174 protein-coding genes, 1 tRNA gene and 1 pseudogene (2 of these 176 only partly in view) are annotated in these 230,686 nt (G+C 51.4%); 69 read left to right on the top strand and 107 right to left on the bottom strand.

The genetic code is table 11. From position 1 onward, the window contains the following. Positions 1-675: the 3' portion of a M12 family metallopeptidase gene (locus ACYVIY_RS16470; RefSeq protein ID WP_460977470.1), read on the top strand. Its footprint begins 180 nt before the window's first position; the window shows 675 of its 855 coding nt (coding positions 181-855); the start codon falls outside the window, past its left edge; it ends in the stop codon at positions 673-675. Positions 676-768: 93 nt separating this feature from the next. Here ACYVIY_RS16470 and ACYVIY_RS16465 read toward each other — a convergent pair whose 3' ends face one another. Further along, on the bottom strand, positions 769-2,607 hold the full coding sequence (locus ACYVIY_RS16465) for a hypothetical protein (protein WP_460977469.1): 1,839 nt from the start codon (positions 2,605-2,607) through the stop codon (positions 769-771). Between the two features lie 209 nt (positions 2,608-2,816). On the opposite strand from ACYVIY_RS16465, the gene priA reads away from it, so the two are divergent. Beyond that, positions 2,817-5,345 (top strand): replication restart helicase PriA, encoded by a 2,529-nt coding sequence (priA, locus tag ACYVIY_RS16460; RefSeq protein ID WP_460977468.1) that lies wholly within the window; start codon positions 2,817-2,819, stop codon positions 5,343-5,345. Between the two features lie 6 nt (positions 5,346-5,351). Here the strand turns inward: priA and ACYVIY_RS16455 are convergent, their stop codons facing one another. Both ACYVIY_RS16455 and ACYVIY_RS16450 read right to left on the bottom strand, forming a co-directional pair. Beyond that, complete coding sequence (locus ACYVIY_RS16455; protein ID WP_460977467.1) at positions 5,352-5,756, bottom strand: hypothetical protein; 405 nt, start codon at positions 5,754-5,756, stop codon at positions 5,352-5,354. A gap of 48 nt (positions 5,757-5,804) precedes the next feature. Continuing rightward, on the bottom strand, positions 5,805-8,240 hold the full coding sequence (locus ACYVIY_RS16450) for an outer membrane beta-barrel protein (RefSeq protein ID WP_460977466.1): 2,436 nt from the start codon (positions 8,238-8,240) through the stop codon (positions 5,805-5,807). A 195-nt stretch (positions 8,241-8,435) separates the two neighbouring features. On the opposite strand from ACYVIY_RS16450, the gene ACYVIY_RS16445 reads away from it, so the two are divergent. From ACYVIY_RS16445 to pyk, 3 genes are all read left to right on the top strand, one after another. Further along, on the top strand, positions 8,436-9,551 hold the full coding sequence (locus ACYVIY_RS16445) for a sensor histidine kinase (RefSeq protein WP_460977465.1): 1,116 nt from the start codon (positions 8,436-8,438) through the stop codon (positions 9,549-9,551). A 53-nt stretch (positions 9,552-9,604) separates the two neighbouring features. Beyond that, positions 9,605-10,354: a LytR/AlgR family response regulator transcription factor gene (locus ACYVIY_RS16440; protein WP_460977464.1), complete on the top strand. Its 750-nt coding sequence runs from the start codon at positions 9,605-9,607 to the stop codon at positions 10,352-10,354. Between the two features lie 105 nt (positions 10,355-10,459). Then, positions 10,460-11,896, top strand: coding sequence for a pyruvate kinase (gene pyk / locus ACYVIY_RS16435; RefSeq protein WP_460977463.1), 1,437 nt, complete (start codon positions 10,460-10,462; stop codon positions 11,894-11,896). A 121-nt stretch (positions 11,897-12,017) separates the two neighbouring features. On the opposite strand, the gene ACYVIY_RS16430 is transcribed toward pyk, so the two are convergent. Beyond that, a complete protein-coding gene (locus ACYVIY_RS16430) occupies positions 12,018-12,527 on the bottom strand; it encodes a DUF5606 family protein (protein WP_460977462.1) in 510 nt (169 codons plus the stop codon). 97 nt (positions 12,528-12,624) lie between these two features. Next, a complete protein-coding gene (gene yihA, locus ACYVIY_RS16425) occupies positions 12,625-13,239 on the bottom strand; it encodes a ribosome biogenesis GTP-binding protein YihA/YsxC (protein WP_460977461.1) in 615 nt (204 codons plus the stop codon). A 190-nt stretch (positions 13,240-13,429) separates the two neighbouring features. Here yihA and ACYVIY_RS16420 point away from each other — a divergent pair, with 190 nt between their 5' ends. Beyond that, complete coding sequence (locus tag ACYVIY_RS16420; RefSeq protein ID WP_460977460.1) at positions 13,430-13,906, top strand: thioredoxin family protein; 477 nt, start codon at positions 13,430-13,432, stop codon at positions 13,904-13,906. Positions 13,907-13,958: 52 nt separating this feature from the next. Here the strand turns inward: ACYVIY_RS16420 and ACYVIY_RS16415 are convergent, their stop codons facing one another. The 14 genes from ACYVIY_RS16415 to tgt all read right to left on the bottom strand — a co-directional run bounded on the left by ACYVIY_RS16415 (position 13,959) and on the right by tgt (position 33,216). Next, positions 13,959-15,179, bottom strand: coding sequence for a glycosyltransferase family 4 protein (locus ACYVIY_RS16415; protein WP_460977459.1), 1,221 nt, complete (start codon positions 15,177-15,179; stop codon positions 13,959-13,961). Continuing rightward, a complete protein-coding gene (locus tag ACYVIY_RS16410) occupies positions 15,176-16,768 on the bottom strand; it encodes a heparinase II/III domain-containing protein (protein WP_460977458.1) in 1,593 nt (530 codons plus the stop codon). The genes ACYVIY_RS16415 and ACYVIY_RS16410 overlap by 4 nt, the downstream gene beginning before the upstream one ends. Further along, positions 16,765-18,942, bottom strand: coding sequence for a bi-domain-containing oxidoreductase (locus ACYVIY_RS16405; RefSeq protein WP_460977457.1), 2,178 nt, complete (start codon positions 18,940-18,942; stop codon positions 16,765-16,767). Before ACYVIY_RS16405 ends, ACYVIY_RS16410 begins: the two co-directional genes overlap by 4 nt. A 54-nt stretch (positions 18,943-18,996) precedes the next feature. Next, positions 18,997-20,091: a non-hydrolyzing UDP-N-acetylglucosamine 2-epimerase gene (gene wecB / locus ACYVIY_RS16400; protein ID WP_460977456.1), complete on the bottom strand. Its 1,095-nt coding sequence runs from the start codon at positions 20,089-20,091 to the stop codon at positions 18,997-18,999. Between the two features lie 76 nt (positions 20,092-20,167). After that, positions 20,168-20,845 carry a class I SAM-dependent methyltransferase gene (locus tag ACYVIY_RS16395; RefSeq protein ID WP_460977455.1) on the bottom strand — a complete coding sequence of 226 codons (678 nt, stop codon included), beginning with the start codon at positions 20,843-20,845 and terminating at the stop codon, positions 20,168-20,170. Next, the gene (locus ACYVIY_RS16390) at positions 20,842-22,014 is read right to left on the bottom strand and encodes a glycosyltransferase (RefSeq protein ID WP_460977454.1); all 1,173 of its coding nucleotides are present in this window, start codon (positions 22,012-22,014) and stop codon (positions 20,842-20,844) included. The genes ACYVIY_RS16395 and ACYVIY_RS16390 overlap by 4 nt, the downstream gene beginning before the upstream one ends. Further along, entirely contained in the window at positions 21,998-23,356 is a 1,359-nt protein-coding gene (locus tag ACYVIY_RS16385; protein WP_460977453.1) for a hypothetical protein, read from the bottom strand. The genes ACYVIY_RS16390 and ACYVIY_RS16385 overlap by 17 nt, the downstream gene beginning before the upstream one ends. Continuing rightward, the gene (locus ACYVIY_RS16380) at positions 23,353-24,462 is read right to left on the bottom strand and encodes a glycosyltransferase family 4 protein (protein ID WP_460977452.1); all 1,110 of its coding nucleotides are present in this window, start codon (positions 24,460-24,462) and stop codon (positions 23,353-23,355) included. The genes ACYVIY_RS16385 and ACYVIY_RS16380 overlap by 4 nt, the downstream gene beginning before the upstream one ends. After that, on the bottom strand, positions 24,459-25,703 hold the full coding sequence (locus tag ACYVIY_RS16375; RefSeq protein ID WP_460977451.1) for a glycosyltransferase family 4 protein: 1,245 nt from the start codon (positions 25,701-25,703) through the stop codon (positions 24,459-24,461). Before ACYVIY_RS16375 ends, ACYVIY_RS16380 begins: the two co-directional genes overlap by 4 nt. Next, the gene (locus ACYVIY_RS16370) at positions 25,700-27,088 is read right to left on the bottom strand and encodes a lipopolysaccharide biosynthesis protein (RefSeq protein ID WP_460977450.1); all 1,389 of its coding nucleotides are present in this window, start codon (positions 27,086-27,088) and stop codon (positions 25,700-25,702) included. The genes ACYVIY_RS16375 and ACYVIY_RS16370 overlap by 4 nt, the downstream gene beginning before the upstream one ends. 18 nt (positions 27,089-27,106) lie before the next feature. Further along, positions 27,107-28,399: a nucleotide sugar dehydrogenase gene (locus ACYVIY_RS16365; RefSeq protein ID WP_460977449.1), complete on the bottom strand. Its 1,293-nt coding sequence runs from the start codon at positions 28,397-28,399 to the stop codon at positions 27,107-27,109. Positions 28,400-28,469: 70 nt separating this feature from the next. After that, positions 28,470-29,549: a GNVR domain-containing protein gene (locus ACYVIY_RS16360; RefSeq protein WP_460977448.1), complete on the bottom strand. Its 1,080-nt coding sequence runs from the start codon at positions 29,547-29,549 to the stop codon at positions 28,470-28,472. 16 nt (positions 29,550-29,565) lie between these two features. Continuing rightward, complete coding sequence (locus tag ACYVIY_RS16355) at positions 29,566-31,875, bottom strand: SLBB domain-containing protein (RefSeq protein WP_460977447.1); 2,310 nt, start codon at positions 31,873-31,875, stop codon at positions 29,566-29,568. Positions 31,876-32,085: 210 nt separating this feature from the next. Continuing rightward, entirely contained in the window at positions 32,086-33,216 is a 1,131-nt protein-coding gene (gene tgt, locus ACYVIY_RS16350) for a tRNA guanosine(34) transglycosylase Tgt (RefSeq protein WP_460977446.1), read from the bottom strand. A gap of 159 nt (positions 33,217-33,375) precedes the next feature. On the opposite strand from tgt, the gene ACYVIY_RS16345 reads away from it, so the two are divergent. The 8 genes from ACYVIY_RS16345 (at position 33,376) to ACYVIY_RS16310 (ending at position 44,639) form a co-directional block, all read left to right on the top strand. Then, the gene (locus ACYVIY_RS16345; RefSeq protein ID WP_460977445.1) at positions 33,376-34,545 is read left to right on the top strand and encodes a glycosyltransferase; all 1,170 of its coding nucleotides are present in this window, start codon (positions 33,376-33,378) and stop codon (positions 34,543-34,545) included. An 81-nt stretch (positions 34,546-34,626) separates the two neighbouring features. After that, positions 34,627-35,256: a 16S rRNA (guanine(527)-N(7))-methyltransferase RsmG gene (gene rsmG / locus ACYVIY_RS16340; RefSeq protein ID WP_460977444.1), complete on the top strand. Its 630-nt coding sequence runs from the start codon at positions 34,627-34,629 to the stop codon at positions 35,254-35,256. A gap of 118 nt (positions 35,257-35,374) precedes the next feature. Continuing rightward, positions 35,375-35,707, top strand: coding sequence for a hypothetical protein (locus ACYVIY_RS16335; protein WP_460977443.1), 333 nt, complete (start codon positions 35,375-35,377; stop codon positions 35,705-35,707). A gap of 82 nt (positions 35,708-35,789) precedes the next feature. Further along, positions 35,790-35,863: transfer RNA gene (locus ACYVIY_RS16330), tRNA-Asn, on the top strand. 173 nt (positions 35,864-36,036) lie between these two features. After that, positions 36,037-37,383 (top strand): Gfo/Idh/MocA family protein, encoded by a 1,347-nt coding sequence (locus ACYVIY_RS16325; RefSeq protein ID WP_460977442.1) that lies wholly within the window; start codon positions 36,037-36,039, stop codon positions 37,381-37,383. A gap of 555 nt (positions 37,384-37,938) precedes the next feature. Beyond that, positions 37,939-42,123, top strand: coding sequence for an ATP-binding protein (locus ACYVIY_RS16320; RefSeq protein WP_460977441.1), 4,185 nt, complete (start codon positions 37,939-37,941; stop codon positions 42,121-42,123). 83 nt (positions 42,124-42,206) lie between these two features. Next, positions 42,207-43,487: a Gfo/Idh/MocA family protein gene (locus tag ACYVIY_RS16315; RefSeq protein ID WP_460977440.1), complete on the top strand. Its 1,281-nt coding sequence runs from the start codon at positions 42,207-42,209 to the stop codon at positions 43,485-43,487. Between the two features lie 189 nt (positions 43,488-43,676). After that, on the top strand, positions 43,677-44,639 hold the full coding sequence (locus ACYVIY_RS16310; protein ID WP_460977439.1) for a hypothetical protein: 963 nt from the start codon (positions 43,677-43,679) through the stop codon (positions 44,637-44,639). Positions 44,640-44,858: 219 nt separating this feature from the next. Here ACYVIY_RS16310 and ACYVIY_RS16305 read toward each other — a convergent pair whose 3' ends face one another. The 5 genes from ACYVIY_RS16305 to ACYVIY_RS16285 all read right to left on the bottom strand — a co-directional run bounded on the left by ACYVIY_RS16305 (position 44,859) and on the right by ACYVIY_RS16285 (position 69,587). Further along, positions 44,859-47,993: an efflux RND transporter permease subunit gene (locus ACYVIY_RS16305; protein ID WP_460977438.1), complete on the bottom strand. Its 3,135-nt coding sequence runs from the start codon at positions 47,991-47,993 to the stop codon at positions 44,859-44,861. Next, positions 47,993-49,081: an efflux RND transporter periplasmic adaptor subunit gene (locus ACYVIY_RS16300; protein ID WP_460977437.1), complete on the bottom strand. Its 1,089-nt coding sequence runs from the start codon at positions 49,079-49,081 to the stop codon at positions 47,993-47,995. Before ACYVIY_RS16300 ends, ACYVIY_RS16305 begins: the two co-directional genes overlap by 1 nt. Before the next feature lie 7 nt (positions 49,082-49,088). Then, positions 49,089-50,339, bottom strand: coding sequence for a TolC family protein (locus ACYVIY_RS16295; protein ID WP_460977436.1), 1,251 nt, complete (start codon positions 50,337-50,339; stop codon positions 49,089-49,091). Positions 50,340-50,448: 109 nt separating this feature from the next. Continuing rightward, positions 50,449-50,805: a hypothetical protein gene (locus ACYVIY_RS16290; protein ID WP_460977435.1), complete on the bottom strand. Its 357-nt coding sequence runs from the start codon at positions 50,803-50,805 to the stop codon at positions 50,449-50,451. Between the two features lie 260 nt (positions 50,806-51,065). Then, the gene (locus ACYVIY_RS16285) at positions 51,066-69,587 is read right to left on the bottom strand and encodes an SdrD B-like domain-containing protein (RefSeq protein WP_460977434.1); all 18,522 of its coding nucleotides are present in this window, start codon (positions 69,585-69,587) and stop codon (positions 51,066-51,068) included. A gap of 833 nt (positions 69,588-70,420) precedes the next feature. Between ACYVIY_RS16285 and ACYVIY_RS16280 the strand changes: the two genes are divergently transcribed. Together ACYVIY_RS16280 and ACYVIY_RS16275 are read left to right on the top strand one after the other, a co-directional pair. Then, positions 70,421-73,408: a DEAD/DEAH box helicase gene (locus ACYVIY_RS16280; RefSeq protein ID WP_460977433.1), complete on the top strand. Its 2,988-nt coding sequence runs from the start codon at positions 70,421-70,423 to the stop codon at positions 73,406-73,408. Positions 73,409-73,494: 86 nt separating this feature from the next. Continuing rightward, positions 73,495-73,671 carry a hypothetical protein gene (locus tag ACYVIY_RS16275; protein WP_460977432.1) on the top strand — a complete coding sequence of 59 codons (177 nt, stop codon included), beginning with the start codon at positions 73,495-73,497 and terminating at the stop codon, positions 73,669-73,671. A gap of 37 nt (positions 73,672-73,708) precedes the next feature. Here ACYVIY_RS16275 and ACYVIY_RS16270 read toward each other — a convergent pair whose 3' ends face one another. Beyond that, on the bottom strand, positions 73,709-74,221 hold the full coding sequence (locus tag ACYVIY_RS16270; protein ID WP_460977431.1) for a phosphoribosyltransferase family protein: 513 nt from the start codon (positions 74,219-74,221) through the stop codon (positions 73,709-73,711). Between the two features lie 140 nt (positions 74,222-74,361). On the opposite strand from ACYVIY_RS16270, the gene ACYVIY_RS16265 reads away from it, so the two are divergent. From ACYVIY_RS16265 to ACYVIY_RS16255, 3 genes are all read left to right on the top strand, one after another. Next, positions 74,362-74,766, top strand: coding sequence for a DUF4783 domain-containing protein (locus ACYVIY_RS16265; protein ID WP_460977430.1), 405 nt, complete (start codon positions 74,362-74,364; stop codon positions 74,764-74,766). A gap of 89 nt (positions 74,767-74,855) precedes the next feature. After that, a complete protein-coding gene (locus ACYVIY_RS16260; RefSeq protein WP_460977429.1) occupies positions 74,856-75,440 on the top strand; it encodes a YcxB family protein in 585 nt (194 codons plus the stop codon). A 75-nt stretch (positions 75,441-75,515) separates the two neighbouring features. After that, entirely contained in the window at positions 75,516-77,726 is a 2,211-nt protein-coding gene (locus ACYVIY_RS16255) for a S9 family peptidase (protein ID WP_460977428.1), read from the top strand. Between the two features lie 98 nt (positions 77,727-77,824). Here ACYVIY_RS16255 and ACYVIY_RS16250 read toward each other — a convergent pair whose 3' ends face one another. Beyond that, positions 77,825-78,220: a Dabb family protein gene (locus ACYVIY_RS16250; protein WP_460977427.1), complete on the bottom strand. Its 396-nt coding sequence runs from the start codon at positions 78,218-78,220 to the stop codon at positions 77,825-77,827. Between the two features lie 105 nt (positions 78,221-78,325). Next, positions 78,326-79,543, bottom strand: a complete 1,218-nt coding sequence (locus tag ACYVIY_RS16245) for an NADP-dependent isocitrate dehydrogenase (RefSeq protein WP_460977426.1) — start codon at positions 79,541-79,543, stop codon at positions 78,326-78,328. 259 nt (positions 79,544-79,802) lie between these two features. Here ACYVIY_RS16245 and ACYVIY_RS16240 point away from each other — a divergent pair, with 259 nt between their 5' ends. Both ACYVIY_RS16240 and ACYVIY_RS16235 read left to right on the top strand, forming a co-directional pair. Beyond that, the gene (locus ACYVIY_RS16240) at positions 79,803-79,961 is read left to right on the top strand and encodes a hypothetical protein (protein WP_460977425.1); all 159 of its coding nucleotides are present in this window, start codon (positions 79,803-79,805) and stop codon (positions 79,959-79,961) included. Between the two features lie 212 nt (positions 79,962-80,173). Further along, complete coding sequence (locus ACYVIY_RS16235) at positions 80,174-81,160, top strand: c-type cytochrome (RefSeq protein WP_460977424.1); 987 nt, start codon at positions 80,174-80,176, stop codon at positions 81,158-81,160. A gap of 144 nt (positions 81,161-81,304) precedes the next feature. On the opposite strand, the gene ACYVIY_RS16230 is transcribed toward ACYVIY_RS16235, so the two are convergent. Next, positions 81,305-82,372: a dioxygenase family protein gene (locus tag ACYVIY_RS16230; protein WP_460977423.1), complete on the bottom strand. Its 1,068-nt coding sequence runs from the start codon at positions 82,370-82,372 to the stop codon at positions 81,305-81,307. Positions 82,373-82,605: 233 nt separating this feature from the next. Continuing rightward, positions 82,606-83,460: a LytR/AlgR family response regulator transcription factor gene (locus ACYVIY_RS16225; RefSeq protein WP_460977422.1), complete on the bottom strand. Its 855-nt coding sequence runs from the start codon at positions 83,458-83,460 to the stop codon at positions 82,606-82,608. 422 nt (positions 83,461-83,882) lie between these two features. On the opposite strand from ACYVIY_RS16225, the gene ACYVIY_RS16220 reads away from it, so the two are divergent. Next, positions 83,883-85,562: a peptidase dimerization domain-containing protein gene (locus ACYVIY_RS16220; protein WP_460977421.1), complete on the top strand. Its 1,680-nt coding sequence runs from the start codon at positions 83,883-83,885 to the stop codon at positions 85,560-85,562. 61 nt (positions 85,563-85,623) lie between these two features. Here ACYVIY_RS16220 and ACYVIY_RS16215 read toward each other — a convergent pair whose 3' ends face one another. Beyond that, positions 85,624-85,941: a hypothetical protein gene (locus ACYVIY_RS16215; RefSeq protein WP_460977420.1), complete on the bottom strand. Its 318-nt coding sequence runs from the start codon at positions 85,939-85,941 to the stop codon at positions 85,624-85,626. A 377-nt stretch (positions 85,942-86,318) separates the two neighbouring features. Here ACYVIY_RS16215 and ffh point away from each other — a divergent pair, with 377 nt between their 5' ends. Continuing rightward, complete coding sequence (gene ffh, locus ACYVIY_RS16210) at positions 86,319-87,638, top strand: signal recognition particle protein (protein ID WP_460977419.1); 1,320 nt, start codon at positions 86,319-86,321, stop codon at positions 87,636-87,638. Between the two features lie 61 nt (positions 87,639-87,699). On the opposite strand, the gene ACYVIY_RS16205 is transcribed toward ffh, so the two are convergent. The 20 genes from ACYVIY_RS16205 to ACYVIY_RS16110 form a co-directional block, all read right to left on the bottom strand. Further along, a complete protein-coding gene (locus ACYVIY_RS16205; RefSeq protein ID WP_460977418.1) occupies positions 87,700-88,401 on the bottom strand; it encodes a DNA alkylation repair protein in 702 nt (233 codons plus the stop codon). Between the two features lie 60 nt (positions 88,402-88,461). Next, on the bottom strand, positions 88,462-89,928 hold the full coding sequence (gene ftsZ / locus ACYVIY_RS16200; RefSeq protein WP_460977417.1) for a cell division protein FtsZ: 1,467 nt from the start codon (positions 89,926-89,928) through the stop codon (positions 88,462-88,464). Positions 89,929-90,013: 85 nt separating this feature from the next. After that, positions 90,014-91,402 (bottom strand): cell division protein FtsA, encoded by a 1,389-nt coding sequence (gene ftsA / locus ACYVIY_RS16195; protein ID WP_460977416.1) that lies wholly within the window; start codon positions 91,400-91,402, stop codon positions 90,014-90,016. Next, a complete protein-coding gene (locus tag ACYVIY_RS16190; RefSeq protein WP_460977415.1) occupies positions 91,399-92,172 on the bottom strand; it encodes a cell division protein FtsQ/DivIB in 774 nt (257 codons plus the stop codon). Before ACYVIY_RS16190 ends, ftsA begins: the two co-directional genes overlap by 4 nt. 37 nt (positions 92,173-92,209) lie before the next feature. Next, the gene (murC, locus tag ACYVIY_RS16185) at positions 92,210-93,610 is read right to left on the bottom strand and encodes a UDP-N-acetylmuramate--L-alanine ligase (RefSeq protein WP_460977414.1); all 1,401 of its coding nucleotides are present in this window, start codon (positions 93,608-93,610) and stop codon (positions 92,210-92,212) included. A gap of 101 nt (positions 93,611-93,711) precedes the next feature. After that, positions 93,712-94,809 (bottom strand): undecaprenyldiphospho-muramoylpentapeptide beta-N-acetylglucosaminyltransferase, encoded by a 1,098-nt coding sequence (gene murG / locus ACYVIY_RS16180; RefSeq protein ID WP_460977413.1) that lies wholly within the window; start codon positions 94,807-94,809, stop codon positions 93,712-93,714. Positions 94,810-94,863: 54 nt separating this feature from the next. Beyond that, on the bottom strand, positions 94,864-95,985 hold the full coding sequence (locus tag ACYVIY_RS16175; RefSeq protein ID WP_460977411.1) for an FtsW/RodA/SpoVE family cell cycle protein: 1,122 nt from the start codon (positions 95,983-95,985) through the stop codon (positions 94,864-94,866). A gap of 23 nt (positions 95,986-96,008) precedes the next feature. Beyond that, positions 96,009-97,373, bottom strand: a complete 1,365-nt coding sequence (gene murD, locus ACYVIY_RS16170; RefSeq protein ID WP_460977410.1) for a UDP-N-acetylmuramoyl-L-alanine--D-glutamate ligase — start codon at positions 97,371-97,373, stop codon at positions 96,009-96,011. Positions 97,374-97,462: 89 nt separating this feature from the next. Next, on the bottom strand, positions 97,463-97,795 hold the full coding sequence (mscL, locus tag ACYVIY_RS16165) for a large-conductance mechanosensitive channel protein MscL (protein WP_460977409.1): 333 nt from the start codon (positions 97,793-97,795) through the stop codon (positions 97,463-97,465). Positions 97,796-97,895: 100 nt separating this feature from the next. Beyond that, positions 97,896-98,846, bottom strand: a complete 951-nt coding sequence (locus tag ACYVIY_RS16160; RefSeq protein ID WP_460977408.1) for a DUF3078 domain-containing protein — start codon at positions 98,844-98,846, stop codon at positions 97,896-97,898. A 42-nt stretch (positions 98,847-98,888) separates the two neighbouring features. Next, positions 98,889-99,713, bottom strand: a complete 825-nt coding sequence (locus tag ACYVIY_RS16155) for a mechanosensitive ion channel family protein (RefSeq protein ID WP_460977406.1) — start codon at positions 99,711-99,713, stop codon at positions 98,889-98,891. Beyond that, on the bottom strand, positions 99,710-99,910 hold the full coding sequence (locus ACYVIY_RS16150; RefSeq protein WP_460977405.1) for a hypothetical protein: 201 nt from the start codon (positions 99,908-99,910) through the stop codon (positions 99,710-99,712). Before ACYVIY_RS16150 ends, ACYVIY_RS16155 begins: the two co-directional genes overlap by 4 nt. Positions 99,911-99,916: 6 nt before the next feature. Further along, a complete protein-coding gene (locus ACYVIY_RS16145; RefSeq protein WP_460977404.1) occupies positions 99,917-100,525 on the bottom strand; it encodes an RNA polymerase sigma factor in 609 nt (202 codons plus the stop codon). A 188-nt stretch (positions 100,526-100,713) separates the two neighbouring features. Continuing rightward, complete coding sequence (locus tag ACYVIY_RS16140) at positions 100,714-101,268, bottom strand: RNA polymerase sigma factor (protein ID WP_460977403.1); 555 nt, start codon at positions 101,266-101,268, stop codon at positions 100,714-100,716. 142 nt (positions 101,269-101,410) lie between these two features. Beyond that, on the bottom strand, positions 101,411-102,244 hold the full coding sequence (gene tsf, locus ACYVIY_RS16135; protein ID WP_460977402.1) for a translation elongation factor Ts: 834 nt from the start codon (positions 102,242-102,244) through the stop codon (positions 101,411-101,413). Positions 102,245-102,454: 210 nt separating this feature from the next. Then, a complete protein-coding gene (rpsB, locus tag ACYVIY_RS16130; protein WP_460977401.1) occupies positions 102,455-103,300 on the bottom strand; it encodes a 30S ribosomal protein S2 in 846 nt (281 codons plus the stop codon). 157 nt (positions 103,301-103,457) lie between these two features. After that, a complete protein-coding gene (gene rpsI / locus ACYVIY_RS16125; RefSeq protein WP_460977400.1) occupies positions 103,458-103,844 on the bottom strand; it encodes a 30S ribosomal protein S9 in 387 nt (128 codons plus the stop codon). 11 nt (positions 103,845-103,855) lie between these two features. Next, positions 103,856-104,299, bottom strand: a complete 444-nt coding sequence (rplM, locus tag ACYVIY_RS16120; protein WP_460977399.1) for a 50S ribosomal protein L13 — start codon at positions 104,297-104,299, stop codon at positions 103,856-103,858. A gap of 126 nt (positions 104,300-104,425) precedes the next feature. Beyond that, entirely contained in the window at positions 104,426-105,634 is a 1,209-nt protein-coding gene (gene mraY, locus ACYVIY_RS16115) for a phospho-N-acetylmuramoyl-pentapeptide-transferase (protein ID WP_460977398.1), read from the bottom strand. Between the two features lie 84 nt (positions 105,635-105,718). Next, a complete protein-coding gene (locus ACYVIY_RS16110; RefSeq protein WP_460977397.1) occupies positions 105,719-107,212 on the bottom strand; it encodes a UDP-N-acetylmuramoyl-L-alanyl-D-glutamate--2,6-diaminopimelate ligase in 1,494 nt (497 codons plus the stop codon). A gap of 297 nt (positions 107,213-107,509) precedes the next feature. Between ACYVIY_RS16110 and ACYVIY_RS16105 the strand changes: the two genes are divergently transcribed. Beyond that, the gene (locus ACYVIY_RS16105; RefSeq protein ID WP_460977396.1) at positions 107,510-107,923 is read left to right on the top strand and encodes a hypothetical protein; all 414 of its coding nucleotides are present in this window, start codon (positions 107,510-107,512) and stop codon (positions 107,921-107,923) included. Positions 107,924-108,028: 105 nt separating this feature from the next. On the opposite strand, the gene ACYVIY_RS16100 is transcribed toward ACYVIY_RS16105, so the two are convergent. From ACYVIY_RS16100 to ACYVIY_RS16090, 3 genes are all read right to left on the bottom strand, one after another. Then, positions 108,029-110,134 (bottom strand): penicillin-binding protein, encoded by a 2,106-nt coding sequence (locus ACYVIY_RS16100; RefSeq protein WP_460977395.1) that lies wholly within the window; start codon positions 110,132-110,134, stop codon positions 108,029-108,031. Then, positions 110,124-110,522, bottom strand: a complete 399-nt coding sequence (locus ACYVIY_RS16095) for an FtsL-like putative cell division protein (RefSeq protein WP_460977394.1) — start codon at positions 110,520-110,522, stop codon at positions 110,124-110,126. Before ACYVIY_RS16095 ends, ACYVIY_RS16100 begins: the two co-directional genes overlap by 11 nt. 150 nt (positions 110,523-110,672) lie before the next feature. Beyond that, positions 110,673-110,816, bottom strand: a complete 144-nt coding sequence (locus ACYVIY_RS16090) for a hypothetical protein (RefSeq protein WP_460977517.1) — start codon at positions 110,814-110,816, stop codon at positions 110,673-110,675. Here ACYVIY_RS16090 and ACYVIY_RS16085 point away from each other — a divergent pair. After that, on the top strand, positions 110,815-111,045 hold the full coding sequence (locus ACYVIY_RS16085) for a hypothetical protein (RefSeq protein WP_460977393.1): 231 nt from the start codon (positions 110,815-110,817) through the stop codon (positions 111,043-111,045). The genes ACYVIY_RS16090 and ACYVIY_RS16085 overlap by 2 nt on opposite strands. A gap of 2 nt (positions 111,046-111,047) precedes the next feature. Then, positions 111,048-111,455: a putative toxin-antitoxin system toxin component, PIN family gene (locus tag ACYVIY_RS16080; protein WP_460977392.1), complete on the top strand. Its 408-nt coding sequence runs from the start codon at positions 111,048-111,050 to the stop codon at positions 111,453-111,455. A 19-nt stretch (positions 111,456-111,474) separates the two neighbouring features. On the opposite strand, the gene ACYVIY_RS16075 is transcribed toward ACYVIY_RS16080, so the two are convergent. Continuing rightward, positions 111,475-112,968, bottom strand: a complete 1,494-nt coding sequence (locus ACYVIY_RS16075; RefSeq protein ID WP_460977391.1) for a M20/M25/M40 family metallo-hydrolase — start codon at positions 112,966-112,968, stop codon at positions 111,475-111,477. 107 nt (positions 112,969-113,075) lie between these two features. After that, positions 113,076-113,774, bottom strand: coding sequence for a DUF3431 domain-containing protein (locus ACYVIY_RS16070; RefSeq protein ID WP_460977390.1), 699 nt, complete (start codon positions 113,772-113,774; stop codon positions 113,076-113,078). Positions 113,775-113,961: 187 nt separating this feature from the next. On the opposite strand from ACYVIY_RS16070, the gene ACYVIY_RS16065 reads away from it, so the two are divergent. Then, entirely contained in the window at positions 113,962-116,043 is a 2,082-nt protein-coding gene (locus tag ACYVIY_RS16065; protein WP_460977389.1) for a S9 family peptidase, read from the top strand. A 286-nt stretch (positions 116,044-116,329) separates the two neighbouring features. Continuing rightward, positions 116,330-116,521: a hypothetical protein gene (locus tag ACYVIY_RS16060; protein WP_460977388.1), complete on the top strand. Its 192-nt coding sequence runs from the start codon at positions 116,330-116,332 to the stop codon at positions 116,519-116,521. Between the two features lie 86 nt (positions 116,522-116,607). On the opposite strand, the pseudogene ACYVIY_RS16055 reads toward ACYVIY_RS16060, so the two are convergent. The 7 genes and pseudogenes from ACYVIY_RS16055 to ACYVIY_RS16025 all read right to left on the bottom strand — a co-directional run. Then, positions 116,608-116,847 (bottom strand): annotated as a pseudogene (locus ACYVIY_RS16055) (ion channel); the annotation flags it as partial. 257 nt (positions 116,848-117,104) lie between these two features. Beyond that, positions 117,105-117,545, bottom strand: a complete 441-nt coding sequence (locus ACYVIY_RS16050) for a carboxymuconolactone decarboxylase family protein (RefSeq protein ID WP_460977387.1) — start codon at positions 117,543-117,545, stop codon at positions 117,105-117,107. A gap of 61 nt (positions 117,546-117,606) precedes the next feature. Next, entirely contained in the window at positions 117,607-118,182 is a 576-nt protein-coding gene (locus ACYVIY_RS16045) for a Crp/Fnr family transcriptional regulator (protein WP_460977386.1), read from the bottom strand. A gap of 245 nt (positions 118,183-118,427) precedes the next feature. Further along, positions 118,428-119,303: an alpha/beta hydrolase gene (locus ACYVIY_RS16040; protein WP_460977385.1), complete on the bottom strand. Its 876-nt coding sequence runs from the start codon at positions 119,301-119,303 to the stop codon at positions 118,428-118,430. Positions 119,304-119,484: 181 nt separating this feature from the next. Then, on the bottom strand, positions 119,485-120,690 hold the full coding sequence (locus ACYVIY_RS16035) for an MFS transporter (protein ID WP_460977384.1): 1,206 nt from the start codon (positions 120,688-120,690) through the stop codon (positions 119,485-119,487). Between the two features lie 100 nt (positions 120,691-120,790). Continuing rightward, positions 120,791-121,522, bottom strand: a complete 732-nt coding sequence (locus ACYVIY_RS16030) for a DNA alkylation repair protein (RefSeq protein WP_460977383.1) — start codon at positions 121,520-121,522, stop codon at positions 120,791-120,793. A 128-nt stretch (positions 121,523-121,650) separates the two neighbouring features. Then, positions 121,651-121,998, bottom strand: a complete 348-nt coding sequence (locus ACYVIY_RS16025; RefSeq protein ID WP_460977382.1) for a DoxX family protein — start codon at positions 121,996-121,998, stop codon at positions 121,651-121,653. 142 nt (positions 121,999-122,140) lie between these two features. Between ACYVIY_RS16025 and ACYVIY_RS16020 the strand changes: the two genes are divergently transcribed. Then, a complete protein-coding gene (locus ACYVIY_RS16020; protein ID WP_460977381.1) occupies positions 122,141-122,437 on the top strand; it encodes a hypothetical protein in 297 nt (98 codons plus the stop codon). A gap of 66 nt (positions 122,438-122,503) precedes the next feature. Here ACYVIY_RS16020 and ACYVIY_RS16015 read toward each other — a convergent pair whose 3' ends face one another. After that, positions 122,504-123,676 (bottom strand): glutathionylspermidine synthase family protein, encoded by a 1,173-nt coding sequence (locus ACYVIY_RS16015; RefSeq protein WP_460977380.1) that lies wholly within the window; start codon positions 123,674-123,676, stop codon positions 122,504-122,506. A gap of 57 nt (positions 123,677-123,733) precedes the next feature. Between ACYVIY_RS16015 and ACYVIY_RS16010 the strand changes: the two genes are divergently transcribed. Together ACYVIY_RS16010 and ACYVIY_RS16005 are read left to right on the top strand one after the other, a co-directional pair. Then, positions 123,734-124,738 (top strand): nucleoside hydrolase, encoded by a 1,005-nt coding sequence (locus ACYVIY_RS16010; RefSeq protein ID WP_460977379.1) that lies wholly within the window; start codon positions 123,734-123,736, stop codon positions 124,736-124,738. 36 nt (positions 124,739-124,774) lie between these two features. Then, on the top strand, positions 124,775-125,185 hold the full coding sequence (locus ACYVIY_RS16005; RefSeq protein ID WP_460977378.1) for a thiol-disulfide oxidoreductase DCC family protein: 411 nt from the start codon (positions 124,775-124,777) through the stop codon (positions 125,183-125,185). On the opposite strand, the gene ACYVIY_RS16000 is transcribed toward ACYVIY_RS16005, so the two are convergent. From ACYVIY_RS16000 to treS, 5 genes are all read right to left on the bottom strand, one after another. Next, positions 125,186-126,841: a glycerol-3-phosphate dehydrogenase/oxidase gene (locus ACYVIY_RS16000; RefSeq protein ID WP_460977377.1), complete on the bottom strand. Its 1,656-nt coding sequence runs from the start codon at positions 126,839-126,841 to the stop codon at positions 125,186-125,188. A 124-nt stretch (positions 126,842-126,965) separates the two neighbouring features. Beyond that, positions 126,966-127,580, bottom strand: coding sequence for a hypothetical protein (locus ACYVIY_RS15995; protein ID WP_460977376.1), 615 nt, complete (start codon positions 127,578-127,580; stop codon positions 126,966-126,968). Between the two features lie 97 nt (positions 127,581-127,677). After that, on the bottom strand, positions 127,678-128,430 hold the full coding sequence (locus ACYVIY_RS15990) for a hypothetical protein (RefSeq protein WP_460977375.1): 753 nt from the start codon (positions 128,428-128,430) through the stop codon (positions 127,678-127,680). A gap of 244 nt (positions 128,431-128,674) precedes the next feature. Further along, positions 128,675-130,210, bottom strand: coding sequence for an alpha,alpha-trehalase TreF (treF, locus tag ACYVIY_RS15985; RefSeq protein WP_460977374.1), 1,536 nt, complete (start codon positions 130,208-130,210; stop codon positions 128,675-128,677). A 115-nt stretch (positions 130,211-130,325) separates the two neighbouring features. Next, on the bottom strand, positions 130,326-133,643 hold the full coding sequence (gene treS, locus ACYVIY_RS15980) for a maltose alpha-D-glucosyltransferase (protein ID WP_460977373.1): 3,318 nt from the start codon (positions 133,641-133,643) through the stop codon (positions 130,326-130,328). A 268-nt stretch (positions 133,644-133,911) separates the two neighbouring features. Between treS and ACYVIY_RS15975 the strand changes: the two genes are divergently transcribed. Next, a complete protein-coding gene (locus ACYVIY_RS15975; RefSeq protein ID WP_460977372.1) occupies positions 133,912-136,140 on the top strand; it encodes a bifunctional alpha,alpha-trehalose-phosphate synthase (UDP-forming)/trehalose-phosphatase in 2,229 nt (742 codons plus the stop codon). A gap of 23 nt (positions 136,141-136,163) precedes the next feature. On the opposite strand, the gene ACYVIY_RS15970 is transcribed toward ACYVIY_RS15975, so the two are convergent. Continuing rightward, a complete protein-coding gene (locus tag ACYVIY_RS15970; RefSeq protein WP_460977371.1) occupies positions 136,164-137,771 on the bottom strand; it encodes an N-acyl-D-amino-acid deacylase family protein in 1,608 nt (535 codons plus the stop codon). Between the two features lie 185 nt (positions 137,772-137,956). Between ACYVIY_RS15970 and ACYVIY_RS15965 the strand changes: the two genes are divergently transcribed. Genes ACYVIY_RS15965 through ACYVIY_RS15955 form a run of 3 tightly spaced genes read left to right on the top strand, consistent with a single transcriptional unit; the run spans position 137,957 to position 142,148 of the window. Then, positions 137,957-139,897 (top strand): M1 family metallopeptidase, encoded by a 1,941-nt coding sequence (locus tag ACYVIY_RS15965; RefSeq protein ID WP_460977370.1) that lies wholly within the window; start codon positions 137,957-137,959, stop codon positions 139,895-139,897. A 29-nt stretch (positions 139,898-139,926) separates the two neighbouring features. Continuing rightward, positions 139,927-140,418, top strand: coding sequence for an NADH-quinone oxidoreductase subunit C (locus ACYVIY_RS15960; protein ID WP_460977369.1), 492 nt, complete (start codon positions 139,927-139,929; stop codon positions 140,416-140,418). Positions 140,419-140,462: 44 nt separating this feature from the next. Next, a complete protein-coding gene (locus ACYVIY_RS15955) occupies positions 140,463-142,148 on the top strand; it encodes a hypothetical protein (protein WP_460977368.1) in 1,686 nt (561 codons plus the stop codon). A 188-nt stretch (positions 142,149-142,336) separates the two neighbouring features. Here ACYVIY_RS15955 and ACYVIY_RS15950 read toward each other — a convergent pair whose 3' ends face one another. From ACYVIY_RS15950 to lpdA, 3 genes are all read right to left on the bottom strand, one after another. After that, positions 142,337-143,701, bottom strand: a complete 1,365-nt coding sequence (locus tag ACYVIY_RS15950; protein ID WP_460977367.1) for a M28 family peptidase — start codon at positions 143,699-143,701, stop codon at positions 142,337-142,339. Between the two features lie 86 nt (positions 143,702-143,787). Continuing rightward, positions 143,788-144,717 carry a carbon-nitrogen hydrolase family protein gene (locus tag ACYVIY_RS15945; protein ID WP_460977366.1) on the bottom strand — a complete coding sequence of 310 codons (930 nt, stop codon included), beginning with the start codon at positions 144,715-144,717 and terminating at the stop codon, positions 143,788-143,790. Positions 144,718-144,865: 148 nt separating this feature from the next. Beyond that, positions 144,866-146,266, bottom strand: a complete 1,401-nt coding sequence (gene lpdA / locus ACYVIY_RS15940) for a dihydrolipoyl dehydrogenase (protein WP_460977365.1) — start codon at positions 146,264-146,266, stop codon at positions 144,866-144,868. 231 nt (positions 146,267-146,497) lie between these two features. Between lpdA and ACYVIY_RS15935 the strand changes: the two genes are divergently transcribed. After that, positions 146,498-147,067 (top strand): hypothetical protein, encoded by a 570-nt coding sequence (locus tag ACYVIY_RS15935; protein WP_460977364.1) that lies wholly within the window; start codon positions 146,498-146,500, stop codon positions 147,065-147,067. A gap of 4 nt (positions 147,068-147,071) precedes the next feature. On the opposite strand, the gene ACYVIY_RS15930 is transcribed toward ACYVIY_RS15935, so the two are convergent. After that, positions 147,072-149,252 carry a tetratricopeptide repeat protein gene (locus ACYVIY_RS15930; protein WP_460977363.1) on the bottom strand — a complete coding sequence of 727 codons (2,181 nt, stop codon included), beginning with the start codon at positions 149,250-149,252 and terminating at the stop codon, positions 147,072-147,074. A 528-nt stretch (positions 149,253-149,780) separates the two neighbouring features. On the opposite strand from ACYVIY_RS15930, the gene ACYVIY_RS15925 reads away from it, so the two are divergent. The 3 genes from ACYVIY_RS15925 to nth all read left to right on the top strand — a co-directional run bounded on the left by ACYVIY_RS15925 (position 149,781) and on the right by nth (position 151,344). Continuing rightward, entirely contained in the window at positions 149,781-150,380 is a 600-nt protein-coding gene (locus ACYVIY_RS15925) for an RNA polymerase sigma factor (protein WP_460977362.1), read from the top strand. Beyond that, positions 150,355-150,606 carry a hypothetical protein gene (locus ACYVIY_RS15920; RefSeq protein WP_460977361.1) on the top strand — a complete coding sequence of 84 codons (252 nt, stop codon included), beginning with the start codon at positions 150,355-150,357 and terminating at the stop codon, positions 150,604-150,606. The genes ACYVIY_RS15925 and ACYVIY_RS15920 overlap by 26 nt, the downstream gene beginning before the upstream one ends. Before the next feature lie 81 nt (positions 150,607-150,687). Next, positions 150,688-151,344 carry an endonuclease III gene (nth, locus tag ACYVIY_RS15915; protein ID WP_460977360.1) on the top strand — a complete coding sequence of 219 codons (657 nt, stop codon included), beginning with the start codon at positions 150,688-150,690 and terminating at the stop codon, positions 151,342-151,344. Between the two features lie 39 nt (positions 151,345-151,383). Here the strand turns inward: nth and ACYVIY_RS15910 are convergent, their stop codons facing one another. After that, positions 151,384-151,803, bottom strand: a complete 420-nt coding sequence (locus tag ACYVIY_RS15910) for a nucleoside-diphosphate kinase (RefSeq protein ID WP_460977359.1) — start codon at positions 151,801-151,803, stop codon at positions 151,384-151,386. 152 nt (positions 151,804-151,955) lie between these two features. Here ACYVIY_RS15910 and ACYVIY_RS15905 point away from each other — a divergent pair, with 152 nt between their 5' ends. The 4 genes from ACYVIY_RS15905 (at position 151,956) to rdgB (ending at position 155,810) form a co-directional block, all read left to right on the top strand. Further along, entirely contained in the window at positions 151,956-152,987 is a 1,032-nt protein-coding gene (locus tag ACYVIY_RS15905; protein ID WP_460977358.1) for a DHH family phosphoesterase, read from the top strand. Between the two features lie 114 nt (positions 152,988-153,101). After that, positions 153,102-154,013 carry an FKBP-type peptidyl-prolyl cis-trans isomerase gene (locus tag ACYVIY_RS15900; protein WP_460977357.1) on the top strand — a complete coding sequence of 304 codons (912 nt, stop codon included), beginning with the start codon at positions 153,102-153,104 and terminating at the stop codon, positions 154,011-154,013. Positions 154,014-154,263: 250 nt separating this feature from the next. Further along, a complete protein-coding gene (locus ACYVIY_RS15895; RefSeq protein WP_460977356.1) occupies positions 154,264-155,172 on the top strand; it encodes an FKBP-type peptidyl-prolyl cis-trans isomerase in 909 nt (302 codons plus the stop codon). A gap of 59 nt (positions 155,173-155,231) precedes the next feature. Next, the gene (gene rdgB / locus ACYVIY_RS15890; RefSeq protein WP_460977355.1) at positions 155,232-155,810 is read left to right on the top strand and encodes an RdgB/HAM1 family non-canonical purine NTP pyrophosphatase; all 579 of its coding nucleotides are present in this window, start codon (positions 155,232-155,234) and stop codon (positions 155,808-155,810) included. A 76-nt stretch (positions 155,811-155,886) separates the two neighbouring features. On the opposite strand, the gene ACYVIY_RS15885 is transcribed toward rdgB, so the two are convergent. Both ACYVIY_RS15885 and ACYVIY_RS15880 read right to left on the bottom strand, forming a co-directional pair. Further along, positions 155,887-158,007: a peptidylprolyl isomerase gene (locus tag ACYVIY_RS15885; protein WP_460977354.1), complete on the bottom strand. Its 2,121-nt coding sequence runs from the start codon at positions 158,005-158,007 to the stop codon at positions 155,887-155,889. A 97-nt stretch (positions 158,008-158,104) separates the two neighbouring features. Then, positions 158,105-158,824, bottom strand: a complete 720-nt coding sequence (locus ACYVIY_RS15880; protein WP_460977353.1) for a DUF3291 domain-containing protein — start codon at positions 158,822-158,824, stop codon at positions 158,105-158,107. A gap of 390 nt (positions 158,825-159,214) precedes the next feature. Here ACYVIY_RS15880 and ACYVIY_RS15875 point away from each other — a divergent pair, with 390 nt between their 5' ends. After that, a complete protein-coding gene (locus tag ACYVIY_RS15875) occupies positions 159,215-160,153 on the top strand; it encodes a hypothetical protein (RefSeq protein ID WP_460977352.1) in 939 nt (312 codons plus the stop codon). 238 nt (positions 160,154-160,391) lie between these two features. Here ACYVIY_RS15875 and ACYVIY_RS15870 read toward each other — a convergent pair whose 3' ends face one another. Further along, the gene (locus tag ACYVIY_RS15870) at positions 160,392-160,949 is read right to left on the bottom strand and encodes a sll1863 family stress response protein (RefSeq protein WP_460977351.1); all 558 of its coding nucleotides are present in this window, start codon (positions 160,947-160,949) and stop codon (positions 160,392-160,394) included. 98 nt (positions 160,950-161,047) lie between these two features. Continuing rightward, positions 161,048-161,671 carry a thioredoxin family protein gene (locus ACYVIY_RS15865; protein WP_460977350.1) on the bottom strand — a complete coding sequence of 208 codons (624 nt, stop codon included), beginning with the start codon at positions 161,669-161,671 and terminating at the stop codon, positions 161,048-161,050. Between the two features lie 213 nt (positions 161,672-161,884). On the opposite strand from ACYVIY_RS15865, the gene ACYVIY_RS15860 reads away from it, so the two are divergent. From ACYVIY_RS15860 to ACYVIY_RS15845, 4 genes are read left to right on the top strand one after another with little or no spacing between them, the layout of a single operon-like run. Further along, positions 161,885-162,496 carry a TetR/AcrR family transcriptional regulator gene (locus ACYVIY_RS15860; protein ID WP_460977349.1) on the top strand — a complete coding sequence of 204 codons (612 nt, stop codon included), beginning with the start codon at positions 161,885-161,887 and terminating at the stop codon, positions 162,494-162,496. A gap of 48 nt (positions 162,497-162,544) precedes the next feature. Beyond that, positions 162,545-163,924: a TolC family protein gene (locus tag ACYVIY_RS15855; RefSeq protein WP_460977348.1), complete on the top strand. Its 1,380-nt coding sequence runs from the start codon at positions 162,545-162,547 to the stop codon at positions 163,922-163,924. 31 nt (positions 163,925-163,955) lie between these two features. Beyond that, positions 163,956-165,011, top strand: a complete 1,056-nt coding sequence (locus tag ACYVIY_RS15850) for an efflux RND transporter periplasmic adaptor subunit (RefSeq protein ID WP_460977347.1) — start codon at positions 163,956-163,958, stop codon at positions 165,009-165,011. A gap of 36 nt (positions 165,012-165,047) precedes the next feature. After that, entirely contained in the window at positions 165,048-168,128 is a 3,081-nt protein-coding gene (locus tag ACYVIY_RS15845; RefSeq protein WP_460977346.1) for an efflux RND transporter permease subunit, read from the top strand. 108 nt (positions 168,129-168,236) lie between these two features. On the opposite strand, the gene ACYVIY_RS15840 is transcribed toward ACYVIY_RS15845, so the two are convergent. The 3 genes from ACYVIY_RS15840 to ACYVIY_RS15830 all read right to left on the bottom strand — a co-directional run bounded on the left by ACYVIY_RS15840 (position 168,237) and on the right by ACYVIY_RS15830 (position 171,845). Further along, complete coding sequence (locus ACYVIY_RS15840; RefSeq protein ID WP_460977345.1) at positions 168,237-169,517, bottom strand: T9SS type A sorting domain-containing protein; 1,281 nt, start codon at positions 169,515-169,517, stop codon at positions 168,237-168,239. Positions 169,518-169,588: 71 nt separating this feature from the next. Beyond that, positions 169,589-170,749, bottom strand: coding sequence for an AIR synthase related protein (locus ACYVIY_RS15835; protein ID WP_460977344.1), 1,161 nt, complete (start codon positions 170,747-170,749; stop codon positions 169,589-169,591). Positions 170,750-170,879: 130 nt separating this feature from the next. Further along, a complete protein-coding gene (locus ACYVIY_RS15830; RefSeq protein ID WP_460977343.1) occupies positions 170,880-171,845 on the bottom strand; it encodes a Gfo/Idh/MocA family protein in 966 nt (321 codons plus the stop codon). 149 nt (positions 171,846-171,994) lie between these two features. Between ACYVIY_RS15830 and ACYVIY_RS15825 the strand changes: the two genes are divergently transcribed. Next, positions 171,995-172,801: a DUF481 domain-containing protein gene (locus ACYVIY_RS15825; RefSeq protein ID WP_460977342.1), complete on the top strand. Its 807-nt coding sequence runs from the start codon at positions 171,995-171,997 to the stop codon at positions 172,799-172,801. Positions 172,802-172,866: 65 nt separating this feature from the next. Here ACYVIY_RS15825 and ACYVIY_RS15820 read toward each other — a convergent pair whose 3' ends face one another. The 4 genes from ACYVIY_RS15820 to ACYVIY_RS15805 form a co-directional block, all read right to left on the bottom strand. Further along, on the bottom strand, positions 172,867-173,712 hold the full coding sequence (locus ACYVIY_RS15820) for a LysM peptidoglycan-binding domain-containing protein (protein ID WP_460977341.1): 846 nt from the start codon (positions 173,710-173,712) through the stop codon (positions 172,867-172,869). 14 nt (positions 173,713-173,726) lie between these two features. Next, a complete protein-coding gene (purE, locus tag ACYVIY_RS15815; protein ID WP_460977340.1) occupies positions 173,727-174,209 on the bottom strand; it encodes a 5-(carboxyamino)imidazole ribonucleotide mutase in 483 nt (160 codons plus the stop codon). A gap of 140 nt (positions 174,210-174,349) precedes the next feature. After that, complete coding sequence (locus tag ACYVIY_RS15810; protein ID WP_460977339.1) at positions 174,350-175,552, bottom strand: DUF1501 domain-containing protein; 1,203 nt, start codon at positions 175,550-175,552, stop codon at positions 174,350-174,352. A gap of 74 nt (positions 175,553-175,626) precedes the next feature. Continuing rightward, positions 175,627-177,090, bottom strand: a complete 1,464-nt coding sequence (locus ACYVIY_RS15805) for a DUF1800 domain-containing protein (protein WP_460977338.1) — start codon at positions 177,088-177,090, stop codon at positions 175,627-175,629. 176 nt (positions 177,091-177,266) lie between these two features. Here ACYVIY_RS15805 and ACYVIY_RS15800 point away from each other — a divergent pair, with 176 nt between their 5' ends. Further along, entirely contained in the window at positions 177,267-181,340 is a 4,074-nt protein-coding gene (locus tag ACYVIY_RS15800) for a S8 family serine peptidase (protein WP_460977337.1), read from the top strand. A gap of 58 nt (positions 181,341-181,398) precedes the next feature. Next, positions 181,399-184,188, top strand: coding sequence for a S8 family serine peptidase (locus tag ACYVIY_RS15795; RefSeq protein WP_460977336.1), 2,790 nt, complete (start codon positions 181,399-181,401; stop codon positions 184,186-184,188). Between the two features lie 53 nt (positions 184,189-184,241). On the opposite strand, the gene ACYVIY_RS15790 is transcribed toward ACYVIY_RS15795, so the two are convergent. Then, positions 184,242-185,864, bottom strand: a complete 1,623-nt coding sequence (locus ACYVIY_RS15790; RefSeq protein ID WP_460977335.1) for a S8 family peptidase — start codon at positions 185,862-185,864, stop codon at positions 184,242-184,244. Positions 185,865-185,962: 98 nt separating this feature from the next. After that, positions 185,963-187,099: a DUF3500 domain-containing protein gene (locus ACYVIY_RS15785; protein WP_460977334.1), complete on the bottom strand. Its 1,137-nt coding sequence runs from the start codon at positions 187,097-187,099 to the stop codon at positions 185,963-185,965. Between the two features lie 189 nt (positions 187,100-187,288). Between ACYVIY_RS15785 and ACYVIY_RS15780 the strand changes: the two genes are divergently transcribed. Next, positions 187,289-188,398, top strand: coding sequence for an LBF_2804 family protein (locus ACYVIY_RS15780; protein ID WP_460977333.1), 1,110 nt, complete (start codon positions 187,289-187,291; stop codon positions 188,396-188,398). A gap of 42 nt (positions 188,399-188,440) precedes the next feature. Here ACYVIY_RS15780 and ACYVIY_RS15775 read toward each other — a convergent pair whose 3' ends face one another. From ACYVIY_RS15775 to mutY, 4 genes are all read right to left on the bottom strand, one after another. Next, positions 188,441-189,475 carry a phytanoyl-CoA dioxygenase family protein gene (locus ACYVIY_RS15775; RefSeq protein ID WP_460977332.1) on the bottom strand — a complete coding sequence of 345 codons (1,035 nt, stop codon included), beginning with the start codon at positions 189,473-189,475 and terminating at the stop codon, positions 188,441-188,443. Between the two features lie 83 nt (positions 189,476-189,558). Continuing rightward, entirely contained in the window at positions 189,559-190,911 is a 1,353-nt protein-coding gene (gene gldE, locus ACYVIY_RS15770; protein ID WP_460977331.1) for a gliding motility-associated protein GldE, read from the bottom strand. 39 nt (positions 190,912-190,950) lie between these two features. Then, the gene (locus ACYVIY_RS15765) at positions 190,951-191,499 is read right to left on the bottom strand and encodes a single-stranded DNA-binding protein (RefSeq protein ID WP_460977330.1); all 549 of its coding nucleotides are present in this window, start codon (positions 191,497-191,499) and stop codon (positions 190,951-190,953) included. Positions 191,500-191,573: 74 nt separating this feature from the next. Beyond that, positions 191,574-192,665: an A/G-specific adenine glycosylase gene (mutY, locus tag ACYVIY_RS15760; RefSeq protein WP_460977329.1), complete on the bottom strand. Its 1,092-nt coding sequence runs from the start codon at positions 192,663-192,665 to the stop codon at positions 191,574-191,576. Between the two features lie 140 nt (positions 192,666-192,805). Here mutY and ACYVIY_RS15755 point away from each other — a divergent pair, with 140 nt between their 5' ends. The 3 genes from ACYVIY_RS15755 to ACYVIY_RS15745 all read left to right on the top strand — a co-directional run bounded on the left by ACYVIY_RS15755 (position 192,806) and on the right by ACYVIY_RS15745 (position 195,948). Then, positions 192,806-193,108: an HU family DNA-binding protein gene (locus tag ACYVIY_RS15755; protein ID WP_171741255.1), complete on the top strand. Its 303-nt coding sequence runs from the start codon at positions 192,806-192,808 to the stop codon at positions 193,106-193,108. Positions 193,109-193,153: 45 nt separating this feature from the next. After that, complete coding sequence (locus tag ACYVIY_RS15750) at positions 193,154-193,993, top strand: tetratricopeptide repeat protein (protein WP_460977328.1); 840 nt, start codon at positions 193,154-193,156, stop codon at positions 193,991-193,993. 392 nt (positions 193,994-194,385) lie between these two features. Further along, a complete protein-coding gene (locus ACYVIY_RS15745; protein WP_460977327.1) occupies positions 194,386-195,948 on the top strand; it encodes an Rne/Rng family ribonuclease in 1,563 nt (520 codons plus the stop codon). 81 nt (positions 195,949-196,029) lie between these two features. On the opposite strand, the gene ACYVIY_RS15740 is transcribed toward ACYVIY_RS15745, so the two are convergent. Both ACYVIY_RS15740 and ACYVIY_RS15735 read right to left on the bottom strand, forming a co-directional pair. Next, a complete protein-coding gene (locus ACYVIY_RS15740; RefSeq protein ID WP_460977326.1) occupies positions 196,030-196,980 on the bottom strand; it encodes a lysophospholipid acyltransferase family protein in 951 nt (316 codons plus the stop codon). A 179-nt stretch (positions 196,981-197,159) separates the two neighbouring features. Then, complete coding sequence (locus tag ACYVIY_RS15735) at positions 197,160-197,330, bottom strand: hypothetical protein (protein ID WP_460977325.1); 171 nt, start codon at positions 197,328-197,330, stop codon at positions 197,160-197,162. Positions 197,331-197,546: 216 nt separating this feature from the next. On the opposite strand from ACYVIY_RS15735, the gene ACYVIY_RS15730 reads away from it, so the two are divergent. Next, positions 197,547-198,524, top strand: a complete 978-nt coding sequence (locus tag ACYVIY_RS15730) for a LytTR family DNA-binding domain-containing protein (protein WP_460977324.1) — start codon at positions 197,547-197,549, stop codon at positions 198,522-198,524. Between the two features lie 6 nt (positions 198,525-198,530). Here the strand turns inward: ACYVIY_RS15730 and ACYVIY_RS15725 are convergent, their stop codons facing one another. Beyond that, complete coding sequence (locus ACYVIY_RS15725) at positions 198,531-199,226, bottom strand: LuxR C-terminal-related transcriptional regulator (RefSeq protein WP_460977323.1); 696 nt, start codon at positions 199,224-199,226, stop codon at positions 198,531-198,533. Positions 199,227-199,455: 229 nt separating this feature from the next. Here ACYVIY_RS15725 and ACYVIY_RS15720 point away from each other — a divergent pair, with 229 nt between their 5' ends. Beyond that, positions 199,456-199,839 (top strand): hypothetical protein, encoded by a 384-nt coding sequence (locus tag ACYVIY_RS15720; RefSeq protein WP_460977322.1) that lies wholly within the window; start codon positions 199,456-199,458, stop codon positions 199,837-199,839. 69 nt (positions 199,840-199,908) lie between these two features. Here ACYVIY_RS15720 and dnaG read toward each other — a convergent pair whose 3' ends face one another. Beyond that, complete coding sequence (dnaG, locus tag ACYVIY_RS15715; protein ID WP_460977321.1) at positions 199,909-201,963, bottom strand: DNA primase; 2,055 nt, start codon at positions 201,961-201,963, stop codon at positions 199,909-199,911. Between the two features lie 296 nt (positions 201,964-202,259). Between dnaG and ACYVIY_RS15710 the strand changes: the two genes are divergently transcribed. Then, a complete protein-coding gene (locus ACYVIY_RS15710; RefSeq protein WP_460977320.1) occupies positions 202,260-203,561 on the top strand; it encodes a vanadium-dependent haloperoxidase in 1,302 nt (433 codons plus the stop codon). A 70-nt stretch (positions 203,562-203,631) separates the two neighbouring features. On the opposite strand, the gene ACYVIY_RS15705 is transcribed toward ACYVIY_RS15710, so the two are convergent. The 3 genes from ACYVIY_RS15705 to ACYVIY_RS15695 form a co-directional block, all read right to left on the bottom strand. After that, positions 203,632-205,524, bottom strand: coding sequence for an amidophosphoribosyltransferase (locus tag ACYVIY_RS15705; protein ID WP_460977319.1), 1,893 nt, complete (start codon positions 205,522-205,524; stop codon positions 203,632-203,634). A 102-nt stretch (positions 205,525-205,626) separates the two neighbouring features. After that, entirely contained in the window at positions 205,627-206,268 is a 642-nt protein-coding gene (locus ACYVIY_RS15700) for a phosphatase PAP2 family protein (RefSeq protein WP_460977318.1), read from the bottom strand. 10 nt (positions 206,269-206,278) lie between these two features. Next, entirely contained in the window at positions 206,279-206,755 is a 477-nt protein-coding gene (locus tag ACYVIY_RS15695) for a gliding motility lipoprotein GldH (RefSeq protein ID WP_460977317.1), read from the bottom strand. Between the two features lie 108 nt (positions 206,756-206,863). Between ACYVIY_RS15695 and ACYVIY_RS15690 the strand changes: the two genes are divergently transcribed. The 3 genes from ACYVIY_RS15690 (at position 206,864) to ACYVIY_RS15680 (ending at position 209,502) form a co-directional block, all read left to right on the top strand. Then, on the top strand, positions 206,864-207,223 hold the full coding sequence (locus ACYVIY_RS15690) for a BlaI/MecI/CopY family transcriptional regulator (protein WP_460977316.1): 360 nt from the start codon (positions 206,864-206,866) through the stop codon (positions 207,221-207,223). Between the two features lie 34 nt (positions 207,224-207,257). Beyond that, positions 207,258-208,988 (top strand): M56 family metallopeptidase, encoded by a 1,731-nt coding sequence (locus tag ACYVIY_RS15685; protein ID WP_460977315.1) that lies wholly within the window; start codon positions 207,258-207,260, stop codon positions 208,986-208,988. A gap of 82 nt (positions 208,989-209,070) precedes the next feature. After that, positions 209,071-209,502 carry a hypothetical protein gene (locus ACYVIY_RS15680; RefSeq protein ID WP_460977314.1) on the top strand — a complete coding sequence of 144 codons (432 nt, stop codon included), beginning with the start codon at positions 209,071-209,073 and terminating at the stop codon, positions 209,500-209,502. A 42-nt stretch (positions 209,503-209,544) separates the two neighbouring features. Here the strand turns inward: ACYVIY_RS15680 and ACYVIY_RS15675 are convergent, their stop codons facing one another. From ACYVIY_RS15675 to recQ, 3 genes are all read right to left on the bottom strand, one after another. Further along, positions 209,545-210,735: a PSP1 domain-containing protein gene (locus tag ACYVIY_RS15675; protein WP_460977313.1), complete on the bottom strand. Its 1,191-nt coding sequence runs from the start codon at positions 210,733-210,735 to the stop codon at positions 209,545-209,547. A gap of 95 nt (positions 210,736-210,830) precedes the next feature. Beyond that, entirely contained in the window at positions 210,831-212,117 is a 1,287-nt protein-coding gene (purD, locus tag ACYVIY_RS15670) for a phosphoribosylamine--glycine ligase (protein WP_460977312.1), read from the bottom strand. A 79-nt stretch (positions 212,118-212,196) separates the two neighbouring features. Then, entirely contained in the window at positions 212,197-214,404 is a 2,208-nt protein-coding gene (recQ, locus tag ACYVIY_RS15665) for a DNA helicase RecQ (protein ID WP_460977311.1), read from the bottom strand. 107 nt (positions 214,405-214,511) lie between these two features. Between recQ and ACYVIY_RS15660 the strand changes: the two genes are divergently transcribed. From ACYVIY_RS15660 to proC, 7 genes are all read left to right on the top strand, one after another. Next, positions 214,512-215,480: a KpsF/GutQ family sugar-phosphate isomerase gene (locus ACYVIY_RS15660; protein ID WP_460977310.1), complete on the top strand. Its 969-nt coding sequence runs from the start codon at positions 214,512-214,514 to the stop codon at positions 215,478-215,480. A 362-nt stretch (positions 215,481-215,842) separates the two neighbouring features. Continuing rightward, positions 215,843-216,358 (top strand): RNA polymerase sigma factor, encoded by a 516-nt coding sequence (locus ACYVIY_RS15655; protein WP_077919373.1) that lies wholly within the window; start codon positions 215,843-215,845, stop codon positions 216,356-216,358. Between the two features lie 214 nt (positions 216,359-216,572). After that, entirely contained in the window at positions 216,573-218,045 is a 1,473-nt protein-coding gene (locus tag ACYVIY_RS15650) for a phytoene desaturase family protein (protein ID WP_460977309.1), read from the top strand. Positions 218,046-218,078: 33 nt separating this feature from the next. Further along, positions 218,079-218,915 (top strand): phytoene/squalene synthase family protein, encoded by an 837-nt coding sequence (locus ACYVIY_RS15645; RefSeq protein WP_460977308.1) that lies wholly within the window; start codon positions 218,079-218,081, stop codon positions 218,913-218,915. A gap of 56 nt (positions 218,916-218,971) precedes the next feature. Continuing rightward, complete coding sequence (gene gatB / locus ACYVIY_RS15640) at positions 218,972-220,462, top strand: Asp-tRNA(Asn)/Glu-tRNA(Gln) amidotransferase subunit GatB (RefSeq protein ID WP_460977307.1); 1,491 nt, start codon at positions 218,972-218,974, stop codon at positions 220,460-220,462. Beyond that, a complete protein-coding gene (locus tag ACYVIY_RS15635) occupies positions 220,459-221,595 on the top strand; it encodes a redoxin domain-containing protein (RefSeq protein ID WP_460977306.1) in 1,137 nt (378 codons plus the stop codon). Before gatB ends, ACYVIY_RS15635 begins: the two co-directional genes overlap by 4 nt. 131 nt (positions 221,596-221,726) lie before the next feature. Then, a complete protein-coding gene (gene proC / locus ACYVIY_RS15630) occupies positions 221,727-222,530 on the top strand; it encodes a pyrroline-5-carboxylate reductase (RefSeq protein ID WP_460977305.1) in 804 nt (267 codons plus the stop codon). A gap of 116 nt (positions 222,531-222,646) precedes the next feature. Here the strand turns inward: proC and purB are convergent, their stop codons facing one another. After that, positions 222,647-223,987, bottom strand: coding sequence for an adenylosuccinate lyase (gene purB / locus ACYVIY_RS15625; protein WP_460977304.1), 1,341 nt, complete (start codon positions 223,985-223,987; stop codon positions 222,647-222,649). A gap of 155 nt (positions 223,988-224,142) precedes the next feature. Here purB and ACYVIY_RS15620 point away from each other — a divergent pair, with 155 nt between their 5' ends. After that, a complete protein-coding gene (locus ACYVIY_RS15620; protein WP_460977303.1) occupies positions 224,143-225,159 on the top strand; it encodes a zinc-binding alcohol dehydrogenase family protein in 1,017 nt (338 codons plus the stop codon). Here the strand turns inward: ACYVIY_RS15620 and ACYVIY_RS15615 are convergent. From ACYVIY_RS15615 to porV, 5 genes are all read right to left on the bottom strand, one after another. Further along, positions 225,156-226,544, bottom strand: coding sequence for a DUF1207 domain-containing protein (locus tag ACYVIY_RS15615; protein ID WP_460977302.1), 1,389 nt, complete (start codon positions 226,542-226,544; stop codon positions 225,156-225,158). The genes ACYVIY_RS15620 and ACYVIY_RS15615 overlap by 4 nt on opposite strands. A gap of 48 nt (positions 226,545-226,592) precedes the next feature. Further along, positions 226,593-227,954 (bottom strand): dipeptidase, encoded by a 1,362-nt coding sequence (locus ACYVIY_RS15610; RefSeq protein WP_460977515.1) that lies wholly within the window; start codon positions 227,952-227,954, stop codon positions 226,593-226,595. A gap of 128 nt (positions 227,955-228,082) precedes the next feature. Continuing rightward, on the bottom strand, positions 228,083-228,739 hold the full coding sequence (plsY, locus tag ACYVIY_RS15605; protein WP_460977301.1) for a glycerol-3-phosphate 1-O-acyltransferase PlsY: 657 nt from the start codon (positions 228,737-228,739) through the stop codon (positions 228,083-228,085). Between the two features lie 161 nt (positions 228,740-228,900). Further along, positions 228,901-230,181 carry a M16 family metallopeptidase gene (locus tag ACYVIY_RS15600; protein WP_460977300.1) on the bottom strand — a complete coding sequence of 427 codons (1,281 nt, stop codon included), beginning with the start codon at positions 230,179-230,181 and terminating at the stop codon, positions 228,901-228,903. A 99-nt stretch (positions 230,182-230,280) separates the two neighbouring features. After that, a protein-coding gene (gene porV / locus ACYVIY_RS15595; protein ID WP_460977299.1) for a type IX secretion system outer membrane channel protein PorV crosses the window boundary here: on the bottom strand, positions 230,281-230,686 show its 3' portion. It continues 803 nt past the right edge of the window; only the last 406 of its 1,209 coding nucleotides appear in the window; its start codon lies beyond the right edge, outside the window — the gene reads right to left on this strand; it ends in the stop codon at positions 230,281-230,283.

Below are 230,686 nucleotides of genomic sequence, written 5' to 3'. Positions count from 1 at the left end.
AAAATTAAGTACCGCCTGATTAATGGGCAGGCTGTTTTCGAACGCGATATATTGCTTACGCCCGACGATTTAGAAGATCGGATCGACGTCAGTACAGAAGGTACGGGACGCTCGAAATCAACCTCCCGCTGGCCAGGCAAAATCGTGTATTATAGCATTGACCCTACCCTACCCAATCAAGCCCGTGTGCTGAATGCCATTGCCCATTGGGAAGCGAATACGCCCATTCGATTCGTTCAGCGCACCACGCAGCGGGGTTACGTGCTGTTTAAGAAAGGAAACGGCTGTTCGTCCAACGTTGGTTACTCGGGCGGACTTCAATACGTTACGTTAGGCGATGGGTGCACAACGGGGAACACCATCCATGAAATTGGTCACACCGTCGGGCTCTGGCACGAACATACCCGGGCCGATCGGGATACCTACGTAACGGTGAATATGGCGAACGTCCGGCCCGGCTACGAAAGTGACTTCGATACGTATTCAGCCCGTGGGTTCGATGGCTTTGACTCTCCCGGCGGACTCGATTTTGGGTCAATTATGCTCTACGGTTCCTATGATTTCTCGGTAAACGGCCTCCCAACCATCACCCGAAAGAATGGGACAACCTTTCCAATCCAACGTAACGGCTTATCGATTACGGATATTAACACCGTATTAACCATGTACCCGTGAGCGCCTGGAAGCGCTGTTGATCCGATAGAATGATACGTAAAAAACGCTTCCGTCGGGACAACAGCGCTTCTGGATATGTCGGTTAACTGGCGGCTAGAACCTCCGAACTGTTTTCGTTAGTTTCACCAGAAACGGCACACAGTGGATTCTCGAGTCGGCGCAAGGGTCCTGATCGGCGGGCAATACCTCTACCGTCTGGCTAATCTCACACCCGTTGGTTCCAGTAGCGGTTATAGTGTACTCACCAGGCAGCGTCACCACTGGCTCAACCTCGGTGCTGGTGAAACTACCAGGCCCATTCCAGAGCAAACCAACACCCGGAGCCTCCGCGTAAACGGTACTCGTACACCCCGCGCCCCGGCAGGGCAAAGCTCCTCCATAGGCGATAAGTTCAGGACGGGCAGTATCGGCCGCAACAACAGCGAGAGCGGTTGCAAGCATATCCGGGCAATCAACGAGACTAATTGTTAGGCTATACGAGCCCGCTGCCGACACCACCGGATTTTGTTCCGCACTGGTGAATCCGTTGGGTCCACGCCAGTTGTATATAAGATTGCTGGTCAGCACGGCCCCATCGGGGTTGCGGGCCTCGGCCTGTAAACTGACCTGAGCAACGGCGCAGCTTACCGTACCTCCCACAGCCAAAGCGGTAATGGGTAAGCACGGCTCCTGATCGACTGGCAATAACTCAACGGTTACATCTGCCTGACAACCGTTCGCACCTGTGGCCGTCACCGTATACGTACCGGGTATGCTTACTTCCGGCTCAGCTACGGTACTGGTGAAGCCGCCCGGTCCGTTCCAACGTAACGTTGCTTCCGGCGCTTCGGCATACAAGGTGCTGGTACAGCTTGCACAGGGCAATCCACTCCCCAAAGCGATCAGGTCTGGTCGGGCGGTATCGGCGGTAACTACGGCCAGCGCTGAACTTCGCTGCCCCAGACACGACAGCGTCGTAACGGTTAAGGTATAGGTGCCTGCTACCGAAACTATAGGATTTTGCTCAGCAGTCGTGAAGCCGTCTGGTCCGCGCCAACTGTAAATGACATTGCTGGTCACTGTATCTCCGGCGGCATTATGAGCGCTTCCGGGCAAGTTTACCTGGGTAACAGCGCAGTTTAGTAGACCACCTGTTGCCGAAGCAGCTACCGGCGGCTTAATCAGCAGCATGGTTTCGTAGGCAGGTCGGCAGTCGGGGCTTTGAGGAGTCGGGTAGATGATCGCGTAGATGTACCTCGTAGCTACGGATGAACTATTGTTCGTTGTGTTCACATTAGGGTTAGGCAATTCGGCCCTATTGTTAGCGTTGGGCTTTACTGTACCAATCACTACCCCTCCAGGACCATACATGGCCGTGCCGGACTGCGGGCTGGTAAAGACGACGAACCGCACGGAGTCTTCTGGATTGAGTTGAAGCCCCCTAACCCCCAGTGGAAAAATTTTCTGGCCTGAGCAAGCCAAAATCGTGTCTTCGTCGCTGATTAGTTCTGGACAGGAGTAAACGCCCAGGCTATTGTCAAATGGATATTTTAGGCCAACGCTGACATCGAACACCGGTGCTTTTATTAGCTGAATACTGGTGCTGCTGTTGCTACTATAGGGTCCAGTATAGTCCTCCATTGGCAGATTCAGGGACTTAATGCAAAGAGGATTCTCCACGGGTGCGTCACGATTGGCTAATGAGTAATTTCCCCTGTCGTTAGTTACAGTTGTGAGCGAAATTTCGTCAGGGTCGACAAAGGCTAAACCTGTGATTTCTGTTGTAGCTGGCCCGGTGGGCGATGTACCTGAATGGAGGCTATTTAAGTCGTAATCGAGAAACACAGCGCCATTTAATTGGGCGTGCGCATGAGGATAGTTGACCCAGGCAAATAGCAGGGCCATGAACTGGGCCGTGAGGAGGCCAGTCCTTAACCAGTAAATTTGTTTCATAAACGAGGCTGTTCATTTGAGGATTTTATTTACCCGGTTTATAAAGCCGGATAACACGATTGCTCGGCTAAGTTTTCAATTCTAGAAAATAGGTAGATTTACTTATTATTCAATTCAGTAGACTTAAACGAGCATCAGCATCGCAGACAAAATTCTTGCCAGTCTGGGGCCGAAATAGCTGTATATTTACTGGCTGGCTTGTGGACTCCGTGGAAAACCTATACAATACGTTGTTTTCGTCAATTGACGCTGAGGAAATAACTTTCTTTGCCGATCTGATTCTGCCGATCCCGGTCCCTAAGTTTTTTACGTATCGGGTGCCACGCGGAATGGCCGACACGCTCAAAATTGGTGCCAGGGTTATTGTCCCCTTTGGCAAGAATAACGGCCGCGTGATGACGGCGGTGGTTGCCCGGCTCCACAACTCCCCGCCCAGCGCCTACCAGGCTCGTTACATTTCCGAAGTGCTGGATGAATATCCGCTCGTAAACAGTTATCAGCTCGAGTTATTCCGCTGGATGGCTGAATATTATATGTGCTGCATCGGCGACGTCATGAACGTAGCGCTGCCATCGGGTCTTAAAATTTCCAGCCAGTCGAAAGTTCAGTTCAACCCTGATTTCGATTATCCCGAACTGCTCACTTCGTTCGAGAAAACCTTGCTCAACGAGTTAAAAAAACATCCTGCTTTATCGTACGAAGAACTGGGTCGACTGGCGGGGGAAGGCAGTAACGTACCGGCACTCATCAAGTCGCTGGTCGGCAAGAAAGCAGTCATCGTTTTTGAAGAGGTTAAAGAGAAGTACATTCCCAAAATGGTGCGCAAAGTTCGGCTGCACCCGAATTACGAAGAGAAAGAACAGCTTCTGGTACTGCTGAAGCGGCTCGAAAAGCTGCCCAAACAGCAGGAAGTCGTCATGCGCTACCTGCGCCACGTGCCGGTTCAGATCAATTCAGCCCTGAACCAGAAAGGCCTCGACAAAACAATCCTGAACCAGGACGACGAGATTTCGCAGTCCTCGCTGACAACCTTAATCAAAAACCAGGTTTTCGAGACGTTTGAGGTGATTCAGCCCCGGTTTTCGGACACCAACTCAGGTACCCAGGTTGAAATAAAACTAACCGATGCGCAACGAGCAGCTTCGCAGCAGATCATGGCGCAGTTCGAACGCCAGAACATCGTCCTGCTGCATGGCATCACGGGCAGCGGCAAAACCGAAGTCTATATCGACCTGATCCAGCAGGCGCTGGCGGGTGGCTCGCAGGTGCTGTATCTCTTGCCCGAAATTGCGCTCACGACGCAGATCGTTGTTCGCCTACAGCGGGTGTTTGGCGACAAGATGGGTATCTACCATTCAAAGTTTTCGGACAACGAGCGGGTCGAAGTCTGGAAAGGCGTCGTGTCGGGGCAGTACCAGTTTGTGATTGGCGTGCGCTCATCGGTGTTTCTTCCCTTTGATAACTTAGGTCTGGTCATCGTCGACGAAGAGCACGAAACGTCGTATAAACAGCACGATCCGGCTCCCCGCTACCACGCCCGCGACGTAGCCATGATGCTGGCGCACTGGCAACAGGCCAAAGTGGTGTTAGGTTCAGCAACGCCTTCGCTGGAAACGTATTACCAGGCCCAACAGGGGCGTTACGGTTTAGTTGAGCTTTTCCAGCGTTTCGGCGAGGCCACCCTACCTCGTATTCTGTTGGTCGATACTAAGCAGGAAAAGAGGCAGAAAACCATGCGCAGTGAGTTTTCGTCGGCGCTGATCAACGCCCTGGAGATGAATCTGGAGCGCAAAGAGCAGAGCATTCTGTTCCAGAACCGGCGGGGTTATTCACCCTACATGCAGTGCGAAGATTGCGACTGGACGGCCGAGTGCGACAACTGTGCAGTTAGTTTAACGTATCATCAGCGCGATGCTGAACTACGCTGTCACTACTGTGGCCACAAAGAAGCTGTACCACGGGTGTGCCCAACCTGTGGTTCTACGAAAGTACGTACCATTGGCTTTGGTACTGAAAAGCTGGAAGATCAGCTTCAGATTTTCTTTCCTCAGTCGCGGGTACTGCGCATGGATCTGGACACAACGCGCGCGAAGAACGCCTACCAGCAAATCATTCAGGAGTTTGAAGGTGGACAAGTCGATATGCTCGTCGGCACCCAGATGATCACCAAAGGGCTGGACTTTGATAATGTGAGCTTGGTAGGAATTTTCGATGCCGATCGCCTGATCCATTTTCCGGATTTCCGGGCTACCGAACGCTCGTTTCAAATGCTGACCCAGGTAAGCGGCCGGGCGGGTCGGCGAGCAGGTCGGCAAGGGACCGTCCTGATTCAAACCAACAATCCGCAGCAATCCATTCTGCAAAAAATCATTGAGAACGATTACAAAGGTTTATACGAGGAAGAAATTCAGGAACGGCAAAATTTCAATTACCCTCCATTCTGTCGACTGATCAAACTAACCGTTCGCCACCCCGACAAAACCATCAGCCACCAGGCTGCCGAACGCCTTACGGCCGAATTGACGGATGCACTCGGCAGCAGCCGCGTCCTTGGCCCCGAGGAACCCCTGGTCGAACGGATTCGCAACCAGTTTCTGTTCGACATCCTCGTGAAAATAGAACGCGACAAGGTAAACGTTAAAGCCGTTAAAGCGTACATCCAGGAACGTATCAACGATATCCTGACCGACAAAGGCCTGCGGCAGGTTAGCATCGTGGCAGACGTGGATTGTTTATGAACCGGCTTATTTCTTTCTCACACTGAACCAAGGCATGATGAACCCTCTCCCCTGAGCATACGTCATCCCAGACAACTTACCTTCGCTCAGGTACCCACTGGTATAGTAGGTACCCGAACCATCAGCAGTTGTAAAGGCAAAGTATAGCTTATCCCAGTTCGCATTGACTCTACCGTTGGTAAACCGAGTGCCATAGAAAACGCCCCGCAGCGAATCGGCCGATAGCCCAGCGACTGTAAATTCCTTAATGTAGGCCGGTGCATCAGGAGAAGGACGTAAGTCTATCTCCCAGGTTCCGATTAAGTTCTCAATACGTTGCTGCTCAGTTGTCGGAACCGCTGGCTGACCGTGGCTACGTGTCCACGCGAACAATAGAAGTCCGGCTAGGAGCAAACTGATCGCATTTCTCATAGAGTGATTGTGTTACGTCTAATACGTTTGCTGAGGGTTACGGAGGTGCTAGAGTCGTTTGCTTTCATCGTCTAATCCGGTCTTACGTTGGCGGGCGGCTTTAACTTGTTTGCTGCCAAAGTTGTAGGTGAAGTTGAGCCGCACCTGCCGACTTTCCCATCCGCCACTAGCATCCATGAGCAGGCCGCCAAACTGACTAACGCCCCGCCATTGCTGGCTGTTAAAAGGGTCGGTCACAGTTAACACTACGCTGCCTCGCTCGGCCAAAACTTTGCGCTGTAACCCGATGGTGCTGCCCCAGAATCGTTGATTTCGGAACGTACCCCCCCAGATAGAAGGTGAGGTATAGAATCCCGACACTTCGAGCCGCCACGCACCGGGCAACGTAACGGTATGCTGTGCGTACAGACTCAACACATTGGCCGTGAGTCCGACTACTTTACCCTCGCCGAAATTGGCCCGGTTAGCTGACCGATAGGCGCTGACGTTAAGGAATATGTTCCACCATTTAGCGATAGCAAACGGATAACTGATATCGAGCGACAACACGCGTTGGTTGGCGAGGTTTCGGGTGGTGATGTAGTTCCGGTTTCGTTCGGTGGTATCGGTGATTTCGGTGAAGAAATCCTGCGTGTCGCTGTAGCTCAGTGATGTCGTCAGCTTATACTTATACGTATGTGATAGTCGAACGGTATTCGTATACTGAGGGCGTAGGAAAGCGTTTCCTTTTTGATAGGTGAGTTCATCCAATTTTGACTCAAACGGGTTCAGGCTCTGATACGTCGGCCGGTCGATTCGGCGGCTGTAGCTGAGCGAAAATTTGTTGCCCTGATTGTAGTCATAGGTTAATCCAGCGCTTGGGAATGCGTTTATATACGTCCGTTCGACACGACTGTCAGCCTGCATGACCAGACTGGTCAGTTCGCCCAGTGACCTCGTTTGTTCAACGCGCAGCCCGGCCTGATACTGCCATTTACCCCGGCTTTTCTCGAATGACATATAGCCTGCGTTAACCATTTCAGTGTACACAAACCAGTTTGTGCGATCGGAGTTTAATATATTTCGTCCATTCAGAATGTCGAAGAAATTGAATGTGTTATCAGTCCGGACTGACGACAGTTTGAAACCAGCACTGAGTTTACCGCCCCAGAACCGCTGTGTATAGTCAACTTTTAGCGTACGCAGCGTAATGTTAGTTAGGGTGTTCATCTGGTAATTACGTTCCGACAGCAGCTCGTTCGTGACCGGGTTCAGGTACTGGTTGGGCTGATAGTTATTACCCGTCGAGCGAAACCGTCCCAGGTCAGCATCGATAGACAGTTCATGTCCTGACGTATCGACAAATCGGTAGTTCAGGTTGGCATTGCCGTTGGCCCGGTTACTTGTACTCCGGTTGTTGGCGATCAGCAACCTGTCGGGCGTTGAGGTTCTCTCACTCAGCAAACCGATGGGCGTACGCCCTAACGTGCTGAAGGTGCCGTCGCGCAGGTTACCATCGAGTAGCATACCAAGTGTGCTCCATTTATTGACAAACCAGTCGGCTCCGACTCGCGCATTGTGACTGTTTGATTCGGCGCGGGTTTCACTACGCTGATCGAAGTACTGTCCGTTCTGCTGGCGGTACAGCTGGATAAATGACCAGTCGCGAGCATTGCGTAGACTGTAGGTTGCAAACAGATTGACCTTTTGGGTACGATTGTTCAGCGATAGAGAGCCGTTGTACTTCGGATAGTACGCCCCTTGGGCAAATCCCAGCGTTGCGCTACCGTTCGTACCGAAATTTTTCGATCCGCCGTTGCGGTTGCGTTTCAGTCTGATATTAATAATACCAGCGTTGCCTTGAGCATCGAAACGAGCCGACGGCTGGGTTATTACTTCAATCGCTTCGATATCTGTAGCTTGCAGCGAGCGCAGGTAAGCGGCTAAATCAGTAGGCCCCAGGGGCGAAGGCTTACCGTCGATGAATACCCGAACACCATTTTTGCCTTGCAGAATGATGTTGTCGTTCTGATCAATCTGCACACCCGGCGCTTTTTGTAATAGTTCAATCGCCGAACTACCCGCCGACGTAATACTGCTCTCTACGTTCAGCACTAACTTATCGGCCTGCACTTCCACCAGCGGTTTGGTTGCCTTTACTGTCACTCCGCTCAACGACTGGGTCGACTCAGTCAGCACAGCCGGGGGCAACGATATGGTCTGTCCGTCGGTCAGCGTGATGCGTTCCGATACCCAGGGCGAATACCCAACATTTGTCAGGCCGACCCGATACGTACCAGCCCGTACGCCCGCAAACGTGAAGGACCCGGCGGCATCGGCTACGGCAGCTTTAACCAGTGAGGAATCGGTGGCCAGCCTCAGCGTGGCGGTCGCGAAAGGAATAACTTTTTGAGAGGTGCTGACTGCCGTACCACTAAGCGTACCGGTTTGGGCAAGCACGGCCGGTGAGGTGGCCAACAGGTAGAGAACGAAGAGCTTTTGCATAGTTTTGGCTGATTGATGAGCCAAAACTACCAGGCTGCTTTGCCGCTTACCAGCCGCAATCGGTGAACCGCCCGAAACGTCGCCGAACTGAACCGCCTGTCATTCGGCGACGTATTTGTCAATTCGTCGGAAAATAACGATATAAGTTGAGTGAGTTTTCTAGGTTTGTGATACACACTGTATTATCAGCAAGCTATGAACTGGAATCGAACGGTTTTCTGGGGCATCACTTACCGGCAACTGGCGCTGGTGCTCGGGCTGTATCTGCTGGCTGCGCTGCTTTACGACGGCGCCCTGTCTGTCAGTCAGCGGCCGTGGTCGGAGCGATCTTTGTTAGCTGATTTTGCGGACGAAATTCCGCGCATTTTGCTCGATTACGGCCTGAAGCTGCTCGTCACAGCCCCGGTCTGGCACCTGCTGTTTATCCGACTGCGGCACGTATCGCTAACCCGGCGGGTTCTGTTACACATCATTCTGCTGCCCCTGTTCATCATCATTTGGCAGGGGATGTACTACGCCATCTCCGATGCGGTTCGTATTGGGCGGCTGCGCGACAGTGGTCAAGTTTGGGATACCTACATCGGCTCCCTGTTTTATCTGGTTCAATTCGGCATCTTTCACGCCTACGCTTACTACCGCGACCTTCAGCAACAGCGCATCCGCGAAGTTCAACTACGCGAACTGGCCCTGAAAAGTGAACTGTCGGCCCTGAAAGCGCAACTGAATCCGCATTTTCTGTATAACGTCTTCAACACCATCAGCGCCAGTGTGCCCCCAGCGCAGGAACGAACCCGTGAGCTGCTCGCCGAACTGGCTGATTTGTTCCGTTACCAGCTTCAAGCCTCCAAATCAGACGTAGTATCCGTACGTGATGAAGTCGCCTTCGTTAAGAAGTATTTAGATCTCGAAAAGGCACGTTTTGGCGATCGATTACGGATTCGCTTCGACATTGCCGACAACGTACTCGACAGCCCTATACCACCTATGTTGCTGCAACCGTTAGTCGAAAATTCGGTTCGACACGGGATTGCATCGCTCATTGAGGGTGGCGAAATACAGATTAGTATCCAACACCAAAATGGCCAGCTATCCGTAGAAATAGCAGACACGGGAGTAGGATTGAACGGCTCAAGCGCCGATGGCATGGGTGTAGGACTGGCCAATACGCGTATGCGTCTATCCAAAATGTATGGCAGCGAACTAACCGTCGTTCCCAACAACCCGCATGGTGTTCGGGTACAGTTTTCCATACCCGTCAAGCCCATAGAAACAGAGACTTTAGAAGAAGACAAAGCGCCTGCTTTGGTTTGAAATATCTTTGTGTACTTCGCAAAACTCTCGGTTTCTTTATGATTGAATAATCCATGCAGAAAGTTATCATTATTGACGACGAAGCCGCCGGGCGTCTACTTATCCGGCAATACCTCGAAGCCTATCCTTCGCTCATTGTCGTTGGCGAAGCCAACAATGGTGTCGATGCCGTGCGGCTCATCAATGAATTCAGACCCGACCTGATTTTTCTGGATGTACAGATGCCAGGGCTCACCGGCTTCGACGTACTGAAACACATTGAGGAAATTCCGCAGATTATTTTTTCCACCGCCTACGATCAGTATGCCTTACAGGCTTTCGAGGTTCATGCCGTCGATTACCTACTCAAGCCCTATACCCGCGACCGTTTTGCGCAGGCCGTACAACGCGTGACCGATTCCCGAACGGGTAATCTCCAGAAAATTCAGCCATTGGCCGAGAGCTTGCTCACTACGGCTACGGCCGCATCGGCGGACCGCTACCCCGAAAAAATTCTGGTGCAGACCGGCAACCGGCTCGTGGCGGTGGCGGTAGCCGATATTCTGCGCATCGAAGCCGAGGGGGATTATGCCACACTGGTGACTGCCGCGGGACGGCATTTGAGCAACTACGGCATCAGCGCCCTTGAAGCCAAACTCAATCCGCAGCACTTCCTGCGGGTGCATCGCTCCGACATCGTAAACCTCCATTACGTCCGCGAAATCCAGAAGTACCCATCCAGCTACGACGTTATTCTGCAAAACGGCGACGTAGTCCGCGTGAGCCGCTCGTACATGGACAAGATTCGGGAGCTGACATTCTAAGGAGGCTCCTCAATTGTAAAATTTCGGCGAACACCACCGTATATTATCACAGCCGGTTATTTTTGCACCGGCTTTCGGCCGTTTTGCCCAATTTTCCCGTCCCTCATGTCCAAGAAAACCAAGATTGTGGCCACCATTGGCCCAGCTTCCGAAACGAAAGAACAATTGCTGGCATTAGCCAAAGCTGGGGTAAATGTTTTCCGGCTCAACTTCTCCCACGGCACGCACGAAGATCATCTGATGCGGCTGACCCGTATTCGTGAAATCAACGCGGAGCACAACCTGAACCTTTGCGTTTTACAAGATTTACAAGGTCCTAAAATTCGGATCGGCAACGTCGAAAATAAAGATGGCGTGATGCTGCTGCCCGGCAATAAATTAGTCTTTACCAACGACGATATTGTCGGAACAGCCGAGCGCGTCAGTACGCCCTACAAAGACATGTACAAAGACGTACATCCTGGCGAACGCATTCTGATGGATGATGGCAAGCTGGAAGTGCGCGTAATTGGAAAAGAAGGCACCGACGTAATCACAGAAGTGGTATATGGCGGTCCTATGAAATCGAAAAAAGGCGTAAATCTGCCCAACACGAAGGTTTCGATGCCCGCAGTTACCGAAAAAGACTGGGCTGATCTGGAGTTTGGTCTGGAAAACAACGCCGAGTGGATTGCCTTATCGTTCGTTCGGGAAGCTTCTGAGATCATCGAGATCAAAGACTACATTAAATCGAAAGGCAAGACCAGCCGGGTCATCGCCAAAATCGAAAAACCCGAAGCGATTCAGAACATCGACGAGATCATTGCCGCCACGGATGGCCTGATGGTCGCGCGGGGTGACCTGGGTGTGGAACTGCCCGCCGAAGAGGTGCCCATGATTCAGAAGATGCTCGTGGAAAAGTGCAACCGAGCCGCCAAGCCCGTTATTGTAGCGACGCAAATGCTGGAAAGCATGATCGACGCGCCACGTCCGACCCGCGCCGAAATAAACGACATTGCCAACTCGGTGATGGATGGTGCCGATGCGGTAATGCTCAGCGCTGAAACAGCCTCGGGCAAGTACCCGATATTGGCGGTTGAAAGCATGGCCAACACGATTCGGCAGGTTGAAGCGACCACCGATAAAATTTACTATCGCTACCACGCGCAGGTCAACGAGCAGCCCAGCGAAAATGCAATCAACGACAACGTAGTGATGAGCGCCTGCCGTCTGGCCCGCGACACCAAAGCCAAAGCTATTATCGGCATCACTAATTCGGGCTATACAGCCGTTCGGATTTCGCACCATCGCCCCAAGGCTGATCTGTTCGTATTCTCGAACGATGCGCAACTCCGGAATACCCTCGGTTTATACTGGGGCGTTCAGGTCCTGCCGTATGAGCCGGATGCCAATCTGACCATCGACCAGACGGTCGAAGGCATTAAGCAAACGCTCATTAGCCGCGGCAAGCTCAATTCAGGTGATATTTTTATCAATACGTTAAGTATGCCGCTAACGCAGGCGCGCCGAACCAATACGGTGAAGCTGAGTACTGTCGATTAGTACCGAGCCGAATGAACACTAAAAAGCCGCGAAACCAAGGGTCATCGCGGCTTTTCTGTTCTCACTGAAAATGGAGACGTTTGTTTGTCGTATGGCTCATCCGGCCAGTACGACAAACGTATTATTCGGTTGGCGTTTCCGCCTTTGGTTCATCCTCTGCTTCGGCCGCAGCGACTTCCGACGTATCAGGAGCAGTTTCTGGGGCCTCATTCGTTTGTTGGGGCGCTACTGTTTCAAACGATTCGGGTACGTACTGGCGCAGGATACCATACCACGAAACCAGTTTCTTGATATCGGTAGGCCGGACCCGCTCGCGATCGTAATCAGGCAGAACTGTAGCCATGAACTCAGCCAGCTCATCGTTCGACGCTTTCGAATCAATGGGCAGTGCATCACCGTACTTCTCATGAACTGCCAGCAGCACCGCACTAAGGGGTACCGACTGCTCCTCACCGCCTTCGACGTAAATAGAAATGTCGTTCAGCACCGAGACACGAGCGGTTGGGCCCATCATCGTCTTGGCTTTTTTGTCATCCAGCGACTCTACGATTACGCCTGCCCGACCAGGTTTTAAAATACGATACAGACCACTGTAGCCGGCAACGTTGGCAATTGTTTTTAATGCTTCCATAGATACTTTGTAAACTGGTAACGCCTGTTTTGGTTGGCGTATTGCTTTTTTATTGTAATAATTGGTTGAATGGGTACTCGGTAATCGGCCACTGCGGTCAGTGGCGCGGGTTAGTTTTATACTGCTGATTCAGGGGTTGGATGAACGACAGAATATCTTCCCGCCCGGCCGACGTAACCGCCGATGTGATAAATATTTCGGGAGCTTCCTCCCAGGTTTCAAGCAGTTTGTTTCGATAAGCCTCGATCGTTGCCTTCAATTTCGTGACGCCCAGTTTCTCTGTTTTTGTAAACACGATCACGAACGGCAACCCCCGTTCGCCTAAATTACTCATAAAATCGAGGTCAATTTTCTGGGGTTCGATGCGCGAATCGACCAGAACAAAAATGCACAGCAGGTTCGGGCGACTGGTGAGATAGCCATCGATCAAAGCCGCAAATTTCTCCCGCTCAACCTTACTAACCTGCGCGTAGCCATAACCCGGCAAATCGACCAGATACCACTCGTTGTCGATGATAAAGTGGTTAATCAATTGGGTTTTACCAGGTTTACCTGATATTTTCGCCAGGGACGCGCGCCCCGTCAGCATGTTAATCAGCGACGATTTACCAACATTTGAGCGACCAATAAACGCGTACTCCGGCCGGTCGGGCTTGGGGCACTTGGCTGGATCAGAATTGCTAACGAAAAATTCGGCTTGTTTGACAGGCATGGCGTTACTGGCTAAAACGGCCGCAAAGTTCGCAAAGAATACCGACAATGGCACATGATTTGTGATTTGTGATTTTTACAGATCTCGCTTAATTTGCCATATAAATCAATTTAGCAGCAGGAAACGAAAGCGGTTAAGTGTTACGTTATTAACGAGCAAACTACAAGACCACCGGTGCGCCGGTTTAATTATGAAGAACGTTTTTTGGGTACTGACCATCCTGTTCGCAGGGCTCGGTTCCGGGTCGACCAACGCGGCCCTGTCAACAACCGGTCTGCACTACGTGGGCGACAAAAAGCCGGGTCTGACAACAGACGGCGCTGAAGGTATTCAGTTCACCGACGCATCCTGGCGGGAAATCCTGAAGAAGGCAAAGGCAGAGAAAAAGGTGATCTTCCTGGACGCATACGCAAGCTGGTGCCAGCCCTGCAAAATGCTTCAGAAGAACGTATTCACGAAGAAGAATGTAGGTGATTTCTACAACAGCAAATTCATCAACGTGAAAATGGATATGGAAAAAGGCGAAGGTCCCGCCCTTTCGCAGGTGTATCCGCTGGAAGCGTATCCGACGCTGTTGTTTATCGACGGCAATGGCCGCGTTCTCAAAAAAGTATTAGGCTACCAATCGCCGGAAAGCCTGATTGCAATCGGCAAGAGCGTTAAATAAGGCCTATAACATTCGTGAAAGACAGCCGACTCGATCCATCGAGTCGGCTTTTTTAGTTACCAACGAGTTGGAGAACGTATTGAGCCAGTTTTTTTGTAATGGTTTTACGCTGAAATCGCTGGGTAAATTCGGGACGTCGCTGTGTCTTATACGGCGTTTGGCGTAACTGCTGCACCAGGCTCGTTACGTCACCGGGTTCAAGCAGAATGTGATTGCTAACGTGTTCGCGGACGAACTGGGCTGCGTACCCTGCTACGCCCGCCACAATGGGTTTGTCGGTGGCTCCGCATTCGAACAGTTTCGATGGAAGCACCCGCTTGAAGGCTTCAAAGTCGTTCAGGTGCACGAATAAGTAATCGGCGGTCTGGTATTCGGCCAGTAGTTCGGTCCGGTTGACCGGATTCCGGAGTTCGACGTTTGTGACGCCTTTGGTCTGTATTGCTTGTTTTAGTTTCGTCTTTGCGCCACCATCGCCTATGACCACGAAGCGGTAGGCGTCACCGAGTTGTTGAGCCGCCCTCGGAATGATCTTATGCAACCCCTGACCCTCACCGATGTTACCCGCGTACAGGACGGTTCTGGGGTATCGATGCGAACCCGGCTCACTGGCCGGTACAGTCAGAAATTCGTCATCTATACCATTGGTACAGTAGCTATAGGTAGCCTGAGTAAAGGGCTGAAAGTAGGATCGGAATCCTTCAGACACCAGGTTGATGTGTTTGGCGGACCGAAACGTATATTGTTCGACCGCCCATAAAATAGGCGTTAAAGCCATCCGAACTGGCTGAACATATACCGAGCGGTGCCTAAGCATTTCAAGAATATTCTGGCGGAACAAATCACGGATGTCCAGAAACAGTGGAATACGCTTGTCCCCTAATGGCTTCCGCCGGGCTAAACGGGCACCCAGAAAAGCCGTAAACAACCGCGAGGATGAGGCCACGACCAGTTGATAAGGCTCCTGGTCTTTGGTCAGGCGATAAACGGCCCGGTAGTACGTAGTGAAGCAACGTACCTGATCCAGCAGACCATTGGCGTGCGCAGCGACAGGAATCCGGTTGATGGTAATGCGACAGCCATGAGCCGTGCTCCGCTCTTCACAATCAGCAGCGGTTCGCTGGTAAGACCGGTAGCGATTGGGCTGAGCCGCAAACACGTGAATTTCGTCGTGACGACCGAGCTGCGCAGCCAGCTCATTGACCAGGGCCGTGTTTCGGAACGAGCCAGCGCTAAGGTCAGGCTCGAAGTAGTACGTCAAGTACAAAATTTTCATATTGATCTCGTTATAAGGGTACGTAGCGAATGCTGAAAGGATACGTTAAGACACGGCCCCGTTCGCAACTGATTGAATCCAGCCGCCATGTCGTACTTCGTTAAGTGTAATTCAACCGGAAACTCAGACTTAAACGACAACTGTACAAGGCCTGCCTGTATGGTAGTATCCAGTACGGTCACTGATACGTTGGGGTGAAAATGAAAGCGGGCCACAGCTGACCGGCTGCTTGACCCCAAGAGCCGGTCGGTAAGCTGAATCGTGATGGGACCAACAAACCAGCTCCGTTCGTGAATGACACCCAACTGTTCATACCCACTGTGCCGGGCTGTCAGCATCGTCGGAGTATCGTCTATGACCGTTGTCCGGGCCCGCCGACCCACCCGAAAACCAGCCCATACCTCCGACGAATCCTGTCCATTTACCTCGACGGTATTATGAGCCGCCGTGCTTCGCTCCCACTTACGACGAAAACCGGGCTGATACGTCGACGTACCGCTATCCACAATAATAGGCTGGTTATCCACATACAGCACAAACGAAAGCGTATCGGCATGGGCGTGACCGGGCTGATGATCCGGCCCAACCGCTCCCGCATCGGCGAAAACCTCGTATTTACCCGCTCGCAGCATCCGGTAGCCACTTTCACCCAATTGATTTTTTCCGATACGTATGCCGGTATACTGCGCTTTTTTGAGTAGAAGCCCAGCTGCCGGGGCTATATTCCAACCGGTATCGTTCACCATCGGTATATTACCGTTTGCAAACGTCACCGCCCGCAGCCAACTGAGCATCTGCTCCGCTTTCTGGGTTAACAAACAAACCAGATCCGGCTCGTTGTGCCAACGGTCGTGCTGAAGCGCCAATAATACGTCGAGTAATCGGTCGAGCAGAACCTGATGGTACATGGGACTGCGTTCATCATGCCCGCCATCCGCCAGAACCTGGGTCGCTAACTCCGCCCGGACAAGTTTAGTCGCCATTCGCCACCAGCCTTTATGCCGGAAATAGAGGGCCGCCGTTAGCAGCGAAAAACCATTTTCAAGCAAGTGATTACCCGCCAGGTGATACTCCAGGCGTCGACTCAGCAGATCAGCCTGGGCAAATAAATGCACGTTGATGACACTGTCCCGGATCTGATTCCGACTCAGGAACTGCACCCAGTTTATAATCCGCAATGAGGTGGGATACGGCTCCAGGCCATCGGCAATGCCGGATGCCTGACTGATAAAACCCTGTATAAAAGCCAATCCCTGCTGAACAGGCAGATCAGGCTGGTTCAGAAAATCGAAGTAGTTCAGGTTATACGTCCACAGCTTGCCATTGGCGGCATAATTCCAATTAAATGTCTCTTGAGCGGCCGAACTCATCAAACAGGCGGAATCCACCGACTGATTCAGAAACGTGAATGTTCCATCGCGCCAGGACACGGTTTTATCCGCTTTTGGTACATGCAGAAACTGGCTTTGGAGTACGGTTTCGGGCAGGCGCAACAGGGCTCGGCTGCGCAGTCGATTCACGACCTGATACGTTATCTGCCTGCCCTTCAGATGCCGGATCGTTCGCCACAAGCGACCTATCGATTTCATACGTGTTCAATCAGGCTCTCCTCCGACCGGCAAATACCCACGGTCGATACGTCGACCCAGCGATTTTCGCGGAGGCTGTGGACAGCAGCCAGGGTCGTTTGCGTGGTGTTTACAATGTCCGCAAACGGAATCAGCGCGTCTCCGGAACCGGTGCCCTGCATCTGCTGAATCAGGCGCTTCATCTGCTCAGTATGTCCTTTGTCCTGCCGCCCCGACAGGCTCGAAAAGCCCCGGAAGCCGTAGCCGGTTAACTTCCGAAAATTGTCCAGCACTAACGTCCGCTCCTGCGAATACACTTCAACCCGCTCTTTGGCATAGGCTTTACTCCCGTTGCTGAAGTAGTTGACGACGCCCGTTGAGCCGTTGTCGTAGCGGAGCAAGAGAGAAGCTGAATCGGTCGTTTCGGTGGGCTGCGTTCCCATCGCGTTCAGGCATACGCTGATGACATGGCTACCCGTCAGGAACGTAATGAGATCAATCAGGTGACAGGCTTCACCGAGAATACGCCCCCCACCCACCTGCCGATCGTGCACCCAGGAGCTAGCGGGGATAAAGCCAGCGTTCATCGTAGCGACTACGTTCATTCGTACCTGATTCGACCGGGGTCCACCGAGCAGCGCCTTCATTTTTTGAACATACGGCGAAAACCGGCGATTGAACCCGACCAGTACCACCCGATCCGAGGTCTGATACGCATCCATAATTTGACCGAATTCACCCTCGTAAATAGCTAGCGGTTTTTCAACAAATACGTGTTTACCAGCTCTCAACGCTTCGGAAGTTAGCCGGGCGTGACTATTGTGTCGCGTTGTGATGACACACAAATCTATTTGGGGATCATCCAGTACGTGCCGGTAATCCGTCGTGCTTTGGGTGATGCCAAATTTCTGAGCGAGCAACGCAGCATTGAGACCGCCCGCGCTGGCAATGGTTTTGAGCTGAGCCCCGGCGGCTTTCAGCGCAGGTAATAGAGTAGCACCCGTGAAGTTACCGGCCCCGATGATGCCAACCGTTGCGGTTCCTGACCGATACCGCACTTCCCGCACGACAAGGGTCGGGGCCAGGTCAACCTCTTCAGGGTACCGGAAGAGCGAAGCAATCCGGCCTGGCCGGTCGATTTCGCCGTAAATCTCGTTGAAGTTTGTGAATGGCACAACCTCTGTAATGAAGGGCGTAACGACCAGCCGCTTATCGCTCAGCAGTTGCAGGATGGTTTGAAAGTTGCGGTTCTCTGTCCAGCGCACAAAGGGCAGCGGATAGTCATGCCCCTGCTGCTCATACGTAGCATCGTACCGACCGGGGCCGTAGGAACACGACACCTGAAACGTGAGCTCTTTCTCATAAAATTCGGCCCGGCTCAGATTTAGCCCTACTACGCCTACCAGCACCAGGCGACCCCGTTTGCGGCTCATCCGGGCGGCTTGCGAAATCAGTTCATCCGTTTTCGTCGACGCAGTAATGATTACCCCATCAACACCTACCTGATCCGTCAGCGATAGCACAGTTTTGACAACATCGCCATCCGGGGGCGCTACGGTAAGAATGCCCCGTTGCTGCGCCAGATCGAGCTTTGCGGTATCAACATCGATACCGATTACGCGGCAGCCGTTTAGCCGGAGCAGTTCAGCCGTCAGCAAACCGATCAACCCAAGGCCCATCACAACAATTGTCTCGCCGAGGGTTGGCTGCATCAACCGAATTCCCTGCAAACCAATAGCGCCGATCACGGTAAAAGCCGCTTCGTCGTCACTGACATCGGCCGGAATCAGAGCGACCAAGTTACGTGGTACGCACACCACTTCCGCGTGGGGGCCGTTGGAAACCACCCGATCACCCAGGCGCAGATCACTAACACCCGCCCCTACGGCCAGCACCGTTCCTACGTTGCAGTAGCCCAACGGTAAGGGCTGATCGAGCTTGCGAAAAACGGCTTCGAGCGTTGGCAGGAGACCATCGGACTGAATTTTTTCGAGGACCTGCCTGACCTTGTCGGGCTGCTGACGCGCTTTCGCAATAAGGTTAGCCTTGCCGAACTCGACCAGCATCCGTTCGGTACCCAGTGATACCAGCGACCGACGCGTTTGAATCAGTACCTGTCCGGGCTGTACCTGCGGAACCGGTACGTCGGCTAACAGCGTTTCGCCCGTTTTGAGATTCTGTATAAGTTGTTTCATGTAAAATCTGACTTAAGGAAGGAAAACGCTACGTCAGCGCCGAGTCGCTGACAGCTACGCAGTGACCGATAGGATGGCGGCAATCCGCTCGGCGGCTTTACCGTCCCAGCGGGGCGGAATCTGTCCCCGTTTAATGTCGCCCGCCAAAATCTTCGCGACTCGCTGCTGCACTGTTTCCGGATTAAGGTCGCTCAGGAGCTGGTTGGTCCCCAACGTAGTGGTAACCGGGCGCTCGGTCGTGCTCCGAAACGTCAGACAGGGCACCTGCAAATACGTTGTCTCTTCCTGAATGCCGCCCGAGTCGGTAATGGTTATAGCCGCATGTTCCATCAGGTTGAGGCACTCCAAATAGCCTTGGGGCGGGAGCAATCGAACGTTTGAAATAGCCCGCAGCTGATCGATCAGGGCGAACTGAATCAGATTAGCCTCAGTGCGCGGATGCAGGGGAAACACAACGGTCTTATGCGCAGCGGTATTGGCTATAATCTGAAGAATGCGCTGCAACGTACCAGCAGAATCGACATTAGCCGGGCGATGCATCGTCATGAACACGTACTCGCCGGGCGTGAGCTGTAACGTATTGACTACGTTGAGTTCAGCCGCTCTTGGCCGGTATTTGACCAGCGAATCAATCATGACGTTGCCTACAAAATGGATTCGGTGCGGATCGACGCCTTCCCGCAACAGATTTTTATGGCCCGCCTGCTCAGTCACGAACAGCAGCTGGGCAATGCAGTCGGTCAGGATACGGTTGCTTTCTTCGGGCATGTGCCGATCGCCCGAGCGCAGACCCGCTTCTACGTGAGCCACCCGAACGCGCATTTTATCCGCAGCTAAGGCGCACGCCAGCGTACTCGTTACGTCGCCAACGACCACGACCCAGTCGGGCTGTTCGAGTTCCATTACCTTCTCGAACCGAAGCATGATGTCGGCGGTCTGCTGAGTGGGCGTGCCGCTGTCAACGCCAAGGTGATAGTCGGGCTGAGGTAAGCCAAGCTGCCCGAAAAAGACGTCGCTCATCTGAGCATCGTAATGCTGGCCAGTGTGAACAAGTTTAGACTCTACGGCCGGGTAAGCCGCAAAAGCCTGGTGCAGAGGGGCCACTTTCATAAAGTTTGGCCTTGCTCCAACAACAGTAATCAGTTTCATAGAACGGTGGGATACGGATTAAGTTAGGTAGTGGCTTTTGGTAGCCCTGTTTAGGTTACGGTAGAATGATTGCTCTTCATAATTTTCGATAGACACTGACAAACAGGTTGTTGACGTACTCTTTTGGTAATAGGCGTTTCAGCAACGTTGACAACGGATCGGTGCCCGAAAAATACGCGACGTCCAGTACCTCGAACCCGAGCTCGGTCATTTGCTGGTTAAGTAGAGCCGCCGTTGATACGCTACGCAGGTGAGCGAAGTAGCGCGGATACCCGGTCAGTTGAAACAGCAGCCACTCCATCCTGCGATACAGGCTCTGCCGGTTCGGCATCGATACCAGCAGCAACCCGCCCGGCTTCAGCATCTGGTCTATCTGCCGCAAAACGGCCGGCATCTCGTCGATGTATTCGAGCAGGCTCGACGCGACAATGGCATCCTGACTCATGTATACCTTCGCATTTTCGAGCGGAATTGGCTCCACGTAGTACTGCAGGGTGGACGACATTTTCTGTTGTTCACAGAGGCTAATCATGGTTTCCGAGCCATCGATACCTGTCACCAGACAACCTTTTTCAGCCAGGTAGCGGCTGAACACACCCGAACCGCAGCCCAGATCGAGGACGTGGGTACCGGATGCGATATATTGATTGAAGAGCGCCGTCCAGACACGATACCGCTCCTGAAACGCGGCCGATGACTCATACCGGCTGGCAAACTTCTGAGCAATGGCGCTATGATAGTCTACAGCGTTCATACAAACGTATCGGTACGGGTTTGGCGGGGCAAAAACGGCTGATTATGCAGCATCTCCATAGTGTGTAAACCGAGTTGGGTCACGGTTGTCCAGGTGGGTAAATTCATCGAACGCCGACGCCCGCTGGCTACATGTTCCTCCAGCTGAGCCGGGTTATTGAACGCCCTATGAATGGTAAACAGAATATCTTCGGCCGAAAGCGGGTCGAAGTAATACGCGCAGTCGCCACAGATTTCCTCGGAAAAATCCCGACGCGACGTGAAGATGGGCACCCCGAAGTGCATAGCATCCACGTACGTGCTCGTGAACGATTCCAGCAGGGTTGGCAACAGCAATCCCTCTACCTGTTCGTACAGCGAAGCCACACAATCGGTCGGCACGTTACCGATATTGATCAACACCTTACGTCCAGCTTGTCGCTCAATCCGGTTAATCAGCTGCCGGGCTTTCGGATGCTGTTCCGGCTCAATCGTTATCAACAATCGGTACGGCAGATCACGCTGTCGAATCAGGTCGGCCACCTCGACCAGTATTTCCAGATTCTTGTGCGTATAATACCGCGACAGGCACAGCAGATACCGCACATTGTTCTCCTTCTCGGACGGCAGTCTGAATTCAGTTTTGCCGGTCAATTGCGTATACGCGTTCGGAAAAAGTCGGATGGCTGGCACCTGCGGATAGATGGTACGGATGCGCTTTCGAATCGTTTCGGTCTGAACCAGCAGCACATCAACGTACCGCAGCCGCTGACTAAACACAACATTACGTACCCGAACTGTAAGGGTTCCCGACCAACCCAGGCGTTTCCAGATTTCTTGTTCATCGGGGTAAGCCGGATGTGGATAGTGAAGCAGCAGCACCTGCCGAACCGACGTGGGCGTGGCGAAGTTGCCCATCGTAAAGACTACATCCGGTTCAAGCTGCCGGATTAAAGCCGGTACCCAAACGTAATCAGTATACAGCCGGGAGATCCAGTAGTTTGCCCCATCCGGTAACCAGATTAACTGCAAATAATCGGCTTCCAGCGACTCATACCCACAGTGACGAGGGGCCGCTACGTATACAGTCAGATCGTCTGGGCGACCGGCCTGCAGTTCCTTCAGAAAATTTAACGTAACCGTCAGTCCACCAGCTGACGACAGGTTAATGGCGTTAATAAACAGCTTCATGGACCGATGGGTGGTTAAGGATAGAACCGACTCGATCTGCCTGTCGCAACCGACCGCGGATCAGCCATAACGGGATGAACAGATACACCAGATGGTCGATAAACTGCGGAAAATAGCCGCGCGTAATCAACTGAAACAGAGCCAGCGAAAACACAATCTGTGTCAGGAAACCAATCGGCGTATCTGCGGGATTCCGGTAAACCACGTAGTTAATCCATATCCCCAGCAGAAACGGCAGCACCAGGAAACCTAACCAACCGAAACCGGCGTAGAAAGCGCCGTAGTGCAGGTTAGCCTCGCCGATACGTACCCACGTTCGCGGCAGCTCCAGCGACCGGTCCAGTACGTCCAGATATGGTGAAGGATAGGGCTTTTCGCCCGACGGAAACACCTGTTTCGGGATAATCCGAATCAAGACATACCCGAACATCGACAGGCCATAGTCGTGAGGTGTTTCCGGGTTTTCGGCGTAATATCGTAACAGGTTGAAGTCGGCCAGCGACCCACGCGTCTGATCCAGAAACAAACTATAATCGTATTCGACTGGGTTTATGGTTATGCGGTCGTAAGCGCCCGTGATGAAAAACCAGCGGTTATACGTTATCGTCAGAACGACGTAGAGAAGTCCGACTCCCAGCCCGGCCCACCGCCATACGTTACCGGGCACCTGTCGGTTCATGCCGAAAACGAGCACCAGACCCAGCAGGGTCAGAATAATCCGGTAGCGAAACCCCAGCAAGGCAAATAGGATGAAGGCAGGAATAAGCAGCGCCAGTATCCGCAACGGTTTGGCATTCAGGTACGCATATACTACCAGTGTCGTGATGATCGAATCCGCAAAGGCCCGGAAGTAATACGTATTGGTCACGCTTTTCGACGCCATCAAACTGTCCGTCGATTGTCCAAGCAGCACATCCAGTACGTCGATGCCGCTGGCGGCTACGTCACCGAGCACAATAACCATGAACACCGCGTACAAACCGACCGTTACCCGACGTAATGACGCCTGTGAATCCGCATCGAGACTCGATTCTTCCCCAGTAAGGGGCAGTTTTTTACAGCTAAAACCAATCACGAAGCAGCCATTAGCCAGCAGGTACGCCAGCATGCCCGGTTCATAATACGCCCGAATGCTTTTACCGACGAACTGAAACGCCCCCGAATCACCCGTTACAGTTTCGCGACCGGATACGTAAAAAGCCATGGGCGTTATCAGGCAATAGATCAACAGCAGCGCCAGGCAAACCACGAACGGAATCACCTGCCGCAGACCTGCCTGCCGGGCGTAGCGAAATCCCCATCCTAACGTTAGGGCGTTCAGCAAGGCGTACACCCAGATCATGACTGTAAATCCGATAAAACGGTCTGGTACACAAATCGAGCGTAATGGGCCGAACTGGTCTGCGAGCTAAACTGCTGATTGAACGCAGCCTGCTGCTGGCGAAGTTGCGGCTCGTCAACAACGCGACGAATGGCATCGCTGAACGCCTGCACGTCGTTGGGCGGGCAGATAAACCCGTTAACGCCGGGGCGTATCCACTCGCGGGCCGCACCGACCGTTTCACTGCTAATAACCGGTAAACCCGCGGCAATGGCTTCGTTGATCACGACGCCCCAGCCATCGTAGCGCGAAGCCAGCACGAAGGCATCGGCCTTGCGAAAACAGTCGGCTAACGCATCTCCATCACTAAATCCCGTCAATTCAATCCGGTCGTCCTTGTCGATCAACTGCTCCAAAGCAGCGCGTTCGGGGCCTTCTCCAACAATCTGCAACCGCAGGTGCGCGTACGCTTCACCCCGTAACGCTTTAACGGCCTGAATCACCGTGTCCATTCCTTTACGCGGAATCAACGCCCCCGACGACAATAAGGTGAACGTATCGGCGAGCTGATGTTTCCGTTCAAACCGTTCGGTGTTAATCGTATAAGGAACAACCGTTATGGGAGCCGTAACGCCGAACTGCTTATAAGAGTCAGCCGCTTCGTGGCCAATGGCGAAAATACGGGTGCATAACAATCGTAATGGGATGAGCAACATACGCTTACAAACGGCTTTCCAGCCCGACGTTGTTGTGGACAGACGCTCACCGAAAAAGGCCAGTTTTTTCCCCCGACAGCGAGCCACGAGCATAGCGATGACGGTATTCGGAATCCAGTACGTCCCGCTTACGATCAGGTAATCTGCTTCGTCCCGAAAGGCAGTTTGCAGAATCGATAGGCTGGAGTGGTAGTCTTTCTGCCAGCGCTGCACCCAACGTGTCAGGCGTCCCTCGGCTAGCCAGACTGTAGCGTAGGACCTCGAAGACGTGGCACAGTGCCAGCGACGGTCTTGCTCGGTGCGCGCGTAATAGATAACCGTTAGCCTGAAATGGACCGATAAAGCGGTAAAGAAATCATCCTGATAAGGCGTGGGAATGTTGGTATACACACTGAGTTTCGGTTTGGTCATTGTTGAACGGTGGATAACGTAGTGGTGGCTTCCTGATAGGCCTCGGTAATGGCGGTGCGAAACCGGCTCCAGGAAAATTGGCGGGCTTTCCGGGCGGCTTCCTGCCCCATCTGGAACCAATCATCCGGCCGACGGATAGCGGCTTCGAGCTGTTCACAGATGCGATCGGGATCACGAATCGGCACAATCGCTCCGTGTCTATGGTGTTGCAGGATGTCAGGCGCTCCCGTGTTTGCGGTTGTGATCACGGGTAGTCCGGCGGCCATGGCTTCCAGAATTACGTGACCAAAGCCTTCGGCCAGCGATGGCAACACAAACACGTGGCTTTGGTGCAGCTCCCGCAAGAGTTCACCCGCCGACAAGTTGAGCAACAGGCGGATGGGTAACTCCCGGTATTTCCGCAGAATGGCGTGATCGACATAGCCCCGGCCGCAGAGTACAACCTCGAGCGGCTTATGACGTAGTAACCGAACCGCTTCCAGCAAATCGGCCAGCCCCTTGCGCTGGTTCAGCCTCCCGACGAAAATGATCCGGAATACGTCTGAACCAGGCGGTCTGACGCGCGTCGGAAACCTGCCGGTATCGACTCCGTACGGCACTACCTGGATGCACGAGGCCGGTACGCCATTCTCTACCAGCGTCGCTTTTGTAAACTGACTGGCCGTGATACAATGGGTTGACAAAGACGCTTCAAGCGCGAGCGACTCCAGTTTGTGGGGCGGCAGTTGAAACTCGGCTTCGTCACGAATAGATTGGGCCGCAAAGGGTACCCGTTCCATTTCTTCTTCCAGCAACCGCCGAAGGCTGTAGGGGTGCGGATGCAGTTGAAACAGCAATCGCTGCCCTGGGTACGTATCTGAAAGGGCCTGTTGAAACGCCCAGTGTGCGTAGTAGCTGTACAAAAACAGATTCGCCTGCCTTTCGGCCGCTTCCTGATACGCACGCTGGCTGATAACCTGGTCGATGCGATGAGTATGGCTTTGCGACGTAAACCGGGCGAAGGCCGTTAACCTCAGCGCTTTCGCGGAGCAGGACACCGCTGACGACGGCAGCCCAGCGCAATACCGCTTACGCGCTTGCCGGGGTGCTACGTGCCGCAGCCAGTTGGGCGCGTAGGCTTCGGTAACCAACTGCTCCAGCAGACCCGCTTCGTGCAGAGCCAAGCTGAGTTGGTAGTGATCCCGAGCGCCAACGTGCGCCGTTACGCAACGGGTTAGGGTAGATGGCCTCTGTGCGATCATGCCTTAACCTCCAGTAACGGTGATTCAATCTGGCGGATCTTAGTCAGTTGCCTGAGCCATGAAAAATCCGTGAATACAGCTATGATAAGCGTACGCAGCCGCTCTAATTCGAGCAGTTGAAGACTCTTGCGCAGTACAATACCCAGCATGATTATGTCCGCTCCGATAAAGCAGATGACCAGCCCAGCTAATGACCAATGCGGCATTAAACTTATCGCCCCTACAAAAGCACCAATACTGGTTAAGAGATACGTAAGGGCAATGGACTGGTGGCGATTCACCGAGATCAGCGTCAGGGCACTCGTATTCCAGAGCGCATACGTAAGTGAAGAAATAAGCAACAATGAGAGCAGTGACTGCTGGGGCTGAACAGCACCTTTTGTCCAGACCTGAAGTAACGGTTCCTGGAGGATAATCAGTGTTATACTTGCTGTAAGCGTTAGCCAGAACGCCGTCTGAAGGGCAAGTCGATGCAGGGTTACGGCCGTTTGCATGCGGCCTTGCGACAGAGCTAGGGTAAACTCAGGCCATATTGAGAAATTAATTAAGCCAACGACTTGCCGAACGGCATTCGACAGGGTTCGCAGAGTAGTATACAGGACGACATGCACGGGTGTCAGCAGGGCACCAACCAATAATACGCTTCCCTGCAAAACGAGGGCGTTCGCGACGGCAAATACAAGAAACGACGCCGACGGCATCCAAAAATGACGTAGTGTTGCCAGGTCAACTAATCGCCCGGAAACCTGCCGTACCCAGCTAAACCGCCGTCGGCAATCAACCCACATGCCGCCGACCATAAACAGCCGAACAACACCAAAACCGATAGCGACCTGCGGAGCCCTCTGCTGCATATACACGATACTAACCATCGCCCCGAACTCCACCAGCCGGGCGATAGTAATCCACATGCGCCCGTTAGCGTACTGACCCTCGGCGCGGTACACGCTACTCAGTAACTCCTGCTGTACAGAGCCAATGACGTACACACCCAGCGCGAACAGGATTATGGGCGCTTCTGCGGCTGTCGTCGTGGTTAGGCCCAGCCAGTGCGCATAGGGAGTAAGTCCAACCACCCCGATTAATACGAGTCCACAGAGTAGACTCAGTCCGGAAACGGCCGCGAGTCCGTTACTCAACTGACGGGCGGCTTTTTTCTGGTCCTGGTGAGCGATGCTGATCGCCAGGCCGTTCCCCAGCGCAGCCACCAGCCCCCCATCACTCAAACTCAGATAGGACGGTATCGTAGCCAGCAGCAGCCACTCTCCATAATAGACCGCTCCCCACTGCCTAAGGAGCAACGGTACGCTGATGAGCTGAATAAGCAGCGTAGCTCCCTGTCCAAACAGGTTAGCCGCTAGAGCCCGGACGATTCGGTGAAACAACGTAGTGAAATTTATCGGTTACAATCGCCAGTAGGCTATTCCGTCGTCTTTACCAACCTGATAAAGCCCCTTTATGTCCAGCAGAATCGGCGCGCCGTTCATGAGCGATTTAAAATACGATACGTCCAGGGTCTTGTATTCGTCGTGCCCGACCGCCACAATGACCGCGTCGTATTTGCTGGACGGGGTATCCATCAAAGTCATGCGGTATTCGTGCGCCACTTCGTTGGGCGACGCGTGCGGATCGACCAAGTGCACGTTGATGGCGTATTTCATCAATTCGCGCACCAGATCCGCAACTTTAGAGTTGCGGATATCCGATACGTTTTCTTTAAAGGTCAGCCCCATGACCAGCACTTTTGTCTGCCGTGGATTTTTGTCTTTCTGTAGCAGCATCTGCACCAGCCGGGTCGCGATATAAGCAGGCATGCCGTCGTTGATCCGTCGGCCCGAGTTGATGACCTGAGGGTCATAACCCAGCTGACGGGATTTATAAAGCAGGTAATACGGGTCAATCCCAATGCAGTGCCCACCGACCAGCCCCGGCGTAAAGGGCAGAAAATTCCACTTCGTTGCCGCGGCCTTCAGCACCTCCTGCGTATCGATGCCCATTTTATCGAAGATGATCGCCAGCTCGTTCATCAGCGAAATGTTCAGATCACGCTGAATGTTTTCGATGACCTTGGCCGCTTCAGCTACTTTAATCGTCGGCGCTACGTAAACGCCCGCCGTAATAATGCTTTGGTATACCGCCGTGATCACCTGCGTCGCTTCGGCATCACTGCCCGACACCACTTTCAGAATCGTTGGCAGCGTTCGGACTTTATCACCTGGATTGATTCGTTCGGGCGAGTAGCCGAGTTTGAAATCCTGACCCAGCTTCAAGTTCGCGTATTGTTCAAGCAGGGGCAGGCAGTCGTCTTCGGTACAACCAGGATAAACAGTCGACTCATAGACGACATAATCGCCGGGCTTTAAGGCGCGGCCTATGGTTTCTGAAGCGCGAAGCAACGGTTTCAGGTCGGGCACTTTGTAGTCGTCTATGGGCGTTGGCACGGTTACGACGAAGAAATGCGCCTGCCGCAAGGCCTCCGGATCTGCGGTGAACGTAATGTCGGTACCCTGGAATGCTTCAGGCGGCATCTCCTGCGAAGGGTCCTCATCCCGCTTCAGCATAGCCACCCGATCTTCATTGATATCAAAGCCGATTACACGGAATTTTTTGGCAAACGCCAGCGCAATCGGCAACCCCACATAGCCCAATCCGATGACGGCGATTTGCTTTTCTTTAGTTAGTAAGGCGTCGAACAAGTGTAGACTAGGTTAAGTGGTTTGTGGTATAGAATTAAATTTCTGGTCATGCGATCGACGGGCAGTCTCGCTAAGGTCGTATGACAGCGAATAGCTGAGCCCTCCAATTGGTCTGCTGGCCAACTAAAGCCGCCGTACCGAGCAACAAACCGCCCAGCGCAAACAGCAAAACCGTTACGGTCCGTTTAGGAGATACCCGTTTTAAAGGCACCTGCGCGGGTTCGAGTACCTTAAATACCGGCGTCCGCTCCTGCACTTTTAGCTTTGCCTGCTCATACTGTCTCGATAACTCCGTGTAAACTGTTTGCGCGATGCTTAGTTCGGCATCCATGCGCTGTTTATCCATAGTAGCGGCCTGCACCACCACGTATTTATGCTGATCGTTGTATTGAAATACGTTCAACTGAGCCGTCTGGTACCGACCACGGGCTTCTACAAGTCGCTGGCGATAGAAGTCTAAATCCTGACGGGCCTTTTCGGTTCGATAACTCGTTACGTAGCGCGTCAGGTAATCCATCGCCAACTGCGCTACCTGGGCGGCTACCTGCGCGTCGGGCATTTTGGCGGCTATCAGGATGATACCCGACCGCGTATCGAGCCTGGCATTTACCCGTTTGCCAATATCGTCCGCCAAGTCCTTTTGCCGGGTCGTTAACTCTACCGGAATTCCCGTTTTTTCAGCCTTACGCGTTGAGCGATCGTTTTCCTCCGACGAAATCAATTTTGGTAACGACCAGCCCTGTTTGTCGGACAACAACTCCCCTACCGTTGTCGATAGCCCCTGTTTGGTCACCACGGGCTGATCCATCAGGTAAAGAATAAATGGCGTACTCTGCAATACGTTCGGGTACAGGTCCGGGCGAACCGCATCGACACTCTCCGTTTCCGAAAAGTCCACCCCGGCGAAGCCAGCCACCGACGCCAGCCGTTTGAACACATCGCCCGACCCATTGCTCATTTCGGGCATGATCTTAGCCTCCGACACAAACTCAGGCTGCATCCAGACCGCAACCAGTATGCCAAGACCGGCGAAGATGGCCGTAACAATCAGCAGCCGGGCCCGCCCGCGCCACATCGCCTGCAACGTAACGTCTAGCGAGAAGGAGGCTTTGACTGACTTAGCGTCTAAAGTTGGCGACTGTGCTGCCATGTAAGCAGGTATAAGGTTAGTTGGTAAATAAACGTAACGCCGTTAAGACGACAGCCGCACCCGAAGCAATGACGCTTAATAAGGCTGCTCGTTCGGTCGTTGAAGCACGGGGCTTGTCGGCCGGTGGCCGGACCGGAATCGTAATTTCCATACCCGGCTCAGGCGTTGGATAGCGTTTCAGGCCCATAAATGAATGCGTTGACTTGATTTTACCATTAGGTGCTACGGCAAATGTCTTCCGTTTTAACGCGTTGCGGGTGAAGCCACCGGCCTCGTCGACGTAGCTCCGGAACGACTTGGCGGGGTCAAACTCGACCGTCGCCGGATTCAGCACTTCGCCCCGTATTCGGATCAGTTCGCTCCGACGCGGAATGGATAAGGCATCTCCGTCTTCCAGGAACAGATTGCCGACTACAGCCGGGTTCTCCAGGATGGTGTTGAGATCCAGGGCAACAGCTTCACCTTTTCGGATAAAGCGGGCCGAGGCTAAATAAGCGCCCGGCTTCAGGCCACCCGCCCGAGTAATCAGGTCCGTAATTCGGTCGTTCTTCGTTTGAATGGCGTAAGCGCCCGGGTAGTGAACTTCTCCGGTTACCGTAGCGCCTTTCTGGGCTTCGTAGCGAGGAGACTCCCGCACGAATACCTGATCAAACGGTTGCAGTACCAATTGCGCGTCGGCCGGACTAAGCCGTAAATTATGATCGATAGCAAACGAAATTAACCGAACAGTCTGACCGTTGGCGAGGCCCATAGTATCGGTTTTCACCCGCCGGGCGATCTCCATCCGCGCGGCAATAGCAGCCTCCGAAAAGCCACCCGCCAGAATAACCAGATTGGCTACAGTCATGCTATCGGCAAAGTCGAACGTACCGGCCTGATTGACCGCTCCCTGAATAGAGACCGTTCGTTTCTGCCGTAATTCGCCCACGGTACTAATCTGAACGACATCGTTACGCTGTAAACTGACATCGGGCAATTCATTACGTAACAACTTTCTCAGATCAATCGAAATCAACTCAGGATCGAGATTATCCCGCAGTCGGCGGATGGTAGCGCGGTTCAGAAACGCATCTTCCCGCAATCCTTCAGCGCTCTTCAGCAACTGCTTTACAGTCGGGTTCTTTGATAAGGCATACTCGCCAGGACGGAACACAGCGCCCCGAATGCTCACCTGATTATCCACCCGGTTCAGAATCGTCCCCACTACGTACCGGTCGCCCGCTCGTGGTAAAAATTGACTAACCTCAACGGTATTAATAGTAATAAGTTGCTGTTCGGTAGCAGTGTTCCGATATACATTGACAGATGCCGTGTACGCCCGATCGGCAAAGCCACCGGCGTAGCCGACAAGCTGATGCAGGGTTTCACCGGGTCGCACTTCGTAGAGACCCGGTTGCTTTACTTCGCCCGCCAGTTCAATGCGCGTGTCATAGTGGTCGATGAACACAATGTCCTGATCCTGCAGGCGAATGTTGTCTTTCTGGTCGGCCCGCAACAGAAAATCATAAATGTCCAGCGTACGAACGAGCCGATTCGCCCGATAGACGCGAATGTCGCGGAACGAACCCCGGTCAGGCGACGGCCCGCCAGCTGCGTATAGCGCGTTGAAGACGGTCGCCAGGGAAGAAAGCGTATACGTACCGGGGCGAACCACCTGCCCGAGCAGCGTAACTTTAATACTCCGCACACTGCCCAGCGTAAGCTGCGCCTGAATACCACTACCTGCGGAGTTTAAGCCCTGATACAGCGTACGCAGCCGCCCCACGATCCGTTGTTCGGCTTGATCAATCGTGAGGCCATTGACGTAGACAGGACTCAGATTCTCAATTCGGATACTTCCCTCCGGGCTAACCTTCATCCGGTAGGTCTGCTGCGCATTGCCGTAGATGTCAACAATCAGTTCATCTTCCGGCCCTACTACGTAGTTGCGTGGGGTCGGAATGCGCAGATTAGGCTCGAACGATAAACTGGCATTGGCGAAGAGAGAGGCTCCAAAAACAATCGATTCGGGCGTAGTCGCGGCACTTCGGGTTGATGCTGTTGAAGCAGCGGGTGGCGCAGGGGTAGCCGGCTGTTCCCGTACTACGTTCGTCGCCACTACGGTACGTTCAGACGATTTTGACGAAACGGATTGCAGTTGGGCGATCTGCTGCCGCATGCTGGCAATATCTGACGGGCTAAAGTTGCGCGTCCGAGCCAGTTCTTCGAGTTGGGCGTCGGTCATGCCGCTCGCCTGCGCCTGCTGAATAAACTGACGTATTTGCTCGTGGGTAGGTGTGGTTACCGACTGCGCAGCTACTTTTCCGAAAAAAATGGCAACAAGCAACACAAGTTTGCCAACCCATATGAGTTGGCAAACCTTACAAACAGCACTCAATGGCTTTATATAGTTACGGTGGGTTCGCTTAAGTAAAAAGCGAGTTACAAATGTATGAATGCTCGCGAATTAACCTAATGTATAACCACAAAAATCTGTAAAAACCCTTAAAATTTACTAAGAATTTATACTTAAGTATTTCAGAGCTGGTTTGCTATGCTATAATCGCTGCATCAGCCGATCCAGTATGCCGTTCTTCCACGCCACAAAATCGCCAGTTTCAATGTGTTCCCTCGCCTGCCTGACCAGCCATAAATAGAAGGTCAGGTTATGCAGACTGGCAATCTGAGCGGCCAGCAATTCTTCAGCTTTAAACAAATGGCGCAGGTACGCTTTCGAGTAAAACGTGCTGGCATAACCGCCCAGCTCCGCATCGATTGGGCTGAAGTCACGGCTCCACTTTTCATTTTTCATATTCAGGATCCCCTGCGTCGTGAACAACAAGCCATGCCGGGCATTGCGGGTCGGCATTACGCAGTCGAACATATCTACGCCCCGCGCAATCCCTTCCAGAATATTCGCTGGCGTGCCCACGCCCATCAGGTAACGCGGTTTATCGAGAGGTAAGATCTCGTTCACCAACTCAATCGTGGCGTACATTTCCTCGGCGGGTTCGCCCACCGCCAGACCACCAATCGCGTTGCCTTCGCGTTCCTTCGAGGCTACGAACTCGGCCGACTGACGGCGCAGGTCGGCGTACGTACTGCCCTGCACAATTGGAAACAAAGTTTGTTTATAGCCGTAATGGCCTTCGGTGCTATCAAAACGGGTAATGCAGCGATCGAGCCAGCGGTGGGTCATCTCCATCGACTGTCGGGCGTACGTGTACTCACAGGGATAAGGCGTGCATTCGTCGAACGCCATAATAATATCGGCCCCAATTGTCCGCTGAATATCCATCACCCCTTCGGGCGTAAAGATGTGTTTCGAGCCGTCGATGTGCGACTTAAACGTTACACCTTCTTCCTTGATCTTGCGTGTGTTGGAGAGCGAGTACACTTGGTACCCCCCGGAGTCGGTCAGGATCGGCCGGTTCCAGCCGTTGAACGCGTGCAGTCCACCCGCCTGGCGCAGCACATCCAAACCGGGACGCAGGTATAAGTGATACGTATTCCCCAGTATTATTTCGGCGTTAATATCAGTTTCAAGTTCGCGCTGGTGTACGGCCTTTACGGTGCCAGCCGTGCCTACGGGCATAAAAATTGGCGTCTGTATGGGCCCGTGGTCCGTTGTGAGCAGGCCGGTGCGGGCCTTCGACTGGGAATCCTGGGCAGTAATTGAAAATGTCATACACAAAGATAACACGCCTTGAGGGAGGAGACTGCACGGCACGGCCGGTCAGGTATTATTTTCCCTTATCCCGATCGGCCTCTTTCCGGTCTCCCATATTTCCTATCTTTGCTACGTATTTATCGATCAAGTCTTAACGGCCAAACGTCTCCTCTCTTTGTGATTACCGCTTTCCTGATTGCCTGGCTGGTTATAGTCAGTGTTCAGCTTGTTTATATCCTCTTTATTTTCTCCCGAACGGCCTTTTATCGACAACCCGATTCCAGCGAACTGCCACCCGCCACCGCTGGGGTTACCATTGTAGTCTGCGCCCGCAACGAACTCCACAACCTGACCGAACTGCTGCCACTGCTGGATGGCCAGAACTACCCCGATTTTGAGGTCTTGGTGATGGACGACCGCTCTACTGACGGTACTGATACGTATCTCGAACGGGAGATTGGCGAACTCAGCCACGTTCGCTTCATCCGGATCGACAAAGAGCACGAACACGTAACGCCGAAGAAATACGCCCTGACGATTGCGCTCAAAAAGGCGCAGTATCCAACCGTGCTATTGACCGATGCCGACTGCCGACCCGCTTCGGCTGACTGGCTGGCAACGATGGCGGCTCCCCTCACGAATTCTGATAAAGCGATTGTACTTGGTTTCTCCCCGTATGAGCCGCAGTCGGGCCTGCTGAACCTGATTATTCGCTCCGAAACTCTGTTTACGGCCGTGCAGTATTTCTCGCTGGCGCTAGCCGGTCGACCTTATATGGGGGTGGGACGTAACCTGGCCTATCGGACGCAGCTCTTCTTCGACAATCGGGGATTTTACACGCACATGAACGTACTGGGTGGCGACGATGATCTATTTATCAACGAAGTAGCAACCAAACGAAATACCGCCATTTGCCTTGATCCGGCCAGCTTTACCTGGTCGAAGCCGAAAGAAACCTGGGCTGACTGGCGGATTCAGAAACGGCGGCATCTGCACGTAAGCAAACAGTATAAGCCGGGAAACAAAATTCGGCTGGGGCTGCTAACGGGGTCGCACGTCCTGACCTGGCTGACAGGACTGGGTGCTGGCCTGCTTGTATTGAGTAAGCAACTCCAGCACAATACCTTTAGCCCCGACGAATGGTTACTTTTGCTGATCGCGACCGGCGTGTTCCTGTTTCGGTTACTCCTGTTCTGGGGTATTGTCGGACGGATCAGCTACCGATTGGCGCATACTGTGCACTGGGCACTGATGCCGTTTATGGACCTGATGCTGGCAATCTATTACGGACTGGCGGGCCTGCGGATGCTATTCACCCGAAAGCAGAAACGGTATTACTGGCGGTAAACTCTGATGCAGCCTACCCGTTACGACCTGAGCTGCTCTATAAAAACTGGCGCATAGTATTGTTGACGCTGAACAAAATCTATGAACATCGACCTCATTACTACCTATTTTCCTGATCTGAGCAATGAGCAGAAAGAACGTTTCGCTGCGCTGGACGGGCTCTACCGCGACTGGAACGCCAAGATCAACGTAATCTCCCGGCAGGACATCGATTCGCTGTATGAGAAACACATATTACATTCGCTGGGAATTGCGAAAGTGGTGCAGTTCAAACCGGGCACCGAAATTCTGGATGTCGGCACGGGGGGCGGCTTTCCAGGCATTCCGTTGGCGATTCTGTTTCCGCTGGCCGATTTTCACCTGGTCGATAGCATCGGCAAAAAAATAAAGGTTGTGCAGGAAGTAGCCGATGCCCTGGGTCTGACCAACGTAAAGGCCGAACAGGCCCGCGTTGAGCAATTGAATACGACGTATGACTTTGTCATTAGCCGGGCCGTAACGCGGCTGAACCCCTTTTTGGGCTGGGTCCGCTACAAGATCCACAAAAACGGCAACAACGACCTACGCAACGGTGTTCTGTATCTCAAAGGCGGTGATCTGGCGGAGGAACTGGCCGAAGTACCCGACCGGTACCGAATCTACGATCTCTCCGATTATTTTAACGAACCGTTTTTCGAAACCAAGAAAGTGATTTATATACCTAAGAAATAGTCAGAAGACAGTAGTGAGAAGCGAGACGATTCCGTCTTGTTAGTGTGCGTCAGTTATGCTCATCGCACGGGCGGCCTCGCTCTCCCTCCTATCTTCTAACTCCTCACAAACACCTACTATGGCAAACGAGCGTTTTTCTTCCAGCAGTTTCAAAGATCCCATCCGGCAGGACGTAATCGAATTCAACGACAAAGGCGTGACCTTTCGCGAGAAGAAGCTGATCGGCGGCACAGATAACTTTGTGTTCTACTCCGACATCTCGGGCGTTGAAATCGACAATGGTTTATTCTTCTCCACAATACGTATCATTCCGCGGGCTCGGCCGGAGATTGTGCTCAAAAATTTCACGAAAGGCGACGCCCGGCGGGTGAAGGAGTTGATTCTGCACAACGTACCGAACAACCGGCCCGATGCCTTTGGTGGGTCAACGGGCGGTTACTCAGGCCGTTAGTCGCGCAACGCATTTTTTGCGCACATTTTTTTGGTCATACGCTTGCGCAATTAGGTCTGGGGTGCTACTTTTGCACCATGATTCCCGAATAGCTCAGTCGGTTAGAGCATCTGACTGTTAATCAGAGGGTCGCTGGTTCGAGCCCAGCTTCGGGAGCAAAAAGCCTCAAATCTTACGATTTGGGGCTTTTTCGTTGCGTAACAATATAGCTCATCGCTATTGAAGCCTACACTTTCAATATGCACAGTCTTACTTTTCAATGCATTGGTTAGTTACAGGGGCTGGTCTGCTTTGTACGTATAGACAATTCTATAGACCCCTGATAACCGATGAAAACTTCGCGCAGACATTTTTTGCGGAATTCGGCACTGACCGTTACCGGAGCCGGACTCATTAGCCTTCCCAGCCTGGAAGCCATTGCTAGTCAACGAAAAAAGGTGGCTCCCAGCGATAAGCTCCGACTCGGGTTGATTGGCTGTAATGGCATGGGCTGGTCGGACCTTCGCTCGCATCTGCTCATGAGTGATGTTGAATGCGTAGCGCTGGCAGATGTCGACCAGAGTGTGCTGGACAAGCGAGCCGCCGATGTTCAGGCGATGCAGAAGAACCGCCCTCAGCTCTTCAAAGACTACCGGAAACTGCTGGAGAACAAAGAGATTGATGCAGTCATCATCGGTACACCCGATCACTGGCACTGCATGGCCATGATCGACGCAGTGTCGGCGGGTAAGCATGTCTATGTCGAGAAGCCATTAGCAAACAGCATCGAGGAGTGTAACCTGATGCTGGCAGCCGCCAAAAAATACAACAAGATTGTGCAGGTCGGTCAGTGGCAACGTAGCGGATCGCATTACGAGAAAGCCATCGAATACATTCGGTCGGGTAAGCTGGGCAACATTCGCCTGGTAAAAGTCTGGGCGTATCAGGGCTGGATGAATCCGGTTCCGGTACGTCCCGATAGTGCCCCCCCGGCTGGTGTTGATTATGATATGTGGCTCGGTCCAGCGCCCAAGCGCCCGTTCAATCCAAACCGATTTCATTTCAACTTCCGCTGGTTCTGGGATTATGCCGGTGGGTTAATGACCGATTGGGGTGTTCACGAAATCGACATCGCGCTCTACGCCATGAACGCCAAAGCCCCTAAATCCGTAATGGCCTCGGGTGGTAAACTGGCCTATCCCGATGATGCGTCCGAAACACCCGATACGTTGCAGGCGGTGTATGAGTACGACGGCTTCAACATGCTTTGGGAACATGCTACCGGCATCGATGGTGGTAACTATGGCCGTACCGAAGGGATCGCCTTTATCGGCAACAATGCTACGTTGGTGCTGAACCGGGATGGCTGGTCACTGCTCCCTGAGACGCAGACAAAGAACAACATCAAAGTTTACAAAGTAGACGATTTGCCCGACCAGACACGTAACGGCGACTACCTGAACGAACACACGAAAAACTTTGTGCAGGCGATTAAGGCCAACAATCCGGGCATGCTTAAATGCGGTATCGAAACGGGTAGTATTGCCGCCATTAACGCGCATATGGGTAATATCGCGTACAAGACCGGGCGCAAGGTGTACTGGGATGCTGCGGCCAAAGGCTTTAAGAACGATGCCCAGGCTAATGCGCTGTTATCGGCTCATTACCACAATGGCTGGAAACTACCGGTTGTGTAAGACTAAGGTGAATAAAGTGCTGACGGGCGTCAGTAAAACTGTGCGCCATCAACTTCTAACCATTAGAGTTAACGAAGTGGTATAGAGCTTGATATTAAACGTGTTTTTGTCGTTCCTTGTCACTTTCTCTACATCCTGAACCGCTTGTAGTATAATCCCTAAGCCTCAACAGGTTTAGGGATTATTCATTGATCAGCGTCGTAACGTTAATTTGCATTTGGCAGTACTGCGCCAGTAAAACGCAAAGGACGGTCGGCCGACGCCGTTACGTCTCTATTCGGAATAGCCTAGAACAAACATATGCCTGATACGTATTAAGTACAATTTCTTATGTTTAGCCGATATACCAGCGCTCTAGGCCAGCTATCTATCTGTGGTCAGATTTAATTATGACTTATCTAGAATCAGGTAACCAGTGCCGTATAATCAGTAATCAGGTAACATTGGTCCCGTAAACTAGTACGTATGGCCCAGGCAATGACCATCCTGTTTGCAAACAAAAAATACATGGTACTTTTACCAAAAAGTTAGTACCCTATTTCCCTTGATTTAATTATGCCGCAACCGTTTACGACCACAACCGATTTCTTAGCCGGAGGAGGTGAAATGGCTACCTTAATCCGCACGTTCGACTGGTCGCAAACACCCTTAGGTCCTATTGAGCAATGGCCGCAAAGCTTGAAGACTGCTACAAACCTGATGCTGAACGCCCGGCAGCCGATGTGGATCGGCTGGGGACCAGCGGTTACGTTTCTGTACAACGATGCCTATATTCCGGTACTAAGCCTGGCCAAGCACCCCGGAGCGCTCGGCAAACCCGCGGCTGTGGTCTGGGAGGAAATCTGGCACATCTGCGGTCCGCTCGCCGATAAAGTTTTTCAGCTGGGCGAAGCGTCGTTCGTCGATGACGTTCGGCTGTTTATGAGCCGGGGCGACTACCTGGAAGAAACGTTTTATTCCTTTTCATACAGCCCGATCCGCGACGAAACCGGGCAGGTGGCCGGTCTGTTCTGCCCCAATACCGAAACAACGGCGCAAAATCTGAATACACGCCGGTTAGCCACCTTATCGGCTCTGGCCGTAAACGCCCTGGTCGAAAAAACGACTCGATCGGCCTGCGCGTCGGTGGCCCGCACGCTACGTCAAAACAGCGATGATATTCCTTTTGCCTTACTGTACCTGACGGATGCGGGCGGAACCCACCTAAAACTGGAAGAAGCCATCGGACTGGCTGCGGGGGATGCTCGCCTGAGCCCCTGGCAGATTTCGACAGACGGCTCAAGTTCCGGCCCGCTCGGTTTGCCGGTAGCACAGGCCATTCGACAGGCGAAGCTAACCGAAGGTAGCTGGACCAACAGCGCTGGATTACCGACTGGCCCCGCCGATCAACTCGTTACCCAGGCCGTGATTCTTCCCCTGGTAGCGTCGGGTCAGGAGCAGCCCATTGGCGTACTGATCGCCGGGCTAAATCCGACGCGTCGACTCGATGCCGACTACCGTACGTTCTACGAGTTGGCCGCTAACCAGGTGGCGACGGCTATTCAGAATGCAATTACAGCCGAAGAAGAACGGCAGCGTCTCGACCAGCTAGCCGAGCTAAACCGGGCGAAAACCTTGTTCTTCAACAACGTAAGCCACGAATTTCGGACGCCACTCACACTAATGCTGGGCCCGCTCGATGAACTCCTCCGGGGCAGCGACGGCTCCCTGAATCAGACTCAGCGTTCCCATGCTCAGGCGGCTCACCGAAATGCCGAACGACTGCTGCGACTGGTCAATACGTTGCTTGATTTCAGCCGGTTAGAAAGCGGACGCTTACAGCCGACGTTTACGCTCACCGACTTGCCAACGCTTACTAAAGATTTAGCCAGTAGCTTCCGCTCGGTAATCGAAAAGGCGGGTATGGAACTGGTCGTAGAAACCGGTTCGTTCACGAGTCTGGTGGCCATTGACCGAACGATGTGGGAAAAGATCGTGCTCAATCTGCTCTCCAATGCGTTCAAGTTTACGTTTACCGGAACCATCACGGTTCGGCTGGCCCAGACTGGCGATGACGTAACGTTTACCGTACAGGATACCGGCGTGGGCATTCCGGAGGCTGACCTACCCCGTTTGTTCGAACGATTCCATCGGGTTGAAGGCTCGCCGGGCCGCTCCATCGAAGGAACGGGTATTGGACTCGCGCTGGTTCAGGAACTCGTTCTGCTACACGGCGGCAGCATCCAGGTCAATAGCGAATTAGGGAAAGGCAGCGCCTTCACGGTTCAGGTGCCCGTTCATCAGGCACAGGTCGCCCCTACGGCTGATTTAACTACGCCCGATGCAAACCTGTATCTGGCGGATGCCGACCTGCTGGTACGTCCAGCGCCTGCCGGTCCAGCCGAAACTCAGCCTGCGGAATCAACCCGGTCTGCCGTAGCCCGCCATCGTATCTTGCTGGCAGATGATAATGCCGATATGCGGGCGTATATCCACCGCCTGCTCAGCCCACATTACGTAGTCGATGTGGTCGCCGACGGTCAGGAAGCCTTAAACGCCATTCAGCTTGCCCCGCCCGATCTGGTTGTTTCGGATATTATGATGCCTCGACTTGATGGGGCCGGGTTACTCAAAGCTTTACGAGCAGCGCCACAAACCGCTCATATTCCGATCATGCTCGCGTCGGCCCGGGCCGACGAAGAATCGGCCTTAAGCGGTTACGCGGCTGGTGCCAATGATTACCTGACTAAGCCCTTTTCGGCAAACGAGTTGCTGGTTCGGGTCGAGTCGCAATTGAAGCTAGCCCAGGCGCATCAGGAAAATCAGCAAACATTACGGCATCTCTTCAAACAGGCTCCCGTGGCGATTGCCATTCTGGAAGGACCTGACTACGTATTCACGCTCGCCAACGACCAGTACCTGCAACTGGCCGGCAAGTTGCAGGACAGTAATCTGATGGGAGTGCCGTTCCTGACAGTGTTTCCAGAACTGGCGTCGGAGGAGTTCGCAGACAAGTTAGCGCATATCTATAAAACCGGTGAGCCCTTTTGCATTCGTGAGCAGGCGATTGACCGGAAGCAAAGCGAACGCCAGACGGAGAGTTATTTTAATTACTCGTTTGAAGCCTTAACCGACCAAACCGGTGCCATAACCGGCATTATCCTCGTAGCTCAGGATGAGACTGATTCCGTACTGGCCCGTCAGCAGATTGAAGCGAGTCGTCAGCAGTTTCAGCAACTGGCTGATCTGGTTCCGCAGATTCTCTGGACGGCGCAACCCGACGGGGCCGTTGATTATTTCAACCAACCTTGGTATGAGTACACCGGATTTGAACGGACGGAAGGCGGGCAATCCTGGATTCCCATCCTGCATCCCGACGACGTAACCCCAGCCATTGACCGCTGGTCGCACTCGGTACGCACGGGTGAACTGTATCAGATCGAGTACCGGTTTGCCGATCGGCACGTTCCTGGTACGTATCGCTGGTTTATAGGGCGTGCCGTGCCCGTGCGCGACGAAAGCGGCCTGATTACCAAGTGGTTTGGCACTTGCACGGATATTGACGAACATAAGCAGGCTCAGATGGCCCTGCAGGAGAGTGAAAGCCGGTTCCGGGCCATTGCCGATACAGCGCCGGTGCTTATCTGGATGTCGGGTACCGACAAGTTGTGCTACTTTTTCAACAAAGGCTGGCTCGACTTCACCGGACGTACACTGGAGCAGGAAATGGGGAACGGCTGGGCCGAAGGGATTCATCCCGACGACTTCGACCAGTGCCTGGCCATTTATAACACGCATTTCGAGGCCCGTCAGGAGCTTTACATGGAATACCGACTGCGCCGAAACGATGGAACGTACCGGTGGATTTCAGATCATGGACGCCCCCGCTTTGCGCCCGATGGTCAGTTTATGGGCTTCATTGGAGGCTGTATTGATATTCACGAGCGGAAACTGGCCAACGAGGAGCTGGAACGGCGGGTGGCCGAACGCACGCGCGAACTGTACAAGCTCAACGCCGATCTCGAACGCTCGAATTTCGATCTGATGCAGTTTGCCTCGGTAGCCAGCCATGACCTGAAGGAGCCGCTCCGTAAAATTCAGGCATTCAGCAACCTCCTTACCAGTTCATTGGGCAACAAACTTACCAGCGACGAAGAAGCGCATTTCTCCCGAATTGTGCGGGCCGCCGTCCGGATGCAGACGCTGGTCGACGATGTCCTGCGACTGTCCAAGCTCTCGAAGCTCGACGCCCAGTATGAGCCAGTGGACCTGAATGCCGTGATTGCCCAGATTCAGGATGATCTGGAGATTACTATTCTGGAGAAGAAAGCGCTGATTACGGTTGCCCCCCTGCCGACAATCGACGCCGTGGAAGGGCAGATGCATCAGTTATTTCAGAACCTGATCAGCAACGCCCTGAAGTTCGTCAGCAATCGCCAGCCGGTTATCACGATAGAGTCAACCCCCGTTACCGAACGGATGCGTCAGGAATTCAGGCTCGACGATCAGGCGTACGCAGCCCTTTTCGTCCGTGATAACGGCATTGGCTTTGATATGCAGTACGTCGACAAGATTTTCGGGATGTTCCAGCGGCTGCACCGACGCGACCAGTACGAAGGTACCGGCATTGGTCTGACGATCTGCCGCCGGATTGTTGAGAATCACCACGGTTACCTGAGCGCCGAGGGAAAGCCAGACCAGGGCGCTACGTTCCAGATCATATTGCCCGTTCGTCAGCCTGCATCCACCGGTTTGAAATGAGTAGATTATTGGTCGTCCGGCTATTGGTAAGAAAGCGAACGCACTCTTCCCTTTAATCGCCAAACTGCCTGGCCCTTACGCCTATGACCTCTTCCAACCGCCGTGACTTTCTCAAGCAAAGCAGCGCGGCTGCGCTTAGCTTCGCCTTCTTTCCCAGTATGACCCGTAGGGTAGCGCCCAGCGATCGACTGCGCGTGGCCCATATTGGGTTGAATGGTATGGGGACCAACCACCTGAATTGGTTCGCGAACCTGCCCGAAGTAGAGGTAGTAGGGCTTTGCGATGTCGATGAAACGCACCTGAACAAGGCCCTGGCTACGCTGCAAAAGATCCAGCCGAACACAGCCGCCAAAACGTACAGCGATTTCCGGTACCTGCTGGACCGCCAGGATATCGACGCCATCACCTGCGCTACGCCCGACCACTGGCACGCCCAAATTGCGATTATGGCGTTTCAGGCCGGGAAAGATGTATACGGCGAAAAGCCCCTTTCGTACAGCGTTCGGGAAGGGCAGCAGATGCTGAAAGCGCTTAACCGCTATGACCGCATCTTTCAGTTGGGTACGCAGATTCACGCGGGCGACAATTACCACCGGGTCGTCGAGATCATTCTGTCGGGTGCCATTGGTAAGGTCCACACTGTCCGCCTTTGGAAAACAGGCTTCCCACCGGTATTGGGTCCGGCCAGCTACCAAACGCCCCCGGCTACGCTGAACTGGGAGATGTGGCAGGGACCAGCGCCCGCGTCACTGTATACTCCAGAGCGCTGCCACGTTAACTATCGCTATTTCCTCGACTATTCGGGCGGGGTCTTTCAGGATTTCTGGTGTCATATTGCCGACATTGTGTGGTGGTCCATCAATCCGACGGGATTGAAACACATCAATGCCCGGGGGCAGGCTCCGGAAGGCATTGCCGATGCGCCCAAATGGATTGATGTCGATTATGAGTTTGAGAACCTGAAACTCCACTGGACCAGCACCCCGCCGAACGTACCGGGAGCCGAAAAGCGGCATATCGGTGCCTATTTCGAAGGGGATAAAGGCACGCTGCTCTGCGACTACAATACGCGGGAGATCACCATCAACGGCGTTACCATGACCGACATCCCGGAAATCCCGATAACGCTGGAGCGTTCCCCCGGCCACCAGCAAAACTTTGTCAACGCCGTAAAATCACGCAAACAACCCGAATCGAATCTGGCTTACGCCCGCCAGCTGACGTTACCGATGCACCTCGGCCTGATTTCGTACCGGCTCGGGCAACCCCTCGAATGGAACGCCCGGAAAGAGAAATTTAGGCACAATTCCGACGCCAACGCCTTGCTTTCCCGTCCGTACCGCACAGGCTGGAACCTAATCTGATTCCCTCATAACCAGTATTTTATTCACAATAAACCTCGCCGGGCTTCTCCCGTAAGTCTCTATTCACAAATCCTACTGACAAATGCAGCAAGGCATTTAGGCTTCGGTTAACCGTTTACGAACTGCTCCGTCAACTGTCTGTCGGCGTGAATTACCTTTAAGGTATGTCCGTCTTTAGCTGACTGCGCGATGCTGCAGAAACTCCTGGCCGCCCTGGGTAATTTCTATGTTCTCGTCATATCCGTGCTTATTTCGGCGGGGCTATGCGCGGCCACCTGGGTGAGCTGGGTATTCTACCAAGAGGTGGAACTGCAAAGCCAGTTCGCCCAGGAAGGACAGCTCCGTTCGGTAGTCATTAATCAGGTCGACCACGAGCAACGGTCCTGGCGGGATATGCTGAACAACAGCGCGTACATCACCTTTACGTATCAGGGCAAAGACTACACAGCCCGCTACGTCAATGATACGAGCTACGTCCGTGAGGGCGACCGCGTTCAACTCCTCTACCACCCGCAGCATGATGGCTTCCGGCAGCCGGTTTCCGAGATTCACTCCCCGGCAGGAATTCCGAAATCCCGGCTCATTAACTGGACGGCCATCAAGTTAAGCCACGAACGGCAGGTGCTGTTCTTGTGTCTGCTACTCACCTCCATCACCTTTTTCTTTGTTTCAGGCCTGCTGTTAAAATTTGTTCAGATTCCCGTTCTCCAGCAGATGGCCCGGCTCCTGCTTGGGCTGGAACTGCTGGCGCTGAGCGGCTTCATGGCGTATTCGTTCTGGACCTACTACTTATTATACCAGCATATTAAAGCGAATGGCCGGGAAACGACGGTTCAGGTTGTAGATACAGATCGCGTTTCAACCACCCGCCGGAGCCGGTCCAGAATCAACTGGTACAGCTACCAAGCTACCGTGCAATATCAGCAGCGCCAACGGATCATTCCCATCAGCGAGGCTGATTACGAATTGCTGAAGCCAACCAATGCGTTACAGGTCTATTCCGATGAGTCGGCCGATGAGCTGATGTCGGTCGATTACCCGCTTGACTATAGTCGGGGACTTGTCCCGATCGTTTGCGGGGCGCTCGCTCTGCTGGTAGTGTTGCCCAGTTTAACGCGCCGTAAGCAAAACCGGCAGGCTTCATCACGGTAAGTTCAAACAGAACAGCCCCTGGTTCATCGTATCGACTAGACCAGGGGCTGCATTGAATTACTTATGTTGTACCCCTCCCAGCCTCCCCTAAAGAGGAGTTTTAACCGGCTAGTTTCAGCTCCTCCCCTTTTAGGGAAGGCTGGGAGGGGTAACCAAGCGCAATACGTATCTATAACCGGCATTAAGCTACGTGCTTGATTGCTAGTTAAACTGCTACGATTAAACTGCTTCCAGTTTCGGCTGTAGGCCACCCCGACGGGTACTCACCTGCCGATTCCGGTTGAAGAACCGGTAGATGATCGGGAAAATCAACAGCGTCAATACAGTGGCCGTAATCAGCCCGCCAATGACGACGATGGCCAGCGGTTTCTGCGTTTCGGAACCGATCCCTGTCGATACCGCTGCGGGCAGCAGACCAATTGCCGCCATCAGGGCCGTCATGATTACCGGTCGAATGCGGGACTGAACCCCCTGGGCTATCGCGTCATCTAAACTCAGACCACTTTGCAAATTCTGATTGAAAACCGAGATCAGAATAACCCCATTCTGCACGCAGATACCGAATAGGGCAATAAAACCCACCCCCGCCGAGATACCGAATATTGTGCCGGTCGCGTGCAGGGCGAGGATGCCGCCAATCAAGGCGAACGGTACGTTGAGCAGGACCAGTCCGGCATCTTTCACCTTGCCAAACAAGACAAATAAGATGACGAAGATCGCCAGCAGACTTATTGGCACGACCTGACCCAATCGTTTCGTTGCCCGCACCTGGTTTTCGAACTCGCCGGTCCATTCCACATCGTATCCCCGTTCGAATTTAACCGTTTCCTGTACTTTACGCTGGGCTTCGGCGATGGTACTGCCCAGGTCGCGCTCCCGCACCGAAAACTTAACCCCAATGAACCGCTTGTTCTTGTCGCGATACACGAAGGCCGGGCCGGTGAACGTACGGATTTCGGCGATCTCTTTGAGGGGTATTTTGTTGCCCCGGATGGTTGGTACCATTAGCCGTCCGATATCTCGTTCATCCTTGCGGAAATCGGGTTGATAGCGCACCCGAATATCAAACCGTCGTTCGCCTTCGTATAACTGACTGGCCGTTTTGCCACCAATCGCCATCTCGATTACCGCTTCGGCATCGCCAACCCGCACGCCATAAAATGCCATCTTCTGCTTGTCGACATAGATGCTTAATTCCGGCTGACCGACGTTTCGCAGGATACCCACGTCTTTCACGCCCGGTACGTCCCGAATCGCTTCAATGACCTTGTCGGCGTATTTGTCGAGTTCCTCCAGATCATTCCCGAAAATCTTGACCGCGTTACTGGCGTTCATTCCCGCCACGGCCTCCGCTACGTTGTCGATGATGGGCTGCGAATAGTTATAGTTGATGCCCTGGAACTGCTTCAGCTTCGCATCCATTTCTTCGATCAACTCATCGGTCGTGATCTTGCGCTCCCATTCCTTTTTAGGCTTCAGATTCACCTGCATCTGTACGTAATAAAAACCCGACGGATCGGTACCGTCGTTCGAGCGGCCTGTTTGCGATAGAACGCCGTTGACTTCCGGGAACGTCATCAGTTTACTACGTAGCGTTCTGACCATTTTTGTGGTTTCGCCCAGCGAACTACTCATCGGCAGCTTGGCTTCGACCCACAGTGCTCCTTCGTTCAACTGTGGCAGGAACTCGGTGCCCAGCAACGTAGCGGATGCGAACGTCAGCCCCATAAACGCCAGGGCAAGCACCATGCTTAGCTTACGGTGAGCGTAGGTCCAGTTGAAGCCGCGCGTAACAATCCGGTTGAAGAAATTGACTACCGGGTTATGCTTCTCACGTACGTTCTTGTTGAGTAGAATTGAGCACAACACCGGCACGAGCGTCAGCGTAAAAATCAACGCACCCAGTAAGGCGAATCCTAATGTCCAGGCCAGCGGGCTAAACATTTTGCCTTCTACTTTCTCGAACGAGAAAATAGGCAGCAGCGCCGTAATGATAATCAGCTTGGAAAAGAAAACGGCCTTTCCCAACTCAGTGCCGGTCTGGCGAATGAGCTTGAGCTTAGCCAGCCGGTTGAAACGAGCCATGCCAAGCCGGTGCGCCTGATGATCTAAGGTCACAAATATCCCTTCGACCATGACCACGGCTCCGTCGATGATGATGCCGAAGTCCACCGCGCCCATGGAGAGCAGATTGGCCGACATGCCGCGTAGGCGCATACAAAAAAACGCAAATAGTAACGCCAGTGGAATGATGATACTGACAATGAGCGTAGTACGCCAGTCGGCCATAAACAAGAAGACGATGACCGTTACGAATACGATTCCTTCTGCCAGGTTGTGCAGCACCGTTTCAGTACAGTAGGCCATCAGGTTGTCGCGGTCGTAGAAGGTGACCATCTTCACATCCGACGGCAGCACTTTCTCGTTCAGCTCGGCGATTTTTGCTTTCACGCGGGCCAAGACCTCGCTGGGGTTTTCGCCTTTCCGCTGCACAATGATACCTTCCACCACGTCGTCGTTGTCGTCTAGCCCAACCTGCCCCACGCGCGGCTGATTCGACTCGATGACCTGCGCTACATCCTTGATCAGCACCGGCAAACCGCCCTGCTCATCGACAATAATGTTTTCGATGTCGGCAATGTTGGTCAGCAAGCCGATGCCCCGCACTACGTAGGCCTGGCCGTTTTTTTCGATGACATCGCCCCCCACGTTCAGGTTGTTCTGCGTTACAGCGTTATACACCTCTGAAGGCGTAATGCCGTATTTCTGCAACTGCATGGGGTTTACGCTTACCTCATAGGTTTTTTCCCGACCTCCAAAGGCAACAATGTCCGCTACGCCCGGTACGGCCCGCAACTGCCGGTCGATCACCCAGTTTTGCAGCGTCAGTAGCTCCCGCGTATCGCGCGAATCGGATTTGAGCGTATAGCGGAAAATCTCTCCCGTTGGGCCGTAAGGCGGCTGCACGTCAGGCTCTACGCTCTCGGGCAATGACACGGTTCGGAGCTGATTGTTCACCTGCTGCCGGGCAAAGAAATCGTCGACATCGTCTTCGAAGATGATTTTCATCACCGACAAACCAAACATGGTGATCGACCGCACGTTGGTCTTGCGCTGCACCGAGTTCATGGCCACCTCGATCGGCACCGTCACAAACCGCTCGACTTCTTCAGCGGATCGGCCGTTCCACTCCGTAACCACAATAATCTGCGTGTTCGTTACGTCCGGAAAGGCTTCGATGGGCGTGTTCAAATAGCTGTATACGCCCGCAATCGTCAGGGTTCCTACCATAAAGAACACGAAGAATCGGTTCTTCAGCGAGAAACTGAGAATGGATTTGATGAGCTTGTTCATTAGTCGTTCAGGGCGTCATAGATCAATAATTGCGACTGCGTAATGACGCGCTCACCGGGGCGTAACCCACTCTGGATATAGGCAACGTCGCCATGCGACTTAAGCACCTGTACCTCGCGGGTATCAATGTGTTTCCGGTCATGAAAGACCATAACAAACTGCTTGCTCTTATCAAAAATCAAGGCTTTGGCCGGAACGGATGGCAGCTCTCCGCCTTCCTGGAAGGACAACGTAACGCTGGCATTCATCCCCGGTTTGAGCAGCATTTTCTCGTTCGACAGTCGAATTCGCACCTGCATGGTTTTGGTCGTCTGGTCCAGCACATTGTAAACTTTATCCACCGCTCCGGTAAATACCTGACCGGGATAACTCAGGGTTTGAATCTGCGCGGGCAGCCCTTCTTTCATACGACCAATGTCGGATTCGTTGACGTTGGCCAGGACCCAGATTACGTTCAGTTGCGAAATAGTAAATACCGAAGCCGCATCGTCGGAGCGCAGTTGCGTGCCCCGGTTGATGTTTTTTTCCAGTACGTAACCAGAAATAGGCGCTTTCACCACTGACTGCGAGTTTGAATCGGCTCCGTATATCTGAAGCACTTCCTTGAGCCGATTCAATTCAGCCTGTTCGCGCTCCACCTCCTTACGGGCCGCCAGCACGTCGCGCTCCGAGTTCAGTTTATCGGCGTACATGTCTTTGGCCACCTGTAAGTTCTTCTCGGCCAGGCGAAGTTCGGCCTGCGCCTGCACCAACTCGCTATTGTAGCTGATTACCTCCCCCGACTGGATGACGGCCAGGGTTTGCCCTTTTTGGACGTAATCGCCCAGTTCGGCCCGTACATCGCGAACGTTGCCGCTCACCAGCGGAAACACCCGAATCACGCGATTCTCGTCGGGCACAACCCGCCCAATCAGTTGCAGCTGGCTGCGAATCGGCGTTGTTTTTACCTCCTCCGTCTGGATTCGGCTGAGCATGGTATCCGTCAGGGCGAACGGCTCTTTATGTACCTCAACCGGCTTCTGTTCCGATGAACAGGCGAACGCCAGGCTGAGCATTCCCAGGCTTATTATTCCTTGTAATGTGGTCATGTTGCTATTATTTGAACAGATCGGTGCCGACCGTGTAGTTAAGTTGCTCGTAGGCATTGATACGATCAGCGGCCAGCCGATTGAGTTGCTGAACGTTAGCGAGGTAGGTCTCGAACAGATCGACGAACTCGATCAGCGAAATATTCCCCCGTTCGAAGTTGCGCAGAATGCCCCGGTTCAATTCGTCGTACTGAGCCGCAAAACCGGGATCGACCGACTGATAGGCGGCTTCGGTCTGCTGAATCTGCTGCAAAGCGGCCTGCACCTCGTTTTCTACCACCGTTCTGACGTTTCGCTGAACCAGCCGCTGGTAGTCAGCCTGCGCCCTCGCCGATCGGATGTTACCCTGGTTTTTGTTGAGCAGCGGCAAATCCATACTCAGCGTTACGGCCGTGTAGTTGGGTGTATAACTGGCGTTCTGGTCGTACAGACCACCGACCCTCAAATCAGGCGTAGCTAAGGCTTTTTGTAGAGAGACGTTAGCCTCTGCCTGCCGGATAGCCACCTCGGCTCCGCGCAGATCGGGCCGGTTTTCGAGCGCCAGATCAACCGCCGACCCCGCTGAGGGTAGGTTAGTACGGTAACGAGCCAGATCCGTTGGTGCGGCTTCCGGCCGAATCGCGGCTGTGGTTTGCAGTAAGGTTCGCAGGTCGCGCTGTTGCTCGGTCAGTTGGTTTTGCAAATTCAGTTGATCATTGGTCAACTGCACCAGCAGCGCTTTCAGCCGAATCAGGTCCCGCAGCGATACGTTGTTGCGGCTGTACTGCCGCTCAAATGCCTGCACCGTTTCGGTTAATCGAGCCCGTTGGTTGGCAAATACGGTCAGGGTATTCTGCGCAAAATACAGTTCGTAGAACCGACTGTGCAGATCAAAGCGAAGCGTTCGCAGCAGATCGGCGAATTGCAGTTCGGTCAAGCGCACCTGCTCAGTCGCCACCGCTACCCGTTTGCTCCGTTTGCCCGCGAGCAAAACGGTTTGCTGAATCGAAAAGGCTTTCTGGCCGCCCTTGCCTACATCGAGCGGACGACGAAGCGCCGGATTATAGGCGTTCAGTTCGAGGTTGGCCGTTGGATTGTCGAACAGCCGGGCCTGAATAACCTGAGCCTGGGCCGCTTCAATCTGGTAGCGTCCGGCCAGCGCGAGTAAGTTGCGCTGCACAAACAGGCTGTCGGCCTGCCGGAGCGACAACGACAGCGTATCCTGCGCCTGCACAGTGGTACTGAGTAGCACCCACGCGCAGACTATGTATTTAGTCATTGAAAAATAAGGATTGATGAGTAGTTCAAACGTCACCAAAAGCCATACATAAGCCTATAACCTGACTCCGCAGAGCGGCCAGGTTCTGATGACACGTACCAACAAAGAATTACGCGATCAACTGGGGGGGAGGAGACGAAACTTCCGCTAACGGTGATACGTAGGGAAGCTGAACCAACGCAAACCGGGTTACCGAGCTTATCAGAGCCGCCGACGGTAAGGGCATCGTATAATAAGTTGTTTGCGGCATAAACCAGACAACAAACACTTTACTGATCACGGAATGCCCATCCGGCTCATCATGTTCAGGTATGGCGTTTTTGCAGCCCAGAAAGTGCTCTAGTACCCACTCCGTTATACTTTCCATCTCGTTGATGGTCAAGTCTTCATGCACTACACCCGTCTTCGAGATATGGACACGGTGATCGGGTGGGTCCACGCTGATGTTCAGGACGTGAACCGCCATAAGCAGGCAAAAAAGCCGCTTTACCCAAGTACGTATCGCTGTAGGCCTCATGCAGTTTCCAGACAAATATAGGGAAATATACTTAGCTCTCAATCAGTGATGGTAATTGTGGACAGGTGATATAACCCAATTTTAACAACTGTCCCCGTTGGCTCACACCGCCGATGTCCAACGAAAAGCGTCGGCTACATTTCTCTGTTTCCACGAAAAAGCCCGGCAAGAGTGATCCTGCCGGGCTTGATTTGCTACTGATTATTCGCTTAACGTGTTGTCACGCGGGCGCTTTTGGTTTTCTGAATCACGAACGGAACACATTTCGCCGGTGGGCAGTCGCAAAGCGTGTTTTGCAAGGTTACCGTCTTCTCCGCATAGCAACCGGACGCGTTGTACAAACGAACCGTGTAGGTCTGTGCCACTCCAGTTCGCAGGATGTTATCAACAAGCACGCCACCGGCTGGAATTGGCTTGGCCAGCGCGTAACTGGTAGCGCCCGTGTATGATCCGCCCAGAGATATGTCGTACCGATCACCCGCGCCGAAGTTCGTCGCGATCACCTGACCATCGGGCAGCGAATTACCACCGGTGCAGGTAGCCTCTTTGGCCACGAGCGAGAAACTATCTGGCAGCGGATTCACAACCGCCGATACAACCGTTACACTTGAGCAGCCCGTTTGCAGATCGGTTGCCGTTACGGTATACGAGCCACTATTCGCCGTTGTCGCGTTCGGAATACTGATTACCCCCGTATTGGCGGTGAAGCCATTCGGTCCGGTCCAACTGTATGCAGCATTGGTTGTCGAAATAGCGCTGCTCACGATCAGTGTTTCGCCGGTACATACTTCAGGTGCCGTTGTCACAATGGCGGGTGCCGTCGTGTTGCTGAATACGGCGGTGCTCACCGAAGCCGTAGCCCCATTCAGACCCGTCACCGTCACCGAGTAGGGTCCCGCCACACTCACCGAGATACTAGCCGTCGTTTCGCCTGTGCTCCACAGGTACGTAACGCCTGGGGTCGCCGTCGTGCTGAGCGTGGCCGTCAGAGCCGTACAGCTCAACTCGTTGCTGACTGACACCATCACCATTGGCAGGGCTGTGTCACTGACTACCGTAGTCGTCGTAGCCGCCGTGCAACCGTTAGCTGACGTTACCGTTACCGAATATGGTCCGGCGCTGGCTACGGTGATACTTGGCGTGGTCTCACCCGTGCTCCACAGGTACGTAGCGCCTGGTGTGGCCGTGGTCGAGATCACCGCCGTAGGCTGAGCTACTGTCAGTGTGTTACTCACCGAAGCGGTCACCGTTGGGGTTGCCGTGTCGCTCACCACCGTGGTCGTCACAACCGCCGTACAACCGTTGATACCGGTTACCGTCACTGAATATGGTCCCGCGACACTCACCGAGATACTAGCCGTCGTCTCGCCCGTATTCCACTGGTAGAGTGCCCCTTCACTGACTCCTGCTACACTCGCCGAGATGGTGGCCGTAGACTGAGCACAGCTTAAGGTATTGCTGACCGAGGCCGTTACGACTGGTACCGACGTATCACTGAACACAACCGTGTTGACCGAAGCCGTAGCCCCATTCAGACCCGTCACCGTCACCGAGTAGGGTCCCGCCACACTCACCGAGATCGTTGGCGTGGTCGCTCCCGTGCTCCACAGGTACGTAACGCCTGGGGTAGCCGAGGTACTGAGGGTAGCGGTTAGCTGGGCGCAGGTCAACGTATTGCTCACGGTAACGCTTACCGTCGGCAGCGCCGCGTCACTGACCACTGTAGTTGTCGTGGCTGCCGTACAACCATTGGCCGAGGTGACCGTCACCGAGTAAGTACCTGCACTGGCGACGGTGATGCTTGGGGTGGTCTCCCCTGTGCTCCACCGATAGGTCACCCCTGGGCTGGCCGTGGTACTAATCACGGCTGTAGCTTGGTTAAGCGTTAAGGTATTGCTCACACTAGCTGTTACCGTTGGCAGCGCCGTGTCGCTCACGACTGTGGTGATAGCAACCGCCGTACAGCCGTTAGCACCCGTCACCGTTACCGAGTACGTACCCGTTGCACTGACTGAGATACTGGCCGTGGTCTCCCCTGTGCTCCACTGATAGGTAGCCCCAGGTGTAGCTGTCGTACTAAGGGTGGCTGTGGGCTGAGCGCAGGTCAGGGTGTTGCTCACACTGGCCGTTACCACTGGTACTGCGGTATCGCTTGCCACTACCGAGATCACCGAAGCCGTTGCACCATTCTGAGCTATCACCGTCACCGAGTAGGGTCCGGCTACACTCACCGAGATACTTGGCGTAGTTGCCCCCGTACTCCATAGGTAAGTTACACCGGGTGTAGCCGTGGTGCTGATGGTGGCCGTCAGAGCTGTGCAGCTTAGGTCGTTGCTCACACTGGCCGTCACCGTTGGCAGCGCCGTGTTACTGAAGACTGTCGTGGTGGTGGCCGCTGTGCAGCCGCTGGCGGAGGTTACTGTTACTGAATAGGCTCCTGCGCTAGCCACCGTAATGGTTGGCGTAGTCTCGCCCGTACTCCACTGATACGTAACGCCCGGCGTCGCTGTTGTACTAATCACCGCCGTTGGCTGATTGAGCGTTAGCGTATTGCTTACTGAAGCGGTCACAATCGGAACTGTCGTATCGCTCACCACTGTAACGGTTGTACTGGCCGTTGTTCCGTTCTGCGCCGTCACCGTTACTGAGTACGGACCGGCCATATTCACCGAAATGCTCGGCGTGGTTGCTCCCGTACTCCACAGATACGTAACCACATCTGGGCTGACCGTGGTGCTGATGGTAGCGGTTGACTGGGCGCAGCTCAGTGTGTTGCTCACCGAGGCCGTGACCATCGCCAAAGCCGTGTTACTGAAGACCGTGGTCGTCGCAACCGCACTACAGCCGTTAGCGCCTGTCACCGTCACCGAGTATGGACCAGCTACGCTCACAGTGATGTTTGGCGTGGTTTCGCCCGTACTCCACTGATAGCTCACCGCTCCGGTTACGCCCGTCACACTGCTCGAAATGGTCGATGTGATCTGGATAGGCGTTAGCGTATTGCTGACACTGAGCGTTACCACCGGCACATCCGTATTGCTGAAGACCGCCGTATTCACCGAAGCGGTGGCCCCATTCGGAGCTGTCACCGTTACCGAGTAGGGTCCCGCACTGGCTACTGTAATCGTCGGGGTGGTCTGACCATTGCTCCACAGGTACGTAACGCCTGGGGTCGCCGTCGTGCTGAGGGTAGCCGTCAGAGCCGTACAACTCAACTCGTTGCTCACTGACACCATCACCATTGGCAGGGCTGTGTCACTGACTACCGTAGTCGTCGTAGCCGCCGTGCAACCGTTAGCTGACGTTACCGTTACCGAATATGGTCCGGCGCTGGCTACGGTGATACTTGGCGTGGTCTCCCCCGTACTCCACAGGTACGTAGCGCCTGGTGTGGCCGTGGTCGAGATCACCGCCGTAGGCTGAGCTACTGTCAGCGTATTGCTCACACTAGCCGTCACTGCCGGGGTTGCCGTGTCACTCACCACCGTAGTTGTTACCACTGCCGTACAGCCATTGGCACCCGTTACGGTCACCGAATAGGTACCCGTCGCTTCGACTACGATGCTTGACGTCGTTTCGCCCGTGCTCCACAGATACGTAACACCTGGTGTGGCCGTGGTGCTGATGGTAGCGGTTGGTTGACCGCAGGTCAAGGTGTTGCTGGCTAAAGCCGTTACTTCTGGTACTGCGGTATCACTGAACACCGCCGTATTCACCGAAGCGGTAGCCCCGTTTTGGCCCGTCACCGTCACCGAGTAGGGTCCCGCTACGCTTACCGAGATCGTTGGCGTGGTCGCTCCCGTGCTCCACAGGTACGTAACGCCTGGGGTCGCCGTCGTGCTGAGCGTGGCCGTCAGGGCCGTACAGCTCAACTCGTTGCTCACCGACACCATCACCATTGGCAGAGCCGTGTCACTGACTACCGTGGTCGTCGTAGCCGCCGTGCAACCGTTAGCTGACGTTACCGTTACCGAATATGGTCCGGCGCTGGCTACGGTGATACTTGGCGTGGTCTCACCCGTGCTCCACAGGTACGTAGCGCCTGGTGTGGCCGTGGTTGAGATCACCGCCGTGGGTTGAGCTACTGTCAGCGTATTGCTCACACTAGCCGTCACTGCCGGGGTATCCGTGTCGCTCACTACTGTAGTCGTCACAACCGCCGTACAGCCATTAGCACCCGTTACCGTTACCGAGTACAATCCCGTTGTGAGCGTCGTGAAGCTGTTGGCATCGGTCGTGAAGCTGCTCGGTCCCGACCAGATGAAGCTGCTGCCGACTGGCGCGTCTGGTACTGATACCGTCGCGACGGGTTCAGCGCAGGTCAACGTATTACTTACCAAGGCCGTCACCGCTGGCAGCGCCGTATCACTCACGACCGTTGTGGTCGCTACGGCCGTACAGCCGTTCGGTGCCGTTGCCGTTACTGAATACAGACCCGTGCTGCTAACCGCTATGCCCGGTGTTATTTCGGTCGTACTCCATAGATACGTTACGCTCGCATTTGCCGTAGACGAGATGAAGGCGGTTGGCTGCGCACAGGTCAGCGTGTAGCTATCACCAAGCGTTACTTCAGGAGTTACTGTATTGCTCACCACGGTCGCGCTGATCGTGGCCGTTGCACCATTCTGTGCCGTTGCCGTCACCGAATACGTACCCGCCACACTAACGCTGATGCTTGCCGTGGTTTCACCCGTACTCCACAGATAAGACACTGGTGTGTTGGCGGTTACGCTAATCGTTGCGGTTGCCGTTGCCACAGCACAGGTTATCTCGTTACTCACACTGGCCACGAGCGTCGGTGCCAGTGTGTTGCTTAGCACATTTGTTGTCACCGCTGCGGAACATCCGTTAGGGGTTGTTACAGTTACTGAATACAGACCTCCTACGCTAACGGTGATGGTTGGGGTAGTCTCACCCGTGCTCCATAGGTACGTAACACCTGGAGTGGCCGTGGTCGAGATCGTTGCGGTCGGCTGATTAAGCGTCAGTACGTTACTGGCCGCAGCCGTTACTTCCGGCACCGACGTATCACTAACCACGTTAGTCGTCGTAACTGCCGTACAGCCGTTGGCCCCTGTCACCGTTACCGAATACAAACCAGCACTAGCGGCCGTAATGGTTGGGGTTGTCTCGCCCGTACTCCACAGGTAGGTAACACCGGGTGTCGCCGTCGTACTAATCGTGGCGGTCGCTACGGCGCAACTTAACGTATTGCTGACTGATGCTGTTACCTCTGGTATTACAGTATCACTAACCACCGTTGCAGTGGTAGTCGCCGTACAGCCATTGGCACCCGTTACGGTCACCGAATAGGTACCCGCTATACTCGCCGAAATCGAGGCTGTCGTTTCTCCATTGCTCCACAGATACGTCACGTCTGGACTGGCCACTGTAGAAATAACGGCCGTTGGCTGAGCGCAGGTCAAGGTGTTGCTCACTGAAGCGGTTACCTCTGGCACTACCGTATCACTGTTGACGGTCGTCGTCACCACTGTGCTACAGCCGTTAGCCCCCGTTACCGTTACCGAGTAGGGACCGGCCGCACTCACCGAGATGCTTGGCGTGGTCGCTCCATTGCTCCACTGATAGGTCACACCTGGTGTGGCCGTTGTACTAATCGTCGCCGTTGGCTGAGCGCAGGTCAGCGTGTTGCTCACACTAGCTGTCACGGCTGGTACCACCGTGTCACTGGCCACTACCGAGATCACCGATGCCGTTGCCCCGTTCTGAGCGGTCACCGTCACCGAGTAGGTACCCGCCACGCTCACCAAGATGCTTGGCGTAGTTGCCCCCGTACTCCACAGGTAGGTAACACCGGCTGAAGCCGTGGTGCTGATGGTGGCCGTCAGAGCTGTGCAGCTTAAGTCATTGCTGACCGAGGCTGTTACCGTTGGCAGCGCCGTATCACTCACGACTGTTGTGGTCGCTACGGCCGTACAGCCGTTGGCACCGGTCACCGTCACCGAGTAGGTACCGGCGCTGGCCACAGTGATGCTTGGGCTAGTCTGGCCCGTGCTCCATTCATACGTAACGCCTGGTGTGGCCGTGGTCGAGATCACTGCCGTGGGCTGAGCCACCGTCAGGGTGTTGCTCACCGAAGCGGTCACTTCCGGCACCACCGTATCGCTGATGACCGTGCTGGCAGTAGCCACCGTACAGCCGTTGGCACCGGTCACCGTCACCGAGTAGGTACCGGCCGTGTTTACCACAATGCTGGAAGTAGTCTCGCCCGTGCTCCATACATAGCTCTCGCCACTGCCCGGCACCGTAGCCGTCAGCGTAGCGGTTGGCTGAGTACAGGTCAAGGTGTTGCTCACCAATGCCGTAACTGTTGGTACGGCCGTATCGCTTACTACCGTAGTGGTAGCAACGGCCGTAGCGCCATTGGCACTCGTCACCGTCACCGAATACGGACCCGCCACACTCACCGAAATCGTTGGAGTGGTTGCTCCTGTGCTCCATAGGTAGGTAACACCTGGGGTCGCCGTGGTGCTGATGGTAGCCGTTAGGGCTGTACAGGTTAAGGTATTGCTCACTGATGCTGTTACTGTGGGCGGTGCGGTATCACTAACCACCGTTGTGGTGGTAGTCGCCGTGCAGCCATTGGCTGAAGTTACCGTTACCGAGTAGGTACCGGCCGCACTGACCGATATGGTTGGGGTGGTCTCACCCGTACTCCACTGATACGTAACGCCCGGCGTCGCCGTGGTGCTAATCGTCGCCGTTGGCTGGTTGACGGTCAAGGTGTTGCTCACTGAAGCGGTTACCTCTGGCAGCGCCGTATCACTGATGACGGTCGTCGTTACCACTGTGCTACAGCCGTTAGCCCCCGTTACCGTTACCGAGTAGGGACCGGCCGCACTCACCGAGATGCTTGGCGTGGTCGCTCCATTGCTCCACTGATAGGTCACACCTGGTGTGGCCGTTGTACTAATCGTCGCCGTTGGCTGAGCGCAGGTCAGCGTGTTGCTCACACTAGCTGTCACGGCTGGTACCACCGTGTCACTGGCCACTACCGAGATCACCGATGCCGTTGCCCCGTTCTGAGCGGTCACCGTCACCGAGTAGGTACCCGCCACGCTCACCAAGATGCTTGGCGTAGTTGCCCCCGTACTCCACAGGTAGGTAACACCGGCTGAAGCCGTGGTGCTGATGGTGGCCGTCAGAGCTGTGCAGCTTAAGTCATTGCTGACCGAGGCTGTTACCGTTGGCAGCGCCGTATCACTCACGACTGTTGTGGTCGCTACGGCCGTACAGCCGTTGGCACCGGTCACCGTCACCGAGTAGGTACCGGCGCTGGCCACAGTGATGCTTGGGCTAGTCTGGCCCGTGCTCCATTCATACGTAACGCCTGGTGTGGCCGTGGTCGAGATCACTGCCGTGGGCTGAGCCACCGTCAGGGTGTTGCTCACCGAAGCGGTCACTTCCGGCACCACCGTATCGCTGATGACCGTGCTGGCAGTAGCCACCGTACAGCCGTTGGCACCGGTCACCGTCACCGAGTAGGTACCGGCCGTGTTTACCACAATGCTGGAAGTAGTCTCGCCCGTGCTCCATACATAGCTCTCGCCACTGCCCGGCACCGTAGCCGTCAGCGTAGCGGTTGGCTGAGTACAGGTCAAGGTGTTGCTCACCAATGCCGTAACTGTTGGTACGGCCGTATCGCTTACTACCGTAGTGGTAGCAACGGCCGTAGCGCCATTGGCACTCGTCACCGTCACCGAATACGGACCCGCCACACTCACCGAAATCGTTGGAGTGGTTGCTCCTGTGCTCCATAGGTAGGTAACACCTGGGGTCGCCGTGGTGCTGATGGTAGCCGTTAGGGCTGTACAGGTTAAGGTATTGCTCACTGATGCTGTTACTGTGGGTGGTGCGGTATCACTAACCACCGTTGTGGTGGTAGTCGCCGTGCAGCCATTGGCTGAAGTTACCGTTACCGAGTAGGTACCGGCCGCACTGACCGATATGGTTGGGGTGGTCTCACCCGTACTCCACTGATACGTAACGCCCGGCGTCGCCGTGGTGCTAATCGTCGCCGTTGGCTGGTTGACGGTCAAGGTGTTGCTCACTGAAGCGGTTACCTCTGGCAGCGCCGTATCACTGATGACGGTCGTCGTTACCACTGTGCTACAGCCGTTAGCCCCCGTTACCGTTACCGAGTAGGGACCCGCCACGCTCACCGAGATGCTGGCCGTAGTCTGGCCCGTGCTCCACTGATAGGTCACACCTGGTGTGGCCGTGGTGCTGATGGTAGCGGTCGGCTGAGCGCAGGTCAAGGTGTTACTCACTGATGCCGTAACCGTTGGTACAACCGTATTGCTGACTACTGACGTGGTGGTCGTGGCCGTAGCTCCGTTGGCACTTGTCACCGTTACCGAATACGGTCCTTCCGTGCTCACCACAATACTCGACGTCGTTTCGCCCGTATTCCAGAGATAGCCGGTTACTGCCCCGCTAACGGTTGTCGATATAGTAGCCGTTGGTTGGGCACAGGTCAAGGTGTTGCTTACGCTCGCCGTCACCGTGGGCACATCCGTATCACTCACCACCGTTGTCGTAGCAACTGCGGTACAGCCGTTGGCCGAAGTCACCGTTACCGAGTAAGTACCGGCGCTGGCTACGGTGATGCTTGGTGTATTTGCTCCGTTGCTCCATAGATACGTAACACCAGCGCTAGCCTGGGTCGTAATCGTCGCCGTGGGCTGATTCACCGTGATCGTATTGCTTACTGATACTGTCACTACTGGCACAACCGTATTACTGATGACGGTGCTCGTCGCGACTGCGGTACAGCCATTCGCTGCCGTTACGATTAGCGAATACTGGCCCGGTGCGCTCACTGGGATACTCGCCGTGGTCTCACCCGTGTTCCAGCTGTAGCTCACCGGTTCATTAGCATTCGCCGTTAAGGTAACCACCGGCCGAATACAGGACAACGGACCATTGGTGGCAATGGATACGGTCGGAGCAACTATATCCTGCTGAATAGTAGTGCTTGCCAAAGCCGTGCAGCCGTTAACCGAGGTCACCGTCACCGAATACGTACCGGCCAGGCTGGTAGAGAAGCTGGCCGTAGTCTGGCCATTGCTCCATAGATACGTTACCAATTCACTGGCCGACGCACTAACCGTTGCATTCGTTAAAGTACAGTTGAGCGGACCGCTATTACTGGCTGTTACAGTTGGTACCAGCACATCCTCGATAACAATCGTACTGGTCGTGGCCGTACAGCCGTTAGCGCCCGTCACCGTCACCGAGTAAGGACCGGCTGCACTTACCGAGATGGTTGGGGTGGTCCCTCCCGTGCTCCATTGATAGGTAGCGCCTGGCGTAGCTGTGGTGCTAATCGTCGCCGTGGGCTGGGCGCAGGTCAAGGTGTTGCTCACGCTCGCCGTTACCGTTGGCGCGGCCGTATTGCTGAAGACAGTTGTTGTTGTAGCAGCGGTAGCTCCGTTCGGTGCAGTTACCGTTACTGAATACAGCCCTTCTGCGCTCACAACTATATTCGACGTCGTTTCCCCCGTGCTCCACCGATACGTAACGCCTTGGGTCGCCGTGGTGCTAATCGTCGCCGTGGGCTGGGCGCAGGTCAACGTATTGCTCACTGAAGCCGTTACCTCTGGCACGGTCGTATCACTGACGACCGTCGTAGTGGTAGCGGCTGTGCAGCCATTGGCCGAGGTCACCGTCACTGAGTAGGTACCGGCGCTGGCTACGGTGATGCTTGGCGTATTCGCACCTGTGCTCCATAGATACGTAACGCCTGGACTAGCAATCGTTGAGATGGTTGCTGTGGGCTGGTTCACCGTGATGATGTTACTCGCCGTGGCCGTTACCGTTGGCGTTGCCGTATCGCTGATGACCGTCGTCGTGACTACGGCCGTACAGCCATTAGCGGATGTGATCGTCACCGAATACAGCCCCGCGGCACTTGCCTGAACTGATGCAGTCGTCTGGCCTGTGTTCCACAGGTACGTTACCGGTACGTCGGAGGTAGCCGTCAGCGTCACAGTAGTAAGCGTACAGGTCAGCGGGCTCGTGTTGGCGATCGTTGCCGACGGCGCTGCAATATCCTGTTGCACTGTGGTGCTGGTTGTGGCCGTACAGCCGTTGGTATTGGTCACTGTTACCGAATAGACTCCGGCCAGGCTGGTGGAGAAGCTGGCTGTCGTCTGGCCATTGCTCCATAGGTACGTTACTGGTTCATTATCCAATGCACTCACCGTCACGCTGGTCAGCGTGCAGTTGAGCGGACCGGTATTGCTGGCTGTCACGGTTGGTACCGTCAGATCCTGCTGGATGGTAGTACTGGCCGTAGCCGTACAGCCGTTCGCAGAAGTTACCGTTACAGAGTACAGGCCCGCCACTGTGGTAGAGAAGCTAGCTGCCGTACTAGTAAAGCCATTCGGGCCTACCCAACTATAGGTCACCCCAGCGGTGCTTGTGCTGGCACTGACGGTAGCCGTGGTGAGCGCACAGGTCAGTGGGCCGGTGTTCGTAGCGGTTACGGTCGGTACGGTCAGGTCTTGCAACACCGTAGTGCTGGCCGTCGCTGTACAGCCATTGGGGCTAGTCACCGTTACCGAGTACAGACCCGGTACGGTAGCACCGAAGCTAGCGGCCGTGCTGGCAAAGCCATTCGGGCCTGTCCAGAGATAGGTTACACCCGGTGTGGTTGTGGTCACACTCACGGTAGCGGTGGTGAGGGTACAGGTGAGCGGCCCGGTGTTGCTGGCCAATACGCCCGCTGGAACGGTTGCATCCTGACCAACCGTTGTCGTTGCAATAGTTGTACAGCCATTCGCAGGGTTGGTAACGATCACCGAATAGATACCGGGTACACTTGTGGCAAAATTTGCGACCGTTGAGGCAAAGCCATTCGGACCCGACCAGCTATAGGTTACGCCGGGCGTGGCGCTGGTCGCACTCACCGTTACAGTAGTGAGGGTACAGGTCAATGGACCGGTGTTGCTGGCCAACACACCCGCTGGAGCCGTGATATCCTGAGTAACCGTCGTGGTCGCCACGGCCGTACAGCCGTTAGTTCCCGTTATTGTTACCGTATATAGACCCGCAACAGTCGCTGTGAAACTGGCCGCAGTCGACGTAAAGCCACCCGGCCCTACCCAACTGTAGGTTACACCTGGCGTGGTTGTGGTCACACTCACGGTAGCGGTGGTGAGGGTACAGGTGAGCGGCCCGGTGTTGCTGGCCAATACGCCCGCCGGAGCCGTGATGTCCTGAATAACCGTCGTTGAAGTCACTGCGGAACATCCGTTAGGCGCAGTCAAGGTCAATGAATACAGACCCGGTACGCTCGTTGTGAAGCTCGGACTGTTGCTGGTAAATCCATTCGGACCTACCCAACTAAACACTACGCCGGGAGTCGAGCTGCTGGCAGTTACCGTTACGGTCGTTAGCGTACAGTTTAACGGACCCGTATTGCCAATAGTGATGTTCTGAACGCCGGTATTGTCCTGCCCAACCGTGGTCGTCGCGACAGCGGTACAGCCATTGGCCGAGGTCACCGTTACCGAATAGAGACCCGCTGCGGCCGTCGCAAAGCTTTGAGCCGTGCTGGTGAACCCGCCGGGTCCGATCCAGCGGTAGGTTACGCCGGGCGTGGTGCTGGTCGCACTTACCGTTACGTTGCTAAGGGTACAGCTAAGCGGGCCCGTATTGCTGGCTGTTACGCCCGCCGGAGCCGCAATATCCTGATCAACAACGGTGCTGAGTACCGTCGGAACGCAGCCGTTCGGGCCAGCAATCGTAACTACGTAATTACCCGGCACACTGGTCGTGAAGCTTTGAGCGCTGCTTGTAAAGCCGCCCGGACCCGTCCAACTGTAGGTTACGCCGGGCGTGGTACTGGTTGCACTCACCGTTACGTTGCTGAGGGTACAGCTAAGCGGACCCGTATTGCTAATGGATACACCCGCCAGCGGGGTTGTGTTCTGAATAAGATTCGTACTGGACGTGGTTACGCAACCATTGGCCGAGGTCACCGTTACTGAATACAGACCGGCAACATTCGTGGTAAAGCTCGACGCAATTGACGTAAATCCACCTGGGCCAACCCACCGATACGTAACACCCGGTGTGGTCGTCGCTACACTTACAGTAGCGGTGGCCACCGAACAGGTGAGCGGCCCGGTGTTGCTGGCTACGACACCCGCTGGAGCTGTGATGTCCTGTGTTACCGTCGTGCTAGCCGTGGCGGTACAACCGTTGGGTGATGTAACCGTCACGGAGTAGACACCGGCTGCATTTGCCGAGATAGTCGGCGTCACCGCGCCGGTATTCCAGCGATAGCTAACCCCTGGGCTGCCAACAGCACTGACCGTTACACTGGTCAGCGTACAGTTGAGCGGGCCGGTATTGCTGGCCGTTACGGTCGGCACCGTTGCATCTTGCTGGACGGTCGTGGTCGCGACGGCGGAACAGCCGTTGGCCGACGTAACCGTCACCGAATACAACCCGGCCACGCTCGTCGTGAAGCTTGGCGTATTTACGCCGATATTCCAGCGGTAAGTAACCGGTCCATTTGCTGTCGCACTGACCGTAACACTAGTCAACGTACAGTTGAGCGGGCCGGTATTGCTGGCCGTCACAGTCGGCACGGTCAGATCCTGCTGGACGGTCGTGCTGGTCGTAGCCGTACAGCCATTGGCTGAAGTCACCGTCACTGAATACAGACCCGGTACGGTAGCAGCGAAGCTGGCGGCCGTACCGGTAAAGCCATTGGGTCCTACCCACCGATACGTTACCCCACTGGCGACGGCACTGACCGTTACGCTGGTCAGCGTACAGTTGAGCGGACCAGTATTGCTGGCCGTTACGGTCGGCACCGTTGTATTCTGCTGTACAGTCGTGCTGGCCGTGGCCGTACAACCGTTGGCTGAAGTCACCGTTACTGAGTAGGTCCCGGCTACAGTAGCTCCAAAGCTGGCGGCTGTGCTGGTGAACCCGCCTGGACCTACCCAGCGATACGTAACACCGGGTGTGGTTGTCGTTACGCTCACAGTAGCGGTAGTGAGGGTACAGGTGAGCGGCCCGGTGTTGCTGGCTACAACACCCGCTGGGGTGGTAATGTCCTGGCCAACGGTGGTTGTTGCTACGGCTGTACAGCCATTGGCCGACGTAACCGTTACTGAATACGTACCGGCCACAGTTGCGCCGAAGCTGGCGGCCGTGCTGGTGAAGCCGCCTGGGCCAACCCAGCGATACGTAACACCGGGTGTGGTTGTCGTTACGCTCACGGTCGCCGTAGTTAAGGTACAAGTCAGCGGACCGCTATTGCTAGCCGCTACTCCCGCTGGGACAGTAATGTCCTGACCAACGGTGGTGGTCGCTACAGCTGTACAGCCATTCGCACCTGTCACTGTTACCGAATATAAACCAGCTACGGTTGCTCCAAAGCTGGCGGCTGTGCTGGTGAACCCGCCGGGACCAACCCAGCGATACGTAACACCGGGTGTGGTTGTCGTTACGCTCACGGTCGCCGTTGTTAATGAACAGGTCAGTGGTCCGCTATTGCTGGCCGCTACTCCCGCTGGTGCTGTAATGTCCTGTGTCACCGTCGTGCTGGCCGTAGCTACACAGCCATTCGCCGACGTTACGGTTACTGAATACGTACCCGCCACGGTTGTCGCAAAGCTGGCGGCCGTACTGGTGAATCCACTTGGACCGACCCACCGATACGTAACGCCTGGGCTTCCAACAGCACTGACCGTCGCGCTGGCCGAGGTACAGTTGAGCGGGCCACTATTGCTGGCCGTTACGGTCGGCAGCGTTGTATTTTGCTGCACGGTCGTGGTGGTGACCGCTGTACAGCCGTTAGCTGAGGTTGCCGTTACCGAATACAGACCCGCCACGCTGTTAGTGAAACTGGCACTCGTGCCGACAAAGCCTCCCGGACCCTCGAAACGATAGCTGACGGCTTCGCTCGCTGTAGCGCTGATGGTGGCCGTAGTGAGCGTACAGGTCAGTGGTCCCGTATTGCCGAGGGATACCGTCGGTGCGAGCAGGTTCTGCTGGAGTGTCGTACTGGCCGTATTAGTACAGCCGTTCGGAGCAGTGATTACGACAACATATACACCCGGCACGGATGTAGTAAAGGTCTGACTCGCGCTGGTAAAGCTGTTGGGGCCGGTCCAGCGGTACGTTACCCCACCCGTCGTTGACGTAGCGCTGATGGTAGCGGTGGTGAGGGTACAGGTGAGCGGACCCGTATTGCTGGCCGCTACTCCTGTCGGTGGTGTGATGTTCTGCGTAACAATAGCAGTAGCGACGGCGGTTGCGGAACAGCCAGCATTGCTCGTTACCACTACCGTGTACGTACCGGCAACACTTACCGTTGGGTTCTGCAACGTACTGGTAAAGCCACCGGGGCCCGCCCAGGCGTATGTCGACGGCGTAATGCTGGACGTAGCCTGCAACTGGATAGATGGCGTGGTACAGCTAACCGTACCGCCCGTAGCTGTCACGACCGGTGGAATGCAGAAGAATCCAGCGTCGACGTTCAGAATGCTGCCGTTAGAAACCAGCGTATAGCTGCCCGTACGGCCGGTAGTTGGGTCAGCGTCGCTATCGAGCGCTTCGTTACCACCCTGCCCTGCTGCAACGGAGGTATACCCCGTTGGGCGACTGAAGACAACACTGTAGGAAGTACCCGGCGTCAGGCCTGTGAAGCTATACGTACCACTTGCATTGGTGGTAGTGCTGGCCACGACCGTATTGGTACCCGTCAGCAGTTGCACCGTTACACCCGGAATACCCGGTTCACCTGCATCCTGAACCCCGTTGTTGTTATTATCGGCAAACACCCGATCCCCGATAGTAGCAGGTCGGTAGAATCCGGCATCAACCGTTGTATTGTTTTCGTTGGAAGTTAATACGTAGCTGCCTGTTCGGCCAGTGATTGGGTCGGCATCACTATCAACGGCGTCATTAGCACCGACATTCGCCACCGTCGAGGAGTATCCCGCCGGACGGCTGAAGACGACACTGTAAGAAACGCCCGGCGTCAGACCCGTGAAGCTGTAGATACCGCTGGCGTTGGTGGTGGTGCTGGCAACAACCGTATTGGCGCCCGTCAGCAGTTGCACCGTTACGCCCGCGATGCCGATGTCGCCCGCATCCTGAATACCATTGGCATTCAGGTCTTCAAACACCAGGTTACCGAGTGACGCGAACCCTAATGGACTGACAATCGCGATGTCGTGATCATCCTGATCGCCATTCTGATTATCAATCGCATCGTCCGTTACGGGCCCGTCGTTGTTGGCAATGTTATCCGGCGTTGAGTCAATGTCATTCCCATTATCGGTACTGATTTCAGCCGCGTTGGTTAAACTTTGTCCACCTGACGTAGCAGCCACCTGCAGCACAATGCTTATGGTCGTGCTGCTGCCGGGCGTAATGGTACCGGCGAGGGGGAATGTCGGATTGGGGCCAGCCGTCCAGCCGGGGTTAGCGGCCTGGGTAAACACAAATCCGGTGGGTACGTAGTCCGTTACCACAATTCCGCTGGCGGGTAATTCGCCCTGGTTGAACACCTCGATCCGGAATGTTACGTTCGAGAGAGGAAGCAACGGGGATGGCAGCGTCTGTACCGTTTTGCGCAGTGCCAGATCATAATTGAGCAGGAAGAATCCGGCATCAACCGACGTCAGACTCTGGCCCGACGTTAAGGTATATGCCCCCGTGCGGCCCGTTGTTGCATTAGCATCGCTGTCGAGCGCGTCGTTTCCGCCTTGCTTAGCGGGTGAGGCCGAGTAATTAGTCGGAAGACTAAAGACAACACTGTAGGAAACACCCGGCGTCAGACCCGTAAAGCTGTAGATACCGCTGGCGTTGGTGGTGGTGCTGGCAACAACCGTATTGGTGCCCGTCAGCAACTGAACCGTTACGCCCTGAATACCTGGTTCACCCGCATCCTGAATACCATTACGGTTAACATCCGAGAACACTTTATCACCAATGCTGGCCGAGCGATAGAAACCCGCGTCAACGGTGGTTAAGCTTGCCCCAGACGCGATGGTATAACTGCCGGTGCGGCCCGTTGCCGGATTGACATCGGAGTCAATGGCATCGTTACCGCCCTGATCAACTAACGTAGCAGTGTATCCATTGGGCGCCGTAAACGCAACAATGTAAGGGGTTGTTGGTGTCAGACCGGTAAAGCTGTAGAAGCCGCTGGCGTTGGTAGTCGTTGGCGCTACACCGGCTACTGCATTTCCTGATCCATCAAGCAGTTGAACCGTTACGCCCTGAATACCCGGCTCGCCAGCATCCTGAATACCATTTCGGTTAAGATCTTCAAATACAAAATCACCGATGCTGGCGGGCTGTCGAATGAAGCCAATGTCGTAGCTGTGGTTGTTTTCGCCGTAGTCGCCGGTTGTTAATGACACAACGGCCGTTGGTACGCCCCCAATGGTTTGCAGGAACGCATCGCTATCGGCCAGATCATCCGAACCGGCATTAGGTACTGTGATGGTTGTTGGTGTAGCAAACTGATTGAGGGCTACCCGAATCTGGTATTCGGCATTCGGCACTAGTCCCGCTACGGTTGTGTTCCTAAAATAGTATTCGCCCGAAGCGTTGGTGGTTGTTGATGCAACCAGGGTGGCCACGCCCGACACGATCCGGTAAAGCTGCACGACCGCTCCACTCACGTTTGATCCGGCATTACCATTATCCTGGACGCCGTTGGCGGTCAGGAAATCGCCATCATTAAATAGCCGATTGCCAATTTCAATGGGCGAAACGTTACAATTCAGTTCAAGGTCACCCAGACCATTCGCCTTACCATATGTTGCTACATTCGACGAGGAGTAAATCTGTACGGCATCGGCTGCGGTGCCGCCCCCGGTTGAATTAATGAACCGCTTAATACCCCCGGTGTCAAACACATCCGTTGGGTCCATTGCTATAGACGACACTTCATCACGTCCGGGCAGTAACGCCAACCCGCCTTCGCTCTGCTCCAGGTGATTCGCTCCTACGGCCACTCGATCGCCCCAGTAGTACTCACCACCACCGGGTCCCTGTCCGTTATTAGCACCTGCCGTGGCTGGCCGACCGCAAACACTGGCATTATTTTCGATGGTCCATTGATTTACGGCTGGATTACATTTACCCGCCCGCAGAATGTCGCCGGGCGAAATAGCCCTATATAATGTGTTGTCCCCTGCGTTAGGCCCTAAGTTCCGATTACCATATTGATCGCCAAACCGGTCGCGAAGGCTAATAATCATATCGCCGTTCACGTCAAATTCAATACCGGTCAACATGGGTTGGGGATAACTATAGGACCCGTCGGAACGTACAAACGTTGCGGGCTGAGACGATACCCAGGGCAGCCAGAATTCAGCACGGTTAACGCCCGTTTGGTCCGAGTTGGAAGCGCCTTTGCGGTAAGTAAGCGGAAACGAAAGAACCTGGGTAAACGTGGTATTGGTTGGATTGAACTCGAACACAACCGCCTGCATACCAATGTTGCTGGGTAAAGTCAGGCTGCTGGTTCCCGCCGTATTGCTGTATACTCTCGTAGTGGTAACGCTCTCGTTAGAGCAAACACCACCTACATAAACCCGGTCCCGGTAGTATTTTAACCCAAACGGGCGGAATACGCTATTGGTGGGGCACCCCCCGGTAGGACTCGGAATGGCGTAGCTTGTCGTAGCACCAGCCGTGGGCGTAAGACTTGTCGGATTGTTTAAATTGACCTGGTACAACTGGCGATCGTTCAGGTTCACTACGAACAGGCGTGTCCCGTCGCTGGACACTTCTATGTCACCCAGGCCTGCCTTACCAACCTGGTCGAAAACCGATGGGTCACGGTTTTGCGTGGTAATATCACCTGGTAACCCTCGGGCCGTGTTTGACAGGACGCTTCCCGCGTTCGGTATAGTCGTGAATAAAGACGTGATAACTGTACTGGGTCCGGTTTGTCTGGTCAGATAAATGGCGCCAGCGCCACCCGATCCCAATCCTGAGTGGCGTTTGACAAAAGCCGATGTGAATAAGTTTCCAGCAGTTCGTTGATACGCAACTCCGAACACTGTACCAATCTGACTGTTCGTGGCAATCCCGACCTCCGACGGGGCATTGCCGGTTCCGCTGGTGGCATTATACGGGAGCGTAACGAGAACAGGCTGCGTCGGCGCAGCAGTGGCACCGGTTACTGTTGTGCTGGTTGGATCACCATTAACGTAACAGGGCACGATGAAATTAGGAACCGCCTGGCAGTAATCGTCCGGATGGTTAATACCTAAACTGGCAGTTGCCGCTCCTCCGCTGGCCACGAACTGAACGGACGTACCGCTGTTAGCACCCCTGGGCCCGGAGAAGAACCCATCAGGCAGGTTTGTGAACTGAACCCGGAACGGTCCAGCGGTCGATATACTGAAATTATAACCACCGGCATTTACGCCAGTGGAGCTGGTGACGGCAGAAGCAACGACCGCGGTACCGCTATAAACCGTTACCGTTACGCCCCCGACGCCAATTTCTCCTTCATTGGGTGTTGCGGTATTGTACTCACGCGTTCCATTGGCGTTGAAATCGCGATAGACAGAGCCCGTTATTGTAGTCTGAGCAACGGCCGTGTAGCTGATTACAAGTAAACTCAGCAGTAAGCCCCCTACTTTGACAAGTTGGTGTGCGTTACGTCTGCTGAAGAAGGCAGAAAAGACAGAGGATTTAGCGTAAATATTTCCCATATGTAACCATGATTACGTGCCTAGAAGGGGCCACCCTCAGCCAGCGTTGTTTGCTGCACCGAACGTAACTCCTCCCTGCCCAACCGAATTAGATGATCACACTATAGGCAAATGAAATGCCAACCGCTGTGTTGGCTAACGGGCGTACTCCCCGACAAACGAGTGAAGTGAAGAACAAAACTGAACGTAATCCAGCACTCGGAACCGTCTTAAACGTTTAGAGAGAAGCGAAAATCAGCAGAAGCGACCGACAGAAAATTCCTGATTATCAATATTTTGCGCGTGTGAATCGTATTGTATAATACCATTTCGAGCCACTAATTACTAATTAATAAACATTTAATATTTTATAGTTAACTTTTTTCAAATTATGAGTCACAAAATCAGTAAAAGTTTGACAAAATCAGACGTAAGTTCAACGGAGGACAGATGATACATAGTCCATTTGACCTCTTTTGATACGTTAGAGCCTGCTTTGGCGAAATCTATGCCAAGGTGTATTTGTCCCCAAAAAATAGTACGCAGTGTCTACTGAAGTAATGACTTGCCAATCCGGGTTTACACCTACTTTTTCAGGCGTCTGAAACCGTTAGATAAGGTTGCTCAGTATCGGACAAAGGTTTTTCTCATTTACATTGCCGCCTACTTGGGATTCTTATTTCAGTTCGTATATTTGAGACCAGTAGCTATACTAAACTGGAACCAATTAATTGGTTTACAGTCAGTTATAAAGCACTCATTTCAACCCACTCATCAACACCATACGCCAACAGATTTTTTAGCCGATCTCGGTTAGCTCGCTAGCTGATCGAGTAAATTGTTACAGCCGCATCATGAAAGTTTCGCCGTCCGAGCCCTTCCAGATTGTTTACTCACTATTGGAGCATGAGTTTTTGGGGTACCTTATTGAAGCCTTCGTAGTGCAGCGAAATAGTCGTGGCGAACTCACTCTATTGAATCAGACGCTGTCGTCGCAGAACGTACGGGAATTTGCCCAGGAACTCGACGAGCGGGATTTCGAACTGGTAAAGCTGATTGATACCATTCAGCAGGATACCATCGTCAAAAAATTCAACACCAAGAAGTTGCCCGCCGTCGACTTTTTCCTGAAGATCTACGATCCGCAAAAAGGCGATAAGCTCGTGCAGGAGGCCATCTGCGGCTACCTCGACAACATGAAAGCGCAGATTATGGCGCTGATGGCGGGCAAGCCGTTTTACATCATGGGCAGCGACGGCAATCCGGCCTGGGAGTATATTACCTGGATGCCCGAGCCGGCACGGGTGCATTTCCACTTTATCCGGAACCCCGACTCAACGCACTACTTTCCAATCATCCGTTACCCGATCCGGGACGAAGCAACGGGGCAAACGACCGAAACCGAGCGGGTCGAATTTCAGTTCAAAGACGCATTTCTGATCTGCGATGAACCCGCTTACATGATGGTCGGCCGACGCCTGTACCATTTCAGTAAACAGGTAGACGGCAAAAAGCTCAGGCCGTTTTTCAACAAAAATCACATTATCATTCCGCGCAACATTGAGCAGCAGTATTACGAACGCTTTGTTACTCAACTCATTGCTGCCTACGACGTATACGCCAAGGGGTTTGAAATCAAGGCCGAAGTGCTCGAACCTGTGCCGCTACTAACGGTTTCGGAAATGGTCGTTTCCAGCCGAACCGTATCGGCTTCATTGTTAAAGGCGGGAACCGATGCCTCCGACGGTTTCGACGAAGAAGAGTCCAGCCAACGTATCGCCTTCGACCTGTCGTTTAAATACGGTGATTTTACGTTCCGTTTCGACAGTTTCGGGCCGTCGGCAAATGTGAGTCTGGAAAAGAAGAACGACGAGTATATCTTTCATAAGATCCGGCGCGACCAGCGGTTAGAACGCCAGAAGCTAACGTTTCTGCGCGAATCGGGCCTCGATCTGCGCCATGGCCGACTGGCGTTACCCAAGTCGGAAGCCTTTGCCTGGCTGTCGGATAACAACCAGAAACTAGGGGAAGCCGGTTTTTTGCTGTTACAACACGCTGATGATACGAAACGGTATTTCCTGGGGTACTCCAGTATCGACGTATCGATTCAGGAAGGTCGCGACTGGTTCGACATTTACGCAAACGTGCGGTTTGGTGAATTTGAGATTCCCTTTCTGAAGCTGCGGTCGCTTATTCTGAACAAGAAACACGAGTTTACGCTGCCCAATGGTGAAGTCGCCGTTATTCCCGAGGCCTGGTTTGTGAAGTATTCTGAACTATTCGGCTTTGTCGAGCAGCCGGAAGGAACCGATCAGTTGGTTCTTCAGAAACATCACCTGGCGCTGGTACAGGAACTGGAACGCGATAACCTGGCAACAACGATCATGAGCCGGAAGCTGGAGCGGCTGCGCGACTTTGAGGAGATCGAGCCGTTTCCGATGCCCCAGCAGTTCAACGGTACGCTTCGCCCCTACCAACAGGCGGGCTACGACTGGATGAATTTCCTGCGTCAGTATCGGTTTGGGGGCTGCCTGGCCGACGATATGGGGCTTGGCAAAACCGTCATGACGCTGGCTATGCTCCAGGGGCAAAAAGAAGCGGGAGCTACCGACCCAAGTCTGCTGGTTATGCCGACCTCGCTACTGTATAACTGGGAGCTGGAAGCTCGAAAATTCACCCCCGATCTGCGCGTTATGGTTTATACCGGTACGTATCGGGAGAAAAACACGGCCCAGTTCGACGGCTTCGATTTAATTCTGACCTCATACGGCATTGTCCGGATCGACATTGATATTCTCAGCGATTACCGGTTCAACTACGTTATCCTGGATGAGTCGCAGGCCATCAAAAACCCTTCGTCGCACATTACCAAGGCAGTGATGCAGTTGAACACTGCCCACCGGCTCATTCTGACGGGCACCCCACTGGAGAACAGTACGATGGACCTGTGGACACAGATGTCGTTCATTAATCCCGGCCTGCTGGGTAGTCAGTCTTTTTTTCGCAATGAGTTTCTGATTCCGATCGAGAAAAAGCACGACGAAACTAAAACCAGCCGACTGTATACACTGATCAAGCCGTTCATGCTCCGGCGAAACAAGTCGCAGGTTGCCACCGATCTCCCCGAAAAAGTAGAGAGCGTCCTGTACTGCGAGATGACGCCCGATCAGGAAAAACAGTACGAAGAAGCAAAGTCGTATTACCGTAATCTGATCCTGGAGCGCATTGAAGAAGAAGGCATGGCCAAATCGCAGATGGTGGTGTTGCAGGGCCTGACCAAGCTCCGTCAGATTGCCAATCACCCACGCATGGTCAATGAAGACTACGAAGGCGATTCGGGTAAGCTCGACGACGTTCTGATGCGGCTCGAAAGCGCCATGACCGATCACCATAAGGTTCTGGTGTTTAGTCAGTTCATCAAACACCTTAGCGTTGTTCGTCAGTATCTGAAGGAAAAAAACATCAAATATGCCTATCTGGATGGCTCAACTACCGATCGGCAGAGCCAGGTCGAGCTGTTTCAGACTGATGAGTCGGTGAAGCTATTTCTGATTTCGCTGAAAGCCGGTGGGCTGGGTCATAACCTGACGGCCGCCGACTACGTGTTTATTCTTGATCCCTGGTGGAACCCCGCCATCGAAGCCCAGGCCGTTGACCGGGCGCACCGGATTGGCCAGCAAAAGACCGTATTCACGTACAAGTTCATCGCCAAAAACACGGTTGAAGAAAAAATCCTTTCCTTACAACGCGCCAAACAGCAACTGGCAGGCAGCCTGATCACGACCGAAGAAAACTTTATGAAGTCGTTGACCAAAGAAGACATTATGGTCTTGCTGGAATAAAGGGTAGCCCAATCAATAGCTTTTTCAGCACTCTTAACGTGTTCATGAGTTGTGCCTTCATTGATCTCACTAATCGACGTAAAACAATGAATGCAAAAAGCACACTGGGCATGATTTTAACCCTGGTTGGGTTAATCGGGCTAATTTATGGCGGCATGGATTTTGCCAAAGGGGGCGTAGCGCAGGCTTCGTTCGTCTATCTGATTTTAGGCGGTATCTTTTTCTTCGCCGGGGTAGGCCTTATTCGCAGTACAAAAGCGTAACGACCCACCCGGAACCTCGGGTGGGTTCACTACGTGGCTACTGTAAATACACGCCGGTTCGCTGTTGGTCACTCAGCACTACCTCCACATGCTCGGTAAGCGTAGTGCTGAGCTCATACCCTTTGTAGTCAGCCGCAACGGGGTAGCGCGGGTGATTTCGATCGACCAGTACCGCTACCTGTAATTTTTTGACGGACACCTGCAAGAAAGGTTGTAGGCTGAAAACCAGCGTTCTACCCGTATATAGTACGTCATCGACCACAATAACCACTTTGTCGACAAGCGTTACCTCGGCCGGAATGGTCTGGACGGGGGGCTGGGCCGTCTGGGTTTTGTCTAGGTCGAGTTGCAGCAGGTCGATGGTAAACGGAGCAATGGATTCCAGCTCCGAGGCCAAGGCCTGCGCTAGTACGTAACCTTCGCCCGATATACCAGCCAGCAGAATGGCTGGTTCTTCAAAATTATTCTCGTAAATCTGAAACGCAATCCGTCGAATCTTCTGGCGAATCTGCTCGGCATTTAGTACAAGCGTTGGCTGGGCAGTGTTCATGCAGCGGTTTAAAACGATTAATGGCGTAAAGATGAGAAAAGTAGCGTAGCTGACGAAATTCAGGAGCAACGATTTGCCCGGCCCGAGTTGGCATAGTTTTCGCCTTCGGTAGGTCAATGTCGCAATACGTCCTGTCAACTATGAACATCCTTGCTGGTTTTATCTTCATGCTCTATATCTGGTTTTCACCCACCAAGCCAGTTACAGACGCTGCCATTACGCAGACGGTAAAACTATCCCTGCAAACGGGCGATGCCGCCCAGCTATCGACCCGGTTTGCCAAAACAATTGAGTTAGTAATCGACGCCGAAAAGGTCGAATTTCAGTCGGTACAGGCTACGCACGCCGAGATGATTCTGCGTTCGTTCTTCCGCAAATACCCTCCTCACAGCTTCCAGTTTGTGTACCGTGGAGCCTCCGACCGCCTGCGTTACAACACCGGCACGTACGAATCGAACGGACAAACCTTTGCCGTCTACGTCCTTATGCGGCAAATCAGTGACCAGCAGTTCGCTATCAAAGCGTTACACTTCCGAAAAGAATAGTCGCTGCCTGTTTAACGAACACGTATTCACTGACAAGTTTTACGTCTATCTTTGCACCTTAATTTAGACGGTTGGCCAATGCCAGTGTTATGATTGTTAAAACTAAAAAATACGCGTTAGACCAAAAGACGTACATCAACATCGCCCTCCGGCAGTGGGTGAAAGAAAATTGGAAGTGGGCGTTTGTCCCGCTGGGGCTTATTATCCTGAACGTAATTCTGAACGTAACGGGCGCTTATCAAAACTATTGGATTTACATCGTCATCGTCCTGCTTACAATTCTGTACGTACTGTTCTGGGCGATCCAGATCACCGGCATTGCCCAGATGGAGCAAAGCAAACCCCTGTTTCAGAAGTATGTGTATGAGATTGACAGTCGCCAGATTCTGATGCGCATCAACGCGAAAGAAGGGGGCATTCTGAAATGGACGCAGATCGACAGCGTAATTAAAGATAAGGACGCGTACATTCTGTTTCTGAACAACGATGACGCCATGAGGAATGTGAAGGCGAACTGGATTGCCCGTACGGTCACGAAAGGGCTCAGCAAAGCGCAGTTCCTGTACCTTCCGTTTACCATCTTCACGAGCGATAACGACCTTCGCTTTACCGACGCGCTCCTGCGACGTAAGGGATTACTGCCCGATGGTGTGGTGGCTGAACCCGTGAAATAAGTCTTCTCTAGTCTAGATCGTTTTATGAGCGGGCGACTTAAGTCGCCCGCTTCTGTGTTAACCTAAACATACTTTATGAACCAGACGATCAGGAGCTGGACAGTGCTGCTCCTATTTATCGCCACTTCGGCCCTCGGCCAGACTCAGAAAGCCGTTACGCTCGACGATGTGTGGGGACGTAACCAGGGTACGTTCAGCCCGCGTACTGTCAGTGGTGTGAACTGGATGAAAACCGGTGGCTTCTATACGACGCTGGACGGCGGTAAAATCACCAAGTTTAATATTACAACCGGGCAACCCGTCGAAACACTTTTCGACGAGCGTCAGGCCACGACCTTAGGAGCCGGCAAAACCATCACGATTGATGACTACCAACTCTCCGCCGATGAGGGTAAACTCCTGATCACGACGCAGGAAGAGCCTATTTACCGTCGGTCGAGCAAAGCTGAGTTCTACGTATACGATCTGGCTACGAAGCAGCTTAAGCCATTGAGCGCAAAGGGCAAACAACAGTACGCTACGTTCTCGCCCGACGGAAAACGGGTGGCTTTTGTGCGCGACAACAATCTGTTTGCCGTAGATGTAGCGACGGGCAAAGAAACGCAGCTCACTACGGATGGCAAACGTAACGCCATCATCAACGGCGGAGCAGACTGGGTATACGAAGAAGAATTCAGCATGGCCCGCGCTTTTGAATGGTCGCCAGACAGTCGTAAGGTGGCCTGGATTCGGTTCGACGAAAGCCGCGTTCCCGAGTATGATATGCAGCTATGGGGCGGTTTGTATCCGGTTGAGTACCGCTTTAAATACCCTAAAGCTGGCGAAGCGAATTCGATCGTAACGGTTTGGATAGCCGATGTGGCAACCGGCAAAAAGGTACAGGCGCAAACCGGTCGAAGCGTCGAACCGTCCGAGACCGATATGTACTTGCCCCGCATTCAATGGACAAAAAATTCGAATCTGCTGTCGATACGTCGGCTGAATCGACTCCAGAACAAACTCGATCTGTTGCACGTCAGCGCATCCACCGGACAGGCAACCACCGTGCTGACCGAAACCAGCCCTACCTACGTTGATTTAGAGTTTACCGACGATCTGACGTACCTGCAGGACGGTAAATCGTTTATCTGGAGCAGCGAACGGAGCGGTTTTAAACACCTGTATCTGTATGACCTGGCGGGTAAGCTCATCCGGCCCATCACCACGGGTAATTTTGAGGTAGCGACCGTTTCGGGCGTCGACGAGAAGACTGGCACGATCTTTTTCACATCGACCGAAGTGTCTCCGTTGGAGCGGCATCTATACCGCATCGGCCTCGATGGTCAGAACAAGCAGCAGCTCACCACCCAGTCCGGTACGTACACGGCCAACTTTAGTCCTGATTTTACGTATTACTTACTGTATCACACCTCCGTCAGCTCACCCACGCGCGTAAGCCTACGCGAAGCCAAGTCGCCAACGGATGTACGAGTTCTGGAATCGAACGATGCGTTAAAGTCCAGACTAGCGGGCTATAGCATTGCGCAGAAGCAGTTCATACAAACCAAAGCCGCCGACGGAACACCTCTGAATGGCTGGATGATTAAGCCGCTGAACTTCGATAGCACGAAGAAATACCCGGTGTTGATGTTTGTGTATGGTGGTCCCGGTTCGCAGACGGTGAAAAACGACTGGGATGCCCGCGATTTCTTCTGGTATCAGACATTGGCGCAGAAAGGCTATCTCATCGTATCGGTTGACGGCCGGGGCACGGGCGCACGAGGCACGGCGTTCCGCACCGCTACGTATGCGCAGTTGGGCAAGCTCGAAACCGAAGATCAGATCGCAGCCGCCCGGGATCTGAAAACACTGCCCTACGTCGATCCGAATCGGGTGGGCATCTGGGGATGGAGTTACGGGGGGTACATGACCGCCCTTTGCATGACCTTGGGCGCCGACGTATTCAAAGCGGGTATTTCGGTGGCACCCGTCACCAACTGGCGCTTCTACGACACCATTTACACGGAACGCTACCTCAAGCGTCCGCAGGAAAACGCAGCCGGTTACGACGATAATTCACCCGTTACGCACGCGGCTAAGCTACGTGGACCGTTCCTGCTCATCCACGGTACGGGCGACGACAATGTCCATTTTCAGAATTCGGTCGCGTTTGAGAATGCGCTGATTGCAGCGGGTAAACAGTTCCAGTCCTTTTATTACCCCAATCGGAACCACGGTATTTACGGAGGCAACACCCGGCTTCATCTCTACACGATGCTGACGGATTTTATTGAGAAGAATTTATAAGTAGAAGTAACGGGGAGAGGGGAACGAGAGGGAGTACAGGGAAGCTACAACAGCTAGCCCTCTATTCCCCTTCGTCCCCCTCTTTCCGTTACTCCCTTTTATTTCGCCTGATTCGTGAAATCAACGACGGTCACTTCACCGAGCCAGGGACCGACAATCTTGCCGAATTCTTTGTGGGCAGGGTGCGGCAAGTAGGCATCGCGGTCTTTCTCGCTGTCAAAGGTCAGGATAAAGGCGTGGGTAAGGCCTTTGTTCAGGTTTTCGGGGCTGTTGTTGGTGCCCCACTGAAATCCTTTGATTTCCTTGATCTTCGACGGCAGCGCTTCAAAAGCGGCTACGATTTCCTTTACTTTCTCCGGTGTTGTTTCGGGCTTGAACTTGAAGAGAACAATATGCTGGAGCGCATTCGATTTCATAGGCTTGCGGGGTGGTTTGGCAAATGCGCTAACCGACAACAGAAAAGCAACGGCCAGCAAGGTTAGGGTTTGTTTCATAGCTCTATAGTTTTTGGCAAAGAAACTAAAAAAGACCTGTAAGGCGCTCAAACCCGACAGGTCTTTTTCGGTGATTAAGGCTGTTTGCAGCCCGGAACTAAAGCGCTAAGCCAGCTTCGCTTTCAGATTTTCGTCCAGTGCTTCGAGGAAGTCCTCGGTGTTGAGGTAATGTTCACCCGCCACCAGTTTCGTACCCGCTGGATAGGCCGACAAAGCCAGATCTTTAGTCATTTTGCCGCTCTCAACCGTTTCCACGCAAACCGCTTCGAGTGCATTGGCGAAATCGATCAGGGGTTGGTTATCATCAAGTTTACCCCGGAAAGCCAGACCGCGGGTCCAGGCATAGATCGACGCGATTGGGTTGGTTGAGGTTTTGTTGCCTTTTTGGTATTCGCGGTAGTGACGCGTTACCGTGCCGTGAGCGGCTTCGGCTTCCATCGTTTTGCCATCGGGCGTAACCAGTACGGAGGTCATCAGACCCAACGAACCAAAGCCCTGCGCTACGGTATCCGACTGTACGTCGCCATCGTAGTTTTTGCAGGCCCATACGAAGTTACCTTCCCATTTCAGCGCCGACGCTACCATGTCATCGATCAGACGGTGCTCGTAATGCACTTTACCCGCGTATTCGGTATCGTAAATCTCCTGGAAGATGTCTTTGAACCGACCGTCGTATTTTTTCAGGATGGTGTTTTTGGTCGACAGGTACAGCGGCCAGCCTTTGTCCAGCGCTACGTTGAAGCAAGCCCGCGCAAACCCGCGAATCGACTCGTCAACGTTGTACATACCCATCGCAACGCCACCCGCTTTGAACTGGTACACGTCGAAATCCATAACGGTACCGTCTTCGCCTTCAAACTTCATGGTCAGTTTACCAGGACCAGGAACAACGAAATCGGTAGCCCGGTACTGATCGCCAAACGCGTGACGACCGATGATGATAGGAGCTGTCCAGTTGGTAACCAGGCGCGGTACGTTGCTCATCACAATCGGCTCGCGGAATACCGTACCGTCCAGAATATTACGAATGGTGCCGTTCGGCGATTTCCACATCTGCTTCAGGCCAAACTCTTCAACCCGCTGCTCGTCGGGGGTGATGGTAGCACATTTGATACCGACACCGTATTGTTTGATGGCATTAGCCGCGTCGATCGTTACCTGATCGTTGGTTTCATCGCGGTATTCGATGCCAAGGTCATAGTATTTAATATCAACATCAACGTAGGGCAGAATCAGTTTGTCTTTGATGAACTTCCAGATGATACGGGTCATTTCGTCGCCATCCAGTTCGACTACCGGATTCGCCACCTTAATTTTTTCCATTTGACTTAGCTATAAACGATTGAAAACGATACAAAACTTGGCCGCCCGGCGACCCGGCGCAAAAGTAATGAATCTAAAATAAATGAACGACCCGGTTGCCGCTTATCCAGCCAACGACGTCCGGGCCGTATGCCAGCGGAACCGTTGCCTAATTCGTTTACAGGAAAATAGTCTATAGGCAAGATTAAGTAGTAGATACTGAATCCAGTGCGTTCGTCGCTGGTCTGGTCTATCAATACTCAACTAACAGAGCAAGGTTATGGGACTTACATTGATGATTATCTTATTCGTTGTTGGCGTAATAGCCGTGATTATGATGATTTCCCGACTCTCCGGTAAGGGTGGGCATAAGCCTAACGATCCGGAAGCAGGAAGTAGACCCGGCCTGAGCCAACAGGATCCATACAATCGAAGCTAAATCGTATTGTTCGCGCCAGGTGGATAATGGTCCGGTGCCGTTATAACGCCATAGGTTCACAACCGTTAAATTTCTATCTAGTAGGGAGGTTGCCTGAACAGACCCTTTTTTCAGTTCAACAGAAGAAAATACCGCTTCATTAGGAATAGCACTGGCAACCAGTCTGGTAACGCTGATTTTTGGCCTGAAAACCAAAAACTAGTGATCCTCCCATGAAATCGGTTAAAAAAGTTCTCAAACGCTTGGGTCAGGGATTAGGCGTACTCGTGCTGCTGATTGGCGGCTTTTGCGCGTACGTAGCCCTGAGCCCATTGCGTTCATACGATCCACCCGTAGCCCCCGACATTAAGGTAGAGGTGACTGAAGCCCGTATTAAGCGGGGCGAAGTCATCTCGCAGTTGCAATGCATAAGCTGTCATGCCGACAATAACAACCGGGTAACAGGCAAGCGGCTCGACGAGCTACCCGCCATGTTCGGCACGGTGTATTCACGTAACATCACGCAGGATAAAGAAAAAGGCATCGGCAACTGGACCGATGGCGAGATTATTTACTTCCTGCGTACAGGGATTCGGAAAGATGGCTCGGTTGCCTTCATGCCTCAGTACAACCTTATGGCCGACGAAGACATTAGGTCAGTAGTCGCCTGGCTGCGTTCTGACCGTTTCCCAGTGCAGGCGTCAAAACAGGAAGCGCCCCCCTCAGAGTATAGTTTTGTTGCGAAACTCCTGCCCTGGACCATTCTTAAGCCCAACAAATACCCAACTCAGCCCATTCTGCTGCCCGATAGCACCAAACCAGCCGTCATGGGTAAATACATTGCTACAACGGTGGGCGACTGTTACGGATGCCACTCCGCCAACTACCTCGATCTGGACAGTGAACACCCAGAGCGGACGAACGGCTACTTTGCAGGTGGTAGCAAATTTACGGGCGAGGACGGCAAGTCGATCTTATCGGCCAATCTGACCTTCGACGAAGAAACGGGCATTGGTAAAAAATACACTAAAGAACAGTTCATACGCGCTGTAAAACTGGGCGTTCGTCCCGATGGCTCTGTACTACGTTACCCGATGGCGCCACGCCCGGCCTTGTCAGACAAAGAGGTTGGTGCTATCTACGAATACTTAAAGACTGTCCCAAAACAGCAGAACAACATCGCGCAAAAAACGGCCGAAGTACAGCTTGCCGAAAAGTAAGCACCGCTTACCGGAAACGGCTTAGCCTCGTCGTGTACACAGATAAATCAAAGACCAGACAGCACTCCGGAAGAATATAGAGACGATATTCTTCCGGAGTGCTGTCTGGTCTACTTACTCGAATAAGGTACTATTATGAGCTAATCAATTGTGTTTAGGTTCTGGTAGATCAAAGTAGGCTCCTTTTGTAGTATCAAGTATTTTCTTTATTAGGGCAAAATTCTCTGCTGTCGGCTCGAGGTCAATATACTTATCAATGATTGCTCTATTTTTGAAAATGACAAATGTATTCTCTACACTCGGATCTATTTTATTTAAATTGACTTCGCTTTCCGTCTCATTAAAAGATGAGGCAAATGTTAAAGCTACGTTTTTTAAATTTAACTGTGTCCCCAGTTTTTCTAGTTCGATCTGCCGTACGCCTTTTTCGTAAGCAATGGCATTACCATAAATAAAATACGCTTTTAAATAGTTACGTCTCAGCACACTTTGTTGCTCTAAAAAAGTAAGCCATTTTTTTATCTTAGGCCAATCCGGATTGTTTCCAACGAAATACAATATGCCGTGATAACGTCCATATTTACATACAGGGCACGCCCGAGTACCTTTGTCCGGTCCAAAAGCATGAAAAGGAGTGAAAGAAGGTTGATCTTCACCAATTTTAAGGCCTGATTGTTTAGTTGTGATAGTTTGTGGATAATTCGGAATATTGAGTCCTAATATAATGTTATGCTCAGCTATTTGTAAATCATTACGTACCAAGACTCTTAAAATACCACTACCTCCCCGGTTCTCCAGTTTTCTACGTTTAGCAAAATTCAGTAATTCATCATCATCGAAGACGAACTCATCAATATAATAAGGGGCTTGAATACTCGGCTCTTTAATGCTTAAATGGATATGAGCGGGTTCATCTCGGGTTGGATATACACCTGGTCGTACGGTATAAATTGAATATTTACCTTTTTTGTCAGTTTTTACCCAACCCCGAATATATCCGTGTGTTTGCCCAAGTCGGTTAGGAGACATTGTACGCGCTTCACCTGGCTTGTGCAAATATTTTCCATCGACGTTAGTATGGTAATAGTAAAGCACTACGTCGGGTACAGGCGTTTTGCCATCTAGTTGAAAAATTGTACCCGTAATAAATAGTTTTTGGCCCTTCTGATTCCAACCCGGACTTATATCCACCGGAGCGATCTGTTCGGGCATACCCTGATACATATAGTCTCTGTTTTCGAACGCTCCGCCAATGTCTGTACTTGTCACCACTGGCATCCGGCTAAGATTGGCGTTAGAAACTTGCCCATCGCAACGTACTAACACAGACGATAGGACAAGAAGTAAACTGCTTCGGAAACTTGTCATTGCACCCATAAGTACTTTTTCTGACAAACCTCCTAAGCAAATTATTGATAGTCAATGTAGCATGTGGTAAGCTGAGGTTATAATGCGGTAAGGCGATGAGCTTCCTGAAATTTTTGTTTGAAGTCAGTCGCATAATTTCTACTTACCCTAAGTTTAATGTTGTTTTTCAAGGTTAGGTCGTAATCGCCGTTTAACCTTGACGTATAAGAGGTAACCATATTGATGTTTACAATCGTTGACTTGTGTATTCGTATAAATTGTTGATTACCCAAATTTTTTGAAAGCGACTTTAAGGTTTCGTTATATAAATATTTTCTTTCGACCGTATGAATCTGTACATAGGGAGGTAGGGCGGAGAAGTAAACGATTTCCTGAGCGGCTAAAGCAATCTTTTTATTACCATCTGATACTAGAAGAATATCAAGTAACTCCGCTGGACTAGCTTTTGGCTTAGCTTCTAATCTATTTGCCTTGAGACCAGATTGCGTGAAGAAGTTTTGATAGGCTATAACGGGTATTGAATATATAATTAACAAAAGATATATGTATTCAGAAATCGCATAACGTAACGTTTGCTGAAAAGCAAATGTATGATAATAAAATAGTTTAGAAATAAGCCAAACTGCAAGTGGAAAAGTGAACAAGTGAATAATACAAGGCGATATAATTAATAAGTATTCTAAACCCCAATGTTGTATTTTAAATCGTTTAACTATGGCATATTGCGTTAGAATTAATGGAACAAACGCCCACCAAAAGGTACTAAACATAAACGATTCACTAAAATAAAAACCTGAACCGTTTATAATTGCACGCAAAAAATCTTGTACTATTATGAGCAATATAAATGCAGTTGCTATCAGCCAGATACCTATCTTTTTGTTTATGATGTTGAACAATAAATGATCCGTGCTAATACGTTTTTGTATCATAGTTTCATGCTTTACGGGTTGGCGTGCAGTCTGATGTCTTTGCAGGAATTTGTATGCTTCTCAAATACTAGTTGAATTTTGACTACTCTCTTAAAATCTTTCTGTATAGTGTAGATCCAATATATTTTCATACAACGTTTTTACGTCGCCCATGTAAATTACAAATATTCTTTTTTATAGCTGTATGTTAGCAAAAAGTAAATAGTTGCCTATTACTACTACATGGTTATTTAGCATACGTTTGTACTTCACTCTGTTTGTCTTCAGCGGAGTAACTACATATCATTTTCGTGCAGAACCAGGTTATCAATCTTCTTCGAGTTTATAAGCCTTACACCAAAAATAACTCTTTATCAGCAACGTATTTCACACCCAATCTTTTCGTATCTTGATTGACTAACCTGAACAAGTCATTCATAATCATGCGAAAAGTTTATCTGCTACTGGCGCTGCTCCTGCCTTTACTCAGTGTGGGGCAATCCAAAAAAGCGTCGAAGTCCCCCCGTACTACGTCGGACCGAATCGAAAAACTCAAAGCCGAGGCTGCGGCTGCCGTCGACGCCCGCAAAGATCAGGCGCAGCAAATCAACGACATGCTCTTCAGCTTTTCGGAATTAGGTTTTCAGGAGCAGGAGACGTTCAACTACCTCACCACCCTGCTCGAAAAGGAAGGCTTTACCATCCAAAAGGGCATTTCGGGTATGCCCACGGCCTGGATTGCTACCTGGGGTTCGGGCAAACCCGTTATTGCCATCGGCTCCGATGTCGACTGCATTCCGAAAGCGAGCCAGAAACCCGGCGTAGCCTATAAAGACCCCATTGTGGAAGGTGCACCAGGCCACGGTGAGGGACACAACTCCGGACAAGCCCTGAACATCGTATCGGCGCTGGCGGTGAAGCAGATTATGGAACGCGAAAAACTTTCGGGAACGCTCATGCTGTGGCCGGGCGTAGCCGAAGAGTTGGTAGGTGCCAAGGCGTTTTACATCCGCGATGGGTATTTCAAAAACGTAGATGCCTGCATCTTCACCCACGTTGGCGATAACCTGGTTACGTCCTACGGGGATGCAGGCAACAACGGCCTGGTATCGGTCAAGTTTAATTTCGAGGGGGCAGCAGCCCACGCGGCCGGCGCTCCCTGGCGCGGCAAAAGTGCCCTCGATGCCGTTGAACTTATGAACATCGGATGGAACTACCGGCGCGAACACCTTGAGCTTACTCAACGCTCGCATTACGTTATTTCCGACGGTGGCGACCAGCCTAACGTCGTACCCTCAAAAGCATCGGTCTGGTATTATTTCCGCGAACGCAGCTACCCGAAAATTAAAAAGTTGTTTGAAACCGGCGTAAAAATGGCTGAAGGTGCAGCCTTGATGACCGATACGAAATTCTCTTACGAAATTCTGGGATCAGCCTGGCCGGGGCATTTTAACAAACCAATCGCCGAGGCCATGTACCAGAACATTCAGAAAGTAGGATTGCCCACCTGGTCACCCGAAGATCAGATGCTGGCCAAAGCCACACAGAAAGAATTACAATCGCGCAAAACGGGGGGTCTAGCCATGAAACTAGACAGCATTGGCCTGCCCGCGTCAACGGCCCCAACTGTCATGATGGGTGGACAGACACTGGTGCCCCTAACAGGCGGCTCAGACGACATTGCCGATATTTCCTGGTCGCTGCCCACCATCGTGTTACGTTACCCTAGCAATATCCCCGACCTGCCGGGTCACCATTGGGCAAACGCCATCTCGATGGCCACGCCCATTGCCCACAAAGGCATTGTGGCCGGTGCTAAAGCTGAGGCTATGACCTTGCTGGACATGCTGATGAAACCGGAGATCATCAAGGAAGCATGGGCGTATTACAACGACGAGCAAACCAAAGAGCAGAAATACACCCCGCTGATCTCGCCAAAAGAGTTTCCGGCTGTTTATCTAAACCAGAAGATTATGGCCGATTTCAAACCGAAACTAGAGAAGTTTTATTACGATCCAACCAAGTACAAAACGTACCTGGAGCAGTTGGGGATCAAATATCCAACCTTACGCGACGATCAACGGGCTGATCTGGAGAAAGCGAAACCCACAAAAGGTAAATAATGAAAGGGCCGCTCATCGGTGTTGATGAGCGGCCCTTTCATTATCTGCATTATATGTTATCTTATTTGCTTTTGTTCCTGTGTGCGTGATTGATTTCGCGGACCATGTTCATCAAACGCTTCCAGTAACGGCCAATTGCTTTTTTGTCCTGCTCTACGGCTGGCTTGGCCGTTTCTGGTTTAGCAATAGCTTCTACTTTCGTAGTGTTACGTGCCAATGTCGGATTCCGGGTTAACTTACCATTGTCCGATCCGATAGGTCCCTCAGCCGTAGGTTTAACCTGCTTCGTTCCAAAATCCACTGTCGACATCGCCCCTGCTGGTGCCGTTACAGCCAGCATCGTTACCATACCGATAGCTATCCACCCTGTTCTCCTCATTCTCTTGATCGTTATAGCTGGTTTAGTCGGAACAGCGCCTGTCATGTAGATGTACACATATACAGGAATGAACCATTATTCTCAAAAATAACGAAGAATAATGCAATTATTACACGCATAGCGAACATTTTTTTAAAGACGGGCAAAATATAATAGAAGATAACAAACCTGAACCAATAAAATATGTATCTGTCCTTCCGAAAAGACGAATTAAATTTGGACATAGGTACGCTAATTTCCCTATATACAGTCTATCTGTTTGGTATTGTATTTCAGGGAGGTTGATCAAAATTCAGCGTCCACAGCCTCACAATCGCGGACCGACAATCGTTGCCCGCCGGAAACTGTTATCTTTGCCCAATTGTTTGTAATAGACTATGTTCGAGAATCTTCAGGATAAACTTAATAAGGCCATAAAAACCCTAAAAGGGCAGGGCCGCATTACCGAAATCAACGTTGCTGCAACGATTAAAGAGGTTCGTCGGGCGCTAACTGACGCCGACGTAAACTATAAAGTTGCTAAAGATATTACGGACCGTATCCGCGATAAGGCCCTCGACCGAAAGGTCTTAATATCGGTTGAGCCCGGTCAGTTGTTCGTCAAGATCGTGCAGGAAGAACTGACGGACCTGATGGGTGGCGAAGCGCAAAGTATCAACATCAAAGGTGATCCGGCGGTGGTATTGATTGCAGGTCTGCAGGGATCTGGTAAGACAACGTTTTCGGGCAAACTGGCGTCGTACCTGAAAAAGCAGGGACGTAACGTTTTGCTCGTTGCCGCTGACATTTACCGCCCCGCTGCTATCGACCAGTTGAAGGTATTGGGCGAGCAGGTAGGCGTTGAGGTCTACGCGGAACCCGAGAATAAAAACGCCGTACAGATTGCACAGAACGCCATCTCACAGGCGCGTAAAACAGGAAAGAAGGTTGTTATCGTGGATACCGCCGGTCGTCTGGCCGTCGATGAAGCCATGATGCAGGAGATTGAAGCCGTTAAACGGGCGATCAATCCGACCGAAACCTTATTCGTCGTTGACTCCATGACCGGGCAGGATGCGGTCAACACGGCTAAGACGTTCAACGATCGGCTCGATTTCGACGGGGTGGTACTGACCAAACTCGACGGTGACGCCCGGGGTGGTGCGGCCCTTTCGATCAAAACGGTCGTGAACAAGCCGATCAAGTTCATCAGCACCGGTGAGAAGATGGAAGCGTTGGACGTATTCTATCCGGACCGTATGGCCAGCCGGATTCTGGGCATGGGCGACGTAATATCGCTGGTCGAGCGCGCGCAGCAAGCGTTTGACGAAGAAGAAGCGAAGCGTATCAACGCCAAGATGCGCAAGAATCAGTTCGACTTCGACGATTTCCTGTCGCAGTTGCAACAGATTAAAAAGATGGGTAACGTCAAAGACCTGCTGGGTATGATTCCGGGTATGGGCAAGATGATTAAAGACCTGGATATTGATAATGATTCGTTCAAACCCATCGAAGCCATAATCAGTTCGATGACCCCGAAAGAACGGCAGCGCCCCGACATCATCGACGGTAGCCGGAAGAAGCGTATTGCCACCGGTAGTGGTACGAGCATTCAGCAGGTGAATAATCTCTTGAAGCAGTTCGACGAGATGCGCAAAATGATGAAAAAAATGAACACCATGCAGGCATCGGGTAAGCTCAACAAGATGATGCGCTAAGCCAAGCCAATAGCATTACATTATAAGAAAAGAGCCGCCTTGAAAAAGCGGCCCTTTCGTTTTATAAATTAAGATAGTAACGACGACGAGCGGGTTCGAAGCGCTCAATAGCGTACCGTAACGCCGTTCTGGGTAGCTGCCGGATATGATCGTGCAGAAACTCGTCCAGCGCGTCTGGATTACGTTTTCCAACCTCCCGCAGCATCCAGCCAACGGCTTTATGAATCAAATCGTGTTTGTGCGGCAGCAAAATCTCAGTAATGCCAAAGGTATCGGCAAACTCATTTTTACGAATGAATGCCAGCGTCGATACGATAGCGATACGCTGACTCCACAGGTGGTTTTCGTGAGCCAGGTCATATAATACGGACCGGTCTCGCTGAAGCAGGTACTGCCCAACAAGCTGCGGACTGGATACATCGACCAGATCCCAGTTATTGACGTACTGTCGGTTAGCCAGGTACTGTTCGAAAATCGTAGTTTGCTGCGCTTGGGCCGCTTTTTTAGTTTGATACACCCAAATCTGCAAAGCAGTCATCCGGCATTCGTGGTACGGATCATGGAGCAGCCGCTCAGTTTCTTCAACGGGAAGGTTTAAAAACTGCTTCGCAATGTTGTGTTGCTGCGGCATGGATAAGCCCAGAAACTGATCACCTTCGCCATACTGCCCGGGCTTTGTCTTGAAAAAGCGGGCGGCAAAGGTAGCTCGTTCGGGTTGCGCTAACGCCAATAGTGCGTTCTTAACGTCAGTTGCGGTGGTCATATTAAAAAAGCGGGGACTTCATCTCGAAAGTCCCCGCGTAGTATTCAGGTAAGCTCAGTGTTAATCGTTCAGCTTGGAACGGATAAACTCGTGCTCCGCCAGAAGAGGCAGTGAGTAGAGCACGGTTTTATTACGTTCAAACGCCGGTCGATCCAGCTCAGTTGGCGAAAAATGTCCTTTAACAAACGCATCGACCATCCGCTCAATCATTTCAGCGTCGTTAGGACGCTCTTCTTCGTCCAACAGCAGTACGTCGCCCTCTGGTTCGTCGTAAGAAAACGGACGTAGCGTCGAACCAGATTCCGGCCGAATGATGGTAGAGCCATTATAGCTCGTTGGGGTTTGTTTTTCGTCAGCTTTAACGGTTACCCCCGTAAGTTTGTCGTCGGGCTCATCGCCTTCCGGACCAACCGGAACCAGTACGGCCTCTGGCTCCTCCAGCTCAGCACTGTCCTCTACCGTATCGGTTGGCTCGCTAACTTCGGCAGTGGGTTCGTCCGTCGTATCAGCTGGGTTAGGAGCGATCTCAACCGTATTCCGAAGCTGATCCATCAACGTAGTGGTTCCGCCGAAGCCAGCCGCAATGATGGTTACCCGCAGGCTCTCTCCCAGTGTTTCATCCGTGATCGCTCCGAATTTAAACATGCGGGCTTCAGCCTGAATCTTTTTGGCGACGTGCTCCGAAATAGCCATCTGCTCTTTCAGCCGCATGGCGTGTTCCTTACTCGATGAAATTGTAAGCAGGATCCGCTTGGCCCCCCGAATGTCGTGGTCATTGAGCAACGGGGAGTTCAGGGCGGCTTCAATAGCCCGTAGCGCGCGATCTTCACCAGCCACTTCCGCCGAACCCATTACGGATTGGCCGGCCTGTTCGAGCACCTTCTTAACGTCGGCAAAGTCAGCGTTGATGTCACCCTGCGTCGTGATAATTTCGGCGATACTCTTCACTGCGTTGGCCAAGACGTCATCGCCATGCGCATACGCTTCAGTCCAGGTCAGCTCGCTATACAACTCAGCCAGTTTATCGTTCAGAACAACCAGTACCGTATCGCAGCTTTTCTTAAGCTTCTCGATACCTTCCCGGGCCTGCTCTTTTTTGTCGGTTCCTTCGTACCAGTAGGGTGCGGTTACAACCGCGACGGTCAGCAGTCCCATTTCCCGGGCGACTTCGGCCACAACGGGTGCTGCCCCCGTACCAGTGCCGCCCCCCATCCCGGCCGTAATAAAGACCATTTTGGTGGGTGGTGCCAGCAGATTACGAATTTCGTCGATGCTGGCGCGAGCCGCGTCTTCACCGGCTTTGGCTTCGGTTCCAGCCCCTAGCCCATCGCCTAACTGCAACTTGGTCGGCACCGGATTGCTCATCAGCGCCTGCCGGTCGGTGTTGCAGACCGCGAAGTTCACGTCCCGCATGCCCAGGTTGTACATGTGCTTAACAGCGTTGCCGCCCATTCCGCCCACGCCCACAACCTTGATTATGGTCGGATTGTCATCCGGTATTTCGAATCTATAGCCCTGACTAAGCATTGTGTCGGTCTGTGGTGTCTTTTCGTTATACAAAAACTGCCTGATAGCAAATAACCGACCTCTGGTCGGTTTCCCCAGCGGGTCGTTAATACGTATCGGTTTCGCTGCCGCGAATGGGCCGGGTCATCTTCCGGAACCAGCCTAGCAGCCCCGTTTCTTCCGGCTCTTTTTCAGGCACTGGCTTTTCCTTCTCCCGACTAACCGGTGGTACATAGGCCGGGCGTGCGGGGGTTGGGGCGGGCTCTTCAGTATAGCTACGGTTCGGATCACTTATAAACGAGATTCGATTGTCAATCGTTTTGTAACCAGCCCATACTAAGCCGACTGCCGTCGCATAGGCCGGGTCGCCAACCAGATCGGCGCGACCATTTGGCTCCAAATGTTCTGGATACCCTACGCGCACCTCTTCGACGCCAGTTACGCGCCCGAAGATTTGTTCTACACCCGGAATCAGGGCCGTTCCACCGGTCAACACAATGCCACCCAGCAGTTTGCCTTCGTATCCAGAACGAATGATTTCGGCCTGCACCAGGGCGGCAATCTCACGAAGCCGATCTTCGATGATTACCGCTACGTTCTTCAGCAGCACATCTTTAGGTCGGCGATTACTCAGGCCGGGTACGGCAACCACCTCATTGATGTTATATTCGTTGGGGTTAGCGTTACCAAACTTCTTTTTAAGCTGCTCGGCCTGATTGGGCAGAATTTTACAACCCGCCTGTATGTCGGAAGTTAGGCTATTGCCTGCCCACGGAAACACCGCCACATGCCGGAGTACATTCCGGTAGTAGATCGCCATTTCCGTAGTGCCCCCGCCAATATCAACCAGAGCGACCCCGGCATATTTTTCTTCGTCGGTCAGTACCGCCAAGCCCGACGCCAGCGCCGACAGCATCATGGTATCCTGCGCCAGGTTATTCCGATTAATGCATTTCCGAATGTTACGAGCCGCGGTCGCCTGCGCCGTAATGAGCTGAAAATCAGCACCCAGCTTCACACCAATGCGACCAACGGGTTGGTTAACGTTTGTTTCACCGTCGACCATGAAATCCATGGGCAATACGTGCACAATTTCTTTATCGGCCGAAATAGACGGATTTCGGTACATGTCACTCAGCAGGTGGTCGATGTCCTCCATCTGGATTTCATCGCCCGACGACGAGCGTGTAATGCTGCCGCTTGATTTAACGGACGTAACGTGTGACCCGCTGAAACTGACATTCACCAGATGAATATTCAGGTTTGACTGGTTAGACGCTTCCGTAACAGCTCGCTTAATGGCATTGACCGTATTATTCACGTTCACGACGGAGCCTTTCGCTACGCCATCCGACAAACTGGTTTCACCCACGCCCAGTACTTCGAGCGTTTCCTGTTCCTTGTTGTTACGAATTAACCGACCGGCCACTGCACATACTTTCGTGCTGCCGATGTCCAGGCCCACCACTATTTTCTCGTCCATACCCGTTGTCATTCGCAGACTATTTGATTTCGATACTGAACGCTCACCCGGCTGTAGCGATCCCAGCCTTTGACCGGTAAAACGTCTGTATAGACTAATTTCAATTTTTTAAACTTGGCTTCCAAATCCGTCGGAGGCCCAAACTCAATCCGGTGGTTACCGAGCTGCGGCCACATGGTCACTTCGCCCCGTTCATCCACCGACAACTCGGTAATCTGCGCCCGCCAAAACGGATCGGAATGAATATACTTCAACAAAGCCAGTAAGGGCTGGTTTCGTTCGTTGGCCAGCGAACGATTATGCCCGAAGTACGTTCCGGTCAGGATGGGTACTCGCGCGGAGTAGTTCATCGAAATCGGGAAAAAGCGCCCTTCCTCACTTATGTACTGGCCCTGTACCGACCGGGTTCCGTCGCCAGAAACCATCAGGCGGGCTATTGGCCGGGGCTGCTCGACCTTGACGAGCAAGTCGCCCGTTAAGTCACGCGACACCTGACAATTTTTTACCAACCCGTGCTGCTTCAGTCTCGTCTCTAGTTGCTTAAAACTTACGTCGGTGTAATCCTTCCCAATGACCGGGTCGGCCCCGCCGTTCGTTAAGTAACCCATTACATCCCGGCGAGTCAGAAACTGGTGACCATCAACCTGATCGAGCCTAACTACCACTGCCCGAACATGCTTCTGCCCCTGTCGAACCTCCGTAAATGCAATCAGACCGAGTAGACTAAAAAGCCCTCCGGCCGTAAACAGCCACTTTTTGGTTGAATTAAAGGTAGAAAACATCTGTAAATAAGCTAAGTTGTCGGACAGATATATTTATCTATTGGTCTTCTAGTATAGTTTTTAGCGTGGGTAAGAGTTGATCAATATCGCCCGCGCCAATCGTTACCAGCAACGAAGGCGTCAATTGCTGCACTAGGCCAGGTAATTCCACTTTGGTGCACTGATACTTTGTTTTTGATCGAATATCGCGAAAAATCAGGTCAGCGCTAACACCCTCGATCGGCAACTCACGCGCGGGGTAAATATCCAGCAGCAGTACGTTGTCAGCTAAGGATAAACTTTCGGCAAAACCCTCCGCAAAATCGCGTGTACGGCTGTATAAGTGCGGCTGGAAGATGGCTGTTACGTCACGATCGGGATATAGCGCTTTAACCGACGACAAAAACGCATGTACCTCGGCCGGATGGTGGGCATAATCGTCGATTAGCACCGACTTGTCAGTTTTCAGTACATACTCGAACCGGCGCCGAACGCCCCGATAACTGTTTAATGCGGAGCGAATGGCCTCCGGCGACACGCCCAGTTCCAGGGCTACGGCACTAGCCGCTACCGCGTTCTCTACGTTATGAAACCCCGGAACGATCAGTTCAATACCAGCAATAACCCCTTGCGGATACACCAGGTCGAACACAAACGTAGCGTTTTCAACGCGCAGGTTCTGGCTATAATAATCACCTCCCTGGAGCGAATACTGCCGAACGTCAGCGGTTGTTTTGTCGGCCAGCGACAACCCGCTTTTCATAAACAGCACGCCGGGTTTGCCGGTATGATCGGGTTTTATCTGACTGACAAACAAGCCAAATGACTCAAGCACCGCATCGTGCGCTCCGTAAATATCCAGGTGATCGGCGTCCGTAGAGGTGACTATGGCCAACTGCGGAAAGAGCGTCAGAAACGACCGGTCAAACTCATCAGCTTCCACTACGCACACGACCGATTTTAAGTCTTCAGCGGGTTCATTCAGGAGAAAATTAGTTCCGTAATTATTGGTAATGCCCCCCAGAAAAGCCGCGCAGTTAACGCCAGCGTCGCGCAGGATATGAGCGACCATGGATGACGTTGTTGTTTTGCCATGCGTACCGGCTACGGCCACCGTTTTCATCTGACCGGCCAGCAAACCCAGCACCTGCGACCGCTTCTGCAACGTAAAACCGTTCTCGGTCAGGTATATATATTCGGCGTGCGTTTTAGGAACGGCAGGGGTGTAAATCACCAGCGTTTCGGTTGGATTTTCGCGAAACACAGCGGGTATCTGGTCGACATCTTCCGTAAAATGAATGGTCATGCCTTCGGCTTCCAGCGTGTTTGTCAGAGCGGTAGGCGTTTTATCGTATCCCGCAACGGTATAGCCGTTTACGCCAAACCAACGGGCTAAAGCGCTCATACCGATGCCGCCGATACCCAGGAAATAAATGTATTTAAACTGATCTAAGGTCATTAGTTGCTACGTATGGTCATCACTAGTCATTGGTTATCATTTATGGTCATTGGTATATAACTTGTTTGTAATGACCATGAATGACGTTTGCACGATGACAATTAATGCTGTTTTGTTAATTGAATTACCTCCTCCGCAATTTCACGGGCGGCATTGGGTTTCGCTAAAGTTTTTATCTGGGTGCTCAACTGCATTCGCTGGGGCATATCGGCCAGCAGGTTCAGGGCCGCTGAGACGAGTTGCTCCCGGGCGTCCTGATCACGTACTAACAAGGCTGCGTTCCGTTCGACGAGTGCCATCGCGTTTTTCGTCTGATGATCTTCGGAAGCCGCCGGAAAGGGAACCAGTATTGCCGGACGACCAACCAAACATAACTCCGATACTGACAGCGCCCCCGCCCTCGACACAACCGCATCGGCAACGGCATAGGCTTTATCCATATCGTAGATGAAGTCATACGCTTTCACCAAAGGCGAGTTCAACAGGGCCACTGCCGACCGAGCCCGTTCGATAAAGGCCGGGCCGGTTTGCCAGATCACCTGAATACCGGCTTCAACGAATCGTTTTAGCCCGGTCTCCATGCTCTCGTTAATCGTTCGGGCACCTTGGCTACCCCCAATGATCAGCAGTGTTGGTCGATTGTCCTCCAGCTCAAACAGGGCCCGTCCGGCGCCAATCTGCTGGTCGGCGAATTGAATATCAGTACGTACCGGATTACCCGTCAGCCTGATTTTACCCGCCGGAAAGAACGCATCCATGTCTGGGTAAGCAACACAGATCCGTTTCGCCCATCGCGCCAACACTTTGTTGGTCAATCCGGCGTATGAGTTCTGCTCCTGAATCAAAATGGGAACGCCTTTTCGAGAGGCCGCCAGTAATAACGGACCACTGGCGTAACCACCAACGCCCACCGCTACGTCTGGTTTAAAGTCACGAACGATTTCCTGCGCGCGTAGCAGGCTTCGGCCCAGTTTAAGCGGAAATGCCAGATTAGCCAAAGTAAGCTCCCGTTTGATGCCCACTACAGGTAGGCCCACGATACTATAACCGGCCCGTGGCACCTTCTCCATCTCCATTTTTCCTTCGGCACCAACGAACAGAATTTCGGTTGCTGGATCAATTGCCTTCAGTTCATTGGCAATGGCGATGGCTGGGTAGATATGCCCCCCCGTTCCTCCCCCACTGATGATAATCTTCATGTACGATGACGTATTACCTTTCGTTTTTCTCCCGTTAAAGCACAAAAACGACTCTTATATTTTACTCTCGTCGGCCTCTTCCCGGCTGACACTCAACACAATGCCTACGGCTAAACCGGTAAATATGAGCGATGTCCCTCCCATGCTTAGCAAGGGTAACGGCTGACCGGTTACGGGGGCTAAGCCGATTGCCACGCAGATGCTGGCAAAGGCCTGAAACACAATGCTGAAGGTTAGCCCCGCCGACAGCAGCCCCCCAAACGGTCGGGTGGCTTTCTGAAGGGTTTTCATCCCTCGCCACAGAAACCAGATGTAGGCCAGCACAACCGGAATGCCCCCCAGCAGGAGCCCGTATTCTTCGACGATAATGGCGTAGATAAAGTCGGAGAATGGGTTAGGCAACGTATTACGCTGGTGACTATTGCCGGGCCCCTGCCCAGTGAGCCCCCCGTTAGCCAGGGCGATATACGATTGCTCAACCTGATAAACAATCGTATCTGAGTCCATAAAATTTTTGATCCGGTTTGTGGCGGTACCAAACCGCTGTCCGAGAATCAGCGCCAGCCCGCCAAACACCACGCAGACGCCGATCATGTACGCCAGATAACGTACCGGCACCCGACCGATATACATGAGCAGGAAACACGTAGCGCCCAGCAACAACGCCGTTGACGTATTCGACAGAATAATCAGCGAGCAGATTACGCCAATCCAAAGAATGAGATTGAATAGTACGCTCGGATCGTTCATGAACCGCTGCCGCTTAGCCAGCATAGCCGCCAGGTTCGAGATCAGGGCTAGTTTAGCCAAATCGGACGGCTGAAACGTTTGGTTAATAATGGGAATAGTTACCCAGCGGGACGCATCGTTCAGCGTTGAGCCTTTAAAAAACGCCCAAAGTAACAACGGAATCGACAGCCAGAGGCCAAACTTGGAGAGCCGGGCGTAATAAATGTAATTTACCCGGTGGGCAAAATATGTGCAGGCCAGACCGATCAGCAACAGTGATCCGTGTTTCAGCAGAAAGACCTCCGTATTGCCGTCCAGCTCGCGAAACGCCTTTGTACCAGTCGCACTGTATACAACCAATACGCTCATAATCGACAGGTAAAGAACAATCCACCAAATCTGGCGATCGCCCTTTAGGTGCGTACGAATCCAATCCCGGAGAGCCATAAAACGAATCTAAAATAGGTGGTTTATGATGTATGCGTATCGGCTAACTCACGAACGGCGGCCTTGAACTGATTGCCCCGATCTTCATAGTTCTTGAACAGATCGAAACTGGCACAGGCAGGCGATAACAGAACAACGTCACCGGGCTGACCAAGCGCCAACCCCTTCGCCACGGCGTCGCGAACATCCTGTGTCTCGTACAAAGCAGGCACTTTGTCCCCAAAGTAGTCCACTAACTTATGGTTGTCGACGCCCAGGCAAATTAAGGCTTTCACTTTCTGCCGAACCAGTTCATCCAGCTGGCTATAATCATTGCCCTTATCCTGACCACCCGCAATCCAGATCGCTGGCGTTTCCAGGCTCGACAGCGCGTAGAATACCGAGTCGACATTGGTGGCCTTCGAGTCGTTTATAAACTGGATGCCGTTGATCGTTCCGGCCGGTTCGAGCCGGTGAGCCGCGTTCTGAAACGTTTTTAGCCCTTCTGTAATCGCTTCGTCCGACACCCCAACCGATTGAGCGGCCAGCACGGCGACCAGCATGTTAATTGCGTTATGCGGGCCACGCAGTACCGTATCGCTCATGGGCAGCTGAAACAGACGACCTTTATACATAGCCTGTAAGGTACCGTCGATTAGGCGACCACCCGACTCAAGTGGGGAAGCTACTGATGCGAGCGACACAGGCAGTCGGTTTACATCTGGGTTTCGTTTGCTCAACTCGTCCTGAACGGGCTGACTCTCCTGAAAATAGATTAAATCGTCGGTTGGGCGGGCGTTTTGCAGTATTCGAAACTTAGAATCTACGTAATTCTGAAAATTATACCCGTACCGATCTAGGTGATCGGGCGTAATATTCAGCAGCACCATTACGTCCAGATGGGTTTCGTACATGTCATCCAGCTGGAAACTGCTCAACTCCAGTACGTAGTAGTCATACGGATCGGAGATCACCTGTTCGGCAAAACTATCGCCTATGTTACCAGCTAATCCAACGTCCAGGCCAGCCGTTTTTAACAGGTGATACGTAAGCAGCGTCGTGGTGGTTTTGCCATTACTGCCGGTAATGCCGATGAGTTTTGCGGTTGTGTAGCGGGCAGCAAATTCAATTTCTGAGATAACCGACGTACCCTGCGCTTTAAGCTTCTGCACAAGGGGTACGGTGGAGGGAATGCCGGGGCTTTTTATGACTTCCTGAGCTACCAGGATTCGTTCCTCGGTGTGCTGTCCTTCTTCAAACTGGATCCCGGCGGTCTGAAGCGTTGTCCGGTAGCTTTCTTTTAAAGCTCCCCGATCCGACAAAAACACGTCGAAGCCTTTTGCCTGCGCTAACAGGGCCGCTCCTACTCCACTTTCCCCACCCCCGAGGATAACTACTAATGCTGCCATACGTAATCGCTACTAGTGGCAAAATAACGCATAAAACAAAAGCCTCCCGAAGGTGCGGAAGGCTTTTACCTCGAATTTATCTAAATAAACTATTCCTTGGGAGCCATAGAACTCGACAGGCGCATGCGGTTAGCCGCTTTTACGATCAGAAAAATAACCCACGCGACAATCAGAAACTGGACGATGTTGTTGAGAAAGTTACCGTATCGAATGGCCACTTCGGGTTCGGTACCTACCGCTTCTTTCAAGACCACTTTCCACTGCGTTAAATCGACTCCACCCAGGAGTAAGCCGATAATCGGGTTGAGAATGTCTTCAACCAGCGAGTTAACAATCTTCGTAAAGGCTGCGCCAATAATGATACCAACGGCTAGATCAAGGACATTACCCTGAGCAATGAAGGCACGAAATTCTTTAATCATGTTCGGATTACGTTTAGGTCAAACAATCTACCGGAGAAAAATCGTCAGTAAGCTAATGAGAATCAACTAGCTATCAAAATAACAGGAAGTAACCGCCCGTTTATTTCTTTCGGAATGTGCTAACGTTGTATACCAGACCGATTGCCAGCGTCTGTTGCAGTTGCAGGGCGTCCGAAAAATCTTCGTCATATAAGGCAATTACTGCTAGCGTCGTCGTCAGATACCGGTTGATCTTGGCCGTCAGGGTCAGGTCTAACCGGTGATCGATGGCATCTAGTGTTTGGTAATTGGCATAGAGCTGGTACTTGGCATTGATACTAATGTTTTCACTTAGATTCCGCGTCAGAGCCGCCTGTAGCTGCAGCGCCAGCCATTCGGTTCGGATGCTTCTTCCCGGTGCTACACCGTAGGCATCAGCCGTAGGGTCACGAATTGGTATTTTATCCGCTCCTTCCCGAAAGCGAACGCTTTGATCCGACAGAAACGTTAACCGGGGTGCAAACGGACTTACCCGCACAGCAAACCAGTCGTTGGGCTTATAGGCAACACCCCAGGCAAAGGTCAATTGTCCCGGCGACAGAAAATTAGAGACTTTGAAGCGTGTCTCGTTGAGGGCCAGATTCGTGTAGCGGTAACCCGGTGCAAAGAACGTACTGAACGTACCGGAGGCAAACATATCTAGTTGGGACGAGATTTTACATCCTGCTACTGAATTCAATAAAAGCTGGTCAGCGGCTTTACGCGACGTACCGTTCTGGTTAACGAAACCGAGTTGTAGGTCAGCCGTATTGTCCCACGACCAGCGCGCTTTTTCGTAGAGCGCCCGAGCGGCAATTACCGCGCCTATCGCAATTGAGTTGGTACCACCGCCTGCCCAGTTACTGAACGATGCCTGGTTAAAATTAACTCCACCGCTGAACGACCGCTGCCAGTACGACGTATCGGGCTTTATAGCAACAGTATCTTTAAAATTGGTAACGATGGTCGAGTCCTGCGCGAAGGCTGCCGTTATGCACAGCCAGCTTATACATACGTACGCGATTATTCTCATAAGACAATGAATATTGATTGGGCGTATAGAACTCAGCTCGTTCTAAAATATTTCCACCTTACGGGTTTGCAGAGTTTGCAGCGGAAACACGGTCGTTGTCTCGCCGGTACGTAGCGTAAGAGCCGTCGTATCGATCTTGATGATCTCGCCTTTTACGCCGTCGATCTGAATAACCTGCCCTTCTTTGTACTTATTCCGGGAGTAAAAAGACGAAAGTATATTCGCCATCACATCGCGCGAGGCTAAACCGTAGCCGATGGCAAACGCAAAAATGACCCCGCCGATGATGAGGTTAAAGCTGGATTCAAGCAACTCGGTATTGATACCAGCCTGACCAAGCGCGCTAATAACGGTAACGATCAGGAAAAAGAAGAAAACAATCATGCCCAACAGCCGACCCGAGGCAATGTTGAACGACTGACATACGCTCACAACGGCACCCCGTAGAGCATCGGCGACCAGCACGCCAACCTGAAGCATAATCGCTGCGGCAACCAACTTGGGAATAAAATTAACCAGCGACGACACCATCTCTGTAATGGCCGATACGCCCAGGGTCTCGGTCGCGGCTTTGATGAAAACGAGCAGAATGAAGTAGTAGAGTACCTTCGCGACAATCTCACTAAGCTTGATTTCGGTTTTTAGCTGTTTGATGATCCCAATATCATTTAGCCGATCGCCTATTTTGTCGAAGCCGATCTGGCCTAATACCCGACGGGTAATTAAAGCGGTAAGGCGAGCAACGGCTATCCCGATCAAGAGAATCAGCAACGTACCCAGTAAGCGCGGTACAAACTCAACAAACTGATCGATCAGGGCCTGAAACGTATTTTGTAGTACTTCGGTCAGATTCGGTAGTGGTTTCATGGATTGGATTTCAACGAATCAGCGCCATCAGATGGCAGGGTAGCAAGCGCTGATGCTACGCCGAACAAGTCGCCGACGTATAGTTCTACGATGGTTAATGCATTTTTGATCAAGTCGATGTCCGACATGATCTGTTTCTTAAGGCGGGGTGGACATACGTCGTCCGGCTCCAGCTCCTTGAATGGGTTAGTTGTCATGGCGAATCAACGAAACAGGTCACGTAGCGAAAGGGCAGCTTTAATGGCGAGCAATACCCAGAATACCGCTCCTTCGAGGTAAATTTTACGCAGCTTATCGCGCGATCGTTTCAGGCGCATCTTCACCGCATTCTCCGTAAGCCCGTTCAGATCGGCAATCTCCCGTATGCTGATGTCGTCCTGGTACTTCATCAGCAGCAGCATCCGTTCTTCAGCCGCAAGTCTCTGCATCGCTTTTTGCAGGTGCTGCACTTCTAATTCTGTCACCTCCGCATGGCTATCATCGTCGCTCACTACGTTCAGTCGATCCCAGCCCTCATCGACATAGACTTCTCGTCGGTAGGCGGATGCCCGCGTCTGGTCCAGGCAGTAATTATAGGTAAGCGTGTAGAGCCAGGTAGAGAATTTCGCCTGCTCCCGGAAGCTGCCCAGCTTCGTTACCAACTTCAAAAACACGTCGTGTGTATAATCTTCAGCCTGAACGGGGTCTTTCGAGAACGACAGACACTTCCGGTACACTTTGTCGCAGTAGCGTTCGTATAAAGACTCAAAGTACTGGTTACGCTGCGTTTCAAGATATAGGCGGACCAGCTCCTCGTCCGAAAATTGCTTCATTTAAAATGGGGTATTGGCTGTTAAGACCAAAAGAAATGGAAAAGTAACGGCTTTAGCATATAAAATTGGAGAGTGCGCTCGATTCCAACAAAAAACTCGGCTTATGGCCGAGTTTAACATATAAGCATACAATACGTAGTGCCATAGCGGCCAAATGGCCTGCTGACTACTGTTTTTCTGGGTAAAAATTAGTCGATACGTTGTTCAGCATAATATTGGCGAAGCCGATCACGCGACCGTTTCAGGCGCATCTTCACCGCGCTTTCCGTGATTGAATGCCGTATGGCCAACTCCCGGATGCTGAGATCCTCCTGGTATTTCTGTTGCAGCAGATCCTGATCATCAGGAGCTAATCGCAACATCGCTTGCTGAAGCTGCCAGGCTTCAAGTTCCTCCTGCTCAGGAGCCCCATCATCGGCATTCAGGTCTAACGTTTCCCATCCTTCATCCATCAGCGTTTCCTGACGGTAGCGAGGAGTCCGAACCTGATCAGTACAGTAATTATAGGTGATCGAGTATAACCAGGTAGAAAATTTAGCCTGTTGTTTAAATCCTTTTAATTTTAGCATCAAACGCAGAAAAATATCCTGTGTAAGGTCCTGCGCCTGTGAAGAATCCTTTGTAAACGATAAGCACTTCCGGTGTACCTTATGGCAATACCGCTCATATAGTTGTTCAAAATAATCGTTCTCCTGAGTCTCTAAGTAATTACTAACTAATTCTTCGTCACTGTATGTTTGCATCGGTTACGGTATTATAGTTGATGAGCTAGTTTTGCTAATTCAGTTACATCTACGTATAAATACCTACACCCAGTTTTCTTGCAAATAAAAAACCCAGCCTGTTTAGCCGGGTTTTTTACTAAGCGGTAGGTTAACATTGGTTTTATCCAATAGAAACACGCTTAAACGCTGAAACGGTAAGACCCTTACTGGTTTTGTCTAAAAGCTGAGCGATTGTTAACGAGCTATCTTTTACAAACTCCTGGTTCAGCAGGGTGTTCTCTTTGTAGAATTTGTTCAGTTTACCCATCGCGATTTTTTCCAACATCGCTTCGGGCTTACCTTCCTGACGAGCCTGTTCTTTACCGATTTCGATTTCGCGTTCTACAATCGTCGCATCAACGCCATCTTTATCGAGAGCAACGGGTTTCATAGCGGCAATTTGCATCGCTACGTCTTTACCGACTTCCGTTACGTCAGTACCGTTCGTATTCACCAGACCAACCAGTACGCCCAGCTTGCCATTCGAGTGAATGTATGAAACCACTTTATCGGCGGAAACCGTCTCGAACGACGCTACGTCGATTTTCTCGCCGATTTTACCCATCAGGTCCGTAATGTGATCCTGCAAAGCCCGACCATCGGCTTGTGGAGTTGCCAGCAACGTTGCTTTATCAGCAGCGTTCGTAGCAACAGCCGTGCTCATAACCGCCATTGCCAAGTTCTGGAAGTCGGCTACTTTCGATACAGGCTCGGTTTCGCAGGCCAGAGCGATTACTTTACCGCTTTTGCCATCTTCGCTTACGTGCGCCAGAACGATACCTTCGGCCGTAGCGTTGTCAGCGCGTTTATCAGCTATTTTTTGACCCTGCTTCCGCAGAATTTCTTTTGCTTTCTCAAAATCGCCGTCAGCTTCGGTGAGGGCTTTTTTGCAGTCCATCATTCCGGCTCCGGTCTCTTGCCGAAGCTTATTTACATCAGCAGCGGTAATTGCCATTGTTCTAACAGGTTTCAGTTGTTAATTTTTTACGTTCGGTTACCATCGCTTTTCACGTACTGGTAACGTCGGAATCAATTTATTACAGAATAGCCCATAGCGGCTGGCTATGGGCTATTCTATAAGTTGTAAAGTTTTATAGTTATATAGTTGGCGAGTTTCCTCTGTTACAAACTTTACAACTCTACTACTTTACAACTGTATAACTTTCTAGTCTTCCTGCTCCTCTTCAGCAACAGCGGCTGGCGAAGCAGTCGCTTCTGCACCTTCCTGCAGTTTGCTTTCGTCTTCGGCGCGGGCTTTAACCAGGTCTTCGTTACGTTTCGCTTCTTCCTCCTCCTGGATGCGCTGATCGTCTTTATCCTGCTTACGCTCCATCAGACCTTCTTCAATGGCCCGGCCGATAGCCAGCGTAATCAACGAAATTGACTTATACGCGTCATCGTTAGCCGGGATCGCGAAGTCAACTTCTTCTGGGTTCGAATTCGTATCGCACATAGCGAATACAGGGATACCCAAACGATGTGCTTCGGCAACGGCGATGTGCTCACGCTTTACGTCAACGATGAACAGAGCAGCAGGCAGGCGAGTCAGATCGGCAATACCACCGAGTACGCGCTCCAGCTTTTCTTTATCACGGCTACGGGTTAAACGCTCCCGCTTGGCAATGCTCTTGACGGTCTCCTCGTCTTTCAGCATTTTGTCCAGCGTTTGCATTTTTTTCAGCGATTTACGAATCGTCGCGAAGTTCGTTAACATACCGCCCTGCCAGCGATCGGTTACGTACGGCATTTTCAGGCGACGCGCTTCTTCCGAAACGATCTCCTGTGCCTGTTTCTTCGTGGCGACGAACATCACTTTCCGACCCGAGCGAACAATACCTTTGATGGCATTGCAGGCTTCGTCGAGTGCCGCTACTGTTTTATTGAGGTCAATAATGTGGATGCCGTTCTTCTCCATGAAGATATACGGAGCCATCCGGGGGTCCCACTTCCGCGTTAAGTGGCCAAAGTGCACACCAGCGTCGAGGAGGTCTTTATATTCGATTTGTGCCATTTCCGAAAAATGAACAATGTAAAATGAATAATGAATAATACGCAGCACCGGGCATCGGCATCATCTAAGCCCGATCTGGACGATAAAATCTGTTTTTGTTGTTTGCCTGTTTAGTTGCTCATTACAAACAACTGAACACGTAAACATCCAAACAATCTTAGCGTTTCGAGAACTGGAACCGCCGACGTGCTTTGGCACGACCGTACTTTTTCCGTTCTACCATGCGCGAATCCCGCGTCAGGAATCCTTCTTTCTTCAATGCCGGACGGAACTCAGCGTTCAGTTCAACCAGTGCACGGGCAATAGCCATGCGGGTTGCTTCGGCCTGACCCGATACACCACCACCACGAACGTTTACTTTCACGTCGTAGCCGCCTACACCGTTGATCGTTGCGAAGGGCTGGTTCAGAATAATTTGCAGGACTTCGGTTGGGAAATATTGTTTGTAATCTTTTCCGTTAACCGTGATGGCTCCGCTGCCAGCCGACATATAAATGCGGGAGATAGCAGTTTTACGGCGGCCAATAGTGTTAATACGATCCATTCGTCTGTAACTTAGAATTTAACGACTGTGGGTTGTTGAGCCTCGTGAGGGTGCTGCTCACCGACATACACATGCAGGTTGGTAAACAACCGCCGGCCGAGCCGGTTCTTTGGCAACATACCTCTCACGGCATGTTCGATGATGCGCTCGGGGTGCTTTTCGAGCATCAACCGGGGCGTAGCAAAGCGCTGACCGCCGGGGTAACCCGTATGGCGGACGTATACTTTGTCGGTCATCTTCGAGCCAGTCAGGCGTACCTTCTCGGCATTGATGACGATCACGTTATCCCCGCAGTCAACGTGCGGTGTGAAGTTGGTTTTGTGTTTGCCGCGGATCAGGCGTGCGATTTGGCTGGCCAGCCGACCGAGCACTTCGCCCTGAGCGTCAACCACAATCCAATCCTTCTGCACCGTTTCTTTGTTGGCAGAGATGGTTTTGTAACTGAGCGTATTCACTGTTATGGAGACTAATTGTTTGATTTCTAATTACTTGCTTCTAAAAAAAGCACTCCCGCTTCAAAACGGGAGTGCAAATATAGGCGTTATACCGCTGAAATACAAGGGAGTGCCGACTTTTCGTTACTAACGCAATTTCAACGTAGCCAGGGCAATTACGGCCAGCATAATCCCTACAATCCAGAACCGCGTGACCAGCTTGGCCTCGTGGTAGCCTTTCTTCTGGAAATGGTGGTGTAGGGGTGCCATCAGGAAAATCCGCCTTCCCTCACCGTATTTCTGTTTAGTGTACTTAAAGTAACTGACCTGAAGAATTACGGAGGCATTTTCTGCGATAAAAATGCCGCACACCACTGGAATCAGGAATTCTTTCCGGATGGCCAGAAATAAGACGGCAATAACGCCACCCAGCATCAGGCTGCCGGTATCGCCCATGAACACCTGGGCAGGATAGGAATTGTACCACAGAAAACCGACGCAGGCTCCCACAAAAGCCGCACAGAAGATCACGAGTTCGCCCGAGTTGGGAATGTACATGATGGTCAGGTACTGCGATGCAATCTTGTTGCTCGACAGCCACGCCAGTATGCCCAGCGTCAATCCGATGATCACCGACGTACCAGCCGCTAACCCATCAATTCCATCGGTAATGTTTGCCCCGTTCGATATGGCCGTGATCAGAAAGATACACACCAGTACGTACACAATCCAGGTGTAACTATCGGGAAGCAGCCCAAAAAGTAGCGTACTGTAATCAAAATCAATGTTCTTCACGAACGGAACGGTGGTTAGCGTCGACTTAATGTCGGTATACACATCCGGTACCGCCGACGTATTGAGCAGTCGGGGGGCATATTTACGGATTTTAACGTACTCGTTGAAATACAGGGTCAAACCGACAATTAAGCCCAGTCCGATCTGACCAACTACTTTGAACTTACCCTGTAATCCTTCTTTATTTTTCCGGAAGACTTTGATGTAATCATCCAGGAAGCCAATAAGCCCCGTCCAGACAGTTGACACCAGCGCCAGCACGATGTACACGTTCGATAACTTCGCGAACAGGAGCGCGGGAATAAGCAGCGAAGCCAGAATAATGAAACCGCCCATGGTTGGCGTTCCCCGTTTCTGCATCTGCCCTTCCAGCCCCAGGTCGCGGATCGATTCGCCAATTTGAAGGGTACGTAGTGTGTCGATGATCCGTCGCCCGAAAATGGCGGCAATCATCAGCGAGGTAACGACGGCACCAAGCGCCCGGAATGAAATGTATTGAAAGACCCCCGCACCCGGAATGTTATAGCGTTCGTCAAGAAACTGGAATAGGTAATAGAGCATCTAATAAAGAGAGCGAAAGAGTGAAAGAGTGAAAGAATGAATAGTATGCCGCTCTTTCACCCTTTCGCTCTTTGTTGGTCAAAGTTACTGATTTCCGCGTTCCGCGAAAGCGTTGCGTAATACCAGCCGGTCGTCGAAATCATACTTGACGCCTTTTATCTCCTGATACGTTTCGTGGCCTTTACCAGCTACCAGAATAATATCGTGCGGATGCGCCAGCGATACGGCCCGTCGAATGGCTTCGTGCCGATCTTCGATCGTTAGCGTTTTCTTGAAATCAACGGGGGAGACACCCGCCTGCATCTGCTCCAGAATCGCCATTGGATCTTCATTACGTGGATTATCCGACGTCAGAATGACCCGGTTACTGAATCGGCAGGCGATCTCGGCCATGATTGGTCGTTTGGCCGCATCCCGGTTGCCTCCGCAACCCACGATCGTAATTACCTGGGGCATACGGCCCTGTTCGTTCGCCTGTAGCAAACCACTAATGGTTTCCAGCACGTTCTGGAGCGCGTCCGGCGTATGCGCGTAATCGACGATACCTACAATTTTATCGTCGGAGACAACTTGCTCAAAACGCCCCGGCGGAGGAGTGGTGCCTGAGAGCAGGGTTAGCACTTCGGTTGGGTCTTCACCCAGCAGGACCGCTGCGCCATACACACTCAGCAGATTATAGGCATTGAACCGCCCGATCAGTTTGAACCACACCTCACGCTCGTCAACGAGCATATTCAGCCCGAATAAGCTGTCGGCGAGAATCTTGCCTTTAAACGTAGCCAGCGTTTGCAGCGAGTACGTTTCCTTACGGGCCGCCGTGTTTTGGAGCATCACCAGCCCGCGTTTATCGTCGACATTCGTGAGCGCGAAAGCCGAAGCCGGTAGTTGATCGAAAAAACCTTTTTTAGCCCGAATGTAATTGTCGAACGTACCGTGAAAATCGAGGTGATCGTGGGTAATGTTCGTAAAAATGCCCCCCGCAAACACAAGCCCAGCGATACGTTCCTGCACAACGGCATGTGAGCTCACCTCCATGAACACGTGCGTACACCCGTGGGCCAGCATCTGCGTTAGCAACTGGTTTATGGTGATAACATCGGGGGTGGTATGCGTGGTGGGTATAATTTGATCGTCAATTTGATTCTGAACCGTCGACAGCAGGCCGCATCGATACCCTAACGAGCGGAACAGATTGAAAAGTAACGTAGCAACGGAGGTTTTGCCATTGGTGCCCGTTACGCCCACAAGTTTTAATTTTTGCGAAGGCTGTCCGTAAAAATTAGCGGCAACAAGACCCATCGTCCGGGCCGAGTCCTGCACACGCACGAACGTAACAGCATTAGCTGACTGGTACTGAGTAAGCTCCGCCGGAAATTCTTCGCACAAAATAGCAGCCGCCCCCTGCCGAATGGCCGTTTCGATAAAGGTATGCCCATCGGTGACCGTACCGCGTACGGCGATAAACAAACTACCGGGACCAACCTTTCGCGAGTCCATGGTCAGATTCGTGATGTCGGCGTCCATACTGCCAGACGTAGCCAGCAAGGAAATTTTATAGAGAAGGTCTTTTAGCTGCATACGGGTTGAACGAGCACGTAACGGGCTTTATAACTACAAAAAAACAGTGTAGGCTTGGTTCTGCCTAATTTTTATGCAGCCGCGCGCTGCCCTCCCCTCTTGATTACGTCTACTTCCCGACCCAATTCAACGTGTAAAGTACACAACTCCCATCCCGGTATTATACAACTTATACCCAAATTTCGACGCTTCGTTAGCTCGTTTCTACCTTCCATCCAATTCCTTGTGGACGAACGCATTATGTAGGCTTACATTTGCATTGTCAATCACAAACAACAACAAAAACTATTGAACACCATGAAAGTATTATTCAAATCCTTCCTCCTGGCCCTAACGCTCCTGGCAGCCTTTAGTGCAATTGTTTACATGACTGCTAGTGCAGCGCAGGGCCGTCCAATGAACCCAACTAGTCCGGTTGAAATGCGCTCGGCGGTATTTCCATCGTCATCGGCAAGCGTGCTGAACGTAATCGTTGAGAAGTCGTCGTCGAAGCCGGTTGTTATCCGCCTGGTCGATAAGAAAGGCAACATCTTAGGCAGCCAGATTACGGGTAAGAAATCGGGTAACTACCGGGTTAAATTCAACATCGAGCAGTTAACCGATGGCGAATACGAAGTTGAGCTGGTTAACGGCGAGACCATCAGCCACCACTCATTCTCGGTATCGACGCCAACCCGCGTCAGCGTGAACCGGACCATTGCTCTGCAATAAGCAGCGAAGCAGCAGGTCACAAAAAAGCTACACCCCGCTGAGGGGTGTAGCTTTTTTGTTTTAATACGTAATGTATAACCCAGGCAATGCCATTCGCCAGTGGGACTACTCCAGCCGCAGGGCAATTTGTCGGCTCGCGTCAATGTTGCTTTCTGGAGCCAGCGACTGTTCTTTTACCTTCCCGCGTCCTTCTACCTGTACCCGCAATCCCCGATTTTCGAGCAGAAACAGCGCATCGCGCAACGCTAAGCCCCGCACATCCGGCACCTGATTCTGCCGGGTCGGGCGGCTCTTCCAGCGACCGGCCGTCGATGCTTCGACCCAGCCTTCGGTGGCGGGTTCGCTATCCATGTTCAACGTAGTACTGATCGTATGCAGATCATCAGAGTAACCCGCCAGCAATCCGGCTGCTGGGCGCTTCTGACGCCTGCTCCCCCGAATCGGCGCGTGCATCCGGATATCATACGCCACAATGCGGTCCGCGACTTCCTTGAACACCGGAGCTGCCACGGCACCGGCATACAGCAAATCGATATTGTCCCCCTGCGGAGTATCGACAACGGTGATCATGCTGTATTTGGGGTTATCGGCCGGGAAATACCCGATGAACGAGGTATAGTATTTACCAACCTGATACCGACCATTTATAATCTTCTGCGCCGTACCGGTCTTTCCCGCAATGGCGTAATGCGGATTGTTAATGTGTTTCGCCGTACCCTGTGCTACCACGCCACGTAACAACTCTTGGGCTTTGCGAGCGGTTTCAATAGAGCAGATGCGTTCCGGCGCTACGTAAGGTGCCCGGTCTTCAATGATTTCATCGGCCAGCTTGATCTGCTTTACAATCATAGGCCGTACCCATTTGCCATCGTTGGCAACAGCGTTATAAAAGGTCAGCATTTGCAGGGGGGTAATCTGCATTTCGTACCCGTACGACATGGATGTCAACGAGACCTTACTCCATCCTTTCATGTCTGGATTGCGTACAACCGGAACGGCCTCGCCTTTCATGTGGATGCCGGTTGGCTGGGTAAGCCGAAACTTACGCAGGTATTGACAGTATAAATCCGGACGCTTATAAAAATAGCTGCGCATGAGCAGGTGAGTCCCGACGTTTGATGACTTTTCAAACACTTGCCGCGCCGTGATTGTCCCTTTCCCGTTCCGGCTGGCATCATGAATATTTAAGCCATTGTAGCGCGTTGAGCCGTTGCCCGTAGCAACGAGCTGGTTAAGAGAAATGGCTTTCTCTTCCAGCAATGCCATCATCGTCGCCAGCTTGAAGGTGGACCCAGGGTCTGTGCGGCCGGCCAGTGCATGATTGAAGTTTTCAACGTAACCACTGCCCCGCCGGGTCAGGTTAGCCATCGCCCGAATTTCGCCGGTTGCTACCTCCATAACGATGACGCAACCTTTGGCTGCATTGTATTTTTCGAGCGCGGAGTGCAGAGCTGATTCGGCCATGTCCTGAAAATTAACATCGATCGTCGTGTACAGATCCATGCCCGGCTCTGGCTTCATACCCGGCCCATCGTCGACGGGTTTACGCACCCCACCCGACAACACCTCCACCAATCCCACTGCGTTTTTCCCCGCCAGCGCCGGTTGAAAGCTGGCTTCCAGACCAATCAAGCCGCGACCCGTTTTAGCGTCCAGGTTGCCGATTGTCCGCTCAGCCATGCGACCGAAGGGATGGTAACGCTCGTAATACGGGCGCAGCACACCACCACGGGCTGCAACCTTCGCCGACGAGCGAAAGAAAGGCCACTTCAACATGTACTGTCGCTCCTGGAACGTAACGCGCCGACGGTTCAGCAGGACGTACCGACGTTTACGTCCACGGGCGTCGCGCACCAAATCAGCGTAGTCCTGAGCCGAACGGTCTTTGTAGATGCGAGATAAAAGTAAACCGAGCGAATCGACCTTCCGGGCAAAATACTCGGGTTTGGCAACGGTTGGGTCCAGGCCTACTACGTAGGTTGGCAGGGAGGTCGCCAGCAGCCGTCCATCGGCCGCGTAAATATTGCCGCGCATGGCGCGGATGGTGTCCCGCTGAATCAGTGTAGACGCTACCCGCTCGCGCCAGAATCGCCCCTTGAAGGTTTGAAAATACTGCACATACACCAGCCGCATCACGACACAAACGGCGAGAAAAATAACGACGTAGAAAACGTTATTCGCCCGGGAAATAATATCCTGCTTAATGTTCATCGGACTTGACAACTAATTTATGGGGTGGGGTCTGGCTATCGGTTAAGCCCAGAGATGTAACACGTTTGCTAAGTTCAGACTGTTTGCCGCTTCGGTCGTATTCGGCTTGCAATACAGTAGCCTGCGAGCGTAGTTCGTCAACCTGAATCTTTGTCCGCTGAATCCGGCGGACAAGCCGCTCGGCATTGTGGTTCAGGCCGATATACAAAATGAGCAGGAACGTTACCCACAGAATGCGGTCGATGTGCCGGATCGGCCAGGCGTTATCTTCGCCAAAGAGCCGGTCAAGACCAATAAAGTCGTTCAGCCAGGACGCCATCTTCAGCTTTCGTCGCTGCTTCTTTTGCTTGGCCACCCGCTCGGGTTCTCTAAACGTATTCTTAGCCATGTTGAGTCGTGTGTGGGGAGGGATGATGCCGTTACAAAGTAACAAAAACATCGTTTGCAGTTCTGCGGGCTATTTGATCATTTGTGCGTTGCGCATAAAAAATCCCGAAAGCTTAGCCTCCGGGATTAGCACGTTTGTCTGGAAATCCATTTACTCTTTCCAGCGCCACTCGTTGGCAATCTGCAAGGGTGTTCGCAGGCCCTGCGCGACCAAGTAATCGCGGGTTTGGGTATCGGTAGGATTGTTATTCGGATATTCACTGTTTATTTTTGGTAGATTAATTGTCTTCGTCATGCATACAGACCTTACGTCTCCCTTGTCGCCTTTACAGGTTGAACTACTTAAAGCCTTTGCGATGCCTACGGTCGACGAAAACGATTTGGTAGAAATCCGAAAAATGCTGTCTCAATATTTTGCTCGTAAGGCGTCTATGCAGGCTCAGCAGCTGATGGAAGAGCGGAGAATGGCAGCGACTGATATTGACGCTATCGCCCACCAGCACAATCGGGTTTCCAAACCTTAGTCATGAAGATTGTCGTTGACACCAACGTGCTACTGAATGCCATTCTCCCTACATCAGGCAATTTCTGGTTGTTTGAAGGCATCATCAGTGGTACGTTCACACTCTGCGTTTCTAACGAAATTCTAACGGAGTACTCTGAAGTTTTTAGCCGGTTCTACGACTCAACGGTTGCCGAAAGCTTTCTGACGGCTCTTACTTACAGCCCATTTGTCGAGAAAACAGACACTTATTTCCACTGGATTGCGATTGAAGCAGACCCGGACGATAACAAGTTCGTAGACTGCGCAGTTGCCGCTAATGCTCAGTGCATTATCACCAATGATCGCCATTTCGACGTCCTTCAGAAACTGGAATTTCCCAAAGTGTCGGTTCTCTCTCCTTATGCATTTCGCCAGATAGCAGGGGCCTGAGTAGCCCCCGCCATTTCATTTATTCTTTCCAGCGCCACTCGTTGGCAATCTGCAAGGGTGTTCGCAGGCCCTGCGCGACCAGGTAATCGCGGGTTTGGGTATCGGTCTGGCGACGGGTTGGAATTTCATCGGCGTCGGCGAGGGCATACAGCAGCATGGTCGAATAGCGGACCGTGTTTTTCAGGTGATCGGCGTTAACCAGATTCAGTCGATCGCAGTTGGCGTGGTAACAGTCGAGCACCTCTTTGGCCAGGTGACCGTTCATACCGACTACCGGAACACCCTCCAGCATAAACGGCTGGTGATCGGAATGCAGACCAGCCTGGTTCTGCATCTGGTTGGCAAACGCCGGTTCGACCTGTTTTATGGTTTCGCCGACCAGATTCAGGAACGTCAGCATGTCCGAACGTCCAAAGGCGTTCAGGCCCGTTGGATCGTTGGTCATATCGAGGTTCATCATGTACCGAACCTTATCCAGTTGACCCGATTTTCTCAAGTTTTCGACCATCGCCCGCGAGCCGAGCAGCCCCTGCTCCTCGCCCATAAACAAGACAAATTCAATGGTACGTTTCGGCTTCAGCTTCAACTTCTTGAACGTACGGGCGATGTCCATGACGGCGAACGAGCCGATGCCATTATCAATCGCACCGGTCGCCAGATCCCACGAATCCAGGTGGCCGCCGATAATGATCTTCTCATCGGGATATTTCGAGCCTTTCAACGTGGCAATTACGTTCCGCGCCCGAATCTTACGGCTCTTGTTCGTCATATCGATCAGGGCGTGAATTCGTCCCTGCTCTTCCTGCATCCAGGACCGGAGCGCCTGACCACTTTCGAGCGAAATACAGACCGACGGAATCGGAATCAGTTTACCCGTTACCGAGGCTGTACCCGTAAGCAGTACGTTGCCCGGCACCAGATTCACCATAATCACACCGGTTGCGCCATGCTGAATGGCCAACGCTGTTTTTTCAGAACGGTGGAGGTTACGCGCCCCTTTGGTGGGGGCCGCCAGACCAATGTTGACGAGGGCAACTTTGCCTTTCAGCTTGTCTTTCACGGCGGCAAAGTCACCTTCAAGCCCGTTGCCAACGTCCACGATTTCTCCGCGCACATGAGCTTCAACGGGCGAATGCGCCAGCGCTACGACCGGAACCTCCCGAAAGTTGTCGCTCCGGTCGGGCACCACCGATAACGTAACGGTGTCGCGCGTCCAGGCTTCGACCTCGAAGGGTTCGTAGCGTACGTCACTAAATCCATACGAAGAAAGCAGGTCGAACGCATAGGTTTCGGCTTTGGTGCCGTTTGGGCTACCGGTTAAGCGGTGACCAACCTGCTGCGACGCATCGGATAAGGTTTCGTAGGCGCGGCTACGCTGCTGCACCTCATCGTTGATGCGTTTGAACGCCTTTTCAAGCGCAAGTTTGTTGGGGTGAAAAGCGGTTAATAAACCGGCCGTGCCAAGCGTGAAGAGTACGAGCCGGAACCGAGGTACGTAAAACGTTCGGTGCATAGAAAGGGGTGAAAATCTCAGCGAAAGATACAAAAAAGACCTGTTATTCTGAAGTCAACTGATTAGACACGAAGAAGCGGGAAATCGTTTGGATCCCGCTCAACTTTTTATGGTTCCAGATGCTGAGACGACTCTTCAGATGCAGGCGTTTGGTGGCGCATAGGCTTTAGAAATACCGTTTGCCGCCCCGCAAGCCATTCTCGATCAATACCCGTTACGTTAAGTACCCGGTCCCAGCAACGCTCAAAGCAGTGGGCAGCGTCGGGGAACGTAACAGCTACGTCCAGCGCCCGCTCGTAGAAAGCCAGTGGCCGCTGACGCACTACGTCCCGATGAACCACAAACTGCGCACCGAGCACAAACGTGTACAGCTCCGGTCCGTCGGTACCAAACAACGCCCGGTGAAAGCCACGAAGGTCTAATCCGCGCCCGTCCTCGTTCTTACTCCAGGGTCGAAACAGCCGCTCGCCCTGGTCATCGTCGGTATCGATCAGGTGCCCCAGCCACCTAAAGAGCGATGCCCTTTCGGGCGCTTCGGCCAGGCGTTGCAGGGTCTTCTTGAAATCATAGGCATGATCGAACGGTTTGCCCTGGCAGAATACCGTCCACTCGGCCAGATCGTCATAGCGGCTGACGATATGATGCAGATACGTATGTGCTTCGCGGCCGATATTCGGCAACGGAATGGCATTAGCTCCAGCCAAACCATCAGCGCCTTTATCGTAAACCGTCACCCGAAGCCGGTCGGGACGTTTACGCAGCCAGCTCAGGTCTTCCTGATACCGGGCAACAACAAGTTCAAGCATATTTTGGTCGACAGGATCGGACGTATCGGCAACGACACGTTGTTTTCGTATGGTTCGCGTTGCTTCACGCCGATTTACCGGGGCAAAGGCTTATTTTTACAAACTTACTTCATAAACGAACCGGGAACGGCAAACTGCCATGAACAGAACGTGTTTACTCTTTATTACTACGCTTACGCTCCCCAGTATGACAGAAGCACAACCCCTAAAAGCTCCGAAAGCCGCCATCAAACCCAAAGAATTAGTAATCCACGGCGACAAGCGAATTGACAATTATTATTACCTCAACGATCGCGAAAACCCCGAGGTGATCAACTACCTGAAAGCTGAAAATGCGTACCTCGAACAGGTACTGGCTCCCGTTAAGGATTTGCAGGAGAAGCTGTTTGAGGAAATGAAGGGTCGGATCAAGCAGCAGGATGAGTCGGTTCCGTATAAAGAAGGTAATTATTACTACTACACCCGCTACGTAACGGGGGGCGAGTACCCAATCTACTGCCGCAAGAAAGGGTCACTTCAGGGTCCGGAGGAAGTGATGTTCGATGGTAACGCCCTGGCAAAAGGGCATAATTATTACCAGTTGGGCGGCTACGAGGTATCCGACAATGAGGAACTGGCGCTTTTCTGCGAGGATACTGTGAGCCGTCGCCTGTTCACGCTACGTATCAAGAATCTGAAAACAGGACAAATCTATCCCGAACTGATCCCCGATACCGAAGCGGGTAGTTTCGCCTGGGCGACGGATGATAAAACCTTTTTTTACATCAAGAAAGACCCGCAGACCCTACTTGGCTATCAGGTATTTCGGCACGTACTAGGCACAGACCCCAACCAGGACGTTTTGGTGTACGAAGAAGAAGACAACCAGTTTTATATGGGCCTGGGGCGCTCGAAGTCGAAGAAGTACATCACCATTGGTGTTGACCATAACGGCGTCGCGACCGAATACTGGCTGCTGAACGCCAGCCAGCCAGCGGGTGCGTTCACGGTGTTTCTGCCCCGTGAGAAAGGCCATGAGTACGACATCGTGCATTACAAAGACAAGTTCTACGTTCGCACCAACTGGAAGGCCGAAAACTTCCGGCTCATGGAAGTTCCCGAAGGGAAAACGGCGGATCGGGCGGCCTGGAAAGAAGTGATTCCCCACCGGCCGGATGTTTATCTGGACAATCTGGACGTATTTGCCAATCACCTTGTTCTGGGCGAGCGGAAAGCGGGTCTGACCAATATTCGGATTATTAACCAAAAAACTAAAGCTGACGAATACCTGGACTTTGGCGAACCGGCCTACGTAGCGGGTATCGGCTATAATCCGGATTTCAACACGAACACCCTGCGGTATGGGTATGCGTCGCTCACTACGCCTGGCTCTACCTTCGATTACAATATGGATACGAAGGAAAAGACGCTGATGAAACAGCAGGAAGTACTGGGCGGCTTCGACAAGAACAACTACGTATCAGAGCGTTTCTATGCCACCGCTCGCGATGGTGTTCAGGTACCGGTTTCGCTGGTTTACCGCAAAGGAACGCCTAAGAACGGCTCGGCTCCGCTATTGCAGTATTCGTATGGTTCGTACGGTTATTCGACCGATCCGGGCTTTAGCTCTACCCGACTCAGCCTGCTCGACCGGGGTTTCATCTTCGCCATTGCCCACATCCGGGGTGGTCAGGAAATGGGCCGACGGTGGTACGAGGATGGCAAGATGCTCAAGAAGAAAAATACCTTCAACGACTTCGTGGACGTATCGGAGTATCTCATCAAAAACAAGTATACCAGCGCGGATAAGCTGTTCGCAATGGGTGGTAGTGCAGGCGGTTTGCTGATGGGTGCAGTGATTAACCAGGCTCCGCAGCTGTACCGGGGCGTAGTAGCCGCCGTTCCGTTTGTGGACGTAGTAACGACCATGCTGGACGAAAGTATCCCACTGACAACGGGTGAATTTGAGGAGTGGGGCAACCCGAAAAACAAGACGTATTACGACTATATGAAATCGTATTCGCCTTACGACAACGTAACGAAGAAAGCGTATCCGAACCTGCTGGTTACGACGGGTCTGCACGATTCGCAGGTTCAGTACTGGGAGCCCGCCAAATGGGTTGCCAAACTGCGGACGATGAAAACAGATAATCCCGGCGAGGAAACGCAGTTGTTGCTGCACACCAATATGGAAGCTGGTCACGGTGGCGCATCGGGACGTTTCCAGGCCTTAAAAGAAATCGCGTTGGAATACGCCTTTATGCTGAATCTGGTTGGGGTGCAGCAGTAGCGCTCTCCTTGGGATATGTTGACGGATGCAGATCAGGTCGATAATTCTGTAAGGGGTGGCATAGTACCGAAAAAAAACAGGTTTATGGCCTGTTACCTGATAGAATCGATCCATCACCAGCAGAAACTAGCTTTGTCAGGCGTATGGCGGTGAGCGATTTGATTCATCTGGAAGTAAAACTAATTTTTGAATAAAAAAGTAGCTCTGGCCCAACCCCTGACTCGTTGGTCTTGAGTAGATATTGCACTATTAACCATACAACAATCACCTTACACCGAAGTTAACCATGACAGAAGGCCAATACATCTTAGCCTTGACGGTTCTCAAAAACCTGGAGAGTGAGTTTAGGAAATCCTACGAGACGCTGTCGGTCGCCGGTGCTAAACAGATTGCTGAACTGGACCTGGTTCGGGCTGATGCTTATCAGAACGCGGTGAAGATTCTGGAAGAAGCAAAAAATAACGCAGCATTTAATTAGCTACTCAGGCAGGCCCGTTCGTTAGACGGGGATACGTAAGCCCCGCCTTCAATGGCAACAGACCTGTAGCTGATGCTCGCACATTTTCAATGAACCGCATGCAGATCGTACCCTGGCGTCCATAATTTGGGCGCACCAAGGCACAATCTGCATGCGGTTTGAAGCACCCACAGGCTTATGGCCACGATGCCGGTTGGCACAGCGATGATGACGTAACCCAACATCAGGATTAGACTGGCAATTAACTTTCCTAATGGCGTGCCAGGCATAATGTCTCCGTAGCCCACGGTGGTAATGGGCCAGTAAATACTGACCAGTGTGCTTTTGAATCCATTGGTACGTCGCGTCCCTACCTACATCATGGCCCCCGGATTGAGCACCAGGGTGAAAATAGCTACGAAGACGACCGCAATCTTTGCCAGTCTTTAATGGATTCGATAGAATACGAAACTGGCATCGCGAAGGCAAGCCAGTATCTAACAGCGTTCATACCAAATACTGCTGGATACTGGCTCCGATTTTGCTATCTAGTTCAGATACAATCCGCAACTCACATGATTTTGTTGTAAATAGGCAGGAACGGCTATTTCTGAACAGGCAACTGCGTGCTAACGGCAATGCGGTTCCAGGAATTAATCACCACTATTAAACTGATGATTTCGCCGATCGTCTGATCATCAAAAAAAGATCGCGCCTGGCTGTACGTTTCGTCCGATACACCATACTGATGAATGAGGGTAACCTCTTCTGTCAGCGCTAGTATAGCCTTCTCTTCGGGGGTAAACAGGCTGGTCTCTTTCCAGGCACTCAGCAGAAAGATACGTTGCGGCAGTTCACCAGCCTGCAAGGCTTCCTTCGTATGCATATTGAGGCAGAAAGCGCAAGAGTTAAGTTGCGAGGCCCTGATTGTGATCAGGTGCTTCTGGATGGAGGTGAGTGTTGAACTGGCGATGGCACCGGATAGATGATACATCGCTTTCCATACCCCGGGCAGTGTTTTTTCAATGTTTACGCGCTGTTGCATAGTCTTGTTTTTTGATGCAGCAAAGGTCGAAACAACGCGCAGCACATTTACTTAAACTGGTTTAAGAAGCACTCCGACCACGCAGTTCACTGAGGTATTCCGGCGTAAAGCCCAAGAAAGAAGCAAGCAGGTATTGCGGAATACGCTGCACAAACTCAGGATACCGACGGACGAATTGGTGGTAAAGCGCTTCTCGCGAATAGCCATACAGTATCCTGATACGGAACTGAGCAGCGGCATGCGCCCGCTGATGCACTAGTCGAAAATAACGTTCCAGCTGCGGATAAGTCTGAAGCAGTTCTTCCTGCGCACTGTGAGTCAGGCTGAGTATTTCGGAAGGTTCCACCGCCTGGATATAAAAGCCGGACGGGCTTTGGGCGGAGAACGAGGTATAATCGGCTAACCACCACCGCTCTAGAGCAAACTGTACGGTTTGCTCTACGCCTTTTTCATTGACAAAAAACATTCTCAGACAGCCCTTTACCACAAAGTAGTTGCTCCGGCATATGGTGCCTTCTGTGAGCAGATTCTGTTTTTTGTGCAGTACTACTGGCACAAAAAACCGCTCAATGCCTTCGTAGTCGGGCAAAGCGTTTTGAAGTAGTTTTTCGATGTGGGCCTTTAAAATTGCAGACATAGGTGGTTCATGAGAAACAAACTCAGTAGATCGAATCAAGTTAGCAAATCATATGTTGACCTCCTTTATTGAACCCGCTCTTTATGATAACCAATTATTTTTTAAGAGATACTGCTTCTCCAGCCCGTTCAGGTCTGTATAGGTCGGCCTGTTCGAAGACAAAACGTAGTCCTGCGCTTACAATTCCAAATAATACCGCTTCTTGGCCGGGTCCAGATTACAGAGCGGCTGGATTGTTTAATCGGTTATTTAGTTGGCGTAACGGTACAAAATGCCCATTTCAGTGCTTGTAGCATCGTAGGTTGTATGCCAGTCAGATGATTCAGACCGGGTAAAACCGTAGACTCGATCTGTAGGGACGGGTAGTTCTTACTTTGTAAAGCAGATGCAAATTCCTTGGTATCGTCAATAAGGTTCTCATCTGTTTGACCCACTGACAACCAGACTTTTGTTGATAAGTCAGTATGCGAATGTGCGTAATCCGGCAAGAGCTTTCGTACGATTACATTGTTATCTGCAAACAAGGATGGACTTCCGATCAGTACTTTTTGAAACAGATTGGGATTAGATAGAAGAGCATACGATGCGAATAATCCGCCATACGAGTACCCATACAGTACGCGATTTGGTTTTACGGGGTATCGTTTCTCAACAAAGGGTATTACTTCTTGCTCTATAAATTGCAGGAATTTAGGCCCACCGCCACCGCCACTTGCCCCCCACTTAGTTGTAAATGCGGTTGGCGTATAATCGCGATCACGTTTGTTTCCCGGTTTGCCAATCATTGCTCCATCAGAGATGCCAATCAATATGGGTTCCTGATAGTTTTTTTCGCACTCTCCGTGTAAAATACCTAAACAACTAATGGCCATAGGAAAAGCATCAAGCCCATCCAGGACATACAAGACATCGTATCGTTTAGTGGTATCATATTGATCCGGAAAGTGAACGAGTAGCTGATACGTTTCTCCGTTAAGGATGCGGGAGCGAACTGTTTGTATCTCGGTGTCGGGCAACGATACAGGCTGGCTGATTTGTGCTCTAACTGTTACACTAGTACCTACCCAAGTCGTTAGCAGGATAATTAAATTGAAAATTGATTTAGCAGACAGGTTTCTCATAGACTTAAAGAGCTTTTGAAATCAACGTTGAGCTCTATTGATTTTAATCAACATGTATGCCACGAAAACAAATTGCTCACTATCAGCTCTTTAACTTTTAAACTTAACTTTTAATGTCCATTTGCGGACTAATCTTGTCCGGACACGCCCCTACAGATATGGGTCGTATAGAAGCTTTACGTCAAGCTTGAAGCGCTTTTCCTTTCATTCCATACGCCAGCGCGACGAACACCAGCAGTAAGCTTACAGCGACGAAAGCCATGGATAGCGAGAAATGGTAAGCGATAAAGCCCAGCAATGCCGGGCCTGTCAGTAAACCTGTATAGCCAATCGTCGTAATGACGGGAATACTCGCTGTGGGTGAAATACCAGGTAGCCGGCCCGCTTCGCTGAAAAATACGGGTACTACGTTAGCTGCCCCTAAGCCCAGCAGCACAAAGCCTATTAGTACGCCAACTACCCCTGGACTTAAGACCGCAAGAGCCAATCCGGCGGCACCGATCAAACTTCCACCGACGACCACCGTTTTCTCATTCAGGCGAGCGATTAGTTTGTCACCAGCTAATCGCATCGTCGCCATCGCGATCGAGAAGGCGGCATAGCCCACTCCGGCAAATTCAGAAGCGGCTCCTTTGGTCTCCCGCAAAAAGATAGCACTCCAATCCAGAATCGCTCCTTCGGCCAGAAAAATAGCAAAGCACATTAGGCCCAGGAATAAGACACGACCATTTAGCCAGCTCAACCGTTGATTGGCACTAGCTGGCTTTTGGTCCGTCGCCGAGAATTTAGCTATGGCTTGTTGCTCTATTTCCAAAGGAAACAAATTTCTATACTGGGTTAGTGTGATGAGAACCATCAGGGCGGCAATACTGACAATGGCATAGACCGGATTAAGCCCCAACTTTATCAGGAAACCCAACCCAAGGGAGCCGAACAGCCCGCCTACACTAAACAAACCGTGTAAGGACGACATGATAGGCTTTCCGTAAAGATTCTGCACCTGTACGCCATGCGCATTCATGGCTACGTCAATTGCTCCGATGCAGGAACCGAACAGAAAGAGCGCTACAGCCATAGTAACGGTGGAGGAAAGAACAAGCAGAAGCGGCAGCACAAGCGCCATCAGCAGTGCTGCGCCAGCCATGACAATGCGGCTACCAAAGCGGCTCACCAGCCAACCTGAGGCTGGCATCATCAGCATGGACCCACCACCCAATAAGAGTAGTAATAGGCCTAGGTCGGCATCGTTCAACCCCAGACGATCTTTGGCCAGGGGAATCATCGGTGCCCAACTCGACATGCCTAAACCACACACCAGGAAAATCAGTTGAGTGGCGGTGCGCGCTTTTATTACCTGCCCGGCCGCCAACGGTATTGCTAAATTCATAAAGATACATATTGACTTTTAGCTCTGTCAGCACAAGTTAATCCTACCTGGCTGTCTTGCCGGCAAGTTACGGCTTGTTCATTAATGAGTTAATTTCTATCTACAATTCCAAATAATACCGCTTTTTGGCTGGGTCCAGACTGTAAATGGCGTTACGTAATGCCGGGCGCGGTATCTGTCTAATATGGTCGTGCAGAAATTCTTCCAGCGCATCAAGATTGCGCTTGCCAACTTCCCGAAGCATCCAGCCCACAGCTTTATCGACGAGGTCGTGCCGTTTGCGCTGCATAAACTGCTCAGCCAAAGCAAAGGTGTTGCTGAACTGGCCCTGGCGGATGAAGGCCAGCGTAGCCACCATCGCGATGCGCTGTGTCCACAGATGATCTTCTTCGGCTAGCTCATACAGAATTGAGCGGTCGGTGTGCAGCAGGTACTCACCCAGAATAGCCGGGCTCGACGAGTCAACAAGATCCCAGTTATTAACATAGCGCCGGTTGGCTACGTACCGGTCAGCCAGCTCCGCCTGACCGTACTTAGTGCGAATTGTCGGGCCAGAGTTACGAGTCCTTCCAAACCGGGCCTGATACACCCAGATCAACAGGCCTGTCATGCGGCATTCATGGTATGGGTCACGCACTAACTGCTCGGTTTCGTCGGGTTGTAGTTGTAAACATTGTTTGGCAACGGCGTGCTGCTGCGGCATGGATAAGCCCAAAAACTGGTCGCCTTCGCCGTAATGGCCTGGCCTGACTTGAAAAAATCGGGCTGCAAACGATGCTCGTTCGGGTTGTTCCAGCGAGAGCAGTGTGTTTTTTACGTCGAGATAGGTCACGGTATTTGTTCTACATGCATTGGGGGTTCGCGTATAACACGTAACGTAAACTCATACGTAGGGAAGCTAGTGCCCAATTTATGGTAAGTGCCGCTGGAAGTGCAAACCGCTTTTGGTGAGCTATGCTTTTACGTATACTGATACGCCCACCAGATCAGCACTCCTTGCAAGGGTAACCGGGCCCAGCGTAACCAGGCCGGAAATTTTCTGAACCGGCTGGACGTAGCCATGTAGAGATTGGCCGGAAAAACGGCAATCAGTACTAAAATTAATCCCCAGGCCGATATCGACCGCGTCGCCGGGAACAACAGCCCAACACCTAATACAACCTCAGCGATACCACTTAACGTAACCATTAGGCCATGCGCCGGTACGTAGGGCGGCATAATTGCCAAATACATTTTTGGGTTCAGAAAATGATTAACTCCGGCGGCAATGTAAACAATGGCTTGTAGGTAAAGGCTCAAATTAGTCATAACCAGCGTTCGGTTGGCTACCTGTATCTGGCATAATTACTCGCTGCACAGATGAGGTTACATCCATGAACCAAAAACGAATGTACATTGATTAAACCTTTGTTCTCTTTCGTTATCCAACAGCCATAAATCGATAAACCCTATGAGAGCGAACCGGGTGCTGATGGTCGTCATGACCGTATTTATATCCGCTGGGGCGTATGCCCAGACGCAGCCACATGCCGTAAGACCTAAACTAACGCCAGAGCAACGCGAAGCCCGCAAAGCCGAACGTCAGGCTAAACTGGCCCAGATGACACCCGCCGAACGGAAAGCCTTTAAATTATCCCACCGCGACCGGGTACAGGCCCGCCTGAACGCCATGACGCCCGAACAGCGTGCGCAGTTTATGGAGCGCAAACGGCAGCGGAAAGCGCTGAAGTCACAAGAAGGAAACTAAGTTAGTTGGGTTTGCCATTATCCTGCCGTAACTACACTGTGGCCTATAGAAATGTAGGCCACTTTTTTATTGAATTACGTGGCCTACAAACCCGGCTCCGTTATCAAGGATGAGGCCGCCCTTCCGAAATCCAAGTCCACATCCATCACCCGCATAGAACACACCCGCCTGATACGTATTGCCCGCCGAATCCTGGATGAACTCAACGTATTCCTGGTAAATTTTGGGATAGGCGCTGTATTCGCCATCTACGGCCTTCCGCTCACTGCCGTCGGCATTCAGGATACGGACGTTGGCACCTTCCCGGCCAAACAGCACTTTCTCTACGCACGGCTTTCCGGCCAACGGCTGCAAAGCGGTTTCGAGCAAAAGCGGATGATTGGGATATAGCTCCCACAGAATTTTCAGGATGTACTTCGACTGAAAAAGCAGCGTATAAGCCGGATTGAGCACCACAGCTAACCGCTTCTGCACGATTTCGGCCAGTATCTGCGTCAGTTCCGGCTCATCTTCGGCGATCGACTCCCAAGGAACCAGCTTAAACCAGAAATCAAGTTTTTCGAACTGACCGTTTTTTGAATTTTGCCAGAAGATGCCCTCTTCTGCTGAAAACTCCACGTTATCAATAAAATCGAATTCCACCTCAAAACCAGCTTCCCGCGCAGCTTCGCCCAGTAACGCTACGTTCGCATCGTCCTCCGGAAAATCGCGCATAGCCGATAAAAGTAAGGTCGGCTGCAAATCCGGGTTTACGGCCAGCAACTCCTCAAACTGACTCGTCAGCGTTTCAAATACGGCGTTAAACTGCTGACTTTCATCCAGCCCATTTGCCCGTAGGTGCGCATACTGTACTACGGCGGTTTCGGGCAGACAGGTAGCCGTATCGGCATTGAATTCGATTAATTTTATTGGTTTGCCGTTCAGGCCGCCCGCCAGATCGAATCGCCCGTATAGGTGAATGTGCCGATCGTCGTCCCAGGATTGCTTAATCAGTTCGACCAGATTAGTGGGTATGCCCAGTTCGGCAAAGCGGTTTTGGTCGATTACGTGCTGCCCGGCGGCCACCAGCATCTCGTACAACTCATTGGCCGCTTCGTAATACGCATCGGCTTCGGCCGGGCTGACGATCACCACTTCGTTAGCCAGATAAGGCAGGGTGTCCTGACCAAGCATCCAATCCCAGCCGAGATTTCGAAGTTGCGTATCAGGTGAGGTTGTAAGGGTTTTGAGCGAAATCATGTGGAAAAGAAAGTAGAGAGCCAGCGTTCGTGTTCTTTTTGCAAAACAACTCTGCTTATGACCCGTATCACGCCTGTTTTGTTTGGACTGCTGTTTCTGCTGATGGCCGGTAAAACCGGGGCCCAATCGGCTCGAAATACTATGCCTGTGCCTGTAATTTTTGATACGGATATGGGACCTGACTACGATGACGTAGGGGCCATTACGTTGCTGCACGCCTTTGCCGACAGCGGTCAGGCGCAGATCCTGGCGACCATCGCCAGCACCAACTACCCAAACGTAACGCCGGTCCTGAGCGTGTTGAATACGTATTTTGGTCGGCCAAACGTACCCATCGGCATACCAAAAGGTCCGGCCGTTACCGATAAAGATGTGCAGCACTGGTCCGATACGCTCGTGGCCCGGTATCCGCACAAAGTTAAATCCAATGATGAAGTCCCCGACGCCGTTGCCCTTTACCGCCAGATTCTTGCCAAACAGCCCGATCGCAGCGTAACGGTGGTAACGGTCGGGTTCATGACCAACCTGGCGAATCTGCTGGCGTCTAAACCCGATCAGTACTCAAAGCTGCCGGGTAAAGAGCTCGTTCAGCAGAAAGTAAAAAATCTGGTCAGCATGGCCGGTAAATTTCCGAGCGGCCGGGAGTACAACGTTTTTAAAGACACGCCTGCTTCCAAAGTTGTTTTCGCCGACTGGCCAACGCCCGTTGTACTCAGTGGTTTCGAAATCGGCGAGAAGATTCACAGTGGTTTACCCTTGACGCAAAATGCGTCCATTCAGAACAGCCCGGTTAAGGATGTGTTCAGGATTTGCCTACCCTTAGCTAAAGAAGACGCTGGTGGACGCATGAGCTGGGACCAGACGGCAGTACTTGTTGGCGTCAAGGGTTACACACCGTACTATACGGTTAAATCAGGTCGGTTAACGCTGAACGCCGATGGCTCGAACGGTTGGGACGATGCGGGTAAAGGGCACCAGCACTTGGTGGTGAAGATGCCAGTTCTTCAAGTCGAGAAGCTAATCAATGATCTGATGCAGCACCAGCCCATAAAGCGAAAGTAGCACGTATTGCTGTGGTTTGTTGTTACGGAAGTAGCCATGCTCACGCAACCGACTCAGCCCCTGCTTTTATTTGACGGTGTTTGCAATCTCTGCAATGCCGCCGTTACGTTTGTTATTGAACGCGATCCAAAGGCGTATTTTCGGTTCGCTTCCCTGCAATCGGATTTAGGTCAGAATGTATTACATACGCTTGGCCGATCGACCGCCAGGTTTGATTCCTTTGTGGTTTGGGAAAATGGCCGCTTCTACGAGCAATCGACGGCTGCGCTACGGGTGGCCCGCCAGTTATCAGGGGCCTGGCCTCTTCTTTATGGATTTATCATTATTCCCAAACCCATTCGGGACGCCTTATACAGCTTCATTGCCCGTAACCGCTACCGCTGGTTCGGCAAACGCGACGCGTGCCTATTGCCCAATCCAGCATTAAAGTCCCGTTTTCTGGCTTAATCAGGCCGTGGCCATTTCGGGCTGGCCGGGCGCTAAACCGGCTTGCTTCACAAACGACGCCAGCAATGCCTGATACGAGGTAACCTGTCCCCGACTATACGAATCAGTCCAGCCCAGTTCGTTGGCCATGAGTTCGGCAACGCGGGGAGTCACCTGCGCGGTTAAGCGCCAATCTGCCAACTCAAGCCGCCAGCGCCGGGCTAGTACGTCGCGAAGCGTAACGGCCATCTCTTCGCGCACCTGATAGACGACTTCGGCGCTCAGAAATGGGTGATCAGCCATCAGCCGCTGCGCCAATGCGGGTTGCTTCTGCGTCAGTTGCGCGACTCGCTCGGCCCGACTGCCGTAGGTTCGCATGAGGTGCTGACATGCATCGGTCGGTAAGCCGTAGCGATTTTGCAGCAGTAGCCAATCGTCAAACCGATACCCTTCGCCCCCGACTAAATAATGCTGTTCCGTAGCGCTCGGTACGTTGGTATCGAGCAAGTCGCCAGCCCGGTCAATTGCATCCTGAGCCATCAGTCGGTACGTTGTCCATTTACCCCCCAGTAAGCTCAGCAAGCCGGAAGCCGGGTCATATTCGACTTCATGGTCACGTAACAGCGTTTTGGTATTGGCCCGGCTGCTCACAATCAACGGCCGGATACCACCAAAACCAGCCTGGATTTCGGTCTGGGTCGGCATTTTAGCCAGATAAGGTTGTAAGGTTTCGAGCAGATAATCGACCTCAGCCGGTTCCAGAACGGGTTCGCGCTTCAGATCGGTATAGTCATCGTCGGTTGTCCCTACAAATACGTTATCCTCGAATGGAATGGCGAATACAACCCGTCCATCGGCGGTTTTCGGGATTAGTATAGCGCAGTCACTCTTCAGCGTTTCGCGCGGCAATACGATGTGAACGCCTTTGCTGGGTCGGATACGGCGCTCGAGGGCTGGGTTAGCCAACAACCGAATTCCATCCGCGTATGGTCCCGTACAGTTCAGAAACAGCCTGGCCCGAATGGAGAACGTCTCACCCGTAAGTTGATCTTCCACGACAGCTGCTTTAAGTTTCTCTTTTGTCTGCTCAAAGCCTGTTACGGACATGTAGTTCGCCACCACAGCTCCGGCTTCGTCGGCCGAATGAGCCAGGGCCAGGGCATAACGTGCGTCGTTGAACTGCCCATCGTAATACAGTACGGCACTGTGCATACGGGAGTTCAGCGTCGGCATTTTGGCGAGGGCCTGCGCTTTATTGAGCCAGCGGCCCTTCGGAAACGCATCCTGCCCCGCGAAGAATCCGTATAAGGTCAGGCCGATGGACATGTAAAGACCCTCAAAAGCGCTGAACACGGGGGTCAGCAAGGCCAGCGGATGCGCTAGGTGCGGAGCATTACGAATCACCGTCCGGCGTTCAGCCAGCCCATGTCGTACCTGCCGAAGCTGAGCCAGATCCAGTTTTTTGATCGCTTGCTCCAGGTACCGCACTCCGCCATGAATCAACTTGGTTGATCGCGAAGACGTTTCCCCGGCTATATCCCCCCGGTCGATTAAGGCCACCCGGTACCCACGTAAGGCTGCATCTAAAGCCGCTCCGGCACCGCTTGCTCCAGCGCCAATTACACAAATATCGAACTCCTCCTGCCGCAGCCGCTCCCGATTTTTTTCCCGATTCATACGCGAAGTTAAGGGTATTTTTCGTGCAGTACACATGGCCATACGGCAGGGCCACCCCAATCGTACTGGTTTGTAAATCAGTTGGGTTGACTTTCACCCTGCTTGATGGTACGTATCGATCAACTTAGCCCGAGAAGCTGCGGCTGCGACCACCGAAGAACCCACTTCGGCCACTTGATGGACGAACGGTGCGGGTTACGCGGGAAGAGCGAACGTTTTCCCGAAGCTGGTTCGACCGCTCGTACAGACCTGAATTTGCGTAAACCCCCGACCCGTACCGACGCTCGTAATCGCGGTACTGCGGAGCTGTCGACCGGCCGATCATGTAGCCCAGTCCACCCCACAGTAACGCATTGGCCAATCCGTTGTGGTGGTGGGAGCCGTACGCAGCCGGATTGTCAAGATAGGTCCGGGTCGATTGATCTGTCTCGACGAGTCGTTTGGCGGCTTCGACGCTCAGCGTATCCCGGTGGCCGTCAAAGTAGTTAACAATCGCCCCCGCTTTATCGGGCTCGGCCTCAACCTCATCGGTGATCTTGAAATTGCCGGGTGCGGTTTCGGTGATGTAGGTCCGAACACCCCGCTTGAACTGCGTTTCGGTCTGTTCGGCCTCACTATCGGAGTTGTTACTGCAACTCTGAAGTACAGCCGCGCCGTTAAGCAAAGCCAGGCTTAAGGTAGTACTGAGCGTAATGTCTTTAACGCGTCGGAGGACGGCGTGTCGGCGAAGCGGTGTCATAGTCTGAATCAACGATAGTCAACTACTAAACTACGCGGTTGCCGGAAGGGTTGCAAACAGAAGCGGATGAGTTGTCGCCCGAGCCAGTGAGCGGTTGCTAGAATGGACGGTTACCGTTACCAAACAAAATGGATACGCCCGCCGAAACACCGAGAACGCTAACAATGCGGTCGCTGCTATACTGCGAACTTTCGGAGCGCCCGTTGCTGCTCCAGGCCGTAGAGGTCAAGTTATTAAACTGAAATTGCGAACGGGTATAATCGCTGTTCAGATGCAGAGAAAAGCTGCGGCCCAGTCGGTAGCGAACAGCCAGCCCGCCCCCGAATGCCGTCGCCGTACTTTGTGATCCAGTGGTTTTAACCCCCATCTCAACCCGTCCGAAGTTACCGTTCATAGCCGTATTTGGCATCACCGCCGTAGCCTGTCCAGCCAATAGGCGGGCATCGATCGTAAAACGCCCCATCGGAAAGACCATATACGGCCCGCCCATAAACGTAGTAACTGACCAGTTATCCGCTTGCGCCGTCCAGACATCGGTCTCGCTTCGGTACAGATTATCTACCATACGCTGGGTTTGCACCGTATTCCGATGCTGCTCGGCCCGGACCATTAAGCCTACTGGCCCCACGATCCGGTAACCCGCTGCCAGGCTCAGAACGATACCTCGACCAGCCATCCCCGCCTGCTCGTCCGTTGGCGAAGAACTCGCAAATCGCCCAACCGGTACACTAGCCCCAGCCGAAACGGCAAAGAATCCTTTTTTATCCTGATGGGATAAAATGAATGTCTTTTGGCAATACGAAGCGGTCGTCATACCGGCCGCCAGCACGGTTACGAGGAGCTTTTTCATGGCGTACTTGATTGTTGCTTAATGCGAATAAGGTTACAGTCCTACGCAATCAAATACGATGCCACGATTACTTTTAATAAGCAAATTTTCGAATAAGTAAATTAGTGATTAACACGAAACGGTAGATTGAACCCCGTTTTCATAGATTTTGCCACAAAACAGACACAAGATAACCTACTGCCAATCAATGACTTATACTTCAAATAGAATTCTGACCGCCACTCCAGCTAATCAATCCATGCTATCACTCATTCACTCTTTGCGCAGCCAGCGCCAGATAAACGCCGTTAGTCCAGCCGAAGCCATCCTGGTTGGTGTAACTGCCCCCACCGGCTTTCAGTGACGCGTCGACAACGTTGTATTTTTCGGTCATTTTACGGGTAGCCTTAAACACTTTGTCGTTAAGCGCTAGCCAGCGGTCGCGGCCTTCGCGGGCGGTTTCAGCAAAGCCATAGTTCATTAGGCCTTTGTAAACGATCCATTGCAAAGGTGCCCATCCATTCGGCCAGTCCCACTGCTGTCCTGATTCAACCAGCGTTGTGACCCACCCGCCCGCTTGCAGAAAGTCAGTCTTAAGTTGGTCGTGAACACGGCTGGCCTGTTCGGGCGTTGCCAACCGGAAGAACAGCGGAAACACGCCCGCCAGCGTTACGTCGTCGGTTTGTCGTTTCGCGACGGCATCGTAATCATGAAAAAAACCGGTTTCTTCATTCCAGAACGTCTTTTGAATACATTCTTTTCGGACTTCGGCCGCTGCAGCAAACAGACCACTACGTTCCTGATTCTCGGGGCTAATCTGGTATATGTCCCGGAGCGTTGTTTCCAGTGAATACAGCACACAATTCAGATCGACCGGTATAATGTCGGCGGTACGTGTAGATACCATCGCGTGCGAGTGATTGAGCCACCAGCGGCTGCTAAAATCCCAGCCCGATTCGCAGGCGGCCCGCAAGTGATGATGTAAGGCTTCGGTATCAATTTTCTGTTCGACAGCCTTTAGAGCCAATTGATACTCGGCTCGGAAAGCCTCCGGCCGGGGCGTTATCCGGTCGTCCCAGTAGCGGTTTAGCACGCTTTCGTCGGGCAGTAGAGCGACTCGTCTGGCTATTGACTGAACAGAAGTCAGTTCCTCCTGTCCTGCCATCCAGAAATCATATTCTCGCTGTAGCTGCGGCAGGTATGTGGTCAACGTATCAGGCCCCTCTATGTCGGCGAGCAGTTTTACCATCAGCGCAAAAAAAGGCGGCTGCGACCGGCTCAAAAAATACGTTCGGTTGCCATTCGGAATAAAGCCAAATTCGTCGATCAGGAACGCAAAATTGTCGATCATGCTGCGGATCAGGTCTACCCGCCCAGCCTCTTTCAGGCCGAGCATGGTAAAGTAGCTATCCCAGTAAAAGATTTCGCGGAAGCGCCCACCCGGTACAATATACGGATGCGGCAGGGGCAGACGGGAACTACCCGGCACGTGCGGATCGGCGGGTCGGGTCAGCTCGTCCCACAGCTCGTTGATATGCGCCTGGGTGCTTACGGTGGTGTCACTGACGTAGTCACCCGCGGGTTTGCTGGGTAACATAAAATACTTGTCGACAAAGGCTTTGAGGTTGAAATCCGGTTTGAATTTCTCCGAGTTGTACAGAGCGACAATGTCGGCTGGTGCCAGCTCCGGAATGCAATCGACGAAGGTTTTAGAATCCGGAAAAACGTTGCCCAGTTGAACATCCTGGAACAGTTCGCCAAAGAGTTCATCGGGCGATTGTATAGGCGTGTAGTTTACCAAAATGCACTGGTTTGAAGGCCGTAGATTGTTAGTTCACTCCTGTATTTTGATTACTTAACATGCCTACGTACTGGTTCTCGAAATGGGAACCAGTACGTAGGCATGACAGACTTTTTTACTGATTAATCACGGACTTGATCAGCTGCAAAGGTACCCGTACCCAATTGGGTCGATTTCCAAGCTCGTAGCTTAAGTCCACTACCGACCGTTCGAGCAGGTACGTATCGATCATCATCTGTAAATCTTCGGACTGATTCGGGATGAACGAGCTGTCTTCGGCCGCTGTGAGGTAGGCTTTCAGGAAGAAGCTGCTCATATAGTGCGCCCAAAAATCAGCGAACGGCAGGAGCTGAACGGTATCTTCGGGTGGTACGTGTGCATTGTTCAAAAAACCTTCGTACGCTACGTAGTAAAACGAACGGATCAAGGTGGCCACATCCCGTAAAGGTGAGCGTTTTAGCCGACGTTCGCTATAACTCCGACTCGGGTCGCCCCCGAAATCCTGAATGGCTACATCTTTGCCTGTCAGCAGAATATTTTCGAGCTGTAAATTGCCATGAATACGTATTTTGGTAGCTTCCAGCTTCTTGGCGTAGATACGTTTCAGCACCCGTAGCACCTCTTCTTTCCGGCCCAGAATGGCTTGCACTTCCTGCTGAATATCGTCGGGCAAACGCTTCAGATTACGTTGCTGAGCCTGATAACTTTCACGTACCAATGACTGCATTCCCGAAAATAGAGAGCGCTGGTAGTGCAGCGAGAAGGCTTCGGGCTCAAACTCCTTGAGGTTGTTGCTGGCGGCTAACGCTACGTGCATCTCTCCTACCCGATTTCCCATGAGCCGGGCCTGTTCAGAGGCATGTTCGCCCAGCAGTTCGCGTACGTCCGCCGGAAGCTCATCCATCGCCACAGGTTTGGCAAATGTTCCCTGCCGGTTCAGCGGGTCCATTTCACTACGTTCCCTGGCCAGAATCCGCTCGATGAAATTGTTGATCCGCTCCAGCATAAAGCTATGACCATCGCCGTGGTTGGCCACCATTACCTGCATCATGCCCAGCATAACGGGTTCACCCTCATCGCGCAGTTCGATGGTTCCCGAGAATGCCGGAACGTATTCAAAACCCGCCGTTTTGGACAGATAGCTGTTTATCTCAGCATCCGGATTAACCGAGCCATCGATCTTCCGGTACATCTTCAGCAGATAGCAGTTGTCGTAGCTGATGGACGTATAATTCGGCCCAGAGGTTACGAACTTGCTCTTGATGTCGGTCCGCTCGCCAGCGAAGGAATTTAAAGCACTCGTGCTGTGGAAAACAATGTTGTGATCCGTTCCGGTGTTCGGCTGGCTATTCACCATCTGCGCAATAAGCGCCTGCTGCAACTCGGGTGTGTATAGGCCATCGCAGAGCACGCCTTTTTCGTCGCCTACCTGTACGTTGGCTAGCACTGCCTGTGGGCAATTGGCCGTGATATTGTCAGCCCGGTCATCGCCCACAAAACTCAGCGCCAACTGGTAGGTTTCGGGCAAGCCCCGCTCATACGTCACTTCAATCATGACGATGTACGACCGAGTGTCGTCGTGGTAGATGCGTCCGTAATTCGTAATGGTCAGGCCGTATAGGTTCTGACCTTTTCCGTTGAACCAATCCATTCGGTCCAGATAAGCGGGCAAAACGCGGGTTTCCAGCAGCTCGCGGGTACGTTTGTTAGTTAAATCGTTGATTGTCTCAACCGTAATCGTCGGCAATGCCGCCCGTTCGAGCGCATCCGGACGTACTTTTTCCAGCACAAACCACTGGTAATCGTGGGGAGCCAAGGTAAAGAAGTACGTACCGGTCTCCGAAATGGCCGGGAATTGGTTACGGCTGAACGCTTCGACCGGTGTAAATCCTTTGTAGTCGCTCAGGTCAATTTCGGCGGGCTGCGAATATTTCGACAGGTTGACCACAATCAGCAGCGTCTCATCTTCGTACGTCCGGGTAAAGGCCAGCACTTTCGGATTCTCGACATTCACGAATTTCAGATCACCCCGCCCGAATGCCTTATACTTTTTGCGCAGGTTGATCATCCGTTTGGTGAACCAGAACAGCGACGATGTATTCCGGCGCTGGGTTTCCACGTTGACGGATTCGTAGTGGTACTCAGGGTCAAGAATCGTAGGCAGATACAGCTTCTGTGGATTCGTATTCGAGAAGCCCGCGTTCCGGTCGGGTGACCATTGCATAGGTGTTCGCACGCCGTCGCGGTCGCCCAGATATACGTTATCGCCCATACCAATCTCATCGCCGTAGTACAAAACGGGTGTTCCTGGCAAGGAGAACAGCAGGCTGTTCAGTAGTTCAATTCGCTTGCGATTGTTGCCCATCAACGGAGCCAGCCGGTGCCGAATGCCCAGGTTAATCTTCGCCTTCGGATCTTTGGCGTACGTCTTATACATGTAATCCCGCTCCTCGTCGGTCACCATTTCGAGGGTAAGCTCGTCGTGGTTACGCAGGAAAATAGCCCATTGGCACGTAGCAGGAATATCGGGTGTCTGATCGAAAATGTCGGTAATCGGGTACCGGTCTTCCATCTGCAACGCCATGAACATGCGCGGCATGACCGGAAAATGGTAGTTCATGTGACATTCATCGCCATCGCCGAAGTACGAAGCCGAATCTTCGGGCCACATATTTGCTTCGGCCAGGAATACGACACCCGGAAAATGATCGTCGATGTGTTTGCGCAGTTTTTTGAGGAACGCGTGGGTTTCGGGTAGGTTTTCGCCATTGGTTCCTTCCCGTTCGAACAGGTACGGAACGGCATCGAGCCGGAAACCGTCAACGCCCATGTCGCACCAGTAATCAATCATCCGGAACACCTCTTCCTGCACCAGCGGATTGTCGTAGTTCAGGTCGGGTTGGTGGTGAAAAAAGCGGTGCCAGTAGTACTGCTGAGCCTCATGGTCCCAGGTCCAGTTGGACGCTTCGAAATCCTGGAAAATAATCCGGACGTCTTTGTACTGCGTAGGATCGTCGGTCCAGACGTAGTAGTCGCGTTCGGGTGAGCCTTTGGGCGCTTTTCGGGCGCGCTGAAACCAGGGGTGCTGATCGGATGAGTGGTTGATCACCAACTCCGTAATCACTTTCAGGTTTCGCTGGTGCGCTTCGTCCAGAAACTGCTTGAACTGCTGAATGGTGCCGTACGATGGGTTGATGTTGTAATAATCGGCAATGTCGTAGCCGTCGTCGCGCAGGGGCGACGGATAGAACGGCAGGACCCAGATGGCCGTTACGCCCAGTTCTTGTAAATAATCGAGTTTTTCGAGCAGGCCTTGAAAATCGCCGATCCCATCGCCGTTGCCATCCCGAAAGGCTTTAATGTGTAGCTCATATATGATTGCATCCTTGTACCAATGCAGGTTATCGTCTAATTGGGTGCTGCTCTCTGCCATAATATCGTGGTTCGTGCTTTTGCCTCACTATTACTGATGCTCTATCTAACTATGAGACTACCCCGGTAGTTTATGGAAACAACAGAAGCAGACTAAACGGGCTCAGGAAATACCGGAAAGCACAGGCCAGCGAACGGTGCTGGACATACGATAACACGACCAGCCAGACATCGCTCTAAGGGCTTTCTAAGATTTGTTTAAGTCCCGTCTAAGTTGTGAGAACGAACTTTACATCCAGCCTTATTGCGTTATGGAAGGTTTATCCGATATGAGTGTTTCAAAACATAGCTACAATCGTTTAGTCATCGTTGCCTATCGTTTACCGTTTACCATTAAACAGACTCCCGGTGGAATTGAGTTGGTTCAGAACGCCGGTGGCCTTGTTTCGGCGGTACTATCTATGGCTGAGCAAATGGGTCAGTCGCCAGACGGTACAAGGCCTAAAATTCACTGGGTCGGTCAGGCAGATCCCTCTTTGAAAGATGTAGACCGGTCATTGTTCGAGAACGAAAGCTTCGTAGCGCACCCGGTTTTCATCGACGAAGCCATCAACAAGGGGTTTTACGAAGGCTTTTCCAATGACCTCATCTGGCCTTTATTTCATTACTTCCCGACCTACGCGTCGTTCCGGGACAGTGATTACGATTGCTACCAGCAGGCCAACACGCAATTTCTGGAAGAGATTACGGCGGCACTCGAACCGGGCGATCTGGTCTGGATTCACGACTTTCAACTGATGCTGTTGCCCGACATGCTGCGTCAGGCCATTCCCGACGCAACCATCGGATACTTTTTTCATATTCCGTTTCCGACGTACGAGATCATCAAGTTGCTTCCCCGCACCTGGCGGCAGGCGCTCATCAGTGGCGTATTGGGGGCCGATGTTGTCGGCTTTCACACGGCCGACTATGCGCAGCATTTTATCAACAGCGTTTCGGAAGTGCTGGCCCTGCCTACCATAAACCAACGGGTGGTTTTACCCGATCGCTCTGTAACGGTTAAGGCGTTTCCGATCAGCGTTGACTTTAACAAGTTCAACGAAGGCGCTCAAACTACCGAAGTCATCGACATTCGAAATCGGTATCAGGATTTGCTTCGGCAAAACCGGATCATTTTCTCTGTAGACCGGCTCGATTACACGAAAGGAATTATCTACCGGCTACAGGGCTACGAACGCTTTCTGATCGAAAACCCCGAATGGCACAACCGCGTTACGTTTGTCATCACGGTAGTGCCGTCACGGGATAAAATCGGCCATTACCAAGAGTTGAAACGCGAGATCGACGAAACCATTGGACGTATCAACGGCTTGTTCGGCAGCATCGGCTGGCGGCCTATCGTGTACTCGTACATGTCTCTGCCGTTTCCCGAACTGCTGGCTCTCTACACGGCCTGCGACGTAGCGCTGATTACGCCCATTCGGGACGGCATGAACCTCGTTTGTAAGGAGTTTATCGCCAGCCGGCAGGACAACCAGGGGGTATTGGTTCTTAGCGAACTGGCGGGTGCCGCTCAGGAGCTAACCGACTCACTCATCATCAACCCAACGGACAGCCAGGAAGTAGCTTCGGCGATCCGGCAAGCGCTGGATATGAGTCCAGCCGAGCAGGAACGACGCATGAAAACCATGCGGGAATACCTGCAAAACCATAATGTGTTCCGGTGGAGCCACGACTTCCTGAGTGCCGTTGACGCTACGCTGAACAACCAGCGTCAGCTGGAAACGAACCTTCCACTGCCCTCGTTCACGACCGAATTCGAGAATGCCCAACAGCGCCTGCTCTTATTCGATTTTGATGGTACACTGGCTCCGATTGTCAATGACCCCGCCGAAGCGCATCTGTCGGAAGCCACCCGACAGGCGCTGCTCCGGCTCGCCGAAAGCAGTGACATTGTGGTCATCAGCGGTCGGAACCGGGTGTTTCTGGAGCAAACCTTTGCCAACATTCCCATCCAGTTAGTTGCCGAACACGGTGCCTTTCTGAAAAGGCCGGATCAGGACTGGCAGCGGCTCGACCTATCGACCGATGACTGGGTTGAATCCGTACGTTCGCTGTTTACCCAATACGTCAACCGTTTCCCCGACTCGTTCGTCGAAGCCAAGGAAACGGCGATTGCCTGGCACTACCGCCGGGTTCAAAGCGACGACGTTGAGGGGCAGTCCATAGAATTAGCCAATCAGTTGCGGGCGATGTCATCAGCAACGCCCCTGACGGTTATTCAGGGCAGCAAAGTCATTGAAGTGAAGCCTGCCCTGCACAGCAAAGGCACCGTTACCAGCAGTCTCTACGAACAGGCCACGTACGATTTTATCGTCAGCATCGGCGACGATACCACCGACGAAGATATGTTTCATCAGCTACCGAATTCAGCCTATACGATCAAGGTGGGTCCCGGTACGTCGTTCGCTCGGTATCGACTGGCTCGCCAGCGAGACGTAGAGATGCTTTTGCAACGCTTAAGCGAGGCCCTGGTCGAATCACCGCGTGTTGAATAATGCAACTCGGGCAGAATCGACTATTATCTGGCTTCGGTCAGGTTGGCAACGTAGCCCGGCCCCATCAGTAACTGGCCGGGACGCTGGCCCGTGTGTTTGCCTTCTTCAATAACCGGTGTTCCGTTAACGAGCACCCACGAAATACCCGTTGTGTAGGCATGAGGCTGTTCGTAAGTCGCTTTGTCGGCAACGGTTTTTTCGTCGAAAAGCACGACATCAGCGGCATACCCCGGACGTAACAGCCCGCGGTCGGTCAGACGAAATCGTTGGGCAGGCAAGGAAGTCATGCGCCGGATGGCTTCTTCCAGCGGAATTACCTTTCGCTCCCGCACGTAACGCCCCAGCACCCTGGCGTTGGTGCCGTACGCGCGTGGGTGCGGCATACCCGACCCAAATTTGGCTACCCCCGCATCCGACGCAATCATGGTATTTGGATACCGCAGAATGGTTTCAACGTCGGTTTCGGACATGGTATGGTACACCATCTGGATGCGTTTCATGTCGGCCCGCTCCATGAGTTCCATCACTAAATCAGCTTCGGCGGTTGCGGTATTTTTACGGCCTAACTTCTGGTTGATCCGCGTAATGCTCAGCCCGTTGAACGTAGTGTCCGCCCGATAGCTGGCCACCACCGCATAGTCGTAGTTTTTACGCAGATTTTTCTTGAGGCTTTCCAGCATCTCCGTCCGGATTTTAGTCCGTGTGGCCGAATCGCGGAAACGAGCCAGCACCGCCGAGTCGCCATCGGCCAGCGCCCACGACGGAATGATGCTGGCCAGTGACGTACTGGATGCCGTGTATGGGTACTGGTCTACCGTTACGTCCAAGCCTTCGCGTCGGGCCGCTTCGACCAACTCGATTGTCTCCGTACTGTTTCCCCATAAAGGCTTACTGGCTACTTTGAAGTGCGAAATCTCGACCGGGATGTTAGCTTCGCGGCTGATCTGAATGGCTTCTTCGATGGCCTGCTTTACCTCCTGCCCTTCGTTCCGGATGTGCGATGCGTAAACGCCCCCGTACCGGGATGCCACTCTTGCCAGATTCACAATCTCGGGCGTGCGGGCATACGTACCGGGCGTATAAATCAAACCGGTCGACAGGCCAACGGCTCCGTCCTGCATGGCCTGCTGTACAATCGCTTCCATATCGGCCTGCTCACGGGCCGTTGGCTCACGAAACGCCGTTTTCATCACCTTCAGCCGCACCGAATTATGCCCAATCAGCGACCCTAGATTAATTGATATACCCTGGGCGCGTAACGTATCGAAATAGCGCCGAAAGTTGGTGCCCGAGCTGCCGCAATTACCGGTAATTAAGGTCGTTACGCCGTCGTAGGTGAAGTTAGGCGCACCCGGCTGCGATTCCAAATCCCCCTCAACGTGCGCATGTACGTCGATGAAACCGGGGGCCACAATCAATCCATTGGCATCAATAATCCGCTTCGCGTCGGCCGAGGGTAGTTTTCCTACCTGGACGATACGTCCATTGCGAATGGCAACGTCGGCCCGTATCCAGGGATTTCCAGTGCCATCTACTACACGCCCGTTCTTAATAATCAGGTCGTACGATTGAGCAGTTGCCAGAACGGGAAAAAGTGAGCAAAAGAGCAATAAACGGAGATACTGTTTCATGATGTTCAGGTTGTCGAATAGTAGGTAAATACCTGATCAATATGGCTGTTTTTCCGGTTAGAACAAAACGTCCGGTGGGCTAAGCAGTACCTGACCGGTACGTCCAGTCAGGCGGGGTACGTTATTGAATAAGACGTATCTTTGATTGACTAGCTGGCCAGCGGCCGGATTCCGGGAGACTGACGATGAGACAACCACTGCTTTTTTTACTGTTCTTTAGTTTTGCCGTAAGGGGGGTTAGCCAGGCTCCGAAGTCTATCTTTCCGCAGCCACTTAGCCCCCGGCTGGCCAATTATCGGATCGACGTAACGCTCGATCCGATCACGAAGAAACTTACAGGGAAAGAGACGCTCACCTGGCGTAATCCCTCGAATGACCAGATTCGGGAGTTACGGTTCCACTTATACCTCAATGCCTTTCGCGACGAGAAATCGACGTTTATGCGCGAATCGGGCGGGCAACTCCGGGGTACCGAAATCGACCGGAATGCGAAAGACAATCCATACGGCTCCATCGATGTGGTCTCCATGAAACTACGTAACGGCCAGGCGCTGGCGTACCAGTTTGTTCAGCCCGACGACGGCAACCGAGATGATCGGACGGTGATCCGTGTGCCGCTCGACAAGCCCGTTGGACCGGGAGAGACCCTTGTGCTCGACATTACGTTTCAGGCCAAACTGCCGAAGATTTTTGCCCGTACTGGCTTCAGCCGCGATTACTTTATGGTCGGCCAGTGGTTTCCTAAGCTTGGCGTGTATGAACCGGCCGGAACGCGATATGCGAAAACCGGCCAATGGAACTGTCACCAGTTTCACGCGCACTCTGAATTTTACGCTGACTACGGCGTATATGACGTACGTATCACCGCCCCGAAGGAGTACTGGGTAAGCGCGACGGGCTTGTTTCAGTCGGAAAAGTTGCACGCGAACGGTACCAAAACTATTCTTTACCACGCCGAAGATGTTGTCGATTTCGCCTGGACAGCCTCACCTCATTTTCAGGTCGTTGAAGATAAATGGAAACGCCCTTCGGGCGGTACGGTTAGTATTGAGCTTTTGATGCAGCCCGAGCACGTTCACCAAGCCCAGCGTCACCTCGACGCAGCCAAAGCAGCTTTAACGTATTTTGATAAATACCTCGGTAAGTATCCTTTTCCGAATCTGACCATCGTTGACCCGCCGTTTCACGCGGACGGCTCAGCCGGCATGGAATACCCGACCTTCATTACCGCTGGAACCGTTTCGTTTTTGCCCGAAGGGGCTCGCTTTCCGGAGCAGGTAACGGTTCATGAGTTTGGGCACCAGTATTTCATGCAGCTACTAGCCTCAAATGAATTTGAAGAAGCCTGGCTCGACGAAGGGTTTAACCAGTATTACGAAGGCCGGATCATGGACGAAACCTACGGCGTTCGCTCATCGCAGCTTGACCTGTTCGGCTTTCGAATCGGTGATCTGGAAAGCTCCCGCGACAGTTACGTTCATCAGGACAATCCCGCCATTGGCACGTCCTTTGGCAATACCTGGCAGCTGGCACCGGGGCAGTATGGCGTATTGACGTACTCAAAAACAGCGACCTGGATGCGGACGCTGGAAGGATTAGTTAGCCGACGGGTAATGGACGAGATCATGCAGACGTACTTCATTCGCTGGCGATTCAAACATCCGAACGCCGACAATTTCATTGCCATCGTCAACGAAATTGTATCGAAACGATTAGGGGATAAGTACGGCCCAAACATGAACTGGTTTTTTGATCAGGCACTTTACGGCGATCAGGTTATCGATTACGCGCTTACATCGCTCAGAAACCGTACTAGCGGAACGACCGTTACCGTAGAGCGCAGGGGCGATGGCCAGATGCCCGTCGACGTACTTGTACATTTCGACAATGGCAAAGAGCAAACCTTGTACTGGAACGGAAAAGCGCGACAGCAAACGTTTACGCTCCCCGAAAAAGCGAAAGCCGTTTGGGCACAGGTAGACCCCAGGCAAAAGATTTATATGGACGTTAACTTCAACAACAATAGCCTGACGTTACGTCCATCCTCGGCTCCAGCGGCTAAATTTGCAACGAAATTTCTGTTTTGGGCCGAAACCTGGATGCAGTGGCTGGCCTGGCTCGTATAAGTTTCTGCTTGCTTTACCAACATAATCAAATGACGTTCGCCGAAATACATACCGTACTCAACACCGAATTCGCCGTAGAGCTACAAGCTAACACGCAAAATCCGCAACCGTACCTGACTATACCTATCGAACGTCTGGTTGAAATTTGTCAGTTCTTACGTGACGACGAACGGGTGTTTTTCGATCTGTTGGCGTGTGTTACAGCCATTGACAATGGCCCGGAGGCCAACACGATGGAGGTGGTTTATAACCTTACGTCTATCCCGTATGAGCACAATCTGATGATGAAAGTGGTGGTGTCCCGGAACACGGTTGGCGCTTTGCTCCCATCGGTTCCGAGCGTAGCCCACATCTGGCGAACAGCCGACTGGCATGAGCGCGAAGCCTTCGATTTAGTCGGCATCCGTTTCGAGGGCCACCCCGATCTCCGTCGGATTCTGCTGCCAACCGATTGGGTTGGGCATCCGTTACGTACCGATTACAAAGAAGAAGACCAGTACCACGGCATCAAAACCAAGTAAGCCCCGCGCAGTTTGCCGTTAGCCGTTTTGTTGTTTCTTTTGTTATGGCTTCAGGACCCAACTGCCGTCTTTTCATGCACAGTCTGTTACGTATCTGTCTAGTTTTATTTGTCCAATTCAGCCTGCTTACGGCTACGTATGCCCAGAGCGACTCCGTTGTCGTTACGGGCCGAATCCGAAACCTGTCGGCCCGGCTGTACCGCGAGTCGCCGACCGTACTCATTAGCCGGAATAACATCCTGCAAGCCACCCGCGAGTTAGTACGTCCGGCTCCGTTAAATGTAGACGGTACGTTTCGGGTCGCTTTACCCCTGATCTACGCGCAGGAAGAGATGTACTTTAATTACGGGCGTATCTCAACGGCGTTTCTGGCCGCACCGGGCACACTACGTATCGACCTCAACGCCGATTCTCTCTTTACGGCGGCTGTTCCTTTTCAGTTTAGCGGGGTCAATGCCCAGGTAAACCAGCAGTTTGCCCGTTATAAAGCGTTTGAAGCATCATTTAAAGACAAACCCGACGGTAAAAAGCTTACCAGTCTGGTAGAAGGCCGTAACAACGTGGATGCCTATCGTCTGTTGCTAACTGCGTACCAGAAACCGTTTCGGGCCTTTGCCGGTATAGAGAAACCCTTCCCGCTGGTAACGCGCTGGATCGGCTCTACCAATCAATACGGAGCGGCTGCTTTTCTGTACGAAAAAGCGCTTTATGAAGATCAAAAATTACCTACCTCGCTCGACGATTCATTACGTCCGCCTAACGATCAGCTTCTGACCGCAGCCCGCGCTTCGGCCATGAACCAGTTCGCCAATTACGCCATGCAGTACAAAGCGAATGCCCAGACGAGTGAAGGGGTTGCTATCAATAAACTAGCGGCTTTATTACTCCGGTATGGCCGCAACCTGAGCAGTACAGAACGATCGCGTCTGGAAGGGTTTGTCGAGACTAACTCGGCTAAATCGGCAGATATTCGCTTTTTCGAAGGGTTGGTCAAGCGATCTAATGACACGATTCAACGACTGGTCAGCTATGAAAATGCGATACGACGCAGCCGATCTAATTTTGGAGAGAGTGCTACGAATTATATTACCGCTTATTTGTTAGCGTCTACCTTACCAGCGTTAACACTCAACTTCGCAAAGTTATTGTACGATTATGCCCGCCCTCGGGTTACAGAGCCTGCGCTAGCTCAATCGCTCGATGAGATGTATAGACTAGAGGTAAAAGATAGCACCCGCATTAGGGGAGCCGTACAAACGTTTCAACGAGCAAACGGGAATGCTTCCGCTTTGGAAATATCACCCGGTGCATTTTTCACGCGTAGCGACGCCCGTAGCGGCTCAGACTTGCTCGATCAGGTTATCAATGCGAACCGAGGCAAAGTCATTTACATTTTAATGACTTACCCAGCTCAGGAAGGTGGCAGGCAGGCAGCCATTGACGCTCAACGCTTACGTAGTGCCTACAGCCCGCGCGATTTTGCCTTAGTCTACCTGCCGCTGCCTGACACGGATAAGATGTTTTGGCCTGAACTAGCCGCTCGTTACAATCTATCAGGCGACCATCTACTACTATCTACAGCTCAACTGGAAGAAGCTTACCAACGCCTACGACCGGATAGTGAGATTTCGGCGACCGTGATCAACCGGGTTGGTAAGATTGTGAAACGAAACGCGCCCTTACCGAGCGCGTTCGATGATGCTAAAAAGCTTATTGACAAAAATCTGTAATAATTGATTTATACCGGAATAACCGCATGATACAAAGTGATCGTTTTTTGTCATCCTGAGGAACGAAGGATCTCCTGTAGCCAAAGGTTATTCAGCCTCACCAGAAGATCCTTCGTTCCTCAGGATGACAAAAATCAGCAGAACACCTCGCTAAATTTTAGACCGTTAAAAGGTTGATTGTTTATTGTTTACAAACCGTACTGGTCTAACAGGTACACCAACGAGGCCATAGAAGCTGCGCCAAGTTCAAGCTCACGCTGGCTAACAGCCTCAAACCGATCAACAGCCGTGTGGTGGTAATCGAAGTAGCGTTGTGAGTCGGGTTTGAAACCGAACAGAACGGTACCTAACGTAGCGAGCGGCCCGATGTCTGCCCCACCGCTGCCCGCGCCGATGTCGGTAAGTCCGTAAGGCGCGAGCAGGGGCTTCCACGGCTCAACTTTGGCCCGTTGAGCAGCTGTTCCTACGATACCAAACCCACGGGGCGTAAACCCGCCTTCGTCGGATTCAACAGCGGCAATGTGCTTTTCTCCGTTTGCCTTTGCCAGATCGGCGTATTTTACACCACCCCGTAGGCCGTTCTCCTCATTCATGAACATAACGGCCCGAATGGTACGCTTCGGCTTGATACCTAACGTTTTCATGATGCGTAGCACTTCAATCGACTGAACGCATCCTGAGCCATCGTCGTGCGCACCTTCTGACAAATCCCAGGAATCTAAATGTCCACCAACGACAATGATTTCATCGGGTTTTTCACTGCCCTTAATCTCGCCCACTACGTTGTAGGATTTAGCATCGGGCAGGGTCTCACAATTCTGTTTGAAGTAAAAGGTCAGGCTTGGGTTCTCCTGCAGCGACTTGCTGAGCAAATCAGCGCCGTTCGTACTGATAGCCGCAGCTGGAATCAGCGGAACGCCCGTTCCGTAGCGCATACCACCCGTGTGTGGATTGTCGTCGTGTACGTTCGTCATCGAGCGAACAAGTACGCCAATCGCGCCGAGCTTAGCGGCTTCCGTGGCGCCATTGGCCCGCTGGTCTACGGCTCCACCGTACGCTTCGAACGTATTGAGTTTCGTCGGGTCCATCGGCCGGTTGAAAAAGACGATCTTACCTTTCACTTTTTCCGCACCCAGCGCCCGGAGTTCAGGGAAGTTTTTCACCTCGATCACGCCCGCTTCCACACCTTTCGCATTCGTCGCTACTGACCCGCCCAGGGCGGCTATCGGTACAGTGGTTTTCTGCTTGCCAATCCGAATAAACGCTTCTTCTTTAGCGCCCCGTACCCAATGCGGCACCATCACCTCTTGTAGAAAAACGCGGTCAAACCCTTGCTGCTCCATGACCTGCTTGGTCCAGTCAACAGCTTTTTGCGCACCCGCAGAGCCGCTCAGGCGTGGTCCGACCTGCTTGGTTAGATAACGCAGCCATTCATACGACTTCCCGTTGGCGAGGGCTTCGTTGTAAATTTTACGGATTGTGACGGAATCGGCGTTTTGGGCGTAACTACAGCCCACGATCAGACTAAAGAGAAAGGTAATTGTTTTCTTCATGATTGGCGGTTGTATGCGTTAAGTAAGCAAGATAACCAAAATGTGTTCCTGCGCTCACGTACGCAGGCTGACCGCCAATTTTACCCTCAAACTTTTTGAAGCGGTGGTTGCTTCGTTACGTTCAACTGGAATACGTCAGGTCGGGCGTAGTGTCCAACGCCGTCGAAGTCCAGCTTACTTTTGGCTAAAACAGCAAAGTCCAGTTCGGCGGTGAGCAAGCCCTCCTGATCCCAAAGCGGCCCAGCCAGAACCTCACCCATGGGCGATAAAATAACGCTGCCGCCCCGACTCATAATCTCAGGCTCGTCGGCCAGCTCGGCCTGATACCGCTCTGGATAATCTGCTTTGCGAACAAACTGATTACTAGCCAGTACGTAACAACGTCCTTCCAGCGCAGTATGCTGCATGGTTGCCTGCCAGGAGTCTCGGGCATCGGCGGTAGGCGCCAGATAAATCTCAACGCCTTGCTGATACAGGGCTGTTCGGGCTAAAGGCATGTAATTTTCCCAGCAGATCAGGCCACCGATTTTGCCTAAGTCAGAATCAAAGCTGAGCAACGTGCTGCCATCACTTTCGCCCCAAATGAATCGTTCTAAGCCCGTTGGTTTCAGCTTCCGATGCTGGCCCAGAAACCGTCCATCAGGCGAAAAGTAAAATAACGAGCAGTAAAGCGTACCGCCAATAGGGTCCCGTTCGGTCACACCTAGTGCAACGAACATGTCAGCTTCCCGAACGGCTTCGCTGATCCGGTCCGTATGAGCCGAATTGGCCTCAATACTATTCGCCCAATAATCCAGCCAGGTGTTACGTCCTCGTTCGGTACGACGCCCAACCACGGCATCAAAGCTTAACCCGCGGGGATAACACGGGATAAACGATTCCGGAAATAACAGCAATTTACAGCCTTCGTTAGCCGCTTTCTGAATCCACTGGATGACCAAGTCAACACTTTTATCGATGTCAAACAGCGCCGGTGTTGCCTGCACCACACCAACCTTAACGTTTTTGAACTCCATACATCAAACGCACTACAAATAGAATTGCTGTGGCGGGGCCTAGCGGCAGCCAAATGCGGGCTAATATCAGCGATGACTTCCAACAAACAAAAAGCCCGGCTACTGTTGAGCAGCCGGGCCTACGATTTAACGTACGTTACGTCTTTTCTTACATATTGATCGCCCGGTTGTCGGTAGCGGCTAAGCAGGCTTCTTTAAAGGCTTCGGTGTAGGTCGGGTGCGCGTGCGACATCCGCGATACGTCTTCCGCCGACGCCCGGAACTCCATCGCCACAACGGCTTCGGCAATCATATCGGCCGCCCGTGGACCAATGATGTGAACGCCTAAGATTTCGTCAGTTTCCTTGTGAGCTAACACCTTCACTAAACCATCAATGTCCATACTGGCGCGGGCCCGTCCAAGTGCTTTGAATGGGAACGAACCGGTCTTGTACGGAATGCCTTCCTGCTTCACTTCCTCTTCGGTATACCCCACGGCCGCAACTTCAGGCCAGGTATACACAACGTTTGGAATGAGCCGGTAATGGATGTGTGGCTTTTGGCCCGCGATGGTTTCGGCAATGAATGTACCTTCTTCTTCCGCTTTGTGCGCTAACATCGCCCCGCGAATTACGTCGCCTAATGCGTAGATGTGCGGAACGCTTGTACGCAGGTGGTTATCGACCTCAACCTTCCCGCGATTGTCGGTTTTCAGGCCAGCCGCTTCCAGATTCAACCCGTCGGTATACGGCCGACGACCAACCGATACTAGGCAATAATCACCGGTTAGCGTAATTTGCTTACTATCGGGTGTATCGATGCTAACTTCTACTTCCTCACCTTTATTCTCGACTTTCGTGACTTTATGATTGAAATAGAAGTCAGCACCCAGTTTCTTCACCGCCCGCTGAAGCTCTTTACCCATCGTTTTATCCATGGTCGGAATCATCGAATCCGCAAACTCAACGAACGACACTTTGGCACCAAGACGAGCGTACACCGAACCCAGCTCAGCGCCGATAACACCAGCGCCGATGATGATCAGGTGTTTGGGTACTTCTTCGAGCTTAAGCGCTTCTGTCGACGTAATAACCCGCTTTTTATCGATAGGCATCGACGGAAACGACAGCGGCTTCGATCCAGTCGCGATGATGATATTCTTGCCAGTAATCGTTTGCTCAGAACCGTCGTCCTTTGCAATCTTGACCGTATGTGGGTCAACGAACGAACCGAACCCGTAGAACGTATCGATTTTGTTTTTCTTCATCAGAAACGCAATACCCTTTGTCGTTTGATCGACTACGTCCTGCTTCCGGGCAATCATCTGATGTAGATCAACCTGTAAATCATTCAGCTTAATGCCATGTTGGGCAAAAGTGTGGGCTGCGTTGTAAAAATGCTCTGAGGAGTCGAGCAGCGCCTTTGAGGGAATACAGCCTACGTTCAGACAGGTGCCGCCCAGCGTAGGATATTTTTCAATAATTGCCGTTTTTAGTCCGAGTTGAGCACAGCGAATTGCGCCGGTATAGCCCCCTGGCCCCGAACCGATCATAATAACATCGTATTCCATTGCTTATGTTGTTTGTAGTCATCCGTGGTCATTTTCTAGCCATTAATTGTCATTATCTGTTTAAATCTCTTTATGACAACCAATGACCACATACTGACCACTCAATGACTAGATGAATAGCGTTTCGGGTACAAATTTGGTTCAGAATTTGATTGACAAAACCGATTTCCAAAAATTCGTGTTGGTGGTTCAGAAAAGCTTCAGGTACAGGGAGCTGATTCACCTTACTTTATGCGCGCAATTTTTCCTCTTGGCCTTCTGGTTATATCGGTTCTTATGGGTTGCGACAACCCCGCTCAGCAGAATCAGCCAAACGTTTATTATGACGTGGCTGGCTTTGTGAAAAAGCAAATTGCCGAGCTATCTGCCCAGAAACCCCTGGTTGCTAAAAGCGTTCTGATTAATGCGGAACAAAATCAGCAGGCGACCCGGGATGTGAACTGGAGCCGCGAACTGGAACTGTTTACCCAGGCAGATATTAACAAACCCGCTTTGCGAACGAGTTACCAGATTACGCGACCCGATTCGCTGACGTATCAGTATCTGCTGAAGAAGTCGGAAGAACGGCTAACGGTACGTTCTCTACGTGTCCAGTTAGACCCAGCCACTCGTCAGCCGCGCCGAATCGAAGCTGTTCTGCAAACGAAAAATCCGCTGTACTCCTCCGAACGGCATTTGTTACTTGAGAGCGGACCCACCCAAGGGCAGCAATGGCGCGTAGCGCACTACAAGCTGTCTGGTTTCCAGCAGCTGCCTTATTTCTCCAAGAATGAGTTTATGGTAGAAGGCCGGGTCCAGTAGCACGTCAGGCGGTCGCCAAATCTGACGATGTGGGTAGAATAAAGATAAACGTAGTGCCTTCGCCGACTTCGGAGTGAACTTCGTAGCGCCCCTTAATGAGATCCATACGGGCTTGAATGTTACGTAGTCCCATGCCAGTGGCATCGGCGGGATTCATGCCGCAGCCATTGTCCTTCACAATCATATTCAGCTCATTACCAAACCGCCGGAACAGAATGTCGGCCTCGGTCGCTTCGGAATGCCGCAGAATATTGCTGCATAATTCGATACAGATCGAATATAGGTTGAACTCAGTTGTTTTATCCAAACGGGGCAATTCCTCGTTGTCAAGCCGGAATGTGGTTTTCTGTGACAGGTTGAGCTTGTACACTAATCGGGTCAAAGCCTCCGACAACCCTTGCTTCTCCAGTTCATCGGGTTGTAAATTATGCGACAGGTAACGTACCTCCGCAAAGGCTTCCTTTGTCATGCCCAGCAAATTCTGGTAGATCAACTGCTCCCGCTCAGAGAGCCGGGCCGGATTCAAGGCCGATAAACTGGTTTTAATTGCCGCCAGCAAACCGCCGAGACTATCGTGTAGATCAGCCGCCATTCGCTTTCGTTCGAGCGTCTGACCACGTAACAAGGCCTCTTCGATCTCTCGATTTTTAGCGCGCAACTGATCGTTGGCCAGCTTCAGCTCCGCTGTTCGGGCGATAACCTTGTCTTCCAACCCCCGGTTAAACGCTTCGATCTCCCGTTTTTGCCGGTAAATCAACTGGCTTTTGCGGAAATACACCGTAGCAAAGACCAGCAGCATCGCCAGTCCGCCGACCAGAAACGTCCGCATCAGCGCCTGTTGTTCGATATCGTGACTAAGGGTATTAATGCGGGCTCGGTGCTCAAGCTGGCTCTTTTGTGAATCAGCCCGCAATCGTTCGGTTTCGATCCGCTGCTGAAGCTGGCTCATCCGAGCTTCGCCAGCCAGTTGCTCCCGCTCCGCCCGCGATCGGATACGCGCCAGTTCAGCCTGCCTACGCATATCCAATAACTGCTGCTGTTGAATCAACCGCTCTTTTTCTGCCTGCACTTTTACCTGACCGATATCATATTTCTTCTGTAAGGCCGATAACTCCTGGACCCGCTTCAACGCATTCAGACTATCACGTATCTGGATATGTTCTTCGTACATACTCAGCGCCTGGCCCGGTTGATTAGCCAGCCGATACGCCTTATAGAGGGATTGCGTCACCATCTGGCGGATCCGAAGGAATCCTGACTGGCGGGCAACGGTTATGGCTTTTTCCCCATAGTCGATAGCCAGTTTTGGCTGGTTCAACAACGCATAACATTCTGACAGACGCGACCAGACCGAGGCCTGACCAACGCGGTCATTGAGCTGAGTCCAGACGGCTAAGCCTTCCTGAAAGAATTTAATAGCCTGCTCCGGGTGGCCGCGATTGATCAAAAAGTCACCCAGCCGGTCATCGGCATAGGCTACATTTATTTGCGAGCGAGCATCTAGAGCGATTAGCCGACTTGCATCGTACTGCTGGCGCGCCAAATCGTATTTACCCTGTATTTCGTACACTTCGCCCATCTGGGCTGTAGCCTGCCCCGTCAGCAGTTTCCTGTTTTTAGGCGTCAGCGACGTATTAAAACCAAGAAATGTCAGCGAATTCCGGTAACTTGTTAAGGCGTTATCATACTCTTTCATCAGCATGTATATATCGCCCATATTCATCTGCACCTGCCACCGGGGAGAACTCTCGCGAGGCAAACGAGCGCACATTTCCGAAGCCTGCTGATTGATGCGGAGTGCTTCAGGATATTCGCCTTTCACTGTACGCAGGTAATGCTCTTGAAGCATCATGGCCCGTACAGCGTATAGGACATTGTGGTAGAGCACCGACCGATCTTTTAAAACACCCGCGTAGAAGTAACTGCTGTCGCGGCTTTGTCCCCGCATTTGCTTGAACACAAGCGACATGAAGCGGAGTCCTTCCAAACGTAACGTATCATTGTGGGCAGTCCGGGGGAGCCGTTCGATGCTTTGGCGATAAGCACGTCCAAGCGTCAGTAAGCTATCCATGTAAGCGGCATCTGTTCGGCGATCGAAATTCAACTCGGGTAATGTAGGATAGGCTTGCCCCCAGCAGGCAACGCCCCACATAAGCATAGCAAATCCAAGCCAAAACGATCTCATAGCTCAATTACCGTCACCAAGATGCGAATACAAGGCTCTAAAGTAATCATTATATACAGACAATCAAGAGCTTATCTGAGAATTTATAAATTTAGCGGTCATTTTTCACATCCTAACTCCAACAAAATCAGCCCATCCAGTCTTTCAGCTACAAATATGATAACGTTGCCTTAGCGTACAAAAACACGTAATACGTATACTTATTAAAAGATTTATAAAAAATTAACGGGCTATTTAAACGCTTGGCTCAAAAATGGAATCCAAGCTATACTGTCAGACGTAAGTACAATAATTTCCAAGAATAAGCTAGAATTAAGGAAGTTTTTATTAATTTCGTTGTCCCAAAATAATTCAGCTATAATTGTATTGAAATATTGGCACTTTGGCAGATTTTTTGTGGCAATAGTTGCATATATGTAAATAATATTCTTATTTTTAAGGCCTAATTACTAAAAGTTACAAAAAACTTAATCCCCCGCACACACTATCGGAACACAGCTCTACGTTACCTAATTGTCTTACTGAAAAATGGAAAAAGCCCAGGTAAACGACAGTGAGCTGATTTCCCTGTATATCCGTGGTAATGAGAAGGCCTTTGCAAAATTAGTGCAACGGCACAAGTCGAAGATTTACACCACCATTTACTTAATTGTAAAAGACCAGTATGTGGCGGAGGATTTGATGCAAGATACGTTCATAAAAGCCGTAGACACGCTCAAATCTGGTAAATACAACGAGGAAGGCAAATTCTTACCTTGGATTATTCGGATCGCTCACAACTTGGCCATTGACTATTTCCGAAAAGATAAACGCTACCCCAGTGTGGTGTTTGAGGACGGAAGCAGTGTGTTCAACACGCTAGAGTTTGCGGAGGATTCGATAGAATCACTTCAGATCCGGCAGGAAACACACGAGCATTTGCGCGAATTGATTCAGCGGTTGCCGGAACAACAGCGTCAGGTGCTTATCATGCGGCACTACGAGGAAATGAGTTTCCAAGAGATTGCCGATGCGACCGGCGTCAGTATTAACACGGCTTTGGGACGTATGCGTTATGCGCTGATTAATCTGCGCAAACAACTGAGCAAACGTTCGCCAAGTTATGATAAAAACATTTACCCAAGATGATGTAATCCGGTACGTCTACGAAGAGACTTCCGCTGAGGAAAATCTGCTTATTGAAGACGCCATGATGTTTGAACCGGAACTGATGACCTTCTTCCTGGAAGCGCTCGAACTACGCGCTTTGATGAACAAGATTGAACGTCAGCCCCGTGAAAATACGGTTCAGACTATCCTTAATTACTCCAAACACCATCCGGCCAATCCACCCAAGCGATTACGACATACGTAACGGATGGGTGGATTAATGTTGCCTACTGCAGCACAACTAGTAAGTTACCGAGCTTAATAGTTGTGCTGCACCAGATTTGCTATGCAAAAGAAAGAGCGTTTTCGGCGGTTTATCGAGTATTTCACTCAACATTACCCGGAACCGAAAACCGAACTTCATTTCAGTAATCCGTATGAATTGTTGGTTGCGGTGATTTTGTCAGCGCAGTGTACCGATAAGCGGATAAACCAGATCTCACCCGCTTTATTTGCCCGTTTCCCCGAACCGGAGTCGCTGGCTGCAGCTTCGGTAGACGAAGTGTTTTCGTACATCCGCAGCGTTTCATATCCGAATAATAAAGCGAAGCACCTGGTCGGCATGGCCAGGGCGTTAATGGAGCGATTTGGGGGAGAGATACCGGCAAGTGTCGAGGAATTACAAACTTTACCGGGGGTCGGGCGTAAGACAGCGCACGTTATTTTGTCGATTGTTTATAACGAGCCGACAATGGCTGTGGACACGCACGTTTTCAGAGTCTCTCACCGGCTGGGGCTGGCTCCGTTGACAGCTACTACGCCATTAGCTGTTGAAAAAGCCTTGATGGCGCATGTGCCTAAAGAGCACGTACCAAAGGCACACCACTGGCTTATTCTGCACGGCCGTTACGTCTGTATAGCCCGAGCGCCTAAATGCGAGATTTGTGCTCTAAAAGATTTCTGTAAGTATTACGAGAAGACAGGTCTTCAGGTATTGCAGTGAACAGCACAATAAATGTTACGCTGTTCACTGCAATACGTTCTAGTACTGCTCGGTTGCTGCAAAGAAGAAACTGCCTTCGATTTCAGCATTCTCATCGGAATCAGAACCGTGGATGGCGTTTGCTTCGATAGACTTAGCGTATAATTTCCGAATGGTGCCTTCTTCGGCCTGCGCCGGGTTGGTTGCACCGATAAGCTTACGGAAATCAGCCACAGCGTTTTCTTTCTCCAGAATCATCGGTACAATAGCACCCGACGACATGTATGTACGCAAATCATTATAGAATGGCCGTTCGCGGTGAACCGCGTAGAACTGGCCAGCCCGTTCGGGGGTCAGCTGCGTTTTTTTGATTGCTACGATCCGGAAACCTGCTTCCTCAATCTGTTTGATAATTGCTCCGGTATGCCCCGCTTCTACAGCATCGGGCTTAATCATGGTGAACGTTCGGTTCGTTGCCATTATAGGTTGTTGAATCCAAATTTTAGTTGCCTACTCCAGGGCGGGCGCAAAGGTAAGGACTTTCGCCCGAAATGCCAGCCCGGTTTAAAAGCCCGCTGATATCCAAATTATTCGTACTTTTGAATTTCGTTTGTGGCTTCGGCCGTTTGTGTATGCAAGACATTGATGCAATTGGTCTGGTTATTGGGCAGCCGCTTAGCGGACCCGCGCAAACCATACTGATTACAACTCACCAAAACCCCGATGCGGATGCCATGGGCTCGTCGCTGGGTCTGGCGGGTTATCTCCGGAAAAAAGGTCATCACGTAACCGTTGTAACACCAACCGAGTATTCGCAAAACCTTCACTGGATGTCAGGTAACGAAGATGTGGTTGTGTTCGACGAAAAGATCCGCGTTACCGTTGCCCAGTTGTTTGAAGACGCCAATGTCATTTTCTGCCTTGATTTTTCAAGCCTTGACCGGATTCGTGAACTGGCACCTATGGTACGTCAGTCCCGTGCGCGTAAGATTCTGATTGATCATCATCTGGAGCCGGAATCATTTGCAGATTTGGCCTTATGGGACCCCAGTGCTGCCGCTACAGCCGAACTTGTATACCGACTGATTGTAGAACTGGGCGATAAAGATCAAATTGACAAGCCTATCGCCGAGTGTCTGTATTCAGGCTTAATGACGGACACCGGATCATTTCGTCATTCGAATACGACGGGTAACGTTCACCGTATGGCCGCTGATCTGGTCGATCTCAAGATTGACATCAGTAGCATACACCGGCGAATCTTTGATAACGTATCAATCGACAAATTTCGGTTGCTGGGTTACGTACTAAATGAAAAATTGAAGGTTCTACCTGAGTTCAAATTTGCGTACATCACTTTGACGGATGCCGAGCTAAAGCGCTTTCGTTCCAAAACCGGCGATACGGAAGGCATGGTAAACTATGCATTAGCTGTGGAAGGCGTGGTGATGGCTGCAATTTTAATTGACCGGAATGAAGAAATTCGCCTGTCGTTCCGTTCTATTGGTGACTTCTCAGTACGAGAGCTTGCCAGTGCGCATTTTGGCGGAGGAGGTCACCGAAATGCAGCGGGTGGGCGCAGTAAGCTTTCCCTGGCAGAAACCGAGCAGAAACTGCTCGCCATATTACCCCAGTATCAGCAAGTACTGCTGGAAACAGTATAAATCGCGTTGTTTGTTCTACGCGTTCATTTTATGAGCTAACCGGCGTGTCAACTGAACGTACCGCAATGAGCGACAACTGAAACCTTTATTCGTGTAAAAACTAGTTAACTTTTTATGTTCCTTAAAAATTTCGGGAAAGCCGCCTTGATCGTCGCTGTAGTAGCGGCTTGCGGTAAAAACCGCGTAGAGGTGACGCAGAACGGCCTGAAGTACCAAATCCACGAACAAACGGAAGGTGCCCGTAAAGGAAAGGTGGGCGATATTCTTACCCTTCACTTAACGCTGCTCAATAACAAAGATTCTGTGCTGCGCGATACACACAAAGAAGGCGCTCCCTTCCAGATGCTGTTGCAAGTACCACCGTTTAAGGGCTCGTATGAAGAGGGGCTGACAATGCTGGGCAAAGGCGATAGCGCTACGTTTTACGTAAATGCCGATTCGCTGTTCACCCGTGCAATGCAGCCATTGCCTCCGGGTGTTCAGAAAGGAACCGATATCGGTATCGCTGTGAAAGTTCTGAACGTACAGACTGAGGATGAATACAAGAAAACGCAGGCGGCTGATTTTGAGAAGCAAAAAGGCGTTGATGCGAAGGTAATTGAGGGTTACGTTGCTAAAAACGGCTTAGCGGGTAAAGCGCAAAAGACGGAGTCGGGCGTTTACTACGTAGTAACGCAGGCAGGTAACGGCCCAACGCCTAACCGTGGCGATATGGTGCAGGTACACTATACGGGCAAGTTGCTGGATGGTAAGGTATTCGACAGCTCACGTTCTAATCCGCAGGCGGGTGGCAAACCCGTGCAGTTCCCGATTGGAGTTGGCCAGGTTATTCCTGGTTGGGAAGAGGGCGTTATGAAGATGCATAAAGGCGAGAAAGCAACGCTGATTATTCCTTCTGTACTGGCATACGGTCCTCGCGGTAACCAGGGCATTCCCCCAAATTCGGTACTGCTGTTCGACATTGAATTAGTCGATATTCAGAAAGGCCAGCCTGGCGGAATGGGCATGCCTCAGCCCGGACGCTAAACCGTAGGTAAGCAACAGGGAAGTCATGACCCGTACGAACCTGGTTGTTGCTCATTAAACTGCTTATTTTGTAAGTCCCGTAGTGACGTCATCGACCAGGTGACTTTGCTACGGGACTACCAGTAAAAGCGGTAAACGTTTTGACAAACGCACTATCAGTTTTGTTTTTAAGGCCGTTACGAACATAGACGGCAACGTTTTACGTTCTATTACTAAACCGGCCTGCCTACTGGCCCGATTAGAACTAACTATGAAACTAAAAAGTAACCTTTCGCTTTGGGCATTTAGTCTGCTGGCTGCTGGTAGTTTATTATCAGCCTGTCAGGAACCTGGCGAAGCGTTGACCGATCGGAAGCGACGTGAAAACGAAGCAGAGATCGAGCAGTACATTAAACAGAATAACCTGGTAGCAACCAAGACGGACGAAGGCATTTATTTCGTTCAGACTAAGTCAGTGCCAACAGGCCAGGCACCTGTGGTAGGAGACGAGGTGCGCTATCATTTCGTTGCCCGGCGTTTAGATGATACGATTGTCGACAGCACGGATATAGCAGCTAATAATCCCGCTACGGTCGTTCTAGCTGGCAATCAAACTACCGGTATTACCCTCGGTAAGTACGCTGGTATACTTAAACTCCGGGCCGGTGAGGAAGGCTCCGTTTTAGTACCAGCGCAACTGGATGGCGGCCGTATTGGGTCACTGCTCCTACCCCAGTATTCACCGGTGCGCTACGACCTGCGCATTGTGAGCGTCAGAAACGAGAAGCAACAAATCGACGACTATATCAGAACAAATAAGCTGACGGTAACGACGCTAACCAGCGACAGTATACGGGTTATTAAAACGCTGGTACAACCTTCTGACTCAGTCGCGATTACGGCAGGAAAGAGTGTGACGGTAAATTACAAAGGTCGGCGTGCCAGCAATGGTAATCTGTTTGACTCCGGAACTGGCTATAAAGTTACCATTGGCGAGAAACGGAATGTACCTGGTTTCGAGAACGGACTCGCGAATCTAAGAGCTGGAGAAAAGGCAATATTGATCTTCCCCTCTGCTTTGGGATATGGAGTTCAGGGAAGTCCAAGTCAGAACTCAGTTCAGAACATTCTTCCATACACTCCATTAGTATTTGAAATAGAAGTAACAAAAGTCGAATAACTTTTCATACCCTTATTGAGCCGTTTGTAGTTATTTCTGCAAACGGCTTTTTTATACCTATGGAACTCTGCTTTGCCACGAATAACGCTCACAAGCTGGAAGAAGTAGCCGCCAGGCTCGGTACTACGTTCACCATTAAAACACTCAGCGAGATCGGCTGTACGGACGAACTGCCCGAAACTTCAGGAACGATCCCTGGAAATTCGCGGCAGAAAGCCGATTACGTCTGGACACATTACGGTATCTCCTGCTTCGCCGATGACTCTGGGCTGGAGGTAGATGCCTTAAACGGAGAACCTGGAGTGGACTCTGCTTTTTATTCAGGAAGCCGCGATTTTAATAAAAACATACAGAAGCTGCTATCTAATCTAGATGGGCAGACAAATCGAAAAGCCAGATTCATAACGGTGTTCACGCTGATCCTGCATGGCGTTGAACACCAGTTTGAAGGCGTAGTTGATGGACAGATTCTTACAGAGCCGCGGGGCGCGGGTGGTTTTGGCTATGATCCGTTATTTGTACCAGACGGCCATGATCGAACGTTTGCCGAAATGACCATTGAGGAAAAAGGCGCGATTAGCCATCGATCACGTGCACTAGCCAAGATGATCAAGTATTTAGAAAAACAGATCGTGTAGTTACTGAGTACCATCTATAAACAGAGAAGCCGCTACCAACGATTGGTAGCGGCTTTTCTGTTCCTCAATCAGGCGATTAATAGAACTTCGCCCGGCGGTCTTCAACTTTAGCAGCTTCTTTAATGGCTTCGTTGATATAGAAGCCCGTTCTAGACGAGTTGTTCTGCTGAAGCTGCGTTTTATACAGTGCGTAATCGGCAACAGCTGGGGCTGGCGTTAATTTAGTCGTTTCCATCACTAACACACCACCTTCGCCAGCGAATGGCTTCGACCGTTTACCAGGCTTCAGACCAAATGCTTTACCCAATGCGACTGGGTCAACTCCGGCGCTACGTAGGAATCCAGTGGCCAGATTAATATCCTCAGCGGTTTCAACCAGCGCACCGGCACCATATTTCTGTGCAATCGTTTCGAGCGATCCACTAGCATTACCGAGCTTACTAATGATCTGCTGGGCTTTCAGCTCGTTACGAACTTTGGCGGTCAGTTCGCTGCGGTAATCCTCGACTTTTACGTCGTCTTTATCGGTCTTGTTTGTCAGCACAGCGATTACGTACTGATCACCAACTTCAAAAGGTTCCGATACGGCACCAATGTCTGTCTTATCATCAAATGCCCACCGAACGATCTGGCGAACTTCCGTTCCGTTCAGGGCATTGATCTGGTTAGCGCCTTCAGGAACACGTTCAGCCGTAGCTACCACCAGTGACTTATCTTCTTTTACCTTGGCATCAAACGCTTCTTTCGTGTTTACGTCCGAGGCAAACTGATCGGCTTTACGTAACGCTTCATCGCGGGTCGTCTGACTCGGCGTGATTGTTTTGCCAATACCCGCTACGCGGTACAGGATGTTTGTTTTCGGCTCGGTTACTTTAATGATATGGTAGCCAAATTCCGTTTCAACCAAGCGGGGAATCAGACCAGCCGACGTTGCAGCAAACACAGCGGTTTCAAATGGCTTCACCATCTGGCCGTTGTTTTTGAAATAGCCTAGATCGCCACCCACCGAACGCGAACCATCGTCGCTATTGGTTTGGGCCAGGGCTTCGAAGCTAGCACCACCCTGAATCTGGTTCAGGATCGCTTCAGCACGACGACGAGCGTCGGCTTTGGCCGAATCCGTTTGCGCGGTTGCACGTATCAGGATATGACTCGCGCGAGCCGTGAAACTTGTGTCCCGTTTAGAACCGCCGTATTTATATATGAAATACGTATTGCCCTCGCGGAACGGACCGTAAATACCACCCGGAGAGAATGTTGGAATAGCCGCCCGAAGCTGCTCAGGCATTTCGCCAGCGGTCAGGTATAGTGGCACACGCACGTCGCTGTTTTGCTGAGCAAAAGTCGAGTCATTCTGGGCCGCCCCCAATCCACGGGCCAGTGATTTGATTTCGTTGTACAACGTAGCACTATCTTCTTTAGACGGAGCGACTGAGAACGTTACGTACTGAATCGACCGGCTATTTGATCCAGGATACTCGTCCTTGTGCTTGTTGAGGTAATCCTGCAATTGCGAGTCCGTTACCTTAACCGTTGTATCGTTGATGCTGTAGTAAGGTACAAACAGAAACTTAACGTCTGCTTTCGAATTCTGCGCCTGATACTCTTTTTGCGCTTCGGCAGTCGTGGCAAATACAGACAGGCGCATCAGTCCTTCGTATTTTTCGCGAAGTCGGTCAGAGCTCAGGTTTTTCTCGAAATTCGCCCATGCAACCTGCTGCTGGGGCGGCAGATTTTTCAGGCCTTTAAGGTAATTAACAATCGCACTTTTGTCAAAAACGCCCGTTTGGGGATTTGTAAACGCCTGACGAACGGCGGGGCTGATGTTATTCCCCTGCACCATGTCAACGAGTTCTTCGGGCGATACTTTCAGGCCAAGTTTGTCGAACTCTTTTTGGTAGGCAATTTCGAATAAAAGCTGGTTCCAGGCCTGCTCGCGAAGCTGGGCTAAATCCTGCTCGGCCGGGGCACGACCGGTTTGCTGCTCAAATTGCGCCCGGAGTTCATCGACTTTGGCATTGAATTCGGGATAGTCTATTGACTGACCCGCAATTTCTCCGACTTCCTGTTGGTTTCCGCCGAACAGCGTACTACGGCCGCCGAGCAAATCCCCCCCTACAATGAACAGAATCAAGCTGACGGCAATAACACCTACGGCCACCCCTGAACGTTCCCTGATCTTGTTAATGACAGACATTTCGCTTTATACGTACAATTTAGCCCGCAAAATAACAATTTTCCCTAGTGGAATCCAAGTAACGACGGTGATGGAATAACCGAAACCGTATGTTTTTTTATTGAGATTCAGTTGCGGAGGCCAGTTGCCGGGCAACTTTATAGAATAAATCGCCCTCTGCTTTGCACACACGAAAACGCGCGAATAATTCTTCCGTATACCAGCGTCGCTGCCGGGTTAGCCGAACTACTTCTTTGTGGCCGGTTTGCCGATACGCATACTGATCAACCGCAGCCGGGTCGCGCCACACGCTGATGGTACACTGCTGAACGAGCGGAGCCTCACCGACCCCAATGCCAAACAGTAGGTTATCTCCCTGCTCGGTAAGCCGCTGACGGGCCTGAGGTACGTGTCGCCAGAAGTCAGGAAGAGCACGGGGGCGGATAGTAGCGCGGGTAAGCACCGCAACAGGATGCCTGGCTCCGGGCTGGGCTGGCTCTAATTCGTTGCTAAAGGGATTCTGGCCGTCCCACAGACCATGCGAACGTTGGGGTTTAAGATGTAGCGTACTTACCTGCTCGGTTCCTTTTCGCAATTGGTGGTAAACAGATGTGGTAGAAAAAGCGTTGGCACTCGCTTCGTTTTGCCAGACACCCAGATGGACATACGTACTGAAATCTGGAACCAGGCCAAAATTACGACCGCTTCCCATGAGCTTACTGAATTGCAGGTCTGGAACCTGAATGGGCTGCATTAGAAAACGCCCCATATTCGCAAAAGCCTGAAAACGAGCGTGAGATTGATAGCGAAAAACAGTTACGGTTACGATAGACGACATACTAGTTATAAACCGGCGTTTATGCTGCTTGTTCACAGAACCACCATTCCGTGCAGCAACCGATTAGCAACTAAAGCAGCGCAGTAAAAATACAACTGTCTCCCTGGTAGCTTACCCGGTTGATTTACGTTAGATAGTTTTTCTAGTAACGTATTTTGCGATATTCCGCCCGACCCGACAGCTCATCCCTCTGGCCATACAGCTCCGTATATCAAATGTGGTCGGTGGCTGTGCGATGCGTGCCTGAAGTAAAACCAATCGCTCAAAAAGTGACGTAACTTCACCAAATAACTACCGACGGGCACAACGGCAAGAAAGAGTTTTTATAGATTTGAACCGTTTCCAGACCCCATGGGTCTGTAGGATTGATCAGTCAACTAAATCCCTTCTATGAACTATCTGTTGTCCAGCCTTCGTAAGAACTTACTAGTCTCAATGCTGGCCGTCTCAGCGTTGACTGCCTGTTCAGACTCATCTACCCCGACGCCTGCCCCAGTTGCTCCTCAGCCTGCGGCTACGGCCGAGCCAAATTGGATTAAGCAGCCGCTTACCCTGCCAACGCTGGTTGAGTACAAAGCCAGTGAAGGCTATTTTTCGAACCAGACGTTTCGCTCCACGTTTACTTACGATGAGCAAAATCGGCTTGTTGCAATCACCCAAAAGTTCTCTGATCCCCAAGAACCTAATCCTCAATTCCAGTTTGAGTACACAGAGCTGGGCTTACGTCGTATTTTGCTACCACCTGCCCTGATTACGGACCGCTTAACGGTTCCTGATGCGAACAATGCAAAGTGGGCTAGCTTTGAGCTAAACTACCAAAACCAAACCTTGCAGGCCAAGCTGTTTCTGGATAGCAAAGAGCAGAAAACGGTTTCGATCGAACTTGATCAGCGTGGCTTTCCCATAAAAGAGAAGCTCGCCGGACTCTATTTCGATGCTGCAGGTAATGTCGACTGGGTAGCCCGTTCTCGGCAAGAAAATACGTTGAATCCACAGTTGCGGTCGCAAGTCACCGAGCAGCGTTATGATACGCACAAACCGGTCTTTAGCCACGTACGGGAGATACAGCTTCTGGAAGCGCTGTTGAGTACGTTGAGAGAAACTATTCCTACATCCGGCCTGATTGGGTTGGGCACATCGTTAAATAACAACAACTTGCTCTACCTTAAACAAAGAAACTGTACATCTGACAATAAGTGTCAGGATAGCGTTTTAGAGCAAAATCAAGTTTTATCAGTGAATGAATCGGGCTTTCCCACCCAACTTCATTATAGCCTGGGCGCCTTTGGTTACTATGACTACAAGGTGACTTATAAGCAGGTGAACTGACAAGTCGTTAAAAAGCTACAGTAAGGAAGAAGTAGAAGGAGCAGACATTAGTAGCGTTGCCTAACATTGTTCTTTAAAAACTTTGACAAACAAACCATTACGTCTGTATCGTTGAACGCATTACAGGAAGTCGCTCTTCTCAACAAAATTGTAGCGCTTTTTCTACACATTCGTCACCAAAAAAGCCGTACCAGTCAACTGGTACGGCTTTTTTGGTGACGAATAGAGTGGGGTTTACTTAATCGTCTTTTCCATCAGGATCGACTTTGTCTTCGGCTTTGTCGAAGGCATTGCCAATATTTTTACCGGCTTTCTTGAAACCCGCTTTTATATCTTTCCAGGCCGCAGCGGTTGCGTTCTGGGCTTTATCTATATCGTTACCAAGTTCTTTACGTTCGGCTTCAAGCTCGGCCAGTTCTTCTTTCGATTCAGCTTTTGCCTGTGCGCCTTTACGCTTAATATCGGCACGTAGTTCATCGATTTTCGCGTCCAGTTTGTCTTTTTGAACGTTCATTTTGGCTACAGCCTCTTTGCGTTCGCGCTCGAAGTCTTCGCCAACCGCATCTGCTTTAGCATCTACTTTGTCGCCTGCTTCGTCTAAATCCTCGCGGGCTTCGGCCGTGGCATCCTTCGTATCGGCCTTTATAGCATCACCCGTTTGCTCCAATGCATCTTCGGTACGCGACTCGTTCTTATTATCCGAACCGCAGGCTTGCAGCAGAGCGAGCGAGGCTACTAACATGGTGGTACCAAACACTCGTTTCAACTGAGATCCCATTAATACTATCTTTTTCATAACGTATCGTGTAGTTTGATTTGGTAAACCGTGTGACAAACGCTGTGCCAAATAACGGAGACACCCTAACACGTTACGTCATTACGGCCTGCGGTCCGTCAATTTTTCCACTTGATAGCGCAGCCAATCGGTTTCGAGATGGGCGACGAAACCGGGCGGCCGGCCAGCAGACTACTCACCGCATCATCGACGTACCGGCGCTGCACACCAGCCGCATCCTGCGGGCTGTCGTCAATGCTGCCGACGTACTCCAGCACGAACTGATTATTCGTTTGTTTTAGCACGTAAACCTGAGGAGTTCGCGAAGCGCCAAAGGCACGGGCCACCGCCTGCGTTTCATCCAGCGCATAGGCGTACGAGTACCCCTTTTGACGAGCCTGCGCTTTCATATTTTCGAACGAATCGTCCTTGTAGGCAGTCGGGTCATTGGACATGATCGCCAGAACGGGATAGCCTTGAGGAGCAAACTTACGGTCAATGGCCAGCAGCCGATCTTCGTAAGCCTTCGAGAACGGACAGTGGTTGCTGGTGAACACAACTATAATTCCCTTCTGCGATCGGTAATCAGCCAGGCTAAGCACGCGGTCATCTATATTCTTCACCCTGAAGTCAGCCACTACGTCGCCAAGCGTATACCCTTTCGAAGGCTGTGCCTGCGTTATTACCACCTGACTAAGCAGCAAACTGGTTATACACAGAAGCCTATTGAGTGAGTTTTTCATTCACATTGATTTGTTTGAACGTTAGACAACAAACGTACCTAAACGATTAATAGTAAAGTTTATGCTTCGCTGGCGACGTCTGGCATGATACAATTTAGCGTTAAACTGCTGGGTTGCCCTTGATAACCGTTTACTCAATTCTAAATAGATTTTTTGACATGCGCTTGTTTACTAAACGCTGTTCAGTAAGTTTGCATTGTTAAGTACAACAAGATGGGAATAGCAGAGCGGAAAGAACGGGAACGAGAAGAGATGCGTAAGCTTATACTGGATGCTGCGCAGAAGCTATTCATTGCCAACGGTTTCGAGAAAGTCAGCATCCGTACTATTGCTGATGCGATCGAGTATAGTCCGGCAACGATCTATCTGTATTACAAAGACAAGAACGAACTGCTTTACGCCTTACACCAGCGCGGTTTTGCCAAAATGGTGGAAGAATTTCAGCCCTTGCTTGCCTTAGCCGATCCGTTCGAGAAACTAGTGGAAATGGGCAGGTCTTATATTCGATTTGCCGTTCAGAACCCTGAGTTATTCGATTTGATGTTCATCATGACGGCCCCAATGGACAAATTGGATAAGGAAGACTGGGTAGAAGGCGATCAGGCATTTGGATTGTTAATGCAAGTTGTTCAGGAATGCATGGACGCGGGCATTTTTCAGCCGCAAAACGTAAACGTAGTAGCTATGATGATCTGGAGTGGCATTCACGGCTATACTGCCCTATTCTTACGTAAGCGGCTTGGCATGTTCGATGAATGCGATCGCCAACCCATTATGGATGATGCATTTAATCTATTTTGCGAAACGTTGAAACGAGGTCTCTAAAATTTTTTATCCTATTACTAAACACTGTTCATTAAATGATAAACGATTATGATCTTCATTATCAGATTAATCTCAAGAGCGGCTCTTGCTTTACCGATTTTAGCTTCTGCGCAATCTCCTCTGGCCAGCTCATCAACCGTTCTGGAAGAATACATACACGAAGGAATTGCCAACAACCTGGCTCTTAAGCAGGAGTCTCTTGAAATCAATCGGGTTACGGAATCGCTGAACCAGGCGCGGTCGTTGTTCTATCCCAGAATCGCCTTCAATCCCACGTACTCCATGGCGGCTGGTGGACGGCGGCTGGAGTTTCCCGTTGGCGATTTACTAAACCCAGCCTATCGAACGCTTAACCAGCTCACCGGTACGGATCGCTTCCCGACCAATATCGAGAACGTCAATCAATTGTTAGCGCCGAATAATTTTCATGATACCAAGCTAACCGTTCAATACGCCCTTTTCAACACCGATATTCAATACAACTACCTCATTCAGAAAGAGCTGGTTTCGGCGCAGGAAGCGCGCAAACGGGTTATTGAAAATGAATTGCGCTACACTATAGCAACGGCTTACTACCAGTACCTGCAAACGCTGGACGCCATACAGATTTACGAAAATTCTCGCAAGGTCTTACTCGAACTGACTCGCCTGAACGAGAAACTGGTCACTAATAACGTAGCTACCCGGGAAGTCGTTACGTCGGCGCGGTACGAAATCAGCAAGATTGATCAGCAATTGGCTACGGCTGAGAAAAACCGGGAAACGGCCCGGGCCTATTTCAACTTCCTGCTCAATCGTGACTTAATGGCCTCGGTCAATGTCGATTCATCGTTGACGAAGATTCTTCCCGAAGCCAGCGAAAACTTAGCTGACTTACAGCAGACGGCTTTACGAGGACGTCAGGAGCTTACACAATTGAACGGATCACTGCGAGCGGCTCAAACCGCCGTGCGCCTGAACGAGGCAAATGCTAAAATTCCTAATGTATACGTAGGTGGCAGCACCGGCTTTCAGGGCTTTGGCTATACATTTCGTAATCAGGCCTACGTAGTAGCGCAGCTCGGTTTGCAGTGGGATCTGTTTCGAGGGTACGAGAAACGCTCGAAAATTCAGCAGGCCCGGATTCAGACCGATGCCCTGAACACCCGACTGGCGGAGGTTCAACGGCAGATTCAATTGCAAGTCCTACAAGCCTATTACGACCTGAACGCAGCCACTGAAAGCCTGGCCGCTACGCAGAGTGGCATGGTTAACGCCGACCAGACGTTTCGCGTGATCGACAGCAAATACCGGAACGGGCAGGCCTTGCTGATCGAGTTTTTGCGATACCAGAACGACCGGCTCACCGCTCAGTATCAGCACTCGCTCGCTCGCATGGACGTACTGGTAAAACGAGCCGCCCTCGACCGCGCCGTAGCCGTCCAGTAGCTCATCCTTCATCAATCTTTCTCTTACTACTATGAAACTTTTGCACATTATTACTTCTCTCCTAGTGGCTGTGGCGCTTTGGGCGTGCGGCAGCAAAGCGGAGCAGGCTCCGGCCGAAAAAATATCGGTTGACGAAGCCGTGGTTCCGATTAAGCTAACGCCGGTTCGTACGGTAGTTCGTGCAGAACCCATCATTGCGTCCGGGCTGGTTTCTTCTTCGGCAGAGGCACGGCTATCGTTCAAGGTTGGCGGCATTATCGATCGTATGTTCGTTGACGAAGGACAGCCTGTCCGCAAAGGCCAGCTGCTGGCGACACTCGACCTCACCGAGATCAACGCGCAGGTGAGTCAGGCTCAGCTAGCTTCCGAAAAAGCCGAACGTGATCTTGGCCGGGTTAAAAGTCTCTACGCCGATACGGCAGCAACGCTCGAACAGCTCCAGAACGCGACAACCGGCACGAACGTAGCAAAGCAAAACCTGACTATAGCCCACTTCAACAAGAACTACGCGCAAATTCGGTCGACGGTTGATGGTACGGTTACCCGAAAAGCAACAAATGCTGGTGAATACGTTGCGCCGGGTGGGTCAGTCTATTTCATCTCGTCGAACCGCCCCAGCGACTGGGTCGTACGCGTTGGCGTATCGGATAAAGACTGGGCTCGCCTTCGCCTTGGGAACCGCGCTACAATCATACTGGACGCTTACCCCGACCGAACCTTTACGGGTACCATCAGCAAGCTGGCGCAGGCGGCTGATCCTGCCAATAAGCTGTACGAGGTTGAAGTACGTATCAACCCGGCTTCGGTCCGATTGGCTCCCGGCCTTTTCGCGAAGGTAACGCTCATGCCAGCCCAGAGCCGCAGCTACGCGCTGGTTCCGGTCGAATCGATCGTTGAAGGAAACGGTAAAGATGGTTTTGTCTACGTACTGGCCGATGATCACAAACGCGTAAAAAAACTGCCCGTGCAAATTGGCTTTCTGGATGGCGACAAAGTCTTGTTGACCAATGGCCTGTCGAACGTAAAAGACGTAGTAACCGCCAGTTCGGCCTTCCTGACAGAGGAATCGACCGTTGTAGTTAAATGATTTATTGAACCGTACAGGAACAGCTATATCTGAGCTATGAACCTATCCGAATTTTCCGTTAAAAACTGGCAGTTTATGCTGGTGCTGTTTCTTGGCGTAGCTGCGCTCGGCATCAACTCGCTGCTGAATATGCCGCGGGGCGAAGACCCTGAATTTACGGCTCCTCAGTTCGCTGTAGTCGTTGTATATCCGGGTACCGATGCCCTCGACATGGAAGAGCTGGTTGTTGATCCGGCCGAAAAGCGCTTCAACGAACTGGATAATATCAAACACATAGTGACCAACGTAGACGATGGCCTGGCCGTGTTCCGGGTCGAATATGAATACAGTCAGGATGCGGATGAAAAATACCAGGAGATTGTGCGGGAGGTGAACGCGCTGCGTTCCGAACTGCCTTCCGATGTGTTTGCCATCAACATCAATAAATTCTCGCCGTCTGATGTAAACATTGTGCAGGTGGCGCTCCAGTCCGAAGTGGCTTCGGATAAAGAGTTGGGCAACTACGCCGATGCGCTAAAAAAACGGCTCGAAAAAATAACCAGCCTCAAAAACGTAGAGGATTGGGGATATCCGTCGGGCATCGTACGGGTATCGCTGAACATCGAGAAGATGGCCCAGGAAGGAATTCCAACCAACCGTGTCGTTGGCGCGTTACAAGCCGAAAATGCGAACATTCCGGGAGGAAGCGTTCAGGTTGGCACTCGCAAATTCAACGTAAAAACCACCGGTGACTATCAATCGCTGGACGAGATCCGAAATACAATTGTATCCAGCAACGGCCAGAAGGTTATCCGGCTCGGCGACATCGCAGACGTAGCGTATAATCTGGAAGATGAAACTCACATCACCCGACTCGACGGCCACCGCGCGGTACTGGTCACGGCAAGTCAGAAGATCGGCGAAAACATCGATAAAGTTGGTAAGCAGATCAACCCAGTTATCGACGAGTTTGCCAAAACGCTACCTCCACACATCAAGTTGGTTAAAAACTTCGATCAGGCTGCCAGTGTGGGCAAACGGCTATCGCGCTTTTCAACCGATTTTGCGATTGCGATTCTGCTCGTCTCGTTAACGTTGCTGCCTTTAGGCTTTCGGGCGGCTGTGGTCGTTATGATCTCGATTCCGCTTTCGCTCGCGATCGGTTTGAGCTTATTAAATGCCTTCGGCTTCAGCATTAATCAACTCAGCATTGTAGGGTTGATAGTTGCCCTGGGGATTCTGGTTGATGATAGCATCGTGGTTGTCGAGAACATTGAGCGTTATCTGCGGGAAGGTTACTCGAAGCGGGAAGCGGCCATCAAAGCGACGAGTCAGATTACGTTAGCGGTCATTGGCTGTACTGTGACGCTGATTCTGGCTTTTCTGCCTTTATTGTTCCTACCGGAAGGTTCTGGCGATTTCATCCGATCGCTACCAATGGCCGTTGTTACGACAGTGCTGGCTTCGCTCGTTGTTTCATTGACTATTGTGCCGTTTTTGGCGAGTCGCCTGCTGAAAGAAGAACATAATCCGGAAGGCAACATTTTTCTGCGGGCGCTGAAAAAGCTCATCAGTGGTTCATACAGTCGCTTGTTAGGTGCCGCCCTTCGTCGGCCAGTCATTACGTTGCTGGTGGCCCTAGCTATTTTTGGCGGTGCCTTGTCGTTATCCGGTAAAGTAGGGTTTGGCTTATTTCCGGCTTCGGAGAAACCGCAGTTTCTGATCAATATCGAAACACCCGAAGGCAGCAGCCTAAGCGAAACCAACCGAGTCGCCCGTTACGTTGAAAGTCAGCTTAAATCTGATCGGTCCATTCGGCACTTCACGACAAATGTTGGCAAAGGCAATCCACGTATTTACTATAACATCATTCAACGTAACGAAGCGGCTAACTTCTCGCAGTTTTTTGTGCAGCTACATGACATTGAACCGGCCGAGAAACAGGTTCTGATCGACAAGTACCGCGACCGGTTTGCGCTGTACCCGAACGCTAAAATCGAAGTAAAAGACTTTGAACAAGGCCCCGCGCAGGAAGCCCCGGTAGCCATTCGGGTGTTCGGCGAAAATCTGGACACGTTACGTACAGTAGCCGCCCGGGTTGAACACGTATTGAAGCAAACCTCGGGAACGATCTACGTGAACAATCCGCTGGCGAACCGAAAAACCGATCTGCGCATTAAGATCAACAAAGAAAAAGCAGGTTTACTGGGTCTGTCCATTGCCGACATCAACCGTACAATCCGATTGGCCGTCGCCGGTTTGAATGTCGGTACGTTCAAAGCACCAAGTGATAACGACGACTACACCATCAACGTAACGTTACCGAAAGGCCGGGTTACGGACCAAACGGTTCTGAATAATCTGTACGTAAACACGCTTACGGGTGGTTCGGTCCCTTTGCGCCAGGTTGCGGATATCCAGTTTGAAACCGGCACAAGCCTTATTCGTCACTACGATAAAGATCGCTTTGTTACGGTGACCGCCTTTGTCAAAACCGGCTTTCTGGTGGATAACGTCTATACCGACGTATTGAAGAAGCTGGATCAGATGAAGTTTCCAGACGGATTCCGGTACGTTGCCGCAGGGGAGCTAGAAAGCCGCGAACAGTCGTTTGGTGGGCTGGGCACGATTATCCTGATTACCATTTTTGGCTTTCTGGCCGTACTGATCCTGGAATTTGGCACCATCAAAAGTACCCTTATCGTACTTTCGGTTATCCCATTGGGTATTATTGGGGCCATTGCCGCCCTGCTACTGACGGGTAACCCTTTCTCGTTCGTAGCGATCATCGGCCTTATCGCCTTGATTGGTATCGAGGTCAAAAATTCGATTCTGCTGGTTGATTTCACTAATCAACTACGTGAGCAGGGCATGCCTTTGGTTGAAGCGATCAAAGAAGCGGGTGAAGTCCGGTTTGTTCCAATTGTGTTGACGTCGCTAACCGCCATTGGTGGTTTGATGCCCTTGGCCCTCGAAGGCAATCCGCTTTATTCTCCGCTGGCCTGGGTCCTGATTGGCGGCCTGATTTCCAGCACCTTGCTTTCCCGCATTGTCACACCCGTACTATATAAGCTGCTTCCCCCGCGGGTTGAGGTAAAGACAGTTGTAGACAGTGAGCAGGAGCTGGCACTAGCCTAGCGCATCTGAATGTTTGGCTGTGTGCTGTTTCAGGCCTAAGTTAGTAGACTAGTAAGCGTCAGCTTTTATCAACAACTCACCTTAACTTGAATAGCACACAGCCAAACGTTAACGAACCAATACTTTAGTCGTTTGAATTTGTCCGCCAGTCTGCACCTGAAGCCAGTATAAGCCAGTGGTCAAGGGCGAAGATGGTACCAGATAAGCCTCACCAACTCCCTGCTCCAGAGTGCTTTCAATGGCTTGCCCCGTAGAGTTTAGTAAACGAATGACAGAATCCGTGGTATTCCAGAGCCGCAGGTGAATCCGTTCTGCTTCGGCCGGATTCGGATAGACAGCCACTACCGGCTGACTGGCCTCAACGATAGCAGCTACCGGTTTATAAACATGCGTTGTTCCATCAAGGTCAATCTGTTTCAGGCGGTAATAGTTAACACCAGGTAATGGATTCATATCGGTTAGCCCGTAATCCTGTCGCTGATCGGTAGTGCCCTTCGCGGCTATCTTGCCAACCGCTGTAAATTCCCCTAAGTCAGCACTGCGCTCTACCACAAACTGATCGGCATCTCGTTCGGAGGTGGTCGTCCACGCCAGCTGTACCCGGTCGCCTTCGGGCTTGGCAGTAAAGGAAAGCAGTGAAACTGGTAAAGAGCCGCTAATATCCCGCATGAGAATATTACCAACCTGCATGACGCCAACGCCATCGGCCAGCCTGAACTTAAAATTATTGATGGCCTGAGTAGGCGTCAGAACAGCCTGATCGTTAAACAGTCTGGTTGTCCCGATCCAGATGTCATACGTATCGTTGGGCAATGACTCCGTAGAACCTGTAGGGGACAGATAGGTCATCGTACCTCCCGAATTATTCATCGCAAACGTAATTGTCTGCCGACCGGAGTAGGAGCTACTGGTGCCACCGCCCCCACCCGAGGGGATGGTACGTACCTGAAACTGACCTGATCCTGCTGCCGACAACCCTATACCAAACCGGGCATACACATCAGCGTTAGGCGGGTTCTGTGGCCCAGAGTTAAACCCACTACCTACGTAAAAAATAAGAGCGCTTGTACCAGTCACCGATACGTCGCTTGAGATTACTTCAAAGCTGAATTGAACGTGCAGCGACGTTGGCGGCCCGTCAAAATTCGTTGATCGGGAGATGTAACCCGAACCGCTATCGGTTGGGCGCGAAAACTGAACGGCGTTATTGGTTATTGTGGCGTTCAGCCCGGAGAGGCCGTTAACCTGTGAATTGTTCGGGCTAGTGCTTACATACGTAGCAGGGGTTCCACCAGCCGAAAAATTCTGTTGAAAATACGTGGTCTGAGCGTTTGATGATCGGTTAGCCAACAATATGCCAGCCAGGCAAACTAAGTAGATTGCTTTCAAGAGTGGATGTGAACTAAGTTTATTACAAGTTACATCCGCAATGTATCTAATGTATTTTGATTGGCAATAGATTAATAAGTAAAAGTACCTAATTCACTTTCTATGGTTACTCGCTTACCCTGATAGGCTTCAACGCGACCAACAACCTGTGCATCAATGCCGAACGATCGAGCGATATCGACAACCTGCTGAGCATATTCTTCGGCAAGATAGACTTCCAGCCGATGACCCATGTTGAATACTTTGTACATTTCCTGCCAGCTGGTGCCACTTTCCTGCTGAATCAACTGGAACAAAGGTGGTACAGGAAACAGATTGTCTTTAACGACGTGGAGGTTGTCGATAAAGTGCAAAACCTTCGTCTGCGCCCCGCCTGAGCAGTGTACCATTCCGTGGATATGGGGTCGAAGTTCATCGAGTAGCACGCGGGCCACGGGGGCATACGTCCGGGTAGGCGACAAAATCAGCTGGCCAATGGTCGGACCCGCTTCTGATACGTCGGTCAACTGCTTGGAACCACTGTAGATCAGCGATTGGTCAACGGCCGGGTCAAAACTCTCCGGATATTTGTCGGCTAAATAGTGGGCCAGCACATCATGGCGAGCGGAGGTCAGGCCATTACTGCCCATGCCGCCATTGTATTGCGTTTCATAAGTCGCCTGACCAAATGAAGCCAGACCGACGATCACATCCCCCGCCTGGATCCGATCGTTGCTGATAACCTGATCGCGTCGCATACGGGCGATAACGGTGCTATCAACGATTACGGTTCTGACCAGATCACCCACATCGGCCGTTTCGCCCCCGGTGCTGTAGATCTCGATGCCATGCTCACGCAACATTTGCAGAACCTCTTCCGTCCCGTTGATAATTTCGGCAATAACCTCACCGGGAATCAGGTTTTTGTTACGTCCAATTGTCGACGAGAGCAGCATAGGCCCCGTAGCACCTACGCAAATCAGATCGTCGGTATTCATAACCACCGCGTCCTGCGCAATGCCCCGCCAAACGCTCAGATCACCGGTTTCGCGCCAGTACAGATACGCCAGCGACGATTTGGTACCTGCTCCGTCGGCGTGCATAATGGTACAAAAAGCCGGGTCGCCCGCCAGCGTATCCGGAACAATCTTGCAAAACGCTTTAGGGAACAAGCCTTTGTCAAGCTGCGCAATGGCGTTGTGAACGTCTTCTTTACTAGCGGAGACTCCGCGCTGGGCGTAACGATCAGTCATGCCGCAAAGGTAGGGAAGAAAGGGAGGAATGGGAAGCGAAGGAGTAAAGGGAGGAGCGGGAAGAAAGGGAGTCAGGTTAAGTTTGGCTCTTTTTTCTTACTCCCTTTCTTCCTGCTCCTCCCCTCCTCTCCTAATAAACAATTCCCGTTTCGGCACGAACCGCATCCAGCAACTGCATCAGGTTGACACTATCGTCGAGCGACCAGAGCGAACTTTCGGTACGTCCTTTGGCCAGGCATTGCATTACGTGCTGGGCTTCGTAGTCATACCCAAACGTAGTTCGCTCCACCGAAATCACTTCAGGTTCGTGCCCGTTTCGGTCGAGCATTAACTGCTGACTTTCGTGCCAGCGCGACCCTACACGTATCAGTCCTTCGGTTCCGTACACGAAAGCTTCGCAGGGAGTTCGGGCCCGTAACGTACTATCCAGCATGGCCAACTCACCATTCGGGTACGTCAGCACCATCCCGCACTGCTCATCGACACCCGTTTCGCCAAAGATGGCCGAAGCCTTGATCGATTCCGGCATACCCAGCATAAAATAGGACCAGAACAGGGGATAGATACCAATATCGAGTAAGGCTCCGCCCCCAAGCGCCTTGTCAAATAACCGACCATCGGGCGCAAATGGCGCAGCAAACCCAAAATCAGCCCGCACACCCGTGACGCGGCCAATTGCGCCATCGTCGACGAGTTGCTTCGCCTTTTGCAGAACCGGTATAAAGCGACTCCAGAGCGCTTCCATCAGGAATATTGACTTTGAGCGGGCGGTCTGAACCATTTCCTGAACCTGGGCGCTGTTCATGGCAAAGGGCTTCTCGCCCAGCACCGCTACCCCTCCATTGAGCAGCATCAGCGTATTCTCGTGGTGTTTAACGTGCGGGGTGGCCACGTACACAACATCCAGTTCCGGAAGCGTCAGCAGACCGTCGTAGCTCCCAAACGCATGAGGAATCGAATATTGCTGAGCGAACGCATCGGCCCGCTGCTGATCAGACGAAGCCACCGCATACAGTTGCGCATCGGGTAGCGTTAACAGATCCTGAACAAATTTATGAGCGATGCGCCCTGGTCCTAAGATTCCCCAGCGAGTCATGATTTATAGAGTCTAAAATTGGGCTATTGGATAAGATGCGCCGGCCGGCCATCCATCAAATCTAGAGTTTTTTCTAAGTTGCGGCTTCTCCAGTGTAGTATCTTGTGAAAAAAGTTTGTGTCTTCCTCGTCTTCTGTTTTTGTGTTTTTTTGCTCGGTTACAGCGCCTTCGCCCAGATTGTTGAGCAGCCGGATCCATTACGCCCATCAACACCCGACACGACCCGCGCCAAAGCCGTTACTGACTCAACCACTAAGATCAAGAAGGATTCAGTGGTGACGAAGCCAGCCCCTCCTGTACCGCCAACGCTTCGCTACCGCTTCGGCGCCGACGGTACAATTACCAGCGGGAACGTTAACCGAACGCTCCTGCAACTAACCGGCTCGGTGGATTATCAACTGAGTAATTATTTCAAATTATCGTCGAGCCCGTCGTTTGTGTATGGCCGACAAAACAACCTGTTGGCGGAGCGGGAATGGTTCGGAGATTTCCGGACTACGTATCGGCACGAAAAACGCCTTTATTATCTGGCCTTCGGCTCATTTGAGCGAAGTAACCTCCGCCAGATCAACCGACGCTGGACGGTAGCCGGAGGATTAGGCTATAAAGTCGTAAATCAGAAACGCGCCTATCTGTCAATCACGAACGTCCTATTGCAGGAGTTCACTGACTTCATGGAACTAAGCGACATCAACATCTTTCGGAACTCAACAAGGCTGTTCGGGGAGTACTCGTTTGGTGGCGATCGATTTACCGTAACCCACACAGCTTTTTACCAGCCAGCCATTGGGCAGTATAACATTCGCTGGAATGCGAGCCTAAGCCTTCAGGTGAAGCTAACCTCCGCAACCAGCCTGCGATCCACGCTGGCGAACGCCTATGAAAGTCTGGTTGTGCCCGGCCGAAAGAACAACGACCTGCGGTTTACCGTTGGGCTGGTGTATGAAAAGAAATAAGTCTGGAACAGGGGCAAAAGCAAGATGCATTTGCCCCTGTTCCAGACTTATTCAATTCCACCCTTCTACTGCTTATCCGGAAAAGGGATAATCAATTTTTCGCCCCGCGTGGCGATATCTTTCGACTTATGGTTGGCGCGCATAATCGCTTCTTTACTCACGCCATACTTCTGAGCAACCACCCGCAGTACGTCGCCCGGCCCAACGGTATGTACGGCCATTGCTTTCACATTAAGCTTGGTCACACCGGCCTTTACGTCAGACTCAGACACGCCGGGATTTAGCTCTTTTAAAGTGCTGATTTTCATATTATACCGACTAGCGACGCCATAAAGCGTTTCCCCAGCCCCAACAGTATACGTACTGTTAACTCCGCCGGGATTGATTTTTGGCTTTTCAATTGCCACTTCCTCTTTCGGCTTCTCTGCCTTTGGTTTCTCTTCTTTAGCCTTTTCGACTTTAGGTTTCTCTTCCTTCGGCTTTTCCTCTTTCGGCTTTTCTTCCTTTTTCTCAACCTTAGGCTTTACCTCGGCTGGTTTTTCGTTGAGCGAAGGCTTACCGGCCGTGGTTTCGCGGTTAGCATCGGCTACTTCTTCGGCCTGGGCTTCGGCAACGGGGGCATCGGCGGGTGGTTCAGCCTGAGAGAGATCGACAGGAGCGGGCTGCGACGACGTATCCACCTCTTCGGGAGCCATCAGCATCTGCGGGTCATTCTGCGCCAGCGGCTGCTGCGAGGTTGTATCCAGGGCTACATTCGTTAACTCGTCGGAGCCGTTGGTATCATCCGTAATGTAGTCGTAACCGACGTAAAGCAGCGCGGCTATGATTCCCACCAGAACAGTAAGCGTAATTGCCGGCAAACTGGTATTCTCAGTTGGTCGCGGGTTAGATGCGTGATTATCGGCGTCCATGGGTATGTGTAGGGTTAAGGCGTAGTTAATTGCCGATTCATATCAGCCACTTTTTCTTTCAAATCCTCTTTGTAGCGTAGCAAGTTTTGGGCCACAGTCTGGTCGAACGTACCAACGATCTGGGCAGCCAGAATCCCGGCATTACGTGCCCCGTCGAGCGCCATAGTCGCCACCGGAACACCAGCGGGCATTTGCAGGATCGACAGCACCGAATCCCAGCCATCAATCGAATTACTTGACTTAACCGGTACGCCGATAACGGGCAGCGTAGTGAGTGAGGCCACCATACCCGGCAAATGAGCGGCTCCACCCGCCCCAGCGATGATAACCTTTAATCCACGGTCGCGGGCGGTCTTTGCGTAGTCGACCATGTTTTCGGGCGTCCGGTGCGCCGACACGATATCCATTTCCCACAAAACACCCAACGAGGTCAGGATGTCGGCGGCCTCCTGCATGACCTTACGGTCGGAGAGGCTACCCATAATAATACCTACCATTCAGTGAAATACGAATTGACTTTCTGCGAAATAACGCAGTTTAAAGCACAGTTTACGTGTGGAACTCTTAAATTTTATTCTAGAAATGACCTAACCAGCCATTGTCTATCAGGTAGGGGTAAGTATTCACTACTTTAGCACTAGACAATCTTGAGTAGATCGAACTTTCGGCCCAGAATAGCGACATCGTCGGCGCCGAGGTACGTGCGCAGCAACGTAGCGTAAATCTGCCGGAAGTCTACGGAGTACGTCAAATCGCCGTCGGTTAAGTTCGTCAGGCTCGGCGCTTCGTTCAACACCCGCTGCGCAGGCAAGCCTCCTCCAATCAGGAACACGTTATTGGCCGTTCCGTGGTCCGTTCCGTTGCTGGCATTCTGTTTCACGCGTCGGCCAAATTCCGAAAATGTCATCAATAGCACCTCATTCTGCCGACCGGCGGTCTTCAGATCCGCCATGAAAGCCCCAACGGCCTCAGCGTACTGACGCAGCAATCGTTCCTGCTGACCGGGTTGGTTGATGTGCGTATCAAACCCGCTGATCGACACGTAATACACGCTCGTAGCCACTCCCGACTGAATCAGCTGCGACACGGTCTTTAGCCGGTTTCCCAACTCATGATTCGGGTACGTAGCGGTGGTCGTATGAACTTTAGCTTTGTCGTACACGTACTGGGCCGACGAAACCGTTTCGGCCAGGGTTTTATACAAGTAACCTACCGTTTCTGGTTCATCGTGATGCGCCTGGCTGATACCCGATACCAGGCCGTTACGTGTCTGGTTATACAGCTTCTTCGGGTCCAGCAGGGCAAGGCCATTCAACTCATCGCCCTTCAGGGCCAGACTTAACGTATCATCGACCTCAATCGTACGAAAGGGCTGCTGAGCTTTACCCGCACAGGCCGCATCAAGGTAACGCCCGACCCATCCGGTACGTAGATACGTAGCTGAATCGCTGGCCGTTTGCCAGATATCCATCGACCGAAAGTGCGACCGGTCGGGATTGGGATAGCCAACGTTATTGATCACCGTCAGCAAGCCATCATCGTACAGCGCTTTGAGCGGCTCCATGGCCGGGTGCAGACCAATCTCATCGTTCAGAGCAAGAACGGCATCGGATTTTATAGCTATAGTTGGCCGTTCGCGGTAATAGATGTCATTACGATAGGGCACAACCGTGTTCAGTCCATCATTACCACCTGACAACTGGACGATAACCAATATTTTGCCGGATGGTGCCAACGGTTGCCCCATCGCCGAAGCCTCATACGCTTTCAGGAAATGCGGAATTAGCATGGTTCCCGCCGTCGTAAGGGCCGATTGCTTTATAAAATCGCGTCGGAACATGGTTAAAGAGTGAAAGGGTGAATGAGCGAAAGAGTGAATGAGTGTTTTTGAGCGTTTACTCGCTCATTCACTCTTTAAGTCAGTTGGTATTCGGGTAGGCTTAGTAGGGCAAGCGTTACGGCCTGGATGCGCTCTCGCCGGGTTTGGGCAGGTTTAATCTGCTGATCAACCAGTGTTCGTTGCCCGGCCGTTAACGGTAAGGGCAGTAACGTAATCGCGATGGCATCGGCTAAGTCGGCATCCGCTGTTTTGACGAACACCTTTTCAAAACCGGCCCAATCTACTGTAGCCTGAAACTGCCGTCCCCCTTTGCGTGCCAGCACCTGCGTATTCACGTCGCCATCCTCTTTAGGCCGGACGTTAACGTCGACGGCTTTCAGGACGTAACTGGGCAACTGCATGCGAAACAGCAGACTCGATGAGTCGATCCAGTTTTTTCCGCCCGGCCAGCCCGCTACGTTTGGCGGATAGAAGAGAACCTGGCCCAGCGTTCGCTGTACAAAAAGCTGGGCTTGCGGCTGTTCAAACTGAATGGTGAGCAGGTGCCGTAGACCCGCCAGCAACTCGACCGGAGATTTGATGTGGGCTCCCCTATTTTTTGGATAATAGAACCAGTCGGCCAGGAATATAGTCTCCATCAGCCCGGCAATGTCATACCCGCTTTTGTAAAACTGGTCTGCCAGCTCGTTAACCCGATTTGCCTCTTCGGTTTCATTGACAAACGCGCGATACAGCTTACTGACCACAAAGCGAGCCGTCTGCCTGTTTTCGAGAAGCATCGCGATTACATCCTCGCCAACAAAGGAGCCTGTTTTACCAAAGATCGTTTTCTGGCCTTCGTCGTGAACCTGCTGCCTAAACAGGAACTGCCCTTCGGGCGTAAATTGCCAGCCCGTAAACGCCCTGGCAGCTTCTTTAATATCACGCTCCGTGTAGTGGCTAGGGTCGGACGACGAATGGCCTAACGTGAACAGCTCCATCACTTCACGCGCAAAATTCTCGTTCGGCGCATTCTTCCGGTTCTGCTGATTGTTGAGAAACTGGAGCATGGCGGGCTCTTTCGATACCGCCATCAGCAGATCGCCGAACCGGCCCAGGGCATGCTGGCGAATTGTGTTCGCGTATTGCTGCATGAACAGGGGGTTACGTCCTACTGTCCGGCAGGCGAAGTGTCCATGCCAGAACATGGCCATTTTTTCGCGGAATGCCTCTTTACCGGAAGCCATTCGATCGAGCCATTGCAGGTTCAGATCACGAACCTTCTCAGCGTTCATCCGAATTTGCTCCTTCAGCATCTCTTTGTCAAGCTGCCCCGTTTGCAGCATCCCCTTCAACGCCCGCTTCGTTACGTGCTCCTCCGGGTCAACAACCCGAAGCGGTTCTAGCGGCTCAGTGGTGGTTACGAACTGGCGTACTACTTTCCGGAACGGACGATGCAGGGCGTCTTCCAGCTCGGCGGGAGTCGCGCCAAACCCGGCCCGGCTGAATAACTGTTGCAGTCGTCGTACATCGTTCGCCTGCTTTAGGAACGTATCCATAAGAAAAGTAAAGTCGACGCCTGTATGATTTGCGCAACCCGGTAAGGTTTAAACGCGATTCATTAAATTTACCTGAATCGTCCGTAAAAACAGACAGTTAGGCAACGCTGGACGCCTATCTTTCGTACGTACTGTGTACATTCGTTATTCAGCCTTGACCGGCGTTTCTCGCGTTTATGACAAAACCTATATGGCTCCGGCTCCGGGGAGCGTATCCAGTGATCAGCCTCGTGCTGCTAACGCTGGCTACGTCCTCAACAGCTCAACCGTTACCCCAATACAGCGCCCGGCAGCGGGCTCAGCAGGTCAATCTGCAAACGTCCATCAGCCAGCAGCAGGCCGCCAATTATCAAAAAGCGCTAACCGAAGCGATCCGGCTGAACCGCCCCATCGAGCAGCGTCACCTGAACGGACGAGTCGTTGTATTACGTGGCATCAGCAGTCGGGGCGAACTCCTGTACGACGCCACCGACAACACAACCCTGGCCGGACAGAGTACGCGCACGTCAGCGCTTTATGCAGGTGGCAGCCTTGGCGTGTCGTTATCGGGTCAGACGTTACGGGACAAACTGGCGGTCTGGGATGGCGGCAGGGTACGCGATACTCACGTTGAGTTTCGGAATGGGGTTGCGGGCAGCCGGGTTGTCCAAGTCGATAACGCGAATGCGCTTAGTTCGCATTCAACCCATGTAGCCGGTATTTTAATGGGGGCCGGGGTAAATCAGCAGGTACGTGGTATGGCGTACGCGACCAACCTGCGGGCCTATTCGTTCAATAACGATAGTAATGAGATGAGCACGGCCGCGCCGGACCTGCTGATCTCGAACCATTCGTACGGCTCGAACGCGGGCTGGATTTTTAACGACTCCCGATCCACAACAACCCAATGGGAATGGTGGGGCGACACGACCGTCAGCAAAACCGAAGACTACAAGTTTGGTGTTTATACCGATCAAACCCGCACCTGGGATCAGATCGCTCAGAACGCACCCTATTACCTCATTGTCAAATCGGCGGGCAACAACCACGGCTCGAATGGCCCCGGTCCTGGTCAGCCTTACTTCCTAGGTACCAGCAACGCCATCAGCCGGGCACCTCGCAACAATCAGAACGGTTACGACCAGGTCAGCACCTACGGAACCGCAAAAAATATTTTGTCGGTTGGAGCCGTCAGTAACCTCAGCTACGGCTACAACCAGGCTCAGGACGTAGCGATCAGCAGTTTTAGTAGTTGGGGACCCACCGACGACGGACGGATTAAGCCGGATCTTGTTGGTGTCGGCGTCAGCGTGTTGTCGTCTAGTTCAGAAACCGATAGCGCCTATGCCTCACTGAGTGGCACGTCGATGGCAGCCCCCAATGTAGCGGGATCACTACTGCTGTTGCAGGAGCTGTTTGCCCAACGGAACAACGGCCGTTTCCTACGGGCATCGACGTTGAAGGGTCTGGCGATCCACACCGCCGATGAAGCCGGAAACGCGCCCGGACCCGATTATCAGAACGGCTGGGGGCTACTCAACGACGAACGAGCCGGGCGAGCTATCATCAACGCCGACCAGAACTACCTCATTGACGAACGAACCCTGAACCAGCGTGATACGTATTCCATTCCGGTCATAGCCTCGGGTCGTGGCCCGTTGGTCGTAACCATTTCCTGGACTGACCCCGCCGGAACCGCTACCCTCCCCTCGGCCGCTACGCTGAATGACCGAACGCCTAAACTGGTCAATGACCTGGACGTTCGGGTTGCCGATGGCAGCCAGACAATTCAGCCCTGGATACTCGACCCCGATAACCCCGCTAATCCCGCTACGCGGGGTGATAACCTCCGCGACAACGTAGAGCAGGTGCTCATCAGTAACCCCGTTCCGGGTAAATCGTATACCCTGACGGTAACGCACAAGGGAACACTTACCGGCGAAAAACAGGATTACGCCCTGCTGATCAGCGGAATCGGCGGCAAAGCATATTGTGCCTCGGCAGCTACGTCGGATGCCGATAGCAAGATAACCCGCGTTCAATTTGGCAGTCTCGATCAATCCGGCTCAAACGGGTGCAGCACGTATTCTGATTTTTCGCAGACCGCAACGCCTATACAAAGCGGCCAGCGAATTCCGCTGATCGTATCGCTGGGTACGTGCGGGGCCGTAAAAAATGTGGTCGTCAAGGCGGTTGTGGACTGGAACCATAATGGCAGCTTCGACGATGCTGGCGAAACCGTGGCGACATCGGATGTCTTGCCAAATTCAGGGCAATTTTCAGCGACTATCTCGGTGCCGGAAGGCCTTCAAACCGGGCAGATTCTGCGGATGCGCCTGGTGGCTACCGAGACAGACAACCCATCGAACGTAGTATCGTGCGGCAACTACCTCAACGGCGAAACACAAGATTATTTGCTCACTGTCGTGCAAACGACGAACGACGTAGGTGTAACAGCCCTGGTTTCACCCGAATCAAACTTTTGCAGTCAAACTAGTTCGGAACTGGCCGTTGCCGTACGCGTACGAAACTACGGCAACACCAATCAGCTTAACGTACCCGTACGCATTAACGTACTAGACGCCAATAATAACGAGCTTACCACCCTCACCGGCAGCGTAGCAACGCTCGAAGCTTTCCGCGAAGCCATCGTGACGTTCAAAGCGCCCAAAACCGTAGCCATGGCGGGTGGCCAGACGTATCGATTCATCATTACAACAGGCACCAACACCGATCAGAACGTAACGAATAATACGTTGACCGAAACCCGAACCGTGGGCGGTGCATCTGCAAATGGTCTGTTTACCGCCCTTAGCTGCGGCAGCGACACGGCCATATCACTACGTAACGCCGGAGCCGGAACGGCCGTGTGGTATGATGCCCCGACCGGTGGCAACTTATTAGCCGTTGGCAATCGAACCGTTTTGAAAGCCGTACCCGCGAGTGGGCAGTTCTACGCTGTGCTTAACGATTTTGCCGCAACTGTCGGCCCGGTCGATAAGCGCGTGTTTGGGGGTGGGTCGTATGCCGGTAATTTTGGTCCGGCTCCTCTGATTACAACACGGGTGCCCTTATTGATTGAAACCGCTCGGCTGTACATTGGCAATGCGGGTAAGTTAACATTCACCGTTCGGAAGTTAGACGACACACCGATTTCGAGCGTAACGCTCGACGTATCCCCAACGCGAAACCAAAGCCTGACCGCAACGAACGGCAGTGGCCAGCTAGTCGACGATCCGGACGATCCGGGAATGGAGTACCCGCTCAATCTGCGTATTCCTCAGGCTGGCGACTACAAGATTACCATTGACTACACCGCCGGGGCGTCCATTTTCCGCAGCAACTCCGCCGTAACTGGCTTTCCGTATCAGGTAACCGCCCAGAATGGTACGCCCATCCTGACCCTAAAAGGAGCGTTGTTTGCAAACGGTGGCGCGGTTGATACGTTGAAAAATGCCTGGTACTATTTCTATAACCTGAACGTCAGATCGCTCGACTGCCCCAGTGTTCAGCGGGTTGCGGTTCCGATCGCAATGGGTTCGGCGATTACGGCGACCGTTACGGCGAATGGCTCAACCAGCATTTGCCAGGGTGCCAGCGTCGCGTTACAGGCCAATACGGAACCAGGGCTTACATATCAATGGCTGCTGAACGGCCGACCCATCAGCGGAGCCACCAACAGTTTGCTGCTCGCTAGCCGGGCCGGCGATTATACGGTTCAGGTAGCCAATGACTGTCTGCCCGCTACCTCGTCGGTCATACCTGTTACGGTCCGGACGGCTCAGGTTCCGATTGTAACGGCCAATGGACCGCTGCTTTCATCGAACGTAATTAGTAATGCGCAGTGGCTGCTCGATGGTGTTCCGATCGCGGGCGCTACGGGGGCGAACTACACGGCGGTGAAAACGGGGCGGTATTCCGTTCGGGGCAATGTCAACGGCTGTGGCGAAGCGGTTTCGGCTGATGTGTACGTCGCGATTCTGGCCAATGAGCCTACGGCGAACGATGATCTGTTAACGGTTTACCCGAACCCAACGACTCGCCAACTAACGGTTTCTGTTCCGGTCGGTTCACTAACTACTGGGGCTATTCCGTCGGTGCGGTTAACTGATCTGCGGGGCTTATCAGTACGAACGGCGCTCTTACAACGGGAAGGTCAGACGTATTCAGCGGTGATGGATGTCGCTGATTTGCCGGGCGGTACGTTTTTTGTGGTTATTGAAGATAACCGATCGCAGACCGTTCGGGTAAAACGTATCCGCAAACATTAACTGTCCAACCCACCTGATTTACTGTAGCTGGTTTGTGAAAACCGTCCGGAATAGCGTAATGCATCCCATTTGGGCTAGCCCAACAGTCGTGCTATGCCTGGTCTGGCTATACGCTAACGGACTGGCAACGCAGGCGTGGGCACAAGCTACACACTCCGGGAAGACCCCACACTGGCAAAACGAGATTTTACACCGGTATACGAACCTTCAGCGCCAGACGCTTCGGTTAGCGAAGCAGCGGGCCTGGCCCATCCACAAAAAATATTCCAGTACACGCACCATTCAGCTACAGGACGTAGACCGCTTTGGCGAGCCGGTTTATTATGTGCTGCATAATACTGAAGCAGCCGAAGGAACAAGGACAGTGGCCGTACAGGGAAACGGAACGTTGCCTATAGCGTTGTCGGGTAACGCTCCACTAATGACAGGCAAACTTGGCCTCTGGGATGGCGGACGGGTGCTGACCACCCACCAGGAACTGGGCACGTCCCGCATCACCCAAACAGATAACACTGCCATCCTGAACGATCACACCACCCACCTCGCCGGAACGCTTATTGCCAAAGGCGTTAACGCAAAAGCGAGAGGAATGGCTTACGGTGCCCAACTGTCGGTCTGGGACTACACAAATGACATTGCCGAACTCGTTAAGGCAGCCCCTAACCTGTTGCTGTCGAATCATGCGTATGGCCCAGTAGTTGGCTGGGTCTATAATCCGTCGCGGCCGGGTACAGATCCGAAATTAAAATGGGAGTGGTGGGGCAATACAACCGTGAGCGCTACAGAAGATTATCAGTTCGGGTTTTACACCGAGAAAGCGCAGGACCTGGATCGAATTGCGTACAACAATCCATTCCTGTTGATGGTCCGATCGGCGGATAACAAACGCGCCGATACCGGCCCGCCCGATGGTACGCCTTACTATTTAAAGAATACGACAACGAAAAGTACGGCCGCCCGGCGTCGCAATGATAGTTACGATGTTATACCGGCGGAGGCAACCGCCAAAAACGTTCTAACCGTTGGCGCGGCCGATGTGACTTTTGACAAGCAAAACCGGCCTGTTTCGCTGAACTCAACCTCGTTCAGCGGTTGGGGTCCAACGGACGACGGACGTATCAAACCTGACTTACTTGGTATCGGCACGGATGTATTTTCCACCCTGGCGGGCAGTAATACGGCTTACGGCCTGCTGAGTGGTACGTCGATGGCGTCGGCGAACGTATCGGGTTCCTTGTTTTTGTTGCAGGAATTATATGCCCGGCAGCAAGCGGCTCAGGGCAACACAGCGAGTCAGTTCATGCGGGCCGCTACGTTACGTGGCCTGGCTTTACATACGGCCGACCGCACTAATCCAGCCGCTGGCCCTGATTACCGCCAGGGTTGGGGCCTGCTGAATACGGAAGCAGCCGCTCGCGCGCTCCTCAACGAAGAGCTGGCCCATCAGTTGCTGGAGCAGAGCCTGAAATCAGGAAGCACGTTTACGCACAAAATCGTCGCTCAGGGCAACGAACCACTGGTTATTACGCTTTCCTGGACAGACCCAGCAGGCACAGCAACCCCGGTTAGCACGGCTTCGCTGAACAAACGAACGCCGAAGCTGATCAACGATCTCGACCTTCGTATTACCGATGGCAAGTTCACTAGTTTTCCTTTCGTGCTTGACCCAGACCAACCTAACCGAGCCGCTATCACCAACGATAATTTTCGCGATAATGTCGAGCAGATTTACATCGCCAGGCCCGTAGCCGGGCAGACCTACACAGTAACCATTTCGCACAAGAGTAAGCTAACATACACGACCCAACCGTTTTCCTTAATTGTAAGCGGACTCCGACGGGTACGCTGCGATCTAACGGCCAGCATTGCGCCACCCGCCACCACTACCCTCTGCGCGGGCGCTACGTTATCACTGCGCTCGTCGACGCAGGCACCGGGAGTGACGTACCAATGGCTGCGGGATGGCTTACCTATTTTGGGTGCCAGTACTACGTCCTTACAACTCAACCAGCCAGGTGCGTACGTTGTGAAGATAACTGACGCTAACGGTTGTCAGGCCACCTCTCCGGCCGTGCAAATTCAGGTACGTACGCCTGTCAGCACCCTAAGCCCAACTGGCGATCAATGGGTATGCAGTAGCCAGAAACCCATTATTTTAAAAGCGATGAGCGACTCCGATACGTCCTATGAATGGCTTAGGAATGGCACACGAATTTCTGGTGTCAGTTCGTCGTCACTCTCGGTAGATCAACCAGGCAGCTACCAGGTCCAGGTTACGCAGGCGGGTTGCAAGGCGCTGTCGACGGCCACAGTCGTACGGCTAACCACAGTAAACACCGTTGAATTACAACCGCCGGAATCCGAGTTAATACTTCCGCGAGGGGCAGCAGTCACTCTCACAGCTCCTTTTGACGCGACGTACGGCTATCAATGGTTTCGGGATACCATCGCATTACAGAATGCCAATACGTACCGCCTGTCAGTTGCACAGCCGGGCGTTTATAACGTCAGGATCACGCAGCAAAACTGCGTCGGCTGGTCGCCAGCGCGAATTATTCAGTCAGCCATCGTGACTGGTACGTCGCTGGGACCAGACAACCGGTTCATATTTTACCCGAATCCGGCGGAAAGTCTATTGACCGTTGAGTACGTAAGCGCAACCACGCAGCGCGTGCAGATAAGCGTGTACGATTTACAGGGCCTTCTACTTTACAACGCTCTGCCGCTGCGAACGGCGAACGGCCTACTGCGGATGGTTGTGCCCGTTAGTCATCTTGTACCGGGTCAGTATATCGTACAGCTTACCGATGGGTTAACAACGCGGGTGGGCCGCTTTACTAAACAATAAACCCAGAGCTGCTATAGCTCTGGGTTTATTGATAAATTGTTAATTAGCTTGGGCTATTTCCCTTTCGTAGAGTTGCCTTCCTGCGCAATCGCTAGCTTGACAGCCTCGTACAAGTTTACGATACCACCTGTTTTCGATAACGTAGCAAATTCAACGGTGCTGCCTGGGCCAGCTCCTTCACCTGATTCAGGCCGACGTACCTTGGTTTTGTACGGGGTTGCCGACTGAACAATAATTCGCTTGATGTCGGCATAGGTCAACTTCGGAAAGTACGACTTCAGAACGGCCGCAACCCCAGCCACTACGGGTGAGGCCATACTAGTACCGCTGTTATTTTCGTACTTACTGCCCGGAACGGTCGAGTAAATGTCCTTACCCGGCGCAAACACGTCGACAGTTTGCTTGCCATAATTCGAGAAGCTGGCCACTAACTCGCTATTGTTACGTTCCGCACTGGCCCCAACCGTAATTACGTTCGGAATCTCCTTCCCATCCATAAAGCGGGGAGCGGGGTAGTTTGCCGCCGTATCGATGTCCTTGCCATCGTTACCAGCCGCGTGAACCAGCAGTACGCCCTTCGAGAGCGCATACCGCTCAGCATCTTCAACGGCTTTGCGCTGGGGTGAATAATCCTTGCCGAAGCTCATGTTAATAATCTGAGCCCCATTGTCGACGGCGTACCGAATGGCATTGGCTACGTCTTTGTCACGTTCGTCACCGTCGGGTACCGCCCGAACGCCCATGATCTGTACCGCATCCGCAACGCCCATGATGCCCAGGTTATTGGTACGGTCAGCACCAATGATACCCGCTACGTGCGTGCCGTGTTCGGCGCGAGGTCCGGCGATGTCCGCATTACCGTAATCACGCTGATTCAAATCGTCGGGGCGATCACCTACAATAGCGCGGGAATCGAATTCTGGATTATAGTTGTATTCAGCGCGGGCTTTGAGTTGTTCGTTCGCTTTTTCCAGCTCTTTCGTTACGTCATCCGCGTCGGCGGCACCCTGCTGACGCAGCAGACGCAGCACGCCCGTGATTGGCCGTTTCAACGCGGCATCGGCAACCGTTTCGCTGGCATTACGTAACGTAGCGGTATCGAGCTTGGTAACATTAAGCGCTTTCTTGATGGCGTCAACAGCAGCCGTGTATTGTTCGGCAAACTGGCTTATTCCTTGATATTGGGCTTTGTACTGCGCCTGGTTTTTCTCAACCTCCGCCTTCGTTTTTACGTAGAGGTCGTATTCTTTCTGCTCGTCGGGTTTCAGCGCGGCCCGGCTCTTGCCTTCATACTTCGGCTTCAGTTGCACGTACAGACGGGTTACTTCAGCGGTTTCGTAGCTCACGTTACGTCCATCCTTACCACCGATGAAGTTCCAGCCGTGAACATCATCCACGTAGCCGTTTTTGTCATCGTCGCGGCCATTGCCCGCAATTTCTTTGGGGTTCACCCATAAGACCCGTCGGAGGTCTTCGTGCGTCGTATCGATACCACCGTCGATAACGGCCACGATAACGGGGGTTGGCTTGCGATTTTTCAGGAGTTCGCGGTAGGTGCGTTCAACACTTATGCCCGCGGTGCTATCTGTTTTATCGGTTAGATACCACTGAGTTTGCTGAGCCGATGCGGCTGTAGACAGCAAACCCACTGATGCAAAAATCAGGAGTTTCTTCATGAATTATAAACGTTGTACGAATGCTATAAGCTGTACAAGTTACGAAGAAACCAACTTATTAACAGCTTAAAAATTGTTAAACGGTCTGCTCATCGGATTCATTGTTTACCGTGCTTGCTGTTTTCGTAATGCAGCTTGAGCAGATCATCGCCAAAATCGTTCGTCAGGTCGCGGACAACTGTATGAACGTGGTTCGCGTTGGTCTGGGTGTTGTCATATTCGATCAGAACCGTTGGCCCATGAATGCGATAATACCAGCCTTTGCCTTCGCCTAATTCTGGCGTCAGGTCACCGGCCCAGGCAAATCGGAGGTTATCCAATCCTGCTTTTTCCAACTTGTCCATCTGCTGCTTAGCCAGCGTAACGCGGTAATTGGTCAGATACACCCGAAGCAGACTCAGGAAAAGTTTGCGCTGCTCGGCTGTCATGTCAGCATAGGTCAACCCGTCCATCCGCTCCAGCGAAGCTAACCGTTTGTTACTGGTAACAATTTCGGGATAAGCCACGGCGGCTACAATGGCTTGTTTACGTTGGCCTTCATTTAATGTCTTGAGCAACGCAAAAGCCTGTTCAGCTTCCTGTTTCAGAATTTGTCGTCCTTTCTGCGGCAATGAGTTTACCCTTGGGTCGGCCATGCGTTTGTCAGCCATTTTAGGATCATATTCTAAAATGGCGGGGTTGCTCCCGAAAAACGTCGGTGTGGGTGCCAGTACACGCGCCGAGCCCGTACCACTTACAGTAGACAAGAAATGAAGCGATAAGTGGTGTCCTTCTATACGCCAACTCCACGGGTTCTGACTCGATGGGTCACCAAAAACAGTAAACGAATAGTTCTCCGGGTCGCGGTACGTATCGTTGGGTGGCCGGTTATCGATGACACGTAATACATTTTCCATATCGATAATGGACGTCGCTTTCTCGTATCCCTGCTCGCTAAGACCTGTTTTCAGCAACGCCATGGCAGCCTGACGCTGCTCAGGCGTCATCTGCTTCAGGGGCAAGCCCTTGCGTTCGCGGGGAACAAAATGCCAGTTGAACCGCTCCGGATCATCGAACGGATACGTTGCCTGCTTCCGCTGGTCGACCGAAAGACTCGCTAAAAAACGCTGCGAAGCCTCAACCATCTCGTCTTTTACGCGCTGTTGGGCAGTTTTAGACTTAGCTGGTGCTACGCTTTGCGCAACCGTTTGTCCGACAATTGCACAGCCTAGTAGGATACGTATGATCACTGACATAAGGACAAATTTTTATAGGTAAAGGGTAAGATCGTTTCTTTTTACTGACAGGAGGCAGGGTCTTAATCATTCTTTAACCCGCTGCTTTTGACCGATTACTAAAGCTGCTTTCAGGAAAAGCGACGATTCAGCCAACAACCCCGCCGGTTCTGTAGTTGTAGAAATAAATCCACTGTCACGTTACTCAACATGTCAACCCGGCCACCGAACAACAGCACAGGTCCACTCGACCACCTGGCTTTACGCTATCTGCGGCAGGCACTTGATACATCGCACCCAACGGACGAACCGTACGTACTGAATTCGCTCGAAAGCCGGGTAATACGCCGGACGAAGACGGTTACGTTAACGATGGCCGCTTTGCTGGGTGTATTAGGCGTTCTGCTGATGTATATTCCTCAGTATATCTGGCCCGACTTGTTTGTGGACACATCCGTAGTCTTTATGGGGAGCCTGTACAAACTTCCCCTCCTCACAACTGTATACGGAATTCTCTTGATTTATCTGGAAATCAACCTGCTGATTGCTCTTAACTTGCGGGGCGTGAAAACCATCATGCAGGTATGCCAGTTTCCTCGGGCCCACGACGCACAGTACGATCGCCACCTCCGTTCGTTAGCCGATGCTGCTGTTCAGAAAGCCAACAGGGGGTTAGTGCGCTTCGGGGTTGATCCATATTTGAATCTGCCGCGCTGGGGATTACTCTTGTTTTTCCTGGCGACTGTTGTCAAAGCTGGCTTAAGTAATTTAGTGCTCAAGTTTGTCGTTCGTCGGTCGGCGGGTAGTTACGTATTACAGCAGGTAACGGACTTTGCCGGTATGCCGGTTTATGCATTCTGGAACGCCTGGGCTTCCTGGCAGGTCTTGCACGAAGCGCAGGTACGGGTTATGGCCCCCATGACGATTCGGGAATTCGTCAATGAGTTGTATGACGAATGGGGCAATAACGACCAGTTTCGACCCTTGATTCTGGAAGCTTTACAATACGCGGGGATTCTAAAGCGTCAATATAACTACGCCCATTTTCTTTTAACCGAAACATTAAGTGATCGATTTGAGCTTCGCCTGGACGCTACGTTAACTGGCCATTTCATCGAACGCGCCAGCCAGGCACCGGTTGAAGTACGCCGAAGCCTCGAACGGCTTATTGTCTTCGGTGCGTTGGTTGATGGGAAACTATCCTGGCTCGAAAGACGTCGTCTTCGCCAGCTTCGCAAAAAAAGCTTTTTGACGTACTCAACCGAGGATATTCAGCGCATTGGCGACGATTATAACCACGGCCGGGGGCTATGGGTCTAACAAAAACGGCGGGCTCACCAGATGAGCCCGCCGTTTTTGTTTCTACATGGTTTTACCCGTGTCAAAAATATCTTCCTGGTCGGGCATGTGCGGATTAGCGAATACATCGGCTCCGTTGATGGTCCGTCGTATAGGTTCAACCGTTGGATGCTGCCGATGGTGTTTATACGCTTTGTCGGACGAGTAGTGACACACGAACGACTTACGGGTTAAAGCCTTATTGCGAATTTCGTCGCCACCATGCGCCAGCGCTGCGTGCCAGAGCAGTACATCCCCTTTCTTGATCAAAAGCGTTTTCTTTTCCAGCCCTGCTTTCTGGCAGGCTTCATCGAGGTACCTAGCGAAATCGTTAGGATCATGGGTAGACTGGCCATTGAAGAAAATACCATTCCCGAAGTTGAACTTGCCAACGGTGTGTGATCCTGGGTAGTAAAATAAGGGTCCTGAATCAATATGTACATCTTCCAGGGCGATCCAGGCTGCGGCCAAGTGGCTGGGAATCTCCGACACTACGTACGCGAAATCCTGGTGGGTTGCCTGCTGGCTGCCGTATTTAAATAGCAAGCTCTGCATCCCAATGACCTTATCGCCAAATACCGCTTCCAGAAACGTAATGATGTTCTCGTGAAGCATGACCTTCTTGCCAATTACCGAATTGTCGTGAAAATCCATGAATTTGATGTATGGACCATCTAGGATATTCTTAGGAACCTCGCTAACGGGCAACACAGGCTTGGCCGCATATTCGGGTAAATCTACACGTACTAAGGTCTTGTACTTGTCATGATGTTCGATCAACTCTTCAACCTCACTCCATAGCTGATCGAGCCAGGTGGTCTGAAGTGCCTGCTCCAGAATGACGTAGCCGTTATCGCGCCAGAAGTGCATCTTTTCGGCCAGATCGTACGGCAACTCTTTACCTCGTTTATAGCCTTTTAGGAAGGCCTCAATATCGGCATCTTTTTTATCGATCCAAGGTAACGTAGTATAATCAAACTCTGTAATGGGTGTGGCTGGACGTTCGGGCTTGAGTGTCCGTTTAGCGACTGACTTTAATTTGTCAATAAGGCTCGTCATAGTATACTGATCTGATTGATTATAAAAGTATCAATTATCAGCCGCTTGACGATATTTATAGGCGTCGTTTACGTTAACGGTAGTTATCGACTTACTTCACTCGATTCTGTCGGGATATTTTTGATTACCCGTACCTCATTGATCCGTTTGTCGTCGGCGGACAGAACATGGAAAGTAAACCCAGCGTAGGCCGTTTCATCGCCAGGTTTCGGCAACCGGCTGAACAGTTCTAACAGCAATCCTCCCAGCGATTCACTGTCTCCCTGAACAGCTTCAAACGTAGTAGCGTCTACGTTTAAGACCCGACATACATCCGTCAAAGGTAATTTTCCTTCAAACACTACGGTTCGATCATCTTCACGACGATAACCAGCCGGGGTTTCATCATCAAACTCGTCGTTTATTTCCCCGAATATTTCCTCGATAATATCTTCCAGCGTCACCAGACCGCGCGTTCCGCCGTATTCATCAACGACAATAGCCATGTGGACCCGCCGTTTCTGAAAATCCTGCAAAAGGTCATCGACTTTTTTGTTCTCAGGAATGAAAAAAGCCGGACGTACCAGCGACTGCCACTGAAACGAATCGTCCTGATGAATATGGGGCAATAAGTCTTTGATGTAAAGAATACCTTCGATCTGATCCAGCGATTCATGGTAGACCGGTACCCGCGAGTACCCTGATGCATTGATCTGGGCCATCAGTTCCGAGAAAGTCAGTTCATTATCAACGGCCGATATATCTAACCGCGCCCGCATGACCTGACGGGCCGTTAGATTACTGAAGTTCACGATGCCTTTCAGGATTTCTTTTTCCTCCGTTGTAGCGTCGTTGCCCGTCAGTTCAACGGCCTGACTCAGTTCCTCTACGGACAATTTATAACCGCGTCGTTGAATGCGCTTATCGACCTGATTGCTCAGGTTAACCAGCAACATCGCTAACGGCCGGAACACGGCTAACCCAATTTGAGCGAGCAGGGCCGTTCGGCGGGCTACAATGAGATTATTCTGACTGGCGTATACTTTAGGTACAATCTCCCCAAACAACACAATAGCAATGGTAGTCGCTAAAGTTACTCCGGATAGCACCCAGCCCGATGCGTGAGAAGCTTGAGAAAACTCCCAGGTGATGTAAGTGACAATGACGACGATGGCAATATTCAGGAGATTATTGAATATAACCAACGAGGCTAGCAGGCGTTTTGGGCGGTCGAGCAACAGAGCAATACGCTGATCCTGCGCCTTGTCACTATCACGACAGTGAGCCCGGTCGTCGGGCGAAAGAGAGAAGAATGCCGCTTCGGATGCCGACACTAAGCCAGCAAGTACAATCAGCAGCAATATCAAAGCCGCATACGGGCTGTAAAAATCAAAATAGGTGCCCCAGCCAGAATCGGCTGGGAACACCTGTCGAGGAAGCGGATCACTAGGGTCCATGTAGATTAAATCTCGTTCAACAATCGAGCTTGAAGCGGTTTAGAACGGCAGATCGTCGTCACCACTGGTGCTCTCAAAAGGCACTGGATCGGGCTCCCGTCGGCGCTCAGGCTGTTGGCGGGGCGCAGCAGGAGCAGGCTGACGACGGTCCTGCGTTGCAGCCGGTTGCGGAGCGGGAGCCGCCTGCTGACGCGGAGCCGGTTGTGCGGGTGCTGCCGCAGCGGGTGCGTCGTACCCATTATTATCCTGACGTTCGTTCGGCCCACCCAGGAATTGGAACGTAGAAGCCCGTACGCCAAGCGAGAACCGCTCTTTACCTTCACGGTCTGTGTAGGTTTCTGTACGCAAGCGCCCTTCAACGTATATCTGACTACCCTTCTTTAGATACTTCTCAATGATTTTTGCCTGCTCGTTCCAAACCTCCACGCGGAACCACTCGGTTGATTCAACTTGTTCGCCAGTACGGGTTGTATAACGCTCATTGGTAGCAACGCTAAACTTGGCAACAACCGAGCCACCATCCAGATAACGGATCTCAGGATCATTGCCCACATTGCCAATCAAAATCACCTTATTTAGGCTTGCCATGCTTGTAGTTTATTGGTTTTGTATGAATAAAAGCTTAAGGCTTAAGAGTATTAAAGATACTGAAATAAACCAATTTATCCAAACACCTTCGCTAAATAGTTTGTGATTAAAACAGGCTTTGCGAGCCCTCCTATTTCTTGTTCTGTATACCACTGAAAGCCCATAGGCAAGCGGCTTCTCAGCCCATCAGGCAACTCAATATGATGAAAAACGGCCCGAATCCGCTGGTGCGACAAAAGCTGAACTGCTTCTACCGCCGGAGAAATCCAACGCCCCGCCCCGACTAGTTCAGCAACCGCTTCGTCGGTCAACAGCAAATCCTTTAACGTAGGCGTAGGTTCATCAGTTTCCACTAAGTAGAAGTCATGTAAATTCTGCCAGATATCACGCGACGTTCGTTCACGCATGGCTAACCGGTTTCCTTGCTGAAAGACGATGTAGTTAAAGTAGCGTTCGCGTACCGGTGCTTTTTTTGCTTTAACCGGCAACCGGTTCTGCTGACCTGTTTGATACGCGACGCACTGCGCCTGGAGCGGACACAACAGGCACTCGGGTCCTACCGGCTTGCACTGGATAGCTCCGAACTCCATGACGGCCTGGTTATAGGTTGCCGGATCGCCTGCTGACTGGATTAACTCCACTGCCAACGTAGCAAAGAGCTTCTTGGCTTTCGTAGTTGTAATGTCCTCATCAATACCAAACAGTCTGGCCAGCACTCGATACACGTTTCCGTCAACAACCGGTACGCGTTCACCGAAGGCAAAGGACGCTACAGCCGCAGCCGTATAAGCACCTATCCCCTTCATTTTCAGCAAACCACTGTACGTAGCAGGAAACTTTCCGTTTAACTGGTCCGTTACGTAACGAGCGGTCTGATGCAGGTTACGGGCCCGTGAATAATAGCCTAATCCTTGCCAGAGCCGGAGTAATTCACGCTCATCAGCACGGGCCATATCGACCACAGTTGGGTAAGCTTCGACAAAGCGTTCATAATACGGTTTGCCTTGTGCTACGCGGGTTTGCTGGAGAATTATTTCCGACAGCCAGATGCGATAGGCATCACGCGTATGACGCCATGGCAGGTCGCGTTTATGATGATCGTACCAACGCTCAAGCGTCGGCGCGACGTTACGTTTGGTGACGTTAATGTCTGATTGCCAATTCAAAATAAAAACAAAAAAAGCGTCGTTCAGAGGAAAAACGGAAGCAATGGGTTTTATAATTTACTGGAAACCCCTACCTTTGTGCTCCCATTTTTGACACCCGAATTTTCAACAATACAGTAAACGTTAAAGTTTAAGAAGTCGTGACGAAAGCAGACGTAATTGCAGAGATCGCCGATAAGACCGGAATCGATAAGGCCGAGGTTACCAATACTCTTGAGACCTTCTTTTCGGTAGTAAAGGACTCATTGGCCGAGGGAGAGAATATTTATGTGAGAGGGTTCGGCAGTTTCATCAACAAGAAAAGAGCCAAAAAAGTAGCCCGGAACATTTCGAAGAACACTGCTATGGTGATCGACGAGCATTATATTCCGAGCTTCAAGCCCGCCAAGGTGTTTGTTGAGCAGGTGAAAACCAGCGACAAAGCGAAAGTAGCGGCTGAGTAATTTGAAAAGCCTGTATGGCGTTTGCGTTTGTTACGGGTTCCTATTATGAATAAATATATTCTGCTTGTTGTTGTTCTGGCTACAGCCCTAACGGCGGGTTTATATACCCTGCCCAAGGTGGTGGTGCGCGATGAAAACAAGCAACTGGGGGCTCGGACCACGCAAACGCCAACGGCTGAATCCTCGCACGTGGGCGGATCAGCTCCTGCAACGATTCACGAAAAGCCTGTAACCCCAGAGCAGCAAAAACAGCTGGCTTCTCTACAGGCTGATTTTACAACAACCGATCCAGCTAAGAAAGAAGCAGCAGGCGCAAAGCTGATCAGTTTCTTTCGGGACATTACCCGCTACGACAGCGCAGCGCGTTACGCTGAACTGCTAGCGACAGTGGAGCCTTCGGAGCGTAATCTGCTACGGGCTGGCGACCAATATTTTGAAGCGTATACATTTTCCGTTGACGAAAAGAAGACTACGTTACTGGGACAAAAAACTCGCGATTATTATCAGAAAGCCCTTGCGAAAAATCCTAACTTGCTGGCGGCCAAAGCCAATATGGCAATGACCTATGTAAATACGGATAACCCCATGCAGGGAATTACGATGCTGCGGGAGGTGTTGCAGCAGGAGCCAACGAACGAGTTAGCCTTATTCAACCTCGGCTTGCTGTCCATGCGGTCGAATCAGTATGATAAGGCCATCGAGCGGTTCCGGCAAATTCTGGTAAACAATCCTGGCAGTCGGAAAGCACAATTTTACTTAGGTGTTAGTCTGGCTGAAGCCGGTCAGAATGCCGAAGCCAAACAAGTGCTTGCTCAGGTAAAGCAGCAAGAGAAAGATCCCCAGATATTGGCCGCTATTCAGGAGTATGAAGAACGGCTGAAGTGATGAATGCACAATGAATGATGATAAGGTTTGCTGAAGCTGAACCACATTATTCAAATTAGAGTACGTATTGGGCTTCCTACGGAATAAATAGCCCACAGACATTTTTAACTATTTAAACTGTTTAAAGACTATGCCTTGCGGTAAGAAACGGAAACGGCACAAGATTGCAACTCACAAGCGGAAGAAACGGCTCAGAAAAAACCGGCATAAGAAAAAGTAGTTTTCACCGGGCCGCCGGGCGTTTTTAGGCTATAATTACCAAATGATTAGTTAAAGCTTAAAACACTGCACTCAATTTTGAAAACACTTCTTGTAGAAGCCCGTGCCGGTCTGTGAAGCCCGAACGTGGCTTCTTTCTTTTTATACAGCCATTCTAACCGTAAATTCATCTTGTGAGTAATGAATTAGTAATCAGTTCGACTCAGAAAGGTGATCGGATTGCACTCTTGCATAACAAGAGATTGCTGGAGTATCACGAAGAAGAGTTAGACAGCAGCTTTACTGTTGGCGATCTTTACTTAGGAACAGTCAAAAAACTTTCGTCGGGCCTTAATGCCGCTTTCGTGGACGTAGGTCACGATAAGGACGGTTTTTTGCACTATCAGGACTTAGGACCGAATATAAATTCGCTCAATAAGTTTGTTAAAGACGTAATCGCCAAGCGCGTCACCACCGGTCGGATCAGTAACATGAAACTAGAGCCGACTATCGAGAAAATTGGGAAAATCGATAAGGTACTGACGAAAAATGCCCCCATATTGGTTCAGGTAGTTAAAGAACCGATTTCAACCAAAGGTCCACGCCTTTCCTGCGACATTTCAATTGCTGGCCGCTACCTGGTACTTGTGCCGTTTTCAGACGGTGTAAATCTCTCTAAGAAGATTACTGACCGTGCCGAACGGTCACGGTTGCTACGGCTGATGTCGTCGCTAAAGCCACAAAACTTTGGCGTCATTGTACGTACTGTTGCACAGGATAAAGATGTTGAAGAGCTTGATCGCGACCTACAGAACTCATTAGCGAAATGGGAACAAGCCGTTAAAACGCTTGCCGACGCTAAACCCCGTGACCGGGTTCTGGGCGAGATGAACCGGGCTTCATCCATTCTTCGCGATATGCTTAATGAATCTTTCGAGAGCATTACGGTCGATACGAAAGAATCGTTTGACGAGATTCGGAATTTCATTCACACTATCGCGCCCGAAAAGGAGAAGATCGTTAAACTCCACAACGGTAAAACAAAGGTTTTCGAAGCGCTTGGACTAGAGAAGCAACTTAAGTCTCTATTTGGGCGATCAGTTAGCCTACCGGGTGGTGGTTACCTGATCATTGAGCATACGGAAGCCCTGCACGTAATCGACGTTAATAGCGGTAATAAATCTAATTCCGAAGAAGACCAGGAAGCCACCGCTATTAGTGTTAACCGGGAAGCGGCTAAAGAGATTGCGCGCCAGCTCCGTCTGCGCGATATGGGCGGTATCATCGTCGTTGATTTCATTGACATGAAAAAAGCAGAAAATAAAAAACTGCTACAAGACATCATGCGCGATGAAATGAAAACAGATCGGTCGAAATATACGATTCTGCCCTTAACGAAATTCGGCCTGATGCAGATAACGCGTCAACGCGTCCGGCCGGAGATGAATATAGTAACTCGCGAGGTTTGCCCGACCTGTGGTGGCACGGGTACAATTCAGGCAAGCGTACTGGTAACAGATGTGATCGAGAATAATCTGGATTATATGCTGACCAAGCAAAACGAGCGAGGAATTTCTGTCTCGATGCACCCATTTTTGTACGCTTATTATACAAAAGGGTTATATTCGAAGCAAGTTCAGTGGTTTTTCAAATATAATACCTGGGTTAAGCTGGTAAAAGATAGCTCATTGGGTATTGTGAACTTCAAGTTTTTCAACAAGTCCGGAGAAGAGATTGAAGTAGGTGCTAATCTGTAGTAATTTTTTACTACGCACATGATAAAACGCGAAACGCTTAGATTGGATCTAAGCGTTTCGCGTTTTAGGGAGTTGTAGCATCTAACAGAGAACTTCCATCTCCATTAGTTCACTATACATATCCTGCCCTAGTAGTTCCTCCACAGAATCGACCGTATTGAGATTCAGAAGCAAATCCCGCAGGTCTTCCGTGATCTCATATGTCTGATAGAGTTTGCGATCAAATAAAACCGGAGCTTCTTCAAGATCGCACAGCGAATAACGCTCCTGGTTGAATGCAGGCCGGGCAGGTTTAATGCCAAAGACCCCATTTTTAAGTTTTTCAGGCATCAGAAACGAATGAATGTAGTTCCATCCTTCCCATTGCCCCGGATATTTAGCCAGATAAGGCCAGAATCCGTCGTAAAGCTGCTGCATGGCCTCCTGGCAATACATCTCACGATCACTATGACTGATCGGCCGGATGGGCTTGAGACAGTGTAATACACTTGTCAGATCAGGCTCGCGGTAGCTAACTACCGGTACGATAGGCACACCAGCAGCATGTGATAAATAACCAACCCCTTTGCGGGTCAACACACGTCGTTGACCAAACCGCACGGAAAGAAATTTGTCTTCCTCTCCTCGTTCAGGGGCAGTTTCGGGGCTTCCGTCGACATATACAATCAACGATCGACCCGCCTTTAGTTCGCGTAGTACTGTCAAGCCAGCTGCTGGACTTCCCGCTTCTACTACGCGAAATACGTTTGTTAAACCGTGTTTTTGCCGAAGGGCTTCGATATGCTCTGTCATATCTCCTCCCTGACTACGGTTCATGTTAGAACCTACCATCAGCACGCAATCAACCCCGCGCCGGAACAAGACACTTGTGAGCAATCGATACGAACCCAGGTGATACGTACAGTATATCTTCGGTCCATTCGTCTGCTTAAGGAGGTCCTTCATCCCACGCACCTTCACTAGATCGCCAGCCGTAAGGCATTTCTGATCAAACGTAGTGAAGATTTGTTGCAGTAACAGTTCACGAAACATCGTCTCGTGCTCGCTACGAGGGACAGAGGGTAATATGTTCTGAACGTTTGCAGAAAACGTTGTGAACTTCATCAAATACCCTCTCTCCTTCTGTAGATCGACCCGCTCGAAGTGGTCTCGGCAGCGAGTTAGTTCCTGATTATAGAGTTGCCGCGCAGTTGGCATGATCTATGTAAAGATTAAAGAGAAAACACTGGCTTCGAAAGACCGCTGAAATCATAGCCAACAGATTCGCAGCACTTACCGCCTTCTTTCTGCAACATAAGGATGTTAGCTGACTCCGACTTAGCAATTTGTTTTGCTACTTTCTTCAACATTTGAGCTGGCTGGATGGCGAATTGCTTTTTCATGGTGATTTGATTGTTTATAGTTGCTTTGTTTTTTAGTGCGCTTTATTGCGCCGTTTTGTTGATACAAAGCTACTGCACGCCCTAGGGGCCAACAATCACGAAAAAGTCACAAACAGCAGTTGGAAATAGTTAAATATTACCACTATCTTAGTCGAAGATTTGAATAAGGACAGCATGAAGGAGATTCGACTTACGCGACATTTTTTGAGCAAGCCGATGAACAGCGTAGTGATATTGCTGTGCCTTCTTCTGTTTATTGAACTCATTTCCTGGTCTGTAGCCTATCGCATTAAACTAGAGAAGTTGACTGAAGCCGGAGGCTTCTTCAAATACGTAGGACTTATTGTCCGAGTAATGGTTATTCCGGAATTGGTGACAACATTTATTACGGTGTTTCTCATCAATCGGATTCATAGCTGGTTCAAGATTAACACTGTTGAAAACAGCTTACGGGCAATTAGCATATACGAGTTACAGTTCTTTCCTTTCTTCGCGGTTTCGTTTATAGTATTTAACCCGGTAACTCAAACGATTCGGTATCTATCCGAGCAGTACCCGAGTTACTCATTAAGTGGCTACCTGAATGGCTACATCATCGATACCTACACGTGGTACACGTATTTTAAATACTTATTTCCCATAGTGATCATTGGATACGTTGCTTTAAACGTATCCCTCCTATATGATTATCTGCAACAACGGCGGGAAGCTCAGGAAGCAGCGGAAGCACAAGCCGCAGAAGCTTCTCAGAAAGCCTTAGCCTTATCGGCTACGTTTACACCCAGGCCTACTCCTACCACCCCTTCACCTCACCTCGCTCACTTGAAAGGAAAGAATACGTACGGTGAGTTGGACTTTCCGGTTAACGACGTCTATTATTTTACTATCGAGGAACGTTTTTATTACGCTATCCTCGATAAAGGTCGCTATCTGGTAACTAAGACATTAAATGAATTAGAAGCCGAGTTAGATCCTTCTTTATTTTATCGCATTAAACGTGATTATATAGTCAACCGGCAGGCCGTGTTGAATTACGCCTATTGGGAGAATGGTAAGTACATAGTTCGGCTTAACACTCCTGATCGCTACGAGATAGTGGTTCCTCGGGCAAGAATGCAAGTATTTAGGGAGTGGCTGCAAGGGAGCCAACAACTTTATGCCGATTCGGACGCAGATCCAGTCAAACTTCCCTAGACTATTTCACAAGTAATTTTTTACGGCTATTCCGTATCGAGGCAGTTGCCGGCAACTGCTTAAGTCAAGTTTTTTGGCTATATGTGCTTTATGGTTGATTGCGGTTCGGTAGCTAATTCCAAGCGTGTCAGCAATTTCATTAGCAGTATGGCCGTTTGCAATCATCTTCAGTACTTCACGTTCTCGATCGGTTAACCTATTTAGCTGATCACGAGTATCTTCGGCTAATACTTCTACTCCATAGTTCTTAAGCAGATTCATAAAGCCGGTACTGTAATAACACCCCCCATTACTTACCGTCTGAAAACACCGATACAGCTCATCCAGCCCATCACTTGAGTACAAAAAGCCAAAAAAGCCCATTTGCATAGCGGCTGCCACCATACGCAAGTCAGGTTTACTAGTGTACAGGATAAATTTCGGCTGAAAGTTTGACTGCTGCATTTGTTCCACGATGTCAAAGCTCCTCCGGCCAGAAATTTCCGATTCCAAGATTACGCATTGCGGACGCTTCACCCGAATTTGTTGTAAAGTATCCTCCATTTCAACAGCACGGCCCACCACATTATATCCTTGTTCTTTAAGGAGCTGACTAAGCACTTCACAATTGAACACTTCAGACTGTGCTACAAGTATCGAAAAATCGCGCCGACGAAGTGCAAAATTCTTAGTGGCTTCTGAGTCAGTAGCTGTTTGATCCATGGTGTATACTGCTTATGGGTGGTTGAATGTAACTCCTAATTTGTTAACCTGACAATGGGTACGGGATGAAATCACCAATTCTCCGGACGAAATCACTAATATTTGACGCATGAATTGGGTGATTTCATCCGGAGAAATGGTGATTTCATACAAACAGGCTTGTTTAGAGCTGTAATACAGGGCTACATTTGATCAATCAGTTGCGAGACATGTATTTCAGAATTGTGCGATGAATCAAGAAGAAACAAAGGTACCGGCCGGTTACGAAGCGTCCTCGGCGGAGATACAAAGCGTGATTATAGAGTGGGTAGAAGCGACTGAAGCATTCCATCGTCGGTATGCAAAATTAACTGAAGTAATTAATACATTGCAGGCGGCCGCTCGTCGGCAACCTAAAGCAGACCGGTCACGTCTTCGTCGACTCATTGCGCTTCGCAAGCAAATGAGTGACGTACTGATGACTTTGTTGCTGGACATGACTGGTCAAAAGTCAGGTCGTTCAGCACTTCCTTCCAAGCCAGGCCAACTCCGTTCTCATGCCAGCCTTCTGGGCGAATTGAATCGGGAAATTGATGCCGAGCTATTAGGCGCTACTACGGTAGCTCAAGCATAGTGTTCACCCTCCCCTATTGATAAAGGTAGAGCCTCAATTATGTAATTGAGGCTTTTACATGTTTAAGGGCTACCCAGATATTACGGTGCCAAGCAGGTTCGATATTTCCATATCGATCCGCTTGAAATGCATAAACTCCAGCAACAGTTGATCAGCTTCCTCAGGCGTTTTACTCATCGATTCCCGAAGCTGCTGTTGCAGTACGGCCATCCGCTGTTCAGCAAGCATTTTTTTGATACGTAAGATATTACGGTAGGCGGCATCCGCCAGGATGCCAATTTCTTCTTCTGAAGGCACGTGGATTTCATGCTTTAGCCACCCTTCACTTATTTCATATCGGGGCGTAGTGAGGTTAATAGCCTCCTGTTGAATGGTGTTGTCTTCACTTGCCCGGCGGTTCAGGAAATCGGTAGCCGTCAGTGTTTTTCCTCCGCTGTACGCTTCTCTGAACAACGTCAAAATTAAGTCAAACGGAGCAGTCTGGAAGTTGATCTCATGGAGCTCGTCGAGTATGTATTGGCACAATGTAATACCGGGCTCCAGTTCTCGCGTTCCGTAGTTTATCAGCAACCGCACACACTCTTCCTCCTGGAAGGATATTGGAGTCCGTACGGCCTTTACAGGCTCTATCGGAAGCGGCTTTCCGAAAGGCGCAGCTATTGTTTCAGGCTCATCAACCGTATCAATGCTTAAGCCCTGTAACAGCGCGTTAATGTCATCAATTGACTGTTCACCGGAGCTTGGCTTAGTTGAATCAGTCTGTTGCCGTTGCTGACGGTCCTGCTGACGATCATAGTCTTTTTTGTGCTGATCCTGCTGCTTGCGAATGAGCCGGTTTATTTCGGAGATAACCGATTGTTCGCTGACGTGAAAAACCTGAGCGACCCGCTGCGAAAGAGTTTGACGCTTAAGTGGGTCAGGTATTTTAGTTATCGTAGCACAAACGTCCGATATACCTTCCGCACGCTTTAACGGATTATCACCGGCTTCGGACAGCCATCGACTGGCTTTGAAGTCAATAAAGTCCTGCGAATTTTGCTGAATGTAGGTTTTGAACGCATCAGCGCCAACTTTATGCACGTAACTGTCGGGGTCTTCTCCGTCAGGCAGCAGTAGGAGTTTTAAGTTTAAGCCCTCTTCCAGCACCATATCCAGGCCCCGGAGAGCGGCTTTGATGCCTGCTGCGTCGCCGTCGTACAAGATGGTGACGTTTGGTGTGAAACGGGCAATCAGTCGAATCTGCTCGGTAGTTAACGATGTACCCGATGAGGCCACTACGTTCTTAATCCCTGCTTGGTATAACGATATTACGTCGGTATAGCCCTCGGTTAGATAGCAGACATCTTCCTGACGTATGGCTTGCTTGGCTTGGTATATACCATACAGCACCTGGCTTTTATGGTACACCGCCGTCTCCGGCGAATTCAGGTATTTGGGCTGGTTCTTATCCGTTTTTAAGATCCGTGCGCCAAAGGCAATCACACGGCCCGATACGTTGTGGATGGGAAACATAACCCGTCCCCGGAACCGGTCAAACACCTTTCCGCCTTCTTTGGACAAGATCAAACCTGCCTTTTCAAGCAAGTCCTGACTGTACCCCCTGCGTAATCCTTCCTTTAAGAGCGCGTCCCACTGATCGAACGTATAGCCTAGTTCAAACGCGTCAATAGTTGGGTTCGACAGGCCGCGCTCCCGAAAATAACTCAAGCCAATACTTTTGCCTTCGTCGGTATTATGAAGCGTTTCCTGAAAGAACGTTTTCGCAAAGTTGAGTACAATCAGCAAACTCTCCCGTTCATTCTGACGTAACAGATCTTCGGGCGTTTGCTCCTGCTCTTCAATGTCAATACCATACTTTTTGGCTAAATACCGGAGTGCTTCACCATAGCCGATATTCTCAATATCCATGATAAACCGTACCGCATCTCCCGCCTTTCCGCACCCAAAGCATTTATAGATTTGACGCGTTGGATTCACGTTAAACGACGGTGTTTTTTCATTATGGAATGGGCAGCAGGCAATGTAATTGCTACCTCGCTTCTTCAGCGAAACAAAGTCGTTTATTACCTCCAGGATGTCGGCAGACTGACGAATTCGGTCAACGGTTTCTTCGGGTATGCGCATTCAGTCTATGGGATTAACTTGGATTACCAAAGTTACGCGGAAACTCGGCTCGGCGGTACGTCTGGTATCGAATAGCCAGTATGTATATACGTAGTCTGGCAGCGTTTTTGCTAACTGCTACGTGTGACAATCAGCTACTTGATTGATTTGCTGATCTTCATTTTTCCGTACATATTATGAAACAACGTATACATGTTACATGTAGTGCTCCACCCAACCTTACAAGTAGGCCGACACGGAGCCACTTCTGGACTTCAGCGACATTTTTGCTGCTGGTTTTTCTGCAATCCTGTCGAATGCAGCCTTCCGACCAGGTTGAGCCTTCACCAACTGTAGGCGGAAAAGCAGCGAATCAGTATGATGCCGAGGTTGCCACCAGATGGGCGGATCTGCAGCTAAAGTTGACCAAAACAACGCCTGGTTTTACGCCACCGGTAGCCGCACGAGCCTATGGATACGCTGGCGTTACTATGTACGAAGCCATTGTTCCTGGAATGGCTACTTATAAATCACTGGCAGGTCAATTACAGGGCCTTATAGCGTTGCCACAGCCGGAATCGGGAAAGACTTATAACTGGGCGTTAAGTGCCAACGCGGCTCAGGCTTCCATCCTGCGGAGCCTATACCCAACTACGAACGCAGCTAACAAGGCAGCTATTGACTCCCTCGAAACAGCCTTATTTACTCAGTTCAAAGAGGCTGATGAGTCCGTTAACCGGGTATCCGTTGACTTCGGAAAGAAAATAGCCGATGCCATCTTCGAATGGTCGAAATCGGATGGTGGGCATGAAGGATACGCTCGAAATTTTCCCGCCAGTTATGTTGTGCCAACGGGACCTGGTCTGTGGCTACCCACTGAAAATGGGCAGAAAATTCCAATGCAGCCTTACTGGGGTCAGGTACGTACCTTTCTGAAAGCCAACGATGACCTGCCGATGCCTAAACCGTTACCCTATTCAACCGATACGAAGTCTGCGTTTTTTGGGCAATACCTGGATGTTTACGCAAAATCAAAGAACTTGACACAAACGGAAAAGGAGATTGCCGTATGGTGGGCTGATAATCCTGGCGAAACCTTCACCCCTCCTGGCCACTCGTACAGTATCGCTCGTATCGCCATAGTGACTGCTAAAGCTGATCTGGCCAAAGCCGCTGAGACCTTAGCTCGTACGGGCATATCGGTAGCCGATGCCTTTATCCTATGCTGGCGGTGCAAATTCGTCTTTAATAACATACGACCGTATTCCTATGTTCGGCTGGCTATTGACCCTAAATGGATTCCATTCTGGCCAGCACCACCATTCCCGGGGTACCCGTCTGGCCATGCTACCCAATCATCGTCGGCGGCAACGGTACTTACGGCTTTATACGGGGATAATTTCTCGTTCACCGACGACTCGCACATCGGCCGGACAAGAGATGCTCAACGTAATGTCGACTTTAAACCCCGAACATTTACGTCGTTTATGCAAGCGGCACAAGAGTCGGCGGACTCACGTTTTTACGGGAATATACATACCAAGCAGGACAACGAAACAGGGCTTACCGAAGGCCAGAAAATCGGCGCCAACATCAATGCGCTGGCCTGGAGAAAATAACTCACTACGTATCAAAACGAAAAAGGCTAACTGGTTTTCAGTTAGCCTTTTTCGTTTTATAATACAATCGCTAGTAAGCGCGTACCAGTTTGCCTTCCATAAAGTTTACGAAAGCTTTGTTGACAACGTTGTTTCCGCCAGGCGTTGGATAGTTGCCCGTGAAATACCAGTCGCCGGAGTGATTTGGGCAGGCTTTGTGCAAATTATCCACAGTTTGATAAACAACGGCGACTTCAGCGTTCAAACCAGTGGGCGTTACGATCTGGGCAACCTTGTCTGACAATTCCTCGTGAGTAAACGGCTCAAACAGGGCTTTTACATAATTCTGATTCGTAGCGTTACCCGATTCGATAGCAGCAACGCATTGGGCATAAATTTCATCCATCAATTCTTCCTGACCACGTTCGCGAAGAAGTTCGAGAGCCGCCCGGAATGCAACAAACTCTTTAACCTTCGACATATCGATGCCGTAGCAGTCTGGAAAACGAATTTGAGGAGCTGACGATACAATGATTATCTTCTTAGGACCCAGCCGATCCAGCATCTTAAGGATGCTCTTTTCGAGCGTAGTTCCCCGTACAATTGAGTCATCGACAACGACTACGTTATCCTTACCCTTTTTGATTACTTCAAACGTAGTGTCGTACACGTGCGACACCATATCATCGCGCTGGGCATCATCTGTAATGAATGTCCGTAACTTAACGTCTTTAGACACCAGCTTTTCGACCCGGGGTCGGAATGAAAGAACGCGGTCCAGATCCTGTTCGAACAGGATGCCTTCCATAATTGCTTTCTTCCGTTGCTTGTAGAGATACTCTTCCAGGCCTTCGACCATGCCAAAAAAGGCGGTTTCGGCGGTGTTTGGTATATACGAGAAAACCGTATTCTCTAAATCATAATCAATTTCCTCAAGAATCTGCGGAACCAGCAGTTTACCTAACGTCTTGCGCTCGTTGTAGATATCCGGGTCAGTAGCCCGCGAGAAGTAGATCCGCTCGAAACTGCATGACCGCTTTTCGGTGGGCTTTACAAACTGCTGTTCAGCGTACTCCCCGTATTTATCAATAATCAGCGCATGACCGGGCTTTACTTCCTGGATTGCGCTGTAGTCAACGTTGAACGCTGTTTTAATCGCTGGCTTCTCCGAAGCCACCACTACAACTTCATCGTCAGCGTAATAATAAGCGGGGCGAATACCGGCCGGATCACGCGCCACAAAGGCAGCTCCGTATCCCGTCATACCAACCATGGCGTAGCCTCCGTCGAAATCGCGGCAAGACCGGTGTAATACGCGTTGAAGATCGAGATTATCCTCGATTATATCTGATAAAACCGGATTTTCGTAGATGCCCTTGAAGCGGTCGAACACGCGCTGATTCTCTTCGTCAAGAAAGTGGCCGATCTTCTCCATCACCGTTACGGTGTCCACTTTCTCTTTAGGATGCTGGCCCAGCGAAACGAGTTTATCGAACAACTCATCTACGTTGGTCATGTTGAAATTACCCGCCATGACCAGATTGCGACTGCGCCAGTTACTCTGCCGAAGCATGGGATGGCAATTCTCAATTTCGTTGGCACCGTGGGTCCCGTAACGCAGGTGCCCCATCCAGACTTCGCCCGTAAACGCTACGTTCTCCTGAAGCCATTGGGCGTTCTTAGCCTTGTCTTTATTGCCTTTTACCGCTTTCCGAAACTTCTTATTGAGCTTTTCGAAGATGTCCGTTACAGGACGCTGGTCAACCGAACGATAGCGACTGATATAGCGGTGGCCGGGCGGCACTTCGAGTTTTATATTAGCAACTCCGGCTCCGTCCTGGCCCCGGTTCACCTGCTTTTCCATTAACAGGTAAAGTTTATTAGCTCCGTATAGAGCCGTACCGTATTTATCAATGTAGTATTGATACGGTTTGCGGAGCCTGATTAGGGCAATGCCGCACTCATGTTTGATGGCGTCGCTCATGAGGTGTCGCCGAAGCGATTTAGTTTTTTAGTATGTATCGAAGTAACGGCTCCTCCTCGGCAATGGTTCGATTGGGAGCAAAACAAAGGTAGGAAAACCCGGCTAATCGTTGGTTAAATTTTGGAGCGTCATCCAACGTTGCAGCGTTAAATAAATGATCATCGACGAGATCGTTCCGACAAGCGAACCGACATAGGTATCTTCAACGAAGTGTTGAAATAAGTAAACCCGCGAATAGCCCGTCAAAACCCCTAGCGCCAGAAATAGCCATCCCCTATTCTTATTTGTATCTAAAAAAGCCAATAAGCTGAAAATTGCAAAAGCAGACGTAGTGTGGCCAGAGGGGAAACTATTGTAACTGTAAATATCCAGGCCCTCGATCATGTGGTACTCGTAGGTCGAGTGCTCAAAAAACTTCAGCGGCCTCGGTGAGCCTGGAAATACAATGGTTTTGAGAAACAGCGACGTTAGTGATGACAAGGCGAAACTACAGAAGGCTATAAAACCGATACGTCGGTTATAGATTACTAATGCAACACAAACCAGCACGAAGAATGCACCATCGCCAAGATACGTAGTATACGTAAAAAAAAGATCGGCAACCGGGTGATTCCGGACGTTTACCCATTGCATCAATTGCTCCTGAGTGTACAGCACTTGTAGGATACCCACAACAGCCAACGCGAATGCATACGGCAAAAAGAAGAAACGGTTCTTACGCAGCAGTTGAAGCAACATCAGCATACTCAATGATTTATTTAGCAGAAGCCACCTTTTCGACTGTAATACCCACACTTAAAATGTTGAGCAGTGGGTCCTGGCGCATATACTGGCGAATCTGCATGGTGTATTTACCGGGCTTTGGAAAGCGGTAGTTGCGCTTCATCAGGAATTTATGGTCAAAGATGTCACCGAGCCCGTCGCCATTTGGCTTCCCGGTTTTCGGATCCATCAGGAGAAGTTCATCCAACCGCGATTCGATTTCCTTCCCGCTTGCATCCCGCAGGTAGCGCGTTAAATACAGGTTGTAATAGCCATACGAAAGGCTGTTACGTAGGTTGTAATAGATATTATACGGTACGGACGCATCTTCGATCTCAAACGTGAACGAGGGGGCATTCTTCACAAACCACTTCCCGTCTTCGATGTCCGTATATTCTTTGTAGACTGCATTTGTGTCACAGCTGAGAGCCAGCCAGGCAATGACAAGCACTAGTCCGAATTGTTTCATACCTCTGTTGAATAGATTACAAAGCTACGACCCGGCTGCTGGCTTGCCAAACGCTAAAAAACTATGTCGGTAGTTTGCAAACGAAAGAAATAGTTTTAGGTTTGTCCTATGGAAAAATTGACCGCTAAAGAAGAAGAAGTGATGCAGGTGTTATGGAAGATGGACCAGGCCTACGTAAAGGACATGGTTCCTCACTTTACGAACCCGCCCCTGCACTACAATACAGTATCGACTATCGTCCGTAATCTGGAAGAAAAAGGCTACGTGGGTCACCGGGCTTACGGGAATACGCACGAGTATTACCCCATCATTACGAAGGAAGATTATCAGAATCGCTTCGTGCTGAAGAAAGTCGTGGGCGATTACTTCGATAACTCGTACAAAAACCTGGTTAGTTACTTTGCTCAGCACGAGAAAATATCGGCGGAAGAACTGCGTGAGATTCTGGCAATGATTGAAAAGAAATAATTTCTACCCAGTCAACTATGCACTGTTAGAGATTATGGAGACCCTGCGTTACGTCGTGTTGGTTAATAGCCTGTTGGCCGTCGTTAGCATTGCTTTTTACAGTTTGCTTCGTCGGGAAACATTTTTTGGTGCCAACCGACTAGCGCTTTGGGTCGGCCTGGCCGGAGCGGTTCTACTGCCCTTGCTGGAACTACCCGACTGGCGTCCACAACCCGTCCGAACGGTTATGCAACAGACAGCGCAGGCCATCGTACCGAAGATACTGCCAGCGTCTCCCGCTCGTCCAGACGTGTTTATTACGTTCCCGAACGGTCGAACGTATTCCGCTCTGCAATCTACCCCTAGTCCGACTTTTGACTGGAACTGGCAGAATGGGTTACGTATCATCTACGTCGGTGGGCTCCTGATACTATTAGTCCGGCTCATTGTACAACTTGTGGCGCTTTTCCGCCTTATTAGCCGATCGGAGCGGGAAGCGTACGACCAGTTTACGCTTGTGAAAAGTGAGCACGTAGCATCACCATTTTCGTTTTTCAGCTGGGTTGTCCTCAACCCAAATCAGCATACGACCGACGAATTCGAGCAGATTTTACGGCACGAGCGGGTTCACGTTCAGAAATGGCATAGCTTGGATACGATCTCTGTCGAAATTGTATGTATTGTCTTCTGGTTCAATCCGGCGGTTTACCTCTTCAAACGCTTACTGCTGCAAACGCTGGAATTCAGTGCCGACCGAACCGTTCTGGCCGAGGGCGTCGATAGCAAAGCTTATCAGTATAATCTACTCAAAGTCAGTCTATCAGTAGGGCAACCCAGCCTGGCGGTTAATTTCGGCCGCTCGAATTTACGCCAGCGAATTAGCATGATGAACCGTCGGCGGTCGAACGGGTGGGCTTACGCTCGTTATGGAATGTGGGTTGTAGTGATTGGGCTCATGGTGCTGGCGTGTCGACATACCGACGATACTCTACGGCTTGTGGATCAGGTTCTCAAACCGAACGCATTGCCCGCCACAACACCGACCCGCGCCCTGGTTATTGATTTAGAAGACAAAGGGACCTGGTATCGCCAGATGGCTTTGTTCGAAACAAAGCATGAGGTACACGTTATCCACACTAAACCGATTCTTTTGCACGTAAAAGGTGATCGACTGATTATTCCCGACGACTATAAATATTCGGCTGCTGTGTACATCAATGGTAAGGAAGCATTGCCAGAATCGTTAACTCAACTCTCCCCGGAATTCATCAAAGAACTGTTTGTTATGCACCAGTGGGAGCATGAGTCAACCATTGATACCCAGGCAAAGCCGTATCAGATTTTTATTCAGACCAGCCCCAAAGCCATTACGTTCGACAGAAGGCGCAAGCAATTCTTTACGTTGCTACAGGCAGCGGCCATCTCGCGGCATCCGTTCGGCGAAACGAGCTCATTCAACATGAACCAACTTTTAGAAGCTACTTTTTTTCATAACCCGGATGCATTGGTAGAGCGAACAAAAAACGAACACCTCAAGGTGTATGATGAGTACAGTAAAGACACCGATATTTTTATCAATAACTTACCCGCCACTCCAGCGGACGTATCGACCGTTCACGTGCGGGAAGTCGCTCGCTTATACACCCGGGAGCGGCCGTATACTGACTGGTTCAGGGCCGATCGTCCGTTACGTCGGTTTGAGCTACACATCCAAACAGCACCTAAGCGAGCTAAACGCGACAGCAGTTATTACGTATTTAGCCCATTCTATACGGGCGATTTCTGACGTAGTACTCAAAAACAGGCGGATACATCTTAAACGAACTGGTGCCTTTTTCATCTAACGATTGTTCAACAGAACAGACTATATGAAAACGCGCCGGATGGTTTTATACACCTTGTTTCTTTTTGCTACGTATTCAGGATTTTGTGAATCGCCCAGCCAGGCTGATACGTTACCCGGCCGGTCGGCAAATGCTACCAGGTCGAGGTTAGCGCCTTCTGCCATGACAATACCCGGCACCCGGCTCGATACAAATTATCGTCTGTTGCCCGCCCAAAGTCCTGCCGTGGCAAAAGCGGCTCCGGCATGGCTACACCCTAAGTCGAACGTAACAACGGCCTATTATATCTTGGATGGCCAGGCTGCCACAGCCGCTCAGCTGAGACAACTCAAACAGCAAGAGGTAGCTTCAGTTAATTTTTTAGAAGGGAAAAAAGCCACAGTTTTATACGGCAAGAACGTCAAAAATGGAATGGTCATAATCACGACAAAAGCAGGACGCTCTAGACAAGATTAAACAGATAAGCCCGATAACTTCACTATCGGGCTTATTGTATGATCAGGCTTTATCACCAGAGGCCGGTCTTGTTGGATTACCTCCTCCTTTAGCCTTCTTCTTTTTCTTCTTTGCAGGCCGGGTTGCGTATTTGGCGTCCAGCTTCTGCAAATCACTGTTGAGAGCTGCGGCCGTTACCGGCTCTTTCTCACCAATGGGCGTTAAGACGTCAAACGACTCGGGTATGATGCCCCGTTTGTTCAACTCCGCTATTTCGAGCACGCGACTGATGGGCAGAGGGTGCCAAGTGCTTTCTGATCCGTAGCCAAACCACATCAGTTTACGGAAAATATCCGTCTTCTGTAGATAAGCACGGCCTTTCTGCGTTTCCAGGGGCTTCTCAACCGTCGGAATATCACGCAGGGCGTCCATATACGTATCCAGCTCATAGTTCAGGCAGCATTTCAGCCGACCGCACTGGCCTGACAACTTTGCCGGATTTAAGGATAGGTTCTGATACCGGGCCGCGGAGGTAGCAATGTTTTTAAAGTCTGTCAACCAGGTCGAACAGCATAGTTCCCGTCCACATGAGCCAATTCCGCCTAACCGCCCAGCCTCCTGACGCAGGCTGATCTGGCGCATTTCAATGCGGGCTTTGAACTCACTGGCCAGCATCTTGATGAGCTCCCGGAAGTCGACGCGCTCCTCCGACGAATAATAAAATGTTGCTTTCGTGTTATCCGACTGAAACTCTACGTCGGACAATTTCATATTCAGCTTAAGCTCACGAATAATTTCGCGGGAACGATACAGAGCGGGCAAATCACGTAATACAGCCTGCTCGTGGCGCTCCATATCCTTCGGCGTGGCAACGCGGTGAATAACTTTGGTATCGTCCGTGATTTTGACGTTCCGTTTTTTCACCTGAAGACGAACCAGTTCACCTTGCAGCGAAACAGCGCCAACATGGTACCCAGACTGCATTTCGACGACTACATAGTCGCCCGTTATCAGATTAAGCTGGTGAACATTGCGGTAATATTCTTTACGTCCACCTTTGAATTTAACCTCAACAACGTCGTATCGTTTCATGCCTGGCATGGCAATATCGCTCAGCCAGTCGAATGAATTCAATTTATTGCAACCTCCGGTGCTGCACCCTCCGCTTCCGCAACCTGTTGTGGCCGTTTTCTGACCATCAGATGCTCCGCGTTGGGTTCCACACCCGCCGGTTGCACAGGATTTACAAGACATATACCTATCGTTATGAAGCTATAAGGGTGTAGAGTCGCAAAGTTTGTATCCGGCAGGACTATTAAACTTGGCAGCGCTACAACGTTATACCTCGGTTAATCGGAGTACCGAATCAGGTCGAGCCCAATATCTTTCCGGTACTGCTTTCCATCAAATTGCACCGTTCGGGCCGCTTCCTGCGACTTGCGAACGGCGTTTTCTAACGAGTTTGCCTGAGCCGTAAGGGCCAGCACTCGTCCACCGTTGGTCAATACGTGACCATTTTGGGCCATCGTTCCCGCATGGAACGCCATCACATCTTCTAAACGCTCGAGGTCCGTAATGATTTTACCTTTTGCGTATTCATCAGGGTAGCCACCCGATACAACAACCGTTGTTACGGCCGTCTGAGTAGATATCTGAAGGGCAATTTTATCTAGTTCGCCATCGGCCGTAGCCACCATCAGTTCAACAAAATCGTTCTGAATTCGGGGTAAAACGACTTCCGTTTCGGGGTCACCCATTCGCGCATTGTACTCAATCACAAACGGTTCGCCGTTTACTTTCATCAGGCCGATAAAAATAAAACCCTGATAGCGAATGCCCTCCTGCTTCAAGCCAGCTAACGTGGGTTTAACAACCTTATCATCAACTTTTTGCAGAAACGATTCATTCGCAAAAACTACCGGCGAAACAGCACCCATGCCTCCCGTATTAGGGCCGGTATCCTGCTCGCCTATGCGCTTATAATCTTTGGCTTCGGGTAGAGTTTTGTAGCTCTCACCATCACTCAGGACAAATACGGACAGTTCGACACCACGCAAAAACTGCTCTACAACCACCTTGCTGCCTGCTTCGCCAAACTTTTGTCCGTCGAGCATATCGCGCATGGCCGATTGCGCTTCAACGAGCGTTTCGGCAATAATTACGCCCTTTCCGGCGGCCAGGCCATCAGCCTTAATCACGACAGGCAGTGCGTGTGTTTCCAGATAAGCAAGCCCTTCCGCTAGCGTTGACGCAGTAAACGTTTGCGAGACAGCCGTAGGGATGCCGTTGCGCACCATGAACTGCTTCGAGAAATCTTTACTTCCTTCCAACTGCGCGCCCTGTGCATCAGGGCCGACAATCCGCAAGTCGCTCAGATCAGGCTGCTGGCGCAAAAAATCAACAATCCCCTTCACTAAGGGCTCTTCAGGACCAACAATTACTAACTCGATTTTGTGCTCACGCACGGCCTCCAGAATACTGGTAAAATCGTTATAACTTATTGGTAGGTTAGTTGCCACTTGCGCTGTTCCGGCATTACCCGGCGCAACAAACAGGGCATCACATAACGGACTTTGTGATAACTTCCATGCAAAGGCATGTTCACGACCGCCCGAACCTAGTAGTAGTATATTCATGTTTGATGTACGAACGCACGGGCGACCCCGTTGCGATGGATGATTCACAGACGATAGATTGGCCCTGAATCATAATTTCTTAGTTTGCTACTTCCGATAAGAATTTGATACGCATCAAGCGCAGGTCTTGTTCGGTGAAATCATCCCCCCCAAACTCGCGCATAGCCGTGGCAATATTATCGGTTTCAGCCTGCATGAAATAGTCAAAAATTTCGTCTTGCCGGTCCGGGTCCATCACTTGGTTGATGTAGTAATCGAGGTTCAAGCGCGTACCTGAATAACAGATATGCTCGATCTCCTCCATTAACTCCTCCATGGAGAGCGACTTTGCCTCGGCAATCTCATCCAGATCAACTTTGCGATCGATTTGCTGGATGATAAAGATTTTAACCTTCGACTTATTGACCGTCGATTTGATGACAACGTCTTTGGCGGTCTCGATCTCGTTGTCTTCGACGTACTTCGTAATCAGGTCAATAAAAGGCCTTCCGAACTTCTGTACCTTACCCATACCGACGCCGTTAATCTGCGCCATCTCCTCACGGGTAGTAGGATACGTAGTAGCCATTTCTTCCATAGACGGATCCTGGAAGATAACGTAGGGAGGCAGGTTCTTTTCCTTCGCTATTTTCTTACGAAGTGCTTTGAGCAGCCCAAGCAACTCTTCATCGTAAGCAGCTCCCCCCGACGACGGTGCGGTATCCTTGTCGTCGTCGTCCTTATCGGCTACTTGCTGGTCGTAATCGTGATCTTTGGAAAGCGTAATCGGATACGGATCCTCGATGTAATTTAAACCGCGTTGTGTCAGCTTAAGAATACCGTAATTATCAACGTCTTTCTCGATGTATCCGTAAATCGTGATCTGCTTGATCAGAGAGCACCAAAACTCGGCGGTTTCGTTGAATTCCCGACCTTTGCCATATACATCCAGCCGGTCGTGTTCGTAACTCGTTACGTATTGGTTCGACGTAGCAGTTAATACGTCGGCTAGGTGGCTGGCGTCGAAACGCTGATCGGTTTGCAAAACGGTCTGTAAGGCGAGGACAACCTCATGCTGCACTTTATACTTCTCAGCCGGCTTAAGACAGTTATCACAGAATCCGCAATCTTTTTCGAGAAATTCCCCGAAATACCCTAGCAATTGTCGACGACGACAAACGCCCAGATTGGCGTATGACACCATTTCAGACAGTAAATGCTTAGCGTTATCCCGTTCGGTAACCGGCTTATCTTTATTAAATTTTTCGAGTTTAACGATGTCATCGTAACTGTAGAACATGACACAGTTTCCCTCCAGCCCATCACGACCAGACCGGCCCGTTTCCTGATAATACCCTTCGAGCGATTTTGGCGCGTCGTAGTGGATCACGAACCGAACGTCGGGCTTATCGATGCCCATTCCGAAAGCTATGGTAGCGCAGATTACATCCACATCTTCATTCAGGAACGCATCCTGATTAGCCATCCGCGTTTGCGGATCGAGCCCGGCATGGTACGGTAATGCTTTTACATCGTTAACATTTAAGAGTTCAGCAATTTCCTCAACCGTTTTGCGGCTCAGGCAATACACGATGCCCGACTTGCCTTTATTCTGCTTAACGTACTTGATCAGCTGCTTTTTGGCGTCGACTTTCGGCTTGATCTCGTAGTACAGATTTTTGCGGTTGAACGACGTCTTATACACGTCGGCCTCTTCCATCTGCAGGTTTTTTTGAATATCCTGCTGGACCTTGGGCGTAGCCGTGGCGGTTAACGCAATCACGGGGAGGTTGCCGATATTATCGACGATGCCACGAATTTTCCGGTATTCTGGCCGGAAATCATGGCCCCATTCCGATATACAGTGGGCTTCATCAATCGCGACAAAGGAAATGTTGGCTTTCTTCAAAAAATCCAAGTTTTCCTCTTTCGTTAAAGACTCAGGAGCAATGTAAAGTAGCTTTAGCGAACCGTCGAGTGTATCTTTCTTAACCTTATTCATTTCCGCTTTTGACAGCGTCGAATTCAGGAATTGGGCGTTTATGCCGAAGGCGTTCAGCTGATCGACCTGATTTTTCATTAAGGCAATCAGCGGTGAAATCACAATAGCAGTGCCCTCACTGACGATAGCGGGCAGTTGGTAGCACAACGACTTGCCTGCTCCGGTAGGCATAATGACAAATGTATTACGTCCCGCCAGGATACTGTGAATAATGGCTTCCTGATCGCCCCGGAACTGACTGAACCCAAAAATTTCTTTTAGCCGCTCTTTGAGGGTCGTATAGACCGTCTGATCAACCTGCATCATTCTACAAATCGTACAAAAGTTACTTTACTCTATTTGCTTGCCGTATCTTTGCTTAATAAAGTTAGCGAATATACGCACCAAAGTGTTCTTCATCGCCAAATCCGCCCTTGAAAGTCCAAAAAAATACCAGAACTATCGCTCGCTCCGTGCTACAGGCTGAAGCCGATGCCATCCGCGACGCAATCGATCTTCTCGACGAACAATTTGACCAGGCTGTCGAAACGGTGTTAGCCTCCAGCGGGCGGCTTGTGGTAACGGGCGTGGGAAAAAGCGCTCTGATTGGCCAAAAAATCGTGGCGACCCTCAACTCGACGGGTACTCCTGCCTTATTTATGCATGCAGCGGATGCCATTCACGGGGACTTAGGTATGATTCAGACCAACGACGTAGCTCTAATCATTTCTAAGAGCGGCAATACCGCTGAGATTAAAGTATTATTACCCTTATTAAAACGAACGGGCGTACAGCTAATCGCTCTTGTGTCGGACCGGGATTCTTATCTAGCCCGCCATGCCACCTACGTATTACACGCATATGCGAGCTGCGAAGCTGATCCCATGAATCTGGCTCCTACAACCAGTACCACAGTTGCCCTCGCATTAGGTGACGCGCTGGCAGTAAGTTTATTGGAAGCCCGCGGATTTACCCGGCAAGATTTTGCCCGTTACCATCCAGGCGGTTCGCTTGGCAAAAAACTGTACTTAAAAGTTGCCGATATTTTCCCGCATAATCACTGCCCGATCGTTCTGCCAGAGACTGCTATTAAGGACGTTATCTTCACCATTTCGGCCAATCGGTTAGGCGCTACGGCCGTTGTCAATGAAACCGGCAAACTAGCCGGTATTGTCACGGACGGTGATATTCGGCGTATGGCCTATGAACATACGGCGTTTTGGGATCTTTCGGCTACCGATGTAATGACAACTGACCCAGTGTGCGTGACTCCCGATGAGTATGCGGTGTCGGCCTTACAACTTATGCAGGTACGTAATATATCGCAGGTCATCGTTACTGAAAGTGATCAGGTAAAGGGATTTGTGCACTTGCACGATCTATTGAAGGAAGGGCTGGTCTAAGCTAATCTTAGTAGATCGACTAACTAATGGCTATAGAGCGCCCGATAGCCCCTACAACCATGTATTCTTGGAATTTTACAGTTATACGTGGATGGATGCACAAAACTATGTTTAAGCAAATTGGGGAAACGCTCAACAATATCCACACCCCACATTCCACAATCTGGGGGGGAAATTCCACAGTTAACTCATGGTCTACACATTATGTATAACTTGGCACGGAAATTTTTAAATTTTTAAACAGTTGATTTTATGCCACTTACACAAAATGAGGCTGTAAAAGTTTAGGTGAGCAAAAAGGTGGTTGTTTTTTTGTTTAATAGCTGTGTAGATTTGATTCAACAAGAAAAACTTAAACAACCATGACCGCGCTCGAATTCACTCATCATATTGGAAAAGTATCCAAGTCGCTGCGCCCCTTCGCACTGCGGCTAACTAAAGATGTAGAAGATGCCAATGACTTATTACAGGATACGCTGCTGAAAGCGTTTACCAACCGTGATAAGTATACGGATGGCACGAACCTTAAGGCATGGTTATATACAATCATGAAAAACACGTTCATTACTAACTATCAACGCATGGTTCGTAAGAACACCTTCATCGATACAACCGACAATCTGCATTACATAAACTCTATGGAAAGCAGCACCGATAACCTGGCTTATTCTTCATTTGCCCAGGATGACATCAACCGCGCTGTTAACAGCCTTGATGATACGTATCGGACGCCTTTCATGATGCACTTCAGAGGATTTAAGTACCATGAGATCGCTGCTAAACTCGATATCCCAATTGGTACCGTAAAAAACAGAATCCACATTGCTCGTAAAGAGTTGAAAGATCAGTTGAAAGTGTACGCACATTTCAACGCCTAAGCGAGACTAAATAGACGTACTATCGTCTTGTAGATATATTGATTGAGTAGTTTTTGGTTAAAAAAGAGGAAGGTTCGAAAAAGTTGGATGGTTTCCGTCCAACTTTTTTATTTATATAGCCAATCCCGTACGAACTGAAGCGTTAATTTTGAAAACGGGCTAACCAATTCGCTGATCAAAGGGTTACTCCCTCAACTAATATACCCACCTATCAATGCCCCAACGTGTTTTAGTGATCGGGGCCGGATTTGCCGGGCTGGCCGCAGCAACCAGCCTTGCCGATAAAGGCTACGACGTAACAATTCTCGAAAAAAACAGTATGCCCGGCGGCCGGGCGCGCGTCTTTGAAGCCGAAGGGTTTACGTTCGATATGGGTCCCAGCTGGTACTGGATGCCCGACGTATTTGAAACCTATTTTGCCCGATTCGGCAAGAAACCTTCTGACTACTACAACCTGGTTCGTCTCGACCCTTCTTACAATGTCGTTTTTGGTCCCGACGAAACGATCAGTTTACCGGCTGGCCTGGATAACTTGGAAACGCTGTTTGAGCGGCTTGAACCGGGCAGCGGTCCTAAATTGCGCGAGTTTCTGAAGCAGGCGTCGTATAAATATGAGGTTGGCATGAATAAGTTTGTCTGGAAGCCCAGCCGCTCTGTCACCGAATTTTTGAGCCTCAAATTACTGTACGACGTAACGAGGCTGGATATTTTCCAGTCGTTCGCATCGCACGCCCGGAAATTTTTTAAAAACCCACGTTTACTTGAGATTATAGAATTTCCGGTGTTATTTCTGGGCGCCACGCCCGAGAATACGCCGGCGATGTACAGCCTCATGAATTACGCCGAAATGGCGAAGGGAACCTGGTATCCAATGGGCGGCATGCATGAGATTGTAAAGGCAATGGTCAGCCTGGCGGAAGAGAAAGGGGTAAAAATTCTGCTGAATCAGTCTGTACAGAAAATTGACATCTTTAAAGGTAAGGCGCAGCGCGTACTAACGGCGGAGGGAATTTTTGAGACCGACGTTGTGGTAGCTGGTGCTGATTACAACCACGTTGAAACCAGTCTGCTAGACAGCGGGCACCGGAATTACGATGATACGTACTGGCAGAAGCGTGTCATGGCTCCTTCTTCGTTGCTGTTTTATCTGGGAATCAATAAGCGGATTCCTCGTTTGCAGCACCACAATTTGTTTTTCGACGAAGATTTCAAGGTTCACGCCAAAGAAATATACGATACTCCCCAGTGGCCATCCAAGCCGCTTTTTTATGCCTCTGCGCCGTCGAAAACCGATTCAAGTGTTGCACCAGCCGGTTGCGAGAACCTTTTCCTGTTGATTCCAGTCGCTCCGGATTTAACCGACACAGAAGAAATCCGCAAACGCTATTTCGACCTGATTATGGATCGACTTGAAGCGTACGTTGGCGAAGACATTCGTAATTATATCGTTTATAAGAAGAGTTATGCCCATAATGACTTCAAAAGCGACTATAATGCTTTTCGGGGCAACGCCTACGGTCTTGCAAACACTCTTAAGCAAACTGCAATTTTAAAGCCATCTCTTAAGAACAAAAGGGTGAACAACCTGTTCTACACGGGTCAACTGACGGTACCAGGCCCCGGCGTCCCCCCCTCGTTGATTTCGGGATTAGTCGTTGCCGATGAGGTTGCTAAAGAATTTATTTAACTTACAAACCCTAACCCTCCCTTGTATCCAGCTATGATGGCGTTGTTCAACAAAACGGCACTGGAATGCAGTAAGTTGATTACTGAGCAGTACAGTACGTCCTTTACCTTAGGCATAAAGACCCTTGATCGGAAATTCCATATGCCTATCTACGCCATCTACGGATTTGTTCGTTACGCCGACGAAATAGTTGACACCTTCCACGATCACGATAAAAAGACCCTTCTTGAACGCTTTCGGCGCGATACGTTTCTCGCCATCGAGGAAGGAATCAGTCTGAATCCAATTCTTCAATCGTTTCAACTAGTCGTCCGCGAGTATAGAATTGAACACGAATTGATTGAGGCTTTTCTAAAAAGCATGGAAATGGACCTCTATTACCAGGATTATAGCCTTGATGGGTATAACGACTACATTTATGGCTCAGCCGAAGTAGTGGGCCTGATGTGCCTGCGCGTGTTCTGCGAAGGAGACTGCGATGAATTCGATCGCCTTCGCGCTCCAGCCCGTAAACTCGGCGCGGCCTTTCAGAAAGTTAATTTCCTGCGCGACCTGAAAAGCGACTTCGTCGACCGGGGCCGCACTTATTTCCCCGACGTAGACTTCAGTGAGTTTGGGCGGGATGCCAAGCAACGTATTGAACAGGATATTCAGCGTGATTTTGATGATGCCTACATCGGCATTATGAATTTACCGCGTGGGGCACGAATGGGCGTGTATCTGGCATATACATACTACCAGACCCTGTTCAACAAAATCAAGCAACTATCGGCATCAACCATACAGAATGAGCGGATCCGGGTACCTAACCCGCAGAAGATTGCCTTGCTCGCTCAGACCTATCTGAAATATCGGTTGAATGTGATTTAAATCACCCCTTTGCGCCTTTTCGCTATCTTTGCTAGAAACCAGATAATATTCTGTAAATGGTAGCCGAAGCGACCCTTTCGCCGGAAGTGTTTGCCCGTTACGAAGCCGTTGTTGGGCTGGAGGTGCACTGCCAATTGCTGACTCAAAGTAAAATTTTTGCTGCTGACGCCAATACGTTTGGAGCGGAGCCAAATACCAACATCAGCGTTATTACGTTGGGACACCCGGGCACGCTGCCGAAGTTGAATCGGAAGGCGGTTGAGTATGCCATCCGGATGGGGCTGGCTTGTGGGAGTACAATTACCCGTCACAATATCTTCGCTCGTAAAAATTATTTTTACCCTGACCTGCCCAAAGGCTACCAGCTATCTCAGGATAAGGGGCCCATTTGTATAGGCGGTGGCATACTAGTCAACGTAAAAGATCCAGAAACAGGTCAGCCTTACCAAACAACGATCCAACTCCATCACATTCACTTGGAGGAAGACGCCGGAAAATCGATCCATGACGGCAGCGACTGGTCCACTCAACTTGATTATAACCGGGCTGGTACTCCGCTCATTGAAATGGTAACTGACCCCTGCATCCGCACGGCCGAAGAGGCTGGTCAGTACCTCACCGAAGTTCGCCGGTTAGTGCGTTACCTGGATATATGCGACGGCAACATGGAAGAAGGCTCGTTACGTTGCGACGTAAATGTTTCCATTCGTCCTAAAGGGTCGACTAACTTAGGCACGAAGGTTGAGGTAAAGAACCTGAATTCTATTCGGAACGTAATGCGGGCTGTAGACAGCGAGTTTCGGAGACAGGTAGAAACAAAAGAAACCGGCGGACTCATCATTCAGGAAACCCGAACCTTCGACGCAGCTACAGGCCGTAGTTACGCCATGCGCGAAAAGGAAACCATGAATGATTACCGCTATTTTCCGGACCCTGATCTGACGCCGGTGGTCGTTTCAGACGAATGGCTGGCTGATATTCAGGCTAAAATGCCGATGCTACCGGCTGCGCTGTTCGAAAAGTTCACCACGCAGTATGGCTTGCCCGAGTATGATGCGGCTTTGCTGACCGATGCGAAAGAACTTGCCGACTATTATGAAGCCGTTTGCGTATATACTACGAATTACAAAGCGGTCTCTAACTGGATTATGGGTCCGGTGAAGGGACATTTGAACGAAAAGTTAGTACGTGATCGGCAGTTTCCGGTTACGGCTAAACAGTTAGCGGAGCTAATCGGACTGATTGATACCAACGTAATCAGTCAGACGGCGGCCCAGCAAGTTTTTGGCTTGATGGTCGATCAGCCTGAGGCTTCACCCGCTGACCTGGCCAGCGCTCATGGTTTGGTACAGAATCGCAATACTGACGCTCTCCAAACGTTGGTAGAAGAGGTGCTGTCAGCCTGGCCCGATAAGGTTGACCAATACCGGAAAGGCAAGAAAAATCTATTAGGAATGTTCGTCGGCGAAGTGATGAAAAAATCGAAAGGTTCGGCCGATCCTAAGTTAGTGAATGAGTTATTAGCGAAGACACTACAGGCAAAATGAAGACATTAATTTTTGGCCTAAGCAGTTTACTGGCCCTCAGCGTATCGGCCAATGCCCAAACAGCAAAGCAGTTTACCGTTACAGGTAAAATCAAGAATGCAACTCCAGGCAGCTACGTATATCTGGAAGCGAATACCCAGCCCACACGCAAGCTCGATTCTACTAAAGTAGCGGCCGGTAATACGTTCACAATGACCGGTAACGTCGCGAATGGTGGCGAAGTGCTGGTGTTAAATGTAGGCGGTGGCCAGAAGCTAGCCTTATTGGTTGAAGGCGGAGAGACACTGACCGTTAACGCGGATGGCTACCGGATGGACGCTAAAACGGGTCAGACGGGAAAAGCAACCGTAACGGGGTCGAAGAACATGGAGTATTATGATAAACTCATGGCGCTTCGGACCGATATGGAAACGCGTGTAGCAAACTGGAACAAACAGGTTGCCGCGGCCACCGAAAAGAAAGACACCAAACGGGTGACGCAGATTGAGCAGGAATATCAGGTTGCCGAGCAGGAAGTCATTAACAAAGTGAAAGCAATGCTGCCTGATATGGGCACATCGCTGGTCTCGTTGTTTGCGCTCAACTTTATCGATATCAACAATGACTTTGCTACGTATGATGCTCTAGCTCAGCGCTTTGAAAAAGAAAACCCGACGAGTCCTCACGCGAAATCGCTGATCGGACGGGTAGCGCGGATCAAAGGTGTAATGGTCGGTGCTCAGGCTCCGGAAATAGCATTGAGCGATACGACCGGCACACCGGTTCCACTCTCATCGCTCCGGGGTAAATACGTCTTACTCGACTTTTGGGCGTCCTGGTGCGGTCCCTGCCGAATGGAAAATCCGAACGTAGTGCGGATGTATAACAAGTTCAAAGACAAAGGCTTTACAATCTATAGCGTTTCTCTGGACAAAGGCAAAGCAGAGTGGTTACGCGCTATCAAGAACGACAATCTACCCTGGACACACGTCTCAGATCTCAAATACTGGCAATCAGAAGCCGCCCAGCAGTATGGTGTACAGGCTATTCCTGCCACGTTCCTGCTTGACAAAGAAGGGAAAATCATTGCCAAGAACTTACGTGGCCAGGCTTTAGAGCAAAAACTGGAAGAAGTCCTGAAAGGTGGTCAATGAGTTAACTATTAGTCGTTAGTTTTGTAAGGTCAGGCTATAGCCTGACCTTTTCATTTTACTACGCTTCACTTCATCGGCAACGAGCAATCTGTTCATGTATTAATTTTTAGTTTATTGATCTTTTTGAAACCATGAAAATTGCAATCGTAGGCTGTGGCAATATGGGGATGGCTTTCGCCAAGTCATTTTTACAGTATGACCTGGTGAAGAAGGACGATCTGCTGCTGATCGAAAAGAGCCAGGATCGGTCCGAAGCGCTGAAGCAGGAAAAGGCCGGAGTCGTCGTGGATACGATCGGGCCCCGGGTTGGCGAAACAGATTTGATTATTTTGTCAGTGAAGCCGCAGGATTTCAACGGCGTGCACGAAGCGTTACGTGAAGTCGTACAGCCTAATCAGATTATCCTGTCGATTATGGCGGGAATTCCCATCGCCCAAATTCAAGAGAAGCTAAGCCATCCGCTGGTTGTACGCGCTATGCCCAATACACCAGCGATGCTGGGTATGGGAATTACCGGATTTACAGCCGCGAAAGAGGTGGATTTAACTAATCTGCGCCGGGTAGAGAACCTGATCAACGCTACAGGACGCTCGATATTCCTCGACGACGAAGCGATGCTCGACGCGGTTACGGCTCTGAGTGGCAGCGGTCCAGCTTACTTTTATTACGTTGTTAAAGCCATGATTGACGCGGGTAAACAAATGGGCTTCGACGACGCTGTGTCGGCATTACTGGTGAAGCAAACCATGCTCGGCGCTTATCACCTGATTAACACCGCCGACAAATCGCTGGATGAACTCATCAAAGCTGTAGCCTCAAAGGGTGGCACCACCGAAGCAGCTTTGCGGACGTTTGAAAATGGTGCCTTATCAGACACGTTGGTGGCGGGCATCAAAGCAGCACAGGTTCGAGCCACGGAGCTATCCAAAGCCTGATCTCAAACGTATTGCGTAAACTTTTGAAAGCTAGGCATAATAAAATTGCTGACGCGTGTCCCCACCGTGACTACACGTCAGCAATTTTATTATGCCTAGGTTGGTTCAAGTAAACGCTACAGCCCTGTGTACGTAAAGGGCGTAATGGCCGTTAGTTCAGTTTTGACGGCGTCCGATACGTTCAAATCATTAATAAACTCCCTGATCGTATTGGCGGTGATCTTCTCATTCGTACGAGTGAGCGCTTTCAGGGCTTCATACGGCTGTGGATACCCCTCCCGCCGAAGTACGGTCTGAATACCTTCAGCGACAACAGCCCAGTTTTCTTCCAGGTCTGCGTCCAGAGCCGCCTGGTTCAACTCAAGCTTATCTAAACCCTTCAGCAGCGATTTTAACGCAATAACTGAGTGCGCAAACGGCACACCGATGCTACGTAGCACGGTCGAATCCGTCAAATCGCGCTGAAGCCGGGAGATCGGTAGCTTCGCGGACAGATGCTCGAAGATAGCATTGGCAATACCCAGGTTGCCTTCTGAGTTCTCAAAATCAATCGGATTGACTTTGTGGGGCATGGCCGACGAGCCGACCTCGCCTTCTTTCAGCTTTTGCTTAAAATAATTCATGGACACATACGTCCAGACATCGCGATCGAGATCAATCAGGATTGTATTCAACCGCTTAAACGCATCGAGCGTAGCGGCCAGCATATCGTAGTGCTCAATCTGGGTAGTAAACTGGCTGCGAACCATGCCCAAACTTTCTACGAACGAATCGCCGAACCGTTTCCAGTCTTTATCCGGATACGCTACGGCATGGGCATTGAAATTGCCAGTCGCCCCACCAAATTTGGCTGCTGTCGGAATGTCCGATAACAGGTGAAGCTGCTTTTCGACGCGTTCAACAAATACGTTCAGCTCTTTCCCCAGGCGCGTTGGTGAGGCTGGCTGCCCGTGCGTGCGGGCGAGCATAGCGACATCTTTCCACTGTTCAGCCAGTTGCTGCAGCCGCACAAACACCTGCCGATACAGCGGTAAAATTTCGGTATCAAGCGCTTCGTCCAGCAATAACGGAATGGCCGTGTTGTTGACATCCTGCGAGGTCAGGCCAAAGTGAACGAACTCAAGGAACGGCTCAACGGATGAACCTTTGAGCTTTTCTTTAATGAAATACTCGACTGCTTTTACGTCGTGATTCGTCGTTTTTTCGATTTCCTTAATTCGTAAGGCGTCGGCTTCCGAGAAGTTTTCGAACAAGGCTCGCAACGCTGGAAACTGTGAAGCGTCGACACCTGCCAGTTGAGGAAGTTGCCATTCGCAGAGCGCAATAAAATACTCGACTTCAATCCGAATGCGGTAGCGAATCAACCCATATTCAGAAAAGTAAGGGGCTAGTGCCTCAACTTGTTTACGGTACCGACCATCGACGGGCGATATCGCCGTAAGTGCAGATAAATTCATACGTGCTTGTAAAATGCAAATGTACGGTAAAGGGAATAAGTTGTGGTTAGGCCAATTTAGTTTGTACCATTACATTTGGCTTTTGATTAAAAGAGAAAGCGCAGCAGACACTTTAGTTGTTACGTACTCGGGTTTGAATCACCCCTTAAGCATCTATGAATACTCTAGTTCTCCAGTCACCCGGTCAGTTAACCCTTACCACAACGACTCCGCCCCCACAACCCAAATCCGGCGAAGCGCTCGTTCGGGTACATCGTATTGGGGTGTGCGGTACTGACCTGCACGCGTATCGGGGTAAGCAGCCTTTTTTCAATTACCCGCGAATACTAGGGCATGAACTGGGCGTTGAGGTGTTGGCCCTGGGTGAACCCTCTGAACGAGTACGCGTTGGTGACCGTTGTGCGCTGGAGCCGTATTTAAACTGCGGTCAGTGTGCGGCCTGTCGTCGGGGAAAGTCGAATTGCTGCGAGAACCTGCGGGTGCTGGGCGTCCATACCGACGGCGGTATGCGGGAGTTACTGGTCGTGCCCATCGAGAAGCTACATCCCTCCTCTCAACTAACATTCGACCAGCTGGCATTAATAGAAACGCTGGCTATTGGCGCTCACGCCGTTGAACGAGCCAATCCTAAGTCCGATGATGCTGTCCTAATCATTGGCGCCGGGCCGATTGGCCTTGCCGTTCTGGAGAGCGTCCGACCGCTGGGCTGCACAATCGTAGTCGCCGACCGGGAGCCGAAGCGCCTTTCGTTTATTCAACAGCATTTCCCGGGTGTAGCTACTGTTTCAGCCGTGGAACCGTTTTCAGATCAGCTTCGACAGGCGTTTGCCGGTGACCTGCCGACGATTGTGTTCGATGCGACGGGTAACCCGACTTCTATGATGCAAGCGTTTGAGTACGTTGGACCGGGCGGTTCGTTGGTTTACGTCGGCTTATTTCAGGGCGATGTTACGTTCGCAGACCCTATGTTTCACCGCAAAGAGCTAACCCTGCTCGCTAGCCGAAATGCACTTCCAAGTACGTTCACGCACCTCATCCAGCGCGTTGAGCAGGGCGACCTGGACACCACGCCGTGGATTACGCACCGGTCTGCCCTGCTTGATGTACCTGTTCAGTTTGTAGATTGGCTCGATCCGGCCAATGGCGTTGTTAAGGCAATTATTGAGGTTTAAAAGGGATTTAGGTATAACCCAAAGCCTATCCAGGATGTCTGTTGACTTTCAAACTGGCTGTAAGGCCGGAAGCCCGAGTATCCTTCCAATAAAAAGGTAAGATTATTCTGCGTACGGCCAAGCTCGAAGCCAATTCCACCGTGAATACCCGGCTTGAAATCGGTTTGCTGCCAGAACTTCACGTCTACTCCGCCGACTAAACGTGCGGCTTTTTCGGATGGCTTTTTGTAAAAAGCGCCAAACTGAGCGCTCAACGGCTTGCGCTCTTCCGATTTACGTAACACAAGGCCAAGCCCACCGTACAACCGCCAGTTCGTAACCATTCGGCTATACGTAACGTCGAGCAGTTCGTAGTTGACAGCATTTGGCGAGGGAGCCGTTATCTGGTTTCGATAAATGTAATCGTCTCCTAAATGCGACGACAGATGATAGACTCTGAACCGCCACGTAGCAGCTTCCCGCCGAACGTTGTAAATGATACTGATTTTGTAATCATTATTCATGATCTGCCGACGGGCCTTGTTCAACTTGTCGTCGTGAAACGCTTCAAACTGCGTAAACGACGCTAAATCCAGTACCCATTCTTCCGAATGACCTGGTGCTGTAGTCCGTCGGTAGAAGGGCTTGGCAAACCCAAACGCGAACGGTACGATACTCCCAGGATACTTTTTGCCCTCGGTATAATAGAGTGGCAGTACGCTCCCGTACGTCTGTGCTTCCAGTGGGTCGAGTAGGATCGGCTCGAATAAGTGTCCTTTCGGCAAAAACTCCTTTTTCGGTCGAATCATAGTCGGCTCGGCTGAGGCAGAGCTTGTCGATACAGAATCTACCCGTTCAGCGTCCGTTTTCTTAACCCGTTTTGGCCGTTCGGATTTGGTAGCTTTAGGGGTTACGCTAACCGGCTCTGGAGCTGGAGTCGTTATCTCCGGTGTGATTGGCACAACTGGCGCAGGTTCAGTAACGGTCTCTTTCTTCGCTTTTTCCCGTCGCTGTTTTCGCGTTGGTTCGGCTGCTGGCGGAGTCGAAGGCTCAGATGGTTGATTTGCGGGAGCTGCTACCGGTGCGCTAACAGGTGGAGTAGCCGCTGGCTTCGGTGTCTCCCGCTCTTGCTGTCCGCGCTCTTTCTCAGCCTTCTTGGCCTGCCGCTGCCGTTCTTTTTCGGCCTGCTTTGCTTCGTATTCGCGTTGCTTTTGCGCCCATTCGGCTCGAATCTGTCGATCCCGCTGTACTTCTCGGTCTATTTTTTCTTTTTGCCGCTGTTCAGCAGGCGTGAGTGTACGAGCAGCCGGAGCCGTAGTTTTCGGGGCAGTCGCTGGCGTTTGCTGAGCCGAAGCAACTATTGCGGCCAAACAACTCAGCAAAAGAACCAACAGCGTTTTCTTCATAAGGCAAGAGCAGGTTAAGGATGGAGCGTTTAGGAGTGCTCCTGTACATTATTGTTTAAGGGCCGCGTAGTGTTTATAAAAATAAGGTATGGTTTCAATTCCTTTGTAGAAGTTGAACAAACCATAGCTTTCGTTCGGCGAGTGCAGAGCGTCAGTATCTAATCCAAAGCCCATCAGGATTGACTTAAGACCGAGTTCCTTTTCAAATAACGCCATAATGGGAATACTTCCGCCCCCGCGAGTCGGAATTGGCTTTTTACCCCAGGCTTCTTCAAACGCCTTGCTAGCCGCTTCGAACTCGACCGAGTCAACCGGCGTTACGTAGGGCATTCCGCCATGGTGCGGTGTCACCTTAACGGTTACGCTCGCTGGAGCTATACTTGTAAAGTGCCGCGTAAACAATTCCGTAATTTCATCAGGCGTCTGATTAGGCACCAGGCGCATACTGATCTTTGCCGACGCTTTCGAGGGCAATACGGTTTTAGCGCCTTCACCGGTATACCCACCCCAAATACCGTTTACGTCCAGCGTCGGCCGAATCGAGGTCCGCTCGTTGGTGGAGTAGCCCGCTTCGCCTTTTACGTCGTTGATGCCTAATTCACGTTTGTACTCGTCTAAATCAAACGGAGCTTTGGCCAGTTCAGCCCGTTCGCCTTCGCTTAACTCGACTACGTTATCGTAGAAACCAGGAATGGTGATCTTACCTGTCTCATCGTGCAGCGAGGCAATCATTTCGCACAGGGCGTTGATTGGGTTCGCTACGCCACCACCATAGACACCCGAGTGCAGATCGCGGTTAGGACCGGTTACTTCTACTTCAACGTAAGACAAACCACGCAATCCAGTTTCCAGGGACGGGGTTTCATTGGAGATAATACTCGTATCCGAAACCAGAATAACATCGGCTTTCAGCATATCCCGATGCTCAGCCACAAACGTACCCAGGTGATCGGAGCCGACCTCCTCTTCGCCTTCAATCATAACTTTTACGTTACAGGGCAGGCCATCTGTCGCCACCATAGCCTCAATGGCTTTGATGTGCATATAAAACTGGCCTTTGTCGTCACAAGCGCCCCTGGCATAGATACGCTCATCCCGAATCGTGGGTTCAAAAGGCGGAGAATTCCAGAGTTCATAAGGATCGGCAGGCTGTACGTCATAGTGCCCGTAGACGAGTACCGTCGGCTTGGCCGGGTCAACTATTTTTTCGGCGTACACGACCGGATGGCCGGGCGTTTCAAACAGCTGAGCCTTATCTAAACCGGCTGCGGCTAGTTTGTCTTTAACAAACTCAGCCGCCCGACGTACATCATCCTTGAATTTAGAATCTGCGGAAACCGATGGAATCCGCAGAAGGTCGAGCAGTTCGTCTAAGAACCGCTGCTTATTACTTTCGAGATAGGTGTTCATGAAGAGAGATGTATTCATGCGAATGGGTTACCAGTACGACAGATAACCCTGCACCAATAAATTCGCCCCGAAGTTACGCAGTTTAACGTAACGACGGGGCGTCGAACCTGTATTCAAAACCAGGTTTATTATTCTTCGCGCTTCTTACGCAGTCGGATTAGTATCGTACGGTTTTCCTGACCCCGAAGCAGACGGCCAATATTTTTCTGGTGAGTAAGCACAACCATCAAAAAGATAACGAAGCCAAAAACAATCAGTAATGGGCTCTCTTTTTGACCAAAAACCTGCAACAGCAGCAATACGGGAAAGGCTAAAGCGGCCATGATCGACCCCAGTGATACGTACTGTGACGCAATAACAACCAGCAGAAAAATGCCGATGCAAAGCGCAGCCATCTCCGGATGAATCGCCAGAATCATGCCCAGCAGCGAAGCAACTCCTTTGCCGCCTTTAAATTTGGCAAACACAGGATACAAGTGTCCAATTACAGCCACCAGACCAAAAATGATCTTAAACGTTAAAATCTCATTGACCGTAATCACATCGGCATACCACAGCAGCGACGACAGAATAGCGGCCGTATAGCCTTTCAGCACATCAACCAGCATGACGACCGTACCGGCACGTTTGCCTAACACACGAAATGTGTTGGTAGCTCCGGCATTGCCGCTGCCATAATTACGAATATCTATACCAAAGAAACCTTGACCATACCAAACTGCCGTAGGGATAGAGCCCAGCAAGTAAGCCGCTATCGTAGTAATGCTAATCAGAAGGATATTCATCAATAAGAATTAACTAATCGGTTTTGGATAAAGAAGGATACCGGCTATAGCTACCCGGTATGTGAAGCCAATGTGAACTCAAAATTAGCTTTTTGTCATGAATAAGCCAATTTCTATACTCTAGTAAACAAATTGACTAGTAAATAAATTTCAAAATGGTCCTATTTTCCTCCAACGACGACTTCCTGTAAATGATCCAGCGCAAGGTAGCGCGTAGCGGTTTCCAGTACGTCGTCCGCCGTAACCGACCGTAGTTTCTGAATGTACGTAGTGAGGAAATTAGCGGGCAATCCATCGAATAAGATTACTTTATAGCGATCCGCTATTTCGAATGGGGTATTCAATGAACCCACAAATTCGCCCGCCATGTAATTTTTAACGGTTTGCAGTTCATCGTCAGACACCGGCTCGGTTTGCAGAATACGAATTTCCTTATAAATCTCGTCAAGCGTTTGCTGGGTATTTTCCTTATTAACATCGGTTCCAATCAGGAAATAGCCATCCCGCCGGAACGAGGGAATGTTCGACGAAATACCGTAGGTGAATCCTTTTTCTTCCCGAATGTTCTTCATCAGTCTGGACCCGAAATAGCCTCCCAGCACCTCATTTGTCACGAGCATCTTGAAAAAATCCGGGTGAGCGCGGGTGAACAGTCGCCGACCCAGGCGAATAGACGATTGTATGCTATTAGCTTTTTCGGTCAGCACCGGCGTATGGTCACTAACGATTTCGAACGATTCGGAAATTGGCAGTGGATCAGTACGTAGCGTGAGCTTTCCCAGCACACCGTTGATAAGGGCGATTTCGGTCTCGCCCGCTTCACCGGCCAGGATCAACTGGAAGGGCCGATTGCGGATGACCGACTCGTAGAACTGGACAACATCAGCACGAGTCAACTGTTCAATGGCTTCGGGACGCTGACTTCGGCCGTATGGGTGTTTGTTTCCAAATAATTTTTCGCGAAACAGAACCCCGGCCAGGTACGCATTTTTTTCGTAGTTGACCCGCAGGTTCTGAAGGGTGATGTTCCGTAGGTCGTCTAATTCTTTTTGAGGAAAGGTCGGTTCAGTTAGCAGTTCGCGTAAAACCGGTAACACCTCCGGAAGAAACTTAGTCAGGCAATACACGACCAGGCTAGCCCGATCAGGCCCGCTGCTCAACTCCAGAAACGCCCCGTATCGATCAAAATATTCACTAATCTGTGCCGAAGAGCGTTTACTTGTCCCTTCAGCCAGCATCTTGATCGCGAAGAAAGCACTGTTAGGCTGTTGTTCGTGCCACGTTCCGGCTTCGAAAACGCACTCAAGTCGTAGCACGGGCTGCTGCGCAACCGCAATCAGATGCAGTGGAATGCCATTGGTTAACTGATGCGTCTGAACCGCCGGAAGCCGTACTTCCTGAATTGCCTGAAATGTTGGAGACTGGGTTCTGTCGAGTGTCATTGAAAACAGGAGCGTATACGTAACAAACTAGCGGTTGGAAGGCCAAGAGACCTTAATAGGCCTTTTAACCTCCCAACCGCTAGTTTGTCGGGTCAATATCTAGTTAGAATCGTCGTTACTCAGCGCTTCTTCATCACCGAATACCTGACTGCCTTTGTTAAAATTGATCAATAATGAAATACGGAAGGTATTTGCCAGCGGGTTACCTTGTTTTATAGGCACCAGGTACGAAAAGTCAACCCCAAAACGCTGTTGCAGGCGCAGGCCAAGCCCCGTAGTAACGTATTTACGGCCGCCTTTGTCGTTTGATTCGTTGAAGTAGCCAACGCGGGCCGCGAACTGATCGTTATACCAGTACTCAATACCGGTAGAAACCGTAAATTCTTTTAACTCTTCGCTAAAACCACCGGGTGCATCAGCAAACGAACCAAACACAGCGCTGAAATAATCTTTATTGGCATTCACGTTCGTTGGCTTTCCGTTCACCATTTGAATGTCCGGCGTC

The sequence above is a fragment of the Spirosoma knui genome, assembly GCF_054780635.1.
Note: the sequence above shows the minus strand (reverse complement) of the source record. Positions and strands in the feature narration are given on the sequence as shown.

Coding starts and splice junctions, on each gene's coding strand:
- ACYVIY_RS16465 (WP_460977469.1), bottom strand. CDS start 2,607: ATGAAACAAATTTACTGGTTAAGGACTGGCCTCCTCACGGCCCAGTTC.
- ACYVIY_RS16455 (WP_460977467.1), bottom strand. CDS start 5,756: ATGAGAAATGCGATCAGTTTGCTCCTAGCCGGACTTCTATTGTTCGCG.
- ACYVIY_RS16450 (WP_460977466.1), bottom strand. CDS start 8,240: ATGCAAAAGCTCTTCGTTCTCTACCTGTTGGCCACCTCACCGGCCGTG.
- ACYVIY_RS16445 (WP_460977465.1), top strand. CDS start 8,436: ATGAACTGGAATCGAACGGTTTTCTGGGGCATCACTTACCGGCAACTG.
- ACYVIY_RS16440 (WP_460977464.1), top strand. CDS start 9,605: ATGCAGAAAGTTATCATTATTGACGACGAAGCCGCCGGGCGTCTACTT.
- pyk (WP_460977463.1), top strand. CDS start 10,460: ATGTCCAAGAAAACCAAGATTGTGGCCACCATTGGCCCAGCTTCCGAA.
- ACYVIY_RS16430 (WP_460977462.1), bottom strand. CDS start 12,527: ATGGAAGCATTAAAAACAATTGCCAACGTTGCCGGCTACAGTGGTCTG.
- yihA (WP_460977461.1), bottom strand. CDS start 13,239: ATGCCTGTCAAACAAGCCGAATTTTTCGTTAGCAATTCTGATCCAGCC.
- ACYVIY_RS16420 (WP_460977460.1), top strand. CDS start 13,430: ATGAAGAACGTTTTTTGGGTACTGACCATCCTGTTCGCAGGGCTCGGT.
- ACYVIY_RS16415 (WP_460977459.1), bottom strand. CDS start 15,179: ATGAAAATTTTGTACTTGACGTACTACTTCGAGCCTGACCTTAGCGCT.
- ACYVIY_RS16410 (WP_460977458.1), bottom strand. CDS start 16,768: ATGAAATCGATAGGTCGCTTGTGGCGAACGATCCGGCATCTGAAGGGC.
- ACYVIY_RS16405 (WP_460977457.1), bottom strand. CDS start 18,942: ATGAAACAACTTATACAGAATCTCAAAACGGGCGAAACGCTGTTAGCC.
- wecB (WP_460977456.1), bottom strand. CDS start 20,091: ATGAAACTGATTACTGTTGTTGGAGCAAGGCCAAACTTTATGAAAGTG.
- ACYVIY_RS16395 (WP_460977455.1), bottom strand. CDS start 20,845: ATGAACGCTGTAGACTATCATAGCGCCATTGCTCAGAAGTTTGCCAGC.
- ACYVIY_RS16390 (WP_460977454.1), bottom strand. CDS start 22,014: ATGAAGCTGTTTATTAACGCCATTAACCTGTCGTCAGCTGGTGGACTG.
- ACYVIY_RS16385 (WP_460977453.1), bottom strand. CDS start 23,356: ATGATCTGGGTGTACGCCTTGCTGAACGCCCTAACGTTAGGATGGGGA.
- ACYVIY_RS16380 (WP_460977452.1), bottom strand. CDS start 24,462: ATGACCAAACCGAAACTCAGTGTGTATACCAACATTCCCACGCCTTAT.
- ACYVIY_RS16375 (WP_460977451.1), bottom strand. CDS start 25,703: ATGATCGCACAGAGGCCATCTACCCTAACCCGTTGCGTAACGGCGCAC.
- ACYVIY_RS16360 (WP_460977448.1), bottom strand. CDS start 29,549: ATGGCAGCACAGTCGCCAACTTTAGACGCTAAGTCAGTCAAAGCCTCC.
- tgt (WP_460977446.1), bottom strand. CDS start 33,216: ATGACATTTTCAATTACTGCCCAGGATTCCCAGTCGAAGGCCCGCACC.
- rsmG (WP_460977444.1), top strand. CDS start 34,627: ATGAACATCGACCTCATTACTACCTATTTTCCTGATCTGAGCAATGAG.
- ACYVIY_RS16335 (WP_460977443.1), top strand. CDS start 35,375: ATGGCAAACGAGCGTTTTTCTTCCAGCAGTTTCAAAGATCCCATCCGG.
- ACYVIY_RS16325 (WP_460977442.1), top strand. CDS start 36,037: ATGAAAACTTCGCGCAGACATTTTTTGCGGAATTCGGCACTGACCGTT.
- ACYVIY_RS16320 (WP_460977441.1), top strand. CDS start 37,939: ATGCCGCAACCGTTTACGACCACAACCGATTTCTTAGCCGGAGGAGGT.
- ACYVIY_RS16315 (WP_460977440.1), top strand. CDS start 42,207: ATGACCTCTTCCAACCGCCGTGACTTTCTCAAGCAAAGCAGCGCGGCT.
- ACYVIY_RS16310 (WP_460977439.1), top strand. CDS start 43,677: ATGCTGCAGAAACTCCTGGCCGCCCTGGGTAATTTCTATGTTCTCGTC.
- ACYVIY_RS16305 (WP_460977438.1), bottom strand. CDS start 47,993: ATGAACAAGCTCATCAAATCCATTCTCAGTTTCTCGCTGAAGAACCGA.
- ACYVIY_RS16300 (WP_460977437.1), bottom strand. CDS start 49,081: ATGACCACATTACAAGGAATAATAAGCCTGGGAATGCTCAGCCTGGCG.
- ACYVIY_RS16295 (WP_460977436.1), bottom strand. CDS start 50,339: ATGACTAAATACATAGTCTGCGCGTGGGTGCTACTCAGTACCACTGTG.
- ACYVIY_RS16290 (WP_460977435.1), bottom strand. CDS start 50,805: ATGGCGGTTCACGTCCTGAACATCAGCGTGGACCCACCCGATCACCGT.
- ACYVIY_RS16285 (WP_460977434.1), bottom strand. CDS start 69,587: ATGGGAAATATTTACGCTAAATCCTCTGTCTTTTCTGCCTTCTTCAGC.
- ACYVIY_RS16280 (WP_460977433.1), top strand. CDS start 70,421: ATGAAAGTTTCGCCGTCCGAGCCCTTCCAGATTGTTTACTCACTATTG.
- ACYVIY_RS16275 (WP_460977432.1), top strand. CDS start 73,495: ATGAATGCAAAAAGCACACTGGGCATGATTTTAACCCTGGTTGGGTTA.
- ACYVIY_RS16270 (WP_460977431.1), bottom strand. CDS start 74,221: ATGAACACTGCCCAGCCAACGCTTGTACTAAATGCCGAGCAGATTCGC.
- ACYVIY_RS16265 (WP_460977430.1), top strand. CDS start 74,362: ATGAACATCCTTGCTGGTTTTATCTTCATGCTCTATATCTGGTTTTCA.
- ACYVIY_RS16260 (WP_460977429.1), top strand. CDS start 74,856: ATGATTGTTAAAACTAAAAAATACGCGTTAGACCAAAAGACGTACATC.
- ACYVIY_RS16255 (WP_460977428.1), top strand. CDS start 75,516: ATGAACCAGACGATCAGGAGCTGGACAGTGCTGCTCCTATTTATCGCC.
- ACYVIY_RS16250 (WP_460977427.1), bottom strand. CDS start 78,220: ATGAAACAAACCCTAACCTTGCTGGCCGTTGCTTTTCTGTTGTCGGTT.
- ACYVIY_RS16245 (WP_460977426.1), bottom strand. CDS start 79,543: ATGGAAAAAATTAAGGTGGCGAATCCGGTAGTCGAACTGGATGGCGAC.
- ACYVIY_RS16240 (WP_460977425.1), top strand. CDS start 79,803: ATGGGACTTACATTGATGATTATCTTATTCGTTGTTGGCGTAATAGCC.
- ACYVIY_RS16235 (WP_460977424.1), top strand. CDS start 80,174: ATGAAATCGGTTAAAAAAGTTCTCAAACGCTTGGGTCAGGGATTAGGC.
- ACYVIY_RS16230 (WP_460977423.1), bottom strand. CDS start 82,372: ATGCCCGAACAGATCGCTCCGGTGGATATAAGTCCGGGTTGGAATCAG.
- ACYVIY_RS16225 (WP_460977422.1), bottom strand. CDS start 83,460: ATGATACAAAAACGTATTAGCACGGATCATTTATTGTTCAACATCATA.
- ACYVIY_RS16220 (WP_460977421.1), top strand. CDS start 83,883: ATGCGAAAAGTTTATCTGCTACTGGCGCTGCTCCTGCCTTTACTCAGT.
- ACYVIY_RS16215 (WP_460977420.1), bottom strand. CDS start 85,941: ATGAGGAGAACAGGGTGGATAGCTATCGGTATGGTAACGATGCTGGCT.
- ffh (WP_460977419.1), top strand. CDS start 86,319: ATGTTCGAGAATCTTCAGGATAAACTTAATAAGGCCATAAAAACCCTA.
- ACYVIY_RS16205 (WP_460977418.1), bottom strand. CDS start 88,401: ATGACCACCGCAACTGACGTTAAGAACGCACTATTGGCGTTAGCGCAA.
- ftsZ (WP_460977417.1), bottom strand. CDS start 89,928: ATGCTTAGTCAGGGCTATAGATTCGAAATACCGGATGACAATCCGACC.
- ftsA (WP_460977416.1), bottom strand. CDS start 91,402: ATGACAACGGGTATGGACGAGAAAATAGTGGTGGGCCTGGACATCGGC.
- ACYVIY_RS16190 (WP_460977415.1), bottom strand. CDS start 92,172: ATGTTTTCTACCTTTAATTCAACCAAAAAGTGGCTGTTTACGGCCGGA.
- murC (WP_460977414.1), bottom strand. CDS start 93,610: ATGACCTTAGATCAGTTTAAATACATTTATTTCCTGGGTATCGGCGGC.
- murG (WP_460977413.1), bottom strand. CDS start 94,809: ATGAAGATTATCATCAGTGGGGGAGGAACGGGGGGGCATATCTACCCA.
- ACYVIY_RS16175 (WP_460977411.1), bottom strand. CDS start 95,985: ATGGCTCTCCGGGATTGGATTCGTACGCACCTAAAGGGCGATCGCCAG.
- murD (WP_460977410.1), bottom strand. CDS start 97,373: ATGGCAGCATTAGTAGTTATCCTCGGGGGTGGGGAAAGTGGAGTAGGA.
- mscL (WP_460977409.1), bottom strand. CDS start 97,795: ATGATTAAAGAATTTCGTGCCTTCATTGCTCAGGGTAATGTCCTTGAT.
- ACYVIY_RS16160 (WP_460977408.1), bottom strand. CDS start 98,846: ATGAGAATAATCGCGTACGTATGTATAAGCTGGCTGTGCATAACGGCA.
- ACYVIY_RS16155 (WP_460977406.1), bottom strand. CDS start 99,713: ATGAAACCACTACCGAATCTGACCGAAGTACTACAAAATACGTTTCAG.
- ACYVIY_RS16150 (WP_460977405.1), bottom strand. CDS start 99,910: ATGACAACTAACCCATTCAAGGAGCTGGAGCCGGACGACGTATGTCCA.
- ACYVIY_RS16145 (WP_460977404.1), bottom strand. CDS start 100,525: ATGAAGCAATTTTCGGACGAGGAGCTGGTCCGCCTATATCTTGAAACG.
- ACYVIY_RS16140 (WP_460977403.1), bottom strand. CDS start 101,268: ATGCAAACATACAGTGACGAAGAATTAGTTAGTAATTACTTAGAGACT.
- tsf (WP_460977402.1), bottom strand. CDS start 102,244: ATGGCAATTACCGCTGCTGATGTAAATAAGCTTCGGCAAGAGACCGGA.
- rpsB (WP_460977401.1), bottom strand. CDS start 103,300: ATGGCACAAATCGAATATAAAGACCTCCTCGACGCTGGTGTGCACTTT.
- rpsI (WP_460977400.1), bottom strand. CDS start 103,844: ATGGATCGTATTAACACTATTGGCCGCCGTAAAACTGCTATCTCCCGC.
- mraY (WP_460977398.1), bottom strand. CDS start 105,634: ATGCTCTATTACCTATTCCAGTTTCTTGACGAACGCTATAACATTCCG.
- ACYVIY_RS16110 (WP_460977397.1), bottom strand. CDS start 107,212: ATGCAGCTAAAAGACCTTCTCTATAAAATTTCCTTGCTGGCTACGTCT.
- ACYVIY_RS16105 (WP_460977396.1), top strand. CDS start 107,510: ATGAAAGTATTATTCAAATCCTTCCTCCTGGCCCTAACGCTCCTGGCA.
- ACYVIY_RS16100 (WP_460977395.1), bottom strand. CDS start 110,134: ATGAACATTAAGCAGGATATTATTTCCCGGGCGAATAACGTTTTCTAC.
- ACYVIY_RS16095 (WP_460977394.1), bottom strand. CDS start 110,522: ATGGCTAAGAATACGTTTAGAGAACCCGAGCGGGTGGCCAAGCAAAAG.
- ACYVIY_RS16085 (WP_460977393.1), top strand. CDS start 110,815: ATGCATACAGACCTTACGTCTCCCTTGTCGCCTTTACAGGTTGAACTA.
- ACYVIY_RS16090 (WP_460977517.1), bottom strand. CDS start 110,816: ATGACGAAGACAATTAATCTACCAAAAATAAACAGTGAATATCCGAAT.
- ACYVIY_RS16080 (WP_460977392.1), top strand. CDS start 111,048: ATGAAGATTGTCGTTGACACCAACGTGCTACTGAATGCCATTCTCCCT.
- ACYVIY_RS16075 (WP_460977391.1), bottom strand. CDS start 112,968: ATGCACCGAACGTTTTACGTACCTCGGTTCCGGCTCGTACTCTTCACG.
- ACYVIY_RS16070 (WP_460977390.1), bottom strand. CDS start 113,774: ATGCTTGAACTTGTTGTTGCCCGGTATCAGGAAGACCTGAGCTGGCTG.
- ACYVIY_RS16065 (WP_460977389.1), top strand. CDS start 113,962: ATGACAGAAGCACAACCCCTAAAAGCTCCGAAAGCCGCCATCAAACCC.
- ACYVIY_RS16060 (WP_460977388.1), top strand. CDS start 116,330: ATGACAGAAGGCCAATACATCTTAGCCTTGACGGTTCTCAAAAACCTG.
- ACYVIY_RS16050 (WP_460977387.1), bottom strand. CDS start 117,545: ATGCAACAGCGCGTAAACATTGAAAAAACACTGCCCGGGGTATGGAAA.
- ACYVIY_RS16045 (WP_460977386.1), bottom strand. CDS start 118,182: ATGTCTGCAATTTTAAAGGCCCACATCGAAAAACTACTTCAAAACGCT.
- ACYVIY_RS16040 (WP_460977385.1), bottom strand. CDS start 119,303: ATGAGAAACCTGTCTGCTAAATCAATTTTCAATTTAATTATCCTGCTA.
- ACYVIY_RS16035 (WP_460977384.1), bottom strand. CDS start 120,690: ATGAATTTAGCAATACCGTTGGCGGCCGGGCAGGTAATAAAAGCGCGC.
- ACYVIY_RS16025 (WP_460977382.1), bottom strand. CDS start 121,998: ATGACTAATTTGAGCCTTTACCTACAAGCCATTGTTTACATTGCCGCC.
- ACYVIY_RS16020 (WP_460977381.1), top strand. CDS start 122,141: ATGAGAGCGAACCGGGTGCTGATGGTCGTCATGACCGTATTTATATCC.
- ACYVIY_RS16015 (WP_460977380.1), bottom strand. CDS start 123,676: ATGATTTCGCTCAAAACCCTTACAACCTCACCTGATACGCAACTTCGA.
- ACYVIY_RS16010 (WP_460977379.1), top strand. CDS start 123,734: ATGACCCGTATCACGCCTGTTTTGTTTGGACTGCTGTTTCTGCTGATG.
- ACYVIY_RS16005 (WP_460977378.1), top strand. CDS start 124,775: ATGCTCACGCAACCGACTCAGCCCCTGCTTTTATTTGACGGTGTTTGC.
- ACYVIY_RS16000 (WP_460977377.1), bottom strand. CDS start 126,841: ATGAATCGGGAAAAAAATCGGGAGCGGCTGCGGCAGGAGGAGTTCGAT.
- ACYVIY_RS15995 (WP_460977376.1), bottom strand. CDS start 127,580: ATGACACCGCTTCGCCGACACGCCGTCCTCCGACGCGTTAAAGACATT.
- ACYVIY_RS15990 (WP_460977375.1), bottom strand. CDS start 128,430: ATGAAAAAGCTCCTCGTAACCGTGCTGGCGGCCGGTATGACGACCGCT.
- treS (WP_460977373.1), bottom strand. CDS start 133,643: ATGGCAGAGAGCAGCACCCAATTAGACGATAACCTGCATTGGTACAAG.
- ACYVIY_RS15975 (WP_460977372.1), top strand. CDS start 133,912: ATGAGTGTTTCAAAACATAGCTACAATCGTTTAGTCATCGTTGCCTAT.
- ACYVIY_RS15970 (WP_460977371.1), bottom strand. CDS start 137,771: ATGAAACAGTATCTCCGTTTATTGCTCTTTTGCTCACTTTTTCCCGTT.
- ACYVIY_RS15965 (WP_460977370.1), top strand. CDS start 137,957: ATGAGACAACCACTGCTTTTTTTACTGTTCTTTAGTTTTGCCGTAAGG.
- ACYVIY_RS15960 (WP_460977369.1), top strand. CDS start 139,927: ATGACGTTCGCCGAAATACATACCGTACTCAACACCGAATTCGCCGTA.
- ACYVIY_RS15955 (WP_460977368.1), top strand. CDS start 140,463: ATGGCTTCAGGACCCAACTGCCGTCTTTTCATGCACAGTCTGTTACGT.
- ACYVIY_RS15950 (WP_460977367.1), bottom strand. CDS start 143,701: ATGAAGAAAACAATTACCTTTCTCTTTAGTCTGATCGTGGGCTGTAGT.
- ACYVIY_RS15945 (WP_460977366.1), bottom strand. CDS start 144,717: ATGGAGTTCAAAAACGTTAAGGTTGGTGTGGTGCAGGCAACACCGGCG.
- lpdA (WP_460977365.1), bottom strand. CDS start 146,266: ATGGAATACGATGTTATTATGATCGGTTCGGGGCCAGGGGGCTATACC.
- ACYVIY_RS15935 (WP_460977364.1), top strand. CDS start 146,498: ATGCGCGCAATTTTTCCTCTTGGCCTTCTGGTTATATCGGTTCTTATG.
- ACYVIY_RS15930 (WP_460977363.1), bottom strand. CDS start 149,252: ATGAGATCGTTTTGGCTTGGATTTGCTATGCTTATGTGGGGCGTTGCC.
- ACYVIY_RS15925 (WP_460977362.1), top strand. CDS start 149,781: ATGGAAAAAGCCCAGGTAAACGACAGTGAGCTGATTTCCCTGTATATC.
- ACYVIY_RS15920 (WP_460977361.1), top strand. CDS start 150,355: ATGATAAAAACATTTACCCAAGATGATGTAATCCGGTACGTCTACGAA.
- nth (WP_460977360.1), top strand. CDS start 150,688: ATGCAAAAGAAAGAGCGTTTTCGGCGGTTTATCGAGTATTTCACTCAA.
- ACYVIY_RS15910 (WP_460977359.1), bottom strand. CDS start 151,803: ATGGCAACGAACCGAACGTTCACCATGATTAAGCCCGATGCTGTAGAA.
- ACYVIY_RS15905 (WP_460977358.1), top strand. CDS start 151,956: ATGCAAGACATTGATGCAATTGGTCTGGTTATTGGGCAGCCGCTTAGC.
- ACYVIY_RS15900 (WP_460977357.1), top strand. CDS start 153,102: ATGTTCCTTAAAAATTTCGGGAAAGCCGCCTTGATCGTCGCTGTAGTA.
- ACYVIY_RS15895 (WP_460977356.1), top strand. CDS start 154,264: ATGAAACTAAAAAGTAACCTTTCGCTTTGGGCATTTAGTCTGCTGGCT.
- rdgB (WP_460977355.1), top strand. CDS start 155,232: ATGGAACTCTGCTTTGCCACGAATAACGCTCACAAGCTGGAAGAAGTA.
- ACYVIY_RS15885 (WP_460977354.1), bottom strand. CDS start 158,007: ATGTCTGTCATTAACAAGATCAGGGAACGTTCAGGGGTGGCCGTAGGT.
- ACYVIY_RS15880 (WP_460977353.1), bottom strand. CDS start 158,824: ATGTCGTCTATCGTAACCGTAACTGTTTTTCGCTATCAATCTCACGCT.
- ACYVIY_RS15875 (WP_460977352.1), top strand. CDS start 159,215: ATGAACTATCTGTTGTCCAGCCTTCGTAAGAACTTACTAGTCTCAATG.
- ACYVIY_RS15870 (WP_460977351.1), bottom strand. CDS start 160,949: ATGAAAAAGATAGTATTAATGGGATCTCAGTTGAAACGAGTGTTTGGT.
- ACYVIY_RS15865 (WP_460977350.1), bottom strand. CDS start 161,671: ATGAAAAACTCACTCAATAGGCTTCTGTGTATAACCAGTTTGCTGCTT.
- ACYVIY_RS15860 (WP_460977349.1), top strand. CDS start 161,885: ATGGGAATAGCAGAGCGGAAAGAACGGGAACGAGAAGAGATGCGTAAG.
- ACYVIY_RS15855 (WP_460977348.1), top strand. CDS start 162,545: ATGATCTTCATTATCAGATTAATCTCAAGAGCGGCTCTTGCTTTACCG.
- ACYVIY_RS15850 (WP_460977347.1), top strand. CDS start 163,956: ATGAAACTTTTGCACATTATTACTTCTCTCCTAGTGGCTGTGGCGCTT.
- ACYVIY_RS15845 (WP_460977346.1), top strand. CDS start 165,048: ATGAACCTATCCGAATTTTCCGTTAAAAACTGGCAGTTTATGCTGGTG.
- ACYVIY_RS15835 (WP_460977344.1), bottom strand. CDS start 170,749: ATGACTGATCGTTACGCCCAGCGCGGAGTCTCCGCTAGTAAAGAAGAC.
- ACYVIY_RS15830 (WP_460977343.1), bottom strand. CDS start 171,845: ATGACTCGCTGGGGAATCTTAGGACCAGGGCGCATCGCTCATAAATTT.
- ACYVIY_RS15820 (WP_460977341.1), bottom strand. CDS start 173,712: ATGGACGCCGATAATCACGCATCTAACCCGCGACCAACTGAGAATACC.
- purE (WP_460977340.1), bottom strand. CDS start 174,209: ATGGTAGGTATTATTATGGGTAGCCTCTCCGACCGTAAGGTCATGCAG.
- ACYVIY_RS15810 (WP_460977339.1), bottom strand. CDS start 175,552: ATGTTCCGACGCGATTTTATAAAGCAATCGGCCCTTACGACGGCGGGA.
- ACYVIY_RS15805 (WP_460977338.1), bottom strand. CDS start 177,090: ATGGATACGTTCCTAAAGCAGGCGAACGATGTACGACGACTGCAACAG.
- ACYVIY_RS15800 (WP_460977337.1), top strand. CDS start 177,267: ATGACAAAACCTATATGGCTCCGGCTCCGGGGAGCGTATCCAGTGATC.
- ACYVIY_RS15795 (WP_460977336.1), top strand. CDS start 181,399: ATGCATCCCATTTGGGCTAGCCCAACAGTCGTGCTATGCCTGGTCTGG.
- ACYVIY_RS15790 (WP_460977335.1), bottom strand. CDS start 185,864: ATGAAGAAACTCCTGATTTTTGCATCAGTGGGTTTGCTGTCTACAGCC.
- ACYVIY_RS15785 (WP_460977334.1), bottom strand. CDS start 187,099: ATGTCAGTGATCATACGTATCCTACTAGGCTGTGCAATTGTCGGACAA.
- ACYVIY_RS15780 (WP_460977333.1), top strand. CDS start 187,289: ATGTCAACCCGGCCACCGAACAACAGCACAGGTCCACTCGACCACCTG.
- ACYVIY_RS15775 (WP_460977332.1), bottom strand. CDS start 189,475: ATGACGAGCCTTATTGACAAATTAAAGTCAGTCGCTAAACGGACACTC.
- gldE (WP_460977331.1), bottom strand. CDS start 190,911: ATGGACCCTAGTGATCCGCTTCCTCGACAGGTGTTCCCAGCCGATTCT.
- ACYVIY_RS15765 (WP_460977330.1), bottom strand. CDS start 191,499: ATGGCAAGCCTAAATAAGGTGATTTTGATTGGCAATGTGGGCAATGAT.
- ACYVIY_RS15750 (WP_460977328.1), top strand. CDS start 193,154: ATGAATAAATATATTCTGCTTGTTGTTGTTCTGGCTACAGCCCTAACG.
- ACYVIY_RS15740 (WP_460977326.1), bottom strand. CDS start 196,980: ATGTTTCGTGAACTGTTACTGCAACAAATCTTCACTACGTTTGATCAG.
- ACYVIY_RS15735 (WP_460977325.1), bottom strand. CDS start 197,330: ATGAAAAAGCAATTCGCCATCCAGCCAGCTCAAATGTTGAAGAAAGTA.
- ACYVIY_RS15730 (WP_460977324.1), top strand. CDS start 197,547: ATGAACAGCGTAGTGATATTGCTGTGCCTTCTTCTGTTTATTGAACTC.
- ACYVIY_RS15725 (WP_460977323.1), bottom strand. CDS start 199,226: ATGGATCAAACAGCTACTGACTCAGAAGCCACTAAGAATTTTGCACTT.
- ACYVIY_RS15720 (WP_460977322.1), top strand. CDS start 199,456: ATGAATCAAGAAGAAACAAAGGTACCGGCCGGTTACGAAGCGTCCTCG.
- dnaG (WP_460977321.1), bottom strand. CDS start 201,963: ATGCGCATACCCGAAGAAACCGTTGACCGAATTCGTCAGTCTGCCGAC.
- ACYVIY_RS15710 (WP_460977320.1), top strand. CDS start 202,260: ATGCAGCCTTCCGACCAGGTTGAGCCTTCACCAACTGTAGGCGGAAAA.
- ACYVIY_RS15705 (WP_460977319.1), bottom strand. CDS start 205,524: ATGAGCGACGCCATCAAACATGAGTGCGGCATTGCCCTAATCAGGCTC.
- ACYVIY_RS15700 (WP_460977318.1), bottom strand. CDS start 206,268: ATGCTGATGTTGCTTCAACTGCTGCGTAAGAACCGTTTCTTCTTTTTG.
- ACYVIY_RS15695 (WP_460977317.1), bottom strand. CDS start 206,755: ATGAAACAATTCGGACTAGTGCTTGTCATTGCCTGGCTGGCTCTCAGC.
- ACYVIY_RS15690 (WP_460977316.1), top strand. CDS start 206,864: ATGGAAAAATTGACCGCTAAAGAAGAAGAAGTGATGCAGGTGTTATGG.
- ACYVIY_RS15685 (WP_460977315.1), top strand. CDS start 207,258: ATGGAGACCCTGCGTTACGTCGTGTTGGTTAATAGCCTGTTGGCCGTC.
- ACYVIY_RS15680 (WP_460977314.1), top strand. CDS start 209,071: ATGAAAACGCGCCGGATGGTTTTATACACCTTGTTTCTTTTTGCTACG.
- ACYVIY_RS15675 (WP_460977313.1), bottom strand. CDS start 210,735: ATGTCTTGTAAATCCTGTGCAACCGGCGGGTGTGGAACCCAACGCGGA.
- purD (WP_460977312.1), bottom strand. CDS start 212,117: ATGAATATACTACTACTAGGTTCGGGCGGTCGTGAACATGCCTTTGCA.
- recQ (WP_460977311.1), bottom strand. CDS start 214,404: ATGATGCAGGTTGATCAGACGGTCTATACGACCCTCAAAGAGCGGCTA.
- ACYVIY_RS15655 (WP_077919373.1), top strand. CDS start 215,843: ATGACCGCGCTCGAATTCACTCATCATATTGGAAAAGTATCCAAGTCG.
- ACYVIY_RS15650 (WP_460977309.1), top strand. CDS start 216,573: ATGCCCCAACGTGTTTTAGTGATCGGGGCCGGATTTGCCGGGCTGGCC.
- ACYVIY_RS15645 (WP_460977308.1), top strand. CDS start 218,079: ATGATGGCGTTGTTCAACAAAACGGCACTGGAATGCAGTAAGTTGATT.
- gatB (WP_460977307.1), top strand. CDS start 218,972: ATGGTAGCCGAAGCGACCCTTTCGCCGGAAGTGTTTGCCCGTTACGAA.
- ACYVIY_RS15635 (WP_460977306.1), top strand. CDS start 220,459: ATGAAGACATTAATTTTTGGCCTAAGCAGTTTACTGGCCCTCAGCGTA.
- proC (WP_460977305.1), top strand. CDS start 221,727: ATGAAAATTGCAATCGTAGGCTGTGGCAATATGGGGATGGCTTTCGCC.
- purB (WP_460977304.1), bottom strand. CDS start 223,987: ATGAATTTATCTGCACTTACGGCGATATCGCCCGTCGATGGTCGGTAC.
- ACYVIY_RS15620 (WP_460977303.1), top strand. CDS start 224,143: ATGAATACTCTAGTTCTCCAGTCACCCGGTCAGTTAACCCTTACCACA.
- ACYVIY_RS15615 (WP_460977302.1), bottom strand. CDS start 226,544: ATGAAGAAAACGCTGTTGGTTCTTTTGCTGAGTTGTTTGGCCGCAATA.
- ACYVIY_RS15610 (WP_460977515.1), bottom strand. CDS start 227,954: ATGAACACCTATCTCGAAAGTAATAAGCAGCGGTTCTTAGACGAACTG.
- plsY (WP_460977301.1), bottom strand. CDS start 228,739: ATGAATATCCTTCTGATTAGCATTACTACGATAGCGGCTTACTTGCTG.
- ACYVIY_RS15600 (WP_460977300.1), bottom strand. CDS start 230,181: ATGACACTCGACAGAACCCAGTCTCCAACATTTCAGGCAATTCAGGAA.